General features: G+C 59.5%; 216 protein-coding genes and 5 tRNA genes (2 of these 221 running past the window's edge). 112 read left to right on the forward strand and 109 right to left on the reverse strand.

All coding sequences use genetic code 11. The features are described from left to right. From ACXAH8_RS01680 to ACXAH8_RS01700, 5 genes are all read left to right on the forward strand, one after another. A protein-coding gene (locus tag ACXAH8_RS01680; RefSeq protein WP_475215543.1) for an N-acetylmuramoyl-L-alanine amidase crosses the window boundary here: on the forward strand, positions 1-833 show its 3' portion. The gene continues 388 nt to the left of window position 1, outside the view; the window shows 833 of its 1,221 coding nt (coding positions 389-1,221); its start codon lies off the left edge, out of view; the stop codon is at positions 831-833. A 94-nt stretch (positions 834-927) separates the two neighbouring features. Beyond that, positions 928-3,417: a penicillin-binding protein 1A gene (locus ACXAH8_RS01685; RefSeq protein ID WP_475215545.1), complete on the forward strand. Its 2,490-nt coding sequence runs from the start codon at positions 928-930 to the stop codon at positions 3,415-3,417. A 112-nt stretch (positions 3,418-3,529) separates the two neighbouring features. Then, entirely contained in the window at positions 3,530-4,654 is a 1,125-nt protein-coding gene (prfB, locus tag ACXAH8_RS01690; RefSeq protein ID WP_170373982.1) for a peptide chain release factor 2, read from the forward strand. A 190-nt stretch (positions 4,655-4,844) separates the two neighbouring features. Beyond that, positions 4,845-6,245, forward strand: coding sequence for an amidase (locus ACXAH8_RS01695; RefSeq protein ID WP_475215548.1), 1,401 nt, complete (start codon positions 4,845-4,847; stop codon positions 6,243-6,245). 23 nt (positions 6,246-6,268) lie between these two features. Continuing rightward, positions 6,269-7,042, forward strand: a complete 774-nt coding sequence (locus tag ACXAH8_RS01700) for a DUF2189 domain-containing protein (protein ID WP_475215549.1) — start codon at positions 6,269-6,271, stop codon at positions 7,040-7,042. On the opposite strand, the gene ACXAH8_RS01705 is transcribed toward ACXAH8_RS01700, so the two are convergent. The 3 genes from ACXAH8_RS01705 to ACXAH8_RS01715 form a co-directional block, all read right to left on the reverse strand. Further along, positions 7,039-7,740 (reverse strand): helix-turn-helix domain-containing protein, encoded by a 702-nt coding sequence (locus ACXAH8_RS01705; RefSeq protein ID WP_475215552.1) that lies wholly within the window; start codon positions 7,738-7,740, stop codon positions 7,039-7,041. The genes ACXAH8_RS01700 and ACXAH8_RS01705 overlap by 4 nt on opposite strands. A gap of 280 nt (positions 7,741-8,020) precedes the next feature. Further along, positions 8,021-8,581 carry an acetolactate synthase small subunit gene (ilvN, locus tag ACXAH8_RS01710; RefSeq protein WP_170373979.1) on the reverse strand — a complete coding sequence of 187 codons (561 nt, stop codon included), beginning with the start codon at positions 8,579-8,581 and terminating at the stop codon, positions 8,021-8,023. 66 nt (positions 8,582-8,647) lie between these two features. Further along, entirely contained in the window at positions 8,648-10,399 is a 1,752-nt protein-coding gene (locus ACXAH8_RS01715; protein ID WP_475215555.1) for an acetolactate synthase 3 large subunit, read from the reverse strand. 425 nt (positions 10,400-10,824) lie between these two features. Here ACXAH8_RS01715 and ACXAH8_RS01720 point away from each other — a divergent pair, with 425 nt between their 5' ends. Both ACXAH8_RS01720 and ACXAH8_RS01725 read left to right on the forward strand, forming a co-directional pair. Further along, positions 10,825-11,670 carry a HalD/BesD family halogenase gene (locus ACXAH8_RS01720; RefSeq protein WP_475215557.1) on the forward strand — a complete coding sequence of 282 codons (846 nt, stop codon included), beginning with the start codon at positions 10,825-10,827 and terminating at the stop codon, positions 11,668-11,670. A gap of 46 nt (positions 11,671-11,716) precedes the next feature. Further along, positions 11,717-12,100 (forward strand): bleomycin resistance protein, encoded by a 384-nt coding sequence (locus tag ACXAH8_RS01725; RefSeq protein ID WP_475215559.1) that lies wholly within the window; start codon positions 11,717-11,719, stop codon positions 12,098-12,100. Between the two features lie 79 nt (positions 12,101-12,179). Here ACXAH8_RS01725 and ACXAH8_RS01730 read toward each other — a convergent pair whose 3' ends face one another. Beyond that, the gene (locus ACXAH8_RS01730; protein ID WP_170482966.1) at positions 12,180-12,818 is read right to left on the reverse strand and encodes a response regulator transcription factor; all 639 of its coding nucleotides are present in this window, start codon (positions 12,816-12,818) and stop codon (positions 12,180-12,182) included. Then, on the reverse strand, positions 12,815-14,248 hold the full coding sequence (locus ACXAH8_RS01735; RefSeq protein WP_170466340.1) for a cache domain-containing protein: 1,434 nt from the start codon (positions 14,246-14,248) through the stop codon (positions 12,815-12,817). Before ACXAH8_RS01735 ends, ACXAH8_RS01730 begins: the two co-directional genes overlap by 4 nt. Positions 14,249-14,496: 248 nt before the next feature. Between ACXAH8_RS01735 and ACXAH8_RS01740 the strand changes: the two genes are divergently transcribed. From ACXAH8_RS01740 to ACXAH8_RS01750, 3 genes are all read left to right on the forward strand, one after another. Continuing rightward, entirely contained in the window at positions 14,497-15,579 is a 1,083-nt protein-coding gene (locus tag ACXAH8_RS01740) for a TRAP transporter substrate-binding protein (protein WP_170373973.1), read from the forward strand. A 120-nt stretch (positions 15,580-15,699) separates the two neighbouring features. Then, positions 15,700-16,626: a TRAP transporter small permease subunit gene (locus tag ACXAH8_RS01745; RefSeq protein ID WP_475215562.1), complete on the forward strand. Its 927-nt coding sequence runs from the start codon at positions 15,700-15,702 to the stop codon at positions 16,624-16,626. A 17-nt stretch (positions 16,627-16,643) separates the two neighbouring features. Next, entirely contained in the window at positions 16,644-18,998 is a 2,355-nt protein-coding gene (locus ACXAH8_RS01750; RefSeq protein WP_170676313.1) for a TRAP transporter large permease subunit, read from the forward strand. Between the two features lie 124 nt (positions 18,999-19,122). Here ACXAH8_RS01750 and ACXAH8_RS01755 read toward each other — a convergent pair whose 3' ends face one another. The 4 genes from ACXAH8_RS01755 to ACXAH8_RS01770 all read right to left on the reverse strand — a co-directional run bounded on the left by ACXAH8_RS01755 (position 19,123) and on the right by ACXAH8_RS01770 (position 21,340). Then, entirely contained in the window at positions 19,123-19,512 is a 390-nt protein-coding gene (locus ACXAH8_RS01755; protein ID WP_475215565.1) for a VOC family protein, read from the reverse strand. A 7-nt stretch (positions 19,513-19,519) separates the two neighbouring features. After that, a complete protein-coding gene (locus tag ACXAH8_RS01760) occupies positions 19,520-20,344 on the reverse strand; it encodes an arginyltransferase (RefSeq protein ID WP_170676309.1) in 825 nt (274 codons plus the stop codon). Between the two features lie 75 nt (positions 20,345-20,419). Further along, entirely contained in the window at positions 20,420-20,851 is a 432-nt protein-coding gene (locus tag ACXAH8_RS01765) for an RDD family protein (protein WP_170639625.1), read from the reverse strand. Between the two features lie 66 nt (positions 20,852-20,917). Further along, positions 20,918-21,340 carry a DUF2852 domain-containing protein gene (locus ACXAH8_RS01770; protein WP_170458724.1) on the reverse strand — a complete coding sequence of 141 codons (423 nt, stop codon included), beginning with the start codon at positions 21,338-21,340 and terminating at the stop codon, positions 20,918-20,920. 143 nt (positions 21,341-21,483) lie between these two features. Here ACXAH8_RS01770 and ACXAH8_RS01775 point away from each other — a divergent pair, with 143 nt between their 5' ends. Genes ACXAH8_RS01775 through ACXAH8_RS01795 form a run of 5 tightly spaced genes read left to right on the forward strand, consistent with a single transcriptional unit; the run spans position 21,484 to position 26,752 of the window. Then, positions 21,484-21,870, forward strand: a complete 387-nt coding sequence (locus ACXAH8_RS01775) for a DUF4440 domain-containing protein (RefSeq protein ID WP_475215568.1) — start codon at positions 21,484-21,486, stop codon at positions 21,868-21,870. Positions 21,871-21,919: 49 nt separating this feature from the next. Continuing rightward, positions 21,920-24,715, forward strand: coding sequence for a [protein-PII] uridylyltransferase family protein (locus ACXAH8_RS01780; protein ID WP_475215570.1), 2,796 nt, complete (start codon positions 21,920-21,922; stop codon positions 24,713-24,715). Next, positions 24,699-24,971 (forward strand): hypothetical protein, encoded by a 273-nt coding sequence (locus ACXAH8_RS01785; RefSeq protein WP_475215572.1) that lies wholly within the window; start codon positions 24,699-24,701, stop codon positions 24,969-24,971. Before ACXAH8_RS01780 ends, ACXAH8_RS01785 begins: the two co-directional genes overlap by 17 nt. 39 nt (positions 24,972-25,010) lie before the next feature. After that, the gene (locus tag ACXAH8_RS01790) at positions 25,011-26,213 is read left to right on the forward strand and encodes an RSP_2647 family RNA methyltransferase (RefSeq protein WP_475215575.1); all 1,203 of its coding nucleotides are present in this window, start codon (positions 25,011-25,013) and stop codon (positions 26,211-26,213) included. Beyond that, the gene (locus ACXAH8_RS01795) at positions 26,210-26,752 is read left to right on the forward strand and encodes an RSP_2648 family PIN domain-containing protein (protein ID WP_475215578.1); all 543 of its coding nucleotides are present in this window, start codon (positions 26,210-26,212) and stop codon (positions 26,750-26,752) included. Before ACXAH8_RS01790 ends, ACXAH8_RS01795 begins: the two co-directional genes overlap by 4 nt. 70 nt (positions 26,753-26,822) lie before the next feature. On the opposite strand, the gene ACXAH8_RS01800 is transcribed toward ACXAH8_RS01795, so the two are convergent. Together ACXAH8_RS01800 and ACXAH8_RS01805 are read right to left on the reverse strand one after the other, a co-directional pair. Then, positions 26,823-27,509, reverse strand: a complete 687-nt coding sequence (locus tag ACXAH8_RS01800; RefSeq protein ID WP_170482987.1) for a M48 family metallopeptidase — start codon at positions 27,507-27,509, stop codon at positions 26,823-26,825. 85 nt (positions 27,510-27,594) lie between these two features. Further along, a complete protein-coding gene (locus ACXAH8_RS01805) occupies positions 27,595-28,941 on the reverse strand; it encodes a hypothetical protein (RefSeq protein ID WP_475215579.1) in 1,347 nt (448 codons plus the stop codon). A gap of 270 nt (positions 28,942-29,211) precedes the next feature. On the opposite strand from ACXAH8_RS01805, the gene ACXAH8_RS01810 reads away from it, so the two are divergent. Beyond that, positions 29,212-29,607 (forward strand): hypothetical protein, encoded by a 396-nt coding sequence (locus tag ACXAH8_RS01810; RefSeq protein WP_475215581.1) that lies wholly within the window; start codon positions 29,212-29,214, stop codon positions 29,605-29,607. 32 nt (positions 29,608-29,639) lie between these two features. Here ACXAH8_RS01810 and ACXAH8_RS01815 read toward each other — a convergent pair whose 3' ends face one another. Genes ACXAH8_RS01815 through ACXAH8_RS01835 form a run of 5 tightly spaced genes read right to left on the reverse strand, consistent with a single transcriptional unit; the run spans position 29,640 to position 33,739 of the window. Further along, positions 29,640-30,824, reverse strand: a complete 1,185-nt coding sequence (locus ACXAH8_RS01815) for a vWA domain-containing protein (protein ID WP_170373959.1) — start codon at positions 30,822-30,824, stop codon at positions 29,640-29,642. Positions 30,825-30,827: 3 nt separating this feature from the next. Continuing rightward, positions 30,828-30,998, reverse strand: coding sequence for a hypothetical protein (locus ACXAH8_RS01820; protein WP_475215583.1), 171 nt, complete (start codon positions 30,996-30,998; stop codon positions 30,828-30,830). Between the two features lie 7 nt (positions 30,999-31,005). Further along, a complete protein-coding gene (locus ACXAH8_RS01825) occupies positions 31,006-32,370 on the reverse strand; it encodes a DUF2927 domain-containing protein (protein WP_475215584.1) in 1,365 nt (454 codons plus the stop codon). Beyond that, positions 32,367-32,834, reverse strand: a complete 468-nt coding sequence (locus ACXAH8_RS01830) for an N-acetyltransferase family protein (RefSeq protein ID WP_475216260.1) — start codon at positions 32,832-32,834, stop codon at positions 32,367-32,369. The genes ACXAH8_RS01825 and ACXAH8_RS01830 overlap by 4 nt, the downstream gene beginning before the upstream one ends. Positions 32,835-32,893: 59 nt before the next feature. Beyond that, positions 32,894-33,739, reverse strand: coding sequence for an AAA family ATPase (locus tag ACXAH8_RS01835; protein ID WP_170466382.1), 846 nt, complete (start codon positions 33,737-33,739; stop codon positions 32,894-32,896). Between the two features lie 371 nt (positions 33,740-34,110). Here ACXAH8_RS01835 and dksA point away from each other — a divergent pair, with 371 nt between their 5' ends. Continuing rightward, entirely contained in the window at positions 34,111-34,533 is a 423-nt protein-coding gene (gene dksA, locus ACXAH8_RS01840) for an RNA polymerase-binding protein DksA (RefSeq protein ID WP_170374347.1), read from the forward strand. Positions 34,534-34,603: 70 nt separating this feature from the next. Continuing rightward, the gene (locus ACXAH8_RS01845; protein ID WP_475215586.1) at positions 34,604-35,755 is read left to right on the forward strand and encodes an FAD-dependent monooxygenase; all 1,152 of its coding nucleotides are present in this window, start codon (positions 34,604-34,606) and stop codon (positions 35,753-35,755) included. 2 nt (positions 35,756-35,757) lie between these two features. On the opposite strand, the gene xth is transcribed toward ACXAH8_RS01845, so the two are convergent. Continuing rightward, positions 35,758-36,537 carry an exodeoxyribonuclease III gene (gene xth, locus ACXAH8_RS01850; RefSeq protein ID WP_475215587.1) on the reverse strand — a complete coding sequence of 260 codons (780 nt, stop codon included), beginning with the start codon at positions 36,535-36,537 and terminating at the stop codon, positions 35,758-35,760. A 298-nt stretch (positions 36,538-36,835) separates the two neighbouring features. Next, positions 36,836-37,159 carry a HesB/IscA family protein gene (locus tag ACXAH8_RS01855; RefSeq protein ID WP_170373953.1) on the reverse strand — a complete coding sequence of 108 codons (324 nt, stop codon included), beginning with the start codon at positions 37,157-37,159 and terminating at the stop codon, positions 36,836-36,838. 76 nt (positions 37,160-37,235) lie between these two features. Between ACXAH8_RS01855 and ACXAH8_RS01860 the strand changes: the two genes are divergently transcribed. Further along, positions 37,236-38,378 carry a deoxyguanosinetriphosphate triphosphohydrolase gene (locus ACXAH8_RS01860; RefSeq protein WP_475215590.1) on the forward strand — a complete coding sequence of 381 codons (1,143 nt, stop codon included), beginning with the start codon at positions 37,236-37,238 and terminating at the stop codon, positions 38,376-38,378. On the opposite strand, the gene ACXAH8_RS01865 is transcribed toward ACXAH8_RS01860, so the two are convergent. Beyond that, positions 38,379-38,924, reverse strand: a complete 546-nt coding sequence (locus ACXAH8_RS01865; protein WP_475215592.1) for a putative pterin-binding protein — start codon at positions 38,922-38,924, stop codon at positions 38,379-38,381. It lies immediately after the preceding gene. Between the two features lie 131 nt (positions 38,925-39,055). Between ACXAH8_RS01865 and argS the strand changes: the two genes are divergently transcribed. The 6 genes from argS (at position 39,056) to ACXAH8_RS01895 (ending at position 44,616) form a co-directional block, all read left to right on the forward strand. Further along, entirely contained in the window at positions 39,056-40,801 is a 1,746-nt protein-coding gene (argS, locus tag ACXAH8_RS01870; protein WP_170717825.1) for an arginine--tRNA ligase, read from the forward strand. A gap of 87 nt (positions 40,802-40,888) precedes the next feature. Beyond that, a complete protein-coding gene (locus ACXAH8_RS01875; protein WP_475215594.1) occupies positions 40,889-41,944 on the forward strand; it encodes an SPOR domain-containing protein in 1,056 nt (351 codons plus the stop codon). Continuing rightward, positions 41,941-42,948, forward strand: coding sequence for a beta-N-acetylhexosaminidase (nagZ, locus tag ACXAH8_RS01880; RefSeq protein WP_475215596.1), 1,008 nt, complete (start codon positions 41,941-41,943; stop codon positions 42,946-42,948). Before ACXAH8_RS01875 ends, nagZ begins: the two co-directional genes overlap by 4 nt. Further along, on the forward strand, positions 42,938-43,732 hold the full coding sequence (locus tag ACXAH8_RS01885) for a segregation and condensation protein A (protein ID WP_170688808.1): 795 nt from the start codon (positions 42,938-42,940) through the stop codon (positions 43,730-43,732). The genes nagZ and ACXAH8_RS01885 overlap by 11 nt, the downstream gene beginning before the upstream one ends. Continuing rightward, complete coding sequence (gene scpB, locus ACXAH8_RS01890) at positions 43,725-44,375, forward strand: SMC-Scp complex subunit ScpB (protein ID WP_475215601.1); 651 nt, start codon at positions 43,725-43,727, stop codon at positions 44,373-44,375. Before ACXAH8_RS01885 ends, scpB begins: the two co-directional genes overlap by 8 nt. 64 nt (positions 44,376-44,439) lie before the next feature. Continuing rightward, positions 44,440-44,616 (forward strand): hypothetical protein, encoded by a 177-nt coding sequence (locus ACXAH8_RS01895; RefSeq protein ID WP_475215603.1) that lies wholly within the window; start codon positions 44,440-44,442, stop codon positions 44,614-44,616. A gap of 30 nt (positions 44,617-44,646) precedes the next feature. On the opposite strand, the gene ACXAH8_RS01900 is transcribed toward ACXAH8_RS01895, so the two are convergent. The 8 genes from ACXAH8_RS01900 to ACXAH8_RS01935 form a co-directional block, all read right to left on the reverse strand. Further along, positions 44,647-45,726 (reverse strand): 2'-deoxycytidine 5'-triphosphate deaminase, encoded by a 1,080-nt coding sequence (locus ACXAH8_RS01900; protein WP_475215604.1) that lies wholly within the window; start codon positions 45,724-45,726, stop codon positions 44,647-44,649. Between the two features lie 61 nt (positions 45,727-45,787). Continuing rightward, positions 45,788-45,864, reverse strand: a tRNA-Pro gene (locus tag ACXAH8_RS01905). A gap of 60 nt (positions 45,865-45,924) precedes the next feature. After that, positions 45,925-46,485: a MerR family transcriptional regulator gene (locus ACXAH8_RS01910; protein ID WP_475215606.1), complete on the reverse strand. Its 561-nt coding sequence runs from the start codon at positions 46,483-46,485 to the stop codon at positions 45,925-45,927. A gap of 18 nt (positions 46,486-46,503) precedes the next feature. Further along, complete coding sequence (gene ihfA, locus ACXAH8_RS01915) at positions 46,504-46,806, reverse strand: integration host factor subunit alpha (RefSeq protein ID WP_037316145.1); 303 nt, start codon at positions 46,804-46,806, stop codon at positions 46,504-46,506. 96 nt (positions 46,807-46,902) lie between these two features. Next, positions 46,903-47,874: a beta-ketoacyl-ACP synthase III gene (locus tag ACXAH8_RS01920; RefSeq protein ID WP_475215609.1), complete on the reverse strand. Its 972-nt coding sequence runs from the start codon at positions 47,872-47,874 to the stop codon at positions 46,903-46,905. A 22-nt stretch (positions 47,875-47,896) separates the two neighbouring features. Next, a complete protein-coding gene (plsX, locus tag ACXAH8_RS01925) occupies positions 47,897-48,985 on the reverse strand; it encodes a phosphate acyltransferase PlsX (RefSeq protein WP_170548168.1) in 1,089 nt (362 codons plus the stop codon). A 24-nt stretch (positions 48,986-49,009) separates the two neighbouring features. After that, positions 49,010-49,216 (reverse strand): 50S ribosomal protein L32, encoded by a 207-nt coding sequence (gene rpmF, locus ACXAH8_RS01930; protein WP_008756996.1) that lies wholly within the window; start codon positions 49,214-49,216, stop codon positions 49,010-49,012. A gap of 204 nt (positions 49,217-49,420) precedes the next feature. Continuing rightward, positions 49,421-49,957 (reverse strand): YceD family protein, encoded by a 537-nt coding sequence (locus tag ACXAH8_RS01935; RefSeq protein WP_475215612.1) that lies wholly within the window; start codon positions 49,955-49,957, stop codon positions 49,421-49,423. 90 nt (positions 49,958-50,047) lie between these two features. On the opposite strand from ACXAH8_RS01935, the gene ACXAH8_RS01940 reads away from it, so the two are divergent. The 3 genes from ACXAH8_RS01940 to ACXAH8_RS01950 all read left to right on the forward strand — a co-directional run bounded on the left by ACXAH8_RS01940 (position 50,048) and on the right by ACXAH8_RS01950 (position 53,230). Continuing rightward, a complete protein-coding gene (locus ACXAH8_RS01940; protein WP_475215614.1) occupies positions 50,048-50,518 on the forward strand; it encodes an outer membrane protein assembly factor BamE in 471 nt (156 codons plus the stop codon). A gap of 100 nt (positions 50,519-50,618) precedes the next feature. Continuing rightward, positions 50,619-51,353 (forward strand): GNAT family N-acetyltransferase, encoded by a 735-nt coding sequence (locus ACXAH8_RS01945; protein ID WP_475215616.1) that lies wholly within the window; start codon positions 50,619-50,621, stop codon positions 51,351-51,353. 68 nt (positions 51,354-51,421) lie between these two features. Further along, a complete protein-coding gene (locus ACXAH8_RS01950; RefSeq protein ID WP_475215619.1) occupies positions 51,422-53,230 on the forward strand; it encodes an ABC-F family ATP-binding cassette domain-containing protein in 1,809 nt (602 codons plus the stop codon). 43 nt (positions 53,231-53,273) lie between these two features. Here ACXAH8_RS01950 and ACXAH8_RS01955 read toward each other — a convergent pair whose 3' ends face one another. Together ACXAH8_RS01955 and ACXAH8_RS01960 are read right to left on the reverse strand one after the other, a co-directional pair. Next, positions 53,274-53,828 carry a sugar O-acetyltransferase gene (locus ACXAH8_RS01955; protein WP_170373938.1) on the reverse strand — a complete coding sequence of 185 codons (555 nt, stop codon included), beginning with the start codon at positions 53,826-53,828 and terminating at the stop codon, positions 53,274-53,276. Between the two features lie 10 nt (positions 53,829-53,838). Then, positions 53,839-54,594, reverse strand: coding sequence for a 3-hydroxyacyl-CoA dehydrogenase (locus ACXAH8_RS01960; protein WP_475215621.1), 756 nt, complete (start codon positions 54,592-54,594; stop codon positions 53,839-53,841). A 199-nt stretch (positions 54,595-54,793) separates the two neighbouring features. Between ACXAH8_RS01960 and ACXAH8_RS01965 the strand changes: the two genes are divergently transcribed. Then, entirely contained in the window at positions 54,794-55,528 is a 735-nt protein-coding gene (locus ACXAH8_RS01965; RefSeq protein WP_475215622.1) for a hypothetical protein, read from the forward strand. Positions 55,529-55,640: 112 nt separating this feature from the next. Here the strand turns inward: ACXAH8_RS01965 and ACXAH8_RS01970 are convergent, their stop codons facing one another. Both ACXAH8_RS01970 and tyrS read right to left on the reverse strand, forming a co-directional pair. Next, a complete protein-coding gene (locus ACXAH8_RS01970) occupies positions 55,641-56,408 on the reverse strand; it encodes a hypothetical protein (protein ID WP_475215624.1) in 768 nt (255 codons plus the stop codon). 108 nt (positions 56,409-56,516) lie between these two features. Further along, positions 56,517-57,767, reverse strand: coding sequence for a tyrosine--tRNA ligase (gene tyrS, locus ACXAH8_RS01975; protein ID WP_475215627.1), 1,251 nt, complete (start codon positions 57,765-57,767; stop codon positions 56,517-56,519). Positions 57,768-58,012: 245 nt separating this feature from the next. Between tyrS and ACXAH8_RS01980 the strand changes: the two genes are divergently transcribed. The 9 genes from ACXAH8_RS01980 to ACXAH8_RS02020 all read left to right on the forward strand — a co-directional run bounded on the left by ACXAH8_RS01980 (position 58,013) and on the right by ACXAH8_RS02020 (position 67,501). Further along, on the forward strand, positions 58,013-59,134 hold the full coding sequence (locus tag ACXAH8_RS01980) for an anhydro-N-acetylmuramic acid kinase (protein ID WP_475215629.1): 1,122 nt from the start codon (positions 58,013-58,015) through the stop codon (positions 59,132-59,134). Between the two features lie 84 nt (positions 59,135-59,218). After that, positions 59,219-59,500: a hypothetical protein gene (locus ACXAH8_RS01985; RefSeq protein ID WP_170466452.1), complete on the forward strand. Its 282-nt coding sequence runs from the start codon at positions 59,219-59,221 to the stop codon at positions 59,498-59,500. A 10-nt stretch (positions 59,501-59,510) separates the two neighbouring features. Further along, positions 59,511-59,972, forward strand: a complete 462-nt coding sequence (locus tag ACXAH8_RS01990; RefSeq protein WP_475215631.1) for a hypothetical protein — start codon at positions 59,511-59,513, stop codon at positions 59,970-59,972. Between the two features lie 341 nt (positions 59,973-60,313). After that, the gene (locus tag ACXAH8_RS01995) at positions 60,314-61,606 is read left to right on the forward strand and encodes an amidohydrolase family protein (RefSeq protein WP_475215633.1); all 1,293 of its coding nucleotides are present in this window, start codon (positions 60,314-60,316) and stop codon (positions 61,604-61,606) included. Between the two features lie 48 nt (positions 61,607-61,654). Then, positions 61,655-62,638: a BMP family protein gene (locus tag ACXAH8_RS02000; RefSeq protein WP_475215635.1), complete on the forward strand. Its 984-nt coding sequence runs from the start codon at positions 61,655-61,657 to the stop codon at positions 62,636-62,638. Between the two features lie 16 nt (positions 62,639-62,654). After that, the gene (locus ACXAH8_RS02005) at positions 62,655-64,013 is read left to right on the forward strand and encodes an amidase (RefSeq protein WP_475215637.1); all 1,359 of its coding nucleotides are present in this window, start codon (positions 62,655-62,657) and stop codon (positions 64,011-64,013) included. Next, a complete protein-coding gene (locus tag ACXAH8_RS02010) occupies positions 64,010-65,530 on the forward strand; it encodes an ABC transporter ATP-binding protein (protein ID WP_475215638.1) in 1,521 nt (506 codons plus the stop codon). Before ACXAH8_RS02005 ends, ACXAH8_RS02010 begins: the two co-directional genes overlap by 4 nt. Beyond that, the gene (locus ACXAH8_RS02015; RefSeq protein ID WP_475215642.1) at positions 65,520-66,563 is read left to right on the forward strand and encodes an ABC transporter permease; all 1,044 of its coding nucleotides are present in this window, start codon (positions 65,520-65,522) and stop codon (positions 66,561-66,563) included. The genes ACXAH8_RS02010 and ACXAH8_RS02015 overlap by 11 nt, the downstream gene beginning before the upstream one ends. Then, positions 66,560-67,501: an ABC transporter permease gene (locus tag ACXAH8_RS02020; protein WP_475215644.1), complete on the forward strand. Its 942-nt coding sequence runs from the start codon at positions 66,560-66,562 to the stop codon at positions 67,499-67,501. Before ACXAH8_RS02015 ends, ACXAH8_RS02020 begins: the two co-directional genes overlap by 4 nt. Positions 67,502-68,014: 513 nt before the next feature. Here ACXAH8_RS02020 and ACXAH8_RS02025 read toward each other — a convergent pair. Further along, the gene (locus ACXAH8_RS02025) at positions 68,015-68,437 is read right to left on the reverse strand and encodes a cupin domain-containing protein (protein ID WP_475215646.1); all 423 of its coding nucleotides are present in this window, start codon (positions 68,435-68,437) and stop codon (positions 68,015-68,017) included. 87 nt (positions 68,438-68,524) lie between these two features. Between ACXAH8_RS02025 and ACXAH8_RS02030 the strand changes: the two genes are divergently transcribed. Continuing rightward, on the forward strand, positions 68,525-69,943 hold the full coding sequence (locus ACXAH8_RS02030) for a protein adenylyltransferase SelO (RefSeq protein ID WP_475215648.1): 1,419 nt from the start codon (positions 68,525-68,527) through the stop codon (positions 69,941-69,943). On the opposite strand, the gene ACXAH8_RS02035 is transcribed toward ACXAH8_RS02030, so the two are convergent. Continuing rightward, positions 69,919-70,836, reverse strand: coding sequence for an adenylate/guanylate cyclase domain-containing protein (locus ACXAH8_RS02035; RefSeq protein WP_475215650.1), 918 nt, complete (start codon positions 70,834-70,836; stop codon positions 69,919-69,921). The two genes, ACXAH8_RS02030 and ACXAH8_RS02035, sit on opposite strands and share 25 nt — an antisense overlap. A 157-nt stretch (positions 70,837-70,993) precedes the next feature. Here ACXAH8_RS02035 and ACXAH8_RS02040 point away from each other — a divergent pair, with 157 nt between their 5' ends. From ACXAH8_RS02040 to ACXAH8_RS02060, 5 genes are all read left to right on the forward strand, one after another. Then, entirely contained in the window at positions 70,994-71,698 is a 705-nt protein-coding gene (locus ACXAH8_RS02040) for an endonuclease/exonuclease/phosphatase family protein (RefSeq protein ID WP_475215652.1), read from the forward strand. A gap of 83 nt (positions 71,699-71,781) precedes the next feature. Next, on the forward strand, positions 71,782-72,195 hold the full coding sequence (locus ACXAH8_RS02045) for a Fur family transcriptional regulator (RefSeq protein WP_170373928.1): 414 nt from the start codon (positions 71,782-71,784) through the stop codon (positions 72,193-72,195). Positions 72,196-72,335: 140 nt separating this feature from the next. After that, positions 72,336-73,220 carry a DMT family transporter gene (locus tag ACXAH8_RS02050; protein ID WP_475215654.1) on the forward strand — a complete coding sequence of 295 codons (885 nt, stop codon included), beginning with the start codon at positions 72,336-72,338 and terminating at the stop codon, positions 73,218-73,220. 136 nt (positions 73,221-73,356) lie between these two features. Continuing rightward, complete coding sequence (gene eno / locus ACXAH8_RS02055; RefSeq protein ID WP_475215656.1) at positions 73,357-74,634, forward strand: phosphopyruvate hydratase; 1,278 nt, start codon at positions 73,357-73,359, stop codon at positions 74,632-74,634. Between the two features lie 220 nt (positions 74,635-74,854). Beyond that, the gene (locus tag ACXAH8_RS02060) at positions 74,855-75,025 is read left to right on the forward strand and encodes a hypothetical protein (protein ID WP_170466505.1); all 171 of its coding nucleotides are present in this window, start codon (positions 74,855-74,857) and stop codon (positions 75,023-75,025) included. Here the strand turns inward: ACXAH8_RS02060 and ACXAH8_RS02065 are convergent. The 3 genes from ACXAH8_RS02065 to mazG all read right to left on the reverse strand — a co-directional run bounded on the left by ACXAH8_RS02065 (position 75,022) and on the right by mazG (position 77,315). After that, positions 75,022-75,471 carry a GNAT family N-acetyltransferase gene (locus ACXAH8_RS02065; protein ID WP_170659736.1) on the reverse strand — a complete coding sequence of 150 codons (450 nt, stop codon included), beginning with the start codon at positions 75,469-75,471 and terminating at the stop codon, positions 75,022-75,024. The genes ACXAH8_RS02060 and ACXAH8_RS02065 overlap by 4 nt on opposite strands. Next, positions 75,468-76,406 carry a nucleoside hydrolase gene (locus ACXAH8_RS02070; protein WP_475215659.1) on the reverse strand — a complete coding sequence of 313 codons (939 nt, stop codon included), beginning with the start codon at positions 76,404-76,406 and terminating at the stop codon, positions 75,468-75,470. The genes ACXAH8_RS02065 and ACXAH8_RS02070 overlap by 4 nt, the downstream gene beginning before the upstream one ends. Positions 76,407-76,469: 63 nt before the next feature. Beyond that, positions 76,470-77,315: a nucleoside triphosphate pyrophosphohydrolase gene (gene mazG, locus ACXAH8_RS02075; RefSeq protein WP_475216263.1), complete on the reverse strand. Its 846-nt coding sequence runs from the start codon at positions 77,313-77,315 to the stop codon at positions 76,470-76,472. Between the two features lie 66 nt (positions 77,316-77,381). Between mazG and ACXAH8_RS02080 the strand changes: the two genes are divergently transcribed. From ACXAH8_RS02080 to ACXAH8_RS02095, 4 genes are all read left to right on the forward strand, one after another. Next, positions 77,382-78,545: a M20 aminoacylase family protein gene (locus ACXAH8_RS02080; protein WP_475215661.1), complete on the forward strand. Its 1,164-nt coding sequence runs from the start codon at positions 77,382-77,384 to the stop codon at positions 78,543-78,545. Positions 78,546-78,556: 11 nt separating this feature from the next. Beyond that, positions 78,557-79,531 (forward strand): agmatinase, encoded by a 975-nt coding sequence (speB, locus tag ACXAH8_RS02085; protein WP_475215663.1) that lies wholly within the window; start codon positions 78,557-78,559, stop codon positions 79,529-79,531. Positions 79,532-79,620: 89 nt separating this feature from the next. After that, a complete protein-coding gene (gene speB / locus ACXAH8_RS02090) occupies positions 79,621-80,568 on the forward strand; it encodes an agmatinase (protein WP_475215665.1) in 948 nt (315 codons plus the stop codon). 65 nt (positions 80,569-80,633) lie between these two features. Then, the gene (locus ACXAH8_RS02095) at positions 80,634-81,035 is read left to right on the forward strand and encodes a DUF1499 domain-containing protein (RefSeq protein ID WP_475215667.1); all 402 of its coding nucleotides are present in this window, start codon (positions 80,634-80,636) and stop codon (positions 81,033-81,035) included. A gap of 7 nt (positions 81,036-81,042) precedes the next feature. Here the strand turns inward: ACXAH8_RS02095 and ACXAH8_RS02100 are convergent, their stop codons facing one another. After that, positions 81,043-81,324, reverse strand: a complete 282-nt coding sequence (locus ACXAH8_RS02100; RefSeq protein WP_170458634.1) for a hypothetical protein — start codon at positions 81,322-81,324, stop codon at positions 81,043-81,045. 63 nt (positions 81,325-81,387) lie between these two features. Here ACXAH8_RS02100 and prfA point away from each other — a divergent pair, with 63 nt between their 5' ends. The 3 genes from prfA (at position 81,388) to ACXAH8_RS02115 (ending at position 84,108) form a co-directional block, all read left to right on the forward strand. Then, a complete protein-coding gene (prfA, locus tag ACXAH8_RS02105) occupies positions 81,388-82,443 on the forward strand; it encodes a peptide chain release factor 1 (RefSeq protein ID WP_475215669.1) in 1,056 nt (351 codons plus the stop codon). Beyond that, positions 82,440-83,285 (forward strand): peptide chain release factor N(5)-glutamine methyltransferase, encoded by an 846-nt coding sequence (gene prmC / locus ACXAH8_RS02110; protein WP_475215671.1) that lies wholly within the window; start codon positions 82,440-82,442, stop codon positions 83,283-83,285. The genes prfA and prmC overlap by 4 nt, the downstream gene beginning before the upstream one ends. Positions 83,286-83,526: 241 nt before the next feature. Next, complete coding sequence (locus ACXAH8_RS02115) at positions 83,527-84,108, forward strand: DUF4167 domain-containing protein (protein ID WP_475215673.1); 582 nt, start codon at positions 83,527-83,529, stop codon at positions 84,106-84,108. A 155-nt stretch (positions 84,109-84,263) separates the two neighbouring features. On the opposite strand, the gene rsmA is transcribed toward ACXAH8_RS02115, so the two are convergent. The 5 genes from rsmA to lptG form a co-directional block, all read right to left on the reverse strand. Further along, on the reverse strand, positions 84,264-85,106 hold the full coding sequence (rsmA, locus tag ACXAH8_RS02120) for a 16S rRNA (adenine(1518)-N(6)/adenine(1519)-N(6))-dimethyltransferase RsmA (RefSeq protein ID WP_475215674.1): 843 nt from the start codon (positions 85,104-85,106) through the stop codon (positions 84,264-84,266). 84 nt (positions 85,107-85,190) lie between these two features. Next, entirely contained in the window at positions 85,191-86,156 is a 966-nt protein-coding gene (gene pdxA / locus ACXAH8_RS02125; RefSeq protein ID WP_170664991.1) for a 4-hydroxythreonine-4-phosphate dehydrogenase PdxA, read from the reverse strand. Further along, the gene (locus ACXAH8_RS02130; RefSeq protein ID WP_475215675.1) at positions 86,153-87,406 is read right to left on the reverse strand and encodes a peptidylprolyl isomerase; all 1,254 of its coding nucleotides are present in this window, start codon (positions 87,404-87,406) and stop codon (positions 86,153-86,155) included. The genes pdxA and ACXAH8_RS02130 overlap by 4 nt, the downstream gene beginning before the upstream one ends. Beyond that, entirely contained in the window at positions 87,397-89,559 is a 2,163-nt protein-coding gene (locus tag ACXAH8_RS02135) for an LPS-assembly protein LptD (protein WP_475215676.1), read from the reverse strand. The genes ACXAH8_RS02130 and ACXAH8_RS02135 overlap by 10 nt, the downstream gene beginning before the upstream one ends. Next, positions 89,559-90,659, reverse strand: coding sequence for an LPS export ABC transporter permease LptG (lptG, locus tag ACXAH8_RS02140; protein ID WP_170373910.1), 1,101 nt, complete (start codon positions 90,657-90,659; stop codon positions 89,559-89,561). The genes ACXAH8_RS02135 and lptG overlap by 1 nt, the downstream gene beginning before the upstream one ends. A gap of 229 nt (positions 90,660-90,888) precedes the next feature. Between lptG and ACXAH8_RS02145 the strand changes: the two genes are divergently transcribed. Genes ACXAH8_RS02145 through ACXAH8_RS02155 form a run of 3 tightly spaced genes read left to right on the forward strand, consistent with a single transcriptional unit; the run spans position 90,889 to position 93,899 of the window. Then, a complete protein-coding gene (locus ACXAH8_RS02145; RefSeq protein WP_475215677.1) occupies positions 90,889-92,355 on the forward strand; it encodes a leucyl aminopeptidase in 1,467 nt (488 codons plus the stop codon). 4 nt (positions 92,356-92,359) lie between these two features. After that, positions 92,360-92,818, forward strand: coding sequence for a DNA polymerase III subunit chi (locus tag ACXAH8_RS02150; protein ID WP_475215678.1), 459 nt, complete (start codon positions 92,360-92,362; stop codon positions 92,816-92,818). Positions 92,819-92,852: 34 nt separating this feature from the next. Continuing rightward, entirely contained in the window at positions 92,853-93,899 is a 1,047-nt protein-coding gene (locus tag ACXAH8_RS02155) for an aldo/keto reductase (RefSeq protein WP_475215680.1), read from the forward strand. 102 nt (positions 93,900-94,001) lie between these two features. On the opposite strand, the gene ACXAH8_RS02160 is transcribed toward ACXAH8_RS02155, so the two are convergent. The 3 genes from ACXAH8_RS02160 to ACXAH8_RS02170 form a co-directional block, all read right to left on the reverse strand. Next, complete coding sequence (locus ACXAH8_RS02160) at positions 94,002-94,982, reverse strand: GlxA family transcriptional regulator (protein ID WP_475215682.1); 981 nt, start codon at positions 94,980-94,982, stop codon at positions 94,002-94,004. A gap of 290 nt (positions 94,983-95,272) precedes the next feature. Further along, a complete protein-coding gene (locus tag ACXAH8_RS02165; RefSeq protein ID WP_170373905.1) occupies positions 95,273-95,455 on the reverse strand; it encodes a hypothetical protein in 183 nt (60 codons plus the stop codon). 80 nt (positions 95,456-95,535) lie between these two features. Beyond that, complete coding sequence (locus tag ACXAH8_RS02170; RefSeq protein ID WP_475215684.1) at positions 95,536-96,402, reverse strand: helix-turn-helix domain-containing protein; 867 nt, start codon at positions 96,400-96,402, stop codon at positions 95,536-95,538. A gap of 109 nt (positions 96,403-96,511) precedes the next feature. Between ACXAH8_RS02170 and ACXAH8_RS02175 the strand changes: the two genes are divergently transcribed. Genes ACXAH8_RS02175 through ACXAH8_RS02185 form a run of 3 tightly spaced genes read left to right on the forward strand, consistent with a single transcriptional unit; the run spans position 96,512 to position 98,525 of the window. After that, positions 96,512-96,721: a DUF2061 domain-containing protein gene (locus ACXAH8_RS02175; RefSeq protein ID WP_475215686.1), complete on the forward strand. Its 210-nt coding sequence runs from the start codon at positions 96,512-96,514 to the stop codon at positions 96,719-96,721. After that, positions 96,708-97,601: a fatty acid desaturase gene (locus ACXAH8_RS02180; RefSeq protein ID WP_475215688.1), complete on the forward strand. Its 894-nt coding sequence runs from the start codon at positions 96,708-96,710 to the stop codon at positions 97,599-97,601. Before ACXAH8_RS02175 ends, ACXAH8_RS02180 begins: the two co-directional genes overlap by 14 nt. Positions 97,602-97,622: 21 nt before the next feature. Then, positions 97,623-98,525, forward strand: a complete 903-nt coding sequence (locus tag ACXAH8_RS02185) for an EamA family transporter (RefSeq protein WP_475215690.1) — start codon at positions 97,623-97,625, stop codon at positions 98,523-98,525. 12 nt (positions 98,526-98,537) lie between these two features. Here ACXAH8_RS02185 and ACXAH8_RS02190 read toward each other — a convergent pair whose 3' ends face one another. The 4 genes from ACXAH8_RS02190 to ACXAH8_RS02205 form a co-directional block, all read right to left on the reverse strand. Continuing rightward, complete coding sequence (locus ACXAH8_RS02190; protein ID WP_475215692.1) at positions 98,538-99,896, reverse strand: DEAD/DEAH box helicase; 1,359 nt, start codon at positions 99,894-99,896, stop codon at positions 98,538-98,540. Positions 99,897-100,080: 184 nt separating this feature from the next. Then, positions 100,081-101,010, reverse strand: coding sequence for a glycosyltransferase family 2 protein (locus ACXAH8_RS02195; protein WP_475215694.1), 930 nt, complete (start codon positions 101,008-101,010; stop codon positions 100,081-100,083). Continuing rightward, entirely contained in the window at positions 101,007-101,762 is a 756-nt protein-coding gene (locus ACXAH8_RS02200) for a hypothetical protein (RefSeq protein WP_475215696.1), read from the reverse strand. Before ACXAH8_RS02200 ends, ACXAH8_RS02195 begins: the two co-directional genes overlap by 4 nt. Positions 101,763-101,811: 49 nt before the next feature. Next, complete coding sequence (locus ACXAH8_RS02205) at positions 101,812-103,419, reverse strand: peptide chain release factor 3 (protein WP_475215698.1); 1,608 nt, start codon at positions 103,417-103,419, stop codon at positions 101,812-101,814. Between the two features lie 110 nt (positions 103,420-103,529). On the opposite strand from ACXAH8_RS02205, the gene ACXAH8_RS02210 reads away from it, so the two are divergent. The 7 genes from ACXAH8_RS02210 (at position 103,530) to ACXAH8_RS02240 (ending at position 109,821) form a co-directional block, all read left to right on the forward strand. Beyond that, the gene (locus ACXAH8_RS02210; protein WP_170373896.1) at positions 103,530-103,892 is read left to right on the forward strand and encodes a SnoaL-like domain-containing protein; all 363 of its coding nucleotides are present in this window, start codon (positions 103,530-103,532) and stop codon (positions 103,890-103,892) included. A gap of 74 nt (positions 103,893-103,966) precedes the next feature. Then, entirely contained in the window at positions 103,967-104,746 is a 780-nt protein-coding gene (locus ACXAH8_RS02215) for an SDR family oxidoreductase (protein WP_475215700.1), read from the forward strand. 2 nt (positions 104,747-104,748) lie between these two features. Then, positions 104,749-105,864, forward strand: coding sequence for a hypothetical protein (locus tag ACXAH8_RS02220; RefSeq protein ID WP_475215702.1), 1,116 nt, complete (start codon positions 104,749-104,751; stop codon positions 105,862-105,864). 126 nt (positions 105,865-105,990) lie between these two features. Further along, entirely contained in the window at positions 105,991-107,034 is a 1,044-nt protein-coding gene (locus ACXAH8_RS02225) for an ABC transporter ATP-binding protein (protein WP_247748213.1), read from the forward strand. 111 nt (positions 107,035-107,145) lie between these two features. Then, a complete protein-coding gene (gene surE, locus ACXAH8_RS02230) occupies positions 107,146-107,928 on the forward strand; it encodes a 5'/3'-nucleotidase SurE (protein WP_170665005.1) in 783 nt (260 codons plus the stop codon). Beyond that, complete coding sequence (locus ACXAH8_RS02235) at positions 107,925-108,575, forward strand: protein-L-isoaspartate(D-aspartate) O-methyltransferase (protein ID WP_170373891.1); 651 nt, start codon at positions 107,925-107,927, stop codon at positions 108,573-108,575. Before surE ends, ACXAH8_RS02235 begins: the two co-directional genes overlap by 4 nt. 64 nt (positions 108,576-108,639) lie before the next feature. After that, positions 108,640-109,821, forward strand: a complete 1,182-nt coding sequence (locus tag ACXAH8_RS02240) for a peptidoglycan DD-metalloendopeptidase family protein (protein WP_419738084.1) — start codon at positions 108,640-108,642, stop codon at positions 109,819-109,821. Between the two features lie 63 nt (positions 109,822-109,884). On the opposite strand, the gene ACXAH8_RS02245 is transcribed toward ACXAH8_RS02240, so the two are convergent. Both ACXAH8_RS02245 and ACXAH8_RS02250 read right to left on the reverse strand, forming a co-directional pair. Next, positions 109,885-110,556: a helix-turn-helix transcriptional regulator gene (locus ACXAH8_RS02245; RefSeq protein WP_170548317.1), complete on the reverse strand. Its 672-nt coding sequence runs from the start codon at positions 110,554-110,556 to the stop codon at positions 109,885-109,887. Positions 110,557-110,577: 21 nt separating this feature from the next. Beyond that, entirely contained in the window at positions 110,578-110,880 is a 303-nt protein-coding gene (locus ACXAH8_RS02250) for a hypothetical protein (protein WP_475215705.1), read from the reverse strand. Positions 110,881-111,098: 218 nt separating this feature from the next. Here ACXAH8_RS02250 and ACXAH8_RS02255 point away from each other — a divergent pair, with 218 nt between their 5' ends. From ACXAH8_RS02255 to ACXAH8_RS02270, 4 genes are all read left to right on the forward strand, one after another. Beyond that, on the forward strand, positions 111,099-111,314 hold the full coding sequence (locus tag ACXAH8_RS02255; RefSeq protein ID WP_170373887.1) for a twin-arginine translocase TatA/TatE family subunit: 216 nt from the start codon (positions 111,099-111,101) through the stop codon (positions 111,312-111,314). A 6-nt stretch (positions 111,315-111,320) separates the two neighbouring features. Beyond that, the gene (gene tatB / locus ACXAH8_RS02260) at positions 111,321-111,779 is read left to right on the forward strand and encodes a Sec-independent protein translocase protein TatB (RefSeq protein ID WP_170548320.1); all 459 of its coding nucleotides are present in this window, start codon (positions 111,321-111,323) and stop codon (positions 111,777-111,779) included. Continuing rightward, the gene (tatC, locus tag ACXAH8_RS02265; RefSeq protein WP_170483497.1) at positions 111,776-112,651 is read left to right on the forward strand and encodes a twin-arginine translocase subunit TatC; all 876 of its coding nucleotides are present in this window, start codon (positions 111,776-111,778) and stop codon (positions 112,649-112,651) included. Before tatB ends, tatC begins: the two co-directional genes overlap by 4 nt. 119 nt (positions 112,652-112,770) lie before the next feature. Next, on the forward strand, positions 112,771-113,613 hold the full coding sequence (locus ACXAH8_RS02270) for an ATP-binding protein (protein ID WP_475215708.1): 843 nt from the start codon (positions 112,771-112,773) through the stop codon (positions 113,611-113,613). 59 nt (positions 113,614-113,672) lie between these two features. On the opposite strand, the gene ACXAH8_RS02275 is transcribed toward ACXAH8_RS02270, so the two are convergent. From ACXAH8_RS02275 to purF, 3 genes are all read right to left on the reverse strand, one after another. Further along, a complete protein-coding gene (locus ACXAH8_RS02275) occupies positions 113,673-114,329 on the reverse strand; it encodes an SDR family NAD(P)-dependent oxidoreductase (RefSeq protein ID WP_475215711.1) in 657 nt (218 codons plus the stop codon). 42 nt (positions 114,330-114,371) lie between these two features. Then, positions 114,372-114,620 carry a hypothetical protein gene (locus tag ACXAH8_RS02280; RefSeq protein ID WP_170373882.1) on the reverse strand — a complete coding sequence of 83 codons (249 nt, stop codon included), beginning with the start codon at positions 114,618-114,620 and terminating at the stop codon, positions 114,372-114,374. 221 nt (positions 114,621-114,841) lie between these two features. Beyond that, positions 114,842-116,365, reverse strand: a complete 1,524-nt coding sequence (gene purF, locus ACXAH8_RS02285; protein ID WP_170373881.1) for an amidophosphoribosyltransferase — start codon at positions 116,363-116,365, stop codon at positions 114,842-114,844. Positions 116,366-116,723: 358 nt separating this feature from the next. On the opposite strand from purF, the gene ACXAH8_RS02290 reads away from it, so the two are divergent. Further along, entirely contained in the window at positions 116,724-116,870 is a 147-nt protein-coding gene (locus tag ACXAH8_RS02290; protein WP_475215713.1) for a hypothetical protein, read from the forward strand. 95 nt (positions 116,871-116,965) lie between these two features. On the opposite strand, the gene ACXAH8_RS02295 is transcribed toward ACXAH8_RS02290, so the two are convergent. From ACXAH8_RS02295 to ACXAH8_RS02310, 4 genes are all read right to left on the reverse strand, one after another. Then, on the reverse strand, positions 116,966-117,556 hold the full coding sequence (locus ACXAH8_RS02295; RefSeq protein ID WP_475215715.1) for a CvpA family protein: 591 nt from the start codon (positions 117,554-117,556) through the stop codon (positions 116,966-116,968). Between the two features lie 40 nt (positions 117,557-117,596). After that, on the reverse strand, positions 117,597-118,961 hold the full coding sequence (radA, locus tag ACXAH8_RS02300) for a DNA repair protein RadA (RefSeq protein ID WP_475215717.1): 1,365 nt from the start codon (positions 118,959-118,961) through the stop codon (positions 117,597-117,599). 120 nt (positions 118,962-119,081) lie between these two features. Further along, on the reverse strand, positions 119,082-119,864 hold the full coding sequence (locus ACXAH8_RS02305; RefSeq protein ID WP_170638572.1) for a kinetochore Spc7 family protein: 783 nt from the start codon (positions 119,862-119,864) through the stop codon (positions 119,082-119,084). 156 nt (positions 119,865-120,020) lie between these two features. Continuing rightward, the gene (locus ACXAH8_RS02310) at positions 120,021-120,467 is read right to left on the reverse strand and encodes a paraquat-inducible protein A (RefSeq protein WP_170548338.1); all 447 of its coding nucleotides are present in this window, start codon (positions 120,465-120,467) and stop codon (positions 120,021-120,023) included. 105 nt (positions 120,468-120,572) lie between these two features. Here ACXAH8_RS02310 and ACXAH8_RS02315 point away from each other — a divergent pair, with 105 nt between their 5' ends. Further along, a complete protein-coding gene (locus tag ACXAH8_RS02315; RefSeq protein WP_475215720.1) occupies positions 120,573-121,001 on the forward strand; it encodes an acyl-CoA thioesterase in 429 nt (142 codons plus the stop codon). On the opposite strand, the gene ACXAH8_RS02320 is transcribed toward ACXAH8_RS02315, so the two are convergent. From ACXAH8_RS02320 to ACXAH8_RS02365, 10 genes are all read right to left on the reverse strand, one after another. Beyond that, entirely contained in the window at positions 120,998-121,744 is a 747-nt protein-coding gene (locus ACXAH8_RS02320) for an ABC transporter ATP-binding protein (protein ID WP_475215722.1), read from the reverse strand. The genes ACXAH8_RS02315 and ACXAH8_RS02320 overlap by 4 nt on opposite strands. Next, positions 121,741-122,523 carry an MlaE family ABC transporter permease gene (locus tag ACXAH8_RS02325; protein WP_475215724.1) on the reverse strand — a complete coding sequence of 261 codons (783 nt, stop codon included), beginning with the start codon at positions 122,521-122,523 and terminating at the stop codon, positions 121,741-121,743. Before ACXAH8_RS02325 ends, ACXAH8_RS02320 begins: the two co-directional genes overlap by 4 nt. Next, complete coding sequence (gene alr / locus ACXAH8_RS02330; RefSeq protein ID WP_475215726.1) at positions 122,520-123,554, reverse strand: alanine racemase; 1,035 nt, start codon at positions 123,552-123,554, stop codon at positions 122,520-122,522. The genes ACXAH8_RS02325 and alr overlap by 4 nt, the downstream gene beginning before the upstream one ends. 226 nt (positions 123,555-123,780) lie before the next feature. Next, a complete protein-coding gene (locus ACXAH8_RS02335) occupies positions 123,781-124,824 on the reverse strand; it encodes a Hint domain-containing protein (RefSeq protein WP_475215728.1) in 1,044 nt (347 codons plus the stop codon). Positions 124,825-124,930: 106 nt separating this feature from the next. Continuing rightward, positions 124,931-126,421, reverse strand: a complete 1,491-nt coding sequence (locus tag ACXAH8_RS02340) for a replicative DNA helicase (RefSeq protein ID WP_170458558.1) — start codon at positions 126,419-126,421, stop codon at positions 124,931-124,933. A 259-nt stretch (positions 126,422-126,680) separates the two neighbouring features. Further along, a complete protein-coding gene (locus ACXAH8_RS02345; protein WP_170458556.1) occupies positions 126,681-127,358 on the reverse strand; it encodes an orotate phosphoribosyltransferase in 678 nt (225 codons plus the stop codon). 141 nt (positions 127,359-127,499) lie between these two features. Then, on the reverse strand, positions 127,500-128,681 hold the full coding sequence (locus ACXAH8_RS02350; protein WP_475215730.1) for an ammonium transporter: 1,182 nt from the start codon (positions 128,679-128,681) through the stop codon (positions 127,500-127,502). A gap of 198 nt (positions 128,682-128,879) precedes the next feature. Continuing rightward, entirely contained in the window at positions 128,880-129,356 is a 477-nt protein-coding gene (locus ACXAH8_RS02355) for a CinA family protein (RefSeq protein ID WP_475215732.1), read from the reverse strand. Continuing rightward, positions 129,353-129,850, reverse strand: coding sequence for a phosphatidylglycerophosphatase A family protein (locus tag ACXAH8_RS02360; RefSeq protein WP_475215734.1), 498 nt, complete (start codon positions 129,848-129,850; stop codon positions 129,353-129,355). Before ACXAH8_RS02360 ends, ACXAH8_RS02355 begins: the two co-directional genes overlap by 4 nt. After that, positions 129,847-130,977, reverse strand: coding sequence for a bifunctional 2-C-methyl-D-erythritol 4-phosphate cytidylyltransferase/2-C-methyl-D-erythritol 2,4-cyclodiphosphate synthase (locus tag ACXAH8_RS02365; RefSeq protein ID WP_475215736.1), 1,131 nt, complete (start codon positions 130,975-130,977; stop codon positions 129,847-129,849). The genes ACXAH8_RS02360 and ACXAH8_RS02365 overlap by 4 nt, the downstream gene beginning before the upstream one ends. Positions 130,978-131,084: 107 nt before the next feature. Between ACXAH8_RS02365 and dusB the strand changes: the two genes are divergently transcribed. The 7 genes from dusB to ACXAH8_RS02400 all read left to right on the forward strand — a co-directional run bounded on the left by dusB (position 131,085) and on the right by ACXAH8_RS02400 (position 140,202). Then, on the forward strand, positions 131,085-132,143 hold the full coding sequence (gene dusB / locus ACXAH8_RS02370) for a tRNA dihydrouridine synthase DusB (protein ID WP_475215738.1): 1,059 nt from the start codon (positions 131,085-131,087) through the stop codon (positions 132,141-132,143). Further along, positions 132,140-133,228: a two-component system sensor histidine kinase NtrB gene (locus ACXAH8_RS02375; protein WP_475215741.1), complete on the forward strand. Its 1,089-nt coding sequence runs from the start codon at positions 132,140-132,142 to the stop codon at positions 133,226-133,228. Before dusB ends, ACXAH8_RS02375 begins: the two co-directional genes overlap by 4 nt. Continuing rightward, on the forward strand, positions 133,228-134,595 hold the full coding sequence (locus ACXAH8_RS02380) for a response regulator (RefSeq protein WP_170373863.1): 1,368 nt from the start codon (positions 133,228-133,230) through the stop codon (positions 134,593-134,595). Before ACXAH8_RS02375 ends, ACXAH8_RS02380 begins: the two co-directional genes overlap by 1 nt. 99 nt (positions 134,596-134,694) lie before the next feature. Beyond that, on the forward strand, positions 134,695-136,983 hold the full coding sequence (locus ACXAH8_RS02385; RefSeq protein WP_475215744.1) for a sensor histidine kinase NtrY-like: 2,289 nt from the start codon (positions 134,695-134,697) through the stop codon (positions 136,981-136,983). Next, positions 136,980-138,389 carry a nitrogen assimilation response regulator NtrX gene (ntrX, locus tag ACXAH8_RS02390; RefSeq protein WP_170373861.1) on the forward strand — a complete coding sequence of 470 codons (1,410 nt, stop codon included), beginning with the start codon at positions 136,980-136,982 and terminating at the stop codon, positions 138,387-138,389. The genes ACXAH8_RS02385 and ntrX overlap by 4 nt, the downstream gene beginning before the upstream one ends. A gap of 18 nt (positions 138,390-138,407) precedes the next feature. Next, complete coding sequence (locus ACXAH8_RS02395) at positions 138,408-138,998, forward strand: helix-turn-helix domain-containing protein (protein ID WP_475215746.1); 591 nt, start codon at positions 138,408-138,410, stop codon at positions 138,996-138,998. Between the two features lie 43 nt (positions 138,999-139,041). Then, positions 139,042-140,202 carry an MFS transporter gene (locus ACXAH8_RS02400; RefSeq protein WP_475215749.1) on the forward strand — a complete coding sequence of 387 codons (1,161 nt, stop codon included), beginning with the start codon at positions 139,042-139,044 and terminating at the stop codon, positions 140,200-140,202. On the opposite strand, the gene ACXAH8_RS02405 is transcribed toward ACXAH8_RS02400, so the two are convergent. Further along, on the reverse strand, positions 140,190-140,669 hold the full coding sequence (locus tag ACXAH8_RS02405) for a hypothetical protein (RefSeq protein ID WP_170466659.1): 480 nt from the start codon (positions 140,667-140,669) through the stop codon (positions 140,190-140,192). The genes ACXAH8_RS02400 and ACXAH8_RS02405 overlap by 13 nt on opposite strands. 96 nt (positions 140,670-140,765) lie before the next feature. Between ACXAH8_RS02405 and trkA the strand changes: the two genes are divergently transcribed. From trkA to hflX, 4 genes are all read left to right on the forward strand, one after another. After that, positions 140,766-142,142, forward strand: coding sequence for a Trk system potassium transporter TrkA (gene trkA / locus ACXAH8_RS02410; RefSeq protein WP_475215751.1), 1,377 nt, complete (start codon positions 140,766-140,768; stop codon positions 142,140-142,142). After that, positions 142,142-143,680, forward strand: a complete 1,539-nt coding sequence (locus ACXAH8_RS02415) for a TrkH family potassium uptake protein (protein ID WP_475215753.1) — start codon at positions 142,142-142,144, stop codon at positions 143,678-143,680. The genes trkA and ACXAH8_RS02415 overlap by 1 nt, the downstream gene beginning before the upstream one ends. A gap of 130 nt (positions 143,681-143,810) precedes the next feature. Further along, positions 143,811-144,050 (forward strand): RNA chaperone Hfq, encoded by a 240-nt coding sequence (gene hfq, locus ACXAH8_RS02420; RefSeq protein ID WP_005982826.1) that lies wholly within the window; start codon positions 143,811-143,813, stop codon positions 144,048-144,050. Next, the gene (gene hflX, locus ACXAH8_RS02425; protein WP_475215757.1) at positions 144,050-145,321 is read left to right on the forward strand and encodes a GTPase HflX; all 1,272 of its coding nucleotides are present in this window, start codon (positions 144,050-144,052) and stop codon (positions 145,319-145,321) included. Before hfq ends, hflX begins: the two co-directional genes overlap by 1 nt. Before the next feature lie 3 nt (positions 145,322-145,324). Here the strand turns inward: hflX and ACXAH8_RS02430 are convergent, their stop codons facing one another. From ACXAH8_RS02430 to hemB, 4 genes are all read right to left on the reverse strand, one after another. After that, positions 145,325-145,720: an SgcJ/EcaC family oxidoreductase gene (locus ACXAH8_RS02430; RefSeq protein ID WP_475215759.1), complete on the reverse strand. Its 396-nt coding sequence runs from the start codon at positions 145,718-145,720 to the stop codon at positions 145,325-145,327. A gap of 109 nt (positions 145,721-145,829) precedes the next feature. Then, on the reverse strand, positions 145,830-148,292 hold the full coding sequence (locus tag ACXAH8_RS02435; RefSeq protein ID WP_475215761.1) for a penicillin acylase family protein: 2,463 nt from the start codon (positions 148,290-148,292) through the stop codon (positions 145,830-145,832). A gap of 162 nt (positions 148,293-148,454) precedes the next feature. Next, positions 148,455-149,027: a lipid-binding SYLF domain-containing protein gene (locus ACXAH8_RS02440; protein ID WP_170373852.1), complete on the reverse strand. Its 573-nt coding sequence runs from the start codon at positions 149,025-149,027 to the stop codon at positions 148,455-148,457. A 142-nt stretch (positions 149,028-149,169) separates the two neighbouring features. Further along, entirely contained in the window at positions 149,170-150,168 is a 999-nt protein-coding gene (gene hemB, locus ACXAH8_RS02445) for a porphobilinogen synthase (RefSeq protein ID WP_475215765.1), read from the reverse strand. 119 nt (positions 150,169-150,287) lie between these two features. On the opposite strand from hemB, the gene ACXAH8_RS02450 reads away from it, so the two are divergent. The 3 genes from ACXAH8_RS02450 (at position 150,288) to ACXAH8_RS02460 (ending at position 156,171) form a co-directional block, all read left to right on the forward strand. After that, the gene (locus tag ACXAH8_RS02450) at positions 150,288-150,812 is read left to right on the forward strand and encodes a component of SufBCD complex (protein ID WP_170466675.1); all 525 of its coding nucleotides are present in this window, start codon (positions 150,288-150,290) and stop codon (positions 150,810-150,812) included. Between the two features lie 21 nt (positions 150,813-150,833). Further along, positions 150,834-154,295, forward strand: a complete 3,462-nt coding sequence (gene mfd, locus ACXAH8_RS02455; protein ID WP_475215767.1) for a transcription-repair coupling factor — start codon at positions 150,834-150,836, stop codon at positions 154,293-154,295. Positions 154,296-154,629: 334 nt separating this feature from the next. Beyond that, positions 154,630-156,171, forward strand: coding sequence for a phospholipase D-like domain-containing protein (locus ACXAH8_RS02460; protein WP_475215769.1), 1,542 nt, complete (start codon positions 154,630-154,632; stop codon positions 156,169-156,171). A gap of 59 nt (positions 156,172-156,230) precedes the next feature. Here the strand turns inward: ACXAH8_RS02460 and ACXAH8_RS02465 are convergent, their stop codons facing one another. The 5 genes from ACXAH8_RS02465 to ACXAH8_RS02485 all read right to left on the reverse strand — a co-directional run bounded on the left by ACXAH8_RS02465 (position 156,231) and on the right by ACXAH8_RS02485 (position 161,721). Next, positions 156,231-156,410 carry a hypothetical protein gene (locus ACXAH8_RS02465; protein ID WP_475215771.1) on the reverse strand — a complete coding sequence of 60 codons (180 nt, stop codon included), beginning with the start codon at positions 156,408-156,410 and terminating at the stop codon, positions 156,231-156,233. Between the two features lie 121 nt (positions 156,411-156,531). Next, entirely contained in the window at positions 156,532-158,190 is a 1,659-nt protein-coding gene (locus ACXAH8_RS02470) for a tetratricopeptide repeat protein (RefSeq protein WP_475215773.1), read from the reverse strand. Positions 158,191-158,251: 61 nt separating this feature from the next. Then, positions 158,252-159,460: a multidrug effflux MFS transporter gene (locus ACXAH8_RS02475; protein ID WP_475215775.1), complete on the reverse strand. Its 1,209-nt coding sequence runs from the start codon at positions 159,458-159,460 to the stop codon at positions 158,252-158,254. 78 nt (positions 159,461-159,538) lie between these two features. Next, a complete protein-coding gene (locus tag ACXAH8_RS02480; protein WP_475215777.1) occupies positions 159,539-160,207 on the reverse strand; it encodes a DsbA family oxidoreductase in 669 nt (222 codons plus the stop codon). Further along, a complete protein-coding gene (locus ACXAH8_RS02485) occupies positions 160,204-161,721 on the reverse strand; it encodes a class I adenylate-forming enzyme family protein (RefSeq protein ID WP_475215779.1) in 1,518 nt (505 codons plus the stop codon). The genes ACXAH8_RS02480 and ACXAH8_RS02485 overlap by 4 nt, the downstream gene beginning before the upstream one ends. A 65-nt stretch (positions 161,722-161,786) precedes the next feature. Here ACXAH8_RS02485 and ACXAH8_RS02490 point away from each other — a divergent pair, with 65 nt between their 5' ends. Continuing rightward, positions 161,787-162,410, forward strand: a complete 624-nt coding sequence (locus tag ACXAH8_RS02490) for a helix-turn-helix domain-containing protein (protein ID WP_170373845.1) — start codon at positions 161,787-161,789, stop codon at positions 162,408-162,410. Positions 162,411-162,412: 2 nt separating this feature from the next. Here the strand turns inward: ACXAH8_RS02490 and ACXAH8_RS02495 are convergent, their stop codons facing one another. Continuing rightward, positions 162,413-162,634, reverse strand: a complete 222-nt coding sequence (locus ACXAH8_RS02495; RefSeq protein WP_170458509.1) for a hypothetical protein — start codon at positions 162,632-162,634, stop codon at positions 162,413-162,415. 296 nt (positions 162,635-162,930) lie between these two features. Beyond that, entirely contained in the window at positions 162,931-164,745 is a 1,815-nt protein-coding gene (locus tag ACXAH8_RS02500; protein WP_475215782.1) for an extracellular solute-binding protein, read from the reverse strand. Between the two features lie 286 nt (positions 164,746-165,031). Between ACXAH8_RS02500 and ACXAH8_RS02505 the strand changes: the two genes are divergently transcribed. Both ACXAH8_RS02505 and ACXAH8_RS02510 read left to right on the forward strand, forming a co-directional pair. After that, positions 165,032-165,805, forward strand: coding sequence for a 3-hydroxybutyrate dehydrogenase (locus ACXAH8_RS02505; RefSeq protein WP_475215784.1), 774 nt, complete (start codon positions 165,032-165,034; stop codon positions 165,803-165,805). A 65-nt stretch (positions 165,806-165,870) separates the two neighbouring features. Beyond that, on the forward strand, positions 165,871-166,896 hold the full coding sequence (locus ACXAH8_RS02510) for a patatin-like phospholipase family protein (protein ID WP_475215786.1): 1,026 nt from the start codon (positions 165,871-165,873) through the stop codon (positions 166,894-166,896). On the opposite strand, the gene ACXAH8_RS02515 is transcribed toward ACXAH8_RS02510, so the two are convergent. From ACXAH8_RS02515 to ACXAH8_RS02525, 3 genes are all read right to left on the reverse strand, one after another. After that, complete coding sequence (locus ACXAH8_RS02515; RefSeq protein ID WP_170373840.1) at positions 166,897-167,574, reverse strand: DUF502 domain-containing protein; 678 nt, start codon at positions 167,572-167,574, stop codon at positions 166,897-166,899. It lies immediately after the preceding gene. 64 nt (positions 167,575-167,638) lie between these two features. Then, positions 167,639-168,550: a pseudouridine-5'-phosphate glycosidase gene (locus tag ACXAH8_RS02520; protein WP_170458499.1), complete on the reverse strand. Its 912-nt coding sequence runs from the start codon at positions 168,548-168,550 to the stop codon at positions 167,639-167,641. Then, positions 168,547-169,440: a PfkB family carbohydrate kinase gene (locus ACXAH8_RS02525; RefSeq protein WP_475215788.1), complete on the reverse strand. Its 894-nt coding sequence runs from the start codon at positions 169,438-169,440 to the stop codon at positions 168,547-168,549. The genes ACXAH8_RS02520 and ACXAH8_RS02525 overlap by 4 nt, the downstream gene beginning before the upstream one ends. A gap of 165 nt (positions 169,441-169,605) precedes the next feature. On the opposite strand from ACXAH8_RS02525, the gene ACXAH8_RS02530 reads away from it, so the two are divergent. Continuing rightward, on the forward strand, positions 169,606-170,718 hold the full coding sequence (locus ACXAH8_RS02530; protein WP_475215791.1) for a HupE/UreJ family protein: 1,113 nt from the start codon (positions 169,606-169,608) through the stop codon (positions 170,716-170,718). On the opposite strand, the gene ACXAH8_RS02535 is transcribed toward ACXAH8_RS02530, so the two are convergent. After that, positions 170,711-171,334, reverse strand: a complete 624-nt coding sequence (locus ACXAH8_RS02535) for a thiamine phosphate synthase (protein ID WP_475216266.1) — start codon at positions 171,332-171,334, stop codon at positions 170,711-170,713. The genes ACXAH8_RS02530 and ACXAH8_RS02535 overlap by 8 nt on opposite strands. A 161-nt stretch (positions 171,335-171,495) precedes the next feature. Here ACXAH8_RS02535 and ACXAH8_RS02540 point away from each other — a divergent pair, with 161 nt between their 5' ends. The 5 genes from ACXAH8_RS02540 (at position 171,496) to ACXAH8_RS02560 (ending at position 176,271) form a co-directional block, all read left to right on the forward strand. Beyond that, on the forward strand, positions 171,496-172,239 hold the full coding sequence (locus ACXAH8_RS02540; protein ID WP_475215793.1) for an RNA methyltransferase: 744 nt from the start codon (positions 171,496-171,498) through the stop codon (positions 172,237-172,239). A 62-nt stretch (positions 172,240-172,301) separates the two neighbouring features. Then, on the forward strand, positions 172,302-173,447 hold the full coding sequence (gene ctaA, locus ACXAH8_RS02545; RefSeq protein ID WP_475215795.1) for a heme A synthase: 1,146 nt from the start codon (positions 172,302-172,304) through the stop codon (positions 173,445-173,447). 3 nt (positions 173,448-173,450) lie between these two features. Further along, a complete protein-coding gene (locus ACXAH8_RS02550; protein ID WP_475215797.1) occupies positions 173,451-174,920 on the forward strand; it encodes a carboxypeptidase M32 in 1,470 nt (489 codons plus the stop codon). A gap of 86 nt (positions 174,921-175,006) precedes the next feature. After that, positions 175,007-175,771, forward strand: coding sequence for a hypothetical protein (locus tag ACXAH8_RS02555; protein ID WP_475215799.1), 765 nt, complete (start codon positions 175,007-175,009; stop codon positions 175,769-175,771). Then, positions 175,744-176,271 carry a DsbA family protein gene (locus ACXAH8_RS02560; RefSeq protein ID WP_475215801.1) on the forward strand — a complete coding sequence of 176 codons (528 nt, stop codon included), beginning with the start codon at positions 175,744-175,746 and terminating at the stop codon, positions 176,269-176,271. Before ACXAH8_RS02555 ends, ACXAH8_RS02560 begins: the two co-directional genes overlap by 28 nt. A 29-nt stretch (positions 176,272-176,300) precedes the next feature. Here the strand turns inward: ACXAH8_RS02560 and gyrA are convergent, their stop codons facing one another. Next, complete coding sequence (gyrA, locus tag ACXAH8_RS02565) at positions 176,301-179,039, reverse strand: DNA gyrase subunit A (RefSeq protein WP_475215804.1); 2,739 nt, start codon at positions 179,037-179,039, stop codon at positions 176,301-176,303. A 193-nt stretch (positions 179,040-179,232) separates the two neighbouring features. Between gyrA and ACXAH8_RS02570 the strand changes: the two genes are divergently transcribed. After that, complete coding sequence (locus tag ACXAH8_RS02570; RefSeq protein WP_170373832.1) at positions 179,233-179,502, forward strand: usg protein; 270 nt, start codon at positions 179,233-179,235, stop codon at positions 179,500-179,502. Between the two features lie 4 nt (positions 179,503-179,506). Here ACXAH8_RS02570 and ACXAH8_RS02575 read toward each other — a convergent pair whose 3' ends face one another. Further along, on the reverse strand, positions 179,507-181,063 hold the full coding sequence (locus tag ACXAH8_RS02575) for a caspase family protein (RefSeq protein WP_475215807.1): 1,557 nt from the start codon (positions 181,061-181,063) through the stop codon (positions 179,507-179,509). A 190-nt stretch (positions 181,064-181,253) separates the two neighbouring features. Here ACXAH8_RS02575 and zwf point away from each other — a divergent pair, with 190 nt between their 5' ends. The 4 genes from zwf to ACXAH8_RS02595 all read left to right on the forward strand — a co-directional run bounded on the left by zwf (position 181,254) and on the right by ACXAH8_RS02595 (position 186,791). Continuing rightward, entirely contained in the window at positions 181,254-182,708 is a 1,455-nt protein-coding gene (gene zwf / locus ACXAH8_RS02580) for a glucose-6-phosphate dehydrogenase (protein ID WP_475215810.1), read from the forward strand. Further along, positions 182,705-183,376 carry a 6-phosphogluconolactonase gene (gene pgl / locus ACXAH8_RS02585; RefSeq protein ID WP_170659654.1) on the forward strand — a complete coding sequence of 224 codons (672 nt, stop codon included), beginning with the start codon at positions 182,705-182,707 and terminating at the stop codon, positions 183,374-183,376. Before zwf ends, pgl begins: the two co-directional genes overlap by 4 nt. A 3-nt stretch (positions 183,377-183,379) precedes the next feature. Then, positions 183,380-184,987: a glucose-6-phosphate isomerase gene (gene pgi / locus ACXAH8_RS02590; protein WP_475215813.1), complete on the forward strand. Its 1,608-nt coding sequence runs from the start codon at positions 183,380-183,382 to the stop codon at positions 184,985-184,987. Positions 184,988-185,171: 184 nt separating this feature from the next. Further along, the gene (locus ACXAH8_RS02595; RefSeq protein ID WP_475215815.1) at positions 185,172-186,791 is read left to right on the forward strand and encodes a long-chain-fatty-acid--CoA ligase; all 1,620 of its coding nucleotides are present in this window, start codon (positions 185,172-185,174) and stop codon (positions 186,789-186,791) included. 11 nt (positions 186,792-186,802) lie between these two features. On the opposite strand, the gene ACXAH8_RS02600 is transcribed toward ACXAH8_RS02595, so the two are convergent. The 3 genes from ACXAH8_RS02600 to ACXAH8_RS02610 all read right to left on the reverse strand — a co-directional run bounded on the left by ACXAH8_RS02600 (position 186,803) and on the right by ACXAH8_RS02610 (position 188,075). After that, positions 186,803-186,877: transfer RNA gene (locus tag ACXAH8_RS02600), tRNA-Asn, on the reverse strand. Positions 186,878-187,010: 133 nt separating this feature from the next. Continuing rightward, positions 187,011-187,085 (reverse strand) — tRNA-Asn (locus ACXAH8_RS02605). A 75-nt stretch (positions 187,086-187,160) separates the two neighbouring features. Continuing rightward, the gene (locus tag ACXAH8_RS02610) at positions 187,161-188,075 is read right to left on the reverse strand and encodes an MBL fold metallo-hydrolase (RefSeq protein WP_475215817.1); all 915 of its coding nucleotides are present in this window, start codon (positions 188,073-188,075) and stop codon (positions 187,161-187,163) included. 44 nt (positions 188,076-188,119) lie between these two features. On the opposite strand from ACXAH8_RS02610, the gene ACXAH8_RS02615 reads away from it, so the two are divergent. Continuing rightward, positions 188,120-189,439, forward strand: a complete 1,320-nt coding sequence (locus ACXAH8_RS02615; protein WP_475215819.1) for an ATP-binding protein — start codon at positions 188,120-188,122, stop codon at positions 189,437-189,439. 33 nt (positions 189,440-189,472) lie between these two features. On the opposite strand, the gene ACXAH8_RS02620 is transcribed toward ACXAH8_RS02615, so the two are convergent. Continuing rightward, positions 189,473-189,549, reverse strand: a tRNA-Ile gene (locus tag ACXAH8_RS02620). 107 nt (positions 189,550-189,656) lie between these two features. Between ACXAH8_RS02620 and purM the strand changes: the two genes are divergently transcribed. From purM to rnd, 3 genes are all read left to right on the forward strand, one after another. Continuing rightward, complete coding sequence (purM, locus tag ACXAH8_RS02625) at positions 189,657-190,703, forward strand: phosphoribosylformylglycinamidine cyclo-ligase (protein WP_475215821.1); 1,047 nt, start codon at positions 189,657-189,659, stop codon at positions 190,701-190,703. Next, entirely contained in the window at positions 190,700-191,296 is a 597-nt protein-coding gene (purN, locus tag ACXAH8_RS02630) for a phosphoribosylglycinamide formyltransferase (protein ID WP_475215823.1), read from the forward strand. Before purM ends, purN begins: the two co-directional genes overlap by 4 nt. Positions 191,297-191,405: 109 nt before the next feature. Then, positions 191,406-192,563 carry a ribonuclease D gene (rnd, locus tag ACXAH8_RS02635; protein ID WP_475215825.1) on the forward strand — a complete coding sequence of 386 codons (1,158 nt, stop codon included), beginning with the start codon at positions 191,406-191,408 and terminating at the stop codon, positions 192,561-192,563. Between the two features lie 4 nt (positions 192,564-192,567). Here the strand turns inward: rnd and ACXAH8_RS02640 are convergent, their stop codons facing one another. Beyond that, on the reverse strand, positions 192,568-193,095 hold the full coding sequence (locus tag ACXAH8_RS02640) for a hypothetical protein (protein WP_170373821.1): 528 nt from the start codon (positions 193,093-193,095) through the stop codon (positions 192,568-192,570). A gap of 138 nt (positions 193,096-193,233) precedes the next feature. Between ACXAH8_RS02640 and ACXAH8_RS02645 the strand changes: the two genes are divergently transcribed. Then, complete coding sequence (locus tag ACXAH8_RS02645) at positions 193,234-193,644, forward strand: SufE family protein (protein WP_170374327.1); 411 nt, start codon at positions 193,234-193,236, stop codon at positions 193,642-193,644. Between the two features lie 2 nt (positions 193,645-193,646). Here ACXAH8_RS02645 and ACXAH8_RS02650 read toward each other — a convergent pair whose 3' ends face one another. Further along, on the reverse strand, positions 193,647-194,306 hold the full coding sequence (locus ACXAH8_RS02650) for a DUF1638 domain-containing protein (protein ID WP_475215829.1): 660 nt from the start codon (positions 194,304-194,306) through the stop codon (positions 193,647-193,649). A 109-nt stretch (positions 194,307-194,415) separates the two neighbouring features. Then, on the reverse strand, positions 194,416-195,114 hold the full coding sequence (locus ACXAH8_RS02655) for a corrinoid protein (protein ID WP_170373819.1): 699 nt from the start codon (positions 195,112-195,114) through the stop codon (positions 194,416-194,418). Positions 195,115-195,369: 255 nt separating this feature from the next. Here ACXAH8_RS02655 and ACXAH8_RS02660 point away from each other — a divergent pair, with 255 nt between their 5' ends. Next, complete coding sequence (locus tag ACXAH8_RS02660; RefSeq protein ID WP_475215832.1) at positions 195,370-196,437, forward strand: PA0069 family radical SAM protein; 1,068 nt, start codon at positions 195,370-195,372, stop codon at positions 196,435-196,437. Between the two features lie 8 nt (positions 196,438-196,445). Here ACXAH8_RS02660 and ACXAH8_RS02665 read toward each other — a convergent pair whose 3' ends face one another. The 3 genes from ACXAH8_RS02665 to gltX form a co-directional block, all read right to left on the reverse strand. Further along, positions 196,446-197,339, reverse strand: coding sequence for an autotransporter domain-containing protein (locus ACXAH8_RS02665; RefSeq protein ID WP_475215834.1), 894 nt, complete (start codon positions 197,337-197,339; stop codon positions 196,446-196,448). A gap of 229 nt (positions 197,340-197,568) precedes the next feature. After that, on the reverse strand, positions 197,569-198,864 hold the full coding sequence (gltA, locus tag ACXAH8_RS02670) for a citrate synthase (protein ID WP_475215836.1): 1,296 nt from the start codon (positions 198,862-198,864) through the stop codon (positions 197,569-197,571). Between the two features lie 124 nt (positions 198,865-198,988). Beyond that, positions 198,989-200,389 carry a glutamate--tRNA ligase gene (gene gltX / locus ACXAH8_RS02675; protein WP_475215838.1) on the reverse strand — a complete coding sequence of 467 codons (1,401 nt, stop codon included), beginning with the start codon at positions 200,387-200,389 and terminating at the stop codon, positions 198,989-198,991. Between the two features lie 78 nt (positions 200,390-200,467). On the opposite strand from gltX, the gene ACXAH8_RS02680 reads away from it, so the two are divergent. After that, positions 200,468-202,516: a ComEC/Rec2 family competence protein gene (locus ACXAH8_RS02680; protein ID WP_475215840.1), complete on the forward strand. Its 2,049-nt coding sequence runs from the start codon at positions 200,468-200,470 to the stop codon at positions 202,514-202,516. Here ACXAH8_RS02680 and lexA read toward each other — a convergent pair. From lexA to ACXAH8_RS02710, 6 genes are all read right to left on the reverse strand, one after another. Further along, positions 202,513-203,211 (reverse strand): transcriptional repressor LexA, encoded by a 699-nt coding sequence (gene lexA, locus ACXAH8_RS02685; RefSeq protein ID WP_170373813.1) that lies wholly within the window; start codon positions 203,209-203,211, stop codon positions 202,513-202,515. The two genes, ACXAH8_RS02680 and lexA, sit on opposite strands and share 4 nt — an antisense overlap. 78 nt (positions 203,212-203,289) lie before the next feature. Further along, on the reverse strand, positions 203,290-204,462 hold the full coding sequence (locus tag ACXAH8_RS02690; protein WP_475215842.1) for a molybdopterin molybdotransferase MoeA: 1,173 nt from the start codon (positions 204,460-204,462) through the stop codon (positions 203,290-203,292). Further along, positions 204,459-204,932 (reverse strand): cyclic pyranopterin monophosphate synthase MoaC, encoded by a 474-nt coding sequence (gene moaC, locus ACXAH8_RS02695; protein WP_475215846.1) that lies wholly within the window; start codon positions 204,930-204,932, stop codon positions 204,459-204,461. Before moaC ends, ACXAH8_RS02690 begins: the two co-directional genes overlap by 4 nt. Next, positions 204,932-205,744 carry an indole-3-glycerol phosphate synthase TrpC gene (trpC, locus tag ACXAH8_RS02700; protein WP_475215848.1) on the reverse strand — a complete coding sequence of 271 codons (813 nt, stop codon included), beginning with the start codon at positions 205,742-205,744 and terminating at the stop codon, positions 204,932-204,934. The genes moaC and trpC overlap by 1 nt, the downstream gene beginning before the upstream one ends. Then, complete coding sequence (trpD, locus tag ACXAH8_RS02705) at positions 205,741-206,760, reverse strand: anthranilate phosphoribosyltransferase (RefSeq protein WP_475215850.1); 1,020 nt, start codon at positions 206,758-206,760, stop codon at positions 205,741-205,743. The genes trpC and trpD overlap by 4 nt, the downstream gene beginning before the upstream one ends. Next, entirely contained in the window at positions 206,757-207,338 is a 582-nt protein-coding gene (locus tag ACXAH8_RS02710; RefSeq protein WP_475216268.1) for an anthranilate synthase component II, read from the reverse strand. The genes trpD and ACXAH8_RS02710 overlap by 4 nt, the downstream gene beginning before the upstream one ends. 196 nt (positions 207,339-207,534) lie before the next feature. On the opposite strand from ACXAH8_RS02710, the gene ACXAH8_RS02715 reads away from it, so the two are divergent. After that, positions 207,535-208,941: a divergent polysaccharide deacetylase family protein gene (locus ACXAH8_RS02715; protein WP_475215852.1), complete on the forward strand. Its 1,407-nt coding sequence runs from the start codon at positions 207,535-207,537 to the stop codon at positions 208,939-208,941. 52 nt (positions 208,942-208,993) lie between these two features. Here ACXAH8_RS02715 and trpE read toward each other — a convergent pair whose 3' ends face one another. From trpE to fabI, 5 genes are all read right to left on the reverse strand, one after another. Continuing rightward, complete coding sequence (trpE, locus tag ACXAH8_RS02720) at positions 208,994-210,505, reverse strand: anthranilate synthase component I (RefSeq protein ID WP_475215854.1); 1,512 nt, start codon at positions 210,503-210,505, stop codon at positions 208,994-208,996. Positions 210,506-210,516: 11 nt separating this feature from the next. After that, positions 210,517-212,358 (reverse strand): SurA N-terminal domain-containing protein, encoded by a 1,842-nt coding sequence (locus ACXAH8_RS02725; RefSeq protein ID WP_475215856.1) that lies wholly within the window; start codon positions 212,356-212,358, stop codon positions 210,517-210,519. 68 nt (positions 212,359-212,426) lie between these two features. Further along, positions 212,427-213,602, reverse strand: coding sequence for an aminotransferase (locus ACXAH8_RS02730; protein ID WP_475215858.1), 1,176 nt, complete (start codon positions 213,600-213,602; stop codon positions 212,427-212,429). A gap of 57 nt (positions 213,603-213,659) precedes the next feature. After that, positions 213,660-214,169, reverse strand: coding sequence for a xanthine phosphoribosyltransferase (gene gpt, locus ACXAH8_RS02735; protein ID WP_170717921.1), 510 nt, complete (start codon positions 214,167-214,169; stop codon positions 213,660-213,662). Between the two features lie 6 nt (positions 214,170-214,175). After that, entirely contained in the window at positions 214,176-214,982 is an 807-nt protein-coding gene (gene fabI, locus ACXAH8_RS02740) for an enoyl-ACP reductase FabI (protein WP_170458428.1), read from the reverse strand. A gap of 136 nt (positions 214,983-215,118) precedes the next feature. Between fabI and pdxH the strand changes: the two genes are divergently transcribed. From pdxH to ACXAH8_RS02760, 4 genes are all read left to right on the forward strand, one after another. Next, positions 215,119-215,724: a pyridoxamine 5'-phosphate oxidase gene (pdxH, locus tag ACXAH8_RS02745; protein ID WP_475216270.1), complete on the forward strand. Its 606-nt coding sequence runs from the start codon at positions 215,119-215,121 to the stop codon at positions 215,722-215,724. A gap of 121 nt (positions 215,725-215,845) precedes the next feature. Next, positions 215,846-216,373 (forward strand): cold-shock protein, encoded by a 528-nt coding sequence (locus ACXAH8_RS02750; RefSeq protein WP_475215861.1) that lies wholly within the window; start codon positions 215,846-215,848, stop codon positions 216,371-216,373. A gap of 4 nt (positions 216,374-216,377) precedes the next feature. Continuing rightward, positions 216,378-216,845 carry a DUF192 domain-containing protein gene (locus ACXAH8_RS02755; protein WP_475215863.1) on the forward strand — a complete coding sequence of 156 codons (468 nt, stop codon included), beginning with the start codon at positions 216,378-216,380 and terminating at the stop codon, positions 216,843-216,845. Between the two features lie 44 nt (positions 216,846-216,889). Beyond that, positions 216,890-216,966, forward strand: a tRNA-Pro gene (locus tag ACXAH8_RS02760). A gap of 9 nt (positions 216,967-216,975) precedes the next feature. On the opposite strand, the gene ACXAH8_RS02765 is transcribed toward ACXAH8_RS02760, so the two are convergent. Then, the gene (locus ACXAH8_RS02765) at positions 216,976-217,410 is read right to left on the reverse strand and encodes a hypothetical protein (protein ID WP_475215865.1); all 435 of its coding nucleotides are present in this window, start codon (positions 217,408-217,410) and stop codon (positions 216,976-216,978) included. Between the two features lie 507 nt (positions 217,411-217,917). Between ACXAH8_RS02765 and ACXAH8_RS02770 the strand changes: the two genes are divergently transcribed. Both ACXAH8_RS02770 and ACXAH8_RS02775 read left to right on the forward strand, forming a co-directional pair. After that, on the forward strand, positions 217,918-221,532 hold the full coding sequence (locus ACXAH8_RS02770) for a vitamin B12-dependent ribonucleotide reductase (RefSeq protein ID WP_475215867.1): 3,615 nt from the start codon (positions 217,918-217,920) through the stop codon (positions 221,530-221,532). A gap of 536 nt (positions 221,533-222,068) precedes the next feature. Next, a complete protein-coding gene (locus tag ACXAH8_RS02775) occupies positions 222,069-222,314 on the forward strand; it encodes an EF-hand domain-containing protein (protein WP_170373797.1) in 246 nt (81 codons plus the stop codon). 51 nt (positions 222,315-222,365) lie between these two features. Here ACXAH8_RS02775 and ACXAH8_RS02780 read toward each other — a convergent pair whose 3' ends face one another. Beyond that, on the reverse strand, positions 222,366-223,824 hold the 3' portion of the coding sequence (locus ACXAH8_RS02780; RefSeq protein WP_475215869.1) for a trimethylamine methyltransferase family protein. Its footprint extends 86 nt past the window's final position; only the last 1,459 of its 1,545 coding nucleotides appear in the window; the start codon falls outside the window, past its right edge — the gene reads right to left on this strand; it ends in the stop codon at positions 222,366-222,368.

Consider the following 223,824-nt stretch of genomic DNA (forward strand, 5'->3'; position numbering starts at 1 on the left):
TGTTGACCCTTCAATTGGTCGGTACCGATTTTGACACGTTCAACGCGTCCGCTGGCGTGCCGCAGAACCACGGCTGGGATCTTCCAGAACCCGCCGTCACCACGTCCGAAGTCCCGCGCAATGTGGCCCAGGTCATGCGGGTGATGCTGGACCCCGGCCATGGCGGTATCGACCCGGGCGCCGAATTCGGTGGCATTGACGAGAAAACCATGATGCTGACCTTCGCGCGTGAACTACGTGAATTACTATTAAGGTCAGGTGGTTACGAGGTGGTGCTGACGCGGGTCGAGGATCAGTTCGTCTCGCTAGAGCGTCGTATCGCTCTGGCACACAGGGCGGGTGCAGATGTGTTCATCTCGCTGCATGCCGATTCCCTCTCTGACGGGCAGGCCCACGGCGCGGCGGTCTACACCTTGTCCGAGGATGCCTCGGACGTAGCCAGCGTGAAACTGGCCGAGCGCCACGATCGGGGCGATCTTTTGTCTGGGGTCGATCTGAACGGGGCAGATGATCAGGTCACCGATGTGCTGCTGGATATGGCGCGGCAGGAGACCAAACCCCGCACAACATCGCTTGCAGGCGCGATTGCCAATGGGATGGCGCAACAGGGCGGGCCGATGAATCGCAAACCGCTGCGCACAGCCTCGTTTTCGGTGCTAAAGGCGGCGGATATTCCGTCTGTTCTCGTCGAGCTTGGGTTTCTTTCCAGCCCCAGAGACCTGAAAAACATCAAAAATCCTGACTGGCGCGCTAAAATGGCAAGGGGAATCTATCAGGGGTTGGAGGACTGGCGGCAGCAAGATGTGATCAGACGGTCCATGATTGGACAGTGACCTGACGACGCAAAACGGCTAGAATGCGCTTGTGGTTTTGACCCTCGGGCTTGGCATCCCTATATAGGCGGCAGCGCGAAAAAAAGGCAGTGACGTGATCCGGTTCATTCTATCGATTTTCGGGGCAGTTTTTAGCCTCGTGACTTTGGGTATCTTCATGGTTGCGCTGGTGATCGGCGCGGTCTTTTGGATGTATGGTCGCGACCTGCCCAGCCACGAGTCGCTGGCACAGTATAAGCCGCCCACGATCAGCCGGATCTATTCCGGCGAGGGGCAGTTGATCGACGAATTCGCTCAGGAGCGCCGTCTGTTCACCCCGTCCGAGGAAATCCCCGATCTGGTGAAACAGGCCTTCATCTCGGCGGAAGACAAGAATTTCTATACCCACCAGGGCTATGACCCGCGCGGCATCATCGCCGCGGGTGTCGAGGCAGTGCGCACCAAGGGTGAAACCGTACGTGGTGCCTCGACCATCACGCAGCAGGTGATGAAGAACTTCCTGCTGTCAGGCGACCGTCGGGCCGAGCGCAAGATCAAGGAAATCATCCTTGCCACCCGGCTTGAGGACACGCTCGACAAGGAACAGATCCTAGAGCTTTACATGAACGAGATCTTTCTGGGTCAGAACTCATATGGTGTGACCGCTGCGGCGCAGACTTATTTCAACAAGACCCTGCAGGAACTGGCCCCGCATGAGGCCGCGATGCTGGCCGCGATGCCCAAGGCACCGTCGGACTATCACCCGGTCCGTCAAAAGGAACGCCTGCTGGCCCGCCGCAACTATGTTCTGCGCGAGATGAACCAGAACGGCTACATTGATCAGGCGACTTATGAGACCGAGGTCGAGATGCCTCTGCGTTCGGTTCAGAACGGGGATTTCGAAAGCTTCCGCACTGCCTTGCCGCCGCGCGATTACTTCACCGATGAAATCCGCCGTCAGCTGAGCGAAGACTTTGGCGAGGGTGAGTTCTTTACGGGCGGCTTCACCGTACGAGCCTCGGTCGACGAAGAAATGCAAGTAGAGGCCGCGCGTGCGCTGCGCGAGGCGTTGCAGAAATACGACCTGTCACGTGGCAGATGGCGTGGGACCGGCGAAGTGATCCCGGAGGAACAGCTGGCGGATGAGGGTCAATGGCGCGATGCACTGGCGCAGATGGAAATCCCCCGTGACGTCGTTCTGCCGACCCAATGGTATCCCGCCGTTGTGCTGGACGTGGCCGAGCAACAATTGACCGTCGGAATCGAGGATGGCCCTGCCGATGGCACCATCCCACGCTCTGACATCAAATGGATGCAGGGCAACTTCTTCGATAATTTCAAACGCGGCGATGTGATCCTTGTCATGGCCGGGGAAGAGGGCCAATGGTCCGCCCGTCAGGTGCCCGAAGTGCAGGGTGGCTTTGTTGCCATGGACGTAAATTCGGGCCGCGTTCTGGCGATGCAAGGCGGGTTCTCGTATCAGGATACCGTGTTCAACCGTGCCACGCAGGCGCAGCGTCAGCCGGGGTCCTCGTTCAAGCCGTTCGTCTACGCCGCCGCGCTGGACAGTGGCTATAGCCCGGCCACCATCGTTGTGGATGCGCCGATTGAGGTGAATACTCCTCAGGGCCTGTGGCGCCCGAAGAACTCGTCGAACAAGTTCTACGGCCCAACTCCACTGCGCACCGGGATCGAACAGTCGCGGAACCTGATGACCATCCGTCTGGCGCAAGAGGTCACGATGCCTGTCGTCGCAGGCTATGCGGAACGGTTTGGTGTCTATGACCGGATGGGTGCGTTTCTAGCCAACTCGCTCGGGTCCGAAGAAACCACGCTGTATAAAATGGTTGCGGCTTACGCGATGTTCGCCAATGGCGGTGAGCGGGTCGAACCTACTCTGGTCGACCGGATTCAGGACCGCTTTGGTAAGACGATCTATCGCCATGATGATCGCCAGTGCCTCGATTGCAACTCGACCTGGTTGGAGCCGAACGAGTCGCCGACCATTGAGACCAACCGCTCTCAGGTCATGGATGCAATTACCGCCTATCAGCTGACCTCGATGATGAAGGGCGTTGTGGATCGCGGGACGGCGTCGCGCTATGTCAACCTGCCGGTGCCGACGGCGGGTAAAACCGGAACGACCAATGAATCCAAGGATGCGTGGTTCATCGGCTTCACCTCGAACATTGTGGCCGGTTGCTATATTGGCTATGACCGCCCACGTCCGATGGGCCGGGGGGCTTATGGTGGCACCATGTGCGGGCCGGTCTTCCAGAGCTTCATGGAAAAAGCCGTTGAGAAATATGGCGGCGGTCCATTCGAGGTGCCCGAAGGTGGTCACTTCATCAAGATCGACCGTTTCAGTGGTGCGCGCCTGCCTGATGACGCATCCGGCGAATACGTCGTTGCCGAATTCTTCCGGGATGGTGTCGATGGGTTTATCGACCGCGTTTATGACGGCGGCTTTGCCATCGGGTCGGACCTTCCGCTGTTCGAAGAGGCGCAACGTGCGGGCGTTCAGGTCCAGACCTCGACCGGCAGCACTGTCACTGTTGGCCCCAAAGCCTCGCAAGGGGATTTGAGTACCGGCGGCCTTTACTGATCGCTTTGTGAAATCTCTGACGGCCAGACGTGTAATCCCGTCTGGCCCGTCTTGTGGTGGCCTTCCGCTCTTGCTATCACGCAGTCCTGTTTGACCAAGTTGGGGCAAGACCATGCGCGCCGAAACCCAGAATATCGTGGCGGAAATCGAAAAGTCGCTAGAGCTGCTGGCACAGCGCATGGACTACGAAACCGCGCCCCATCGGCTTGAGGAGTTCAATGCGCGAGTCGAGGATCCGAACTTATGGGACAGCCCCGAGAACGCACAGAAACTGATGCGCGAACGGCAGATGCTGGTCGACGCTATCGAGACCTACGAGTCCATCAAAACCGATCTCAGCGACAATATCGAGCTGATCGAGCTGGGCGAGATGGAAGAGGATGAAGAGGTTGTTCAGGACGCCGAAGCCTCGATCAAGTCTCTGAAGGACAAAGCCGCCAAGAAAGAGCTGGAGGCTCTGCTCGATGGCGAGGCTGACAGCAACGATACCTTCCTCGAGATCAACTCGGGCGCGGGCGGGACCGAGAGCTGCGACTGGGCCTCGATGCTGGCGCGGATGTATGTGCGTTGGGCGGAGAAGAAGGGCTATACGGTCGAGCTGCAATCTGAGACCGCGGGCGAGGAAGCCGGGATCAAGTCGGCGGCCTACAAGATTTCCGGTCACAATGCCTATGGTTGGCTGAAATCGGAAAGTGGCGTGCATCGTCTGGTACGAATCTCGCCTTATGACTCGGCGGCCAAGCGGCATACCTCGTTCAGCTCGGTCTGGGTTTACCCCGTGGTCGATGACAATATCGAGATCGAAGTGAACCCGGCCGATATTCGGATTGATACCTATCGGTCCTCGGGTGCGGGTGGTCAGCACGTGAACACCACGGACTCGGCCGTGCGGATAACGCACATCCCGACCGGGATCGTTGTGACCTCATCCGAGAAGTCGCAGCACCAGAACCGCGATATTGCCATGAAGGCGCTGAAATCGCGCCTCTACCAACAAGAACTGGACCGCCGGAACGCCGATATCAACGCGGCGCATGAGGCAAAGGGGGATGCGGGCTGGGGCAACCAGATCCGATCTTACGTCTTGCAGCCTTATCAGATGGTGAAGGATCTACGGACCAATCATGAGACCTCGGACACCAAAGGTGTGTTGGACGGGGATCTGGATGGGTTCATGGCGGCGACCTTGGCGTTGAACGTGGCGGGCAAAAGCCGGTCCGAGGCGCAGGGCGACTAAGTCTGGGCAGGGGGCGCTGCCCCCGCCGCGGCAAGCCGCGACTCCCCCGAGATATTTTTAGCCAGATGAAGGGGATCCGGGTGGTGCTTAGCCATTCGGGAAAAGATGTATTTAAACAATGGGTTTTATTGGTCGGGGTGCGCGGCTAGGCTGGACCTGAATTCAACGGATTGAGGCGATTGAAACCCGGATGGATATCACTCAGCTTTCCGCAAAGACGCTGGTCGATCAGTTGTCATCTGGTGCTGTTTCATCGGTCGAGGTGATGGCTGCGACGCTGGAGCGGATCGAGGCCGTGAATAGAACAGTCAATGCGATTGTGGCGCTGCGCGATGCGGATGACCTCATGGCCGAGGCGGCAGCACTGGATGCGGGTCCGAAGCGGGGACCACTGCACGGTTTGCCGATTGCGGTGAAGGATCTGGTTAATGTCGCCGGGATAGTGTCATCGCAGGGATCGCCGCTGTTTCGCGATTTTGTGCCCGAACATGACGATCTGATTGCAGCGCGGATGCGCGCGGCGGGGGCGATTTTGATTGGTAAGACCAACACGCCCGAGTTTGGGCTTGGCTCGCACACGTTCAACCCGGTCTATGGCGCGACTCGGAACCCCTATGACGGCGCGCGTACCTGTGGCGGGTCGTCTGGCGGCACGGCGGTTGCGTTGGCGACTGGGATGGTCGCGTTGGCCGATGGCTCGGATATGATGGGAAGCCTTCGAAATCCGGCCGCGTGGAACAACGTTTACGGATTTCGCCCAAGTTGGGGGCGGGTACCTTCGGAGCCCGTTGGAGATGGGTTTCTGCATCAGTTGTCGACTTTGGGGCCGATGGCGCGTAGCCCTGAGGATTTGGGGCTATTGCTTGACGTGATTTCGGGCGCTGATACCCGGTCACCTTTGGTCGCGGATGTCGGGCAAGTGAGTCCCGTTCAAGCCGCTGATCTTCGCGGGGTTCGGATTGGCTGGTTGGGAGATTGGGGCGGCGCCTTTCCGATTGAGGACAGCATTCTGGATCTTTGCCGCGATGCCCTACGCGTTTTCGAAGATAAAGGGGCAGTGGTCGAAGATGTGTCTGCGCCCCTCGATGCCGAAAAGATGTGGGACAGTTGGGTTACCCTTCGGTCCTGGGCCGTGGCGGCGGGATTGCAGCCTTTGCAGGGCAAATCAGAGGCCTTGAAAGACAGCCCGCAGTGGGAGTTGGAGCGGGGCCTGATGCTATCCGCGATGCATGTGCATGAGGCCAGCGTTACCCGGTCGGAGTGGTTCCGGAGGGCGGCTGAGCTGTTTCAGGACTATGATGCTTTGGTTTTGCCGGCCGCACAGGTCTGGCCGTTCGATATCGAGACGCCGTATCCGCGTGAGATCATGGGGCGGGCGATGGATACCTATCATCGCTGGATGCAGGTGACAGTGCCGGTCAGTCTGATTGGCTTGCCCTGTCTGGCTGCGCCTGCCGGGTTCGGAGCAGAAGGCCTGCCAATGGGCTTTCAGCTATTTGGGCCCAAGGGGTCGGATGCGCGGCTACTGTCCATGGGCGCCGCGTATCACGAGGCAACGACATGGCCGCAGAAAAGGCCCGCGATGAGATAGGGCCAGACGGGGAGGAGAAACAGATGGAAAGACCTTTCGGAGCGCCTCAGATGCGCCCTGTTGACAGTGGGATGCTGAAACAGGCGATGCGGCGGGCGTGGGTTGACCTTCGCAGGGCGCCGCTGTTCGGCTTGATATTTGCGGGGTTTTATGTGCTGGCGGGCTGGGCGATCGCCTGGGTGACACTCCAGTCGGGAACAAGCTATTGGCTGGTCCTCGCCGCGATCGGGTTCCCTCTGATCGGACCGTTTGCCGCGGTCGGACTCTATGAGGTGTCGCGTCGTCTGGAGGCCGGGGAGGAACTTGATTTTAAAGCGATATTCGGGGTCGTGCTGCAGCAGAGCCGCCGCCAGTTGCCCTCAATCTGCGCGATCATCGTGGTTATGTTTCTGTTCTGGTTCTTTCTGGGCCACATGATCTTTGCCTTGTTCATGGGGCTGTCGACGCTGACGAACGTATCCTCGTCGCTCGAAGTGTATCTGACGGCAAACGGGTTGATGATGCTGGCGGTAGGGTCGGCCGTCGGGGCGGTCTTTGCCACGATCCTCTACATGATCACCGTGCTGTCGATCCCGATGCTGCTGGACCGCGAGCTGGATTTCGTTACGGCAATGATCGCAAGTTTCTCCTACGTGAGAGACAACTTTCCGGTGATGATCGGGTGGGGCATTTTCATCGCCGTGCTGACGTTTGTAGCGATGGTACCGTGGTTCTTGGGATTGCTGCTGGTGCTGCCGCTTTTAGGTCATGCAAGCTGGCACCTGTACCGCCTGATCTGCGAGGATGGCTCGAGCTAGCGCCTTTCGTCGGGCCTTTTGGCCCTATTCAGCTTGCGCGCGGCACCAAGCGCATCTGTTGCATCCTGCCCCAGACGGGTCAGGGTCACAGGGCGCGCGTCGTCTTTGTCCGGGCGCGTGTAGCTTGTGCCTTGCCAGAGGGTATCTTTCTTGCTGACCACATAGACCCGGCTGTTCTGGCCGTTTCGACCGGAAATCAGCATGTAGACAAAATCGCCGGAACAGCTCGCTATACCGCGCACCTCTCGTGCCATGGATGGGCTGCCGGGCGTCACGCTGCGCGGTGTGAAGCCACGGATCAACGTGCATTGTGGCAGCCGTTTGGCGTGCAAAACGATGGACGTCCGGGTGTCCGTCGCCGCATAAAACCCTGGCGGAAAGGTGCAGTCGTGGGCGGCCTGAGCACCCGAGCCGAGGAATTGCGTCAGCGTGGCGTTCACATGATGCGTATTGGCATCCGGGATGTCGTCAAGCGGGGTGAGAACGATACGGGCATCCACATCAAAGAAGCGACATATCCGGTCCAGAACATCCGCGCGCGGAAAGCTCTCGCCCGCAAGATACCTGTTGAACTGCGTCCGGTTGATGCCCAGTTCGCGGCACAATGCAGAAATCGAAGGGTAGTTTCGCGCCAAGCGTCTGAGGTTTGCGCCGAACATGGCGCGAAGTTCATCCGGGTTGCGTGTATCCTCTGGCATCGGTTCCCCCTGCATCGGCGGTTTCAGTCGTGAAAACAGCGGTGCAGATCGGCAGACCGGATGTGTGACCGAAATCGTAAAGATGACCCCAAAGCAACGTTTCCCCACGCCGCGTTGCACCGGAGATGCTAATCCGACGTTGGGTAAAGGCAATAGGTATTTGTCTGCTGGGGGTGATCTTTACAGTTTATTTGCGGGCTTTTTTGCGCAAAGTGTCAAGTGGATAATTATCGTAAAAAGCGAAAGGTCCCGGCGATACCCTGCCAGGACCTTGCAATTGTTAGTCACCACGCAACAGTGCGGCCACGCCGGTTCTGGCGATCTCGACCAGCCCCAGCGGGCGCATCAGGTCCGCAAATGCGTCGATCTTGTCGGGGGCGCCCGTGATCTCGAAAATGAACGAGTTCAACGTGCTGTCGACCACATTGGCGCGGAAGATATCGGCCAGACGCAGCGCCTCGACCCGCTTGTCGCCTTCGCCAACGACCTTGATGATCGCCAGTTCCCGCTCGACCGAGGGGCCTTCGACCGTCAGGTCATGGACCTCGTGAACCGGCACGATACGGCCCAATTGGGTCTTGATCTGCTCGATCACCTGCGGGGTACCGGTGGTTACGATGGTGATGCGGCTGAGGTGTCCTGTGTGGTCGACCTCGGCCACGGTCAGGCTTTCGATGTTGTAGCCACGGCCCGAGAACAGGCCGATCACGCGGGCTAGAACGCCCGGTTCGTTCTCGACCAGAACCGCAATCGTGTGGCGCTCCTGTACGTCCGAAAAGGTCGGGCGTAGGTTATAGGCCGAATGGCGTGTAGAGCCTTTTTTGATATGTAGGGCAGACATTTACGTCCCTTTCATCATCTTGCGAAAACCGGGCGTCGGGCGCCCGGTCAATTCCGACGAATGTTGTTAAACCAGAACCGAACCTTTGGAATCGATCACGCCCTGCGTTTCGGCCTCGCCCAGCAGCATCTCGTTATGGGCTTTGCCCGACGGGATCATGGGGAAGCAGTTCTCGTGCTTTTCAACAAGGCAGTCAAAGATAACCGGACCGTCGTAGTTGATCATCTCCATTATCGCGTCGTCCAGATCTGCAGGGTCGGAACACAGGATGCCCTTGGCCCCGAAGGCCTCGGCGAGTTTGACGAAATCGGGCAGGGCCTCGGACCACGAATGCGAGTAGCGCTCACCATGCAGCAGCTCCTGCCATTGGCGGACCATGCCGAGACGTTCGTTGTTTAGGATGAACTGTTTCACGGGCAGGCGGTACTGAACGGCGGTGCCCATTTCCTGCATGTTCATCAGCCATGAGGCCTCACCCGCGACGTTGATCACCAACGCATCCGGATGCGCCATCTGCACACCGATCGAGGCCGGAGTGCCATAGCCCATCGTGCCCAGACCGCCTGAGGTCATCCAGCGGTTGGGGTCCTCGAACCCAAGGTATTGCGCGGCCCACATCTGGTGCTGACCAACCTCGGTCGTGATGTAGCGATCGTGGTTTTTCGTCAGCTGTTCAAGGCGTTGCAGCGCGTATTGCGGTTTGATCGTCTTTTCACTGTTGGTGTAGGCAAGGCAGTTGACCTTGCGCCAGTCGGCAATCTGCTCTTGCCACTTGGCGACCGAGGCGGCGTCGGTCTTGCGGCCACGCGATTTCCAGACCTTCAGGATATCTTCCAGAACATGGGCTACGTCGCCGACGATCGGGATGTCGACGCGGATCACCTTGTTGATCGAAGACGGATCAATGTCGATATGCGCCTTTTTCGAGTTCGGTGAGAACGCGTCGATACGGCCGGTGATCCGGTCGTCGAACCGCGCGCCGATGTTGATCATTAGGTCACAGTCATGCATCGCCAGGTTGGCCTCGTAGAGACCATGCATTCCCAGCATGCCCAGCCAGTTCTCACCCGAGGCGGGGTAAGCGCCAAGGCCCATCAGGGTCGATGTGATCGGGAAACCGGTCGCATCCACCAGTTCACGCAGCAATTGGCTGGCTGCGGGCCCCGAGTTGATGACGCCTCCGCCGGTGTAGAAAACGGGTTTCTTGGCGGTCTCCATCGCGGCGACCAGTTCGGTGATTTCTTCCAGATCGCCCTTCAGAACAGGCTGATAGCGAGAGGTCGAGGTCTTGGGGCCGGTATAGTCACCCGATGCAAACTGCACGTCCTTGGGAATGTCGATCAGCACCGGACCCGGACGACCCGAGGTGGCAACGTGGAACGCCTCGTGCATGGTTTCTGCCAGAGAATCCGTGTCCTTCACCAGCCAGTTGTGCTTGGTGCAGGGGCGGGTGATGCCGACGGTGTCGGCCTCTTGGAACGCGTCCGAGCCGATCATGAAGGTCGGCACCTGACCGGTCAGAACAATGATCGGGATCGAATCCAGTAACGCATCCGTCAAACCGGTGACCGCGTTGGTCGCGCCGGGGCCGGATGTCACCAGCGCAACGCCGGGTTTGCCGGTTGACCGGGCATAGCCTTCGGCGGCGTGGACCGCGCCTTGCTCATGCCTCACCAGGACGTGGCGAATGTCGTTTTGCAGAAAGATCTCATCATAGATCGGTAGGACGGCGCCACCGGGGTATCCGAATACTGTGTCCACGCCCTGATCCTTGAGGGCCTGAACCACCATCTTTGCGCCGGTCATCTCACGTGTCATCTGCTTTGCTCCGTTCGCGACATGTGTCTTGCGTTTGCCAAAAAAAAGCCCCCGAGTTTTTCGGAGGCGCATGGGTTCGATTGTGGTTTTCCGTTACCGGCCCATACGCGTGTTTCCTACGATTACGACTAGCGTGTTCATCGCCAGAGGCTCCTTATCAGCTTGCAGGGGACATTATGTTCGGCACGACGGAGCGTCAACAGTCAATCGTATGAATTTCATGACCGGATCGATGAATTTTACGACATTTTGTTGCGCAAAATGACGCATGTCGGGAATTTCCGGTAAAGCAGAAGGGGTCACGTGGTGTTTTGACGGATTTCCGACTTGTCCAAAACCGCCAACGCGATGTCTGAAATGAACCAGAAGCGCGCCATGTGCTGCGGCAGGCTGCCTTGTATGAGGGGCAAATAGGGAGGTCGGCCTTGCTGCAGGAACTTGTGGATTTGGGGCGCTATCCGATTGATCGCCCGGACTCGACCGCGTACCGCCAGTTGATCGGTGATCTGCGCCGAGAGCTTGAGTATGACGGTTGCGCGGTTTTGCCGGGCTTTGTGCATGAGGCTGGGTTGGAGCAGTTACTGGTAGAGGCAGATGCCGTCGCGCCCATGGCTCATCGGTCTTTCAACCGTACGAATGTATATTTCACCAAGGATGACCCCAGCTATGGGATCGGGCATCCGGTGCGTCGGTTCTATGATAGGTCGAATGCGTTTGTACCTGCAGACAATTTCCCCGGATCGGGTCCTCTGCGGCGTATTTATGAGTTTGACGGTTTTCTGCCGTTCATTCGCGATGCGCTGGATGAGCCAGAGGATCGGTTCTTTCGCTATGATGATCCGCTGGCGGATGTCATCATCAATGTCGTGGAAGAGGGGCAGGGGTTTCCCTGGCATTTCGACACCAATAATTACACTGTGACTCTGGCCATTCAGAACGCCGAGATAGGCGGCGCGTTTGAATATGCCCCGGATCTGCGCAGTTCAGACGACGAGAATTTTTCGGCGGTAAGAAGAGTTCTGGATGGCGATATGCAGGCCGTTCACCGGATCGACCTGCAGCCTGGTGATCTGCAGATATTCAAGGGTCGCTATGCCCTGCACCGAGTTGCGCCAGTTGAAGGCGCGCGCAAGCGCTATGTTGGCATCTTCTCATTTGTGGACACCGAAGGCATGTGTGGTGGGGTTGAGAGGACGCGGCAGCTCTATGGCCGGGTTTTGCCGCATCACTATGCGCGGGAGGGCCGCCGGGCCGATGAATTGTTGGACTGAGTTGCCGACACAGGTAGGATAGGGCCCATTCAGAGAGGGCTTTGGCATGGCACGTATATTGCAACTCACTCCGTTTGTTTTGTGCTCGTCGTTGCAGAACCAGATTGATTTCTATTGCGACCGTTTGGGATTCAGCTGCGGGTTTCGGCAGGACAACTATGCGTTTCTCTCACGCGGGCCGGTGGCAATCCGGTTGCTGGAATGCCCGCCGCGAGACGATGGAAAGCTGCTGGGGGAAGAGCAGTCCTATTACATAGATGTCGAGGGGGTTGATGCGCTGTATGACAGCCTAAAACCGGGTTTGGAGGATTTGCCGGATGGACGTGTGCGCCCTCCGTTTGATCAGCCCTATCAGCAACGCGAGTTTCACGTCATTGACGAGGATGGGACATTGATCTTTTTCGGTGAGGATATCAGGCCGCGCGGGTAACCCTCCCGCCCATCGTCAACGCGCCTGCGGCGCGCCTCCTCTGGTTGGGCCGGGCAGCGCGTGCCGCGCTGCGGGTGGTTCAGAAGCCGACGCCGGTGCCCTGTAATACGCCATGTTCCAGCGCATAGCGGGTCAGGCCCGCTGTAGAGGAGATGCCCAGTTTGCGTTTGATGTTTTTGCGGTGGGTTTCGACCGTCCGGACCGAGATATCGAGCGCCTGAGCGACTTCCTTATTGGATTTGCCCTGCGCCAGTTCCAAAAGGATGGTCTGTTCGCGCCCGGTAAGGGCTTCGCGGGCGCTGTCGCCTTTGGGCTTCAAGGACCCGCTGGCGCCGGTGCATAGATATTGCTCGCCCTTCATCACCGCATCGATCGCCTGTTTGATCTCATCCGTGGGGACGTCTTTCAGCACGTATCCTTTGGCCCCGTGGCTGAGCGCAGTCGAGATGTATTCGGGGCTGTCATGCATCGACAGGATCAGAATGCGGGTCTCGGGCAGGCGTTCGAGGATCAGTTCGGTCGCGCTCAGGCCACCGAGGCCGGGCATGTTGAGGTCCATGAGGATCACGTCGGGGGTCAGCTCGGCCGCGTGATCAACGGCGGCCTGACCGCTGCCCAGAGTGCCTACAACCTCAATCTCATCATAGCTTTCGAGGATCGACTGGATGCCCTCGGCTACCATGGGGTGATCGTCGACGATGAGGACTCGGATGGTCATGTCCCGGCCTTTCGGTTCGGTGTTGCGTCTTCCTGCGGCGGCAGCAGGTGGCTCAGTGGCAGGCTGACTTCGATCACCGTGCCCCCATGCGGGCCGCGTGATGACAGAATACGCAACGTGCCGTCAAGCTGTTCGATCCGTTCCTGCATGTTGCGTAGCCCGATGCCGGTGCCGCTCTGATCTGGTTCAGAGCGTAGCCCGCGCCCGTCATCGGTGATCCGCATAGTCGCGCCTTTCTTGTGCCCGCGCAGGTCGATTGTAACATGCGAGGCGTCTGCGTGGCGCTCAATATTGGTCAAAGCTTCTTGAGCGATGCGGTAGAGGGCGATCTTGCTGTCCTGATCCAGCCGGTTGCGGAAGACAACGGTCGAAAACTCGGTTTCGATCCCGGTGCGCTCGCGGAAGTCATCTGTCAGCGCCTTGAGGGCCGGGCCGAGGCCCAGATCATCCAGCACACCAGGGCGCAGATCGCGGCTGATGCGGCGCACTTCGGTGATCGCCGTGCCAAGGTGATCAATGCCCTTGTCCAATGGGGCCTGCGCGCCCGCGTCATCGCCTCGAGACAAGCGCCTTCGCGCATTGTCTAGCGCATAGCGGACACCGACAAGGATCTGGCTGATCCCGTCATGCAGCTCGCGCGCAACCCGGCCGCGTTCTTCTTCCTGAGCATCGAACACCCGCTGGGTCAGCTCTTTCAGTTTAGCATCCGCCAGCCGCCGCTCGCGTATGTTCAGCAACATGCCCGACGCGAAGACGATCAGAACCGAGGCGACAACGATGGCGCCGATATACATGAAGGTGCGCTGGACCCGGTCCTCGACCTCCGCGCGGGCATTGGCGACGGTTGCCAATATGTCGTCGATGAAGACACCGGTGCCCACGGCCCAACGCCAATCCTGCAGGCCCACAACATAGGCGATCATCTGCGCCTCTTCCCCGGTCGAGGGCTTTTCCCACATGAAACTGTGCCAGCCTGCACCTTGGCGTGCGAGACGGATGAACTCATCCACGACCGGAGTACCGTCGCTGTCGGTCAGACCGTCCCAATTGCGGTTGATGAACTGGGTCTGGCGGGGGCTGACCAAGTTCGTGCCGTCATAGTCATAGACAAAGAAGAACCCGTCCTGCCCGTAGATCATCGCCGACAGAATCTGAGTTACCAGTGTTTTGGCGACGTCATCGTCAGGTTCAGCGCGCCCGTAGATATAGGCAAACCCGTTGCGCGCCTGTGTGACGTAGTTCTTCAGTTCTTCCTTCTTGGCCTCGATCAGGCGTAGCTCCAGCGCCTGTATTTCGCGCTCGGATGTCGCTCGGGCCTGATAGGCGACCAGAAAGGCAATGGCCGCGACGGCAACGACCAGAGGGATGGCCGCAACCAAAGACAGTTTCTGCGCATAGGTCAGCGAAACCAGATGTCGGAGTCTTTGCATGGGCGAATCGATACGCAAGCGGCGGCGAAAATGCAAAAAGATTGAGCGTTTCTGGGGGTAAATGCCCTCGGGAACGTGGGATGGCTGGCTTTTTTGCCGATTTTATCTGCGAAAAACGGGCAGAAATTCGGGTTTCTACGCAGTAGTAGGTATTCCCTTTCATATCCCTGCCTCTAGGCTCCGATCCATTGAAAGCGACAGGCCCGGACACCTCCGGGTGATGACTTATGAAGGGGAGGAACACTCATATGGATCGTCGTTCATTTCTGAAGAAATCTGCTCTGGGCGGCTCGGCTGCTGCGGCAACCGCACTGGCGGCACCGGCTTATGCGCAGGGTCAGCGGACCCTGACCATGGTTACCTCGTGGGGTCGTGGTCTGGCCGGGGTGTTCGATAGCGCACAGCGCTGCGCCGATAGCATCAACGCGATGTCCGATGGCAGCCTGAACGTAGAAATCAAGGCCGCAGGCGAACTGGTTGGCGCGTTCGAAGTGTTCGACGCCGTTTCGTCCGGTCAGGCCGACATGTACCACGCGGCTGACTACTACTTTGTGGGTCAGCACCCAGGCTATGCCTTCTTCACCGCTGTTCCGTTCGGCATGACCGCGCAGGAACTGGTGAACTGGTACTACCACGACGGCGGCATGGAGCTGCATGACGAGCTGGGCTCGATCTTCGGCCTGAAGTCCTTCCTGGCGGGTAACACCGGCGCGCAGGCAGGCGGCTGGTACTCGAAAGAGATCAACGGCCCCGAGGATTTCCAGGGTCTGAAGTTCCGTATGCCAGGTCTGGGTGGCCAGGCACTTGGCAAACTGGGCGCATCGGTCCAGAACATTCCGGGTTCCGAAGTGTATCAGGCGCTGTCCTCGGGTGCGATTGACGGCACCGAGTGGATCGGCCCCTGGGCGGACGAAAAAGCGGGCTTCCAGGAAATCACCAAGACCTACTACACCGCGGGCTTCCACGAGCCGGGCGCAGGTCTATCGCTGGCGACCAACCGCGACGTGTTCGACGAACTGACTCCGGCACAGCAGAAGATCATCGAGATTGCAGCTGCCGAAGCTCACCAGTGGAACCTGGCGCAGTTCCTGGCCAACAACGGCGCAGCTCTGCAGCGTCTGCAGTCGGGTGGCGTGAAGGTCATGGAATTCCCAGACAGCGTATGGGACGCATTCGGTCAGGCTTCGCAAGAGGTTCTGGACGAGAACATGGGCGACGAGCTGTTCAAGAAGATCCACGACAGCGCAATGGCGTCGATGGCATCGTCCTCGGGCTGGCTGAATCTGTCGTCGGGTGCCTACACCGCTCAGCGCGACCGCGTTCGCGGCTAATCCCAAGTGAACTGACCAAACGGTTTCCCCGCAATCGCGGGGGAGCCTTTCTTGTTGCATATGCGCGGACCCATCATGCCGCTATAACTTGCAGTGCAACTGACGTGACCCGGGGACAACATGCAGGACGATAACGGTATCTCGTTTTTCGGCGCCCTGTGGAATGGACTTATCTGGTTCATTCAGAACATTGCCGAAGCCTTCTATAATTTTGGATATGCGATCACGCATCCGCAGCTGTGGCTGGATTGGTCCGACAAAGAATCCATAATGCGCTTTGTTTACTACGGAGGCTCGGTCGAGTTCTTCTTCGTGGTTTTCACGCTGTTTCTGGTGCTAACGGCCATCGGCCTCTACTACCGAAACGTGATGTGGGGCATGGTGCGCGGGCTGGAGGCTTTCGCCAACACGACCGGGCGGTTCTTTGCCTGGGCGGGCTTGCTGATGGTGATCCAGCAGATCGTTATCGTGTTCATGCAGCGTGTCTTTGCCCGGCCTGATATGTCCTTTGGTCTGGGTATTCCCTTCAATCAGGACATCAGCTGGTTTGCTGAAGAACTGAAGCTCTATAATGCGATGGTCGTCTGCCTGTGCTGCACCTACACCTTCGTGCAGGGCGGGCATGTGCGGGTTGACCTGATCTATGCCGGTATCAGCCACCGCGCCAAGCGCGTCGTTGATATGTGTGGCGCCGTTCTGTTCATGATGCCAATGGCCGTACTGACCTGGATGTATGGCTGGTACTTCATGTGGCGGCACCTGATCGTACCGAAACCCTCGGCCAGTGACACGCTGGACAGGCTGGTGGCCAAGTCGCGCGCCCTGCGTTGGAACGTGGAAACCATCGGCTTCAGCCCGAACGGGTTCAACGCGTATTTCCTGTTCAAAATCCTGCTCGTGATCTTTGCGGGCATGGTGTTCCTGCACGCGATTGCCTTCGTGTGGCGGTCGTATCTGGAATACGTGGAAGGGCCGGAAAGCGCCGGAAAATACCTCGACAAGGATAGCCTTGGCGAGGGTGAAGAAGCCTACGAAGGCGCACATTAAGGACGGAGACCAAGACAATGCTATTCGGACTTGATGGCGTCGAGATAGGCCTCATTATCGTATTCTTTTGCCTTTTCGGAGGCATCCTCTCAGGTTTCCCGGTGGCCTTCGCCATCGGTGGGGCGGGTGTGATCTCGTTCGGGATCATCGCCGCGCTGGACAGCGCTGGATTGCTGATCCACCAGGCGATTGACACCGGCTCACAAGCTTACCGAGACCTGGTGAATTCCGGGGTCAAACCCGATACGGTCTCGGTCTTCCGATACCCGGACTTACCAAGGATAGGCGAGCCGGTTTTCCCGTCGGGTTGGGAGACCGCGTTGGACCGCAACGTTTCCTTCATAGTCAACCGCATGAACGAAAGGGTTCTGGCCGGTCAGTCGATTGAGACCCTTCTGGCGGTGCTGATGTTCGTTCTGATGGGCATCACGCTGGAGCGTTCCAAGATCGCCAACGACCTGCTGACAACGATGGCGCGTGTCTTTGGCCCGCTGCCCGGTGGCCTGGCCGTGTCGATTGTTGTCGTGGGTGCGTTTCTAGCCGCTTCGACCGGGATCGTTGGTGCGACCGTGGTTACCATGGGCCTGCTGGCGCTGCCGACGATGTTGCGTAACAACTACTCGCCCGAGTTGGCGACAGGTGTGATCGCGGCCTCGGGCACGCTGGGGCAGATCATCCCTCCGTCGATCGTGATCGTTTTGTTGGGCACTTTGGCGGGTGACTTGTATTCGACGGCGCAGGAAGAGCGTGCGGTCGAGGCGGGCTGTACCGATGCGCTGACCTTTTTGGGGGAGCCTGCGGTGGTCTCGGTTGGAACCTTGTTCCAAGCGGCTTTGTTGCCGGGGATCATGCTGGCGCTGCTCTACGCGCTTTATGCCTTCGGTTATGCGCTGCTGAACCCGGATAAGGCGCCGGCAGTTGAGCTGTCGGGTGGCTCTGGTGAGACGATCACCCGTTCTGAGGGTCTGACCTGGCTGCTGGGTGCGCCGGTTGCGATTATCGTCGGTGCGGTGCTTCTGGGCAGCGCGGGCGTGATCGGCAGCCAGAACATCTCGGTCTCGGCCTTCTCGGATGTGGGGCAGGGTGCGTCTTTGCGCACGAATGTCTCGGCTGAGTGTCAGGCCTCGATGATCGAACTGCATGGCCAATCCGCCTGGGATCAGGCTGTGGCCGAGCAAGAGGCAATCGACGCCGCCGGTGGCGTTGCCAGCGCTGAGCGCCTGAGCGACGAAGAACTCGCCGCCGCCCGTGACGCCAAGATCGCCAATGCGGCTCCGATCGGAACCGGCGTTTCGATTGTTGTGGTGCTGCTGGCGCTGACCTTGGTTCTGGGTCGTGGCATCGCGCCTTCACGCTCGCCGCAACCTCTGATCGTTGGGGCGATTGGCCTGTTGTTGATGCTGTTGGTGGATATTCTCTTCATCCAGCCAACAACCTCATCCGGGGCGACATTCGTGTTGCTGGCGATTCCCTTCGCCATCGCGATCTACGGCTGTAAGGAGGCTGCCGCGCGTTGTGCCACCAACGATCTGATACGAGTTGTGTTCCCGCCGCTGGTTCTGATCATCGCGGTGCTGGGTTCGATCCTTGGCGGTGTTACCAATCCGACACCTGCTGCGGCACTGGGTGCCGGTGGTGCGATCATGTTAGCTGCGTACCGCAAGCTGCAGGATCAGGGCCGGTCCGGAAGTGTGATCATCTGGTCGACCTTTGCAGTCATTATCTGTTTGCTGATGGGTGTGAATTTCGATCTGCGTATCAATCAGGGCAATGTCCCGGTTGAGACCTGGATCGCCTTCATTCTGGCTTATGCGACGTACCTGTACGCTCTGTTCGGTCTGTTGTTCGGCTGCTGGGTCCTGTTCTCAAGCGGGGTTCTGACGCCGGTGGTGCGCGAGACGGCGAAGGTGACCTCGATGGTGTTTACCATCCTGATCGGGTCGCAGTTGCTGAACCTTGTGGTGATCTCCTTCGGGGGTGAGCATTACATCCAGCAGTTCCTGCGCAGCTTCGACAACGAGTTCACGGTCTTCCTGATCGTGATGCTGGTGCTGTTCATTCTGGGCTTTGTGCTGGACTTCCTTGAGATCATCTACATCGTGATCCCGATTGTTGGGCCTGTGATCTATGGCGGGTCGTTCGATCCGAAATGGGTGACCATCATGGTGGCGGTGAACCTGCAGACCTCGTTCCTGACGCCGCCCTTCGGGTTCGCCTTGTTCTACCTGCGAGGGGTCGCCCCGAAAGAGGTGACGACGGGCCATATCTATCGTGGCGTCGTACCGTTCGTGATCATTCAGGTCGTCGGTATTGCGATCCTATGGTTCTTCCCGACCATTGTGACCATCGTGCCGGATCTGATTCCGAACTGATCACTGAGTGTAGTCCAAATGAAAAAGGGGGCCTGGAAGGCCCCCTTTTACTTTCTTATTTTAGGTTTAAGGCGAAGAGCTTGCGCGGACTTTAAAAGAGTTATCTTCGGCCGGATGAACGGGATCATGCGAACTGGATGAGGTCCCAACGATTTCCGAAAGGGTCCTGCCATACCGCGACTGTGCCATAGGGTTCAACACGGGGCTCTTCTTCGAAATGGACACCCTTTGCCCGCATTGCTGCGTGATCGCGTTGGAAGTCATCTGTTTGCAGAAAGAACCCAACACGCCCCCCGGTTTGGTTGCCGATAGCAGTTTCTTGTTCAAGACCGTCGGCTTTGGCCAGCAGTAAGGAGGCCTCTCCTAAACCCGGCGGCGTGACGAGGACCCAGCGTTTTCCGCCTCCCAGATCAATATCTTTGGAAAGAGTGAAGTCTAGCGTTTCAGTGTAGAAATTGATCGCAGCATCGTAATCAGGCACCACGAGGGTGACAGCGTGCAGGCTCTGTTTCATGAAAGGATCAGCCTTTAGTGGGGTGGCGGTCAGGCAGTTGGATGTTTGCCACTTGCTCGGCTATAGGGGCCGAGGCGAGAGGGTGGTGCGAGGCATCTGCGAAAGCCTCGGGGTTGGAGATTTTCTCCCAGCGCCCCCGAACATAGGCCTCTAGCCCGGAAAACTTGGCTTTGTAGCCCATTTTCGGACTGCCCGGGACCCAGTAGCCTAAGTAGATATAGGGCAGGCCGGCCTCACGCGCGATCTCGATATGGTCGAGGATCATGTAGGTGCCCAAAGAGTTCTGCGGCTGGTTTGGGTCGTAGAAGGAATAAACCATGCTGAGGCCGTCATCCAGAACATCGGTCAGACTGACGGCGATCAGGTTTCCGGTCTCGGGGTCGGCATACTCCACAACGCGGCTGCGGATTGGGGTTTCCTCGATCATCGCGGCGAACTCGAAAACGTCCATATCGGCCATGCCGCCATCGGCGTGGCGGGTATCGAGGTAGCGACGGAACAGCTCGTACTGATCATCGGTGGCCCAGGGCGAGGTTGCGCGGCGCTCTAGGTATCCATTGCGTTTGGCGGCGCGCTTCTGGCTTTTGGTCGGGCGGAAGGCCGAGACGTCGATCCGGGCGGAGAGGCACGCAGCGCAATCAGTGCAGGATGGGCGATAGAGGACGTTCTGCGACCGGCGAAACCCTTGTTGAGACAGTGAATTGTTCAACTGATCCGCGCCTGCGCCTTGCAGAGCGGTGAAGAGTTTGCGCTCCATCCTGCCCTCAAGGTAAGGGCAGGGCTGGGGGGCCGTCACATAGAATTGTGGTGCAATTGGCAGCGTGTGTCGCATGAAGGTCCCATGTAGCCTCGGACCGGATGATAGCAACGGATTTTCAAGCCGCCAAGTGATTCAAGTGTGTTGCGTTCAGGCCCGCTGGTTGATCATGACTGTGCCAAGGAAGGCATCCGTCAGACCCTGGCAGCGCGCGCTGGTCAGCATCATGATGACAGATACGATCTGAACCACGAAGAACGCCATGCTGATGAAGTATCCAGCCGTGTGGGCCACGGCCTTGCCCATATCCATCCGTTCGCCGAACGCGTCGCGCAACTCGATCCCCATGAACCGCATGCCAAGCGTGGCAGACCCGTTCGAGATCGTGATGACCCGGTAGATAAAGCTGATCACAGCATAGATCAGCGGCAGGAAGAACAGCCCGGCCCCAAGTGTCAGGAAGACGGGGACGATGCACAGAAGTGAGATAAAGGCGATGTCGAACAACCATGCGACAAAGCGCTTGGTTGCGACGGACTGGTAGAACTCGGGTTGAGTATCGGGATCGGGCAGGTGGTTCATGGTCAGGTTTCCGAAAGGGTAGGTCGTGCTACCCTGTCCCGAATGGTCGGGACAGGGCAAGTCAATTCAGGCCGGTTCGCCTTTGGCGTCGTCTTCGTGGTTTTCACGGGCGCGTTCATCCATGAACTGGTCGAACTCGGCTTTGTCCTTTGCTTCGCGCAGGCGGCGCAGGAAGGCTTCGAAATCCTGCTGTTCACGCTCCAGACGGGCCAGGGTGTCGGCCTTGTAGGCGTCGAAGGCGCTGTTGCCTGATGGCTTCATTGCGCTCATGTGACTGTGCCAGGATTTGCGGCGGCTGCAGGACTTGCTGAACATGCGTTTGCTCCAGATCATATAGGCCAGAAGGGCGAGGCCCACGGGCCAGAAGAAGATGAACCCAAGAACCATGGCGGCGATCCAGGCGCCTTTGCCTTTGTCGTCCATCCAAGCCTCGGCACGATAGAGCCACCCCGGATTTGCGGGTGCGGCGGGTTCGGACAATGCGGTCATGTGGTCTCTCCTGGGGTTGATGTAAATTCCTTTCACATGATCTAGATGGGGAGCGCTTGCGGGGTTGCAAGGGGTCGATGTGAAAAAGATTTACATTTTCGGATTTGGTTGACGGCGCAGGTCTCGGTCAGCAGGGTGCGGACATGATGAATGAGAACACAAATGCGCCAACGATTGCAGAGATCTTGGAGCTGGAAAAGCAGGTATGGTCTGCTTTGGTGACAGGCGATGCCCATGCTGACAGGGCGCTTCTGAGTGCTGATTTCCTGGGTGTCTACCCCTCGGGTTTTGCAAATCGGGACGACCATGTCGGGCAGTTCGCTGAAGCTCCGACAATGGCGGAATTCAAGTTGAGCGAAGAGCGCCTGCGGATTTTGACCCCGGATATCGTATTGCTGTCCTATCGGGCAGACTATGTGCGACCGGGCGCGGAAGAGTGGGAGGCAATGCTCATATCTTCCCTTTGGGAACGTCGGGCGGGGGCCTGGATCAACAGTTTCAGTCAGGACACTCCGCTCGAACAGGAATAATGCGTTTGCCGCATTGACCTTGCCGCCCAGCGGTGCGCAGGGTCCGGGTATGACTGAGAGTTTGACCATCAACCGTCTGCCGCGCGCGTTCGACCAGTCTTTGGGCGATGAAACCCGCGCTCTGCTTGCCGACCTGACGGCTGAGCAAGGCGATCTGATCGCCGGAACCGCAGGGTCCAGCCCGTATCTGAAGGGCCTGATCGAGCAAGAGAGGGAGTGGCTGCCGCAGGCCTTGCACCAGCCGGACCACGCTTTGGCAGAGGTGATGGGGGCCGCGCGCGCATTGGCACCAGATCAGCTCAAGCCGGGATTAAGGCTGGCCAAGCGGCGGATGGCGGTACTAACCGCTTTGGCGGATATTGCAGGTGCTTGGCCGCTGGAAAGGGTCACGGCAGCGCTGACCGAGTTTGGTGCGCTGGCGGCAGATGTGGCCGCAAAGGCCGAGATTGCCGCCTTGATCCGCCGCAAGAAGCTGCCCGGAATGACTGAGGATGATGTCGAAACCGCTGCCGGGATGGTCATTCTCGCAATGGGCAAGATGGGCGCGCATGAGCTGAACTACAGCTCGGATATCGACCTGATCGTTCTGTTTGATGAAACACGCTTTGACCCGGATGACTTCTACGAAGCCCGGCACGGGATGGTGCGGGCCACGCGCAATTTTTGCGCCACGCTCAGCGACAAAACCGCCGACGGGTATGTATTCCGTACCGATCTGCGCCTGCGACCGGACCCCGCAGTGACGCCGGTCTGCATGGCGATGGAGGCGGCTGAACGGTACTATGAAAGCCTCGGTCGCACATGGGAGCGGGCTGCCTATATCAAATCGCGCGCCTGTGCGGGGGATATTGCGGCAGGAGAGAGGTTTTTGGACACCCTGAAACCCTTTGTCTGGCGTCGGCATCTGGACTTTGCCGCCATTCAGGACGCCCATGACATGCGCCTGCGTATACGTGAAAACAAAGGCACGGGCGGCAGCCTCTCGATCCCCGGCCATGATATGAAACTGGGACAGGGCGGTATTCGCGAGATCGAGTTTTTCACCCAGACCCGGCAGTTGATTGCAGGGGGACGGGACCCTGATCTGCGCGCGCGCGGCACGGTGCCCGGGCTGGCGGCTCTGGCGCAAAAGGGCTGGGTGCCGGAAGAGGTTGCAGAAAAGCTGACCGATCACTACCGTGCGCATCGCGAGGTCGAACATCGCATTCAGATGATCCACGACGCTCAGACCCACAAGGTTCCTCAGTCTGAAGACGGGATCGAACGGGTTGCCTGCCTGATGGGGCTTAGTAGCAGCGATCTGACCAAGGATCTGACCCGTCGCCTGACCGAGGTGCATGAGCTGACCGAAGGCTTCTTCGCACCGGGTGCGGGGCCTGCGCCGACGCCCACGCCTGAGGTGACGTTCGACCAAAATATCCTCGCCCGCTGGGCCACATATCCAGCGTTGAGGTCTCAGCGCGGGCGGCGCATCTTCGACCGGTTGAAGCCAGAGATCCTCTCGCGCCTTGCCAAAACCGCGCAACCCGATGAGGCGCTGCTGGCGTTGGACGGGTTTCTGGCAGGCCTGCCAGCGGGTGTTCAGTTGTTCTCGCTTTTTGAGGCCAACCCACATCTGATCGACCTGTTGATCGACATCGTTGGCACCTCTCATGCGCTGGCGTCACACCTGTCGCGCAACGCTTCCGTTTTTGACGCGGTGATCGGAGGCAGTTTCTTCAGCGATTGGCCCGGTTTGAAGGCTTTGCAGGCCGAGTTGGTCGAAGCACTGGCGCAGGAAGCCGACTATGAAACGCAACTCGATCTGGCACGGCGCTGGTGCAAGGAATGGCATTTCCGCATTGGCGTTCACCACCTGCGCGGCCTGATCGACGGGGCGCAAGCGGGCCGACAATATGCAGAGCTGGCGCAAGCCGTGATCGCCGCGATCCTACCGTATGTGACGGAAACCTTCGCCCGCAAACACGGCCCGGCACCGGGGCGCGGAGCCGCCATTCTGGGCATGGGGTCGCTGGGGGCAGGGCGGATCAACTCGCAATCCGATCTGGATATGATCGTGATCTACGATCCGCTCGATCAGGACATGTCCGACGGTCCCCGCCCGCTGGCAACGCGCACCTATTACGCTCGGTTCACGCAGGCACTGATCACGGCGCTTTCGGCTCCGATGTCTCAGGGGCGGCTTTACGAGGTCGACATGCGCCTGCGCCCCTCGGGCAATCAGGGGCCGGTGGCCACCAGTTGGGCCAGCTTCACGCACTACCAGCAGGCAGAGGCTTGGGTGTGGGAACATCTCGCCCTGACCCGAGCCCATGTCGTCGCCGGAGACGCGGGCTTGGCTCAGGACATCGAAACTTTCCGCACCAAGCTGTTGTCGCGCCCAAGGGAAGCAGACAAAGTTCTGCGCGAAGTGGCCGAAATGCGGACGCGTCTGGCGGCGGCCAAGGCCCCGGCAGGCATTTGGGATGCCAAGAACGGCCCGGGCCGGATGATGGATATCGAGTTGATGGCCGAGACAGGCGCGCTGATGGCAGGCCTAGCAAACCGGGATGTGATGTCTGGCCTCGACGGGGCGGTCGCTGCCGGTTTATTGGATGTCGCGCAGGCGCAAACATTAAAGGACAGCTACGATCTATGCTGGTCCGTACAATGCGCGGCGCGGCTGCTTTCGGGCAAGGTGATCGAGGCGGATAAGATCGGCGAGGGCGGAGCGGCCTTCCTGTGCCGCGCCACCGGGTTCGAACAGGTCGAAGCGCTGCAATCCGCGTTGCAGGACAGCTACTCCACCGCCGCCGAAATCATCGGCAGTGTAATCAAAGAGGTTGAAGATGGCGCGCAGCACTGATCCAAACGACCCCAAGGGCCTGATCCGCGAGGCGTACAACATCGAAGGCATCGCCATGCCCGAATGCCGCAGCATCTTTCTGGACTGGGCGCTTAGCCTGCCCGATGGCGTGGACCAGAAACAGGCTCTGGCCGAGTTGCATGCGGCCTATTCCGCGCAGGAGCCCGAACATCCCATGACGCAGGTGATGACCGAAGGGCTACAGGCCGCCCAAGCGCCCAAGCGGCGCGGCGGCTGGCGCTCTCGCCCGCGCTAAGGGGTTTTCCTTCGGGCTGTTCGCGACTATGAGGCGGTCATGACCCAAGCCGCAGACCGCCCCCGTATCCGCCTGAAACCCAAAGCCAATGCGCGCGGGCTGCGCCATGGGTTCCCATGGGTCTATGCCAATGACATCGTCACTGACCGGCGCGCGCGCAAAATCCCCGCCGGGGCGCTGGCCGTGCTTGAGGATGACAAACGCGCGCCGATCGCTCTGGTCGCGGTTAACCCCGAGTCGAAGATCATGTGTCGCGTTCTGGATCGCGATATTGAGGCCGATCTGAACGCGGACTGGTTCGAGACTCGCTTGCGCCGTGCGCTTGAGATGCGCGAATGCCTGTTCGACGCGCCATACTACCGTCTGATCCACGCCGAGGCCGATGGTTTTCCCGGTGTGATCATTGACCGTTTTGGCGATGCCTGCGCAATCCAGCCCAACGCCGCCTGGGCCGAGGCGCATCTGGAGGTGCTAACCGACGCGCTGGTCAAGGTGACCGGCGTGGCAACCGTTCTGAAAAACGCCTCGGGCCGGACCCGCGGGTTGGAGGGTTTGGACGACGTCAACCAAACTCTGCGCGGAACCGCGCCAGATGCGCCTCTGCCCGTTCCCATGAACGGCGCGACCTATATGGCCGACCTGACCGGCGGCCAGAAAACCGGCTTGTTCTACGACCAGCGCCCAAACCACGCTTTTGCCGCGCGTTTGGTGCATCCCGATGCTCAGGTTTTGGACGTGTTCAGCCATGTGGGCGGCTTCGGCCTCGCCATGTTGGCAGGTGGGGCGGCACGGGCACTATCCGTCGATGGGTCTGCCGCTGCATTGGATCTTGCCACCAAAGGGGCTGCGGCCTCGGGCTACGCTGACCGGTTCCAGACCCGCCAAGGCGACGCTTTCGATGTGCTGACGCAACTGGGCGAAGAGGGCGCAAAGTTCGATGTCGTCATCTGCGACCCGCCCGCCTTTGCGCCTTCGAAACAAGCTCTCGACGCCGGCCTGCGCGCCTATGAGCGCATCGCCCGCCTCGCCGCCCCTCTGGTCAAACCCGGCGGCTATCTTGGCCTCTGCTCCTGCTCTCATGCCGCAGATCTGGGCCGTTTCCGCGATGCCTCATCCCGCGGGATCGGACGGGCCGGGCGGCAGGCGCAACTGATCCATACGGGCTTTGCCGGACCGGATCATCCGCAACTGCCTCAACTGGCCGAAAGCGGTTACCTCAAAGCCGTATTCTACCGGCTGTGAAGGCGGTTCTGGATACCTGCGTCATCTACCCGACGGTGATGCGAGAGATGCTGCTGCGTGCCGCAAAGCTGGGCCATTTCACCCCCATCTGGTCCGCGCGTATCCTCGAAGAATGGGCCCGCGCCGCCCGTAAGTTAGGCCCCGAAGGCGAAGCACAGGCCCGCGCCGAGATCGCCTTGACCCAAACGCAATGGCCCAAAGCCGAACGCAAGGTCGCAATGGGTATCGAACAGCGTCTCTGGCTGCCCGACAAGGCCGATATCCATGTGCTGGCTACGGCCATTGAGGCCTCGGCGGATGTCATCGTCACCGTCAACGCCAAGGACTTCCCCAGAAACATCCTGTCCGAAGAAGGACTTGAGCGCCGCGACCCAGACAGCCTACTCCACAGCTTCTGGCAAACCGACCCCACAGGCATGGCCGAGACCGCCAACGCGGTTCTGTCCGAAGCCAACCGCCTGTCCGGCGATCAATGGAGCCTACGCGCGCTCATGAAAAAGGCCCGCCTGCCGCGCCTTGGCAAAGCCCTGACCACCTAGGCGGGATCCCTCTTCATCTGGCTAGAAATACCTCGGAGAGCGCGAGAGGCTGGCCTCTCGCTGCACACCCTCAGCCACGCGCCCAACGCTGCTCCAAAGCCTCCAACGCCGCAATCCGCTCATCCGTCTTTGGATGGCTCATCAACCACGCAGGCACCATTCCGGCGCGCTGCTGCGTCAGGTCTTCCAACTTGTGAAACAAGGATTTCTGCGGCGCGATCCCAATCCCGGCCTTCGTCAACAAGGCAGCAGCATATTCATCCGCCTCATACTCATCCTGTCGGGACAAACGCGACGCTAGCAGCGAGGTCAGCGCATTCGCAATCATCGCACCGATGAAAGGAATGAACCGATTCAACACCATGATCAACGCGGTCCGCATCGCGTTCTGGCCTGAGAAATCAATCATCCGCCGCTTCGCATGCCCCAAGGCCACATGGCCCAACTCATGAGCAATTACGCTCGCCATCTCCTCGGCCGAGACCTCACCGTTGCGAAACTTGCGATAAAACCCACGCGTGATGAATATCCGCCCGTCCGGAGCCGCCAACCCGTTCACCGGGTCAATCTCGTAGATATAGACCGGCACCCGCGCGATATTCAAAGCAGCGGCTAACCGGTCAGTCATCCGTTTGAGGGCAGGGTCAGCCAGTTCGGTCGACTTCTGATCCAATTCACGATGGGTGCGCCAGATGGAAATCCGGTACATCACAAGGCCATAGGCAATCGCCAAAAGGATCGGAGTTAAGCGAAGCATGACATAGATATGGGCGGCTCACCCAGTCTAGGCAAGCCGCAATTGCAGTTAAGTCCTAGGTCAAAACATGCCCCGAATGCGGAACCTACCTACCCGGCAGAGGAAGCTGCAAGTTCGAATGGAATTCAGAGAGAGACTGTTTCGTTAACGTGGTACCTTTTGAAGCCTCGAAAAAGGCATGTTCTGCCTCCTTCTCCGCGACCAGTGCATCCACTCTCAAGTCTCTTACATCTGCGCGCAGGTCGTCACGCGCTTCTTCATAGGTTTCGGCGTCACGCAGTTCATCCTCAAGCGCGTTCAGGTCGTCCTCGTAGTTGGGGTCTGAGGGATCAAGCGCGGCAATATCGTCAGCAATGTCGTCGCTGCTGCGGCCGTCATAGCTTTCGTTCAGGTCCCGCAACTCGCGCCGGGCGTCATAGAGATCTCCGCGCAGGTCATAGTAGGTTTCCGCAGCGGCCTGATAGGTCGCGATCTTGCCGACATTGCTGTTGGGAGACGCGTTGCGAAACGCCGGAGCCGCCGCTTTCGAGGCGTTCAGATTGCGCAGCTTGTCCGAGCCATACGGGTCCGTAATCGCAGCCACAAGCGGATCGCGGTAATAGCGATACCGTTCCTTCTTTTTACGCGAATAAGTGTCATAGAGATCTCGCTTATCATCCCACCGTTCGTAAGTCGCATCGTCTTTGGTGTATCTGTAACGATCAGGATCGTAGGGCACGGGCTGGATTGTTACTCCATCCTTGTAGCGATGCCGCGGCTGCGGAAGATCCAGGTAGCCGTGGAACTGAGACAAAGTGCCTTTGGTCACTGTCCGACCTTTGGACGCGTCGAAGAAGGCGGTCTCTGCGTCCTGCAGGGCGTCGCGGGTTTCGTGGCGCAAATCCCTGACATCTGCGCGCAGGTCGTCACGTGCCTCTTCATAGGTTTCGGCGTCACGCAGTTCGTCTTCTAGCGCGTTCAGGTCGTCTTCGTAGTTGGGGTCCGAGGGATCAAGCGCGGCAATCTCGTCGGCAATGTCGTCGCTGCTACGACCGTCGTAGCTTTCATTCAGGTCCCGCAGCTCGCGCCGGGCGTCATAGAGATCCCCGCGCAGGTCATAGTAGGTTTCCGCAGCGGCCTGATAGGTCGCGATCTTGCCGACATTGCTGTTGGGAGACGCGTTGCGAAACGCCGGAGCCGCCGCTTTCGATGCGTTTAGGTTGCGCAACTTGTCCGAGCCATACGGGTCGGTAATCGCAGCCACAAGCGGATCGCGATATCTACGCTTGCCCGGGTTTTGTTCGTCGTATCGCTTGGTGCGATAGTCCGAGCGAGCAACCGGTCGCGGGGAGTATTCGACCGGAGCAATGGACGCTTTGCGGTAGGCCTTGTTTACGCGTTTTCCGCTGGCCTTGGGTTGCACGCGTGAGCGTTTGCCGAGCAGCTGTTCCACGTCGCGTTTTAACTCTCGCCCAACATTCGCCAGGGTTGTTTTCTGAACTTTGCCGCTTCGCGACTTGTTGTTGGAAGGTTTTTGGGACTTCGCTTTCTGCTTGTTGCCAGTTCCGAATATGTTGCGAGAGCGTTGAGTTGTGGACTTGGCTTTTTGCTTTTTGCCATTTCCAAATAGGTTGCCAGAGCGTTGGGATTTGGACTTCACTTTCTGCTTGTTGCTACTTCCGAATAGATTTCGAGAACTCTGGGTTTTGGATTTGGCTTTTCCATGATCCTTACCGGCATTTTTTGCGCCGTTGCTTTTGCCAGATTTTCCCTTTTCGCCGCTCTTGCCTCCGTCTTTTCCTCCCTTACCGGAATTCCCCTTGCCACCTCCGTTGCCCCTTCCGTTCCCCTTGCCTTTGCCGTTGCCTTTATCGTTTTTTGCGTAAGCCGCATCCGGCGCAAAGGCAAAAGTCGCAACGGCACCGGACGCCAGCACCAATGCAGAAATGGTCAAGAAAGACGTCAGATAGTTGCGAAGTTTAGATTTGGTCATCTCAGCCCCCCAGCATCTATCCGTCTGGTCCATACCACGAATCTCAAAAATGCGGGGAATTTTGCTTCGATTGTTTCCTCTGAAGCTATCTCGAGGGCAAAATCTAAGACTTTGTCTTGTTTTTAGCAGCGTTGATCTACTTCGGCGCGCAGTAACGCCTAACGAGTCAACTCTCGCATGCCTTGTTCCAACCCGGCTAGTGTCATTGGCACCATGCGGTCCTCGAAAATCTCTTGGATCATGCCGATGGAGTGGGTGTAGCCCCAGTATTTCTCGGGCACCGGGTTGATCCACAGGTTTGACGTCCACTGTTCGCGCGCGCGCTGCAGCCAGACTTGGCCTGCTTCTTGGTTCCAGTGCTCGTTGGCGCCGCCGGGGTAGGCGATCTCGTAGGGGCTCATCGAGGCGTCGCCCACGAAGATGCATTTGTAGTCGCCGCCATAGGTGCGCAGCACCTCGTGGGTTGGGATCTGTTGGTCCCAACGGCGGCGATTGTCGCGCCAGACGCCTTCATAGAGGCAATTGTGGAAGTAGTAGTATTCCAAATGCTTAAACTCGGTCCGCGCGGCCGAGAACAGCTCTTCAACCACCTTGATATGCGGGTCCATGGAACCGCCGACGTCGAGAAAAAGCAGGACCTTGACCGCGTTATGCCGCTCTGGCCGGGTTTTGACGTCCAGATAGCCGTGTTCGGCAGTGGCGCGGATGGTGCCGTCCAGGTCCAGCTCTTCTGCCGCGCCCTCACGCGCCCAGCGGCGCAGACGCTTCAAGGCGACCTTGATGTTGCGCGTTCCCAGTTCGACAGTGTCGTCTAAGTTTTTGAATTCGCGCTTGTCCCAGACTTTCACCGCACGCTGGTGGCGGCTTTCCTTCTGGCCGATCCGCACGCCTTCGGGGTTGTAGCCATAGGCCCCGAACGGAGAGGTCCCGGCCGTGCCGATCCACTTGTTCCCCCCCTGGTGACGGCCTTGCTGCTCTTTCAGGCGTTCGCGCAAAGTGTCCATCAGCTTGTCAAAGCCGCCAAGTGCTTCGATCTCGGCCTTTTCCTCGTCCGACAGGTGTTTTTCTGCCATCTTGGCCAGCCAGTCCGCGGGGATGTCCACCGCCTCCAGCACCTGATCAAAACTGATCTCACCCAGCCCCTCAAAACTGGCAGCAAAAGCGCGGTCGAACTTATCGATATTGCGCTCATCCTTCACCATCGAGACGCGGGCGAGGTAGTAGAACGCTTCGACATCATACGTGGCCAAGCCCTTTTTCATCCCCTCCAGAAAGGTCAGATATTCCCGCAGTGAGACCGGGATGCCTGCTTTTCTGAGGTTTTCGAAAAAGGGCAGGAACATGGGTTACACCAAGAACCGGACCAAAATCAGAGACAGGATCAGGCCCAAAAGCGCAAAGGCTATGCCGTAACCGGCCGCGTATTGCGCCATGTCAGCCTGGTTGCCGTTGCGCTTGCGCGCGGCCATTACGCCCAGGATCGCACCCAAAACAGCCATTCCCACTACTACGAGCATTCGTCTGTCATCCGCCTGTATTGTTTCTCGACGTTCCAGCGTCGCCCTCTGCCAGAGACCGGGCCACCAGATCCGAGCCAAACCCGTATCGCGCCCATCCGATACTGTCCAGCCTGACGGCACGTGCCTGCTGCTCCTGTCCGGCTTGTTTCAGAGTCTCGGATTTCAACAGCAGCAACGTCGCCAGAAGTGAGGCGTTCTCGGCTCGTGTTATCACGTCAATTGCGGAGTTCAGATCGGGCAGGATTTCGGGCCCTCTGTCCTGCGCCAGCGCAAAAGAGGCTGTTTGGGCCGTGACATGCGCGCGGTGAACCTCGGTTCCGGGGGTGGCGTTCAGGAATTGCAGCGCGATCTGATAGTTCTGCAAGGCGGCGGCGGGATCGCGAAACTGGATCATGCGGCCCATAAGGTAATGCGGATAAGCACGGCGGTGGTCGGTCCAGCCCTGCCGCCGTCCGATCTCGGCCGCGCGTTTTGCTGCGCGCAGCTGTCGGGGGGAACCAGGACCGGGGCCGAGGGCTTTATTGATCGCGTCGACCCATTCGCGCGGGGTTTCGGTCAACGGTTGCACCGGCAGCCGGTCGCCGCGCGGGTTGAGGCGGCTGAGCAGGCCGGGGATTACGGCCTCGACCTGTTCACGGGACATCCCCGAGCGCAGTTCAGGAGAATAGGCCGCCCGCAGGATCAGCATGTCGAACCCGGTCAGAACGGTGTGGATATTGTCATCGTTGAACACGGAGTCGGGCAGATGATAAAGGTCGTTGAGCGGCCCCAGCGCCTGCGCCAGTTCCTCATGTAGACAATCGCGAATTTCCTGCGGGCTGACATCTGCAGGGATGAAAATGCCTAGACGCTCGCGCCGTTGAAGCTCGGTCCAGCTGCTTTTGGGCTTGCGGCGGTCGCGGCGGTATTCCTCGAGGCTCGATGAATTGGGAACCACGAAGCAGGCAGCATTGGGCAGGATGCGTTGGATGTCGCGCTGGGTGACGGCCTCAATGGTGATATTGGCCTGACCTTCGGGAATTTGCCGGATGTCGATCCTGGCCTCGCGCCGAATGCGGTTCAACAGGCTGGTCAGGTCGCGCTGCATGCTGGCCGTGGGCGTGCCCGTCAGGCGCACGGTGATGGGTGTTTCGAACCGGGTGAAAACCGGCAGCTCAACGCCGCTTTCCAACGCAAAATGCAAGTCCAGGAAATCGGCAGCAATGTTGGTATTGGACCGCGCAGGGGGCGTTGGCCGCGACGCCGAGAACGACTTGGTGGGGGGCAGGGATTGCTCAACGACCTTGACGTTGTCCGGCAATTCGATCCGTTCGACCGTTGTACAGGCCGACAGCGCCAACACTGCAACGAAGGCGACAAACCGCTTCATGCGCGATTGTACTTTATGAACGGCGTCAGGGTGCCAATCCGATCATAGAGCTGGCGCGCGGTGTGATTGAACTCCTGCGTTAGCCAATAGACTGACGGAGCGCCTTGGCGATCGGCCTCATCATAGACCGCCTGAATCAGGGCGCGCCCGACGCCGGTTCCGCGCGCCTCGGGGCGGGCGAACAGGTCCTGGAGATAGCAGACATTCTCCACCTTCCAGCCATGACGGTGAAACAGGAAGTGCGTCAATCCGACCAGCTTGCCGTCCTGTTCGGCAACAAAGCCCGAGAAATCCTGCGGGTCATCGCCCAGTAGACGTTCGAATGTCGTCTCGTAGATGGCGTCGGGCAGGGTGGTTTCGTAGAATGCAAGATAATCACGCCACATCTCGGCCCATTGGGCCTTGTCCTCGGCGGTCAGTGGGCGGATTTTGAGGTCTTTGGCCAAGCGATGCGTCCTGCTTATTTGGTTTCTGGGATGCTGACACCCGGACCGCCAAGAAGCAAGCCGCGCTCACATCCTGTTCAACGTCGACTGCGAGCCATGAAGGCCAATCGCTCAAACAAATGCACGTCCTGTTCATTTTTCAGCAGCGCGCCGTGGAGTTTGGGCAGCGCATTGGCCCCGTCGCGCTTGAGGTCTTCGGCGCTCAGATCCTCTGCCAGCAGCAGTTTCAACCAGTCCAGAACCTCGGAGGTTGAGGGTTTCTTTTTCAGGCCCTGCGTGTCGCGGATTTCGTAGAACTGCGTGAGCGCGGTGGTCAGAAGCGCATCCTTAATGCCTGGGTGATGGACTTCGACAATACGGCGCATCGTGGCCTCATCCGGGAAGCGGATATAGTGAAAGAAGCAGCGGCGCAGGAAGGCGTCGGGCAGCTCTTTTTCGTTGTTCGAGGTGATGATCACGATTGGGCGGTTCTTGGCCTTGATCGTCTCGCCGGTCTCGTAGACGTGGAACTCCATCTTGTCGAGTTCCTGCAGAAGGTCATTGGGAAACTCGATATCCGCCTTGTCGATTTCATCAATCAGCAGCACGACCTTTTCGTCGGCCTCAAACGCTTGCCAGAGCTTGCCCTTGCGGATGTAGTTCGAGACGTCATGTACACGCTCTTCGCCCAGTTGGCTGTCCCGCAACCGGCTGACGGCGTCGTATTCGTAAAGGCCCTGCTGTGCGCGCGTGGTGGATTTCACATTCCACTCGATCATGCGCAGACCCAACGCGCCGGCGACCTGTTTTGCCAATTCGGTCTTGCCAGTGCCGGGCTCCCCTTTGACCAGCAAGGGGCGCTCCAGCGTGACGGCGGCGTTCACGGCGATGGTCAGATCATCGGTGGCGACATATTCGGCTGTGCCTTGAAAACGTGCGGTCATCGGGTCCTCTTGCTGTTTCCGGCGAAACTGTGGTGTCCGGGTTACAGAGCGATGGGGAATTTGACAAGCCGGGCCGCTGCGTCGGTGAATCAAATTTACCAGCGAGTCCAACCGCTTTTGTATGATTCGCAGGCAGGTGTCTTTCTCGAGGGTTGAACAATGCCCTGAAATTGCCTGTCGATTTTCACAGAAAAACAAGGATTTGTTGTTGTAAGTCTCATATTTAGATGAAGGCTTGCGACGGGGCGTCGGTTCTACGTTTGTGTAGTGACATTCCAGTGCCCGTCGGCTAAACGCTGCGCAGAAGGGAGAGCCAAATGTCTGGTGAAGCAACCGTGACCGACGTTACAGGCCATACCGAGGGAGCAAATATGAAGCAGGAAGTTTTTCTGCCGGAGGACTACCGTCCGGCCGAAGATGAGCCTTTCATGAATGATCTGCAGCTTGAGTATTTTCGCCGCAAGCTGCTGGACTGGAAGACAGAACTACTCGCAGGCAGCCGCGACACGATCGAAGGGCTGCAGGACAACACCCGCAACATTCCGGACGTCGCCGACCGCGCCAGTGAGGAAACCGACCGCGCGCTTGAACTGCGCACTCGGGATCGTCAGCGCAAACTGGTGGCGAAGATCGACTCGGCCTTGCGCCGGATCGACGAAGGCGAATACGGGTATTGCGAAAAAACAGGCGACCCGATATCGCTGAAGCGTTTGGATGCGCGCCCGATCGCGACCATGACGCTTGAGGCGCAGGAACGCCATGAACGTCGCGAAAAGGTCCATCGCGACGATTGATCGTCCAGAAATGTTAATAATTCAAACGCCGGGGCCTGTCGCTCCGGCGTTTTTGCGTTAAGGCAAGGCCATGAAGATCAATGGTTTGAAGTTTTGCGTTGTTGGCGGCGGCATTGGCGGCCTTGCGGCGGCGTTGGCCCTGCGCCAGCGCGGGGCGCTGGTGACTGTGCTAGAGCGGGCCCCAGCGCTGACCGAGGTCGGAGCAGGCCTTCAAATCAGCGCCAACGGGATGTCCGTTCTGCGCGCCTTGGGTATTGCGGGGGATCAGCCTGAAGCCGCGCAATTCTCGTACGGAACAATTCTGCGCGACTATCGCAAGGGCCGGGTGATCAGTCGTATTCCAGCCCCGGCGGCGGGCCCGACATTCTACTATCACCGCGCCGATTTGCTGGAGGTGCTGCGAAAGGCTTCCGAGGATGCAGGTGTCGACATACGCCTTGGCGCGCGAGTGCAGACGGTTCGCAAACATCCGTCCGAGGCCGAGATTGTACTGGATGATGGACTGCGCCTTCGCGCCGAATGTGTCATTGCAGCAGATGGCGGACGCAGCGCCCTTCGTCCGATCCTGAATGGCCCGGAGGCTCCTGCCTTTACCCACCAGATCGCCTGGCGCGCCACGGTGCCTTGGGAGAACCGTCTTGAGAGACCGCAAGCCTCACTGACAATGGGGCCGAGGCGGCACGTCGTCACCTATCCGCTACGCGACCAACGCCTGATGAACGTCGTCGCAATTGAAGAACGCTCGGACTGGCAGCAGGAAGGCTGGCGCATACAGGGCGATCCCAATGACCTGCGCGCTCGGTTTGCCGATTTTGGCGGGCCGGTGAGGGATATTCTGACAAAGGTCGAAGAAACGCATCTGTGGGCTCTGTTCCTGCGTCCGGTGGCCGAGAGATGGCAGAACGGACGCTTGGCCCTATTGGGCGACGCGGCCCATCCGACGTTGCCCTTCATGGCACAAGGGGCCTGTCTGGCGCTTGAGGATGCCTGGGTTCTGGCACGCTCTTTCGACAGCCAATCGGGTGTGAGGCAAGCTCTTGCATCCTACGAATCCGCGCGCCAGCGCCGCGCGCAACATGTGGTCGCTGCGGCCTCCGCCAACGCGCGGAACTTCCATCTGCGCGGTCCAATGCGTCTGGCCGCGCAAGCGGTTCTGGCGGCGATAGGTCCGCGCCTGACACGTAAATACGACTGGATCTACAGCTATGACCCGACCGTCTGATCTCAGATATCCAGATCGACCCAGACCGGCACGTGATCCGAGGGTTTTTCGTGCCCACGCACCTCTTTGTCGATCTGACAGTCCCGCATCAAATCAGCGGCTTGCGGGGTCAGTAGAAAATGGTCGATGCGAATACCGTCATCCTTGTTCCAGGCTCCGGCCTGATAGTCCCAGAAGGAATAGTGGCCCGCACCTTGCACGCGGGCACGGAACGCCTCGGTGAACCCAAGGTTCAGGATCTTGCGGAACGCGGCCCGGCTTTTGGGCCGGAACAAGGCGTCCTCGCGCCATGCCTCGGGGCGCTTTGCATCTTCTGCCTGCGGAATGATGTTGTAGTCGCCCGCCATTAACGCAGGCTCTTCGCTCGCCAACAGATCATGGGCGCGATCATACAGACGCTCCATCCACGCCAGTTTGTAGTCGTATTTTGGCCCGGGCGTAGGGTTTCCGTTTGGTAGATAGAGGCCACAAATCCGCAGCGCCTGCTTGCCGACAACAGTTGCTTCGATCCAACGCGCTTGTTCATCTTCATCGTCACCGGGCAAGCCGCGTGTTACATCCTCCAAAGGTAGCTTCGAGAGGATTGCGACTCCGTTGAAGCTCTTCTGACCATGTGTTTCGACATTGTATCCGCGTTCTTCGAAGATTTCGCGGGGGAAGTTCTCGTCGATGGATTTGATTTCCTGCAAAAGAACCACGTCTGGCTGGGCATCATCTAACCAACGTGGCAAGGCTTCGGCCCGCGCTTTTATGCCATTGATGTTGAACGTGGCGATTTTCATGCGCGATCCTCCGAAGCTGTTTGCAACCTATCGCCCAGAATGATCCCAGCGGCAAGGTGGTGGACGGGGTTGCGAGGCTCTGCCTCGCGCTCCGAGGTATTTATGGACAGATGAAGAAACGGATCCTTAACCAATTTGGTTGTAGCAAAGAGATGCGGTACAGGCGGAGGCGCCGATGACTGCGCCAGGTGAAGCTCTCCGGCGTTCAGGTCGGAGAGTGGATCCCTGCTTCATCTGGCTGAAAATACCTTGGGGGTGTGGGGGCAAAGGGGGTGTGGGGGCAAAGACCCCACGTGGTTTACATGGAAAACGACGTGCCACATCCGCAGGAGGACGTCGCGTTGGGGTTTTCGATCACGAACCGCGCGCCGATCAGTTCCTGGGTAAAATCAATGACCGCATTTTCCAGAAAGGGCAGGGAGATCGAGTCGACAATCACCTTTTGGCCTTTGCCTTCCAGCACAAGGTCGTCCTCTTTTGGTTCGTCCAACGCGATTTCGTATTGAAAACCGGAACATCCGCCGCCTTCAACGGCAACACGCAAGGCCTGACCCTGATTGGCGGCACCGATTTCAGCAAGGCGCTCAAACGCGCGTTCTGTGACTGTCGGAGGCAGATTCATGCCGGACTCCAAAGGTTTATTTCCCAACCAACGTACAATATATGAAACCTATCGACAGGCGACAAGGACCAGACTTTTGAACAGAGCGGGTTTTGCCTCGGATCCAGGCCGCGCACGGGGGCGGTTGGTGCCTGAGGAGGAAAGCAGTTTCCGGTCATGCTTCCAGCGTGATCGGGATCGCATCATTCATGCCAGCGCGTTCCGGCGGCTTAAGCACAAGACGCAGGTTTTTGTCGAACATGAAGGCGATAGCTACCGCACCCGCCTGACGCATTCAATCGAGGTGGCTCAGGTTGCGCGGACCATTGCGGGTGCGTTAGACCTGAACCCGGAACTAACCGAGGCCATCGCGCTTGCGCATGATTTGGGTCACACGCCTTTTGGTCACACGGGTGAGGACGCGCTGCATGCGTTGATGGTGCCCTATGGTGGTTTTGACCACAACGCACAGGCCATCCGCATCGTCACCAAGCTGGAGCGCCACTATGCCGAGTTCGACGGTTGCAATCTGACATGGGAATGTCTGGAAGGGATCGCAAAGCACAACGGACCGGTGACGGGAGAGCTGCCTTGGGCTCTGGCCGAATGCAACGGCGGATTTGATCTGGAACTGCACACCCACGCCAGCGCCGAGGCGCAGGTGGCGGCCCTGTCGGACGATATTGCCTATAACAACCACGATCTGCTGGATGGGCTTAGGGCCGACCTGTTCTCTGACGATGAAATCCAGCAACTCCCGATTTTGGGAGAGTGCTATGCGGCAGTTGATCGAGCCTATCCCGAGCTTGATCCGTATCGCCGTCGGCATGAGGCGTTGCGGCGGGTTTTTGGTGTCATGGTCTCGGACGTAATTGATACCTCGCGAGAGCTTATTGCCGGATCGGGGGCGCAATCGGTTGAGGGTATCCGTCACCATGGCGCTCCGGTCATTCAGTTTTCTGACGGGCTTTGGGGGCAACTCAAGGAAATCCGCGCCTTCCTGTTCGCGCGAATGTATCGCGCCCCCAGTGTGATGGAGGTTCGGAAAAAAGTGGCTCGTGTGGTCGAAGATCTGTTCCCGATTTACCTGAATGATCCCAAACAGATGCCGACCCGTTGGCATGACGATATTGAAGCGGCGCAGGATGAGACCGCGCTGGCGCGGATCGTGTCAGACTACATTGCGGGTATGACCGATCGATTTGCGCTGCAGGATCACAAACGCCTGACAGGCCAGTAACTATTCGATCCCGACATAGGCCAGCGCCCAGACCTGCTGACCGGCCTGTTCCGCTGCCAGATCAGCGTCGTCGGTTGGTGGAAAGACGATCATGGTTGGGCCGTAGCCGCCGATGCCCATTGGGCTGCCGTCCGCATGGGTCGCGACGATCGGATTGTGGGCCTCAATACTGCTCCAAGGAATTTCGGCCTGATACCCGTCCAGTGCCATGGGTTTGGCGGTTTTTCCTTCGGCTCCGGCCATGCTCATCACCGCCGAAAGAAGAGGGCCAGAGAACGTGATCTCGCGTTTGTTGCCTTCGGGGCCGTAGGGGATCGTGATTTCGGTCTGATCAAGCGCATCCAGCATCGCGGTGTCGAAACCGGCGGCTCCATTGTGAGTGATCTCCAGATACCCAAGCAGACCGCCATCATTCTCGCCGCGCGCTGGCAGGTTGGTCTCAGAGACGGCGCCGCCCAATGTCAGCAGAACGTGTCCCTTGGGCGCGGGCATCTCGGCCCATACGGGCGTCGCTAGGGCAAGGACAAGGGGCAGGACTAGGCGCATGGGTCGTCTCCGGTTTTGAAATCCTGCACAAATTAGCGGTGTTCGAGGACAATCCAAGCCCAAACCGATGCCTTCCATTGACCTTGACGCTTTGCGTGGTAAACCGCCGGGCAAGCAAAAGGACATCCGAAATGAACCTGTTTTCCGAGATCCGCGGCCTTGTATTGGACGCGTTGGCGCAGATGCAGTCCGAAGGCGCTCTGCCCGAGGGGTTGAGCTTTGACAACGTGGCCGTTGAGCCGCCGCGCGATGCCGCGCATGGCGATATGGCGACCAATGCGGCGATGGTGCTGGCCAAGCCCGCCAAGATGAAGCCGCGCGACATTGCGGATGCTTTGGCGGCCAAGCTGGCCGCCGATAGCCGGATCACCAGCGCAGAGGTTGCGGGGCCGGGGTTCCTGAACCTGCGTTTGGCGGCAACGGTGTGGCAAGGTGTTCTTGCGCGCGTGTTGGAGATGGGCACGGACTACGGCCGCTCGACCATGGGACAGGGACAGAAGGTCAACGTGGAATATGTCTCGGCAAACCCGACCGGCCCACTGCATGTGGGCCATACGCGGGGCGCGGTGTTCGGGGACGCTCTGGCAAGTTTGCTGGCCTATTCCGGCCATGACGTGACGCGCGAATACTACATCAACGACGGTGGCGCGCAGGTGGATGTGTTGGCGCGCTCGGCCTATGAACGCTACCGCGAAGCCAATGGTCTGAGCCCCGAGATTGCCGAGGGTCTCTATCCCGGCGACTACCTGATCCCGATCGGCGAGGCGCTGAAAGAGAAATACGGTGACAGCCTGATCGACAAGCCCGAGAGCGAATGGCTGGAAGATCTGCGCAACTTTGCCACCGACGCGATGATGGACCTGATCCGCGCCGACCTGAAGGCGCTGGGCGTTGAGATGGATGTGTTCTTCTCGGAGAAATCCCTCTATGGCACGGGCCGGATTGAGGCCGCGCTGCAGTCGCTGACCGACAAGGGCCTGATCTATGAGGGCGTGCTGGAGCCGCCCAAAGGCAAGAAGCCTGAGGATTGGGAACCGCGCGAGCAGACCCTGTTCAAATCGACCGAGCATGGCGATGACGTCGATCGCCCGGTCAAGAAATCGGATGGCGCTTGGACCTATTTCGCCCCGGACATCGCCTATCACTACGACAAGGTCAGCCGTGGTTTTGATGCGCTGATCGACGTGTTTGGCGCGGACCATGGTGGTTATGTCAAACGGATGAAGGCCGCTGTGTCGGCGCTGTCTGACGGCAAGGTGCCACTGGACATCAAGCTGACCCAGCTTGTGAAGCTGTGGAAAAATGGCGAGCCGTTCAAGATGTCCAAGCGGGCCGGGAACTTTGTCACCCTGCGCGATGTGGTCGATCAGGTTGGCCCGGATGTGACCCGTTTTGTGATGCTGACCCGCAAGAACGACGCGCCTCTGGATTTCGATTTCGACAAGGTGCTGGAGCAGAGCCGCGAGAACCCCGTGTTCTACGTGCAATACGCCCATGCCCGCGTCATGAGCGTGCTGCGCCGCGCCGCTGAAGCCGAGATTGCCGCCGATGATGCGACCCTTGTGGGCGCCGATCTGGGCAAGATCGACCATGCCTCAGAACTGGCTGTGGCCAAGAAACTGGCCGAATGGCCACGCTTGGTTGAGATCGCGGCTCGTACCAACGAACCGCATCGTGTCGCCTTCTATCTGTATGAATTGGCAGGGGATTTTCATGCTCTGTGGAACAAGGGCAACGAAGAAACCCAGCTGCGCTTCATCCAGGATGGCGATGTTGCCACAAGCCAGTCGAAAATCGCATTGGCCCGTGCCGTTTCTGTTGTGATTTCAGCAGGCTTGGGTATTCTTGGCGTTACTCCGGCGCAGGAGATGCGGTAACCAATACCGCCCGAACCGCCGGTCTGAGGCAGACAAGAAATGACCCGCGCGCCTTAATTTCAGGCGCAATCGGGCGGTGAGGCGGACATGACGAGTTACGATTACTCGGGGCATCAAAGCCCCGGGCAGATGCATTACCCGAATCAATCCTATGCCGATGATGGGTATGATTACCCCGACGAAATGGCCGACCATGCCGCGCCGCGCAGCGGTTTTGGCGTTGGCAAGGCGATGAATGTGCTGGGGGCGGTCGCCTCTCTGGCGCTGGTCGCCGGGATCGGAATCTGGAGCTACAAGCTGGTGATGCGCGATGTCAGCGGCGTGCCTGTTGTCCGCGCCGCCGAAGGTCCGATGCGCATTCAGCCCGAAAATCCGGGCGGACGTCCCGCAGATCATCAGGGTCTGGCCGTGAATGCCGTTGCTGCCGAGGGTTCGGCAGCCGCCCCTGCGGATCGTCTGATCCTCGCTCCGCGTCCGGTCTCACTGATGGATGAGGACCTGCCTGCTGGTGAATTGAAGCCGACTAAAGCTGTCCATGTCGTCGAAGAGCCGATCTCGAACGAAGAAGCCGCGGCGCTGCGGCAGAACGCAGTGGACGCTCTGGTTGCCGAACTCGCGGGCGAGGCGGCGCGTTCTAACGATGAACAAACCGAGGATGGCGTGCAGCTGGCCTCTCTGGTGACACCCGAGGAAGAGCCGGCGATTGACCCTGCGGATTTCGCAGCAGCCCTGCCAGACCCGGCCATTGCAGAGCTTCCGGGCGTGCGCCGCTCATTGCGCCCCCAGACCCGCCCCGTCCGCCGTGCGGTGGTCACCGAGACGTCTGAGGCAGCGATCAACGCAGCCGTCAAATCCGCCGTTGGGTTGGATGTAGACCCTGACACGCTGAGCAAAGGCACCCGTCTGGCGCAGCTTGGCGCTTTTGAGAGCGCGGATGTCGCCAAGTCCGAATGGGCGCGCCTGAACGGCCAATTCGGCGAGTATATGGACGGAAAACAGCGCGTTATCCAGAAAACCTCAAGCGGTGGCCGGACCTTTTACCGGTTGCGCGTGCTTGGTTTTGATGACCTGAGCGACTCGCGTCAGTTCTGCGCGGCGCTCGTTGCGCAAGGGGCCGACTGTATCCCGGTGGCCGTCAGGTGACGTTCGGAGCCGCGATTTCTGACGCAGAAGCGCTGCGGCTGACCGATGACGAAAGGGCCCTGTTCCGTGAGATGAACCCGTTTGGGTTCATCCTGTTCGCCCGCAACATCGAAAGCGCCGATCAGGTCCGGGCCCTGTGCGATGACTTTCGCGAGGCCGTTGGGCGGAATTGTCCCATAACGATTGATCAGGAGGGAGGCCGTGTTCAACGTCTGCGCGCCCCTCTGGCGCGCGAATGGATGCCGCCGCTCGATCATGCCGAACGGGCCGGAGAGCATGCCGAACGCGCCATGTACTTGCGCTATCGCCTGATTGCGCACGAGCTGTTTGAGCTGGGGATCGACAGCAACTGCGCGCCGATGGTGGATATCGCGCGCCCGGAAACCCACGCCTTTCTACGCAACCGCTGCTACGGCAGTGATGCAGAAAGCATCGCTAAACTGGGCCGCGTCGTTGCACAGGGGCATCTGGATGGGGGCGTTTTGCCCGTCGTCAAGCACATGCCCGGTCACGGTCGGGCCACGCTGGACACCCATTTCGACCTGCCGCGCGTCGACCTGCCTCTCGAAGAACTGACGCAGACCGATTTCGCCCCGTTCAAGGCTCTGAACGACCTGCCAATGGCGATGACCGCTCATCTGGTGTTCGAACAGATCGATCCGACACCGGCCACGATCTCGGCCCCGATGATGAAGGTCATCCGCGAGGTGATTGGCTTTGACGGGTTAGTCATGACCGATGACATCACCATGAAGGCGCTCAGCGGGTCGGTGCCCGAACGTGCGGCACGGGCCTTGCAGGCGGGCTGTGATGTTGTTTTGCACTGCAACGGCAGCTTTGACGAACGTCGTGATGTGCTTGAAGCCGCAGGCCAGATGACCGAGGCGGCGCAGGCCCGCGCAGATCGGGCCTTGGCCATGCGCAAAAAGCCCGCCGAACTTGACATCGAGGCCACTGAGGCTGAACTATCTGCCCTAATGGGCGGGCAGGTATATGAACGATAGTCTTTTCAGCGAAGATCCGGTTTCGGTCGCCGACCGGCTGGCAGCCGAAGCGCTGATCGTTGACGTCGATGGGTTCGAGGGCCCGTTGGACGTGCTCCTGACCTTGTCGCGGACGCAAAAGGTCGACCTGCGCAAGATCTCGGTTCTGGCGCTGGCGCAGCAATATCTGGCTTTTGTCGAAAAGGCGCGTGCGCTGCGGATCGAACTGGCCGCCGACTATCTGGTGATGGCCGCTTGGCTGGCCTTTCTCAAATCCCGCCTCCTGCTGCCGCCTGACCCGGATGACGAGGGGCCCTCGGGCGAGGAACTCGCAGCCCACTTGGCCTTTCAGCTTGAGCGCTTGCAGGCCATGCGCGATGCCGCCGCCCGGCTGATGGCGCGTGACCAGCTCGGGCGTGATTTCTTCAAGCGCGGGCAAGCCGAAGACGTCACTCGCATTCGCACCGTGACCTATTCCGCCACGCTGCTGGACTTGATGCAGGGCTATGCGCGCATCCGCACCCGCGATGAATTCCGCCCCTTTGTGATGGACCGCGACTCGGTTTTCACGATGGAGCAGGCGCTGGAGCGTATGCGCCCTCTGATCGGGTTTGCCGGTGCCTGGACCGATATGGAGACCTATTTGCCCGACGGATGGGACGGTGATCCGGTGCGGCGACGCTCGGCCACGGCGGCAACCTTTGCGGCCTCGCTGGAGCTGGTGAAAGAAGGACATATGGAGATCAAGCAAAGCGATACCTTTGCCCCGATCCATCTGCGCAAGAGGACCGAGACCCGTGACTGACGCCCCCGAAGAAACCGGCACCCTGTTCGAAGCGCCCCCTCTGGTCGAGCAAGAGCGGATGGTCGAGGCGGTGTTGTTTGCCAGCGCCGCACCGGTGACGAATGCCGATCTTGAGGCGCGGATGCCTCATGGTAGTAATGCCGCGCAAGCCGTTGAATTGCTTCAGAAACGCTATGAGGGACGCGGTGTGCGCGTGGTCAAGGTTGGTGAGGCTTGGGCAATCCGAACCGCCCCGGATCTGGGCTTTCTGATGCAGAAGGAAACGGTTGAAACCCGTAAGCTGAGCCGTGCGGCGATCGAAACGCTGGCCATCGTCGCTTATCACCAGCCCTGCACGCGGGCTGAGATCGAAGAGATTCGCGGTGTCTCCGTCTCGCGCGGGACGATCGACCAACTGCTCGAGATGGAGTGGATTCGGCTGGGCCGTCGCCGCATGACGCCGGGCCGCCCGGTGACCTTTGTCGTCACGCCCGAGTTTCTGGATCATTTCGGGTTGGAAAACGCCCGCGACCTGCCGGGCCTCAAGGAATTGCGCGCCGCTGGCTTGTTGGAAAATCGCCCACCGCCGGGTGCAATCCCACTGGGTGAAGGGCGCGAAGACGAAGTTGACGAAGATCAGACCGAACTCTTCGAGGAAGAGTGATCAGACAGCCCTTTTGTCGCCGCATGGATACCCTATCTTTAGGCGCAGGAAACGGAGTTGAGCAATGAATGCAAATCGGATCATCGACATGATCGTCCGCCAGGTCATGCGCCGCCTTGTAAATTCAGGTGTGAACAAGGGGTTTGACATGGCCAGCCAGATGGGGCGCAAGATGAAACCTCCGTCGCGTGGTCAGGACGACTCGGATACGAATCGCGGAAACACCGACAACCGGGGTTGAGGTGAGGGCGGGTAGGGCGGAGATCCGACCTTACCCGACTGCCTTGAAATGTTTGGACAGTTTCAGCCCCTGTCCCTGATAGTTCGAGGCTATGCCCGCGCCATATAGCTGCGTGGGCATTTCGGACATCTTCTCATAGACCAAGCGCCCGACGACCTGACCGTGTTCCAGCACGAATGGGGCCTCGTGGCAGCGGACCTCAAGCACACCGCGCGATCCGGCACCACCTGCGGCGGCATGGCCAAAGCCGGGGTCGAAGAAGCCTGCATAATGCACCCGGAATTCGCCGACCATGGCCAGATAGGGGGCCATTTCCGCCGCGTACATGGGTGGGATATGCACCGCCTCGCGACTGACGAGGATGTAGAACGCGCCGGGGTCTAGGATGATACAGCCATCACTCGTGCGCACCTCTTCCCAATAGTCTTGTGGGTCGTATGCGCCGATCCGGTCCAGATCAATTACGCCGGTATGCGGCTTTGCACGATAGCCGACCAGATCGGTGTCGGGCAACTGCAGGTCAACGGAAAAGCCTAAACCGTCCTGAATGACGGCAGGTCCATCGACCAGCGGGGATTCGGTGTGTAGCGCGGTCAATTCGGCGTCGGTCAGAACGGCTTGACCCTGACGGAAGCGAATCTGGTTCAGCCGCATGCCCGGCCGAACGAGAACCGAGAAGGACCGTGGACAGATCTCAGCATAGAGTGGACCGGTATAGCCTGCGGGCACCCGGTCGAACTCGGTGCCGCCATCGGTGATTGTTCGCGTCAGCAGGTCCAGCCGCCCGGTTGAGCTTTTGGCATTCGCCACCGCGCTGGTCTCAGCGGGCAGGGCGAGCGATTCCATCAACGGCACGAGATAGACGCAGCCTTTCTCGAGCACGGCTCCGTCGGTGATATCGATCCGGTGCATTTCGAACTCGGTCAGACGGTCGGCGACCGATCGTCCTTCGCCCGCCAAGAACGAAGCGCGGACGCGGTAAGCCACTGTTCCCAAACGAAGATCAAGGCTGGCGGGTTGCACCTGTGCCGGGATCACATCCGGGCTGGCACTGATCTCACCGCGTGTGATCATCGCTTCGATCTGCTGGTTTGGGCATACACCTGTCATTTCGATCCCCCCTGATGCCAGAGCGGGATCTGGCCTGTCTGCCATAAACGTCGGTGTGATTTGGTCGGGCTAGCAGGACTCGAACCTGCGACCTTCCGTCCCCCAGACGGACGCGCTACCAGGCTGCGCCATAGCCCGACGTTGGAGTGTTCATAACGGTTTTCCCGGCAGGGGCAAGAGGAAAACATTGCCTTTTTTCTATCCTGCCGCCCGTGTTTCCACCCGGTTCAACCATGCGCGCAAATCCTTGGCCAAGGGCGCGATACGGCTGAGTAGTTCATCGTCGAATTCGGACCTATTCCATGCCAGTGAAGCGATGCCTCCAACCAAAGGCGCGGCATCCAACTCGGCTGGTTCGGCGCTTTCCTCTGATGCCTCAGCCTCTTTCGGTGCGTCGAGGTCCATTGGGATTTGTTCGGTCTGAGGTGCAGGTTTGGCGGAAAAGGGAACAACGGTCCTGTCCGTATTCTCGACCGCAGGCTCATCCAGAGACGGTGAGAGCGCGGCGACATGGGCAACGCCCTGTTCGCGCAGTATCCGTTGTACGCCCTTGATGGTGATCCCATCCTCGTGCAGCAGCTTTTTGATACCGCCCAGCAGACGCATATCATTAGGGCGGTAGTACCGGCGCCCTCCGGCCCGTTTCACGGGCTTGACCTGGGTAAACCGGCTTTCCCAAAAGCGCAGGACATGGGCCTGTACTCCGAGCCAATCCGCAACTTCACTTATGGTGCGAAATGCGTCTCGAGATTTACTCATGTCCGCGAGGTCCTAGGATTACTTGCGATTCCCGGCGGCGACGCGATCCTTCATCAGGTGCGACGGACGGAAAGTCAGCACGCGGCGGGGTTGAATGGGAACCTCTTCGCCGGTTTTGGGGTTGCGACCGATACGAGCGGTTTTGTCCCGAACGCTGAACGTGCCGAATGAGGAAATCTTAACCTGTTCACCGCGCACCAGCGCGTCGGACATGTGGTTCAGAACGCTTTCCACCAGCTGCGCGCTTTCGTTGCGTGATAGGCCAACTTCACGAAAGACGGCTTCGCTTAGATCCATTCGGGTCAGTGTTTTGTCGCTCATACCTTTTCCCCTGTTGCTGTCAAAGCATAGGGCGGGGGCAAATTCACTGTCAATATCAATGAATTGCAGGTGGGGACGTAAGCTGAATTGCGCCGGTTACCAACGCAGAACAACCGCGCCCCAAGCCAGCCCGCCGCCGATGGCTTCGGTTACGATCAGATCGCCTTGCTTGATTTGCCCGCGCTGTTTGCCAACCGACAGGGCCAGAGGGATCGACGCGGCAGAGGTGTTGCCGTGATCCTGTACGGTGACCACGACATTCTCCATCGGCAGGCCCATCTTCTTGGCGGTGCCCTGAATGATGCGGATATTGGCCTGATGCGGCACAATCCAGTCCACCTCCGAAGCCGCCAGACCGGCGCGATCAAGTGCGGTGTTAGCGGTTTTGGCAAGCTTTTCAACGGCATGGCGGAAGACCTGATTGCCTTGCATCCGCAAATGACCGGTCGATTGCGTTGACACGCCGCCATCCACATAAAGCAGGTCCTGATAACGTCCGTCCGAGTTCAGATCGGTTGCCAGAACGCCTCGGTCGGCTGCGGTGCCTGCGCTGTCTTGTTCTTCAAGGATCAGGGCACCTGCGCCGTCGCCGAACAACACGCAGGTCGAACGGTCGGTCCAGTCCATGATTCGGGAAAACGTTTCGGCCCCGATCACCAGAACGCGTTTGGCCTGACCCGAGAGGATCAGCGCGTTTGCGTTGCTCAGCGCGAAAACGAATCCGGCGCAGACGGCTTGCACATCGAAGGCAAAGCCGCGGGTCATGCCAAGGCGGGCCTGAACCATCGTTGCTGCAGATGGAAAGGTCAGATCAGCGGTCGAGGTCGCAAGGACGATGGCGTCGATGTCGTCTGCTTCCAGCCCCGCGTCTGCAAGGGCCGCTTTTGCGGCATTGGTCGCCAGATCCGAGGTAGTTTCGCCTTCGGCAGCAAAGTGGCGGCGTTCGATCCCTGACCGGGTTCGGATCCATTCATCCGTCGTATCCAAAGTCTGTTCAAACTCGGAATTTGGGACAACACGTTCGGGCAAATAATGTCCGACACCTACAACGACTGAACGGCCTGCCATGTTTGAGGTACTGCCTTCTTTGTTATTTTTCCGCCTGCGGCGCGGCATGCGCGGCATCTTGTGCAAGCTGGGCCGTTGATGCAACCCGTGCTGCCAATTTTTCGGCAAAACCTGATTGGGCCAGTGTAAAGGCCAGCTTGACTGCGGCTGACACTCCGGTCGCGTCTGCGCCGCCGTGGGATTTCACCACGGTTCCATTCAGCCCTAGGAAAACGCCTCCGTTCACGCGGCGCGGATCGATGCGCTTTTTCAAACGATTCAGCGAGGTGATTGCCAGCACCGATGCTAGCCGTGAGAGGGGTGTGTATTTGAACGCTTCGCGCAAAAGATCGCCGATCAGGCTGGCTGTGCCTTCGCCGGTTTTGATCGCAACGTTGCCGGTAAACCCATCGGTGACAATGACATCTGCCTTGTCGCCGGGAATATCGCTGCCTTCGACGAAGCCCACGAAATCGAAATTCGCGGATTCGGCGAAGTCGGTGATCATGGCATGCGCTTCTTTCAGCTCTGCCCGACCTTTATGTTCCTCGGTACCGACATTCAGAAGCCCGATCCGAGGGCGTTGCAGCGCCATTCCGTTGCGGGCGTAAGAGGCGCCCATCAGCGCATATTGCAGTAAATCCTTGGCGTCGGCGCGCACATCGGCACCGACATCCAGCATCACGTTGAACCCCTGAGGATTGCGTGAGGGCCACAGAATCGCAATCGCCGGGCGGCTAACTCCAGGCAGTTTGCGCAGACGCATCATCGACAACGCCATCAGCGCGCCGGTGTTGCCACAGGATACCGCGCCATGGGCATCACCCTGACGTACGGCCTCAAGCGTGGACCACATCGAGGTTTGCTTGCCGTTGCGCACAACCTGGCTGGGCTTGTCCTCCATCGTGACGACGTCTGGACAATCACGAAAATCGACGCGCCCATCAAGGACGCGCCGTTTCGCTACGAGCTTGCGCAGCTTGTCTTCCGGACCGTGCAGCAGAAACCCAATATCGGGGTTCTTCTTCGCCGATTGCGCCAAACCTGCAACAACAGCTACGGGACCATCGTCCCCCCCCATAGCATCAACGGAAATGATGATCCGTCCGGCGTGCGTGGGTTGTTCCGTCATGCGAAGGCTTGCGCTCGATCAGGCTTAGGCTGCGTCTTCGTCCAGGTCGATTTCGTCGGCCTGAGCGACGACTTCACGGTCGTCATAGTGGCCGCAGGATGCGCAAACGTGGTGCGGGCGCTTCAGCTCGCCGCAGTTCGGGCATTCGTTCGGGTTTGCAGCAACCAGAGCGTCGTGTGCGCGGCGGTTGTTGCGACGCGACTTGGAAACTTTGTTCTGTTGGACGGCCATGGTCTCAACCTTTGTCTACTGAGGGTCAGCAGAATCGCCGCCGACCGGGTTTCATATTTCGTTTATCGTGGTTTGACGCGCGTTTAGGGTACATGCCCCACATTGTCCAACCCTAAATCCGATGAGCGCGCGAAAATACTGCGATTCTCGACATGTTCAAGCGATTTTTCTGACCGCTTGCTATGACAGGAAATCTCTGCCCTGTCACTCGTCTTTTTTCAGCGCATCGCGCAAACCTGCCAGTCCGGCGAAGGGTTTGGCATCTTCGTCCGTCATCGCCTGTTTGCCCGGCTCGGTATAGTCGGCCTGCTCCAGTTCGGCACCCTCCTTGCGTGGATAGAGGGGGAGGGCCAGCGACAGCGCCTCGATCATCACCTGGGTGGGGTCAATTTCGGCGCCCAGAGCCTCGGTTTCGTCGCCTTCGGGGATTTCGAACTCTTCATCCTCGGGGTCTGCCCAGTCGGCCAGAAAGGTACGAGTGACGGGGACGTCGATACGTGTGGTCACCGGTTCCAGCGTCACGACGCAGGGTTGCACGACAGTTGCGCCCAGTTTGGCGGTGAGGACCCAGTCCTTCTTTCCTTCGGCCTCAACTTGGCCGACAAAGCTGAGCTTGCGAAGGCCCAGCAGGTCAAGCTCGGCTTTGATGTTGTCCAGATCCGTCGCGTTTGGGCGCAATTCGAAGGATGTTGGCGTGTTTTGGGGCAGGTCGGCCACCCGCAGAGATGTCGTGTTGCTCATTCGTGACCCTTTCCTGTGTTGAACCGGGGCATCGGTTTCTGTAAGCGGATAGGGGCCGTTACGGATCAAGGCAAGAGGGTGTATATGGTGATGGGTGTGAACAAGGTGAAACGAGCAGCGAAATCGCTCGTCTTTATTGCCTGTCTGGCTGCGATTGCGGCCTGTACGCCGACCTTCAAGAATCACGGCTATATTCCGCCTGCCGAAGATCTGGCCGAGATCAAAGTTGGCGTCGATACCCGCGACACCGTGGCCGAAGCCATCGGCGCGCCCGGTATTTCCGGCGTTGTGCAAGATTCGGGCTATTACTACGTTGCCTCTCGCGTGCGCTTCTATGGCCCCAAACGGCCCGAGGTCGTCTCGCGCGAATTGGTTGCCATCAGCTTTGACCAGCGCGGCGTCGTCCGCAATATCGAGAGGTTCGGTCTGGAGGACGGAGTCGTCGTGACCCTTGAACGGCGCGTGACCGAATCCAGTATCCAGAACAACGGCTTCCTGCGTCAGCTGCTTGGTAACATCGGCAACTTCAACCCAGCCAACATTCCGGGCGCCACCAACTAAGTCACGGGACTGTCGTGTCGTCTTCACAAGGCGGTCACATCTGCCGTGATAGCAGAGCCATAAGGTTGAAATCCGGTCGGCAAGGGCGGAGGATGCGGTCATGGCGGTGTTGTTGAGTAAAGGGCGCTTTCGGGCGCGTCTGGCGCAGAGTGACGAAGATCTGGCGGCGGCGCAGGCTCTCCGAACGCGGGCGTTTGGCACCGGCGCATTGGATGCTGACGCGTTCGATCCCGTTTGCGCCCATGTTCTGGTAGAAGACCTTCAGGACGAGGCCGCTCTGGTCTGTTGTTTCCGCATGCTGACCATGGATAGTGGGACTGAGGTCGGGCGCAGCTACTCGGCGCAGTTTTACGATCTGTCCAGCCTCGAAGGATTCTCGGGCCGTATGGTTGAGATGGGGCGGTTTTGTATCCACCCCGACCGGACAGACCCGGATATCCTACGTGCCGCGTGGGGCGCGATGACGGCCTATGTGGACCAGAACAGGATCGAGATGCTGTTTGGGTGCTCCTCATTCGCAGGCACCGAAACGGCCGAGTATCTGGACGCGTTTGCGATGCTCAAGGACCGTCATTTGGCCCCGAAACGCTGGCTGCCGCGGGTGAAGGCTCCGGATGTGTTTCGGTTTGCGTCCAAGCTGCGGCGCAGGCCGGACGTCAAGAAAGCGATGCTGCGGATGCCGCCATTGCTGCGCACCTATCTGATGATGGGCGGCTGGGTTAGCGATCATGCGGTGGTGGATCGGCATATGAACACGTTACACGTGTTCACCGGGTTAGAGATCGGTGCGATACCTCCAGCCCGCAAACGGTTGCTGCGGGCGGTGGCTCGGTAATTCCGTATTTTCGACGACAAGAAGGTGTGGGCGTTGACGCGCCAGCGCTGCCGGTTTAGCTGGCGGGCATGGCGAGAATTCCTTTGTTGCAGATGTCCGGCATTTCCCTGACCTTCGGGGGTGATCCGGTGTTTTCCGGTTTGGATCTGGTGGTCCAGCCGGGTGATCGCGTTGCGCTTGTAGGGCGCAACGGCTCGGGTAAGTCCACCTTGATGAAGGTGTTGGCGGGGCTGGTTGAGGCGGATCAGGGTGAGATCGTTGTGCCTCCCGGCAAGTCCGTTGGGTACATGGAGCAGGACCCGGGGATGGAGGAGTTCGCGACGCTGGGCGACTATGCCTCAAGCGGGTTGGAACCGGGCGAGCTCTACAAGGTCGAACGGGCCGGTGAGGGGTTGAAATTCGACCCATCGCGCCCCGTTGAGACTGCTTCGGGCGGGGAACGGCGGCGCGCGGCCTTGGCCAAACTGATGGCCGAAGCGCCGGACCTGATGTTGCTGGACGAGCCAACCAACCATCTGGACATCGAAGCCATCGCTTGGCTGGAGCGCGAATTGGGCGCGACGCGGGCTGCCTATGTGCTGATCTCGCACGATCGCGCGTTCCTGCGGGCGTTGACCCGCGCGACCCTGTGGATTGATCGCGGCATGGTGCGGCGGCAGGAGCAGGGCTTCGAGGCGTTCGAGACTTGGCGCGACAAGGTCTGGGAAGAGGAGGATCAGCAGCGTCACAAATTGAACCGCCTGATCAAGTCAGAGGCGAAATGGGCGGTCGAAGGGATCAGTGCGCGACGTAAGCGCAACCAAGGGCGGGTGCGGGCATTGCAAGCCCTGAGGGCCGAGAAGGCGGCGCAGATCAAGCGCCAGGGCTCGGCGGCAATGTCGCTTGAGGCGGGGCCAAAGTCTGGGCGCAAGGTGATCGAGGCCAAAGCCTTGTCCAAAGCCTATGGCGACAAGCAGATCGTGCGCGGCTTTGATCTGTTGGCGCAGCGCGGCGATCGGGTTGCCTTTGTTGGGCCGAACGGGGTGGGCAAAACCACTCTGTTGAAGATGCTGCTGGGGCAAGAGGCTCCGGATGAGGGCTCTGTGACCCTGGGCACCAATCTGGAAATCGCGGTGTTTGACCAGACCCGCGCGCAGTTGGACCCTGAAATGAGCCTCTGGGACAGCCTGACCGGCGACCCAGAGATGCGCGTGTCGGGCAAGGCCGATCAGGTCATGGTTGGCGGGCAGCCCAAGCATGTTGTGGGTTACCTCAAAGAGTTCCTGTTCGATGAACGCCAGGCAAGAGCGGCTGTTAAGTCCCTTTCCGGCGGGGAAAAAGCGCGTTTGCTGCTGGCGAAGTTAATGGCGAAACCGTCGAATCTACTGGTGCTGGACGAACCGACCAACGATCTGGATGTGGAAACTCTGGACCTGCTGCAAGAGCTGTTGGACGACTATGACGGCACGGTTCTGCTGGTCAGCCACGACCGGGACTTTCTGGACCGTGTGGCCACCACAACCATCGCGATGGAGGGCAATGGCCGTGCTACCGTTTATGCGGGCGGGTGGTCGGACTATATCGCTCAGCGGGGTGATCTTGCCCCTAAGAAAGAAGAGAAAACAAAAGCTTCCAAGCCAAAGGTGAAGCAAGAGGCCAAGCCGAAACTAGGCCTGTCCTTCTCGGAAAAGCACCGGTTGGAGAAGCTCCCGGCCGAGATTGCGCGGCTGGAGGCCGAGATTGCCAAACTGGAAGAGCTGATGGCGGACCCGGATTTGTTCACGCGTGAGCCGGTCAAGTTCCAAAAAGCCACCGAGGCGTTGGTCGAACGGCAGGAAAAACTGTCGGCCTCCGAGGAAGAGTGGCTGATGCTTGAGGAAAAGGCCGAAGGCGGGTAGCAAAAGACCCGAAACTCAGTTTCCTCAGGTTTTCAAGGTCGTCTTATGCGCTTCCCCGGATCGGGCGTGCTGGGTTGCCAACGACCGTTTCATCGGGTGCGACAGATTTGGTCACGACACTGCCCGCGCCTACAATGGCCCGGTCGCCGATTGAGACACCAGGCAGGATTATAGCGCCGCCGCCAATCCAAACATTCTCTCCAATCGTGACCGGATGCGCGACTTCAAGACCGTCTGCGCGCAGGGCGGGGTCCTTGGCGTGTTCTGCGCAGTAGATCTGGACGTTAGGGCCCAGCATTGTGTCGCTGCCGATCCTGACAGGCGCGGTATCCAATATGGTACAGCCCGCGTTAAAATAGACACGATCGCCCAGAGAGAGGTTGAATCCATAGGCGCAATGAAACGGGGCTTCGATGAAGCACATATGCCCGATTTCGGCGAAAAGCGCACGCAGCTCAGGCGCGATCGGGCCGCGATCATCGGGTTGACATGAGTTGTGGGCGTAAACGGCGCGACGGGCGGTCTGGCGCAAGTCCTCCAGTTCCGGATCGAGGCAGGTGTACCACGCACCCGCCGCCATTTTCTGCCGTTCGCTCATGTCCTTAGGGTTAGCGCATCCTTAGGGCGCCGTCGATGCGGATGACCTCTCCGTTCAGATATCTCATCTCGACGATGAAGGCGGCGAGGCGTCCGTATTCCTTTGGATCCCCCAAACGGGGCGGGTTCGGGACGTCGGCGGCTAATTGCGCCTGCACCTCTTCCGGCAGACCGGCCAGCATCGGCGTCATGAAAATGCCGGGCGCGATGGTCATCACGCGGATACCGGTTGAGGCTAGGTCGCGCGCCATGGGTAGGGTCATGCCGACAACGCCGCCTTTTGAGGCCGCATAGGCCGCCTGACCCTTTTGCCCGTCGAACGCCGCGATAGATGCGGTGTTGATGATGACTCCACGGGCCCCGTCTGCATCGGGTTCATTCAAGGCCATTTGAGCCGCAGCCAAACGGGCGACATTGAAACTGCCCACCAGATTGATGTCGATGGTGCGCTGGAACGCGTCCAAAGGGTGCGGGCCGTCGCGCCCGACGGTCTTGATACCGTCCGCAATACCGGCGCAATTCACGGCAGCGGTGATCTTGCCCATTTTGTCCGTGGCCAGCCCGACCGCTGCTGCGACCGAGGCTTCTTGGGTAACATCGGTCTCATTGAAATGCCCTCCGATCTCGGCGGCGACCTTCGCGCCTCGGTCGGCATCGCGATCCAGCAGCGTGACCTGAGCGCCTTGCGCGGCAAAGTACCGGGCGGTGGCTTCGCCCAAACCGGACGCACCGCCGGTGATGATGGCTGCGGTGTCGGACAGGTTCATGATGGGCCTCCTCGCGGGTTAATGAACATATGTTCAATAAGCAGTTTGGCGGCGTCCTGTCTATAGGTTTGGCTTTGGATCCCGCGTTGGGTTCTGAAGAAATCCTCAGAAACCCTTCAGATCGGCTTCACGCAAGATCGCCAACTCGTGAATGAACAACCTGACGCGGTCGGGTGTTTTTTCGTCAGGAGGTGCTGAAATGTTAAAGAGTACAAAGCAAAAACTTGGCGCGCTTGCGATTGCGCCGTTTGTCGGGGTGTTCATGGTCGGAAGCGCAGCAGCCGCGCCGGAAACCTGCAACTGGAAAACAGCGCGTGATCTCGCCAATGCCGGAGACTACGCAGGTTTGTGCGATTGCGCGCAGGTTACGCCGAGCTTTCTGGAGCGTCTGCAGAGGCGGTCCGATTTCGAAACCACCCTCAGCGTAACAGGTGCGCAATGCCCGGGATTGGCAACGTTGCTGACCGATTTGCCCACGGCGAGTGTGCAGGTGGCTTCAAATCGGGGTGAAGACAGATCTTCCAACGGTCCGGGCAACGTCGGCGGAGGCGGTCCGGCAGGTGACGGTGGTCCAGGCGGCGATGACGGCCCCGGTGATGGGGGCGATGGTCCCGGAGATGGCGGCGGCGATGGACCGGGTAACGGCGGCGATGGCCCCGGTAATGGTGGCGGCGGTGGCGGCCCCGGTAACGGTGGCAATGGCGGCAACAACGGAGGCCCGGGCAACGGCAATGGAAATGGCGGAAACCCCGGAAACGGTGGTGGCAACAACGGAGGTTCAGGGCCGGGAACCGGTAACGGTGGCGGCAACAATGGACAGGGCGGCGGCTCCGGAAACGGCGGCGGCGGTAACGGAAATGGTGACAACAGTGGAGGCGGTAAAGGCAGCGATGGCAAAGGTGGCGGCAAAGGCGGTGGAAAAGGGAAACGCTGACCCTCAGTTATCGACAACTTGGACAAAACGGCGGCCACCAGCGATGGTGGCCGTTTGAGCGTTTGGGTTTACTGTTTTTGTATTACAAGACCGCCTGCGTCTGAAGACGCCGCTACAGATCCAGGCTGTATTTTTCGGGCTTGAAGCCCATCGCCAGCGGCATGTCTTTTGCGACGGCTTTTGGGATTTTGGTCCTCGGGATACGTTCGCTGGGTTTGCCATCCCGAAAGAAACTGTCAAACCTCCAACTCGCGTCCAGAGACTTTGGAAGTCTTTTCAGCATGTTGGCCGTTTCTTTGGTCGCGCTGCTTCCCCACCAGGGCTTCATGTTGCCTTTGCATTTCGCGTGAAACCGGATGCGGACCCTGTAGCCGGTCTGGTCTTCTTCCTTCTCAAGCTTGCCGAGGTGCTTGATCAGACCGGCTTCGAAGCTGCGCCGGTAATTGGAGTTCGAACTCGCCGACATCGGCGTCAAATTCGCGTTCACCCCCATACCGCCCAGCTTTTCGCTGAGGATATGACCCTTGACGTAGGTTTGCGCCTGCAATTCGGAATAGTCCGCCAGCATTCGAATTTCGGTCAGGGCCAGCAGGTCGAGGATCTCGTCGACGTTTTTGGCGCGGCCCAGTTTCTGAATCGTCGTTTTGTTGGACAGCGCTTTTTGGACTGCCTTGAGGTCGATGAGGCTTTTGATATCCCAACGGGAGTTCAGACGCTCCACAATCGTGCATTGCCCGGACGCTGGCCGACTGCCTTTCAATTGCAGGCTGTCGGTTGTCAGCACGCATGTCACTTCATCCGCGCCGACCGAGAAGGTCTCGCCTTCGAAATCAGCGTCTTTTCTGAGAGAGGGGGAGGAGAGTTTGTTCGGAATAACCATAACCAAATCTGACTTTTAAACTGCAATGGAATGCAGTCTAGCATAGATTTGACCGGTCAAGAAATGGCGGCTCCGGGCGCGGTTCAGGACATCCGGAGCCGTAAGGGATCAGCCCAGCTGAACCAGCGCGTGGCGTTTCTTGCCTGCGCTCAGTTTGATCGGAGAGGACAACGCGCCTGCGTCAATCATCAGGCCTGCATCCGTCAACGGCGCGTCGTCCAGTTTGGCGCCGTTTTCCGATATCAGGCGCTTGGCCTCTTTCCCGGACTTGGCCAGACCGGATTTCACGATCAACTGCACGATCGACATGCCATCGCCCAGCTCATCCGCGCTGAGCGTGAGGGTCGGAAGGTCTCCGCCAACTCCGCCTTTTTCGAACACCTCGCGCGCGGTGGCCTCGGCTGTGGTAGCGGCTTCGGCACCATGCAGAAGGGTCGTGACCTCATTGGCGAGGCGGATTTTGGCTTCGTTGATCTCGGACCCCTGCAACGCGCCCATGCGGTCGCACTCATCGACTGAAAGCTCGGTGAAGATCTTCAGGAAGCGGCCTACATCGGCGTCAGTCGTGTTGCGCCAGAACTGCCAGAACTCATAGGGCGAAAGCATATCGCCGTTCAACCAGATCGCGCCGCCCTGCGATTTGCCCATCTTGCGGCCGTCGCTGGTGGTCAGCAGAGGCGTCGTCAGGCCGTAGATTTCCTGATCCAAGACGCGGCGGGTCAGGTCGATACCGTTGACGATGTTGCCCCACTGATCTGAACCGCCCATCTGCAGAACACAGCCATAGCGACGGTTCAGCTCAAGGAAGTCGTAGGCCTGCAGGATCATGTAGTTGAATTCGAGGAAGCTCAGCGATTGTTCGCGGTCCAGCCGGGATTTCACGGACTCGAAGGACAGCATTCGGTTGACCGAGAAATGCCGCCCGATATCGCGCAGGAAATCGAGGTAGTTCAGGCTGTCCAGCCATTCGGCATTGTTCAGCATCAGCGCGCCGGTCTCGCTGTCATCGTAGGACAGGTATTTCGAGAATACCTGCTTCATGCCTGCGATATTGGCGTCGATCTGTTCAGGGCCCAGCAGGGGGCGTTCGTCCGAGCGGAACGAGGGGTCGCCCACCTTGGTGGTGCCGCCGCCCATTAGGGTGATCGGCTTGTGGCCGGTCTTTTGCAGCCAACGCAGCACCATGATGTTCATCAGGTGGCCCACATGCAGCGACTGTGCAGTGGCGTCATAGCCGATATAAGCCGTCTGCACCCCGTCGATCAGCGCGTCGTCAAGGCCTTGATAATCGGTGCAGTCGGCGAGAAAGCCGCGCTCGATCATCGTGGCGATGAAATCCGATTTGGGGTGGTAGGTCATATCGTGCCCTCGGGGTTACTGTTGCGGGGCACTGTATAGGCGGCGGCGTGGGGAAGGGGAAGGTGCCTTTTGCGCTGAAAAACACCTCGGGCCAGCGTCGCATACATGGCGCTCGGGGCAGAATTCTTTGCGGCGTGGCCGCAAGGCGCTTGCCTTGCTTGCCATAGGCGGGGCAGGTTGGCGCCGTTGCACGCTCTGATTGTTCAGAAGGCAGGTGCAACGTCTGATACAGGCAGGAGGCAGCCGTGCGGCAGTCCAACAAAACAAACGGGCCGATCCGTGCGCTTGGGGCGATGTCAGGGACGTCAATGGATGGCGTGGATGCAGCCGTGGTCGAAACCGATGGTCACCGGATCTTCAGCTTTGGTGAAACCGGCTATCGCGCCTATTCGGAGGCCGAACGCGCAGTGATCCGGGCCGCCTTGGGGCAATGGCAAGGCCCCGATGTCGAGGTCGCGGCCGAGCTGGTGACCGTGGCCCATGCCGAGGCCCTTTCGGAATTCGAAGAGGTGGATTTGATCGGCTTTCACGGCCAGACCCTTGCGCATGAGCCGCGCGGGCGCGGCACCTTGCAGGTGGGCGATGGTGTCGGACTGGCGCAGGCGCTCGGCTTACCGGTTGTCTGGGACTTCCGCAGTGATGATGTGGCTTTGGGGGGCGAAGGCGCGCCTCTGGCCCCGTTCTTCCATTTCGCCTGTGCCAAATGGATCGATGCGCAGGAGCCGCTGTGTTTCCTGAACCTCGGCGGTGTCGGCAACCTGACCTATGTAGACCCGTGTTTTGATGGCCCCGAAGCGCCAGGGGCGTTGCTGGCGTTTGATACTGGTCCGGCAAATGCGCCTGTGGATGATCTGATGCAGGCCCGTCTGGGCCAGCCAATGGATCGCGACGGTGCAGTGGCCCGTGGCGGCACGGTGGAAACTGGTGCGCTTGAGCTGTTTCTGGCCGAGCCGTTCTTTGCGCGCATGCCGCCCAAATCTCTGGATCGAAACGACTTTGCCGAGATGGTGCGTCTGGTGCAGGAGTTGAGCGATGCGGACGCGGTCGCGACCCTGACCGCAATGTGTGCGGCGGGTGTGGCGCAGGGGATGCAGCACTGCCCGAAACCTCCGGCGCGCGTGCTGGTGACCGGCGGAGGGCGGCATAACCCCGTTCTGATGGAGATGCTGCGCGTTTCGTTGGATTGCCCGGTTGAGCCGGTTGAGGCCGTAGGGCTGGACGGCGATATGCTCGAAGCTCAGGCCTTCGCCTATCTTGCGGTCCGCGTGGCGCGGGGCTTGCCGACCTCATGCCCCGGAACGACGGGGGTGCAGGCCTTGGTGGGCGGTGGCATTGTCAGCCGTGTCTCGGTGGATCAGGCCAGCTAAGCTGGAAACTCGGACCAAGTGGTTCAAAAGCGGGCATAAATGTGCGACGCTTGTGTAAACTTGTTTCAACAAAGGTCTTGTTTCATGGCGACAAAAGCGGAACTGGAAGCCGAACTTGAGGCGCTGCGGGCTCGCAACGCGAAGTTGGAGGAGAGCGCGGAGGCGGGCGCGGAAGAAAAGGCCTCGACCAAAACGAGCGATGAGATTCGGCGGTTGCTGAAGGAGCATGGCGTTGATCTATCCGGGGCCGAGGCCATGGGTGAGGACGTCGTTGCCGAGTTTGGACGTTTGCAGAAGGACTATCCGATTACAGTTCTGCTGATTGCATTCTCGCTTGGGTATGTGGTCGGTCGGGCCAGCAGATAGAGAGGGTTAGATGAGCAGACTTAGCAGAAATCTTGTAACGATCTATCGCACGGAGCGCCTGATCGCGCGTCGTCGTCTTGCGGTCATGCAGCAACAGACGATCCTGATGGTGCTGGCAGGTATCGCGGCACTGGCCGGTCTTGTCGCGTTGAATGTTGCCATCTTTTTCGCGCTGGAAACGTTGATGTCTTCCGCCGGTGCGGCTGGCCTGTTGGCGGCTGGGAACCTGCTTTTGGCGGCGCTGCTGGTTCTGTTGGCGCGACGGACCAGTGTCGAGAATGAGATCGCCCCGGCGGTAGAAGTACGCGACATGGCAATCGCGGACGTTGAAGACGAGATGGAAGAGATGGCCACCGAGGCGCGGGAGGTGGTCCAGGCGGTCAAGAGTATCGGGGCAAATCCGCTGGGATCTTTGCCGGCGTTGCTGGTGCCTATATTGACTGCGCTCTTGAAGAACCGGGCCGAGAAATAGGGGCATGCGGGGTTGGGGGCGCTTCCAAGCCGCCGATTGCATTTTTGTTCCTACTCGCTCGCACTTGTCAATTGTGGCGAGATGCCTTGGCGCTCCTGCGCCTAGCTGAGTGCTAAGGCTATAACCGCGCTACCAAGCCAATGTGTTCAGGATAATTGGATGGCGCGGATGGCTCCATAGCCGCCATCCATCGATATGACGGATTGCTGCGTTCGCATTCCCCCTTGCAGGCATTCGAATTGCGTCAGACTATCCGCAGCGCTGGTTCCTGAAATACAGCAAAAAAATGTAGCATTTTATCAGAATACTTTTACCTTATGGTCAAATTTGGGGGAAGATGAATGCTCGACATCATCATTAGACAAGCCCAACTGCCGGATGGCCGAGGGCCGTTGGATATTGCGATCAAGGGTGACCGCGTCGCAGAAATTGCCCCCAAGATCGAGGCTGAGGCGGGCGACGTCATTAACGCGACAGGGCGCTTGATTTCGCCCCCGTTTACCGACCCGCACTTCCATATGGACGCGACCTTGAGCCTTGGAACGCCCCGCATGAATGTCTCGGGCACACTATTGGAAGGCATCGCGCTTTGGGGCGAATTGAAGCCCCTGCTGACACCCGATGCAGTAATTGAACGCGCCATGCGATATTGCGACCTTGCCGTATCGCAGGGATTGCTGGCCATCCGTTCGCATGTGGATGTTTCATCCACACCTTTGGTTGGCGTCGAAGCGCTGTTGGAGGTCCGCAAGCAGTTCGCTCCCTATATTGATCTGCAATTGGTAGCATTCCCGCAAGATGGCCTTTACCGCGCGGAGAATGCAGAAAAAAACTTGATCCAAGCCCTTGATATGGGTGTCGATGTAGTGGGCGGCATCCCGCATTTTGAGCGTACAATGTCGGAAGGTGCCCGGTCGGTCAGAAGACTGGCCGAGATAGCGGCGGACCGAGGCCTGATGCTGGATTTGCATTGCGATGAAAGCGACGATCCAATGTCGCGCCACGTGGAAACCTTAGCCTATGAGACCACGCGCCTTAGGCTTGGCGGGCGGGTAACTGCAAGTCATGTCACCGCGATGCACTCTTATGACAACTACTATGCATCGAAGCTCATACCGCTAATCGCAGAAAGTGGCATGAACGTAGTGCCCAATCCTCTCATCAATATCACGCTGCAAGGCCGTTCGGATACCTATCCGCGTCGTCGGGGGCTGACCCGAGTGCCAGAGCTGCGCGCGGCGGGTGTAAATGTCGCCTTCGGGCAGGATTGCACGATGGACCCGTGGTATTCGCTTGGCTCCGCCGACATGTTGGAGGTGGCTCACATGGGCGTGCATGCCGTGCCGATGACATCCCGCGAGGCGATGGAGTGGGCGTTTACATCCGTGACTCAGAATGGTGCCAAAACAATGGGCTTGCCCGACCCGACGATCCGTAAAGGCGGCGCTGCCAATATGGTTGTGCTGCAAGCGAAGGACCCGATTGAAGCAGTTCGCATGAAAGCCACCCGGCTTGCCGTTATCAAAAACGGAAAGGTGTTGGCCCGCACGGAACCACGAATGGCCGCGCTTTCTTTGCCTGGCCGTCCCACGACCCTGGATCCAGCAGATTACGCGCCCAGGCCAAATACTTAGGAAGCTCAATAACAAGAAGAATTGTCACCAACAGAAGAGGATCTACCAATGAAACTCACCACAACCCGCCGTCAACTGATGGTCGGCGCTGCGGCCACGCTGGCCCTGCCGGCTTATATCCGTCGCGTGAATGCGCAATCTGCGATCCGCGTCGCCGGCGTGCACATGTCTCCGGTCGAAAATGCGTGGAACAGCCGCATTCACCTGGCGATGCAGGAAGCCGCCGGCGCTGGCCTTATAGAGTATGAGTTTTCAGAAGGAGTAGCTCCGACCGACTATCCCCGCGCGATGCGCGAATATGCCGAGGGAGGTGCGCAAATCATCTGGGGTGAATCTTATGCTGTGGAGCGTGAAGCACGCGAAGTGGCGGGTGACTACCCCGACACCGCGTTTCTGATGGGGTCTTCCGGTGGGCCAGAAGGTGACAATTTCGGTGTCTTTGGCACGCGCAACCACGAGGCAGCCTATCTGGCCGGTATGCTCGCGGGTCAAATGTCCGAAAGCAATGTCTATGGCTCGGTCGGTGGTTATCCGATCCCCGAGGTGAACCTGTTGATCAATGCTTTCCGCATGGGCGTAAGCGAAGTGAACCCAGACGCCACCTTCGTCAACGGCTTTATCGGTGCATGGTTCGATCCGGCCCGCGCGCAGGAAGCTGCGATTGCCCAGATCGATGCGGGCGCGGACATACTGTTTGGTGAGCGCATTGGCACTGCGGATGCGGCCCAAGCGCGAGGTGTAAAGGCCATCGGTTCGCTCATCGACTATACTCCACGCTACCCGGGCACGGTTTTTGCCAATGCGATCTGGAATTACGGCCCCACAATCGAGGCCATAGTGGCGGATGTTCAGGCCGGTAATCCAACAGGTCGTAACTACACGGAATATTCCTTTATGGCTCATGGCGGCAATGAACTGATCTATGTCGCCGATGAAGTGCCTGCCGACGCCATCCCGGGGATGGAGGCCAAACAGGCCGCGATTCAATCCGGTGAATGGGACGTTCCGATTGATGAAAGCGAGCCCTCCTGATCAAGAAGGCCTTGACGTGACCGATGCCACGGCTCTTGCAGCTGCCATAACGGCAGGGCAGATCTCTGCCTGTGAACTGATGGAATCCAGCCTTGCCGCCTGCCACGCACGGGTGGATTTGGGGGCCGTGGTATATCTGGACGAAGAAATGGCCCGCGATGGGGCAAAGGTGGCAGACGCTTTGCCACCAGACCAGCGCGGGCGATTTCATGGGGTTCCGTTTTTGGCGAAAGACCTCGGCGGGTTCGCAAAAGGGCTACCTGCGGCGGCAGGATCCGCGGCAATCCGTGCGCGATGTCATAGACCCGAAAGCGACAGCCACCTGCTACAACGTCTTCGCCGAACCGGCCTGACCCCTTTCGGCTTGACCGCAACACCGCCCTTTGGCCTTTCACTGACATGCGAACCGGATGGCATGGCTGTGACCCGTAATCCATGGAACCCCGCACTGACACCCGGTGGTTCGTCCGGCGGCGCCGCAGCTGCGGTTGCAGCTGGTATTGTTGCAATTGCTCATGCCACGGATGCAGCCGGGTCAATCAGGGTTCCGGCTGCGTGCTGCGGCTTGACCGGACTCAAGCCTTCTCGTGGCGCGGTGCCCGGAGGCCCTAATTTTGCCAATCACCTGATGGGCATAGCGTCTGAGTTGGTCCTTGCGCGGTCGGTCCGCGATGTGAAGACCGCCTTTGACGCGGTAGCTCAGCCCTTGGCACCGGTATATCTGCCAGAACGCCCCCGCGTCGCATTGGCATTGCCGGAGCGTTGCGGTGCCGACCAGTGCAAGGCCGCGAAAAGTGCTGCCGACGCGCTGCGCGATGCAGGCTGTGAGGTGTGCGATATTCCTGCCCCCGACCAACTTGGGGATGAGGCTCACGCAATCGCCCGAGCCATACTCGCTGTTTCCTTGGCCGAGTGGCTGACTGCGCTCAGGATAACTGATGATGAGATTCCACCACTTGCCGCAGCCATGGCCGCCGAGGGCCGTGCGACGTCCGCCACGGCGCTTTTTGCGGCCTCGCGACAACTCGCACGTCTGACAAATCGATCTCGCAAGCTTTTTAAGTCTGCCGATGCTGTCCTGATGCCGATCCTCTCGTCTGCGCCGCCCTATGTAGGCGCTTTGGATTTGTCCGGCTCCTCCCCAGTCGATCACATGGCGCAGCTCGAGGCTTTTGCCCCGAACGCCGCATTGGCAAATGTGGCGGGCTTATCAGCTTTAGCGCTTCCTTTTGGCATGGCAAATGGTCTTCCACTCGGCGTTCAGTTGATTGGTCCCCCCGGCTCGGATTTAGCGCTTTTGGAACTTGGCGCACGTATCGAAGCCCGCGCGCCCGCAATTCCTTTTCCACACCCAATCGCAGGCCTGACCACATGAACAAGGTTCTGGAACTAAACGGCATAACCAAGCATTTCGGAACACTCACCGCCAATGATGATGTGACCCTCACACTAGAAAAAGGTGAAATTCTTGCTCTTCTGGGCGAAAATGGTGCGGGTAAGACCACGCTAATGAATATCATGTTCGGCCATTACGCAGCCGACGAAGGCTCGGTCAGGGTGTTTGGCAAAGAGCTGCCCCCGGGTCAACCACGCGCAGCGATCGAGGTGGGTGTGGGAATGGTACACCAACACTTCACGCTTGCGGGCAACCTCACGGTTCTTGAAAACGTAATGCTGGGCTCCGAACCGCTGACGCGCACGCGTTCCGCTCGTGGTGAGGCACGCAAGAAACTGTTGCAGATTTCAGAGCGGTTCGGCCTGCCTGTAAACCCAGAGGCCAAGGTTCGTTCGCTATCTGTTGGTGAACGACAAAGAGTCGAGACTCTGAAAGCGCTCTATCGCGACGCGCGTATTTTGATATTGGATGAACCGACTGCGGTTCTGGCCCGGCCCGAGGCGATGCGCCTGTTCGAGACGCTGCGCGATATGACGAAAGAAGGCCTCTCACTTATCTTCATCAGCCACAAGCTGCATGAGGTTATGGCGGCCTCTGACCGTGTGGCGGTGCTTCGTGGTGGCAGGATGGTCGCGGAACGCAGAACACCCGAAACCACACCAGAAGAGTTGGCGGAACTGATGGTTGGCCGCAAGGTGGAGCGTCCCATACGTCAAGACCATAAGATTGGAGCGCCAGTCCTGATCGCAAAGGATGTGAGCGTGGAAGAAGACGGTGAATTGCGGCTGGATGATGTGTCCTTCGCTGTCCATGCCGGTGAAATCCTTGGTATCGTTGGCGTTTCAGGCAATGGTCAGTCCTCCCTCGGAGCGCTGCTGTCAGGATTGGCACACCCGAGTGTGGGTCAGTTAACACTTTTGGACGAAGATATCGGCCATCTGGGTCCGCGCGGCCTGATCCGCGCGGGGGCAGGCAGGGTGCCTGAAGATCGGCATGCAGAAGGCGTTGTGGGCGAATTGAGTTTGTGGGAGAACGCGGTGTTTGAGCGCTTGCGCACGCCGGAATTTTCGCACCGCGGCTTTGTTCGACAACGCGCCGCCCGGGATTACACTGCGGGGCTGATCGAACGTTTTGATATCCGCGGCGCCAGCCCCGACACGCGAACGAGGCTGCTGTCCGGCGGCAATATGCAAAAGCTTATCCTTGGCCGGGTTCTAACCAATGGGCCGCGCTTTGTGCTCGCAAACCAGCCAACGCGTGGTCTTGATGAAGGGGCAATTGCTTCGGTTCATGCCGAGCTTTTGGCAGCACGGGCCGAAGGTGCCGCAATCCTGCTCATCTCAGAAGAATTGGAAGAAGCTGTGGCCCTGTCAGACCGAATACAGGCCATCGTAAAAGGTCGCTTGTCAGAACCGATATCGGCGGATGAAGCCGACCCACAACGCCTTGGCCTGATGATGGCAGGTGTCTGGAAGGAAAATGACGATGCGGCTTGAACGACGCTCACATGTGCCGCTGCACCTCGTGATCATTGCACCACTGGCCGCGATCTTTGCTGCATTGCTTTTGGCCGCAGGTCTCATCGCTGCTGCTGACGTGAATCCGCTAGCAGCGTATGGTGAAATGGTGAATGGCGCATTCGGCTCGCGCCTTTCGATCGCCGAGATGCTGACCCGCGCCACTCCTCTTATACTTACGGGGCTTGCTGCAGCTGTAGCCTTCCGAGCGCGGCTTTGGAACATCGGGGGCGAGGGACAGTTCTTTGTTGGGGCGCTAATCACCGCTTGGATCGGTCATTCACTCGGGGTTCCAGGGTGGATAGGTATTCCGATCTTGATGTTGGCAGGCATGGCGGCAGGCGCGGCCCTGTTGGCAGGGCCTGCCTTTCTACGCTTGCGTTTCGGCGTAGATGAGGTGGTGACAACCCTGCTGCTCAACTTCATCGTGATCCTTTTCGTTGGCCTCATGATTGAGGGTCCTATGCGCGATCCGCTGGCCTTTGGGTGGCCCTCTTCGGTTCCTGTAGACGGGGATTATCGCCTTCCGGATTTGATCCCCCGTACACGTCTCCATATCGGGCTGCTTGTTGCTATTGCTGCAGCAGGTGCTGTTTGGCTGATCCTTGCCCGCACTGTTTTTGGTGCTGAAACACGCGCCGCAGGTTTAAATGCCAGCGCTGCTGCTTTTGCGGGAATTTCTCTGCCCAAGACGATCATGGGTGTGGCCCTGCTTTCGGGCGCGCTGGCTGGGCTTGCCGGGTCTGTCGAAGTCATGGGCGTCACTGCGGGGGTCACCACCACCATGAGCCCCGGATTTGGTTATGCAGGCATTGTGGTCGCCATGCTCGCCGCTTTGCATCCGGCCGGAGTGGTCGCCGCCGCTGTTTTCGTCGCCACCGTCTTTGTCGGCGCCGACGCCATGAGCCGTGCGACGGGTGTTCCCAGTTTCATTGCTGATGTGATTGTGGCGCTGTGCCTGCTCACCATGATCGTGGCCCTTCTTTTCACAACTTACCGGGTGCGCCGATGAGTGATGCAATTGATCTGCTGCTGAATACCAGTCTTTGGGCTTCCGTGCTGCGTATTGCGACACCGCTCATATTTGGTGTTCTTGGTGCGTTGCTGTGCGAACGTTCGGGCGTGCTCAATCTGGGAATCGAGGGGATCATGACCATAGGGGCGATGAGCGGTTGGCTTGTCGTCTACATGGGCGCGCCATTGCTTGCAGGCCTCATTTTTGCGGCGTTTTGCGGCGCGGTGATGGGATTGCTTCATGCCATGCTGACAGTTCCACTAGGGCTTTCGCAACACGTCTCAGGGCTGGGCATAACGCTTTTTGCATCCGCTTTGGCCTACTACCTGTACAGGTTGCTTGTTGAGGTGGGAGATCTGCCCCCTACGATCGAGGCTTTTAAGCCGCTCGATATCCCGGTCCTGTCAGATCTTCCCGTTTTGGGACCGATCCTTTTTAACCAAGCTTTGCCGACCTATCTGGCGCTCGCTGCGGTGGCTGTGATGGCCTATGTTCTTGCCCGCACGCCGTTGGGGTTGGCCATTCGTATGACCGGAGAGAACCCTCATGCGGTTGAGGCGCAGGGGCTGAACCCGATCCGAATACGTATGGGCGCAGTTGTTGTCGGGTCGGCTTTGATGGCGGTGGGCGGGGCCTTCCTGACCACAACGGCGTTCAACAGCTTTTTCCCGGGCATGGTGCAAGGTCGCGGTTGGATCTGCATTGCATTGGTAGTCTTCGCCGGCTGGCGTCCCGGTAAGGCTCTGATTGGCGCCATGTTGTTCGCTTTCTTCGATGCCTACCAACTACGATTGCAGACAACGGTTGAAGGTGTGCCATATCAGTTGTTCCTTATGGCGCCGTATGTACTTTCGATCGTTGCGCTCGTCCTTGTCGCCCGCAGAGCCGAAGTCCCCGCGGCGTTGATGGCACCCTACCGACGCGGCGAACGTTAGTGGCATAGGTTCGAACGTTTTGGCCAGGAAACGATAAACTCATCAAAAAATCAGCTACTCGACCAGACAACGAAGTGCTAGGCACAAGACCTAAATCACAATCCGGAATTCTCTGCAGAATATCTGTTTTCTCGCTCTTCGGCGTCATTCACTCGCGCAGATTGAAATCCGATCTAAGAATCACTTGAATGCCTGCCTCCGGCTGTTCGAGCTGACAAGCTCGCGCACGCGGCGAATGGCCGGTTTCCGCCCTTTTTTTATGAATGCTGCCCTGACCGCATTGGTCGCCTTTGGGATCGAACCAGACCTTAGATGCGGCTGACGTCAACGGCAGCTTTGGGTCGATTTTGACGTTCGCGCTTGGCCTATGCCCCAGAGATTACAACCGGGAGTGATAACTTCTCGAGTACAACTGACAGAAAAACTATAGAAGGGGCTAAAGGCTCTCCCCCGCCGCGCTTTGCGCGGCTCCCCCGGGATATTTTTAGCCATGTGAAGTTCGGATCCCTTGTTCTATCGGCTGCGAGGGATGTCGAAACCGGGGACGGCGAGGTCGAAACCTTCGAATTCGAAACCGGGAGAGACGGTGCAGCTGACCAGAGTATAGTCTCCGGTCGTTCGGGCGGCTTGCCAGTGGTTTTCAGGAACAATCAGTTGCGGTGCGCCTTGGGGCAGGTTGGGGGTGAGAAGATGATCGGTGGAGGGGCCTTGGTCGGTTTCACTGATCGATAGCACCAGAGGCGCGCCTGCGTGGTAGAGCCAGATCTCGGTGGCATCGACGCGGTGCCAGTGGCTGGGTGCCTCGGCCTCGAGCAGGAAATAGATGCAGGTTCCCGTGGCTCGGCCTTTGTTTTGCGCGCGCCATGTCTCGCGGTACCAGCCGCCTTCGGGATGTTTTTGCAGGTTCAGGTAGTCGATGATCTCTTGCGCGGTCATGTTTAGCCTTTTGGGTTTTTGCGCGATTATGCATGGGTTCGCGCGATCCGCTATGGCAATCATCGCCTAAGGTCATATGTTTGCGCCATGACCCTTACAATCCCCTTTGATAACTCCTACGCCCGTTTGCCGGATGCCTTTTACACGCGGCAGTCTCCGGTCCCTGTGAAAGAGCCTCAGTTGATCGCGTTCAACGAGGCTTTGGCGCGGATTTTGCGCATCTCACCCGGAGATGTCACGGAGATGGCACAGGCCTTTGCAGGCAATACGATACCCGACGGGGCAGAGCCTTTGGCGCAGCTTTATTCGGGGCATCAGTTCGGAACCTATAATCCACAGCTTGGGGATGGCCGAGCGGTTTTGCTGGGCGAGACCGTGGGCGAAGACGGGATTCGCCGTGACATTCAGCTCAAAGGCTCGGGCCGGACGCCTTATTCGCGGCAAGGTGATGGGCGGGCATGGCTGGGGCCGGTGTTGCGAGAGTATGTGGTCTCAGAAGCGATGCATGCTCTGGGCATTCCGACCACGCGGGCTTTGGCCGCTGTTGAAACAGGTGAAGCCGTTTACCGCGAAGGGCCGATGCCCGGGGCGGTTTTGACCCGAGTGGCGCAGAGCCATTTGCGCGTTGGAACATTTCAGGTCTTTGCCGGGCGCAGGCAGGTCGAAAGTCTGAAGCAATTAACCGACTATGCCATCCAGCGCCACTACCCCGAGGCTGAAGGGCCTATGGGGCTGTTGCGGGCGGTTCGTGATGCGCAGGTAAAGCTGATCGCGGCGTGGATGAGCGTTGGGTTCATTCACGGGGTGATGAATACGGACAATTCCTCGATCGCAGGGGAGACCATCGACTATGGTCCTTGCGCCTTTATGGACAGCTATCATCCGAATACGGTCTTCAGCTCGATCGACCGGATGGGGCGTTATGCCTATTCCAACCAGCCCGAAATCGCGGTGTGGAATCTTGCGCAACTGGCAACGGCCTTGATCCAGCAATACGATGACCCTCAGAACGGTGTCGAAAAGGCGACTGAGATCGTACACGCCATGCCCGATCTGCTGCAGCAGGAGTGGTTGAGCCGCTTCCGTGCCAAGCTGGGTTTGACGCGTGAGGAGGAGGGCGATCTTGAGCTGATCACCGACCTGTTGAAGCGTATGGCGGAGGAGCAGGCGGATTTCACCAACACGTTCCGGGCGCTGGGCGGTGAGACCGCGCGGGATCAGTTCACGAATCCAGAGGCCTTTGATGGCTGGGCTGAGGGTTGGCAGGACCGCATGTCGCGCGAAGCGGACCCGGAAGGGGTGATGGCAGCGGCAAACCCAGCGTTCATTCCGCGCAACCACCGCATTGAGCAAATGATCGAAGCTGCGGTGAAGGGGGATTATGCGCCATTCCATCGTTTGAACGATGTGTTGTCACGCCCCTTTGCGGATCAGCCCGAGAATGTCGACCTAACACGGCCCCCCAGTGCAAATGAAGTGGTTCACGCCACGTTCTGCGGAACCTGATTGCGGCCTAGCAGTTCGAATTGCAGGCAGGTCTCGGACATGTCGATGGGCAGGGTCGGGGAGATCAGGCCACTATCGGCCAGCATGACCGACTCACGCTTCAGTTGGATTTCGCGTCCGGTTTCGGATTTGACGTAAGTGCCTGAGGTGCTGCGATCTGTCAGGATCAGCTTACCCGCTTTCATGGCAAGGACCGCATGCAAGCGCGAGATCCAGGGCTGCGGTAGCACCACATCGCAGTCAGGCGCGCGGCCAATCTTGAACTCTCCGTTGCCGAGACAGCGCCAGACGCGGTCCTCATGGCGCAGGATCAGGGTCAGACCTTCGCGGGGCTGCCAGTTCTCCTCGGTGCGGCCAAAACTCTGCGGCAGGCGCGTCTGCGAGATAGAGTCGGATTCGGGGTGGATCAGGGAATAGGCCGTCTGAGGCTCGGTCAGCCCCTTCAGGCTGAGCTGGCCCAGAGGTGTCAGCGTGCGCCGAAGATCAGCGGGCAGCAAGACGGCGATCCCCTGGCTGAAACAGGCCTCGCCCGGATTAGCGGCTGTGGCAAAGCGCGCTGTCACGTTGACGGCCTCGCCATAGATGCCGCGCTTGCCTATCACGATGGGGCCGCAATGCACGCCGACATGAACCGACAGCGGCGTATGTGTCGAAGGCTCAATCAGTTTCAGGGCTGCATTGTAGGCCGAGCTGGGGTTCTCGAAATAGCTGAGAACATCGTCGCCCTTTTGCCCGACCGGAATGCCGCCGAACTCCTGCAGGACGGAACGCAACCGGTCAATCTCAAGTTGGATCAGGCGCTGGGCTTCGTCATCGCCCACCGCCTTGTAGAGCGGCGTACTGCCCACGATATCGGCAATGATCATCGTGGCGAATGTGGATTCAACGTCCAAGGGCGAGTTTCCTTTTTGCGGCAGTTTAACCCCGCTTGATTTCGTGTAAACTTATTTAATGTAATGCTCATAAACCTTTGAGGGAACGCGCTGAGAATTGCAACACCGCGCCCATTCCAAAGGTTCCAAATCGGTGCCGTTGACTCTGAAAAGCGATATGAAAATACCCTCGGTTCTGCGGCTTGCCAGCTACAATATCCAGAAGTGTGTCGGCCTTGATCTCCGGCGTCAGCCACAGCGCATCCTTCAGGTTCTCGAAGGAATGCGCGCCGATATTGTCGTGTTGCAGGAGGCAGATAAACGGCTGCCGCCACGGCCTGCCGCGTTGCCGCAGTTCATGTTGGATGAGGCCGGATGGCAGATCGTCGATCTGGGCGGGGCGGGCAGTTTGGGATGGCACGGAAATGCGGTGATCTGGCGGGGTGATGCGATCTCGGTCCGTCAGACTGGGCATCACGAATTGCCGGGGTTCGAGCCGCGCGGCGCTGTACGGGTTGAGTTCGATACCCCCATCGGGCCGCTCAGGGTGATGGGCATGCATCTGGGTCTGCTGTCCGCCTCGCGTCGACGGCAGATCACCCATATACGCCAATTCGGTGCCGATCTGGAGGATATGCCCACAGTCTGGGCCGGGGATTTTAACGAATGGTCGCGCTCACCTGTGTTGGACAACCTCGTGCCCGAGATGCGGTTTTTGCCTCCAATCCCCAGCTTTCCCGCCGCCCAGCCCTTGGGCGCTTTGGACCGGATTGCCCTTGGGCAGGGGGTCGAGGTGCATGCGCATGGCGTGCATGAGGATCGCCCGGCGCATATCGCCTCGGACCATCTACCGATCTGGGCCGATCTGCGCCGTGACGGATGATCTGCGCAGGCATGACGAATTCTTGTGGCGCGGCGCGTGCGGACATACTAAGACAGACACCCGAATAGTTTCTGAGGGGCATCATGCCGGATACGATCATTTCGCGTTGTGAGGCCAAAGGCCTTCGCATGACCGGCCAGCGGCGCACCATTGCGCAGGTTCTCGAGGAGAGCGCGGACCACCCAGATGTCGAAGAACTCTACGCCCGCGCGTCCGCTTTGGATTCGGGTATCTCGATCGCAACGGTCTACCGCACGGTGAAACTATTCGAAGAGGCTGGCATTCTGGAGCGTCTGGAATTCGGCGATGGCCGCGCCCGATATGAAGATGCGGAGAGGGATCATCATGATCACCTGATCGACATGCAATCGGGGGAAGTGATCGAATTCGTCGACCCCGAGATCGAAGCGCTGCAGGAAAAGATCGCGGAAAAATTGGGCTATCGCCTGAAGGGGCACCGGCTGGAGCTGTATGGTGTTCCCATCAAGCCCGAGTGATACATCACCAAACGCGATGGGTGGCAACAAGACAATTCATCGCTCGCGATGTGATAGGTCTTGATTTAACGCAATACATACGGTTTTGCTGAAGTGAGAAGGCGGCAATTGGTGCCGCCCGTTTCTTTACGGACAGACCCATGAACAACGTCAACGGCATTTTGCTGGTCATTGCATCTATGGCAGCTTTCACGCTTGAGGACGTGTTCATCAAGCAGCTGACGTCATCAATAATGCCTGGCCAGATTCTGGTCATGCTGGGGCTGGTCTGTTCTGTCGTATTTCTGGTCATGGCCATCGCGACCCGCAAACGGATATTTGTACCTGAGGCGTGGCAGCTTTTACCAATGATCCGCGCTATGTCCGAAGCCGTCGCTGCGGTAGCCTTTGTGACGGCGCTGGCCCTTGTGGACCTTTCGACCGTCGCGGCCGTGTTTCAGGCGATGCCGCTTGCAGTCACCATGGGGGCGGCGCTGTTTCTGGGTGAACAGGTCGGTTGGCGACGCTGGAGCGCGATTGGTGTTGGTTTTATCGGGGTGCTGATGATCATCCGACCCGGGCTTGAAGGGTTCCGCCCGGAATCCCTTTATGTCGTGGCTGCAGTCATCGGCGTGGCGGCGCGCGATCTGATAACACGGCGGTTGGACAGCAAGGTCTCGTCGGCGGTGGTGTCCTTGCAGGCCTATCTGGCCTTGGCTGTCGGCGGTGCAGCCTTGATGATCATGAGCGGCCATCCACTGGAAGCCATGCAAAGCGCTGAGGTCTGGCCTTTTGCCGGAGCGGCCTTTTTCGGTGTTCTGGGCTACTATGCGATCGTGATTGCAATGCGTGTCGGCGAAGCCTCGGCTGTCACGCCGTTTCGCTACACGCGGCTGTTGTTCTCGATCCTTGCGGGTGTCCTGGTCTTTGGCGAACGTCCAGACTTGATGACACTGGCTGGGGCGTCCCTGATCATCGGCTCGGGCCTGTATACCTTTCTACGCGAACGCAAATTGGCGCGCGCAATGGCCTTGGCCGCCGCGTAGCCCTGTTGGCGCAAACATGACGTTGTTAGCCCTAAAGGGCCGAGAATATACGTGTTAGCGATAACGGAAATGGTTTACTTTTGGTTTCGTGCTGCTATGACGCGTGCAACGGAATGCAGCCACAGGGACCGCCCTCATGAGTACCATCATCGACATTCACGCACGCGAAATCCTGGACAGCAGGGGCAACCCGACGGTCGAGGTAGACGTGATTCTGGAAGACGGCACAATGGGCCGCGCGGCTGTGCCCTCGGGTGCCTCCACCGGCGCCTATGAGGCGGTTGAAAAACGCGACGGTGACAAGGCGCGTTACATGGGCAAGGGCGTGCTCGAGGCCGTTGCTGCCGTCAACGGTGAGATCGCTGAGGAACTGGTGGGTTTTGATACGACCGAACAGGTCGCCATCGACCAGGCTATGATTGAACTAGACGGCACCGAGAACAAGGGTCGTCTGGGCGCAAACGCCATTCTGGGTGTTTCGCTTGCAGCGGCCAAGGCGGCAGCGGATTTCACCACGCAGCCTCTGTACCGCTATGTCGGCGGTACCTCGGCCCGCGTCCTGCCGGTTCCGATGATGAACATCATCAACGGGGGCGAGCACGCCGACAACCCAATCGACATTCAGGAATTCATGATCATGCCGACCTCGGCCGCGAATATTCGCGAGGCGGTTCGCATGGGCTCCGAGGTGTTCCACACACTCAAGCGTGAGCTGTCGGCTGCCGGTCTGGCCACCGGAGTGGGCGACGAAGGTGGCTTTGCCCCCAACATCGCGTCGACCCGTGAGGCATTGGATTTCATCCTGCAGGCGGTCGAAAAAGCAGGCTACAAACCGGGTGAGGAAATTCACCTCGCGCTGGATTGCGCCGCGACCGAATACTTCAAGGACGGCAAATATGTGCTGGCGGGTGAGAATATCTCGCTGACCTCAGAGGAAAACGCCGAGTATCTGGCGACCTTGGTCAAAGACTATCCGATCATCTCGATCGAAGACGGCATGTCCGAAGACGACTGGGATGGCTGGAAAGCACTGACCGACGCGATCGGTGACAAGGTTCAGCTGGTCGGCGACGACCTTTTCGTTACCAACCCGGAACGTCTGGCCGAAGGGATCGAGCGTGGTTGCGCCAACTCGATGTTGGTCAAGGTGAACCAAATCGGATCGCTGACCGAGACACTACGCGCCGTCGATATGGCCCACCGCGCGCGTTATACCAACGTGATGTCGCATCGCTCAGGCGAGACCGAGGACTCCACCATTGCCGATCTGGCCGTGGCGACCAATTGCGGTCAGATCAAGACCGGCTCGCTGGCGCGCTCGGACCGGTTGGCCAAGTATAACCAGCTGATCCGTATCGAAGAATCGCTGGGTGAAGTTGCGGAATACGCGGGAGCATCGATCCTGAAACGGTGATTTCAAACCCGTTTCTGAGCACTGCAAGAAGCCCTCTTTCCACGGAAAGAGGGTCTTTTTGATAGCAATAGGACTATTGCGACAGTGAATATCTCTGGCTAAGAGAATTCGCCTTATTTGCAGGTAATTAGCGACCTATCGGATGTTATGTGTGAACTTAATCACACAGCGCTCACGGTTTCGTGTTCTATACTGAAGTCATTACAGAAAGGAGCACACCATGACTGGTTCGAAATTCCTTCTCGTAGCGACAGTTCTCAGCACTGTATTTCTGGCGGCCTGTGCGGGGCCGGGGACCTATCCGATCACTGGGCAAAAGGTCTCCTCCGACGATCCGGTGCAGGAGATGTACTATAACCCGAATGTGGTTTTCCGGGGCGAGTCGCGCTAGAGCGCTTTGCTCATCAGCATGTAGCGCTCGCGTGGTTTGAAGCCGGTGCGCAGATATAGTTTCTGCGTCGCCTCATGCGTGCGGTCGACTTCAAGGTGCAGGGCGGTCAGCCCTGCCTCGGCCAGGGCCTTGGGCAGTTCCAGCAGGACCTCGGTCGCGATGCCTCGTCCACGAACGGCGGGGCGGATGTAGATTTCGTCCACGAACCCATCCATGCCGCCAAACTCAACCGACCAGCCGAAGGTCAGGATGATATAGCCCAAAGGCGCGCGGCCCGGGCCGATCAGGTAGATGCAGCCATGGGGGATGCCCTCGAGCAGAGGCATCAGCGCCTCGCGCCGTTGGTCGGCGTCCTGTGCGATCCCCTGTTCGGCATGGAACGCAGAGACCAACCCCATCAGGCGGTCCAGATCTTCGGGGCGAGCCAGTCTTAAAGCGGCGGTCATAGGCGGGCCAGCCTTTCCGTGAGGAGGGTGAAGAACCCTTGGGCGTCCACGTCGCCCATGAACATAGCATTCGGTTTTCGGTCTGTTACACGCCACCAGTCAGCGACTGTCATGCCCAGCGTCAATTCTGACTTGGTTTCGATCTCAACATTAATGTGGCGACCCGAGAACAGTTCTGGCCGAATCAAATAGGCGGTAACGCAGGGATCGTGCAAAGGTGCGCCTTCCGAGCCGTACTTTTCCTTGTCAAAGCGCTCAAAGAAATCGGTCATTTCCGCAACTGCGTGACCGACCTTACTATCCAGCGATCTGAATGCGTCATTGCGATGCGGTGTAACCAAAGCGTCATGGGTCACATCAAGAGGCATGACGACAATATGAGCGCCAGATTTAAACACGATATCAGCAGCTTCCGGGTCGACATAAATGTTGAACTCCGCGGCTGGCGTGATGTTCCCGACCTCGAAATAGGCACCACCCATCAGCACGATTTCCTGCACCCGGCCGACGATATCGGGGGCCTTCTGGAAGGCGGTCGCGATGTTTGTTAGTGGCCCCAGCGGGCAGAGCGTGACTGTCCCAGGCTCATGCGTGCGCAGGGTTTCGATGATGAAATCGACCGCGTGGCCCTCGGTCAAAGGCATTTCGGGATCGGGAAGCACAGGCCCGTCGAGCCCAGTTTTACCGTGCACATGTTCAGCGGTGACCAAAGGCCGGTTCAAGGGGCGATCGCATCCGGCGTAGACGGGGATACCAGTGTGACCGGCTAATTCACAGACAATCCGCGCGTTCTTGGCGGTCAGTTCAAGAGGCACATTTCCGGCGACGGCAGTGATGCCCAGCACCTCGATCTCTTCGGGGCTGGCGAGCGCCAGAAGAATGGCGACGGCGTCGTCCTGACCGGGGTCGGTGTCGATGATGATCTTGCGGGGCATTGGAGTCTCCGGGGGGCGTGAAGGTCGGACAGTCGCAAGTGTCACGCGACTTGTCCACCTGATTCAGGCTCCAACTGGCGGGAGTTTGCCATTGGCGCGATGTTCCTCGGTCTTCACCTCATCCCACAGCGCATCCATCTCGGCCAGATCGCTTTGTGAGGGGGTTTTGCCGCGCGCGGCCAGGCGGGCCTCAACCTGCTCAAATCGGCGGGTAAACTTGGCGTTAGTGCGGCGCAGGGCAGCCTCGGGCTCGATCCCCAGATGGCGCCCGAGATTGACCATCACGAACAGCAGATCGCCGAATTCATCTTCGAGCGCGTCTGCGTCCTTGGCGTTGCGGGCCTCTTCCAACTCGGCGGCTTCCTCGGTGATCTTGGCGAGGACATGGCTGGCATCAGGCCAGTCAAAGCCCACACGCGCGGCTCGTTTCTGCAGCTTGTGCGCCCGCAGCAGGGCGGGCAGGTTGGCGGCCACACCGTCCAGCGCACCTTTCTGTTCTTTGCCCGCGCGTTCGGCAGCCTTGATGGCTTCCCAATCCTTGGTTTGCTGGTCGGCGGACTTTTCACGAGATTCGTCGCCGAACACATGCGGGTGACGGCTTACCATCTTGTCCGACATGGTGCGGACCACGTCCTGAAAGGTGAAATGCCCCGCTTCCTCAGCCATTTGCGCGTGGAAGACGGATTGGAAGAGAAGGTCGCCCAGCTCTCCCTTCAGCTCATCATAGGCCTGCCGTTCGATGGCGTCGGCGACCTCATAGGCTTCCTCGATTGTGTAGGGGGCGATGGTGGCGAAATCCTGTTCGATGTCCCACGGACACCCGCTTTGCGGGTCGCGCAAACGGCGCATGATTTCCAGCAGGCGCTCGATACCCGCATCGCTGTCATGGATCAGAGGATTTTCAGCCATTGCGAACCCTTTCGTTCCGGTGTCAGATGCATCCATTCCGCAGTCCCGATCAGGAGTCCACCCCAGATGCCCGTCGTCAACCGAATTGCCGATTTTGCCGCCGATATGGCCAAGTGGCGCCAGCACTTGCACACGATCCCTGAACTGGAGTTCGAATGCTATGAGACAGCCGCCTTCGTGGCCGAGCGTCTACGGGAGTTCGGCGTGGATGAGCTGCACGAAGGCATTGCCAAGACCGGGATGGTGGCGATCATCAATGGACAGGGCGAAGGACCGACCATCGGGTTGCGGGCCGATATGGACGCGCTGCCGATCCCCGAGGAGACGGGCGTTGAATATGCCTCGAAGAACCCGGGCAAGATGCATGCGTGCGGGCATGACGGGCATACCACGATGCTGTTAGGGGCTGCGCGTTATCTGGCCGAGACGCGGAATTTCGCAGGCCGTGTGGCGCTGATCTTTCAACCGGCCGAAGAAGAAGGCGGCGGCGCGGATGTGATGGTGCAGGAAGGCATCATGGACCGGTTCGACATCTCTCAGGTCTATGGCATTCACAATGATCCGGGAAACCCCGAGGGCGCCTTCTACACGACCGCCGGACCTCTGATGGCCGCTGTGGATACGTTCGAGATCCACGTGCAAGGGCAGGGCGGCCACGGAGCTTTGCCACACCAGACAAAGGACCCGGTCATGGCGGCCTGCGGGATTGCGCAGGCGATCCAGACGATTGTCAGCCGGAACCACTATGCGGTGCAGGATCTGGTGATTTCCGTCACGCAGATTCACGCCGGAACGGTGAACAATGTGATTCCGGACACGGCTTACCTGAACGGCACCGTGCGCACGTTTGACCCAACTGTTCAGAAGATGGTGATGGAGAGGATGGAGCAGATCGTGGCAGGGCAAGCGGCCTCGTACGGGGTTGAGGCGACGCTGGACTATCAGATCGGCTATCCGGCGACGATCAATGACGCCGAGAAAACGGCCTTTGCCGCGGACGTGGCGCGCGAGGTCTCTGGCGACGACCGCGTTGTCGACAATATGGGCCGCGACATGGGGGCCGAGGATTTCTCATACATGCTGCAGGCGCGTCCGGGGGCTTATCTGTTTCTGGGTCAGGGTGAGGGCGCCGGGCTGCACCACCCGAAATACAACTTCAACGATGATATCGCACCGGTCGGGGCCTCGTTCTTTGCCCGGATCGTGGAAAAGGCGCAGCCGCTGGGCTGAAGGGACAAGACATGGCACTGGAAGACGCAAAGCATCAGGTCGATGAGGCCTTTACCAACCCCGACCTCAAGGGCCTGTCCTATGAGAACACGTTCGGCGGCGCGACCTCGTTCCTACGGCGGCTTTACACCAAGGATCTGAAGGGCGTCGATATCGCTGTCACCGGCGTACCCTTTGACCAAGCGGTAACGAACCGCCCCGGCACAAGGCTCGGCCCCCGCGCAATCCGCGAGGCAAGCGCCCTGCAATCCCCCGATGCACCATACGGTTGGCCCTTTGACGCGCTGAGCGAGCTGGCGATCGTTGACTATGGCGATATGGCCTATGACTACGCCAATATTCCGGCCTTTCCCGACACGCTGACCGATCATATCCGCACGATTCTGGCGGCTGATGTGGCCTCGGTCACCTTGGGTGGGGATCACTATATCAGCTTTCCGATCCTGAAAGCTTATGCCGAGAAATACGGCCCGATGTCCTTGCTGCAATTCGATGCGCATACGGATACCTGGGCGGACGATGATATGTCCCGCGTCGATCATGGAACCATGTTCTACAAAGCGGTGAAATCGGGGATCGTGGACCCGAAACGCTCGGTTCAGGTTGGTATCCGCACCAGCAACGAGGATACGTTGGGCGTCAACATCATCGACGCGCGCGAGGTCTACGAAGCCGGCCCCGCCGCCGTGGCGCAGAAGATCAAATCCATACTCGGCGACCGCCCCGTCTATCTAAGCTTCGATATCGACGGCCTGGACCCAGCCTTTGCGCCGGGGACCGGGACGCCGGTTTGGGGCGGTTTGTCCTCGATTCAGGCGCAGATCATTCTGCGCGACATCGCCGGGATCAACATCAAGGGCGGAGATGTGGTCGAGGTCTCTCCGCCCTATGACACCTCCGGCGCGACGGCGATTGCAGGCGCGCATGTGGCCACGCAGATCATCTGTCTGCTGGGGTGGAACCGGCTGATGGCCGAGAAAAAGTAAACGGGGATCGAAGCGCGTTAACCAATGGTTAGCCAAGTTTCCGGTATGTGTTGAGAAACGTGATCTGATGGGATGGGAACCAACTGCACATGACTGAAAAAAATCAACCGATCAGCGGCAATGATCTGGCGCGGTTCTCCGGGCCGAACACGTTCATGCGGCTGCCGCAGGCGACCTCGCTGGCCGGGCTGGATGTGGCGTTGTTGGGGATACCGATGGATATCGGCACCTCGTGGCGGTCGGGCACACGGTTCGGCCCCAAGCAAATCCGCAGCGAAAGCGCGATGATCCGGCCCTATAATATGGCCACCTCGGCAGCCCCGTTCGATACGTTGCAGATTGCGGATATCGGCGATCTGGCGATCAATACGTTCTCGCTGTCGGAAAGCCTCAAGATCATCAAAGACAGCTATGACGGTATCCTTGCGCAGAATGTGATCCCGGTGGCGATGGGCGGAGATCACTCCATCACCCTGCCGATCCTGCGCGCGATTGCCGCCAAACACGGGCCGGTCGCCCTTGTGCATGTGGATGCCCATGCAGATGTAAACGACGAGATGTTTGGCGAGCGTGAGACCCACGGCACCGTCTTCCGCCGCGCCCACGAGGAAAAGCTGATCGTCCCCGACAAGACCTTTCAGATCGGCATTCGCGGTTCGGGCTATGCCTCTACCGATTTTACCGAGGCGCAGGGCTGGGGCTTCCAGCAATTTCCCGCGTGGGAGTTGTGGCAGCAGAACCTCACGCAGATCGGCTCGCAAATCCGCAAGACGGTCGGCGATCACCCGGTCTACATCACCTATGACATCGACAGTCTGGACCCCGCCTACGCCCCCGGTACGGGCACGCCCGAGATCGGAGGGCTGACTACCCCGCAAGCGATGCAGCTGATCCACGCGCTGCACGGCGTGAACGTGGTGGGCTGCGATCTGGTGGAGGTGTCTCCGCCCTACGACCCGTCGGGGAACACGGCCCTTACGGCCGCCAATCTTCTGTTCGAACTTCTGTGCATTCTGCCCGGTGTGACGTCACGGTAGCTGGCCGGGTTCGCCTTGAAACGGCATCTGTTCCGCATAGGGTTCAGAAAAAGGACAGAGACGGAATGAAACGCATGCTGATTTTGGGTGTTGTTGGTCTGGTGATCGCACTGGGAGCCTATATCCGGCTCGCGCCCTCCGATCCGGTGGACTGGCACGTTGCCCCTCAGGCCGAGACCAACCAGGATCTGCAAGGCGGCGTACTGCGCGTGGTCGAAACAGGGCCAGAGGGGTTGGCGAGGCTGGATGCCATTGCCCGCAACGCGCCGCGTACAACATTTCTGGCGGGGTCGGTGGGTGAGGGGCGGATCACCTATATCACCCGCACAAAGATCATCGGCTTCCCCGACTACACCACAGCCCAGCAGGACGGAGACGTGTTGCGCATCCATGGCCGCTTGCGCTTTGGCCGCAAGGATTTCGGGGTGAACAAGGCCCGCGTTGATGGGTGGCTGGCGCAGATGTAGGCAGTGTTCAGGACGCGGATGTCTTGAGGGTCTGATCTAGATCAGGCCAATCCAAATCCGAGGACAGGCATCCTTCCTGCACCTCGCGCCACATCGGTACATTCAACGACATCTGGCATTGCGCGGTGAAAATCCGGCCATCAACCTGCAGGCAGATCATTTGCCCCAACTCGATCCGCGAGCCTGATTTGTCAGTGCAATAGCAATCGCGAACCTTTCCATCCGGCCCGACATAGTCGGCCATGGCGGGTAGTGCGAGCAGCGAAAAAATGAAAACCAACCCCTTCATGATCGAAAGCTTAGCACAAGGCTGGCCCTTGACCAAAGCCCCAGATTAAGAGACACCCGCCGGATGATCCCCGAAGAACGCCTTGAGCAGATAACCCAGCGATTCCAATACCTCGAAGCCGCCATGGCTGATGGCGCCTCGGGCGGGGATATCGCGACCTTGGCGAAAGAGTATTCCGACCTCAAACCGGTGGTCGATCAGATCCTTTTATGGCGCCAGTTGGTTTCGGATCTGGCCGAGGCCGAGGCGATGCTGGCCGACCCGGATATGAAGGAACTGGCCGAGGAGGAAATCCCCCAGCTTCAGTCCCGTATTCCCGAGGCCGAACATGCGTTACAATTGGCGCTGCTGCCCAAGGACGCAGCGGATGCGCGCCCGGCCATGCTTGAAATCCGTCCCGGCACCGGCGGGGATGAAGCGGCGTTGTTCGCCGGGGACCTGCTGCGCATGTACCAACGCTATGCCGAGGCGCGGGGATGGCGGTTCGAGATCATCGAAGAACAGGCCTCGGACCTTGGCGGCATCAAAGAGGTCGTCGCGCATATCAAAGGCGACAATGTCTTTGCGCGGATGAAGTACGAATCCGGCGTACACCGCGTACAACGCGTGCCCGAAACCGAAAGCGGTGGGCGTATTCATACCTCGGCGGCGACGGTTGCGGTTCTGCCCGAGGCAGAGGATGTCGACATCCAGATCGACGCCAATGACATTCGCGTTGATACGATGCGGTCGTCCGGAGCCGGGGGGCAGCACGTGAACACCACCGACTCGGCCGTGCGGATTACCCACTTGCCGACCGGTCTTGTGGTGACCAGCTCCGAGAAATCGCAGCACCGCAACCGCGAGATCGCGATGCAGGTGCTGAAAACACGCCTCTATGATCTGGAGCGTCAGCGGATCGACAGCGAACGCTCGGCGGATCGGGCCAGTCAGGTGGGCTCGGGCGATCGGTCCGAGCGGATCCGGACCTATAACTTCCCGCAAGGCCGGATGACGGATCACCGCATTAACCTGACGCTCTACAAGCTGGATCAGGTCATGCAGGGCGATCTGGATGAGGTGATCGATGCCCTGACCGCGGATGATCAGGCCCGGCTGCTGGCCGAGATGGCGCAATGATTGCGGCCCTGACCGCCGCCAAGGCGATGGCTGCCGCAACAGCCCGCCTGCGCGCTGCCGGTGTCAATGACCCGGCCCGCGACGCGCGGGTTCTATTGGCGCACGCGGCCCGAATTGAGGCCAGCCGCGTCACTCTGATCGCACCCGAGGAGCTGTCGCCCGACATCGCCGAACGCTATGAGCAACTGGTGTCGCTTCGCGCGATCCGGGTGCCCGTGTCGCATCTGTTGGGGGAACGTGAGTTCTACGGTCGTAACTTCCGCGTCAGCCGCGATGTGCTGGACCCGCGCCCGGAAACCGAAACGCTGATCGAAGCCGCGCTGAGCGAGCCGTTTGACCATGTTCTGGACCTTGGGGTCGGCTCAGGCTGTATTCTGGTGACGCTGCTGGCGGAGCGCGCCAGTGCCACGGGCCTGGGGGCAGATCTGAGCGAAGCGGCCTGTTTGCAGGCCAGCGCCAACGCCGTGCAGCACAATGTGCAGGACCGGGCCGAGATTGTGCGCTCGGATTGGTTCGAGCGGATTGAGGGGCAGTTTGACCTCATCGTCTCGAACCCGCCCTATATCGCGCTGTCCGAAATGCAGGACCTGTCGCCCGAAGTGCGCGAGCATGAACCGCGCATGGCTTTGACCGATGAAGGGGACGGGCTGGACGCCTATCGCAGGATCGCGGCGGGTGCACCTGATTTCCTGATGGCGGGCGGGCGCTTGCTGGTTGAAATCGGGCCGACACAGGCCAAGGACGTGTCGGCCTTGTTCGATGCCGCTGGCTTGTCGGATATCCGCGTCATCCCTGATCTGGATGGGCGCGACCGTGTTGTTTTGGGCAGAATCCTGGGTTGAAGGCAGCGTTTGAGGCCGAAAAGCGCCGGTCTTTGTAAAAAAGCTGCGAAATATCCCAGAAACCTCTTGTCTGAGGCGGCAGGACATGTTTACTCAGGAATGGTCGGAGAGGTTGACGCTGGTTCAGCGCGCCCCTGACGCCAAGCCCAAAAAAGCCGATGACACGTTACGGGACAGGCCTCTGAGCAGCGTAAGGTACGGGTTGATCGGCAGCGAATTGATAAGGCTGACGTAAAGTAAGATGAGATCTTCCAAATCCCGCTCGCGGGCCAAAAATAACCGCAATCGTCCTTCTGGCGGCAACGTCGTCAACCGTGTGTTCGACAGCTCGGGCCCCGAGGGCAAGGTGCGTGGCACACCGCAGCAGATCATTGACAAATACAACCAGCTTGCGCGCGACGCACAGCTGTCCAACGACCGTGTCGCGGCTGAGAACTTTCAGCAACACGCCGAACACTATCTGCGGATGCTGAGCGAAGCACAGCGCGAGATTGAAGCGCGCCGCGAAGAGCAGGAGCGCCAGAACCGCGAACGTCAGGCAGAACGCGACCGTGAACGCGCCGAGCGTCAGGAGCGTGAAGCCGCCCGTCAGGCTGATCCGGCCGAGGCGCCGCAGCCAGATGTGATGGATTTCAACGCGCCTGAACCTGCACCGGAAAGCGGGTTAGTTGAGACCCCTGAGAGCAAAGACAAAGGCGCTCAGGCCCCTGAGAAGAAGGAAAAGCCCGCGCGCAAACCGCGTGCGCCGCGCAGGCCCAAAGCTGCACCTGCGGCTGAGGAAGCGCCAAAAACCGACGGGGACGCGCCCGAAGCGGCCGAGTAAGCCCTGCACGGATACGAAGAAAGCCCCGGTTTTTTCCGGGGCTTTTTTGTTGCGCCTAGATCGCTTTGCGTTTGATTGGAATCGAAATACGCTGCCTCTCCCTGCGGTCGTACACGCATTTCGGTGGCTTTGCCTCAGCTAAAACGCAAAACGCTTTAGGTTTTTTTGACTTCGCACGAGAGGGCACAAAAGGCCTCAAGCGGGACCTGTTCGGCCCGCTCGGTAGGCTTGATGCCGGCTGCGATCAGGCGGTCCTCGATATCAGGCGCCACACCTTTCAATGAGGCACGCAGCATTTTGCGGCGTTGATTGAATGCCGCGGCAACGACGCGGGAAAGGGTGCTGGCATCGGCTGGATAGCGCGGCTCCGGCAGGGCGGTCAGGTGAACCACCGCGCTGGAGACTTTGGGCGGCGGGGTGAACGCACCGGGGGGCAGAGACATGGCGATACGTGCTTCGGTTCGCCATTGGGCGAGAATCGCAAGGCGACCATAGGCTTTGCTTCCGGGTTGGGCGACGATGCGTTCGGCCACCTCGCGCTGAAACATCAAGGTCAGGCTCTGCCAGAAGGGTGGCCATTCCAGCGGGGTCAGCCAACGCACCAGTAGCTCGGTGCCGACATTGTAGGGTAGGTTGGCCGCAACGCGGATCGGTGGGGTCAGGTGTTCCAGCGGATTGATTTCCAGCGCGTCGCCGTTGATCACCTCCAACTGGCCGGGATAGGCGGCGGCGATGTCGTTCAGGGCGGCGATGCAGCGGGTGTCTTTTTCCACCGCCACGACCTTGCGCGCGCCCTCAGATAGCAGCCCACGGGTCAAGCCTCCGGGGCCGGGGCCGATTTCCAGAACGTCACAAGTGCTGAGGTCTCCGGCCTGGCGCGCGATCTTGGCGGTCAGGTTCAGGTCAAGCAGAAAGTTCTGGCCCAGCGATTTGCGGGCGGACAGCTGGTGGGTCGCGATGACTTCACGTAGGGGGGGGAGGGTGTCGATAGCGCTCATGATACGGTTACCGTGACGCGTTTGGGGGTGTCAGCGCCAGTGATTTTTTGCCTCCGGCGGGGATATTTCCAGCCAGGTGAAGGATCAAGCGCTTTGTGCCATCTTCTGCGCGAGTTTCAGTGCTTCGATCAGGCTGGTTGGGTTGGCGATGCCTTGCCCTGCGATGTCCAGAGCAGTGCCGTGATCGGGCGAGGTGCGGATGAAAGGCAGGCCCAGGGTGACATTCACGCCCCGGTCAAAATCCAGCGTTTTAATCGGGATCAGGGCCTGATCGTGATACATCGCGATTGCTGCATCATAGCGGCTGCGCGCGGCAGCATGGAACATAGTGTCGGCGGGATGTGGGCCGGTCACGCTGTAGCCCTCGGGCTGCAGGTTCGCTAGCATCGGGGCGATCCAGTCCAGTTCCTCAGTTCCCATCTTGCCGCCTTCGCCCGCATGGGGGTTCAGGCCAGCCACGGCGATGCGCGGGGCCTCAATGCCGAATTGGGAGCGTAGGCCGGTGGCGGTGATCTCGATCGTGTCGTGCAGCAGGGCCGGGGTCAGCTCTTGCGGGACACGGGAGAAGGGGATGTGAATGGTCGCGGGCACGACGCGAAGCTGATCGCTGGCCAGCATCATCACCACCCGTTCACGGCCTGCCAGAGCCGCCAGAAATTCGGTGTGGCCAGGGTAGGAGAAACCGGCCCCGTCGATGAGCGCCTTTTTGTGGATCGGGGCCGTACACAGGGCCGAGGCCGCGCCGGATTGCACAAGGGAAACGCCCTGTTCGATGGCATCAATGACCGACGGTGCATTGGCTGGCGTGGGTTGGCCGGGCGTGTTGGGGGCTGGGAAGTTCAGCTGCAAAACTGGTAGCGCGGTTTGGGAAACCGAGATGGCCTCGGCCGGGTCGCTGATCAGCTTGGCTTGTGTGTCTGATGGCAGGTGCGCGACGTCGCCTATGTAGAAAAAGGGACAGGCGTCGCGCAATTCCGCCCATGCTTTGGCGGCGATCTCGGGGCCTATGCCCGCCGGATCGCCGCAGCTGAGCGCAATGGGCGCGCTCATTGCTCGATGATGCTGGCGTCGGCGCGCAATTGTTCCAGCAGGCTGTCCGCAAAGGCTTGAAGGCGCTGTTGCGTCAGCGCATTCGCGACATCCGCGCGAGAGGTATTTTCGCCCAGATTGCGGGTGCGGTTGCACAGCATCAGGAACATCAGTGTTTGGCCGTTGTTGCGTGTCAGCGTGGTCGAGACGTCGTTCGGGTCCAGCTTGGCCAGCTCGACCGCAATATCACGCGGGATCTCGGAGGGAGCCGCGTCGACACGCTCCAGCACCTCGGCCGGTTGCTCCTGCGCGATACCGTAAAGGTCATCACAGGTGTCGATCTCTTCACGCAGTTTCGCGGCAGCTGCCAAAGTCTCAGCGCTACGGCCGCCGGCCATGTAGTAAATGGCGTAGTCGATCTTGGAATAGGAGGGCGTGCCGGTTGAAACTTCGCGCAAGCCACGCATCTGGAACAGAGCGATGGCGTTGGGCAGAGCGATCGGGCTAGTGATCTCACCATTCTTCAGGCCCAGAACCACGGGCTGCAGTGCTGGGGGCAAACCGGACAGGTTCAGCCAGTCGAGCCGGCCGCCATTGCTGCGGGTTTCTGCAGCCGAGTATTGCGCAGCCGCAGCCGAAAACGCGTCAAACCCTTCGAGATTGGCGATTTCTTCAGCGAGAAGCTCGGTCTGGGCGAGGGTCTGCTGGTTTACAGGAATGATGATTTCAGACAACAAGACCTGAAGTCCGCCACCGCCGCCCTGACCCAGAGCACGGTTGATCTCTTCCTCGGAGGGGTTGGCCTGAGACAGAAAACGCGCGCTGATATAGTTGCGCCATGTTAGCTGATCGGCGACGAAATCGCGGACCGTTTCCGGATCGACGCCTTCGTTGGCCAGCAATTGCAGGAACTGCTCGGTGCTGAGGCGCCCGCGGGCCGCGAATTCATCGACACCCGCCTGAATCGCCTCGGGCGGGACCTCGATCCCGGCTTCGCGCACGGCTTGTTTGCGCAAGCGGTCATCAATCAGTGCTTGCCGGACTTCGGCCTCGGACCCGCCAGAGATACCGAGTGCGTTTATGAATTGCTGACGTTGCTCCAACTCATACCAAGTTACCACGTCCTGATTGACCCGGATCGCTGGCGAAAACAGGCTTTGCGCAAACGTATGGGGCGCGGTGAAAGTAAGAGTCGTAGCGGCCAGGGCCGGAAGCACCAGCCGGATCGAAGCGGAACGAAGAAACCGTGAGAAAGTTGATATCAACTGCATGTTCTCTTGTAAGTGTTACCAGCGCCTTCGAGGGCGTATCCTGTCAGGGATACGGTAAAGCCGAATTCGGTCGAAGGCTCAATAGTTGATGTTGAAGTAAAGCGCCGCCTTACGGACATGTTAACCCGAACGCATTCGTTCTGGTAGGTCACGCCGAGGCCCAGGCGAATGGGTTCGGATTCGTTCAGGTCGTAGCGGGCCTCGGCCCGGGTCAGCCAGTTCTGGTCAACCTGATAGCGCCCGCGCAGCCAGACCTCGGAGACCGCCTCTTCGATGTTTTCAGCCGGGTCGGGTTCCAGCCAGATATAGCTGCCGGTGAAGGCTGAACCTTCTTTCGCCCACTCTCCACGCAGCTCGGCCTTGGCAAAGCTAAGGTCACCGTTGAGAATTCCGCGACCGGCCAAAGACCAGCCATTGGCGGTTTTGAGCTGACCGGCCAGTAGGATATCGGACGATGTGCCCTGTAGTCCCGAAGTCAGAGTGAAATCCGGATCGGCATCCGCACGAAAGACTTGGCCCACCGTGGCAAGCGCCTGCCAGCCTCCGCGACCATAGCGCGCCCAGTTGACGCCAACAGCGGCGGTTGCGCCGTCCTCGCGGCGATCCTCGGCCGGAAAGCGCGACAGTGACAGTAGGTTGCCCTCGTCGAATTCCTGGAACGTGCTTTCGTCGATAGGCACGTCATTGTCAGAGACATCCGTCCAGCCGAACTGAACGATGGGTTCCAGAAACTGCGTCGCGCCGGATTTTTCGCGGCGTGTCATCGGATAGCGCAAGGTCAGGGCGGCCCGAGGGGTCGTCCGGGTTTCTTGCGTGGGGAAATTGCTGTCGTGGCGGATGTTGAACGCGTCAATGGAGGCACCGAACAACGCATCTGCCCGCAATCCGGTGGCAAAAGTCCAGCTGCGCAGCCATTCGGCGTCAAAAGTTGTGCGCGCCACGTCGCGTCCGACCACGTCCTCATCGCTGGTGCGCTCATGCGCGTGGGCGATGACGTTCACCCGGACCTCTCCGCCGACGGAGGTTGGGAAATAGCGCTTTTGGAAGTTCAGATCGAAAATGCGCGAGGGGATTTCATCCTGATCTTCGCTGTCACGCAGCGTCTTGTAGTGAATGAAGCTGGTCCGGAACGCCGTATCGCGCTTGATCCGTTCTAGCGCAACTTCGCTGCGGAGGCGGTCCAAATCGGGCAGACCGTAATCGGCAAGATAGGAATCATCCGAGGCCGTCTGCAGATCGAATGTAAAGCGATAGTCGTTTTTGAAGTCGAACCAGCCTTCGGCGAACAGATAACCGCGATCCTGATCCGGTTGTATGTCGTCCCGGGTCTGCGCGCCGTTGATCTCGATCCGACCATTCACGAAAGCCTGTCGATAGCGATAGCCAAGCGTTGTGGTTTTGGGCGAGACATAGGGCGTTAGGGTCAGGTCCTTATGGTCGCCAATTTTAAAGAAATACGGCACCTGCACCCCGGTTCCAAGCTGCGAAGTGGTGCGAATGGACGGTACCAGAAAACCGGTTGCACGCTCCAGCGTCGGGTCGGGCAGGCGCAGATAGGGGAAGTAGAAAACGGGAACGTCCAACACCCGCAATTGTGCCCCCTCAAAGTAAAGTTGCCGCTCTAACGAGTCATGCGTGACCTTGCGCGCCCTGATCTGCCAAATCGGCGGGCTCCCATCGGTGCAAACGTGGCACGAAGTTGCAGCGATCTTGCTGAATTGCGTATAGCGCCCTCCGGCGCGGCGTGCTTGAACGGATGCAATTTGTACCTGCTGCTCGAACACCATCCGCGCGCCCACCAGCAGGCCATTCTGAAGCCCGTTGTCCAGTTGCGCCGACTCCGCCAGTAAAGTCGTCTGCCCACCCTGATCAATGCGGACGGGGCCATCCAGCGTCAGCTCTCCAGTTTCGCGGTCGTAAACGATACGATTGGCGCTGAGTTTGACGTTGCTCTGAAACGCCTCGACATTGCCTTCAGCCACAAGCTTGCGTTCGGGCGTGATAAAAATCTTGTCGGCTACAAGCAGCGCCGGTTCTTCCTCTTGGGCTGGGCTTTGGGTGACGGTTAGATCGGACAGATTCTGCGCGGCCAGGCCAAGGGGCAAGGTCAGGGCCAGCAGGCTGGTCGCTGCAAACGGCAGAAAACGTCGCATCAGCCGTCCTCCGCGTGCAGCAATAGGCCAAGCGAGAGTAGGATCGCTGCAAAGGGCGGTGCCCAGGCGGCGACGTAGATCGGAAGCTGGCCGTTTTCGCCAAGTATCTGCGCGAAGTTGCGCACGAAATAGATCGCAAAGCCCAACAGAACAGCCGTCAGCACCGCTACACCGGTCCCACCAAAGCGCACATGGCGCATGGTGAAGGCCGCTCCGATCAGGACCATGGCAACCAGAAACAGGGGCCGGGCAAGTTGGACATGCAGCCAGACCTCATATTGCTTGGTCGAAAACCCGGCCTCACCCAAATCTCGGATCAGCTTGGGCAGATCATAGACCGAGACCGAGTCCTGCTTACCCAGCGTGTCCAGAATGCGTTCGCGCGTCAGCGTGGTCGGCAGCTCAAGACGTTCATGCGAAACAGCGTTTGTTTCAGGGTTGAGGTCGTCTCGCAGCGGCCAGAGTTTGGCGTCGGTCAAAACCCAGGTTCCGTTGGTTAGCTCCGCGCGTTCGGCCACGATCTGCTGGTTTGGCTTTCCGCCGCCCGAAAAGGTGATGATGGTCACATCGTCAAGACCCAGAGTATCCCCGTTCGATGTACCCCTGGCGTGGATCACGGATTGGCCATTGTCCGAGCTTTGGCGCAGCCATAGCCCCTCGCGGCTGATCGACAGGGCAGAGCTGCCATCGTCGCGATAGGCATCCGATAGACGCTCGAACTCTTCCGAGGTGGCAGCGGCGATCGGGTTCAGCAAAGCAACGGCCAGAATGCCAATCATAAGGGCCAGGGTGACGGGGGCCACCAGTGCCCGCAGGCCCGAGCGTCCGGTGGCGCGGGTCACCACCAGTTCTGAGGTGCGCGCCAGCCCAACGAACAGCGCGATGGTGGACAGGATAATCAGCAGGGGCAGCATCTCGCTGATCGCGGCAGGGGTGTTGAGCAGTGTCAGGCCCAGCAATTGGCCGACCGACAGGTCATAGTCGTCAAAGCGGCGCAGCTGTTCGATCAGGTCGATCAGAATCATCAGGGTCAGAAAGATGCCGCCGATGACCACAAAGCTTTGAAGAAAGCGGCGCGCGAAGTAGCGGTCGAGGATCACGGAAAGACCCTCTCAGGGCTTGAAACGCAGGGGTTCACGCCCGGATCGCCAATGCATGTCATCATGCGCGACAGCGAATGCCTGCCGTTTGGTGCCACTTAGATCTCCCCCGAGCCTGCCGTTTATTTTTGCAGGACCTTAATGCAAATGGCGGGCGGGGAAAACTGCTATCTGGTCAAGCCGCGCAGCGCGGGCTAGGTCTTGGGGAACAGATTTTGAGGAGTTTGCTATGAGCAGTCTGGTACCAATCCGTTTTGAGGCTTTTGACGTGGATGCCATGGCGCAGGCGGAAGGGCGCGTGGCAATCATCATTCCCGCCGATGGCAAGATGAGCCCAGCCGTGCGACGTGCCAACAAACTGACCCGTGGAGCGGTTGCTCGATTGGTGGAAAGTGATCGGTTCGAAAAGGTGAAAACCGGGGATGTGATCTCTCTGGCGTGGCCGGTTGGTATGGCCGCGCAAGCGTTGGATATCGTGGTTCTGCCACGCCGCCCCGAAGTGGATGAAGCGCGCAAAGCGGGGGCGGCATTGGCAAAACTGGCCGGTGGCAAAGACCTATTGGTGATGGCGGGCAATCAGGTGCGCGTGGAACATCTGGCGATGGGCATCGCTCTGCGCAGCTACGATTTCGACGTCCACAAGACCAAGGAAAGCGATGCGACAGGTTCGGTCGCGATCAGTCACAGCAAGCATGACGAGGCCGAGGCGGCCTTTGCACCGATGTATGCGGTTGCCGACGGTGTGCGGATGACCCGCGACTTGACGAATGAGCCTGCGAACATCCTGACCACTACCGAATTCGCCGACCGTCTGGACGAGATGAAATCGCTGGGCCTCGAGGTCGAGGTGCTAGAGGAAGACAAGTTGGCCGAACTGGGCATGCGCACGCTGCTGAGCGTTGGGCAAGGCTCGGTTAGCCCGTCGAAAGTTGTGGTGATGCAGTGGAACGGGGGCGATAAAGACGATGCGCCTCTGGCTCTGGTCGGCAAGGGCGTTGTGTTCGACACCGGGGGGATCTCGTTGAAACCTGCGGGTGGCATGGAAGACATGACCATGGACATGGGTGGTGCAGGCGTTGTGGCCGGTACCATGCGCGCGTTGGCCAAGCGAAAGGCCAAGGCCAATGTGGTCGGTCTTGTTGGGCTGGTCGAGAACATGCCCTCGGGCAATGCGACCCGTCCGGGCGACGTGGTGAAATCAATGAAGGGCGATACTGTCGAGATCATCAACACAGACGCTGAGGGCCGTTTGGTTCTGTGCGACGTGATGTGGTACGCGCAGGAAAGGTTCTCTCCGGTCGGTATGATCGACTTGGCGACCCTGACCGGGGCGGTCATCATCGGACTTGGCCATGAGAATGCGGGTGTCTTCTCGAACAATGACACCTTCTGCGATGCCTTTCTGAAATCGGCCAAGGCCGAGGACGAAGGCGCGTGGAGGCTGCCTTTGGGCGCGGCCTATGACAAGCAGCTGAAATCGCGCATCGCCGATATGAAGAATGTGGGCGGACGGCCTGCCGGTTCGATCACCGCGGCGCAGTTCCTGCAACGCTTCGTCAAGGAAGAAACGCCATGGATTCACCTCGATATCGCCGGTGTCGCCTCGGTCGCGGCTGAGACATCTTATGCCCCTAAAGGGGCAACAGGCTGGGGCGTGCGTGCGCTGAGCCGCTTTGTGCAGGACAATTTCGAGTAAACCTATGGGGGCCGTCTATTTCTATCACCTGACCGGTCAACCGCTGGAGCATACTTTGCCGGTCCTGCTGGACAAGGCGCGTCAGGCCGGGTGGAAGATTGCCGTGCGGGGGACTGATCCTGCCCGGCTGGACTGGCTGGACGAAAAACTGTGGCTGGGACCCGAGGACGGGTTCCTGCCGCACGGTCGGGCCGGTGGGCCGCATGATGCGATGCAACCGATCCTGCTGACGTCGGACATGCAGGCCGCAAATGATGCCAGCTGCGTGATGGCGGTGGACGGGGCGGCGGTCGACCCGGATGAGGTCGCCGCGCTGGACCGGGTTTGCATTCTGTTCGATGGCAATGACATGGAAGCCGTTCAACATGCGCGCGGCCAGTGGAAAGCGCTGACCGGCGCGGGGTGTTCAGCGCAGTACTGGTCCGAGGAATCGGGTCGTTGGGAGAAGAAAGCCGAAGCCTAGCGCGCGGCTGTTGCGGAAATCAGGAGAGCGACAAATGGAAATGAAGCCTTTGGGCCGCACCGGGATCATGGTGTCTGATCTGTGTCTCGGGACGATGACATTCGGATCGCAAACCTCGGAAGCGGACGCGCACACGCAGATGGACGTGGCGCTGGCAGCCGGGATCAATTTTGTCGACGCCGCCGAGATGTACCCGGTCAATCCGGTTGCCAAAGAGACCATTGGTCGGACCGAGGAAATCCTTGGCAACTGGAACGCGGCCAATGCCGCGCGCCGGGGGGATTTTGTTCTGGCCACCAAACACTCGGGCGAGGGGCTTGGCTTTGTCCGCGACGGCGCGCCGATCACCGCTCAGACAATCCCCGAGGCCATCGAGGGCTCACTGAAGCGTTTGAAGACCGACTATATCGACCTCTATCAGTTTCACTGGCCCAATCGCGGCAGCTATATGTTCCGGCAGAACTGGACGTTCTCTCCGAAAGGGCACAACACCGATGAAGTGCTGGAGAATATGCAGGAGTGTCTGGAGGCGCTTCAGGTTCAGGTCGACAAAGGCAATATTCGGGCTTTTGGTCTATCCAACGAAAGCGCCTGGGGGACAGCGCAATGGCTGCGCTTGTCCGAGCAGATGGGCGCCCCTCGGGTGGCGTCGGTTCAGAACGAATACTCGCTTCTGTGCCGATTGTTTGATACGGACATGGCCGAGTTGAGCGTTCATGAGGATGTAGGCCTGATGGCGTTCTCGCCTTTGGGAACGGGTTTGCTGACCGGCAAATATCAGGGCGGTGCCATTCCCGAAGCCTCGCGCATGTCACTGACGCCTGAACTGGGGGGGCGCAAGTCCGAGCGGGTTTTTGATGCCGTTGATGTCTATTTGCAAATCGCCGCGCGGCATGGGCTGGACCCGACATTGATGGCGCTGGCGTGGTGCCGGACCCGTCCGTTCATGATGTCAGCCATCTTTGGCGCGACGACAGTGGCGCAGTTGGAGCATATCCTGTCTGGCATCGATCTGCGCTTGTCGGATGAGGTTCTGGCCGAGATCGATGCGGCGCACAAAGCGCATCCGATGCCGTATTAAGACGTTTCGGGTTTTTCTCGAAGCGATCTAGGGGGCGCTGCCCCCGCCGCGCGTGCCGCGCGCCTCCCCCGAGGTATTTCCGGCCAGATGAAGTGGATCCGGTCAGTGATGGGTGGGGTGCGCGCTATCCTGTCTGAGGTCACGGGCCGACAAACCGTGGGCGGTGCGGAAGGCGCGGGCGAAGCTGGATTGCGAGGTGAACCCGGTGGCCTGCGCCACGTCCATCAGCGACATGTCGGTATCGGTCACCAGACGGCGGGCCTCGGCCATGCGTAGCTGCAGGTAGTAGTCCTGCGGCGTGGTGTTCAGGCGCAGGCGAAACTGCTGCTGCAGGGTGCGCGGGCTGGTGCCCAATCGGTCGGCGATATGGGCCAGTGGCAGCGGGTCGTCGAGGGCGGCCTCCATCAGGCTGTTGGCCATGGAGGTCAGCGCGGAGTGGTGGTTCGCCTTGGGTGTGTCTGTTTTGGTCTGGGCCGGAGCGCCTTCGTACAGGAACTGGTTTGAGACACGCGCGGCAAAGCCTGCGCCATGACGTGCGGCGATGATGTGCAGCATCATCTCGACCGCGGGAACAGCTCCGCCCGAGGTCAGACGGTTTTCTGAGATTGCGAAGCGGTTTGCCTGAACATCGACCTTGGGAAAACGGCTCGCGAAACTGTCAAGATCGTCCCAATGGGTGGTCGCGTTGTGACCATCGAGCAGACCAGCCTCGGCCAGCAGCCAGGGCCCTCCGTCTATGCCGGCCATGGTGGCACCCGTGGCCGCGATGCGCCGTAATCCCGCGAGAAGGCTGGGGGTTGCTTGGCGGGCCATTTGAAATCCGGCAACGACGATTATCAGATCGCAGCTTTGCAGACGGGCCAGCGGAATGCCAGGAACGGTGAGCGCGCTGGTCAGCAAAACCGGCTCGTCTGTCGGAGTCACATAGTCCCAATCAAAGGCCGGGCGATCGGCCAAACGGTTGGCCGCACGCATCGGATCCACGGCCGAGGCGAAGCTGAGCGTGCTGCATTCATCCAGCACCAAAAGCGCCGTTTTCAGGGCGCGATGTTCCGGTTGCAGTATGTTTTTTGCGGATTTCATCAAGTTCGATTCGCATTCTGACAAGTGTTTCCACAAGGCTGCGTCAGAGGCGGCGGTTGCGCAAATCGGAATCCGGGGAGAAGCCTGGGGAAAACTTTGGTCAAAACTGGGTATAACTTGGGGAAAACGTTTTTGCCCGGAAAATGGCAGGTATTCCATTGTTAGGAACCCGCCCATCAGACTGGGCCGGACACCGTGTTTCGATCGGCTGGCCAGCCGAATTGGCCCGCGAGCCGGATGGGCGGAGCGTGTTGATTTTGATGGCGCTACAAGCGCGTAGAGCTAGGGCGTCAGCCTTGATTCGGGCCTCGGATCTGGCGGATTGTGCGGCGGACGGCTTGCCAATCTTTGGCCTCTTGCGTGTTTCCCGCGGCCTCACATTCGCGCATCTTCTGAGCGGCTTCCGCCTCGGCCCGGTCGCCGTGCGCGGAATAGAGGGCGCGTGCATATTGAGCGGTTTGTAGTGCGTCCATTCTGATCATCCTCCGTAGAGTGTCTGCGCGTTCGCGGTGTCACTATACTACAGGATCTGAAAATCCGCACGTTTGAGGCGTCAGCCCTTTGCAATCTCGGCCCGCAACCCACGCAGGTATTCGGGGAAACGGCGGGCGGTCATTTCAGCCTCGCGGATCAGGGTGTCGAAATGTCGACTGAACACCTCGATCCGGTCGCGGTCGCGGAAGGCCATATAGTGGCTGCCCGCATAGAAGACGCAAAGAAGCGGGCCAAATATCGTGACAGGTGCGGAATACAGGCGTTTGGCATCGAACAGATAGATGCGCAGGCGGGGATAGTGCTGCTCGCTGAGGTCCAGAAGGTGGTCGATCTGTTCTAGACGCACTGGCAAAGGCAGGCCCTCGTAGTAGCCGGTTCCGAGAGCAAAGCTTCGGATCTCAAATAGGGGCATGGCGATCTCATAATCCGACTGGGCGCTACGCATCCAGGACAGGCGATCTTCGGACGCGCCGATTGCTTGATCTGCTGTACGGCCCAAATGAGGGGCGTATTCCCATTCGAGGATCGCGCGGGTCTTGAGCATATCGGGCAGGGTGGCGGGCACGTAACGGATTTTGTAGCCCGCAGCCTCTTGATGCCATTGGAAAATACGCTCATCGACAAGGGCACGGGGGGCTTCGGTCATGGTCAGAGAGCTCGCCAGCAGTTCCGCGGCGCTTTCGGGGCGATCTGACAGGCTTAGCAGCCAATCCGCTGAGACGCCCAGAGCAGAGGCGCAACTGCCGACCACATGGGCGTTGGGCAGGCGGGCGCCCTCATCGGTCAGTAGCTGTGATACGGTCGAGCGGTCGACACCGATATGTCGAGCGAGGGCGCTTTGGCTGACACTGGAGTCCTCCATCGCGCGGGAAAGTCGCTGGCGAAACTGCACTGCGCGAACTCTTTTGTCGATTTTATCTATCATAAGTAGATAAATATCACCTTTGATGATTTTTGTTAATCATATTCAGAATTCCCAACACGCCGCCCGTTGAGTAACGCTTTTGTGATAACAACAAAAAACGGGGTCCGGAATGGAAACGCGACGAAGATCTGTCGTGAAAGCACTCATTTGGAATGTGATGGGGTTGGTGATGATGACTCTGGTGGGCCTGATCGCCACCGGGTCAGTTGCCGTGGGCGGCGTGGTGGCGCTGGTCAATACCGCCATCGGTCTGACGCTTTACATTGTCTATGAGCGGGTCTGGGCGGGAATCTCATGGGGGCGTTATGGGGAAAGCTGAAACGCCCGAATGGGGCACATTGGCCCTGATCGCCGCATGTTACGCCGCCTGGTTGATTGCCACTTTCTACGTGGCAAGTTTGAGCCTGTGGCTCGCGATCCCGATGATGGGTGCGATTGCCGCCCTTCATTCCTCGCTGACGCATGAGGCGTTGCACGGACATCCGTTTCGCACCAAATGGCTAAACGAGGCACTGATGGTCCTGCCATTGACACTGTTCATTCCGTTCAACCGGTTTCGCGACTTGCACCTTGCGCATCATCAGGATTCGAACCTGACAGATCCCTATGATGACCCCGAAAGCAACTACCATGACCCAAAGGTCTGGGCGCAGCTGTCTGGATGGCAAAAGAGGCTGCTTGCCGCCAACAACACCCTGCTCGGGCGCATGGTGTTGGGGCCTGCGATCGGGCAGTTTATGTTTCTGCGGGACGAATGGAGCAGCCTGATCCGTGGAGACCGTTCGGTCGCCCTTGCATGGGCGCTGCATATCCCTGGAATTGCGGTGGTTCTGTGGGTCGTCGCGCACTCCTCCATGCCGATTTGGGCCTATGTCATGTCGGCCTATATTGGGTTGGGTCTTGTGAAGATCCGCACCTTCCTTGAACACCGAGCGCATGAGAAATCGCGCGCCCGCACGGTGATCGTCGAAGATCGCGGTTTGCTGGCTTTCCTGTTTCTGAACAACAACCTGCACGTGGTTCATCACATGAACCCATCGGCCGCTTGGTACGAACTACCCGCGCTCTATCAATCGGGCAAAGAGCGGTATCAGGACTGCAACGAGGCCTATGTCTACGCATCCTATGCCGAGATCTTTAGGGCGTATTTCTGGCGGGCGAAGGACCCGGTGCCGCATCCGCTCTGGCCAAAACCTTGATTTAACGACAGAACGGAGTTCATGAGTCTATGGATTCCAATCACCATCGCCGCTGCCGGTTTTCAGACGGTCCGGTTCATGCTGCAAAAATCGCTGAGCAGCGTGAAACTGTCTGCGGCCGGGGCGACCTTTGCGCGCTTTGCCTATTCCTTGCCTCTGGCCCTGTTGGGGCTGGTCGTGGCGATTCAGGTCACTGGCTTGAGCCTGCCAGATTTATCCGCGCGGTTCTGGGTGTTCGCGATCATCGGCGGCACATCGCAGATCCTTGCGACGATCTGTGTCGTCGCCCTGTTCAAGCAGCGCAATTTTGCCGTCGGTATCACGTTCAAGAAAACCGAAGTCATCCAAACCGCGATCGTTGGATTTGTGGTGCTGGGCGATCAGATCTCGACTGGGGCGTTGGGGGCGATTGTCGTGGGGCTGCTGGCGGTGCTGCTTTTGTCCAAAACACCCGGAGGGAACAGGGCTTGGTGGCAGCATCTGACCAATCGCGCCTCGCGACTTGGGTTGGGCTCGGGGGTGTTATTCGCCTTCTCCTCGGTCAGCTATCGCGGAGCCTCGCTTGAGCTAGGCGATATCGACGCGTGGTTTCGCGCGTTGGTCACGCTTGCCGCAGTGGTCACGTTCCAATTCGTCAGCATGGGGATTTGGCTGCTGTGGCGCGACCGGGCCGAGTTGCGCGCGGTCTGGAACACACGCCGAACCGGCGTGTTCGTTGGCCTGACCAGTCTCTGCGGTTCGTTCTGCTGGTTCTTCGCCTTCACCTTGCAGAATGCGGCCTATGTCAAAGCGCTGGGGCAGATCGAGCTATTGCTCAGCCTGCTTGCCTCGACCCTGTTTTTCCGTGAGATAATCACCCGGCGCGAGATCGCCGGGATGCTGTTGCTGGGCGCGTCGATTCTGGCGCTGGTGCTGTCGATCTAAGCGCCTGGGTGATTAGCCCGCGCGACGTTCATCAAAGCTGAGTGCGATGAAGCTGGGCAGATGATCGCCCATGCCGACAACCGCCGGGCCATGATCGCCCTTGCGGCCACGACCGCGACCCTTGGGTTCGCGCGGCTCGCGTTCTTTCTTGCCTTCGCTGCGCTTGCCTTCCGCCGCTTTGGCGGGTTTCTCGGCTTTCGGCTTCTCGGGCTTTGGTTCTTCCTTGACCGGGTTGTCGAGGCGCGGAATTTCCTTCTGGATCAGCTTTTCAATCGCGTCCAGAGCCTTTTCGTCACGACCCGAACAGATCGTCACGGCTTTGCCTTCACGTCCGGCACGGCCCGTGCGGCCGATGCGGTGAACATAGTCCTCGGCATGGCCGGGCACGTCGAAGTTGAACACATGGCTAACCGACGGGATATCCAGACCACGCGCCGCCACGTCTGAGGCAACCAGCAGGCGCAGTGAGCCATCGCGGAACCCGTCCAGCGTCTTCATCCGCTGCGACTGGTCCAGATCACCATGGATCGCGGCGGCGTTATAGCCATACTTCTTCAGCGATTTCGCGCAGATATCTACATCCGTCTTGCGGTTGCAGAAGATGATTGCGTTGGTGCATTTGTCGCCCTCGGCATCGATCAGCGCGCGCAGAACCTTGCGTTTTCCGCTGGCCTCGCGATCCCGGCGGCCGCCTTTGAACATCACTACGCCCTGTTCAATCGTCTCGGACGCGGTGGCCTGACGGGCGACTTCGATACGGGCGGGGGCGGACAGGAAAGTGTCGGTGATGCGTTCAATCTCGGACGCCATGGTGGCCGAGAAGAACAGCGTCTGGCGCGTGAAGGGGGTCAGCGAGAAGATGCGCTCGATATCGGGGATGAAGCCCATATCCAGCATCCGGTCGGCCTCATCCACGACCATGATCTGCACGCCGGTCAGCAGCAGCTTGCCGCGTTCGAAATGGTCCAGCAAACGGCCCGGAGTGGCGATCAGAACGTCTACGCCGCGGTCGATCAGGGCCTCTTGCTCTTTGAAGCTGACACCGCCGATCAGCAGCGCCTTGGTCAGTTTCAGATGCTTGGAATAGGTGTCGAAATTCTCGGCCACCTGCGCGGCCAATTCCCGTGTCGGGCACAGCACCAGCGAACGCGGCATCCGGGCTCGGGCGCGGCCACGGGCCAGCAGGGTGATCATCGGCAGCGTGAAGCTAGCGGTTTTCCCGGTGCCGGTCTGGGCGATGCCCAATACGTCGCGCCCTTCAAGCGCGGGTGGAATCGCGCCTTCCTGGATTGGAGTGGGGGTTTCGTATCCGGCTTCCTCAATGGCTTTGAGGACCTTCGGGTTCAGGTTCAGTTCGGTAAACTTTGTCATGTATGTCCGATTATTGCGGACACTTGACCTGGCCCGCGCGTCTGCGTCATGCCGGGTCAATCTGACCATGCGCACCATGCGCGTTTCGGCTTGAGGCGGGACATAACAAAAACGTGGGGCGGGGTCAAATGAACTGAAATCCCGACGGCGTCAACCGGCTGGAAATGGCATTTTTTGCAACAATTCAGCAGCTTCCGGGAAAGTGTTTCGCCACTTTTTCATCCAGATGCAACGGGCGGTGCCGGATCTGACCATGTGCCTCAAGCCGAGCACGGACGTTCGGGTCAGCGGCACTGAGTTCATCGTAAAATGCACGCAGCCCATCAACACCACTGGTAGACTCGATTTGGCTGAACAGCTCGTTCTTGTTCACGCCGCCTTGATCGCGGGGCAGGTTCGGGGACATGCCGGGTTTGTACGAGCCACGCTCCATCCGGAAACGGTAGTGCTTGAACCAATGCTCCCAACTCGGGGCGTGATGGTGGCACAGCTCCAGCCCTGGCAGCTCGAACTTGCAGGGCAGGAGGGTCTTGTCCTGAAACAGGTTGTGGATGCGAAAACTCAGCTTTTTCAGACCCGTGCGCACGATCAATTTGCCCTGCACATGGCTGAGGAACCCCCCAAGAACATGGGCGCCATAGGTGGGGTAAAGCGCCTGCACCAAAGCCTCGCGATCCGGGCTTTTGGGGATATGCGCTTTGTACAGGTCCTCGGCCCCCGCAATGGCCTCGATCGGGCGGACCCGAACGGCGGGGGTATCTGCGGGCACGGTATCCAGCAGCTCCGGGATGGGGGCGTCCGCCCACAGGAACTCATCCACATCAATATGCGCCAGCCAATCCAGATCGGTTTTGCGATAGGTATAGCTGGCATGGGTGGATTGGCGCACCTGATGCTTGCCCGGGCGCGTCCGGTTTCGGCCTACCCAGAAAGCGTCGTCGCAGAGTGTCACCTGCACCTTCGGGTGCTGCTCCAAATGGTGTTGCGCCTCAGGTTTGGGTTCATCGAGGTAGAGGTACAGCCGGTCGGCCCCCAGATCGAGGTGATGGCCCGCAAAACGCAGAATATCCTGCGCGGGCCCTCGCACCATGGAGACAACACCCCATGTGGTCATCGTCGCTGCATCCGGGCGAGACGGCGTTCGCGCATCTTTTTCAGGCGGCGAAAGACGGTTCCGGGGTCTTTGTTCAGCTCGACCATCAGGTGATCCGCCAGCGGGGCGATGGTCGGATCAGTCAGCGCCTTGGTCCAGATCGGCGCGATTAGCGACACGGCCAGCCCGCCTCGCTCCAGTGAGAAAGACTGCATCTGCAACGGCAGCGGAGCGGTGCTTTTGCCGCGAAACCAATGGGTTTCCTCGGGTCCGCGTTTGGAGAACAACCGCTCGAACTCATAGAGCTTCATCAGCCCGAATAGCATCCTAAGCGCCTGACCAACCTCGCGCTGCGTTGGGGTGTCGCCGTGATCAGCAAAGGTCTGAACGGACGAGACGAGCCAGCGCAGATCGAGCGCTCCAAGCAGATGCGGCGATTGCTCGGCCCAGAGCCGCCGAAACAAAGCGGGCGTGTGACGCGGGTATGAGCGTTTGCGCAGATTGGCGATTAGCTGGGCGTTCAGGAAAGCCAATTCCGAATTGCCCACGAACTCGGTGGCGATCTTGGCACGCTTCTGTTCCCACGCCGTGGCATCTTCTCTTTCGGGGGCGAGGGTCGCGCGTTCCGGCACGATCTGCTGCGCCAGTGCGTCCAGATCAACGTCCAGATCGGGCAGGGGGCGGGTGCCGAACACAAAAGGCGCGCGCCTGTTTTCCAGGATCTCCAGCATGTCAGGCAGGCCGCCGGGAAAGGTCAGGTCGTCATCGCTCATGCGGGCAGAATTGCACAGCCGGGATTGGCTGTGCAATCAGGCAGTTGGATCACACCATCATCTCTTTGGTGGCCGTCAAGTTCAGTGCCGGATAGTCACGCACGACCCGGTCGATATCCCATTGCAGGCGGGTCAGATAAACGATGTCGCCATCGTGGTCGTGAGCGATGTGCTGTTTGTTGGCGTTGACGAATTTCTCGACCTCGGCCTTTTCACCGCTGACCCAACGGGCCGAGGTGAACTGAGACGCCTCGAACCGAACCGGCAGGCCGTATTCCATCTCGATCCGGCTGGCCAGTACTTCGAATTGCAACGCGCCGACGACGCCCACGATAAAGCCCGAGCCGATCGAGGGTTTGAACACTTTGGCCGCGCCTTCTTCGGCAAACTGCATGAGCGCCTTTTCCAAATGCTTGGCCTTCATCGGATCGCCCGGACGGACGGTTTGCAGCAATTCCGGTGCAAAAGACGGGATGCCGGTCACGCGGATCGCCTCGCCCTCGGTAAGCGTATCGCCAATGCGCAGCTGGCCGTGGTTCGGGATGCCGATGATGTCCCCGGCCCAGGCTTCCTCAGCAAGTTCCCGGTCAGAGGCCAGAAACAGCACAGGGTTCGAGATCGCCATCGGCTTTTTCGACCGCACATGGGTCAGCTTCATGCCACGTTTGAAATGCCCCGAGGCCATACGCACAAAGGCCACGCGGTCGCGGTGCTTGGGATCCATATTAGCCTGAACCTTGAAGACAAACCCGGCGACCTTCTTTTCGTCCGGAGAGATCTGACGGGGTTCGGCCGATTGGATCTGCGGCTGCGGGCCATAGGCGCCGATGCCCTCCATCAGCTCTTTCACGCCGAACGAGTTGATCGCCGAGCCGAACCAGATCGGGGTCATGTGCCCCTCTAACACGGCCTGAGGGTCGAGCGCGGGCAGCAATTCACGCGCCATCTCGACCTCTTCCAGCAGCTTCTCCAGCAGTTGTTTGGGCACGTGTTCGGCCAGTTTCGGGTCGTCCAAACCGTCGATCTGGATGCTTTCAGCCACTTTGTTGCGGTCGGCGCGGTCCATCAGCTCCAGCCGGTCGCGCAGCATGTCGTAGCAGCCGATGAAATCGCGACCCACGCCGATGGGCCATGCGGCAGGCGTGACGTCGATCGCCAGCATTTCCTGAATTTCGTCGATGATCTCGAACGTATCGCGGCTTTCGCGGTCCATCTTGTTACAGAAGGTCAGGATCGGCAGATCGCGCAGGCGGCAGACTTCGAACAGCTTCTGCGTCTGGCTTTCGACACCTTTCGCACCGTCGATCACCATCACAGCGGCATCGACAGCGGTCAGTGTGCGATAGGTATCCTCCGAGAAGTCGCTGTGGCCGGGAGTGTCGACAAGGTTGAACCGGAAGTCCCCATAGTCGAACGACATCGCCGAGGCGGATACCGAGATGCCCCGGTCCTTTTCCATCTGCATGAAGTCAGACCGCGTGCGCCGCGCCTCACCCTTGGCGCGCACCTGACCAGCCATCTGGATCGCACCCCCGTACAGGAGGAACTTTTCGGTCAGCGTCGTTTTCCCCGCATCCGGGTGCGAGATGATGGCGAATGTCCGACGACGAGCGATCTCGGGCGGCAATACGGGTTGGTTCGAGGCGGTATCAAGCATGAGCGCGCGTATAGGCGGGGAAACCCGCCGAAGCAAGACAAACGGACTGGTTCGAATCGGCAAGCTGTGGCAAATAGAACATATAGTGAACAAATTATGGGAGTGAACCAATGGAATTGAAAGAGATTGCGAACGAGCTTGTGGCCGGTTGCCGCGAAAACCGGACCGCCGAAAATCTGGGTAAACTCTATGCCGCGGATGCTGTCTCGGCCGAGGCGGTAGATGACGTTGGCATGGGGCGTGAGGTCCAGGGTCTGGATGCCATTCGCGGCAAACATGAATGGTGGGACAGCGCGACAGAGGTCAGCCATGTCTCGGTCAGCGATCCGATGTTGCATGGCGACGACCGCTTTGCCGTAATTTTCGAGATCAAGGGCAAGTTCATAGAAAGCGGTGAGAATTTCGATATGAGCGAAGTGGGTGTCTACCACGTGGCCGATGGCAAAATTGTGAGGGAAGAGTTCTTCTACTAAGGCCTGTTGAATTCTGGTCTTCTCTGTCTGGCTGGTGCTAGACATGCGGGCAACAACAGACAGAGGGGATCAGAATGGATCTTGGAATTCGCGGCAAGCGTGCGTTGGTTTGTGCCAGCAGCAAAGGGCTTGGGCTGGGCTGTGCCGAGGCGTTGGCTGAAGCAGGCGTGGATCTGGTGATGAATGCGCGTGGTGCTGAGGCGCTTGAATCGGAGGCGGCGCGGTTGCGTGCGGACCATGGCGTCGCGGTTGAGACGGTGCCCTGCGATGTGACCTCAACCGAAGGTCAGGCGCAAGTGATCGAGGCCGCGCAAAGTGTTGATATTCTGGTCACAAATGCGGGCGGGCCGCCTCCGGGTTTGTGGTCGGACTGGGATCGTGAGGATTTCATCAAGGCACTGGATTCCAACATGCTGACGCCGATCGCTTTCATGAAAGCGCTGCTGCCAGGGATGATGGAAAAAGGCTGGGGGCGGGTGGTGAATATCACCTCGCAATCCGTGCGCGCGCCGATCCCGGCTCTGGGGTTGTCGAATGCGGCGCGCACCGGGCTGACCGGCTATGTGGCCGGAACGGCGCGTCAAGTCGCCCCGCAAGGTGTGACGATCAACAACCTGCTTCCGGGGATTCATGACACCGACCGCGCCTTGTCGCTGGATACCGGTGTGTCCAATCAACAGGGCATTTCGCTGGATGAGGCCCGCTCGGCCCGGTCCGCGACGATCCCGGCGCGTCGCTACGGCACGCGTCAAGAGTTCGGCGCGGCCTGCGCTTTCCTGTGTTCTCAACATGCGGGCTTTATCGTTGGGCAGAACATACTGCTGGATGGCGGCGCAACCAATTTGACGATGTAGGAATGGCACAGAATTTCTCTCTGAAGGACCAATTGTTCAACATGGAAAAGACCCGCTACCTAGCGGGTTTATTCCAGACGGCGGACCCGGACTTCGACGCCGATGCGTTCGAAGCGCAGGTTATGTCGCGCCTGTTGGATCTGGAGCTGAAAGAGAGAATGACCTGGATCGCCGATTGCCTGCAGCAGTCCTATCCGGGCAATTTGCCAGCGGTCGCGCCGTTGATCCTGCGCGCCTTGCCGCCGCCATTGGATCCCAGCAAGACAGATGACGATTTTGGCGATTTCATCTTTGCGCCACTTGGGGATTGGGTTGTCGCAGTTGGGGCCGAGCATCCAGAGCTGGCGTTGGATGTTCTGGAGGAGCTGACTCAACGCTTTTCGATGGAATGGGCGATCCGTCCATTCCTGAACAGCCATCCCGATCTGGTCTTGGCTCGGATGCAGCGTTGGAGCCAACACGACAGCTATCATGTGCGCCGTCTGGTCAGCGAGGGCACGCGGCCCCGCTTGCCATGGGGGCAGGCGGTGGGGCTCGCGCTGACCGACCCCTTGCCTTTGCTGGATGGTCTGCATCGGGACACAACGCGCTATGTAACCCGCTCGGTTGCGAACCATCTGAACGATATCACGAAAAAGGACCCCGATCTGGTTCTGGAATGCCTGCAGCGCTGGCGCGAGGCGGGTGAGCAAGAAGAGAAAGAGCTGGAGTGGATGGTCTCTCATACCCTGCGTGGGCTTGTTAAGGCCGGGCATCCGGGGGCGATGAAGATGCTGGGTTATGACCCGGACGCGGATGTCACTGCAATCATTTCTGTTGAGGGCGAGGCCCGGATCAATGGCGCGTTGGCGTTCTCGGTCGATTTGAAAGGGTCTGCTGATCAACCGGTCCTTGTAGATTATATCATTCACTTTCAACGCCCTAACGGGAAAACCTCAGCTAAGGTTCACAAGCTGAAACAGGCCGCGCTGAGGAACGGCGCATTGCGTTTGGACAAACGCTACAAGCTCAAAGGCAATGCGACCACGTTCAAACTGGTGCCGGGCGCGCATCGGCTTGAGGTTCAGGTGAACGGAAAAATCCGCGCCGGTGTCGATTTCGAGCTGCTTGCGGAATAGCTGATCCCTTGCGCCGGACGGGCGGGGTTGCTATCCCCGCTCAAGCCCGATGGAATTGATCGGGAAAGGCAACAGGACCCATCTGTGACAGGCAACACACCTCTTCCTCGTTTGGAAATTCGCAATATGATCCGCCGGTTCGAAGGTCGGGTTGTGGTGGATGACGTCTCGCTGACGGTCGAGGCGGGGCGGGTGACCTGCCTGCTTGGGCCGTCCGGCTGCGGCAAATCCACGACATTGCGGATGATCGCCGGGGTCGAGATGCAGGATTCAGGTGAAATCTATGTCGACGGCAAACTGATCTGTGACACGGTGTTCCGTGTCCCACCAGAACGCCGCGAGATTGGCTTGATGTTTCAGGACTTTGCCCTGTTCCCGCATCTCAGCGTGGCCGACAACGTGAGTTTCGGCCTGAAGGGTAGCAAGGATCAGAAACGTGCGCGGGTCGAGGAACTGCTGACCAAAGTCGATCTGATGCGGTTCATCGACGGGTTCCCGCATCAACTCTCAGGCGGTGAACAGCAGCGGGTGGCTTTGGCGCGCGCTCTGGCCCCGCGCCCCCGGATCATGCTGATGGACGAGCCGTTCTCGGGTCTCGATAACCGTCTGCGCGACGGTATCCGGGATGAAACGCTCGCGATCCTGAAAGAGGAAGACGCCGCCGTTCTGCTGGTCACCCATGAGCCGGAAGAGGCTATGCGCATGGCTGATGAGATCGCCCTCATGCGGGGCGGCAAGATCGTGCAACAAGGCGCGCCGTACAATGTCTACACGCGGCCAGCGGACAAAGCGGCCGTCGCGTTCTTCAGTGATGTCAACGTGTTGCAGGCGCAAGTGAATGGCGCCTTGGCCGAGACCCCGTTCGGACAATTCCTGGCGCCGGGCTTTCCGGACGGTACCGATGTCGAGATCGTTTTCCGCCCCCAACACCTCCGGCTGGATTTCGACCGAAACGGCAAAGGGCCTTTGCCCACGGCGACAGACGGCGTCGCCGCGCGCGGCGTGGTTGAGCGGGCCCGGTTCCTGGGCAATGAAAGCCTGGTCGAGTTTCGGATGGACTATGACGGCTCGATCCTCAAGGCGACCGTTCCGAACGTGTTTGTCCCCGCGCCTGGGCGGGCGATGTGGCTGACCATCCGACGCGACCGCTGTTTCGTTTTCCCTAGATAGAGCGCAATTTCCCCACAAGTGGTGCGCGAAAGCCGCAGATTGCGGGCCTGCATTGCTTGCCGCAAGGCGGGGTCAGGTCTATCAAGGGCGAAACGCGGGGGTGGGACGGTCATGCGTATTCTGATTACCAATGATGACGGCATCAATGCGCCGGGGCTGATCACGCTTCAGGCGATCGCAAAGGATCTGTCCGGACCTGACGGTGAGGTCTGGGTCGTGGCCCCAGCATTCGAGCAATCCGGTGTCGGCCACTGCATAAGCTACACCCATCCCATGATGGTCGCCAAACTGGATGAGCGGCGTTTTGCGGCCGAGGGCTCTCCGGCGGATTGTGTTTTGGCGGGCCTGCATGACGTGATGAAGGATTGCCCGCCCGATTTGGTGTTATCTGGCGTGAACCGGGGCAACAACTCGGCTGAAAATACGCTTTATTCCGGGACTATTGGCGGCGCGATGGAGGCCGCTTTGCAGGGCGTGCCGGCCATTGCCTTGTCACAATATTTCGGCCCGCGCAATCTGGGGCTCGAGGATCCGTTCGAGGCCGCCAGTCGCTTTGGCGCCGATCTGGTGCGCCGGATTCTGGACGCGACCCCTGCAGATCAAGGCGACTACCGGCTGTTCTACAATGTGAATTTCCCGCCCGTTCCCGCCGACGAAGTTCTGGGCACCCGCGTTGCCCCGCAAGGGTTCCGCCGCGATACGCATTTCTCGGTCGAGCCGCACAGTTCGCCCTCGGGGCGGCGGTTTCTGTGGATCAAGGGCGGATACCAGCACAACCCGACCGCGCCCGGCACGGACGCGGCGGTCAATCTGGAAGGCTATATCTCGGTCACGCCGATGCGCGCGGATCTGACCGCGCATGACACGCTAGAGGCATTGAAGTCGATCGAATGAGTGGACTGGACCCAGAAACCGTCATGCAGTTCCTGTTCGCCCTGCGAAAGCGAGGCGTGACCGATGCGCGTGTCCTGGCCGCGATGGAAGCGGTCGACCGGGGGCGCTTCGTCACCGGCCTGTTCGCCGACCGCGCTTACGAGGATATGCCGCTGCCCATCGCCTGCGGTCAGACGATCAGCCAGCCCTCGGTGGTGGGGTTGATGACACAGGCACTGGATGTGCGTCCGCGTGACACTGTTCTCGAGATCGGGACCGGGTCGGGGTATCAGGCGGCGATCCTCGCGAAACTGGCGCGTCGCGTTTACACGGTTGAACGGCACAGGCGGCTTGTTAGCGAGACCGGCAAGCTGTTTGCCGAACTGGGGCTGACCAATGTCACGTCGATGCTGTCGGATGGCTCGTTCGGTTTGCCGGAACAGGCACCCTTTGATCGGATCATCGTGACCGCGGCGGCTGAGGACCCGCCAGGCCCGCTCTTGGCGCAGCTGAAAATCGGGGGTATCATGGTGCTACCCGTCGGGCAGTCGGATGCGGTGCAGCAGTTGATCAAGGTGACGCGCACCGAGACCGGTCTGGACTATGATGAATTGACGTCGGTTCGGTTCGTGCCGTTGCTTGAAGGGCTTGGCAAGGACGAGACGTAACAGGTTTTTTGGAATGGATCGCCGGAACCCCGGATAACAGGGGCAGGTGTTGAGGACAAAAGTCATGAGAGCAGTTACCAAATCAACGATGCGCCGTTGTGCGACAGGAGTTGCGGCTCTGGCCATTCTGGCCGGGTGCGAGGGGCCGTTGGATTACGACCTGCGCGGACAACTCGGCGGGTTTTCCACCACGGATGCGGCGCAATCCGCCACCACCAGCCGCCCTACGCCCGACGCGCGCGGGGTGATCACCTATCCGAACTATCAGGTCGCCGTGGCACGCCGGGGCGATACCGTCCGCGATGTGGCGGCCCGGGTCGGCCTGCCAGAAGGTGAGCTGTCGCGGTTCAACGGTTTGCAGACAACCGACACGCTGCGCGAGGGCGAGGTTCTGGCCCTACCGCGATCTGTTGGCGCGTCAAGCGGCGTGGATATTGCCTCAATCGCTGGAAACGCCATTGATCAGGCCCCGGATACGGGCGGGGTGCAGACGACGGTGCTGAAGCCGGTCGAACCGGCGCCAACGCCTGCGCCGGTCGCTTCTGGTCCAGAGCCGGTGCGCCACAAGGTGAAGCGGGGCGAGACGGCCTTTACCATCTCGCGTCTCTATCAGGTGCCGGTTGAAGCTCTGGGAGAGTGGAACGGGTTGGGCCCGGATTTCGCCATTCGTGAGGGGCAGTATTTGCTGATTCCGGTGAAGAACCAGGCCGCCCCGCGTCAGGCGGCGGCAGCGGCTCCGGTCGCTGCGACTGAGGTGACGCAGCCGGGGCAGGGTTCTCCGACGCCGACACCGCCGAGTGCGACCCAGCCGCTACCGGATGAGCAGGTCGCGCCGCTGGCCGAGGCTCCCGAGGCGCCGGATGTCACAGCTGAAGCGCCGACCAGAAGTTCCGGCAATTCCGCGCTGTCCTTGCCGGTCGCGGGCAATATTATCCGGACATATGACAAGGGTAAAAACGAAGGCATCGATATCGCGGCCGCTCCGGGCACGTCGGTCACTGCAGCCGAGGCAGGCACAGTGGCGGCGATTACCGCAGATGCCGATCAGGTACCGATCATCGTTGTGAAGCATAACAATGACTTGCTGACGGTTTACGCCAATGTTGAGGATATCACCGTCAAGAAAGGTGACCGCGTGCGGCGAGGGCAGAAACTGGCGGAACTGCGCGGCGGAGACAATGCATATGTGCATTTCGAAGTCCGCAAAGGCTTCGAGTCGGTTGATCCTGAGCCCTATCTGAGGTGACTTGAATGGCCCGTTCCGGGCCATGCCTCCGGCGGGGATATTTTTAGCCAGATGAAGGGCGGATCACCCGTGTGGATCGAAGTCACTTAGGCGTTTCCCCGGCTCGTCTGTGAATAGCTCGGGCAGGGGTGTGACGGTTTCGATCAGGTCGATGCGAAAAACGCGAAAGCCGTTGCGCAGCTCGCACCATGCGGTGAGGGTCCAGACGCGGCCCCAATACTCCATATGGAGGGGGCGGATGGCGCGTTCGGTCAAGGTGCCGTCGATGCGGCGGTATGACAAGTGCAGCTTCTGGCGGGATTTGATGGCGGCGCGGAGCGGGGCCATATGTGCCAATCCGCGCGCGGCATCGGCGAAGGGGTAGACTGCGAATTTCCAAGTATCGGCCTCGGCCACAACCTGCGTGGGCAGTACAGCGTCAATCTTTTCTGCAAGTGACTCGGCCGCGGCTTTCAGGTCCGGGTCAGCTGCTTCGGCGACGATGGCCATCCCGAGGTTCAGTGCCTCAAGCTCGGCCGTGGTCAGGTTGAGCGGGGGCAGGGTGATCTGCTCGCGAACCATGTAACCCACGCCGCGTTCGCCTTCAACGGGAACACCCGAGGCGACCAGCGTGTCCATGTCGCGATAGATCGTGCGGACCGACACCTCGAGCCGGTCCGCGATGTCCTGCGCGCGGTGTAGTTTACCGTCGCGCAGGATTTGAATGATGTCGAACAGGCGATCAGTGCGGCGCATGATACGCCGTTCTGACCTGCGTCAGGTCATGTTCCATAGCACTGTCTCATGCCGCATCTGCAGGCTTTCGGGGTTGATGGCCGCCATCAGGGCCGGTGCAAACTCCTGTTGCGGGAATTCTGCAGCCGCCGTCTGAGCAGCGTTCATATCTTGCCAAACGACATAGTCCGTCCAGCGACCGTCTTCCCCTTGGCTGAGGTGGCGGTGGGCAAAGCCGGGTGCTGCGCGCACGAAGCTCTCGGTCGACTGGCTGAGTTTGACGAAGGCCTCGGGTGAGGTGCCCTCGGCCAGGGTGAAGGTGACGATTTCGGCGACATGGGTCATGTGTTTCTCCGTTGACCAGGTTGCGATACCGCTGTCCTAGCCCGTTACAACTGACATAAACCTGTCAGTTGAGAAAAGCGAGAGCTATGAATCCGCAAGATCACATCAAATTTGCCGCCCGAATTGGCTCGATCACCTTTTGAGAACGCGGATTGCCGCGTAAACACTGGGTCAGAAAAGGGTTCAGGCGCAGTGCGCCTTTGAGAAGGAGAAAAAACATGCTCAACAATATCGGACTTCCCGGCCTGCTGCTGATCGCTGTTGTGGTGCTGGTGCTGTTTGGCCGCGGAAAAATCAGCTCGCTGATGGGTGAGGTTGGCAAGGGCATCACCTCGTTCAAGAAAGGCGTCAAGGAAGGCGCGGACGAGCTGGAGCAGGATGCAGCCGAAGTGGCCAAGGACGTCACGCCCGAAACCGAGAAAGACAAGGTCTAAACCCGGATGTTTGATCTGGGCTGGACCGAACTTCTGGTCATCGGCATCGTTGCCCTGATTGTGGTTGGGCCGAAAGACCTGCCCGTGCTGTTTCGCAATGTCGGTCGGTTTGTCGGCAAGGCCCGCGGGATGGCGCGCGAATTCACCAGCGCCATGAACGAGGCTGCTGATCAGGCAGGTGTGAACGAGATCAAGAAGGGCCTGAACGCGGCCACGAACCCCGTGAACAGCGCGATGGACGGTGTGAAAAAGGCCGCCCAGGATCTCAGCAGCAGTATCGACCCTACCAAGTTCGATCCTGAAAGCGAAACGGGCAAGCTGGCGGCTGAGCGGGCTGAACAGGCCAAAAAGATTCAAGCCACAACCGCCCGCGCTGCTGCCGAGCGAAAGGCCAAAGAAGCCGCTGACGCGCTGGCCAAGGCCGAAGAGGCCGAAGCCGCGCTGAACACTGAGAACAAGACATGAGCAAGACCGACGAAATCGAAGACAGCTCGGCCCCGCTGATCGAGCATCTGGCTGAGTTGCGCACACGACTCATTCACTGCGTCGTAGCGTTTTTGATCGGTATGATCATCTGTTTCACGGTTGCGACGCCTCTTTTCAACTTCCTGACGCATCCTTTGTGTGAGGTGTTGAATGAGCGTGGGCAGGATTGCGGGCTGATCTTCATCTCGCCGCAGGAAGGTTTCTTTGTTGCGATCAAGGTGTCACTTCTGGGGGGCTTCATTCTGGCGTTCCCCTATATCGGGATGCAGATGTGGCGCTTTGTTGCTCCGGGGCTTTATAGGTCCGAGAAGAACGCTTTTTTGCCGTTCATGTTGGCCTCGCCCTTCATGTTCCTGTTGGGGGCAAGCTTCGCGTTCTACGTCGTAACGCCTTTGGCCTATGACTTTTTTCTCGGGTTCCAGCAATTTGGTGCGGAAGGCGAGGCCGTCGTGGATGGCGCCACCTCTGCACCGCTCAGCGTGGTGTTCCAAGGCTCCGCTCAGGAATACCTGAACCTGACGATCAAGTTCATCGTGGCCTTCGGGCTGTGTTTCCAACTGCCCGTGTTGCTGACGCTGATGGGCAAGGCGGGGCTGGTCACGGCTGAGGGGCTGGGTAGTGTACGCAAATACGCGGTGGTTGCCATTCTGGTGCTTGCTGCGCTTGTGACGCCTCCCGACGTGATCACACAGATCATTCTGTTCGTAGTAGTCTACGGCCTTTATGAGGTGTCGATCTTCCTTGTGGCGCGTGTCGAAAAGAAACGCGAAGAACAACTCCGCGCGGATGGCTACTATGATGATGAGGCCGAAGCGGATGAGGACCTGATGCAGGAAGAAGACGGGAAGTAATCTCCTGCTGTTTTCAATACAGGCGCGCCCATGACAGGCGCGCCTTTTTCGTTGGAACCCCTTGTTGCCAAAAGCCGAACGTGGTTTGACACCGGTGGAATAAGACCCCGGAGGCCGCCATGGATACCCAAGCCCTGAATCGTATCGCCGACGCGCTAGAGCGCATGGCTCCGGCCCCTCTGGCGGCTCCGGACTTCAATGCAGCGCCGGCTTTCGTCTGGCAGGTTGAGCCAGACCGGCTTGAGCCTGTCCCTCAGGTCAACCGCGTGGATCTGGAACTGTTGGTGGGTATCAACCGTTCGCGCGATACGCTGTTGGACAACACAAGGCGCTTTGCGGCGGGGTACAAGGCCAACAACGCACTGCTCTGGGGCGCGCGGGGGATGGGGAAATCCAGCCTCGTGAAGGCCGTCCACGGCACACTGCAAACCGAGTACGCGAACCTGAAACTGGTGGAACTTCAACGCGAAGACATGAACTCGGTCGCGCGCCTGTTGAACCACCTGCGCGCAGCGCCGCACCGGTTCATCCTGTTCTGTGACGACCTGTCGTTCAGCCATGATGACCAGCACTATAAGTCGCTCAAGGCCGTCTTGGATGGCGGTATAGAAGGTCGACCCGAAAACGTTGTTTTCTATGCCACCTCCAACCGCCGCCACCTGATGCCACGGGACATGATCGAGAACGAACGCTCCAGCGCCATCAACCCGTCGGAAGCGGTCGAAGAAAAGGTCTCACTGTCCGACCGGTTCGGGCTTTGGCTCGGCTTCCACCCCTGTGATCAGGATGAATATCTGGCCATGATCGACCGTTACTGCGCCGCCTATAATGTGTCAGTTGACCCGGACACCCTGCGCGCGGAAGCCATCGAATGGCAGGCGACGCGCGGGTCACGCTCGGGCCGTGTTGCGTGGCAATTCTTCGTCGATCTCGCCGGGCGCAACGGCATCCATATCGCGTGATCCCAGCTTCATCTGGCTAAAAATATCCCCGCCGGAGGCATGGCCCGACGGGCCATTCCCTACAACCGCGCCAGAATCCGAGCCGCCTCATCCGCTGTGCTGGTTAGCACATCGCGATCCTCACCGGGGTGAAACCGCGCGCGCACGGCTGTCGGCATCGGGGCAGGCTCCACAATCGAAACCTTGGGTCCAGTTCGTTCCGTCTCAACCTGCCAACTGCGCGCCAGAGCCATCTGGGCGGCCTTGGTGGCGCCGTAGATGCCGTAGAACTTCTCGCCCGCTTTGGGGTCATCAAAGAACACGGCATGCCCGGCCTCACCCAACAGAGGTGTCACATAAGGGATCAGAACCGAGGTGGCGTTGGCGTTGGTGTTCATCGCCTTTGTCCACTCTTTGGGATCAACAAAATGCGCCGGTGTGAGGGCCGAGGTGTGGACGGCCGTGTGCAGCCACAAATCCACTTTGCCCCAGCGATCATGAATGCCCCGGCACAGGGTGGCCATCGCGTTGGGATCGGTGATGTCCATCGGCGCAAGGGTGGCCGAGCCACCCTTGGCTTTTATCCGGTCGTCCAGCTCTTCCAACCCGCCGGTGGTGCGGGCGACGGCGACGATGTGGTACTCGGGGGCCAGTGCCTCGGCCAGGGCTGCGCCCAACCCGCGAGAGGCCCCAGTGACGAGGGCAATTTTGGTGGCAATTTTGGTCTGATCGGTCATGGCAGCGGTTTGAACGCCCGCGCGCGGGTCGTCAAGAGGGCGCTAGCCCCCCGGAATTCCAATCCGGCGGGTCTGGCCGCTTTGTCGCAGCATGATCCCGTGTTCATCAATGGCAACGACCGTCCCCGACGCCACGCGGCTTCCTGGCTTGACCTCCTTTACACGCCCCGATGACAAGCGCATCAACGCGCGCAGGTCGGCTTTCGGGCCAAAAACACCCAGAACCGAGACCGAATTTCTTTTCAACGCGCCCCGCTGCGTGGCCGCGCTTTTGACATTGGCATTTGGCATTTTCTGCGGCTCGAACCCGGTTCGAACCCCTTGTGTGAGTGGTGGTGAAGCGCTGCCTACCAAACCGCAAAGTAAATCAAAAGATCACCCCGCTCGCATTGGGTCACGGCGGGGTGAGGGGGCCGGAAGCCTTTGCAATCAGGTCATTCCTATCGGCAAAATCCAGCCAAAGCCGTGGCGATGCCCAAGGCCTGTGTTGTTTTCTGATTCGCGTTGTCTCTTTAGCCCGACGCCAGTTTCGCCGCGTTCCACGACCCACCGACAACCTGCATGTCTTCGCGCTTTTTGCTGACGCGGGTGCTGTTTTCGAGACTGTCGAGATAGTCACCGCTGACACTGCCGGTGATGTAGTTTCCGTCAAAGCAGGAACAGTCGAAGGCCTCGATCTCGGGGTTGCCTTCTTTGGCGGCCCAGATCAGATCGTCGAGGTTCTGATAGAACAGAGCATCCGCGCCCAGTTCTTCGCGAATCTCTTCGATCTCTTTGCCATTGGCGATCAGCTCATGCTTGGTGGGCATGTCGATGCCATAGACATTGGGGTATTTCACCGGGGGCGAGGCGCTGGCGATATAGACCTTCTTGGCTCCGGCCTCACGACACATCTGAACGATCTTCTTGATCGTATTGCCGCGCACGATCGAGTCGTCGATCAGCAGGACATTGTGATCCTTGAACTCCAGCGGAATGGCGTTCAGCTTGCGGCGCACGGATTTCTGACGCTCTTCCTGACCGGGCATGATGAATGTTCGGCCGACATAGCGGTTCTTCACCAGACCTTCGCGATAGGGGATGCCGGTGATCTTGGCAGCCTCAAGCGCCACGGGGCGGGCGCTATCAGGAACCGGGATGATCCGGTCGATCTGAAGACCCGAGTCCTGGATCTGTTTCGCCAGCGTTTGCCCCATACGCATCTGGGTTTTGTAGACCGAGACGCCGTCCAGCAGGGAATCCGGACGGGCGAGGTAGACATATTCGAAGATACAGGGCGTCAGCTTGCCTTCAACGGCCTGAAACTCGTGCATATTGCCGTCCAAATCGATCAGGATAGCCTCGCCCGGGTTCAGGTCACGAATCTTGGTAAAGCCGTTGATACCAAAGGCCACATCCTCGGAGGCGAAGGCGTAGTCATTGCCATCGCCCTCGGTCTCGCGGATTGCGACCGAAAGCGGACGAATGCCGTGCGGGTCGCGGAAGGCCAGCATGCCCACACCTGCAACAAGGCAGATGACCGAGTAGGCACCCTGTACACGCTCCATCGTCATCTTCACGCCGGCAAAGATGTTGCGAATGGGTTCGGCATTGCCATTCACCTTGATCGCGTCGGCCACCTTGTCGGCCAGAACGTTCAGCAGGATCTCGGAATCTGACGTGGTGCGCAGGTGACGGCTGTACTTTCCGGTGACTTTTTCGCGCTGCTCAGCCGTGTTAGTGATGTTGCCGTTATGGACCAGATAAATCCCGTAAGGCGCGTTGACGAAAAAGGGCTGCGCCTCGGACGCACTGAGCGACCCTGCCGTGGGATAGCGCACATGCCCCATGCCGACCTTACCCAGAAGTGTCTCAGCATCCGTCGCGTTGAACACGTCCTTGACCAGACCGTTGGCTTTTTTCTCGCGAAAGAACTCACCGTTATATGTGACGATCCCCGAGGCATCCTGACCCCGGTGCTGCAGCATCAGCAGCCCGTCATAGATTTCCGCAAACACATCATGTGTCCGGCTTGCGATCCCCAAAATCCCACACATGTACGGGCTCCAATTTCTATGACGTTTTGACCAGAGGGTTGAGTGACTGCCGGATAGGGAGGGGTCGTACCGTTCGTATCTTGCAGGCCAAACGGTGCATCCTCACCGCATTGCAGGCAGATGAACATTGAAAGGACAAACCCGACAGCTCCGATTCCGTGGCAGTTTGGCCTCCACATACTGCCTTAGAACGCGGCTGTCATCAAAGGATCACATTTCTACAGACAGCAGTTCCGATTTCTTCAGTTGCGGCGTGGTGACATATGAATTCATTTGTGCTGACATAACTGGGATTTCATCGCGGATCTTATCGGGGAGGGGGCCAGAATGTGGCAGGAACGCTCACCAAACAAGAAAGATGAGCCGCCAAAAAGGCGCTGCCATCGGTGCCGTGGTATGGGGCGTGCGCCGTGCCCGATCTGCAATGGGGCAGGTGAAGTGGTCAAAAGCCGTGATATTCTGGGTAAACCGATTTCCAGCCGCTGTGATGGCTGTCTCGGTTTGAAAACCACTCGCTGTACGGTCTGCGGGGGTGAGGGGTTCGTTCAATGAAAAAAGCCCGGCGCTAGGCCGGGCTTTTCGAATAACATTCTGTATGAATTAGCTGTCGGTGGTTTCCGCAGCAGGGGCCGTGTCGCCTGCGGTGCAGCTGGCCACCAGCTCTTCGTATTGTGCCGTGACCCAACCCAGTGCTGCCTCGGGGTTTTGTTCTTCGATCTGGGTGCTGAACTGTTCGAACACCTTGGCCGAGCGGCTTTCGTCTACAAGCGTGTAGGACTGGCCGGTCATCACGGTGTCGTAGACAAAGAACGCGATAGCGACCAGCAGGATGCCCCGCGCTATGCCGAAGAAGAAGCCAAGCGCCTGATCCAGACCACCCAGTGCCGACCGTTGCACCAGCGATGAAAATAGCGGCGTGAAAATGCTGACGATGATCAGGGCGATTGCAAACACGGCTGCAAAGCCGGTGATGACGGACAATTCGCAGCTGTCGCGCAGGAAGTCTCCGACCACCGGGATTTCCTTGACCAGTGGCACGGCCTGCGGCGCGAAGATGAATGCCAGAACGGCTGCTGCCACCCAGCCCGCGATGGCAAGAACCTCGCGCATGAAACCGCGCGAATAGGCCAGAATGCCTGACAGCACGATGATCAGGGCCACAACCCCGTCAATAATTGTAAAACCTTCCATGGCCCTCGCCTGTTCTTTTTCTGCCCCTCAGGGCCGGACTTTAACCTGCTCCGAAGGTTTCGCCAACAAACCCCACCAAATCAGAGGGTCGGGTGAGTGTCAGACCTGCCACAGTGCCGGTTTTGCCGCCCGCCGGAGCGATTGCCGATGTGAAACCAAGTTTTTGTGCTTCTTTCAACCTGTTTTCGGTCTGAGGGGCTGGTCTAAGTGCCCCGGATAGCGAGATTTCTCCGAAAACGACCGTATCAGCGGGCAGGGCGCTGTCTTCTCGTGCACTTAGTAACGCTGCGGCAACAGCCAGATCGGCGGCGGGTTCGCTGACCTTCAGCCCTCCGGCGACGTTCAGATAGACGTCGAGACCCGCGAAGGGGATGCCGCAGCGGGCTTCGAGCACGGCGAGGATCATCGCCAGCCGCCCGCTGTCCCAGCCGACGACCGTGCGGCGGGCTTGCGAATGCGGTGACGGAGCAACCAAGGCTTGCAGTTCGACCAAAACCGGACGGGTGCCTTCAATTCCGGCAAAAACGGCCGAGCCGGGGCTGGGCGTGCCGCGTTCCGACAGGAACAGGGCCGAGGGGTTGGTGACCTGCGCCAGCCCCTTGCCAGTCATCTCGAACACGCCGATCTCATCTGCGGGGCCAAAACGGTTTTTGACCGCGCGCAGGATGCGGAACTGGTGGCCGCGTTCGCCTTCGAAATAGAGAACGGTGTCGACCATATGTTCGACAACGCGCGGACCAGCGATTTGGCCCTCTTTGGTGACATGGCCGACCATCACGATCGAAACACCGTGTCGTTTCGCAAACGTGGTCAATTCATGTGCCGCAGCCCGGACTTGTGACACCGAGCCGGGCGCGCTGTCCACATTGTCGGCCCACATGGTCTGAATCGAGTCGATGATGGCGAGGCCGGGTTTTTCAGCCTCAAGCGTTGTCAGAATGTTGCGCAGGTTGGTCTCAGCCGCCAGTTGAACCGGCGCGTCCTCGAGCCCCAGACGGCGGGCACGCATACGGACCTGCGCGCTGGCTTCTTCCCCCGAGACATAGATCGTTTTGACGCCCGCGCGCGCGAACCGAGCGGCGGCTTGCAGAAGAAGGGTGGATTTGCCGATGCCGGGGTCTCCGCCCACCAACAGGGCTGACGCGGGGACGAGGCCGCCGCCCAGAACGCGGTCAAGCTCATCCACCCCGCTGAGTGTGCGGGGTGGCGGGGTCTCCTCGGTCGACAAGTCCGTGAGTGCAATGGACTGGCCCCGCTTGCCGCCGAGGGATTTCTTGGCCGGACCAGCCGACAGGGGCACGTCCTGGGTGATCGTGTTCCATTCGCCGCAGGCGTCGCATCGCCCGGACCATCTTGTATGTGTCGCACCGCAGGCCGAACAGGAGAAAGAAGTCGTCTTTGCCATGAGGCCTTTGGTGCCCGAGGATGGGCGGTTCTTCAAGCCCTTGTGGGCTTTCATCCCCGCCGGTGGCACGCCGCGTCCTCAGGCCCTGCGGGCCATCGGGTGCGGCGGGCGCTGACACGCCTATTCTGCTGCGCGAGGGGGCGACATTGCGACCACGCTGGAGGCGCTTGGGTCGCTGCCGTCGGGTGGTGTCTGCAATTGCGCTGAAAGTTCGGGCAATAGTTCGAACAGCTCATCCCGCAGGCGCGACAGTTGGGATTTGGCGATGGACTCCTCGATCTCGATATCGCGGGTCCATTGGCTGAGTTCATGCAGGATGGTCTGGGCGTCCTCGATCCGTTGCTGGAACAGTTCGACCTCTTCCTGCCGCTGTTTCAGGAACATCCGGGCGCGTTCGACCCTCTCGTTGCCATAGGTTTCGGCCAGTTCGTGGCTGATCTGGCTCATCTGAGCGGCGGTTTCCAGGATCTCAGGTTCTAACGCCTGAAGGTCGGGGTGGTCGCGCAGAAAGGCCATACGCTCTTTGACCGCATCGAACTCCGAGGCCAAGGCAAAAACGCCGCTACGGTCGGCGGCATGGGCGACCTGGTAGGCCTCGACGATGTCCTGCATATTCAGTGAAAACTTCCTGTGGGCGTTCTCAAGGGCCATCATCCGAGCGCTGGAGGGCAGGTAGAAGCCCAGCATGAGAATCAGGCAGGTCAGGCCGATCTGAACAAAAATACCTGCGTCGATCACGCCGGTCTGGCCGAATCCGGCCTGAAGGGACAGCCAGGGCAAAACCCCCAGCGCCGAGAGTGAAGTTGCAACCACTGCGCCAAGGGCCGCGATGCAGATCATGAAAAAAGTCAGTCTTAAAAAGGCATTCTGAAATTGCAATGTAATGTTGTTGAGGGCGGGCATGGTCGTCCATCTCCTTCTCAAACCGATACAAATCGGGCCGAAGCGGAGGACATATCAAACACGCAAGGTGATCCTCTGCGGACCCGTACACGACTAGAACTTTGCTGCTCGAAATATAAAGATGATACTTAGAAATGTGTTTTCAATCAACACGGTCTAAGGTTTTCGTGATGTGGATGTCATCTCAGTAATATATCCCAGCGCGATCGAGGCCAGAATGCAGCCAGTAAACAGGTAAAGGCCCCAGGCCGTCTCGATGGTCGCGTAGGAGATCCCCTTGGCCAGCGTGATGTAGAGCGCGATGAGGAAGATATCGGCCATGGCGAGCTTGCCGAGGATGTTCAGTGCGGGTTGGACGCGGGCATCCAGCAGGTCCCATTGGATCAGGGCGGTGCCGATGGTTTTGATGTAGGGCGCAAAGAGGGCGAAGACAGTGACGACCAGCGCGAGGAAGATGTCGGATTTCCACAGGGATTGGAGGCCGGTGATGACGCTGATTTCGGAAAGTCCGAAGATCGGCAGCAGGCCCGCGCGCATCAGTGGGGCGAACCACGCGATGGGGTAGAGGATCAAGAGCGAGAGGGTGGCGAGGCGGAGGGTCATTGGCTGTGCGTCTCGGCGAGATTTCAGATTTTTGCGGCGATGTTTTGTTATGGTTAACTTAAACCGGTGCTCGCCAATGAGTTATTTTTAAGACGGGGAGGAACGATGTCGGGTTTTGTGGCCTACAAGTCAATCGTCGATCCATCGGACTGTGATTTTCTGGGGCATATGAATGTGTCCAAGTATTTTGCTGCATGCTCGGATTCCGTTTTTGCGTTGCAGTCAGAGCTGGGGCTTACGGCCGAAGACATGCGATCGGGACGAAAGCTATCCTTTGCGGTGGTCCATGCAGACAGCAATTTTCTTGCGGAATTGAGGGCCGGCGAAGCGATCCAGATGGAAAGCGAAATCCTGGAGGTAGGAACGAAATCCATGACCTTCAGTCTCAAGCTAATTCGAGTTGCGGACAGTGAAACGACGTTTTCCACTGTTTTCAAATGCGTCTTGCTCAACCTGCAGACAAGGCGCGCAGAAGCTATTCCGCACGACGTTATCGAACGTTCGACTAGGTGGATGGCAAAGAGCGAAGATTAACGCACCGCCTCAATCGGCCCTTCCGCACTCCCGCTGATGAACTGCTCCAGATAGGGATCGCCCGAGGCATCCATCTGACCCACAGGCCCGGTCCACTGGATCACCCCGTCATGCAGCATCGCCACGTTGTCGGCAATTGCGCGGACGGAGGTCATGTCATGGGTGATGGTCATGGCGGTTGCGCCCATCTCGGTCACGATCTCGCGGATCAAATCGTTGATGACGCCGGACATGATCGGGTCCAACCCCGTCGTGGGTTCGTCGAAAAAGATGATCTCGGGTTCCGCAGCGATGGCGCGGGCAAGGCCCACGCGTTTCTGCATCCCGCCCGACAGCTCGGACGGAAAGCGGTCGGCGACGTTGGATTTCAGGCCCACGCGGCGGAGTTTCTCGATGGCGATCTCGCGCGCCTCTTCCGTGGGGCGTTTCAGTGACCCGCGTAGCAGGCGGAAGGCGACGTTCTGCCAGACCGGCAACGAGTCGAACAGGGCGGCGCCCTGAAACAACATGCCAAAGCGCGCCAGGAATGCGTCGCGGTCGCCCTTGCTGGCGTCCTTGCCGTTGACATAGATCATACCGCTGTCGGGCTTGATCAGGCCGAGGATACATTTCAGCGCGACCGATTTGCCCGTGCCGGACCCACCGATGATCACCATCGAGGTACCCTTGGGGATCTCAAGGTTCATGCCCTGCAGCACGTGGTTGTCATCAAAAGACTTTTTGACGTTCTCCATCCGGATCATAGCGAGAAGAACACTCCTGTCAGAACGAAGTTGGCGGCGAGGATCAGCACGGCTGCGGCCTCGACCGAGCCTTTGGTGGCGCGGCCTACGCCCTGTGCGCCCCGGCCCGAGTTCATGCCGTAGTAGCAGCCCATGATGGCCGCGATCAGGCCGAAGGCGGCGCCTTTGACAAGGGAGGATACGATGTCGCGGGCCTCAAGGAAGTTGACCGTGTTTTGCAGATAGGCGGCCGGGTTAAACCCGAGGTTCTGTGTCGCCACCGTATAGCCGCCCATGATGCCGATAATGTCTCCGATACCGACAAGGATCGGTACCGTGATCAGTGCGGCCAGCACGCGCGGGGCGGTCAGGTATTTCATCGGATGGGTCGACAGGGTGACCAGCGCATCGATCTGCTCGGTCACTTTCATCGTGGCGATTTCAGCCGCGATCGAGGAGGTCACGCGGGCGGCGATCATCAGGCCGACCAGCACCGGGCCAAGCTCTCTCACCATGCCGATGGCAACAATCTGAGGGACCACGGCCTCGGCATTGAAACGCGCGCCGCCTGCGTAGATCTGCAGGGCCAGCGCACCGCCGGTGAAGATCGCGGTCAGGCCGACCACGGGCAGCGACAGCCAGCCGATATTCAACAGCGCCATTGCGATCTCGCGCGGGTAGTAGGGCGGGCGCAGGATGTGCGACAGCGCGTCCAGAGCGAACAGGGTCACGCGCCCGAACGCGGCCAGCAGGGTCAGAACGGCGCGGCCCAACCCACCCAGCAGAGTCAGCGGGTTCATTCCACGTACCCTCGTGAATAGCGGCGGCCCATTGAGGTTAGGATTTCATAACCGATTGTACCGGCGGCCTCGGCCAGATCATCGACGGTCTGATGACCGTTCAGGATGCGCAGTTTCTCGGGCTCAAAGCCCAGATCGGTGACGTCGATGGTGATCAGGTCCATCGAGATGCGGCCGACGACCGGGCAGGGTTGGTTTCCTGCAAAGGCGTCAATACCGCCGCCGATAGCACGGTGCAGGCCGTCGGCATATCCGGCGGTGACGGTGGCGATCTTCGACGGGCGGCGTGCCGTCCAGCTGTTGCCGTAGCCCACGGTCTCTCCGACCGCGACATCACGCACCTGCACGACAGGCAGATCGACGGTGACGACGGGCTTGGCCTCGGCAAAGGGCATCCCGCCGTAAAGGCCAATACCCGGGCGGCAGAAGTCAAAGTGGAATTCAGGTCCCAGCAAAGTGCCTCCGGTTGCAGCCAGAGACCGGGGGGCTGTCATACCCTCGGTCATCCCTCGAAACGCGGTCAGCTGCTGCTGGTTCATCGGGTGGTCCGGCTCGTCCGCGCAAGCCAGATGGGACATCACAACCGCCGGGTTCAACGCCTCGGCCTTGGGGCGCAACTCGGCCCAGTCGGCGGGCTCCAGCCCCAGACGGTTCATGCCGGTGTCAAGCTGGATGCCGAACCCATGTTCAGGAAGAGCCTGTTGGTGGCGTTGGAATTGCTCGCCCGAGTTGATCAAGGGTATCAGGTCGTGATCGCGCAGCAGCTCGGTATCCCCGTCCATATGGCCTGAGAATACAGCGATCATCGGGCCGGGCCCGACCGCCTCGCGAACGTCTGCGCCTTCTTCGGCGACGGCGACAAAAAACTTGCGGACACCTTCCTCGGCCAGTGACCAGGCGACAGGTTCGGCCCCAAGACCATAGGCGTCGGCCTTAACTACGGCGCCGGTTTCGACATCCGTTTTTGCATCGAGCGCCCGCCAGTTGCTGGCGAGCGCCTGAAGATTGATCGTCAAACGTGCGGTACTCATGGAGTTGTTCATGACACTGGAACGCGGCAGGTCAAGAGGGGATCGTACACAACCTGTTAGGAAAATCCGCAAGATAGGCGGCATACGGCCATCTGACGCAGGAATTTGGGTAGGTTTGAGGGGCTTTTGACTGGCAGTGATGCGCGTACCGGGATTGTGCAGCGATACAAGTCAAAGGTCTTTTGAGCGGCGGATCGTTCAGAGCGACCCACGCAGGAGGCCCGTCTTATCTCCGCTCGTCAAGCAGCGGCTTGTTGTTGTTAAGATGCCGGGTCACCAATTTGCGCTGGCGCTTTTTGCTTGGAATGCAGCGCGCGGGCTGCGGGGCGGCAAAGAGTGCAAGCTGCGGGAACAGCAGCATCAACTCTTCGCGTGAGGCGTCATCCATGGATTGCAGCGCCTGCGGGCCGGTAAATAAACTTTCACTGGGCGCGTCTTCGGCAAACAGCACCACATGGCGGTCGAACACAAGGTGGTGATAGGTCACCTGCGAGTCACTGGTGTCGACGAATACACCGGGCATTCGGGTCAATTGAATTGCCGAGACCAAAACGGATTCGGTCCCGAACATGCGCTGCGCAATCGGAGATCGGATCAGCATCCGATGCTGGCGCGAGACCATAAGATCACGTTTTGGCAGCGACTGCCCAAGCGCTCCAGCGACGATGCGAACCGGAAACAGTTGCGGGGTCTTTATCAACTCGGCCCGGTTGAGGCTGCGGGACAGGGTCATACGCAGGGTCTCCGGCGGGCCATCTTCGAGTAGAACCTGATCTCCGGCGCGGAGTGCCTCAACAGGAACCTTGCCACGCGGCGTGCCGATCAGAGTGCCGGCTGTGAAGCATGGCGCGCCGGGGCTTGGGTTCGGGTTCTCGACGAAATTCACCCCGTCGGTCGAGGTAAGGGACGAGGTGTCGTCTGTTCCGTTGCTGCCGATCTGGGTAGAGGTCTGCCCGCTGGCGGCGCCTTGTGTTGCGGTGACCTCATTGTCGAAGGACACAAAGCTCAGCACCGTGCCATTGTCGTCAAGCGACACAGCGCCCAGCCGGTTGATACGTGCCGAGACCACATAATAGTCGAAACCGTTGACCGTGTTCACCGGCGCTGTATCGACATCTGTGGAGCTTCGTACTGTTCCGTTGGCATTGTAAACTTGAACCCTCAGGTCCGAGACATCCGTACCGGTCGGAACGCGGATTTCGATGAAATCGCCGTCTGGCGCAAAATTTGGCCCGTTTCTGTATCGTATTTCCGAAATGATCGCGGGCAATGACGTAGGCCTTGCTAAAATCCGGCAGTACGTGCCGTCATTCAGTACACACTAACACACGACGATTGGCATTCAAAATCGGCTATTTGGATAGTTAAGGTGACTTTTAGTATCCTTCGATCTCGCCGCCCTGTTGCCAGGGCTTCACCAGATTGCCAAAGCGGGTGAACTGCGCCTCGAACGATAACTCGACCGTGCCGATGGGGCCGTGGCGCTGCTTGCCGACAATCACCTCGGCCTTGCCATGCAGGCGCTCCATGGCCTGCTTCCACTCTTCCATCTTTTCCAGCTCGTGATCGCCGGGCTTTTCGCGTTCCTTGTAGTATTCCTCGCGGAATACGAACATCACTACGTCGGCATCCTGTTCGATCGAGCCCGATTCCCGCAGGTCAGACAGTTGCGGGCGTTTGTCGTCGCGGCTTTCCACCTGACGGCTCAGCTGGGACAGGGCGATGACCGGGATGTTCAGTTCCTTGGCAATCGCTTTCATGCCCATCGAGATCTCGGCGATCTCATTGACACGGTTGTCGGACATACCCCGACACAGCTGCAGATAGTCGATCACCAGCAGGTCCAACCCGTGCGTCCGCTTCAACCGCCGCGCGCGGGCGGCAAGCTGCGAGATCGGTAGGGCAGGTGTGTCGTCAATGAACAGAGGGCAGGCTTCCAGTTCCTTAGCGGCATCGACGAAACGGCGGAACTCGGCCTCGGTCATGTCACCTTGACGGATCTTGTGGCTGGAGATTTCAGAGGCTTCGGCCAGAACACGACCGGCCAGCTGTTCGGCGCTCATCTCGAGCGAGAAGAATCCCACGACGCCGCCATCAATCGCGCCTTCGCTGCCATCAGGTTTCAGCCCGCGCTTGTAAGCCTTGGCTACGTTGAACGCCACGTTGGTCGCCAGCGAGGTTTTGCCCATCGACGGACGACCCGCGAGGATGATCAGGTCCGAGGGGTGTAACCCGCCCAACTGTTTGTCCAAGTCGGCCAGACCGGTGGAAATACCCGCCATGCCGCCACCGCGCTGGTACGCCTCGTTTGTGACGTTGACGGCTTCTGTGACCGCCTTCAGGAAGGATTGAAACCCCTGTTCGGTCTGGCCCTGCTCGGAAAGCTGATAGAGCTGTTGCTCGGCCTCGACGATTTGTTCTTTGGGCTCACTGGACACATCGACCCGTGCCGCCTTGTCCGAGATGTCGCGACCCAGCCGGATCAGCTCGCGCCGGATCGCCAGATCATAAATCATCTGGGCGTAATCGTGTACCGCGAAGGCGCTGATCGAGGCACCGGCGAGTTTGACCAGATAGGCGGGTCCGCCCAATTCCTTCAGGCCTTCGTCATCTGCCATGAAGGATTTCAGCGTCACTGGTGAAGCCAGCGCATTTTTGGCGATGCGATTGGCGGCGACCTCGTAGATGCGTGAGTGAACTGGGTCGTAGAAATGCTCGGCCCCGATGATCGAAGCGACCCGGTCATAGAGGTCGTTATTGGTCAGGATCGCGCCCAGAAGCTGCTGCTCGGCCTCAATGGAATGCGGCATGGTCTCGGCGTTTTGAATCTGCGCCGCTGCCTGCTCGATACTGCTGATCTCGTTCATCTTGTCCCCGCTGCCCGTTCCGAGGTTCTACACGCCAAGCCCCGGTTCAAGCTATCTGCAAATGAATGGGGGTAAGTTGGTATAACTGCCCCCGGCTTCGGGATAACTGCCCATCTGAATGGGGATAACTTCCGTCCAGTTTTGCACGGGACGAAAGCTATCGCAACATTTGGTGTGATTGGCGCGAAATTCGACTAGATAGACGCGCTTTGGATCGATTCGAAAATCAAATATCCCCAGCTTACCCACAGGCCGAATTTTACGATTTATTCGCGTCCTGCCACCCGCGCGGGTCGTTCAGAAAGGCTTCGACACCGCTAAGGGTCTCTTCGTCAAAGGCCTTTTGCGCCTTGGCCTCGGCCAGAACGTCCCACCAAGTGCACAGCGAATGCAGCTTCACGCCGTGATCGCCGAGGGTCTTCTCGGTCTCGGGGAAGATGCCGTAGTAGAAGATCACTGCCGTGTGGCCGCAGGTCGCTCCGGTTTCGCGGATCGCATCGACGAAGGACAGCTTGGAGCCGCCATCGGTGGTCAGATCTTCGACCAGCAGCACACGTTCCCCTTCGCTCATCGCGCCTTCGATGCGGGCGTTGCGGCCGTAACCTTTGGGCTTCTTGCGCACATAGGTCATGGGCAGCGCCATACGCTCGGCGACCATGGCAGCAAAGGGGATGCCCGCCGTTTCACCGCCCGCGATATTGTCGAATGCCTCGAACCCGGCTTCGCGCATCACGGTGACGGTCAGGAAGTCCATCAGGGTCGAGCGAATGCGCGGGTATGAGATCAGCTTGCGGCAATCGATATAGGTGGGGCTGGGCAGGCCGCTGGCCAGTGTGAACGGCTCACGCGAGTTAAAGTGAACGGCCTTGATCTCCAGCAGCATCCGCGCGGTCAGGCGGGCGATTTCAGAGCTGTCGGGAAAAGAACTGGGGATCATGGCGCAAACCTCGGGGCTGAAAGAGTGTTGCGGGCTGATAGCCTGTCCATCGGCCCGGAGTCGAGAGGGCCGAACAAAGAAAAAGCGGACCCGAGACAGGTCCGCTTTTGCCCTTACGGGCAATGGGCAACCAAGGTGGGCTTAGCTGCTCATGTCATAGGCACGCTCGCCGTGTACCGACAGGTCGAGGCCGTTTGTCTCGGTCTCGGCGTCTACGCGAAGCGGGGTGATGGCTGCAACCACCTTAATCAACACAAAGGTGACAACTGCCGTGAAGGCACCCACGATCACAAGGCCTCCAAGCTGTGCTGTCCATGTGCCCAGACCGAACAGCGCAATCATCAGGGTGCCAAAGATGCCCCCGACACCGTGCACGGCAAAAACGTCCAGTGTGTCGTCGATGTTCAGCTTGTTGCGGATGACAAAGACGGCCTCCTGACACAGAACACCTGCAACGGCCCCGATGATCAGTGCCTGCACCGGACCCACAAAGCCCGAGGCCGGAGTGATCGAGGCCAGACCCGCGATGGTGCCGGTGACTAGACCCACCATCGACGCTTTGCCAAAGCGGATCTTCTCCCACAGCGCCCAGGTCAGAGATGCAGTTGCGGCGGACAGATGTGTGACGGTCATGGCCATCGCGGCGCCTCCGTCGGCGGCCAGTTGCGAGCCGCCGTTGAAGCCGAACCAGCCGACCCACAACATCGCGGCGCCGATCATGACAAAACCCGGATTGTGCGGAGGCGTCGTGCGGTTGCGGCGTGGGCCGAGGATCACGGCGATGATCAGCGCGGCCAGACCCGCGGTCTCGTGAACAACAATGCCGCCAGCAAAGTCGCGCACACCGATCTCACCCAGAATGCCGCCATCAGACAGCATCCCGCCGCCCCAGATCCAATGGACCACCGGCGCGTAGCACAGCAGCATCCACAGACCCGAGAAGGTGAGGACAAAGCCAAAGCCTACCCGCTCGACATAGGCGCCGATGATCAGGGCGGGGGTGATGATCGCGAAGGTCATCTGAAAGGCAAAGAACAGGATTTCTGGCAGGGTGCCCGCCAGGCTGTCGGCATCGACACCGTTCAGGAACGCTTTGCCCAAGCCACCCCACAAACCGCTTTCACCGGGTCCGAAGGCGATGGAATAGCCCGCGACCAGCCAAAGGATGCTCATTAAACAGGCAATCGAGAAACAGTGCATAAACACACTGAGGACATTTCGGGCACGTACAAGTCCGCCATAGAACAGGGCAAGGCCAGGCAATGTCATGAACAGGACCAGTGCAGTTGCCACAATGATCCAAGCTGTATCGGCTCCGTTCATGGGCCGGTCTCCTTTTTTGCCGTTTGGGTGTCGGCCGGGCAAACCGCCACGGCCGACACCTCGTGAGTGGTGTGCGGCGGGTTGAAGCTGAGCTGGAACGGGGAAAAAAGAGGCAGAGGTGCAAAAAGACGCCTATTTTGACGGCTTTTTGTCAATTGACGCATAATTTTGCGTCATGGTAACGTCTTTGCTGTAAATTTAAGCGGTTTGCGAAAGATCGGAATAAAGCATTTTCAGTGCATGGTCCCGCGCGGCCTGACGAACTCTTTCGCGCCCCAGAGCGCCGAACTCGACAGTTTCGGTGCGCGTGGGTTGCCCTGCGGCAGCAAGGCCAAAGCACACCCGACCTTCGGGTTTGAATTCTGACCCTCCGGGGCCTGCGATGCCAGTGATCGACACGGCCAGTTGCGCGCGCGACTGCCTCAGTGCGCCATCGGCCATTTCTTGTGCGACCTGCTCTGAGACCGCGCCATAGGCGTTCAGAGTCTCTCCGCGCACACCAAGCATCTGCTGTTTGGCGTCGTTGGTGTAGGTGACGAACCCCCGGTCCACCACGGCCGAGCTGCCGGGGATGTCGGTCAAGGCAGCAGCCACCATGCCGCCCGTGCAGCTTTCTGCGGTCGCGATCATGATGCCTTGCTCTATGGCTCGGTCCAACAGCTCAGATACGGTCATAGGCCCAACACTCCATGTGCGATCCCGGCCAGAACCATCACGCCGATGGCGGCAAAAATCCCGGCGATCACATCGTCCAGCATCACGCCCATCGCGTCTCCTTTGCGATCGGCCCAGCCGACCGGGCCGAGCTTTGTGATGTCGAACAGCCGGAACAGAAGGAAGCCCGCGACCCAACCGGGCCAGAGCGCAGTGATTTCGATCCCGTGTGCCCAGCTTGGGTAGGAAATGGCCCAGAGCGCGACGAACTGGCCTGCGACTTCATCGACGACGATCTCGGACGGGTCGTGATCCTCTTGCCCGGCGGTCATCACTTTTGTGGCCCACAGCCCTGCGATGAACACCACGAGCGTCGCGAGGACGAGCAGGGGGAAGCCGCCCAAGACGTGCAGGACCCATACCAGAGGTAAAGCCGCAAGCGATCCCCATGTTCCGGAGGCAGGGCGAAGATATCCGACGCCGCAGACGGTTCCGATCAGACGCGCGATGTTCATGTTTTCACCAGACATGCCGTGGCGAGCGACGCGATCCCTTCGCTACGACCGGTAAAGCCCAGACGCTCAGACGTGGTTGCCTTGACCGAGACCTGATCAGCGCGCAATCCCATGATTTTAGACATTTCTTCTTTCATTTTTAGGGCATGAGGACCGATCTTGGGGTATTCGCAGACCAGCGTACAATCGACGTTCGAGATGCGGTAACCCATCGTCTCGGCCAGCTCGACCGCATGGCGCAGGAAGATCTCGCTGGCTGCGCCCTTCCACTGCTGGTCCGAGGGCGGGAAGTGCTGGCCGATATCCCCTTGCGCCAGCGCGCCGTAAATCGCGTCGGTGACCGCGTGCATCCCGACATCCGCGTCGGAATGCCCTTGCAACCCGCGCTCATGCGGGACTTTCACGCCGCAGAGGATCACGTGATCGCCATTGCCAAAACGATGCACATCATAGCCGTTGCCCAGCCTCACATCCATATTCGTTCCCATTATCCGTTCCGCCCGCGCAAAATCTTCGGGGCGGGTGATTTTCAGATTGTCCGCATCGCCTGGAACAATGCAAACCTCAAGACCTGCGGCCCGTGCGACCTCAACATCATCCGCGGCGCCTCTGGGATGCGCGGCATGCGCCTTGACGATGGCAGCGTACTCAAACCCCTGAGGGGTCTGCGCTGCAAACAGGTTGCTACGGTCCTGCGTCCCAGAAACCGAGCCATCATGCCCGATCCAAAGCGCGTCTGTGACGGGTAAACCGGGGGCTGCGGCCTGATGGGTACCCAGTGCGCTCAGGACATTCTGAATGAGATGTTCCGAGACACAGGGCCGTGCCACGTCATGGATCAGCACGCGGGTCACTTGGTGATTTTCCAACGCTTGCAACCCGTTACGAACCGAACTTGCCCGATCCGCGCCACCTGTGGCCAGTATCAGGTCGGTCTCGCGAAACTCCTCCCAAGCCCGGGCGTCTTCGTCCGACAAGACCAATACGATGTGGTCGGCAACGCCACGGAACCGGTCGATCGTCCAATCCGCCACGCGTCGACCGGCCAGCGTGCGCCATTGCTTGGGCGTGCCGCCTCCGGCGCGCAGTCCACGCCCTGCGGCAACGATTATGGCGGCTGTGGTCATGGTCGGGCTTCTCCGGAATGCTGCGCTTTGTTTAGGGGGCGGTGAATGCAGAGGCAATCACCCATGGTAATGTGATTAAAAAATAGGCAAGTGATGATTTTGCAGGCTTGATGACCGTCGTTTTGTTGTTCATATGCTTCGAATTCGATATCAAATCCGCAATTGCCCAAGGATTAAGCACGTTGACGCTGCACCTCGCTGACAAAACCGTATCTCCGCCTGTGTTATTGGCCCCGATGGCTGGAATCACGGATCGCCCGTTCCGCGATCTGGTGATGCGTTTTGGTGCGGGCATGGTGGTCAGTGAAATGGTCGCCAGTCAGGAAATGGTGCAGGCCAAACCTGGCGTGCGCGAGCGAGCCGAGCTGTCGGCCGATGTGGAGAACACAGCCGTTCAGCTGGCCGGGCGTGAGGCACATTGGATGGCTGAGGCTGCCCGTCAGGTGGCAGATCGCGGCGCGCGGGTGATCGACATCAACATGGGTTGCCCTGCCAAAAAGGTGACCAACGGATATTCCGGTTCGGCCTTGCTGAAGACACCAGATCACGCCCTGAGTTTGATCGAGGCCGTGGTTGAGGCTGTCGATGTCCCCGTGACGCTGAAAACGCGGCTTGGATGGGACGACGCGCTGCTGAACGCGCCTGACGTGGCACGCCGGGCCGAGGGGGCAGGGATCCAGATGGTCACGATCCACGGACGGACACGGTGCCAATTCTACAAAGGCCGTGCCGATTGGCAGGCGATCCGAGCGGTTAAGGAGGCTGTCTCGATCCCCGTCATCGCCAATGGGGACATTGTGGATACACATGCGGCCCGCACTGCGCTGAAGCAATCGGGCGCGGATGGCGTCATGGTTGGCCGAGGTGCGCAGGGCAAGCCGTGGCTGCTGGCGCAGATCTGCCATGAGGTCTATGGCACCGACGCGCCGGAGATTCCCGAAAGCGCGGATTTGATCGACATGGTGCGCGCGCATTATCAGGCGATGCTGGGCTTTTACGGTACCGACCTTGGCCTCCGCGTCGCCCGCAAACATCTGGGTTGGTACATGGATGAGGCTGGAACGCCCACGCCTCTGCGTCGCGCGGTCCTGACCTCGCGCGATACGGATGAGGTGCTGCGTCTGTTGGGTGATGCGCTGGAGTGTCAACAGGGGGTGGCAGCATGACCTCGGATCAGAGCATCTGGAACTCGCTACCCGTTCCAGCCTTCATTATCGACCAAGACGACCGGATTGCGGATGTGAATTCCTCGGGCGAGGGGTTCCTGAACGCCTCGCGCAAGTCGGTAATCGGCCACCCCGTCTGGGATCAGATCGCCGTTGATGCCCCGCTAGAGGAAGCCTTTGACCGCGCGCGTGCTCAGGGAACGCCCTTGTTTGTTAACGATGTGGATGCGGGGTCGGGGAGCCGTGCGCCGCTGCAATGCGCCTTGCAGATTGCGCCACTGGTAGGCCACCCCGGCTCGATGATCATGATCATTTCCCCGCGCGAGTTGGCGGGGCGTATGACTCGGGGCAATACGGTCAAATCCGCCGCGCAATCCGCCATCGGAATGGCCGAAATGCTGGCGCATGAGATCAAGAATCCACTGGCTGGGATCACGGGCGCCGCGCAGTTGCTGAGCATGAATATCGCGCCGCAAGATCTTGAACTCACAGATCTTATCGTTGCCGAAAGTCGCCGTATCGTGAAACTGCTGGAGCAGGTCGAGCAATTCGGAAACCTGCAGCAACCTGATTTCAAGCCGGTCAACATCCACGATGTCCTGGACCGCGCCCGCCGCTCGGCCTTGTTAGGCTTTGGCGCGGATATGGCCATTGTCGAAGACTATGACCCCTCGCTGCCACTTGCCTTTGGGGACCCGGACCAACTTCTGCAAGTCGTTCTGAACCTGTTGAAGAACGCCTCTGAGGCGGCGGGTCCGCAGGGCGGTACAATCCGCCTGCGCACTTATTTCGAACATTCCTTCCGCCTTCGTCGCAGCGATGGATCGGGGCACTCGCTGCCGCTGCAGATCGAGATCATTGATGACGGGCCGGGCCTGCCGGAAAAAATCCGCAGTGACATCTTTGACCCCTTTGTCTCGGGCAAGGAAAACGGGACAGGGCTGGGGCTGGCCTTGGTCAGCAAGATCATCTCGGACCATGACGGCTGGATTTCCGTTGATTCCGTGCCGGGGCGGACCGTTTTCAAACTGTCGCTGCGCCGTGCGCCGGCTGAAAATAAAAAACCGAAAGAGGAGAGTATCTGATGGATGGCACCGTTCTGGTCGCGGATGACGACCGCACGATCCGCACCGTTCTGACACAGGCTCTGACGCGCGCCGGATGTAAGGTGCATGCCACATCCTCGCTGACCACGCTGATGCGCTGGGTTGGTGAAGGCAAAGGGGACGTGGTGATCTCGGACGTGGTCATGCCGGACGGTAACGGTTTGGAAATGCTGCCAAAGATCGCCGAGGACCGGCCGGGCTTGCCAGTGATCGTGATCTCGGCTCAGAACACGATCATGACCGCGATCCAGGCGGCCGAGGCGGATGCTTACGATTACCTGCCCAAGCCGTTTGACCTGCCGGACCTGATGAAGCGGACCGCGCGCGCCCTGGAGCAAAAGCAGCGCCTGCAGAGCGACCCCGAACCCCAGGAGAATGAACGCCCGGATGAATTGCCTCTGGTCGGGCGCACGCCGGTGATGCAGTCGCTTTATCGGCTGGTGGCGCGGGTGATGAACACCGATCTGTCAGTCATGATTTCTGGTGAAAGTGGGACCGGTAAGTCACTGATCGCGCGGGCTATTCATGATTTTTCGGACCGTCGTACCTTACCGTTTGTGACGGCAACGGCGGCTGATCTGCGTGACCTCGAAGGCCCTGCGCGCGTCATGGCGCGAGTGCGCGGCGGGACGCTGTTGATTGATGAGATTGCCGATATCGACGATGAGATTCAGGCCCGGATCGTCCGGATGATGGACACACCGGGCGATCACGTGCCTCGCTTCATGGCCACCAGCCAATCGGATCTGACAGCCGGGATGGAAGGCGGGCGTATCCGTCAGGATCTCTACTATCGCCTTTGCGGCGCAACGATTCACGTTCCAGCCCTGCGCGAGCGCGTGGATGATATTACCCTATTGGCCGAGCATTTTCTGGCCCGTGAGGAAAAGGACCTTGGGTCCAAACGCTGGCTCAGCGCCGATGCGGTTGAGCTGGTCCGGCGCTATTCCTGGCCCGGCAACGTGCGGCAGTTGGAGAACGCGATCCGCAGGCTCAGCCTGACCAGCCGGTCCGATGAGATCTCGAAGGCCGAGGTTGAGATGGTTCTGGGCAGCCAACCCGAAGCCGAGCCCGTTCTGGGCGGAGGAGAGCGTGAGAAGCTGGCAACCTCGGTTGAACGCCATCTGCGCCGTTATTTCGATCTGCACGGCAATATGCTGCCACCTCCGGGCCTGTATCAGCGCATTTTGCGGGAAGTTGAGGCGCCGTTGATCGAAATCGCACTGGAGGCCACCGGCGGAAACCAGGCAAAATGCGCGGATTTACTTGGGATTAACCGAAATACGCTGCGGAAAAAGATCACGGACCTCGATATTCAGGTGACACGCCGTCGCAAACTGATGTAATATCGCCACACAAAGCGTGGCATTCGGGTATCGCCCGGGAACAGACCACGAGATATGGCGGTTCGCTGCGAAAGCAGCACATCAGGATGAGGGCAGACGGTGGCAACCCGGGCACAGAGCGGGATTCTCCCATCGGTTAACCGGTGGCGCAGATCCCGGAAACTGCGCAATTACAGCACCTTCGGGCTGGTTCTTCTGGGGCCGGTCTTGGCGCTTGCGACATATCTTGTCATTGGTCCTTTCGATCTGGGCGCAACTGCCCCGACGTTGCGCCTGATTCTGCTGGCCGACCTCGTTTACGTGCTGGTCGTTGCGGCTCTGGTGATGAGCCAGTTGGGCAGTCTGATCGCGGCGCGGAGGGCCAAATCAGCGGGATCGCGCCTGCATTTGCGTTTGATTGGCGCGTTTACACTGCTGGCACTGGTGCCGACGGTGACGGTCGCGATCTTTGCCGGGCTGACGGTGAATATCGGCCTTGAAGGCTGGTTCTCGGACCGGGTTCGGCAGGTTGTGGGATCGTCCCTCACCGCGGCCGAGGCTTATGAGCTTGAGCACCGGCAGGGCCTGACACAAGACGCCGCCGTTCTGGCGCTTTTCCTCGACAATGCGCGCGCCCGCGATTTCTACATTTCGGATGCGGAATTGCGCGAGGTTCTAGCGCAGGGGCAGGCTCAGATCCAGCGGGGCCTGCGTGAGGCCTATGTGATTGACGGCGACGGTGAAATCCGGTCGCGGGGTGATCGCTCTTACCTGTTCAACTACGAAGCACCGACCCCCGAGCAGATGGCCACAGCCACCGAAAGCGGGCTTCTGATCATCGCGGACTGGCAAAACAACGAATTCCGCGCGCTGGTGCCCTTGCAGGCGTATCTGGACCGGTACCTCTATGTCAGTCGTGAGGTCGACGGCCAATTACTGACGCTGCTGGATGACACAAAGGAAACCGCGCAATTCTACCAACAGCTTGAAAACGAACGCGGAAGGGTGCTGTTCGAGTTCGGCCTCCTCTATCTCGGGTTTGCGCTGATCCTGATCCTTGCGGCGATGTCGCTGGGGATGTGGTTCGCGGAACGCCTCTCGCGGCCGGTGGGGCGCCTAACCACAGCGGCTCAAAGGGTCGGTGCGGGCGATCTGAGCGTGCAAGTGATCGAAGAGGCCAGCGATGACGAAATCGCCATGCTGGGTCGGTACTTCAACCAGATGACACGGCAGCTGAAAGGCCAGCGGGACACGCTGCTCGAAAATACACGCCAAATCGAAAGTCGCCGTCGCCTGTTCGACTCGGTGCTGAGTTCGGTAACTTCGGGCGTGGTCGGCGTGGACCCGGAAGGGTGCGTGACCTTCGTCAACCGATCAGCCGAGCGGCTGCTGGATTGGTCCCGGGGCGAGGAACATCTGGCCATCGGAATCGCGGTGCCCGAATTCCTGCCTCTGTTCGAAAGCCTGAAAAGCAGCGGGCAAGAGGCGGTGCAAGGTGAGATCAAGGTCACCCGCAAAGGCCAGCTGGAGAACCTGCTGGTGCGGATGGCCACGCGGCGGGGCGAAGATGGCGGGCTTGAGGGCTATGTTGTGGCCTTTGATGACGTCACAGATCTTGTCAGCGCGCAGCGTATGGCGGCGTGGGGCGACGTGGCCCGGCGCATTGCGCATGAGATCAAGAACCCTCTGACCCCGATTCAGCTGAGTGCGGAACGGATCAAGCGAAAGTTCTCGCGCAAGCTGGAGGAAGAGGATTGCGATATCCTCGTCTCCATGACCGACGTGATTGTGCGTCAAACCAATGATTTGCGTCGGATCGTGGATGAGTTCTCGAAATTCGCGCGCATGCCCGAGCCTGAACGGAGCGAAGAAGATGTTGTTGCGCTGGTGCGCGAGGCGGTGCTGCTGCAACAGGCTGGTCAACCCGAGGTGCAGATTGACGCGGATCTTCCGGACCAACCGATCCCGGTGGATGTGGACGCGACCATGCTGAATCAGGCCTTCACCAACCTGATCAAGAATGCCGGGGAAGCCATTGAAACCCTGAAGGAAAAAGGCGCTCCTGAAAACCTGAAGCCGCAGATCAAGGTAGCGGTCTCCAGCGACGATGCCGGGACGATCATCACCATTGCAGATAACGGGATCGGGCTGCCGGAAGACCGTGCGCGGTTGTTTGAGCCCTACGTAACCACACGCGACGAAGGGACCGGGCTGGGCCTGCCCATCGTCAAGAAGATCATCGAAGAACACGGCGGAGCGCTGACGCTAGAAGACGCGCCCACCTTTTACGGACAGGACCATTTCGGCGCAATGGCCGTGATCCGTTTACCGGGGGCGAACCTCCCATCCAATTCAGCGCCACAGAAGCAGGCGATTAAAACCAACATAATGAAAGCAGGCCAAAGATGAGCGACATTCTGATCGTAGATGACGAACGCGATATTCGCGAACTGGTGTCCGACATTCTGGAGGACGAAGGCTATTCAACCCGGTTAGCGGCAAACTCGGACGAGTGCATGTCGTCGATTAATTCCGAGCCGCCGGGGCTTTTGATACTGGATATCTGGCTGAAAGATAGCCGCATGGACGGGATTGATATTCTGAAGGCGGTGAAACGTGACAACCCGGATGTGCCGGTGGTGATTATTTCGGGTCACGGCAATATCGAAATTGCCGTCGCCGCCATCAAACAGGGCGCGTATGACTTTATCGAAAAGCCCTTCAATATCGACCAGTTGATGGTCGTGATCCGCCGCGCGATGGAGACTTCGCGTCTGCGTCGCGAAAATGCCTCGCTGAAACGCAAAGAGGTCAGCTGCTCGGACATGATCGGAAAATCGGCCTCGTTCCGGGCGATGCAGGGCCAGTTGGACAAGGTCACAAAGTCGAATGGCCGTGTGATGCTGAGCGGCCCGGCCGGGTCGGGCAAGGAAATCGCGGCGCGCTATATCCACGCGCATTCCAACCGAGCCAACGCGCCCTTCGTGACGGTCAACTGCGCAGGGATCGAACCAGAGCGGGTCGAAGAGGTTTTGTTCGGGCGCGAAAGCAGCGAACGCGGTGTGGAGCCGGGCCTGCTGGAAGAGGCCCACGGCGGTGTGATCTATTTTGACGAAGTGGCTGATATGCCCTTGGGTACTCAATCCAAGATCCTTCGGGTTCTGGTCGATCAGCAATTCCAGCGCGTTGGCGGCTCGGACAAGGTGCGGGTCGATCTGCGCGTGATTTCCTCGACCAATAAGAACCTCGATGATGAGATCGTGGCCGAGCGGTTCCGGGAGGAACTCTATCACCGCCTGAACGTTGTCCCGATTGACGTCCCCTCGCTGGAGGACCGTCGCGAAGATATTCCGGTTCTGGCACAGCATTTCATCGAAATGTGCAATGAAACTCAGGGCTTGCCGGTTCGGGAGCTGTCCGAGGAAGCGGTTGCGCTGCTGCAGACCATGACCTGGCCCGGCAACGTCCGGCAGCTGAAGAACCTGATCGAGCGTGTTCTGATCCTCGGCGATGGCACAGGCCCAATTGAGGCGCGCGAGCTGCCGAGCGATGAGGACAAGGCCGAGGATTCGGGTCGTGTGGTCCTGTCCGGCGCGCTGGCCACTCTTCCTCTGCGCGAGGCGCGTGAGGCGTTTGAGCGGGAATATCTGCTGACGCAGATCAACCGGTTTGGTGGCAATATAAGCCGCACCGCCAGCTTTGTCGGGATGGAGCGCAGCGCGCTGCATCGCAAGCTGAAATCGCTGGGCGTTGTGACCTCGAACAAATCGGGCGCGCGCGTTGCACAAATTGATGAACCGGAACCGGCGGAGTAGTCTGCCGGGAGGGTCACGATGGGTATTGGCGCGTCATCCACGGGCAAGCGGCTTGAGACCCGGGGCTATCCGGGCTTCGGCGAACGCCTGAAACGGTTGCGCCGATCCGTCGGGTACAAACAGGCCTATCTGGCCGAGCTGCTTGAGGTGGATCAGGCCACCATCTCGCGTTGGGAGAGAGGGGGTCAGACGCCGCCTCCGGACACGCAACAAGCGGTCTTTGCCGCGCTTGGTCCAAGGCGATCCGATGACAGTGCGTTGCGGCGCTTGGTGATGAATTCCTCCGATTGCCTTCATTTGGTGGAAGAGGCGAGCCACATATGCCTTGCCTATTCTGCCTACCGGGCAAGGGACTGGAAAACCAGTCAGAACGCGCTTTTGGGCGTGTCACTCTGGCAGTTCGCGACAGAAGAAATCCAGAAGGCCGAGGCCGAGTTAGAGGACGAAGGATGGTGGGATATGCATACGCCTGCGCCCAAGGCCTTCCAGACCTCCGAAGCGATCCACGACCGTATTCGGATTAGTGCCGGAGAAATCACATGGGAACGTCTCTACCTGTCTGACGGCACGCCGGTTCGTCTGGTCAGCGGGACAAAAGCGGGCGCATAATTTATGCGTTCCGCGGGCTGAGCAGGCGCTGTAAAAGCTCCCCATGATACAAGCATTTCAGGTTCTTCTTCTCTGGCTGGCCGGTCTGGGCGCAGCCACGCAATTTGCCAAGATTGCCGTACCATTTCCCGAACTTGTGCTGCTCTATCCCAGCCATGCCGAGAGCATGGGGTGGCTGTTGTCGATCATCAGTCTTCTGGGCGCGGTTTTGGGTGCGGTGTCCGGTGCCGTCGTGGGGCGCGTCGGGGCGTTGAAACTGCTCATTGGCGGGTTGTGTCTGGGCGGCGCGCTGTCGATCTTTCAGGCGAGCCTTCCCGGGTTTTACACAATGCTGGCCACCCGGTTTGTCGAGGGGGTCTCGCACCTCGCCATCGTCGTCGCTGCGCCCACTCTGATTGCGCAGATTACCAGCGGCAAGGGGCGCAATATCTCGATGGTGTTGTGGAGCACATTCTTCGGTGTGGCCTTCGCTCTGAACGCCTGGATCGGCCTGCCGGTCGTTGAGCATTTCGGGCTGCCGTTCTTCTTCGCTCTGCACGGCGGCCTGATGATCGCCGTCGCGGGTCTGATCCTGCTTTGTGGATTAAAGGTTCAACCATCCCAGGGTGCTGCCCCTTGGCGTTGGGGCGAACTCTTTGACGTGCATCTGCGCACCTACCAGTCGCCCTTTGTGTCGGCCCCGGCCATAGGCTGGTTCTTCTACACTTTAACCTTCGTCTCTTTGCTGGCTATCCTGCCGGGTCGGCTGCCCGAGGGGCATGCCGCGACGGTTGCGGGCCTCATGCCTTTGGCAGGCATTGTTCTGAGCTGGCTCGCGGTCCCGATCCTCTTATCCCGCATGTCCTGCGTCGCGGTCGTCAATCTGGGATTTGCGCTCGGAATATTTGCTATAGCCGGGGTGTTCCTCGGCGTACCGCTCGAACTGGTTTGTATATGTCTGTTTGCGGTGCTGGGCCTGGTGCAAGGGGGTAGCTTTGCCGCCGTGCCAATCCTGAACCAAACGCCCAAGACGCAGGCCCTCAGCTACGGCGCCATGGCGCAGATGGGCAATGCGGGGAACCTGTTGGGTACGCCTGTCCTATTAGCCGTCCTTGGGTGGACGGGGGAGGGTGGCATGTTGATCACAGTGATCGGGATCTACGCGGTTGCGATCCTTGCGCATGTCGCACTGGCGCGAAAACGAGCGCTCCATCAGCCGGCCTGACCGGGCGTGATGATCTGAAACGACCCGTCATCGAATTTGACGAAGCAGGATTCCGTATTCAGCGGAGGGAGGGTCGTTGTGCGGGTTGCCGGAACGCGGGATTTCACCCCGGATTTGCAGGGCGGCAGGCTGACAGGGCGAAACCCTTTCTGCGCCATGCACTGTGCTTCAACCGTGTTGCGTAGCGGTTGGTTGACGTCGACCGTGTATATGCGCCCAGGCTCCCACCAACCGCCACTGCGATAGCACCGTCCGCTCCCGTCGCAATAGGTGCGGCCTGGCCAATAGGTCGGCGGCCCCTGACGGACCTGGTTGGCAACCGGTGCCTGTTCAAGCGCCTGAACCTTACACTGAGTGGTTTGTTCCTGCATCTTCGAGACGCTTTCCCCCTCGCGATAGTATATGGAAAGCGGGCCGCAGGCGGTCAGCAGCATCACTGGAACAAGCAGGTGAACGAGTGTTTTCATATGCTTATTCTGCCCGAAAAGGTCGGGTATGACAATTCAATTGACCCTCTCAGGACCATCTGTCATTCAAAGATTTCAGGCAGAAGGGCCAGAAACATGAAGGTCATCATTTGCGGTGCGGGTCAGGTTGGCTGGCAGATCGCACGGCATCTATCGGGCGAGCTGAACGACGTCACGGTGGTGGACAACAACCCTGATCTTGTGCGCCGCGCGACGGAAACGCTGGACGTGCAGGGGATCGCGGGCTTTGCCAGCTATCCGGATGTGCTGGAACGGGCAGGGGCGCGCGATGCCGACATGATCATCGCCGCAACCCATTCGGACGAGGTGAATATGGTCACCTGCCAGATGGCCCATTCGGTTTTCGCCATCCAGCGCAAGATCGCGCGTTTGCGATCTCAATCCTACCTTCAGGCGATCCACTCAGACCTCTATCGCCGCGACCACCTGCCGATTGATGTGGTGATCAGCCCCGAGCGTGAGGTCGCGGCCGCCGCCATGCGTCGCTTGTCGGCCCCGTCTGCCTTTGACACCGAGATGTTCATGAATGGCAAGGCCCAGCTGTTGGGCATTCGGATCGACGAGGATTGCCCGATCGTGAACACGCCTCTGCGGCAATTGACCGACTTGTTCTCGACCCTCAGCTCCATCGTGGTCGGGGTCCGGCGCGAGGGCAGCCTGTTTGCACCTGAATCCGAAGATCAGCTGTTTGTGGGCGATGAATGTTATGTCTTCACCAGCGTGAAGGATGTCGACCGAACGATGGAGGTGTTCGGCAAAGCGCAAAAAAGGCAGGACCGTGTTGTGATCGTCGGCGGTGGCAATGTCGGGCTCGAAGTCGCGCGAACACTGGAAGAACGTGAAAGCCGCGTGCGGGCCAAGATCATCGAGCGGGATCGCCATTGTGCTGAAAAAGCCGCCGAGGCGCTAGAGCGGACCATTGTCCTGCATGGCGACGGGCTGGATTCGGCTTTGCTGAACGAGGCAGGTATCGACCGTGCCGACGCGATGCTGGCCGTCACAGATGATGACCGCACCAACATGCTGGCAGCCGTGCGCTCCAAGGCCGAAGGCTGTGCGCTGGCGATTGCGTTGATCAATGACCCCAGTATGGTCGCGTTGATGGGGCCTCTGGGCATTGACGCTTATATCAACCCACGGGCCACCACCGTCAGCTCGATCCTGCGCCATATCCGACATGGGCGGGTGCGGCAGGTCTATTCCATCGGCGACGCCGAGGCCGAAGTGATCGAGGCCGAGGTGCTTTCGACTTCGCCCATGGCCGGGCAGAAACTGCGTGACATCGACTTCCCCGAGGGTGTTTTGGTTGGCGCGGTTCTCAAAGGCGACGAACTGTTGCGCCCAACGGGCAGTCTGCGGATTGACGAAAAGGACGTGCTGTCGATCTTTGCTATGGCCAAGGACGTCCCTGAGGTCGAACGGCTGCTGCAGGTTTCGATTGATTTCTTCTGATGGCGCGCGTGGTCACAGCTCGGATCGGGGTATTGCGACGTTTGCCGCTGTTTCTGCTGATTTGGGGGATTTCGTCGCTATCGATGTGGGTGCCGGCGGGTTATGCGCTGGCGCTGGATGATCACGATACCTCGCGGTCTTTTCTCTATTCCGGTCTGTTGGGGCTGTTTCTTGTGTCCGCGATTGCGCTGGCGGCCTCGAACCGGGTGCCGCGGAGGGGGACGCTGGGGCAGTTGGCGGTGCTACTGGGCTGTTTCACCATTCTGCCGATCTTTCTGGCCATCCCGTTCCATGACGCGCTCGGCAATACCACCTTTCTGAACGCCTATTTCGACATGGTCAGTGCCCTCACCACGACCGGAGCAGATTTGTTTCCCGACCCTGGTCGCCTCACCGCGCCGTTGCATCTGTGGCGCGCGCTGGTGGGTTGGATGGGCGGTCTGCTGATGTGGATCGCCGCCGCCGCGATCTTGGCGCCGCTGTCCTTGGGCGGGTTCGAGGTCACGGCGCGGGGCCAGCCTGGTCGGCCGGTATCGGGCGTGGCACAAAGCGAGCAGGTCGATCCGCGTGGCCGCTTGCTGCGCGTGACCCGCACCCTGACGCCGATCTATGCGGGACTGACCGCTGTGGTCTGCATCCTGCTGCTTATCGCCGGAGAACAAGGCCTGACCGCGATTTGCCATGCGATGTCGGTGATGGCGACCTCGGGAATCTCCCCTGTTGGTGGGCTGGAAGGCGCGCAGGCGGGCATCACGGGAGAGATGATCCTGTTTCTCTTCCTACTTTTCGCCCTGTCGCGCTTGACCTTTTCAACCGACACGGCCGCCAGCGGCTTTGCCCGGCTGGACAAGGACCCCGAGTTCCGGATCGGGCTGTTCATCGTTCTGGCGGTCGCGGTGCTTCTGTTCTTCCGCGTTTGGGCAGGGGTCAATGAAATTGGAGGCCAGCTGCAGCCCTTGCAAGCCATACACGTGATCTGGGGAATGCTGTTCACCGGCCTTGCGTTCCTGACCACAGCTGGGTTCGAGAGTGCGAATTGGAACGATGCCCAGCAGCTTTCGGGTCTGGGGACTCCGGGGTTGGTTCTGATGGGGCTGGCGCTGGTTGGTGGCGGTGTCGCGACAACGGCAGGTGGGGTCAAATTGCTGCGGGTCTTTGCGCTTTACCTTAACGGCGCGCGCGAGATTGACCGGCTGATCCACCCATCCTCGGTCAGTGGTACCGGCGGCGGCAACCGCCGCATTCAAAGCGACGGAGCTTTCATCGCGTGGATATTCCTGATGATGTTCGCGCTGACCCTTGCCCTGTTTAACCTCCTACTGGCCCTGATGGGGTCGGGGTTTGAGCAGGCCATGGTGCTGAGTGTCGCTGCTCTCAGCACAACCGGACCGTTGATCGAGCTTGCGACGGATGTCCCGATCCGCCTGGTTGACCTGTCGGGCGGGGCCAAACTGACGCTCTGCGCGGCGATGGTGATCGGTCGGCTTGAGACACTGGCGATCATCGCGCTGATCACGCCGACCCTGTGGCGGGATTGAACCACTGCGCGTGCCCAGCGTTACTGCCTGATTTTTCGTCTGGAATATCTGTGCGCGTCACTCCATACTCTGCCAGAGGGAGCGCGTTGGTCCGCAGCGCGTAGCAAGAACAATGGCGAGTTAATAAAATATGGCTTCGGACAGACAGAATCTGCAGGACGCGTTCCTGAACAATGTACGGAAAGCAAAAGTCCCGGTCACGATTTTCCTGATCAATGGCGTGAAATTGCAGGGTGTGATCACTTGGTTCGACAATTTCTGCGTATTGTTGCGCCGCGACGGACAGTCGCAGTTGGTCTACAAACACGCGATTTCAACCATCATGCCATCGCAGCCGATCAACCTGTATGAGGGCGAAGACGCCTCTTGATGGAACATGAAAGGAAGCGCACCCGGGCTTGGGTGCTGCATCCTGAAATCAAATCAGATGAACAGCGCCGCGTCCCCGGACCCGCGCTGGAAGAGGCGGTTGCACTGGCAGCCGCATTGCCCGATCTGGACGTGATCGGGTCAGAGATCGTGCGCCTGCCGCGCGCCCAGCCGGGTCTTCTGTTCGGCAGCGGCAAGATCGACGAACTGGCAGAACGGTTGCACGAAAGCGAGGTCGAGCTGGTTCTGATCGACGGCCCCGTGACACCGGTTCAGCAGCGCAATCTAGAGAAAGCGTGGAAGGTCAAGATCCTCGACCGGACGGGTTTGATCCTTGAGATTTTCAGCGACCGTGCCCGCACCCGCGAAGGTGTGTTGCAGGTCGAGATGGCCGCGCTCAGCTATCAGCGCACACGACTTGTCCGGGCCTGGACCCACCTGGAACGCCAGCGGGGCGGGTTGGGCTTTGTTGGCGGCCCTGGTGAAACTCAGATCGAGGCCGACCGCCGCGCTATTGATGAGCAACTGGTGCGTTTGCGTCGGCAACTGCAAAAGGTGGTCAAGACGCGCACTCTGCACCGGGCTGCGCGGGCCAAGGTGCCGTATCCGATCGTGGCGCTTGTGGGTTATACTAACGCGGGCAAATCCACCCTGTTCAACCGCCTGACCGGGGCCGAGGTGATGGCCAAGGACATGCTGTTCGCCACGCTGGACCCAACCATGCGCCGCGTTGTTCTTCCAGACGGCCCCGAGGTGATCCTGTCAGACACGGTGGGTTTCATCTCGAACCTGCCGACTGAGCTGGTCGCTGCGTTTCGGGCAACGCTTGAGGAAGTTCTGGGCGCGGACCTGATCGTGCATGTGCGCGACATCAGTCATGACGAGTCACAAGCACAGGCCGATGACGTTCAGGCCATTCTCACTTCACTGGGTGTCGATGATGAGCGGCCCATGCTGGAGGTTTGGAACAAGACTGATCTGCTGGACGTCGATGAGCGTGAGGCGGTTTTGGCGCGTGCTGACCGGGATCCTTTGATCTTTGCGATCTCAGCCGTGACCGGGGATGGGATCGCGCCTCTGTTGGCTAATATCGCCACAAAACTGCAGGGGGTCCGGCGTGAAACCACTCTCTCGCTGAGCTTCGCCGAAGGGAACAAGCGCGCGTGGCTGTTCCGACAGGATGTCGTTCGATCCGAAGAGCAGACGGAAAACGGGTTTGAGATTACGGTACTTTGGACCGACAAACAGGCAGCGCAGTTTGCAGGGCTTTGAAGGCTAGCTACCGGCGATCTGCCTGTGAAAATCCTCCATATCGAACCAGCCCACAGAGGATTTGACCGTGTATTCGGGTGTCAGCTCCCACTCTTCCCATCCACGAACCACCACCTGATTACCTGTTTCGGAATGATGCCCTTCCATCGTTTTCACGAAGATCGCGTGTGATCCAGCCCAGCGAAACATATCGCATCGCACTTCGAGGTTGGAAAATTCAGCGTGAAAACCACGCACCATTTCTACGATGGCGTCCCGGCCTTTATGTGGTTCGCCTCGGTTGATGATGATCTGCCCATCGGGCGCGAAAAAACGTACGACATCCTCTGCGTCACCGGAGCTCCAGGCAATGGCGTAATCGCGCGCTAGATTGTTCAGGATGTCCCGAATGCTTGCCATGATCGTCCCCCACGGATCCCACATCACCTGGTCGGTGATCCTAGGTCAAAATGGGAAGGCTTGCCACGACACCTCGGAAATCCGGGCGAGGAGTCGCCGAATGGGCGGATTATTGCGGTGTGAGCGTGGTGACACCCACCGCGGCGGCTCGGGCCAGATCAATGTCGAGGGACATCGGGATATATTCTCCACGCCGCCACAGCTGTGCCTGATCGTCATAGTAACGTGACAGGAAATGCCCGGACTGGCCGGTTGCGGTTATAAAGACCGAACTGTCAGGATCGGCGAAATCATAGACGCCGCGATAGCCTGCGCCATGCACGTTCAGGAAGGGATCGGGGCCCTCGCCTGATGTCCGTCCACGCAGCAGAGTGTTGTCGCCTCCGCTGGTCGATTGGCGAATGTTAACGAAATAGCGCAGGACCGGAACACTCCCAAGAACCGGATGATCATGGGTGGCCTGATGGGCATCGCCCCAGCGCAGGGATTCCAGCGTGGTGCCGTAGGTCTCGGCGATCCAGATCAGGGCGTCGTCCAACGCCAGCTCTGCCATGTCCGAGCAGGTCTCGACCGGGGCGCTTTGGCGCACGTCACACCAGACCGACGCGCCATCAATGTCGCGGTAAACCCGTTCGATGAAGAGAGGTTCTACATGTTTGAACTCACTGGCGAGCGGGCCGAGTTCATCCCCGATCAGGCGGATCTGCAAGGCACGCAGCCACGCGGCATAGATCAATGGTTCTGGCAGATGCTCGTTCATCTCACCGTTCCAGTCGGCCAGCAGGGACAGGGCGATCTGGCGCTGGCGCTCAGGCGTGCCTTCAGGGGCCGAGGCGCCGGTGAACCACAAATCAGCCCCGATCAGCGGTAGCAGCGAGCGCGCGGTGAAACTGACCGTGTCCAGTTGCGCTTCGATAAAGCTGTCGCGGGTATGGACCTCGCGCGATTGCATCAGCCGTTCCCAGCGGTGAACGCGTTGCGTATCACCCCATTCGAATGAGACATGGTTGGGAAATGGACGGTCGATAATCTTGTTGTTGGTGTTGCCCAGCAGACCACCGGCGGGTGAGGTGAACTCGGGGTTGGTGGCATAGGGCATCCGACCTTGCCACCGGTTTTCTGCAATCCAGCCGGGGGTGGGGATACGCCCCTTGCTTTGGTTCAGACGGTCGCGCTGAGGGATTGCTCCGATCAGTTTCAGGCCAATCGTTTCGGTGTCGACCAGAGACAGGTTCTGCGACGGCGCAATGAAATTCTCTGCGACGTCAATGGCTTCGCGTACGGTATCAGCGTTCATCAGGGCCATTGAAGCGCTGATCGATGTGTCATTCGGGCTGAGTGCGGTCCAGGACAATGACGCGACATGTCCGGGTGGCGTGATCGTTTCCAGATCATAGTGACTGCCGGGTAGCACCGGGCCGTTTTCCGTCCAGCGCAGGGTCAGGGTGATGGGGGCTTCGTCCTTGATTTCGATGATCGAAGGGCGGCTCTGGAATTCCTTGAACCCGTCGGGGGTCAGGTATTCCTCGGGATTGTCAGGGTTGAGCTGCTCGATATGCAGGTCTTGATCGTCTAGATAGGAGGAGGTCAGGCCCCAGCCCAAACGGTCGCTGCGGCCGCTCATCACGGCTGGAACGCCAGGGATTGTCGCACCGATCACGCCGCCCTTTGCAAGGTCCAGATGCGCGAGGTACCAAACTCCGGGCGCGGTGAAACCCAGATGCGGATCGTTGGCCAGCAGGGTTCCGCCACTGGCCGAGCGGGACGGCGCGGCAACCCATGCGTTTGACGCGCCGGCAAGACCACGTTTTGGGAACGGCGACAGCGGCGTATCCGGCATCGGCGTCCCAGCGGCATAGCGCGGCAGGCCGGGAAACAGCTGGGCATATTCGGGCAGGGCGGCGATACCGGCGCCGGGCACATCCGGCAGAATGTCGACCAGCCGCGCCGGATCGTCCAGCATCAGCGAGGTTCTGGCGCGCAGAACCTCATCTTTCAGATGGCCTGACAGCTGTAACCCCATAAGCTTGATCACGGCGAGGCTGTCACCGGGTTGCCAGGGTGAGACCGGGGCGTTGAATAGAAACATCTCCGGCGCGCCGCGGCCCAAAGCTTCTTCGTTGATCTGTGTGAGGCGGGCGTTGACCCCTGCGGAATAGGCGCGAAGCGCAGCCTTAGTGTAGTCGTCCTGCGCCTCGACCGAGCGATGCGCCAAGCCATAGAGGTCAAGCCGACGCAACAGCTTGTCGATGGTAACGGTGCGCGCGCCAAAAACCTCGGACAGGCGACCCTGTGCGGTGCGGCGCATGACTGTCATCTGCCACAAACGATCCTGCGCGTGCGCATAGCCCAAACCAAAGAACACATCCGGGTCGGTTTCGCCAAGAATATGGGGCACGTTCGCCGTGTCACGAATGATCTCAACCGGGGCAGTGACGCCTTGAACCTCAAGGGTTTGATCGTATTCGGGCAGCGATTGGCTGGCCAGAAAATAGACCAGTCCGATGGCGGCAAGTACCAGCAGGACAAGACCCGTGGTGATGCGTATCAACCAGCGAAAGACAAGAGCCATGGAAGTCCCACTTGTATTCGTTCTTCACGTGGCGCGAGGTTACTTCAAGGCTGCCCCAACCGAAAGAGGAACACTGCGGAAACCTGCCTTGAAGTGGCAATGAAAAAGACCCCGCCCCAAGAGGGAACGAGGTCCTTCAGTGAGGGGCGTGGTAGTGCAAAATCAAGGGATGATGCGGGTGTATTTGATGCCTTCGACGGTTGCGCCGATCTGCAGGCCCGCCTGGCCGAAGATGGCTGCCAGGACCGGGCTAAGCAGGGTGGTCGTGTCGGTCGACAACTGGTCGCCTTGATCGCTGACCACATAGCCGATATCGGCACCGGCCGTCCATCCGCTGGAGCGACGGAAGTCGTTCAGCGCGTCCTCGGTCATGAAGAACAGAACGTGCGCATATTGCTGCGCGCCGATCTGCAGACCCGCGGTGCCTTTGACGGCCGAGTAATAGTCAACCGTGGCTCCATTGATGCGCAGTGCGCCCTGACCATACCCGCCGCCGAATACGAACCCGGCCTCTGTGATCAGGGGCATGACCAACATGCCATTGGCTTTTTCAGCGATCTCGACCGTGTTGGGGTAGCGGGCAAACATCTCGGTCAGTGTTGCGTCGACACGGGCGTCGAGGGTGGCTGCGTTCGAGTTACCGACGCCGTTGCCGCAGGCTGCGGTCAGGGTCAGACCTGCCATGCCCAAGGCAAAGCCGCGACGGTTCAGTCGGGGAAGGGTGGAACTGCTCATGGTTTTTTTCTCTGTAACTGTGCCTGATACGTCGGGTGTTCCCGATCTTATGTGCAAGAATACGCCGATTGGCCCTGTATGTCACGACAAAGCTGCCACGGCCCGCGAAACAGTCGGCGAAAAATCGCGAGGTGCCGGGGTTTTAGCCTTGAAGAACCCGTGCGACCTGCGGCGCGAAATAGGTCAGGATTCCGTCGCAGCCTGCGCGTTTGAAAGCCAGCAGACTCTCCAGCATCACCTTGTCGCCGTCGATCCACCCGTTCTGCGCGGCCGCCTGGATCATCGCATACTCACCCGAGACCTGATAGGCGTAGGTAGGCGCACCAAACGTGTCTTTCACGCGGCGGCAGATATCCAGATAGGGCATGCCCGGCTTGATCATCACCATATCGGCCCCTTCGGTCAGGTCGCGCTCGATCAGGCGCAGGGCCTCGTTCGAATTTCCAGGGTCCATCTGATAGGTTTTCTTGTCGCCGGTCAGGGCGCCAGAGGCACCAACCGCATCGCGGAACGGGCCGTAGAAGGCGCTGGCATATTTCGCGGCATAGCTGAGGATCATCACGTTGTGATGTCCCGCCGCCTCAAGCGCCGAGCGCATCGCGCCGATCCGGCCATCCATCATGTCTGACGGACCAATGATATCGGCCCCGGCCTCGGCCTGCGCGAGGGTCATCTTGACTAGCGCCTCAACGGTCTGGTCATTCACGATCTCGCCATCCACTACATAGCCGTCATGACCATTTATGTTGTACGGATCCAACGCAACATCAGTCATGACCGCGATATCCGGCGCCGCGGCCTTGATCGCGCGGATCGCGCGGTTCGAGAGGTTGTCAGGACTCCAGGCCTCGGCGCAATCCTCGGTCTTGAGTGAAGAATCGGTGTAGGGAAAGATACAGATCGCGGGGATTTCAAGGGCTTGCGCCTCGACCGCTGCCTTGGCAATTAGGTCGACCGACCGCCGCATCACGCCGGGCATCGAGGGCACCGGCTCTTCAATGCCTTCTCCATCACGCACGAAAACCGGCCAGATCAGATCATCGGTGGTCAGCGTATGCTCGCGAACAAGCCCGCGGATCGCATCGGACTGACGCGCCCGGCGAAAACGGGTCTGAGGGTAAGGGGCGATGGTCGGTTTCATGGCGCGTCCTCCTTGAACATTGCCGCATTGGGTGGCATGAATCCGCCAAGGGCTCAAGGGCATCAATGGACGCGCCATCGCGACAGAACCCCCTGAGGATTGTGAATAAAGGGCTGCGTTTGGACTGGTACTCTAAGATTTTCGAACTCATCGACATGCGCAGCTTTTCGAATCTGTGGTTCTGGATTGTTCTGGCAGTGATCTGGTCTTCGGCCAGTCACTGGTCGATGGGGGTACCCTACGACATGGTAGTCCGCGCCCGCCGCGTCGGCGGCCAGCTTGAGGTCGACCTGCTGGACATCGTGCGCATCAACACAAACCGCATGCTCTACTATGTCGAGGTGTCGGGCATGGTGATGCTGGCAATGGCCTGTTTCGTCTTTACCGCGCTGGCGACGCTCGGCTTTTATTATTGGGTCGAGTTTGCACAGGCCGTGTTCCTGCTGTTGTTTCCCCTGGTGATCGTGACCTTCATCAACATCTTCCACGCACGCCGTTTGCGGCGGCACGAGCTGACTTTGGAGCGGGTCTCCAAGACGCTGTCACGATGCCGCCTGTACACGCAGATCATCGGCATGATCTCGATACTGGTCACTTCGATGTGGGGAATGTATCAGAACCTTTCAATCGGCGTTCTGGGATAGCGAAATCTGAAAGGGTCTGGGATGAAGGCTCCGAACCACGTGGCAGTCGGCGGCGCCCCCGAAGGGTATGATGCACAGCTTGTCCTGAACGAAATCGCGCGCTCGGGCGGGCCGGTTTGCCATGTGGCGCGCGATGACAAGCGGTTGGAGGGGATGCGCGCAGCACTCGCGTTCTTTGCCCCCGATATGCCGGTTTTCGTATTTCCCGGTTGGGATTGTCTGCCCTATGACCGGGTCTCGCCCAACGCGGATATTGCTGCGGCACGGGTGGCGACGCTAGCAGCGCTTGTCCATCAGATGCCCGAGCGTTTCGTGCTGCTGACTACACTGAATGCCGCGACCCAACGCGTGCCCGCGCGCGAGGTTCTGCGCGAGGCTGCCTTTACCGCTTGCGTCAACCAACGCGTGGACGAAGACGCCTTGCGCAAGTTCTTGGTAAGGATGGGGTTTACCCAAAGCCCCACCGTGATGGAGCCCGGAGACTACGCGATCCGGGGCGGGATCATCGACATCTTCCCTCCGGGCGAATCCGGCCCCGTTCGGTTGGACCTGTTCGGAGACGTTCTGGACGGTGCGCGTCGCTTTGATCCGGTCTCGCAACGTACCACCGAAAAGCTTGAAGTGGTCGAGCTTGCCCCCGTCTCCGAAGTCATACTGGACGAGGCCGCCATCACCCGGTTCCGCCAGAACTATCGCATCGAATTCGGTGCGGCGGGCACGGATGATCCGCTCTATGAGGCCGTCAGTGCGGGCCGCAAACATCAGGGCATCGAACATTGGCTGCCCTTTTTCCACGAAAAGCTGGAAACCCTGTTCGACTATCTGCCGGAGGCGACGATTTCTCTGGACGATCAGGTCTCACCCGCGCGTCTGGCGCGGTGGGATACGATTGCCGACCAGTATGAGACACGGCGGTTGGCGCTGGAAAACCGCTCGCGCATGGACACGGTCTACAAGCCGACACCGCCTGGTTTGCTCTATCTCGATGACGCAGCGTGGGATCAGGCGGTTGGCGATCGGCGTGTGCTGCAATTCAGCCCTCTGCCACAGGCCAGCGGACCCGGTGTGATCGACGCGGGCGGGCGGATCGGGCGAAACTTTGCGCCCGAACGTCAGCAGGAAAGCATCAGCCTGTTTGGTGCTTTGGCGGACCACATCAAGGGCAAGCTGGACAAAGGACCGGTGCTGATCGCGTCCTATTCCGAAGGCGCGCGCGAGCGTCTGACCGGCTTGATCGAGGATGAAGGTCTGGCCGAAGCCATTCCGGTCACCGATGGTACGCGTATCGGCAAAAGGGGCCTCCATCTGGCGGTTTGGGCCTTGGAACATGGGTTTGAGACGGCTGACCTAACCGTGATTGCGGAACAAGACGTTCTGGGCGACCGCCTGATCCGCCAGCCTAAGAAGCGCCGCAAGGCCGAGAACTTCCTGACCGAGACCCAATCCCTTAGCCCGGGTGACCTTGTGGTGCATGTTGACCACGGCATAGGCCGCTACATGGGCATGGAGGTCGTCACAGCCGCCGGTGCGGCGCATGAATGCCTGCTGCTGGAATATGCCGAAGCGGCCAAGCTGTACCTGCCGGTCGAGAATATTGAGCTGCTGTCGAAATACGGCCACGACGAAGGACTGCTGGACCGTCTGGGTGGCGGTGCGTGGCAGGCGAAAAAGGCCAAGCTGAAAGAACGCATCCGCGAGATGGCGGACAAGCTGATCCGCATCGCCGCTGAACGCGCCCTGCGCAAAGCCCCCGTGATGGACCCACCGCCCCACGCGTGGGAGGAGTTCAGCGCGCGCTTCCCCTATCAGGAAACCGACGATCAGTTGCGGGCGATTTCCGAAGTCATGGAGGACATGCATTCCGGCGCGCCAATGGATCGTCTGATCTGTGGCGATGTGGGATTTGGCAAGACCGAAGTCGCCATGCGCGCGGCCTTCGTGGCGGCGATGTCTGGGGTTCAGGTCGCTGTCGTTGCGCCGACCACACTGCTGGCTCGTCAACACTCGGCGTCGTTCAAGGAACGCTTCCGAGGTTTCCCTCTGGAGGTCCGGCAGCTATCGCGTTTTGTTTCGGCGAAAGAGGCCCTACAGACTCGAGACGGGCTGGCGCGCGGGACAGTCGATATTGTGATCGGCACTCATGCTCTGCTGGCGAAAGGTATCCGTTTCAACAACCTCGGCTTGCTGATCATCGACGAGGAGCAGCATTTCGGCGTCGGCCACAAAGAGCGCCTGAAACAACTGCGCTCGGATATCCACGTCCTGACACTGACCGCAACTCCGATCCCTCGGACGCTGCAACTGTCGCTGACGGGTGTGCGCGACCTGTCAATCATCGGCACGCCGCCCATCGACCGTCTGGCCATCCGCACCTATGTCAGCGAGTTCGACGCGGTAACGATCCGCGAGGCCCTGCTGCGCGAACACTATCGCGGTGGGCAAAGCTTCTATGTGGTACCACGCCTATCGGACCTGCCCGAGATCGAAGAGTTCCTGAAAGAACAGCTGCCAGAGCTGACCTATGTGGTTGCCCATGGTCAGATGGCGGCAGGTGAACTCGACGACCGAATGAACGCATTCTACGACGGCAAGTATGACGTGCTTCTGGCGACGACGATTGTTGAGAGCGGTTTGGATATCCCAACTGCGAATACGATGGTTGTGCATCGGGCGGATATGTTTGGCCTCGCGCAGCTCTATCAGATCCGAGGCCGGGTCGGGCGGTCGAAAACCCGCGCCTATGCCTACCTTACCACTAAACCGCGCCAGAAACTGACAGCCACCGCCGAAAAGCGCCTGCGTGTTTTGGGGTCGCTTGATACGCTGGGGGCCGGGTTCACACTGGCCAGTCAGGACCTCGACATTCGTGGGGCCGGAAATCTGTTGGGCGAAGAACAATCCGGCCAGATGCGCGATGTGGGTTATGAACTCTACCAGTCGATGCTGGAAGAGGCGATTGCCAAGATCAAAGCCGGTGAGATGGAAGGGCTGTCGGACGCCGATGACCAATGGGCGCCTCAGATCAATCTGGGCGTTCCGGTCCTGATTCCCGAAGATTACGTTCCCGACCTGGATGTGCGTTTGGGCCTCTATCGCCGCCTGTCGTCGCTCTCGACCAAGGTGGAACTCGAAGGGTTCGCCGCGGAACTGATTGACCGGTTCGGTGCCTTGCCGAAAGAGGTGAACACCCTGATGCTGGTTGTCCGCATCAAGGCCATGTGCAAGCGCGCAGGTATCGCGAAACTGGATGGCGGGCCGAAAGGCGCGACGATTCAGTTTCACAATGACAAATTCGCCTCACCTCAAGGGCTGGTCGAGTTCATCCAGAATCAGCGCGGCATGGCGAAGGTCAAAGACAACAAAATCGTTGTGCGCCGCGACTGGAAGAAAGACAGCGACAAGATCAAAGGCGCTTTTGCGATTGCCCGTGACCTTGCTGAGAAAGTCGTGGCAGAAAGAAAAAAGGCCAAAACAGGCGGATAGCGGGGAAGGGGGCGCTGCCAAGTCATCGATTGCACATTTGGTTGGCGCCACGTCGCACTTTTCAATTGTGGCCAAATGCCTTGGCGCTCCCGCGCATAGCTGAGTGATAAGGCGATAACCGCGCTGTTAAGCAAATTTAGTCAGGAAATTTGAACGGCGCGGACTGCTCCTAGAGCTGATTGGCTATTGCCGTGGCGAACGTCAGCTTAGAGCCCAAAGTGGACAAACTTCTGTGCTGAATTTGTTGCTCCAACCTGGGCTCTTGAAAAACTATCAGTCGATAGGCCAATCTCAACTATACGGCTAATCCCGCGCGCCAACTACGGAACCTTGAATGCGGCTGATCAGAATATGTTTGATTTCGGTGGCGCTGATGGCAGTGGCCATAGTCGGGTTAAGGTGGACATTTCCACTTCCTGAAGAAAACTTTTCTGAGCCAACGTTTAAGCAAGATGCGGATTGGGGCGGGCCATTAGGTGCAACAATAAAAAACGCGCTTGAACGTAACCCCGGGCTCGACGGAGTAAGGCCTTTGGGCAATGGACGCGCAGCTTTTGCGGCCCGGGCGATCCTCGCGAGAGAAGCAACATCCTCAATCGATGCTCAGTACTACATCTGGCAAGATGACGTTACCGGCCTGATGCTTCTGGAAGAGCTCAGAGCAGCAGCAGAGCGCGGCGTGCGCGTCAGATTGCTGGTCGACGATAACGGTATCTCCGGATTGGATGATTTGCTTGCCGAACTGGACGCCCTGCCACATGCAAATGTACGCATCTTCAATCCGTTCACTTTGAGGAACCCAAAACTCCTGTCCTATGCATTTGACTTTGGTCGCCTGAACCGGCGGATGCACAACAAGTCGATGACTGTGGACGGGGTCGCCACGATAGTTGGGGGACGCAACATTGGTGACATCTATTTTGACTACGGGGCGGGAACGCACTACTTGGATGTAGACGCGATAGCGATCGGCCCGATTGTGGATGAGGTGTCGCAATCCTTCGACGCATACTGGAATAGTGCCTCCGCGTACGACGCTGGGCTCTTTTTGGAACCTCCGTCGGAAAAAAGTCTGAAAGCAAAGGCAGACGCCGCACGTCAGACTGCGGTTGGCGCAGGCTATCAAAGGGCAATTCAGGATAATGAACTGGCCGACCGGATAGCAGCACATGATCTGAAGTTCGAGTGGAGCGAAGTCACTCTTTTTGTCGACGACCCGTCAAAAGGGTTGGGCGAAGTCGAAAGTGAAGACCTGATTGTCGAACAACTTATCGAGTTCGCTAAAACCTCTGAAACCTCATTGGATCTTGTCTCTGCGTATTTCATTCCGGGGGAACGAGGGGCGGAGGTTCTTGAAGGGTTGGCAAAGTCCGGAGTGAAGGTCCGCGTCTTAACCAACTCACTGGATGCCACGGATGTGATGCCCGTTCACGCGGCCTATATGCGATACAGGGAAGACTTGCTGAACAGCGGTGTAGAGTTGCTAGAGCTTCGAGCTTTGCGGCGTGAACATCGCGAGCGCAGCCTGCCAGAGATGCTGGCTGGATCGGCATCTGGTCTACACGCAAAAGTCTTTGGATCGGATGGAGAACGAATCTTTATAGGCTCTTACAACCTCGACCCCAGATCGGCGCGGCTAAACACAGAGATGGGCCTTATGATCGAAAGCCCAACGATTGCTGCGTCGCTTGCGGAGCAATTGAACCGGCCTGAGTTTTCTTACCGCGTCGAACTTAACGACAGCGGCGAGATGATCTGGCTGCAAGAAGAGCAGGATGGGACAGTCACCACTCATACCGCGGACCCGGAAACCACCGGTTTACAGCGTGCCCTGACGGCCGTTGTCAGGTGGCTGCCGGTCGAATGGATGCTCTAGTCACCAAACGACCAACAATCCATTGGCCTGCGGCCAGAGACGCCAGTGCGTGATCTGACCTACAGTGAAGTCACAATGGCCCTGGCGTAAGCTTCCATGTCGATACTGGCACCTCCGGTTGCGTACCAAACGACGACTGCGTCTTTTCCTGGCGCGACATAAATTCCTTGGCCATTCATCCCACTTTTGTAGGAATCGCCATCGGCAAAAACGGCATCCCATTGGTATGCGTTTGCCATCGGCTGCCCCCGCGGCGGCAAGCTGCGACACCCCCGGGATAATTCCGGCCAGATGAAGCAGGGGATCCGGACTTCATCTGGCTAAAAATAACTCCGCCGGAGGCATCGCGCGTAGCGCGATTCAGGTTTGCATGGCGGACTGGGCGCAGAAACAGGATGCGGCGACCGCGCGGTCGGCCCTGGCCAGCGCCAAATCCAGCCTCTGTTTGATCTGAGGTAGCTCAATCGTATCACCGCGGGCTTTCAGGCAATCGTGCAGGCCCTTCAAACTCCAGATATTGTCCGGATGGATCGAGGCGCGACTGAGAGTTCCGCCAAGGCCCAGATCTTCTCGGTAAACGGTTTCCGCCTCGGTCAAATAGCCTTGTTCGAAGAGCAGCGCGCCCAGGGCGTGGCGGGTGGGTTGCATCCATCCCCAAGGCTCGTCGTAGGGCAACGTGTCGTCCAATTCGACAGATCGGCGCAGGTGAGCGAAGGCGAGATCGAAGTTTTCCTTTCGGTATTCGATCTCACCGCGCAACATTTCGGTCGCGATTTCCAGCAGGTCGATGACGCGGTTGTTGTGCAATCGTCGAGCCTCGGGCACTCGGGCTTTGGCTTTGAGGAACAGTTGCTCCTCGGCCTCGGCGTTGGGCACATCCCCAGTCGCGGCGAAAGCAAGCGCGCGGGCGTAGTGGGTGGTTGCTGTCAGCGTGCGGAACAGGTCAGGGTCGTCGGGTAGCGCCAGCGCTTTTGCCTCTTCCCATCGGCCAAAGCGGATCAGGATGTGAGGCCCCATGGACATGTAGCTTTCGAAGAAATCCGCCATGGGCGGGCTCTCGATGCGTAACATCTCTTCGGGGGTCGTGTCCCAGATGCCTTGGTTGGCCCGCAGGGCCGGTTCGATCTGACCCAGAAACATCGCGCCATAGATGGTGAAATGATAGTCGTGCTGGCGGTAGCCTGTGTAGATGTTGAACGCCCCTTCACGCTCATAGTATTTCAGATCCGCTTCCGAGGCTTTCTGGTTCCAATGCACCACGTTCTGATAGTGGCCGCAGAGGATATCTGTATGCGTCGGCATATGAACAAGGTGGCCTGCATCCGGGACCAGAATGCGCAGGACGTCGCCCGCTTTGAGGGCCTTTTCGGGGGTTGGGGACATCTCCATCAGGTGAACGTACAGGTGCAGAAGGCCGGGGTGAGACATGGCGTCGGTGTCGTTCTGCATAGCCCATTCCAGCGCCTCTTGCGCCTCAAGCGTGGCGGCCCCGTCGGCGGGTTGACCAGTTGACAGGTCCCACATTTGCCACGGCGTCAGGTTGAGCAGTGCCTCAACATAGATTGTACGCAGGTCCAGGTGATCTGGCTGAGCCTTGAAGGCCACGCGCATCGAATCGGCAAAATCGTAGTCCCAATCATGCATGCCCACAGTCGTGTCGCGTTGAGGATAGCGGGACGGCAGGGCGTGGATCAGAGCTTTTTCAACCTCGGTACAGCCATCGGCCAGGCTCAACGCCTTTTGCGTGGCTTCATAGGCTTTGGTCAGGGCTTTTTGCCGCCCCCGGTCATCTTGCAAATCCCACGGCAGGTTGTAGTTCGGGCCAGCCGCGTAGGCGACACCCCAATGCGCCATGGCGCAGTTTGGGTCATGTTCGGCTGCTTTCTCAAAGCAGGCGACGGCCTCATCATGATTATAGCCGTAGGTCCAGACCAGCCCTCGGTCGAACCAGAGTTGGGCTTCAGCGGATGCTGTCGAAACAGGGCAGGAATAGGTGCCCAGATCGTAGTACTCACTCATAACTGACCCTCCGCCATGTTGGTCGGGACAGCGTAGCGCGTTTGATCCGGGCTGAAAATCCTCAGGCGAGCAGTCTGTTTTCGATGCGGCCCATATGGATCATCAGGCTGAAGGCCAGGATACACATGGTCAGAATGCCGGTGGTCAAAGGCGTGATTGAGCCGTCGAACAACAGCCCGACCGGGGCTGCAATGGCCGCAGCCAGCACTGTAGAGACCGAGCCAATGACTGAGGCCGCCATTCCGGCGATGTGCCCCATCGGCTCCATCGCGATGGCGTTCAGGTTGCCCATGGTTACACCTGCCATAAAGAATACGGTGGTTTGCCAGGCAACAAACAGGCCAAATGAGGCGTCGGGCGACAGCGGGAAGGAATTGGTCACGATGACCAAAGCCGTGATGCCGATCTGCGCCCCCAGCGCCCAAGTCACCATGCGGCGCATCCCGACGCGCACAACGAGGGCCGCATTCAATACACTGGCCGAACCGGACATCAGAGCGACGAACCCGAACCAGAACGGAAAGCTCTCGGCCCGGTCGTGGATCACGTCGTAAACGGGCTGAACCATGGTCAGCATGGTGAACAAAATCCCCATGCACAGGGTTTGCACCATGATCGACAGACGCACGGTTGGATGGGCGAACATCTCTTTCGTTGCGGCGACCATCAGCGGCAGGCGGAAGGGGCGACGGTTCTCTACGGCCAGCGACTCGGGCAGGCGGGTTCCCATCCAGACGCAGACGATCAGGGCAAACAAAATGAACGACATAAAGATACCGCGCCAGCCGAACAGGGCGATCACTCCGGCCCCCAACATAGGTGCCACCGCGGGTACAAGCGTGAACAGCAGCATCGCGATCGAAATGATGCGCGCCATGATCCGGCCCGAGTACAAATCGCGAATGACTGCCATAGCGACAACGCGCGGACCTGCAGCGCCTAGTCCCTGCGCCACTCGCGCGGCCAGGACCAGCTCGAGCGAGGAACTGGCCCAAGCCACGGCCGAGGCCGCAATATAGAGCGCGACACCACCGTAGATGACCGGTTTGCGGCCAAACGCATCCGACAGAGGGCCGGTAAAGAACGTGCCAATCCCCATCCCAAGCACGAAAGACGTCAGGATCAGCTGCGCGCGATTGACGTCATCCGGGCTGAGCTGCGCGCCGATCTCGGGTAGGGCGGGCAGCATCGAGTCGATCGAAAAAGCGATGGTCGAGAACATCATTGCGATCAGCGCAATGAACTCTCCACGGGACATGCGGTTGGTCATGGGGACTCCTTACCTGATCGCGCTATCACGACGGATCAGGTTGCGCCAGACCGGAATTTCGCACAGACCTCTGTGCTTCTATGCAGAGGAAGCCTCAAGTTGAGACATGATTTCTCCGATCACTTTCTCCCACATTTCAGGAGGTTGCGCGCCCGGAACGGCATGTTGATTGGCAACAATGAAGGTCGGGACCGAGCTGACGCCCATCTCGCGTGAGTGGGTGTCGCGGTTGCGGATATCCACGCGGTCGGCGTCGGATTTGAGCAATTTCATCACCACCGCCGCGTCCATGCCTGCGCTATCGGCGATGTCGGAGAGGACCTCCGGGTCGCCGATATCGCGGGCCTGAACGAAGTAAGCGTCGAACAGAGCATCCACAATGGCGTTCTGCTTGCCCTCGATCCCGGCCCAATGGATCAAGCGATGCGCGTCCAGCGTGTTCGGCGTGCGCTTCATCCCCTCAAAGTCGATCTTGAGGCCTGCATTCTCGGCATGTTCAACCACGGGCGCATAGGCGCGCACCGCACCGTCCTTGCCGCCGAATTTCCGTTCCAGATATTCGCGCCGATCCATGCCTGCATCCGGCATGTCGGGGTTCAGCTGGAACGGGTGCCACTCGATCACAAACGGATGCTCCGGAACCTTTGCCAAGGCTTTGTCCAGATGGGTTTTGCCGATGTAGCACCACGGGCAGATCGGATCGGACAAGATATCAAGCTTGACGGTCTGGGTGTCTGTTTGGCTCATGGGGTGGACGCCTTGAAATAGGCCGGCAGCGCGCGGCGCAGGAGTTTGCCGTTGCCTCCGGTTGGCAACTCGGGAAGGTGAACGAAGGCGCGCGGCTGTTTGTAACGCGCCAGATTGGCTTGGACATAGGTGTGCAGAGCGTCTTCGTCCAGTCTATCGGGGCCGGAGTAGAAGGCCGCTATCACAAATGCGTCCTGTTTGACCTCGACGGCAGCGGCCCCGACCTGAGTGATGCCGGGATAGCGGGACAGGACGGATTCGACCTCAACCGGCGAGACGCGGTAGCCGCCTGCGTTCATCATGTCATCGTCGCGCCCCAGATAGGTGATCTGCCCATCAACGGCCATGGCGCCCTGATCGCCGGTCAGGAACCATTCGCCTTGCAGTCGGGCGGCGGCCTCGTCAGGGGCGTTCAGATAGGTCAGCATCAGGCCGGGGTCAGAGCGGTGAATGGCGATGGTCCCCTCGGTCCCTTGCGGCACGGGTCCATCCGGCCCGAGGATCGCGACGCGGCGGCCCGGTTGGGGCTGTCCGAGGGCGTCCCCGCGCGCAGGATGGGTTGGGCTGGACGAGATGAAGGTCGAACATTCGGACATGCCGAACGCTTCGTATAGTTCTGTTCCGGTGGCCGTTTCCCACTGGGCGTGCAACGACCGAGACAGCTTCTCCCCGGCGCACAGACCGTGGCGCAGATCGGGCAGTTCGATCTGATCTGAACCGGACAGCATCTTGCGAAAAACGCCGGGCGCCGCGGCAAAGATCGTCGCGCGGTTCTGGCGCAGCATTTGCGGTAATTGAGACATATCGGTGCCGGGTTCAGGGATCAGGGCCGAGGCTCCGATCGTCCAGGGATCCATAAGCCCGGTGCCCAGCGTATAGGTCCAGTTGAACGCACCCGCGTGGCACAGGCGGTCCTTCTCAGTCAGACCGTACCAGCCATCGACCATCATCTGACGAGCCCAGATCGCACGATGAGCATGGGCGACTGCGCGGGGCTTGCCCGAGGTGCCCGAGGTATAGACCACATAGGCCAGACGCTCGGGGTCGCCCATATCGAACGCCGCGGGCGGCAGGTCATGCATGGCGATCAGGTCATCCAGATGGATCTGATTGGGGTGCTCGGCACAGGCCACCGAGGGGGCGCGCAAGATGGCGGCGGGCGAAAGCTCCGCAATGATCCGCGCGGTTTCCGGCTCGGTCAGTTGCGATGAAGTCGGAACAGGAACGATACCGACAGCGATGGCCCCAAGGTAGGCGATGGGAAACTCGACGGTGTTTCCGAGCCGCATCAGCACGATGTCTCCGGGGTGAAGTCCGGCCTGCAACAGGCCCTGACCCGTTCCCAGAACGGCGGCTTTCAATGCGCGATAGCTCCAGTCTTCGGATCCGTTTTGACGCAGTACTGACAGGGCGGTTTTATCGGCCAACGCATCCGCCTTGCCCAGCACATGAGCAGCCAGATTGAACGGGGTCGGGCAGGGCGTCGGTGGCCCCTGATCGAAGATTGAAAGCATGGCAACTGGCTAACCCGGCCCATGGCGCGTTGCAAGCGCGGCTTGTGCACCCTATAGACGATGGCATGAGTACCCAAGATCCCAAATCCCTGATCCGCATTGCCCGCGACGCAGGCGAACACACGGAACCCGAGCCTTTGGACCTGGGCGCCCGCGTGCGCGAGTTGCGCAAGGCGCGCAACTGGACGCTGGAGCAGGCAGCCTCGCAGGCCGGTCTGGCGCGTTCGACGCTCAGCAAGATCGAAAATGGTCAGATGTCACCCACCTACGATGCGCTGAAAAAGCTGGCCATCGGGTTGGAGATCTCGGTGCCTCAGCTCTTTACCCCGCCGCAGCGTGAGCAGGTGATTGGTCGTATGGCCGTGACCCGGTCCGGCGAGGGGGCTGCACATGCCACTGCCACCTATGAGCATGAGTTGCTGGCTGAAACCCTGACGAAAAAGCAGATGCTCCCCTATCGCGCCCGCGTCCGCGCCCGCTCGATGGATGAGTTCGAAGGTTGGGTGCGCCATGACGGGGAGGAGTTCATGTACGTCCTGACCGGAGTCGTGCGGTTGTATACCGAGTTTTACGAACCCGTTGAGATGCGCCGGGGCGACAGCGCCTATTACGACGGCAGCATGGGGCACAATGTGATTTCGGTCAGCGATGAGGATGCGACCATCCTCTGGGTGACGTCACTGGCCTAGGATCAGTTCAATTCGCGGTTCAGCGATTCCGTGAACAGAAAATCTTCGACCTCTTCGTGAGCTTCATTGACGGTCAGGTGGTGGCGTTCGGCCAGATAGGCTTCGAACTGTTTGCGATCCTTGCCAACGCGCGGCATGTCCTGGTCCCTCAGGTTGGGAAAACGGCGTTTCGCGCGGGCGTAGCACGCGTTCCAGTCTTGTGTCAGATCGGTCCAGTTCAGCATCTGCGAGCTTTCCTTCTTCGGGTTTCAGGACGGCTCTCCCCTATGAACAGCGTACGGACGAGTTGACGCAGCGGAAGACATGACAAGATGTCGCACCCCTGGCCTGATCAGAATTATGCCGATCAGAGTCAGGTTTGCGCGGCGGGTTTGGCGCAAAATCCGGTGAAATGCCCATATATAGGGGCGCTTTGCGCTATGAGCTCATGATTTTGTTCATCGCGGGATGTGCCAGTTTTTGCCGATCTCCACGTGCATAAGGTGTCAGGTCCGGTGCGTCACACCCTATGCGCGTGGTTCTAATCGGCGTACCACCAGACCTCGGGCATGTATTGCGGGCCATCGCCATAGATTGGCAGGGTCTCGGGGTATTTCAGCGCACTGACATGGGCGATACGGCCGACGTCGAAGCTCCAGATCGGGATCACGTATCGGCCCGCCGTCAGAACGCGGTCGAGGGCGCGGGTGGCGGCCACGAAATCCTCGCGGCTTTCCGAAGCCAGCATGGAGTCGATCATCCCGTCAACAGCGGGTGAGGAGACGCCCATCAGGTTGCGCGTGCCCGGTGCATCAGCGGACTCGCTGCCCCAATAGAGGCGCTGTTCATTGCCTGGTGACAGTGACAGGGCACGGCGGAACGGGGTCATATCGAAATCTAGCTCAGATACCCGCCCGGTATATTGCGCATTGTCGACACGCTCAGTCGTGACCTGAATGCCCAGACGTTCCAACGCACGGGTGTAGATCTCGACCGCTGTCTGCATCTCACCATCGCCTTGTTGCAGCAGAACGGTGATCTGAAATGGCTCACCCGCGGCGTTGCGCAGCACGCCGTCCTGAATGGTCCAGCCAGCCTCGGCCAGCAGTTTTGCCGCTTGCCGCAGGTTTGCGCGATTTCGGGCTGAGCCGTCGCCCACGGGTGGGGCGTAGCCTTCCAGCGTTCCGGGGATCAGGTCTGCGCTGTAAGGCGCCAACAGTTCCGCAACGCGCCCCGTCGCGGGTCCTGGTTGCATCGCCAGATCAGAGCCGGAGAAATAGGATGATATCCGCGACTGCGCGCCGCCGGTGATCGTGTCATTGATGAATTCGAAGTTGAACGCCAGCATCAGGGCTTCACGCACGCGCCAGTCATCGAACGGAGTTTTGCGGGTATTCATCACCAGCCCGGTCATTCCCGAGGGTTTGCCATGCGGAATCTCGGTCTTGATCACATCGCCGCGCTGAACAGCGGGGAAACTGTACTGCGTGTCCCATTTGTCGGCGTTGAACTCACGCACGGCCGAAAGCTCTCCGGCTTTGAAGGCTTCGAACAGAACGGTAGCATCGCCGTAGAATTCGATCCGGATGTCATCGAAATTCATCGTGCCACGGCGAAACGGAACATCAGCGCCCCAATAGTTCGGATTTCGACGCAGGTTCACGTAGCGACCGGCCTCGTAATCTTCGACCACATAGGGTCCGCTTCCGACAGGAACGTCGTGCAGCTGCGCGTCCGCAAAATCCTTACCTTCCCATTGGGCTTTCTGAAGGATCGGACGCAGCCCCACGATCAATGCAAGTTCGCGGTCAGCTTCGTTAAAGCTGATCCGGACCGAGCGCGGGCCGGTCTGTTCGATACTGTCGATCTTGGACCAAAGACCGCGATAGCGCAGATGCCCTTCGGTCCCGAGGGTCTGGAAAGACCAGATCACATCGTCAACTGTGACCGGGGTGCCATCGGAGAATCGAGCCTCGTCCCGGAGGGTAAATTCCACCCAAGAGCGGTCTGGCGCAGTCTCAACCGATTCGGCTAACAGCCCGTAAAGAGTGAAAGGTTCGTCCCAGGATCGGCCCATCAGGCTCTCGTGGGTCCAAAATCTTAGCTGCCACGGAGGGGTGCCTTTTTGCACAAACGGGTTCAAGCTGTTAAAGCCGCCGGTGTTTCCGAAAACGACTTTGCCGCCTTTTGGCGCCTCTGGGTTGGCATAGGGTAGAGACACAAAATCCGGTGGTAAGGCCGGGTCGCCATACATAGCTATGCCATGAGTCGATTCTGCTTGTGCCAAAGAGGACGCAAAAAGCAGGACGATTCCCGCTGCCAAACCACGAAGCGGGTGTGAAAAATACGGGCTCATTTTGGAAACAATCCTGCTCTGGCCTTATTTTGTTGGGATTCATCGTAGCGATGATTTTTCTTGTTTTCAAACTTTTAGCTTGGACGAAAGCGCAGAATTGCTTATAAGGGTTTCACTGCTCGATAGGTTTCTTGCCTGTATGAAACCTGCCTCAATAACTTAACGCCCGCTTCGTGCGGGCGTTTTTTTTCGCAGATTTGCAGCTACTCATTCTGCAGTTCCCCGTTTTCTTTGCAGGTGCAGCATGGCACTCTGCGTGCCAGGTGAACTCAGAGGAAATGCAGTCATGAGCCTTTCGGGAAAAACGGCAATCATCACGGGGTCGAATTCGGGCATCGGTCTGGGCATCGCGCGCGAGCTGGCGAAGGCCGGGGCGGATGTGGTTTTGAACTCGTTCACAGATCGCGATGAAGATCACGCGTTGGCGGAAGAGATTTCGAAAGAGACCGGTACAAGCGCGCGCTACATTCAGGCCGATATGTCCAAGGGGGATGAATGCCGCGCCCTGATTGAGAAGTCGGGCTCCTGCGATATTCTGGTGAACAATGCGGGTATTCAGCATGTGTCGCCAATTGACCAGTTCCCGATCGACAAATGGGACGCGATCATTGCGATCAACATGAACTCGGCCTTCCACACGACTGCAGCCGCTTTGCCGTTGATGCGCGCGAGTGGGTGGGGGCGCGTGGTGAATATTGCCTCGGCCCATGGTTTGACGGCCTCTCCGTTCAAAGCGGCCTATGTGGCGGCCAAGCACGGTGTTGTTGGCATGACCAAGGCCGTCGCATTGGAAACCGCGCAAGAGCCGATCACCTGCAATGCGGTTTGTCCGGGCTATGTGCTGACCCCTCTGGTCGAAGCGCAGATCCCTGACACGATGAAGGAATACAACATGAGCCGTGAGGACGTGATCAAGAACGTCATGCTGGAGCGGCAACCGTCCAAGGAGTTCGCCACGGTCGAGCAATTGGGCGGAACGGTTCAGTTCCTCTGCTCAGATGCCGCGGCTCAGATCACCGGCACGACGATCTCGGTCGATGGTGGCTGGACGGCTTTGTGAGCTTGCATGGGGGCTCTGCCCCCATACCCCCGGGTTATTTTTTGGCTAGATGAAGAGGCGGAACCATGAAGCGGATCAATCTGGCTTTGCAGGGTGGTGGAGCGCATGGAGCGTTCACTTGGGGTGTCCTCGACCGGCTTCTGGATGAAGAGGATATCGAGGTTGCGGCGATCACCGGAACCTCGGCCGGGGCTTTGAACGGGGCTGCGTTCAAGTCCGGTATGGTTGCAAATGGGCGCGAGGGCGCGCGGGCGCGGCTGGATGGATTGTGGAAACGCATGGGGGCCCTTGGCGATATGCGTATTGCCAACTGGTTCAGGGGGCTTGAGCCTGCGAGCATTGCGCAGGCGATGGAGTATTCGCTGCCTTACTCCATTGGCGATGCGTGGTCGCGGATGGTGTCGCCCTATGCCTATGGTCCGTTCTATTCGAACCCGCTGGAATCCGTGGTGGATCGGTTCAACTTTGATGAGGTTTGCGCTGATCAGGGGCCACGTCTGTTTGTGTGCGCGACTTGCGTTCGTAGCGGCAAGATCCGCGTGTTCACGGGCGATGAGATCTCGACAAATGCGATTCTGGCCTCGGCCTGTTTGCCCACGCTGTTCAAAGCGGTTGAGATTTACGACCCTGAAACCGACAGGACCGAAGCCTATTGGGATGGCGGCTATACCGGCAACCCGGCGCTGTACCCCTTGTTCGAGGGTGACCTGCCCGATGATGTTGTGATCGTAAATATCAACCCTCTGGAACGGGACGAGTTGCCGGTCACGCCGCAGCAAATTCAGAACCGGATCAATGAGATCAGCTTTAACTCATCCCTGTTCCGCGAGCTGCGGGCGATCAATTTCGTTCAGCGGCTGCTGGAAGAGGGTAAGTTGAAAGCCGGTGAGATGAGCCGTGTGTTGGTTCACATGATTGCGGATAATGAGTTGATGAACAGCTTGTCCGTGGCGACCAAAACTGTGCCCAATCCGGTGATCCTGCACAAGTTGAAGCACGCGGGCCGCGATGCGGCAGATGGGTTTCTGGCGCGTTACAAGGATGATCTTGGGCAGCACAGTACCGTTGATCTGCCCGCAATGTTTGGTTGATTACTCGGGCGGCTGCGTCGGGTCTTTTTCGTTAGGATAGACCAGACCGGCCGAGATCACGAGTTTTGCGGCCTCTTCAATCGACATGTCCAGCAGGATCACGTCTTCTTCCGGGAAGAACAGCAGAAAGCCGGAGGTTGGGTTGGGCGTTGTCGGGATGAAGATGCTCAGGAGGTTGCCGCCGGTTTCGGCGCGATTGCTAACCTCACCCCTTGCTGTGGTCGAAACGAAGCCGATGGCCCAGATGCCACGACGCGGATATTGCACCAGGCAGGCTTTCTCGAAAGAGCGCTCGGTCTGTGCGAACACCGTCTCCGAGATCTGTTTGATCCCGGAATAGATTGAGCGGACGATAGGCATCCGATCGACGAGGCTCTCGGTGAACGAGATGAAAGATCGGCCCAGAATGCCTTTGGCAACCCAGCCGACCAGAATGGTGAACACCAGAAAGATGATGACGCCGACGCCGCGCAGGTTGATGCCCACATATTCCTCAGGGCGGAACTGTTGTGGCACCAGCGGCAGAACGGCGCTGTCGATCCAGCCCACGACGGACCAGATCAGCCAGATTGTCAGCCAGACAGGCGCAATGACAACGATACCCGTCAGAAAAGAACCGCGCAGGCGCGAGAACAAGCCGGGGCGGCGATGGGGCTCTTCGTCAAACGGTGTGTTCATTACAGGTCCGAGTGGTTTGCGAAACTACCTAAGCAGTCCGATGCGCCGGTGCAATAGGGCAGGTTTACGCGCCGTTTACCAGTGCCTTAGCAATATTCGCCGCCAATCGTGCGTTGTTGCGCACCAAGGCGATGTTCGCGGTGAGTGAACGGCCCTCGGTCTTTTCAAAGATCCGTTGCAGTAGATAGGGCGTGACGGCCTTTCCGGTGATCCGATGAGCATCTGCATCCGCCTGGGCAGCGGCGATGATCGGGGCCAGCTCCTCGGCCGGGATCTGGTCTGCGGCCGGGATCGGGTTCGCGACCAGCTGACCGCCCGGTAGGCCCAGCGCGCGGCGCGTCGCATGAGCTTTTGCGATGGCCTCGGCACTGTCCATGCGCAGCGGTGCGGCATATGGGGATTGTGCGGACCAGAAGGCGGGAAAGGCATCCTGACCATAAGCGATGACCGGAACGCCCAGCGTTTCAAGAACCTCAAGCGTTTTAGCTAGATCGAGGATCGCCTTGGCACCAGCGGCCACGACTGTCACCGGGGTTTGGCCCAGCTCATGCAGGTCGGCGGAGATATCAAATGTGGTCTCGGCCCCCTGATGGACGCCTCCGATCCCGCCGGTCGCAAACACCTCGATCCCCGCATATTGCGCGGCGATCATTGTTGCGGCCACTGTTGTGGCTCCGGTCCCGCCGGTCGAGATGCACGCCGCCATATCCGCGCGCGAGATTTTCGCGACGCCCTGAGCCTGGCCCAAGGCCTGCAGCTGGTCGGGTTCAAGGCCCACATGCAGCACGCCTTCGATCACAGCCATGGTCGCTGGCACAGCTCCGGCATCGCGGATGTCCTGTTCCACCTGCGCGGCGACCTCAACGTTCTGGGGGTAGGGCATGCCGTGGGTAATGATGGTGCTTTCCAGCGCCACGATTGGGTGGCCTGCGTCTTTCGCGGCGCGGACCTCGGCAGAGTAGTGGATAGGGATCACAGCGGAGTTTCTCCTGAAACGTAAGTTGCAGCGGCGTGGAGCGCGCGGGTCAAAGCAGTTTGCGCGTCGGCGCCGTCAGATTCTGAAGCGATATGAGCGGCCATGAATGTGTCGCCCGCGCCGGTCACGCGGGTCACAAGCACGGACGGAGGTGTCTGGGTCAGAACGCCCGAGGCCGCGCCCACGGTGGCCGAATTGCCACCATCAGTGACGAGAACGCGCAGCGCGCCCCGGTCCAGCAGGCCTTTGGCGGCGGATTCTGAATCAGTGAACTCGCGCTGACACAGTAGGCCAGCCTCTTCGAGGTTCACATAGAGAGTTGCGCGGGCATGTTTTAGGAAGGGCAGTAGACGTTCGGCCTTGCCGGGCGAGGCCGGTGCAACCCGCAGGTCCGCCTTGGCGAAGGCGGGGCTTTGGGCGATTTCTTCCAGAAGGTCCAGCGTCAGGTTGCCGTCCAGCGCAATGGGTCCTTCGAACGGTGTGTTCTCATAGCCCAGCGGTCCGTGCATCAACGGGCGCAGGATTTTCGCCCCCGAAGCCTCAAGCGAGTGGGCGTCAGCGATGGCCGCGATCAGGCCGTTGGCCCCTTCGACAGCCATGTAGCGATCAGTCGGCAGGTCTTGCGAGCGGTAGATATGGTCGGTGATCATGCCGAGCCGGGCGCAAGCGTGGATCAGCTCGTCACCCTCCGGGTCGCGGCCAATGGCGGTCAGTAGGGTAGGGGTCATGCCAAACCGCACCAGCGTCATGGCGATGTTCATGGCGACGCCGCCGGGCAGGCGGGTGATCCGCCCCGGCACGTCCGATCCTTGCCGCATGGCACTGGCCGAGCGTCCGATCACGTCCCATAGGACCGAGCCGATACACAGGATTTCACTGTTCTGAGTCATGGTGCTGTCATGCCGCAGCGCTGAGGGCCGTGCAAGCCAGAACGTCAGCGGTAACAGAGATAAGGCCTCTGTGTTCCGGTCCGTATTCGTTTCGACTTGCGATCCGATGCGTTCGGCGGGACACTCGATGTGTATGATTGATAATTTTATTGATGAGCGTCGCAGATGAGCGGTATTTTCCGTTTCCTCCTGATATTGCCTGCTTTTCTGGTCCTTTCGACATGGTCCGCGAAGGCACAGACCCCTCCGACGATTGTCGAGTTCTGGACGAAGGCAGACACTCTGTTTCTTGAGGTCACGTTGAATGCCGAGATGTTCCTGTCCGGGATCGACCCCGAAACTCGTCCCGATTTTGCCGATGACGCGCGGTACAGAGACTTGCGCCGGCGGGTCTCCTCAGAGCTGGAGCCTGAGGTTCGGTCGTTTGTCAAAGACTGGGCCGGGACGCTGAGGGTCGAACTCGCAGGCCCGACCCGCCTGTCCTATGAGGGCGTGCGCATCCCCATTGTCGGTGATCCTGATACTCCGCGTTTGTCAAAGCTGCTGCTGGCCGCGCCGCTGCCGGACGGGGCGTCGAGTTTGCGCCTGACATGGCCGGAGGGGCACGGGCCTGCCGTCGTTAAACAACAGCGTGTCGACGCACCCTACACGGGCTATCTGGTCGCCGGAGAGGTCAGCCCTTTGATACCGTTGCAAGGCGGTGCCGCGCTCGGCCCGCAACAGGTGCTGCAGGTGTTTCTGCCCAAGGGGCTGACCCGCATCCTTCCGCATGGCTACCACGAGATCGCCCTTGTGCTGTCGCTGGTCTTTTTGACTCTCAGCCTGCGTCCGCTGTTGGCGCAGATGTTGTTTGTGTCCCTAGGACTGATCTTCGGTCTGGCGCTTTCGGTCTATGGCGCGGTTGCGTTGCCCTCTGCGGTGGCCTCTCAGGCGCTTGCGGCTGCAACCCTCGTTTTGGCGCTGTGGAATTTGGTTCTCAGGCGTCTGACCGTTTTCCGCTTGCTCGCTGTTTTTGGTGCCGGATTGTTGTGTGGGATAGCGCTCAGCACCTCGCTGGCGAGAATTGGGGTGCCACCGGATCATTTGCCGCCCGCGATATTCGGCTACGCGGGCGGAGTACTGGTAGCGCTCTACGCCATAGCTGCCGTAAGTTTTGTGATCTCGGCGCTGATTGCCGGGGCGTCTGAGAGGATGCGAGGCCGGATATCCGTTCTGGCCTCGATCCTGATTGCGGGAATTGCCGTTTATTGGTTGGCCGAGCCCCTGATACTCAGCTAGCCATATGGGACAACAACTCCTCCAGAGCGGTCGAAGGGTCCTCGGCCGACCAGATTTCATCGCCGATGCCGAAGAAATCCGTATGTGGGGAAAGGGTGCGGATCAAGTCTGGGGTCAAGCCACCCTCGGCCACGACCGGGACCTCGATCATTTCTGACCACCATTGGAATAGGTCCTTTTCGGCAAGAGTGCCGTCGCCCAATGACGACGCTCCGACCGGGCCGAAGGCGACATAGTCGACGCCTGCTTCGCCAGCCGTCATGCCGTCATGGCTGGAGGCCCCACAAAAGCTGCCGACAATCGCATCCGTTCCGAGCTCCTTTCGTGCAGCCCGGACCGAGCGCGCTGCGTCGTCCAAATGTACGCCGTCCAGCCCCAGCCGTTGCGCCAGCAGAACGTGGTTCGAGATCACGATGGCCACGTCCCGCGCATGCGCAACCTCGCGGCAGGCATCTGCGGAGCGGGCGATCGTGTCCTCGTCATTCCCAGCCAAGGCCAGCCGGATGCAAGCAATCTCGGTCCCGTCAAGAACCCGCGCCAATTGGTCGGGGAAGGTACTAAGCGTGATGGTCGGCGGTGTGATCAGATAGATCTGAGGCTGCTCGGGGGTGTCCATTAGCGCGTCCTTCGCTTTCATTCTTTTGCGCGGTTTAGCGGATTGAGCGCGGGAAGCAAACTTTTAAGCCTGTCGAGCAGGTATTTGAGAACAGAAGAAGAGGATCGGGTTGCCCTGATGGGGCTGGGTGATTAGAGCAGGCGGAACTTTCGGAGACAACCATGCCTAGTGACACCTCTCAGCCTTCCTTTGTGCTCGTGCGCCCACAGATGGGCGAAAACATCGGGGCCGCCGCGCGAGCGATGTGGAATTTCGGGTTGGATCGAATGCGGGTCGTGGCCCCTCGGGACGGGTGGCCGAACCCGAAGGCGGTGGCGATGTCCAGCGGTGCCGGTCGGCTTCTGGATGAGGCACAATTGTTTGACGATCTGGCGGGATCGCTGTACGACACCACCTTTGTGTTTGCGACCACCGCACGGCAACGCGGGTTGACCAAGCCAGTCTACAGCCCGGAACGCGCCATGCAGATCGCGGCTGAAAAGGTTGCCGCAGGGGAAAAGGTCGCCGTGTTGTTTGGCCCCGAACGCGCGGGGCTTGAGAATGAGGATATCGCCAAGGCCAATGCTATCATCTCGGTGCCCGTGAACCCGGAATATGCCTCGCTCAACCTTGGACAATGCGTGCTGCTGACAGCCTATGAGTGGATGCGCCAGACCGGTGATGTGGTGCATGAGGCTACCGATCTGGGCAAGGGCGACTGGGCGACTGGCATCGAGGTCGAGAAGCTGGTCGACCACTATGAAGATCGGCTGGAAGAGGCTGGTTTCTTCTACCCGCCAGAAAAGGCCGAGGGTATGAAGACCAATCTGCGCAACCTGTGGTCGCGGATGCGGATGACGCGGGCGGATGTGCAGATGTTGCACGGAGTCATGCGTCAGATGGTCCGTTGGAAAGACAAAGGGTAAGGCTGGACCTTGCCCCTCACTGGCCCTAGCTTGCGACCAAATCCAGGACATATGAGGACAGCATGAGCGCCAAGCGCAGCATCTTCGAAGAAGTCTCAGACACCGAAAAACAACAGGCCGTTCAACCCGGTATGATCGACAAGGGCCGGGGCGGGGCACGCAAGGCGATCCGGGCGTGGCTGATGATCCTGTTCGCTCTGGTCGTTGTGATGATCGCCGTTGGGGGGCTGACCCGGCTGACCGATAGCGGGCTGTCGATCACCGAATGGCGTCCGATCACCGGGGCCATCCCGCCGATGACCGAGGCCGACTGGCAATCCGAATTCGACAAGTACAAGGAAATCGACCAGTGGCGCATCCAGAACCAGTGGATGGAGCTGACTGATTTCAAATTCATCTACTGGTGGGAATGGGGCCACCGCCAATTGGGCCGCGTGATCGGTCTGGTCTGGGCAATTGGCTTCTTTGGTTTCCTGATCGCGCGCAAAATCCCAACGGGTTGGACCGGAAAACTGCTGATCCCCGGCGCTTTGGGTGGCGTTCAGGGCGCGGTCGGCTGGTGGATGGTCGCCTCGGGTGTGACGCAGGGCGAAGGGATGACGGCCGTTGCAAGCTATCGTCTGGCGACGCATCTGGGCTTGGCCTTCGTGATCCTTGGCTTCCTCGCGTGGTATATCTTTGAGCTGGGCCGGGACGAGCGCGACCTGATGCAGGCGCGCCGCGCGAAAGAGGCGAAGCTGTTCTCGCTCTCGACCGGCTTGCTGCATTTCACCTTTTTGCAGATACTCATCGGTGCTCTGGTCGCCGGGATTGACGCCGGGCGGTCTTACACCGACTGGCCGCTGATCGGCGGGCAGCTTTTGCCGCCAGATGCGACCATGCTGGAGCCGATGTGGCGCAACTTCTTCGAAAGCCCCGGTCTGGTGCAATTCATCCACCGTTGCGCGGGATATCTGCTGTTCATCTTCGCCATCATCGTCTGGCGTCGGGGGCAGGGCAGCGCCCATCCACAGACCCGTTTCGCCTTCAACGCAGCCTTTGCGGCCCTGTCGCTGCAGGTGGTGGTCGGGATCGTCACGGTCGTCTACGCAGCCCCATGGCAGATCGCCATTTTCCACCAGTTCATGGCCGTCGTGGTCTGGACCCTGATCCTACGCGCGCGCTTCCTGAGCGGCTATCCAATTGCAACCTCAATCCGTGGAGCGTGACCGATGAGCGCCTTTGACGACCTGATGGCCTTTCAACGTGAAACCTCGGCCCTTGGTCAGATTGCCGGTCGGCTGGGCTGGGATCAGGAAACCATGATGCCACGCGGAGCTGCCCCGCAACGGGCCGAGGAAATGGCCGCGATCGAGGCCGTTTTGCACGCGCGCAAATCCGACCCGCGCGTGGCCGAATGGCTCGACCAGGCCGACGCGAGTGATGCCTCGGGTCAGGCCCAGCTGCGTGAGATCCGCCGGTCCTACGAGCGCACCATCAAAGTCCCCGCCGATCTGGCCAAAGCTCTTGCTCGTGTCACATCTGCCGCGCAAGGCAAATGGGCGCAGGCGCGCGCGGATGAGGACGTCTCGGCCTTTCTGCCCGTGCTGGAGGAGGTCGTCGCGCTGAAACGCGAGGAAGGGGCGGCGCTGGCGCAGGGCGGTGACATCTATGGTGCCATGGTCGAGGATTATGAGCCCTATACGACTGGAGCGCAGATTGCGGAGATCTTCGATCAGATGCGCCCCCGCTTGGTGGCACTGCGGGCGGCGGTTCTGGATCGGCCCGCCCCAAAGGCGCTGGAGGGCTCTTTCGACGAAACCGAACAGATGCGCTTGTCACAAAAGCTCGCGCAAGCGTTCGGCTATGACCTGAACCGGGGCCGCGTCGACAAGGCGGTGCATCCGTTTAGCTCGGGCAGCGGCTCGGACGTGCGGATCACGACCCGAACCAGCGCGACTGACCCGTTCAACTGCTTCTACTCAACCATTCATGAGGTCGGCCACGCCGCCTACGAGCAGGGTATCAACCCCGACTACGCGCTGACGCCTCTGGGTCAGGGCGTGTCGATGGGTGTGCATGAAAGCCAAAGCCGGATTTATGAAAACCAGCTTGGCCGCTCGCGCGCCTTCACCGGATGGCTCTTCACCCAGATGCGCGACGCGTTCGGAGATTTCGGGATCGCGGATGCCGACGCCTTCTACGCGACTGTGAACCATGTCCAAAACGGCTATATCCGGACCGAGGCGGATGAGGTGCAATACAACCTGCACATCATGCTGCGCTTTGACCTGGAGCGCGCATTGATGGCCGGAGACCTGCAGGTCTCGGACCTCGAGACCGCATGGAATGACCGCTTCAAGGCGGATTTTGGCTATGCGGTCGACAAGCCCTCGAACGGGTGTTTGCAGGATGTCCACTGGTCCGTGGGTCTGTTCGGCTATTTCCCGACCTACTCGCTGGGCAACGTCTATGCCGGGTGTCTCTATCAGGCGCTGCGCGGCGCTGTGCCGGGGCTGGATGGTCAATTGGCCGAAGGTGATACCTCTGGCGCGACCACATGGCTGCGCGAGAATGTGCAGAAATATGGCGGGCTTTACGCCCCGCGTGATGTCATCCAGCGTGCAAGCGGTGTTGAACCGGGGCCGGACCCGCTGCTCAGCTATCTTGAGCAGAAATTCGGCGCGCTTTACGGGCTTTAACAGGGCCGCTCACGTTGCCGTGTGCCCGCGTGGTGTTCCGCGCGGGATTGGCTAGGGTGGGGCATCTGACCCCGGCGGAGATTACGGTGCCCTTCACTTCTTTGGTAAAACCCCGGCTTGCCGAGATCATCACCAGCCGAGGGCTGCAAAACGCGCGTCGTGGTCTGTATGAGCTGGGGCGCAGGGCGCGTGGCGCGCGACACGAGGTTCACTATTTTCACGATGCGTCAGACCCGTATTGCGCACTGACCGCGCAAGTTTTGCCGGCATTTGATGCGCGCTATGACATTGTGCTGCGCCCGCATTTGATCTCAGGCCCGCCAGCCGAGGCAGTCCCTGATCCCAAAGCGCATCGTGAGAACGCCTTCGAAGATGCAACGCGTTTGGCGCAAAAGCTGGGTTTGGACGCGCCGAAGGCGGATGGTGTGACGCCAGAAATCAACGCTCGTCTGGCCGCCCATCTTGGAGAGTCGGATTTCGCGCAACATCTAAAAGCCATCAGCGCTGCCCAATGGGCCGGGCGGGATTTACCTGCGGGCAAACAGAGTGATCCCGGCGCTGCCCTGCGTGCCGGGGATCAGGAGTTGCGGGCCATGGGGCACTATCTCGGCGGCACGTTTTACTATGGCGGCGAATGGTATTGGGGCGCGGACCGACTGCACTATCTTGAAGACAGGTTACAGAGCGCTGGATTGGGCACTGGCCCCCTTTTAGTCCCGCCCCCAGAGCCGGTATTTGACAGCCAAGCCGCCCCGAAAACCATCGAGTTTTTTTCTCCTTCCGCAGCCCGTATTCTTATCTGGCTTTTGACCGGGTCCAACATTTGGCAGCTCAGTGCAACGCGGAACTGATCCTGCGTCCGGTGCTGCCGATGCTGATGCGCGGCCTGCCAGTGCCCAAGGCGAAATCCCGATACATCCTGCAGGATTGCACGCGTGAGGCACGGCGGCTGGGTATCCCGTTTGGCCGCATCTGCGACCCTCTGGGCGCCGGGGTCGAGCGCGGTTATGCCTTGTTCGACTACGCCGCATCCGAAGGTCGGATGGGAGCGTTTTGCTCTACCTTCATGCGCACAGTCTGGTCAGAAGGGGTGGATGCGGCCAGCGACAAGGGCCTCTCTCAAATCGTCCAAGCCGTCGGTTCGAATTGGCCCACGGCGCGCGATGAGCTGAAATCACAAACTTGGCGTCGGCGGGTTGAGCAGAACCAAAACAGGCTGCAAGACATTGGCCTTTGGGGTGTTCCTAGCTTCCACGTCGACGGTCAGAGCATTTGGGGTCAGGATCGGCTCTGGGCTGTTGCTGATCTATTGGGCACTGAATCAAAACAGGCGCTGCCCGGGTCCGGTTAGCGCCTGTTTCATGTTCTCTAGCCGAAAGACTATTCTTCGGCCTCGTCCTCTTCCCCTTGATCGGCGATCCAGGCGACGCTCACGACCTCTTCACCCTTGCCGGTGTTAAACACCCGCACGCCGCCGGCGCTGCGGGACCGGAAGGAAATGCCATCGACCGGCACGCGGATCGACTGACCTTTTGAAGTGGCCAGCATGATCTGGTCATCAATCTCGACCGGGAACGAGGCGACAAGTTCGCCGCCGCGCATCGCCTTGTCCATTGCGGCAACGCCCATGCCGCCGCGCCCACGGACAGGGTAGTCATGGCTGGAGCTCAGCTTGCCTGCACCGCCCGCTGTGATGGTCAGGATCAGGTTCTCCGCAGCCGACATCTCGGCATAGCGCTCCTGAGGCAAGACGCTGTCGGCATTGCCTTCTTCCTCATCGCCCTCGGCCTCATCAGTGACGCCCGCCATCAGACGGCGCATCTTGAGGTAGGCGGCACGCTCATCCGAGGTCGCATCGAAATGGCGGATGACAGACATCGAAACCACTTCGTCATTGCCGGAGAGGCGCACGCCGCGCACACCGACCGAAGAGCGGCTGTTGAACACTCGCACATCTGTCGTCGGGAAGCGGATCGCACGGCCGGATTTGGTGACCAGCATCACATCATCCTCTTCCGAGCAGATGCGCGCGTTGATCAGCTTCGTATCGGCATGCTCATCCTCGAACTTCATGGCGATCTTGCCGTTGCGCTTCACATTGGTGAAGTCGGACAGGCGGTTGCGCCGCACGGTGCCTGCGCTGGTGGCGAAGACGACCTGAAGGTTTTCCCATTCCTCGTCCGGAACGTCGACCGGCATGATCGCCGCGATGGAGACTCCGGTCGGGATCGGCAGGATGTTGACGATCGCCTTGCCCTTGCCGGTCCGCCCCGATTGCGGCAGGCGCCAGGTCTTGAGCTTGTAGACCATCCCGTCGGTCGTGAAGAACAGCAGCTGCGTATGGGTGTTGGCCACGAAGAGGGTGGTGACCACGTCCTCTTCCTTGGTCTGCATCCCCGACAGGCCTTTGCCGCCACGCTTTTGCGCTCGGAAATCGGCTAGTGGCGTACGCTTGATATAGCCGCCCGAGGTGACAGTCACGACCATGTCTTCGCGTTCAATCAGGTCCTCGTCTTCCATGTCGCCGGACCAATCGACGATCTCGGTGCGACGGGGTACCGCGAACTGATCTCGTACTTCGCGCAGCTCATCGCCGATGATCGACATGATGCGTTCGCGCGAGGAGAGGATATCCAGGTATTCTTTGATCTTGGCGGCCAGTTGCTCCAGCTCGTCCGTGACCTCTTTGACGCCCAGCTGGGTCAGGCGCTGCAGGCGCAATTCGAGGATCGCACGGGCCTGAACCTCGGTCAGGTTATAGGTGCCGTCATCGTTCATTTTGGACAGCGGGTCGTCGATCAGGCGCAGATAGCCTTCGATCTCCGCGGCGGGCCAGCGTCGGGTCATCAGTTTCTCGCGTGCCTCAGCCGCGTCTGCCGACGAACGGATGGTGGCAACCACTTCGTCCACATTCGAGACGGCCACGGCCAGACCACACAGAATATGGCTACGCTCGCGTGCTTTGCGCAGGTCATATGCGGTGCGGCGGGCGACGACATCCTCGCGGAAGTCGATGAAGGAGGTCAGGAACCGGCGAAGGGTCAGTTGCTCGGGCCGGCCACCATTCAGGGCCAGCATGTTGCAGCCGAAGGAGGTCTGCATCGGCGAGAAGCGATAAAGCTGGTTCAGTACCACCTCGGGCGTTGCATCGCGCTTCAGCTCGACCACCACGCGCACGCCGTTGCGGTCGGACTCGTCCTGCACATGCGCGACGCCTTCGATGCGCTTTTCGCGCACCGCTTCGGCGATCTTTTCGATCATCGAGGCTTTGTTCACCTGATAGGGGATCTCGTCCACGACAATGGCGTAGCGATCCTTGCGCAGTTCCTCGACTCGGGTCTTGGCGCGGATGATAACGCTGCCGCGGCCTTCCAGATAAGCCTTGCGCGCACCGGAGCGGCCCAGCATGACGCCGCCGGTCGGAAAGTCAGGGCCGGGCACGTATTCGATCAGCTGCTCGGATGTCAGATCCGGGTCGTCAATCAGCGCCAGCGTGGCATCGACCACCTCACCCAGATTGTGCGGCGGGATATTCGTGGCCATGCCCACAGCAATGCCGCCAGCGCCGTTGACCAGCATGTTCGGGAAGCGGGCGGGCAGGACGGTCGGTTCTTTGTCTTTGCCGTCGTAGTTGTCCTGAAAATCGACCGTCTCTTTTTCAATGTCCGCCAGCAGGGCGGCGGCGGGCTTGTCCATCCGCACTTCGGTGTAACGCATGGCCGCCGGGTTGTCGCCGTCCATCGAGCCAAAGTTGCCCTGACCATCCAGCAGTGGCAGCGACATCGAGAAATCCTGCGCCATCCGCACCAGCGCGTCATAGATCGCGCTGTCGCCATGCGGGTGGTATTTACCCATCACATCGCCGACCGGACGGGCCGATTTGCGATACGCCTTTTCATGCGTGTTACCGGTCTCGTGCATGGCGTACAAAATCCGCCGATGCACGGGTTTCAGACCATCGCGCAGATCGGGGATCGCGCGGGAAACGATGACCGACATGGCATAGTCCAGATAGGACGTGCGCATCTCGGATTCGATGGAGACCGTCGGGCCGTCATAGACAGGGCGCTCAGGCGGGGTTTCATCCATGTTTTCAGGTGTTTCTGGCGTATCGCTCACGTAAACTGCTCGTTTCTTGTGCAGACTCTATATTTTGTGGTTCTACTCTATCAGACCCAGCACATAAGGTGCAAGCAAGCAACGAATCCGCGCGTGAAAATCCAAAGTAACACTCGGGTAACATCTTGTTATCCAAATGTTAGGTGGTTTTGCTGCTATCATGGAGAGACCCTGAATGAAATCGGAGGTCTGAATGCAGCAAAGCGAAACCGAATTGATGCTGAAGGGATACGGTCTGACGACGGCGGAATTCTTCTACCATATGCCTGACTATATCCATGTTCTGAATACATTTATCTGGCAAGAATATGATCTCGCGCCCGATCATCCGAAACTGTTCGAATTCATCGACTTTTGGCAGCGCGAGATCGAGGGGCCTTTGCACTCGGTCAAGTTCACGCATCGCAAGATGATCGCGCCGGGAGAGTGGCGCAATATGGTGGGTGAGTTCCGCGTGAACTGACGCCTTATCCCGCCCGCCACGCGTAGACCGAACACCCGGTTGAGCCCGAGCTGGTGAAGCTGTTGCCATCTTCAGCCAGACGACCGCGCCATTGAACCGTAATGCCGGGGAAATAGTCGGTGCCGCTGATCTGTTGGTCATTCACGTAGATCACCGTGTTGGCTTTTTGACCCAACGAGTCGGTGAGGCTTCCGGTGTATTTATTGCCACCGGCATGAGAGTAGCGCACCGTTCCGGTCACTTTGACGACGACCGCGCAAGTGGCCTTGAACTGCCAGGTGCCAGCCATCGTCACACTCGCCGACACAGACGGCGCAGGGGCCGGTGCAGCGACGACCTTGCAGATCGTGCCGCTTTTACCCTGCAACTCCTCCAGCGCGTGCTGAGTTCCCAAATCATCTGCCCCCAATTGCGACGCGCTCGCGTCGCGGTAGCGTGCAAAGGCCTGTCTTGTGCGTGGTCCGGCGACACCATCTGCACCTCCGGCACTGCAGCCCAGTGCGTTCAAGGCCGATTGCGTGGCGCGCATCACTTCGCGCGAATCTGAAATGACCGGGGTGTCTGGGGCTTCGGGGGCCGGAGTGCGCTCTGTCTCGATTGGCAGCTCAACCGAGGCAAGGCTGTCGCGCAATTGCAGAGCGACCTCGTAGGAGTAGTTCTCGGACCGATCCTCATACTTCTCAAGAAATGCGTCCAGTGCGGTCACCGTTCCGACCGAGCGCGCAAGCTCTAGATCGGCGCGCATATCATCTGTTTGGGGCGTTGGTGTGGTCCGCGGAACCGTTACGACGGCTGGGGTGAAATAGAACTCTCCCAGCAGCTCATCATAGTAGGCGGGGATTTGCGTGTGCTGAACAGTGCGGGACAGGTCGCGCACCTCGCGTCGCAGGTCCGAGACCATGCTGCGCAGCTCAAGACCCGGTTCTGACAGGCGCGGCAGCAATGCGCGGGTGAAGACTGAGTTCTTCGCGGGTTCATCATCGCTCAGGCGGTCCAGCGCCATCTGGCCGGCCCCGGCCGAGAAGATCACGAACATACCCTCAGGCGCGTTGATGCGCCCCAGGCCACGTGTACGCCCTACGCTGCGCCCCGATACGGTTTCAAACGGATTGTCACGGCAGGCGTCAATAATGGTGATCGAGGTGCGCGCACCGGTGGCGCGGACGCGGTCCAACAGGTTCGACAGGGCGATGGATTCGGATATCACGAAATCGGTCTCGCCGGACGAGGGCGCGACGATATCGGTCGGCAGCAGGTAATTCTCTCCGTCGATCTCAACCCCGTGACCGGCGAAGAACACAAAAGCAGTGTCGCCAGCCTCAAGCCGGGCCGTAAAGTCCGCGATTTTCTGGTTCATACCGCGCCGGTCGAGGTTGAGACCTTGGATGGTTTCAAAGCCCAGATTTTCCAGCTTGTCGGAAACCGCCTCGGCATCTGCGACAGCTTTCTTCAGATCAACGACCGAGTTGTATTGATCATTGCCGATGACCAGAGCCAAACGCTCTTGCGCCCAAAGCGGGGCGGCGAAACATGCAAACAGAAAAAACAGAAACTTGTTCATCTCAACAACCCAAACTGGAATGATCCTGTTACATCTATAGCGGAAAACCGCCGCGTCCCTCAGTGATTTGGATTACTTTGGCTGTACCCATCGAATAAGAGGCGGTTTTCAGGTCATGCGACGGAAAAAAGAAGTGCTAATGATTGCGCTAACATTGGACATGACCTTAGGGGCAGGTTAAGGACAACTCATGGTTTCACGCGTCATTCCCGTCGATCCTTTCGATCTGGTCATTTTCGGCGGCACCGGAGATCTTGCGCAGCGCAAGATCCTGCCCGCTTTGTTTCGCAGGTTCTGCGCGGGGCAATGGCCCGAAAGCGCGCGCATCATTGCGGCTGCGCGCAGTGAGCTTTCGACGGATGCATTCCGGACCCTCGTGGCCGAGTCGTTGCGGAGCTATGCGCCCAGACGGTCGGGCGAGGTTGAGAACCTGCAGGGTTTCCTGCAGCGTCTCGACTATGTCAGGCTTGATGCGCTTTCAACCGGCGGGTGGGATGAGCTTGCAGGCAAACTGACCCCGGACCGCGTGCGGGCGTTCTATTTCTCGGTCGGTCCCAGCCTGTTTGCCCCTCTGGCCGAACGTATCCGCGCGCATGCGCTTGCGACCGAGGATACTCGGATCGTGGTAGAGAAACCCTTTGGCCACGATCTGGACAGCGCACGGGATTTGAATGCGACGCTGGCGGCGCATTTCGACGAAGGGCAGATTTATCGGATCGACCATTATCTGGGGAAAGAAACCGTCCAGAACCTGATGGCCGTGCGGTTTGGCAACATGCTGTTTGAGCCGCTTTGGAACAGCCAATACGTGGATCACATCCAGATCACCGTGGCCGAAACGGTGGGCGTCAAAGGGCGCGAAGACTATTACGAGCGCGCTGGAGCCATGCGCGACATGGTGCAGAACCATCTGATGCAACTGCTCTGCCTGATCGCGATGGAGCCGCCCGCCAAGTTCGATCCGGACGCTGTACGCGACGAAAAGCTCAAGGTCATCCGCGCGCTCGATCCGGTTGAGCCGCACCACATTGTACGCGGGCAGTTCGCTACCGAGGCTGATGGGTCGGGCTATCGTGAGGTTGTCGGCAATCCCCGCTCGACCACGGAAAGTTACGTGGCCTTGAAGGCGCATATCAGCAATTGGCGATGGGCCGGGACGCCGTTCTACCTACGCACCGGCAAGCAGCTGGTGGCGCGCTCCTCGGTGATCAACGTGCAGTTTAAGGATGCACCGCATTCGATCTTTGGCGAGGCAGCAGGGCGACACGCCAATGCCTTGTCCATCCGGTTGCAACCGAATGAGGGGATCACCCTCAAGGTGACCATCAAAGAGCCGGGGCAGGGTGGAATGCGTTTGATCGACGTCCCGCTCGACATGAGCTTTGCCGAGGCGCTCGGTCCGGAAAATCAGGATCCGCCCGATGCCTATGAACGCCTGATCATGGACGTGATCCGGGGCAACCAGACACTGTTCATGCGCGGTGATGAGGTTGAGGCCGCCTGGGCCTGGACTGATCCGATCATCGCCGGATGGCAGGCGCGGGGCGATGTCCCCAAACCCTATGACAGTGGCAGCACAGGGCCGGGCGACGCCGAGCTGCTGATGAAACGAGACGGTCGCCACTGGCAAGGAATCAAGCCATGAATATTCAGGAATATGCCGACCGCGACATGTTGGCGATCGACGTGGCCAACGCATTGGCCGGAGAATTGGAGGCCGCTTTGTTGCATGACGACACGGTGGCCCTTGCAGTGCCAGGCGGAACGACTCCGGGGCCGGTTTTCGATGTCCTCTGTGCCGCAGATCTGGACTGGGCTCGGATACGCGTGCTGCCGACCGACGAACGCTGTGTGCCTGCGGACAGTGACCGCTCGAACGAGCGTCTGATCCGCGAACGCCTTCTGACCAACCGCGCCTCGGTGGCACAATATGTACCGCTCTACGTTCCGGGAGCGGCACCCGAGGACGCGCTGCCTGAGATCGAGTCATTGATCGCACCAGTGCTGCCTTTGTCGGTGCTGGTGTTGGGGATGGGTGGTGATATGCACACCGCCTCGCTGTTTCCGGGAATGCAGGGGTTGGCTGAGGCGCTGGACAGCAATGCGCCGACACTGGCCGTGGCGCGGACGGATGTGCAGCCGGAACCGCGTATCACCCTGACGGCTCCGGTCCTAGATGGGGCCTTGTCGAAACATCTGATCATTTTCGGCGCCGAGAAGCGGGAAGCGCTGGAGAAGGCCATGTCTCTGCCCCCCGAGGAGGCCCCGATCGCGGCTGTTCTAGGCGGCATGACTGTGCATTGGGCGGAGTGAGCGATGCAGCTGGATAGATTGAAAACACTGGCAGCATCGCAGCAGGCGCGCATTCTCGACCTATTCGAGGCGGACGCGGATCGAGCAAAGGGGTTCTCTGCCTCAACCGGAGATATGCTGTTCGACTACTCAAAAACGCAGATCGACGGCGAGATCCGGGATGCTCTGATCCAATTGTGCGACCAAGCCGATCTGGAAGCACGCCGCGAGGCGATGTTTTCTGGCCAGAAAATCAACGAGACTGAAGATCGCGCGGTGTTGCACACGGCGTTGCGAAACCTAGACGGCGACGCGGTACAGGTCGATGGTCAGGATGTCATGCCGGACGTTTTGGACACCTTGCAGCGGATGCGCGTCTTCGCCGAGGAGGTGCGCGGAGGAACGGCAGCCGGGGCAGGGGGCAGCTTTACCGATGTGGTGAATATCGGCATCGGAGGTTCGGATCTGGGACCGGTGATGGCGACCCATGCGCTGTCGCCCTACCATGATGGGCCGCGTCTGCACTATGTCTCGAACGTCGATGGCGCGCATATCGCGGATACGTTGCGCCAGTTGGACCCGACCCGGACACTGGTGATCGTGGCCTCGAAAACCTTCACGACGATTGAAACCATGACCAACGCCCGCACCGCCCGGGCATGGATGAGTGAGGGCGGAGGCGACCCCTCCAAGCAGTTCGCCGCCGTCTCAAGCGCGTTGGACAAAACGCAGGCCTTCGGCATCCCTGAGGACCGCGTATTCGGCTTCGCCGATTGGGTCGGCGGGCGGTACTCTGTTTGGGGTCCTGTCGGTTTGCCGGTGATGATCGCGATTGGCTCGAACGCGTTCGATGCGTTCCTGCGGGGCGGGCAAGCGATGGACCTGCACTTCCGCTCGGCCGACTGGGCTGAGAACGTGCCGGTTATGCTCGCCTTGGTCGGAGTCTGGCATCGTCAGGTGCTGGGCCATGCCAGCCGCGCGGTGTTGCCCTATGACCAACGGCTGCTGCGCTTGCCGGCTTATTTCCAGCAGCTTGAGATGGAATCGAACGGCAAATCGGTCGCAATGGATGGCAGCGCGCTGACAGTGCCATCGGGGCCTGTTGTCTGGGGTGAACCGGGCACCAACGGCCAGCACGCTTTTTACCAGCTGATCCATCAGGGCACCGACGTGATCCCCTGCGAATTCATGGTCGCCGCCGAAGGACATGAGCCGGAGCTGGCCCATCACCACCGCCTGCTTCTGGCCAATTGCCTTGCCCAGTCCGAGGCTTTGATGCGCGGCAGGTCTCTTGATGAAGCCAGCGTTCGTATGGCTGCCAAAGGCTTGCAAGGCGACGAACTCGACCGTCAGGCACGGCATCGGGTGTTTCCGGGCAACCGGCCTTCGACTACTTTGATCTATCCCAAACTGACGCCCTTTGTGCTGGGGCAGATTATTGCGCTTTATGAACATCGGGTGTTCGTCGAAGGCGTTCTTCTGGGCATCAATTCCTTCGATCAATGGGGCGTTGAATTGGGCAAAGAACTTGCCACCTCACTCGGGCCGATCGTGGACGGAGAAGAAAGCGCGGACGACAAGGATGGCTCGACTGCGGCCTTGGTCGCCTATGCCCTGCGTCACCGCAATTGACGTGCTGAAATGCGGCCCGGGCCAATCTCGGGCCGCAATCTTTTTATTGTCAGGCAAATAATTGCTTGGCAGGGTTCTTCCCAATGAACCGTCATGATTGATCGCCCGGCCACAGGCCCGCGTATCACTCAAAGCACGGAATGGCCGCCAAAAACTTGGCCTGAACAAAAAAGGGAGGATGTCCATGCTGGGACAGATGATGACGCAGCCCTTGCTGATCTCGTCACTGATTGATCATGCCGAGCGCTACCACGGTCAGACGGAAATCGTGTCGGTCGAAACAGACGGCACCGTAGCGCAGACCAATTGGTCCGAAGTGGCGCGCAATGCCCGCCAGTTGGGATCGGCGCTGACCAAGCTTGGACTGGAACCACAGGACCGCATCGGCACCCTAGCCTGGAACAATCGCCGCCACCTTGAGATCTACTATGCGACCTCGGGTGCCGGTTTCGTGTGTCACACGATCAATCCGCGCCTCTTCCCCGAGCAGCTGACCTACATCATCAACCACGCCCAGGATCGCGTTCTGTTCTTCGATGCCACCTTCATCCCTCTGGTCGCCGCGTTGCAAGAAGGACTGGGCGAGGTTCATCACTTTGTGCTGATGGGGCCCCGTGATGAGGAAGCGGCCATGCAGATCGAAGGGCTGCAATTCTATGATGACTTGATCGAGACGGGTGATGCCGATTTCGCATGGCCGGACTTGGATGAAAACACGGCCTCCGGCCTGTGCTACACCTCGGGCACAACGGGCCATCCCAAGGGGGTGCTGTACTCACATCGCTCGACCGTATTGCATGGCTTTGCCTCGAATGCGCGAGACGTCATTGGCTATTCGGCGATGGATGTCGTGATGCCTGTGGTGCCGATGTTCCATGTCAATGCCTGGGGGTCGCCCTATGCCTGTGCCATGTCCGGCTCGCGCATGGTTTTGCCTGGGCCAGGCCTGCATGGTGAGGCGCTGGTCAACCTGATTGACACCTATGGCGTGACGGTCGCAATGGGTGTTCCAACGATCTGGCAGGGCCTTCTGGCCCACGCCGCGCAATCCGACAGCAAACTCGCCAGTCTTGAGCGTACCGTGATCGGAGGCGCCGCTTGCCCACCCTCGATGATCGAAACCTTCCGTGAGGTCTACGACGTTGACACCGTCCACGCCTGGGGCATGAGCGAGATGAGTCCGCTGGGCTCAACCAATGTCCCGATTGCCAAACATCGCGACCTGCCGATCGAAGAGCAACACCGTCTACGCGAAAGCCAGGGGCGGCCGCCCTATGGGGTTGAGCTGAAGATCGTGGATGACGACGGCAATGACTTGCCCCATGACGGCGAAACCCAGGGCGACCTGATGGTGCGCGGTCCGTGGGTGCTGGACAGTTATTTCCAGATGCAGGACGAGGCGCTGTTGCAGGACGGCTGGTTCGCCACGGGGGACGTCGCAACGCTGGATGCCGACGGCTACATGACGATCCGCGATCGGTCCAAGGATATCATCAAATCGGGCGGCGAATGGATCAGCTCGGTCGAGTTGGAAAACATCGCAGTCGCCCACCCAAAACTCGCCACAGCCGCCGTGGTCGGGGTCCCGCACCCCAAATGGGATGAGCGCCCGGTTCTGGTCGCCGTGAAGGCCGAGGGAGAGGAGCCGTCAGAGAAAGAACTGCTGTCCTTCTTCGATGGCAAGATCGCCAAATGGCAAGTGCCGGATAAGGTTGTGTTCATCGACGCTCTGCCGTTGAACGCAACAGGAAAGGTGCTGAAACGGACCCTGCGCACGCAGTTTGCCGACGCATTGACGGGGTAATCTTGGGGAATTGGCTCCGGCGGTAGGGATCGAACCTACGACCAATTGATTAACAGTCAACTGCTCTACCGCTGAGCTACGCCGGAACGGTTCGCGCCGTATAGCAAGCTGTTTTCACGGCGTCCAGTGGGGGATGGAAAGTTTTTTCTGCCGATCAGCAAAGCGCAGTTCTGGCCCCTCGGGCCCATGATCAATTTCACCAGATTTTGCTGAGAAGATTGGCTCCGGCGGTAGGGATCGAACCTACGACCAATTGATTAACAGTCAACTGCTCTACCGCTGAGCTACGCCGGAACTGAGGGCCGTATAACAACCCCGATTTTTGACGTCCAGAGGGGAAGCGCGAGAAATCAGAATTTTTTGACGCGCTCACGAAAGTCGCCGGAAAACCGCATCTGACGCAAGCGGGCCATCATAGGTGACTTTGGATTTTCCTGCCAAATCAATCAAATGCGCCAGGACGTTACGCTCGGCTGCGGGCAGCAGGGCTTTCGGGGTTTCGGTGTAGATACGCTCAGCCAATTGCCGGGCCGAGCCTTGCCGATCTGCCAGCGCCGTCAGGATTTGCGCTTCTCGCCCCAAGCGATGCTGAACCAACCACTCCAGCCGCTCAGCAGGGTTTTCGATCGGCGCCCCGTGACCCGCATGAAAGACAGACCACTCGCGCTGTTGCAGCCGATGACAAGCCGCCATGAAATCGGTGAGGTCTCCGTCGGGGGGAGAGACGAGCGAACTGGCCCAACCCATCACGTGATCTGCCGTAAAGCAGATATCGCCCCAGGCCAGCGCGATATGATTGCCCAGATGACCGGGGGTGTGGATGACCTCGAGCTGCCAATCGTCACCTGTGACGAGTTCTCCGTCCGCCAATTCGATATCCGGCCGGAACGCGGTGTCGATGCCTTCTCCGCCTTGCACCATGCCACTTTGGGCGAGGTCGGACATGACCGCACTGCGCCCGGCTTCGGGGCCTCCAAAGGCCAGAATCGGGGCACCCGTGTGGGCGGCGAGCGGGGCAGCTAGAGGCGAATGATCCAGATGGGTGTGGGTCACGAGGATGTGGCTGATTCTCTGATCAGGTGTCAGCGCGTTCAGAATCGCCTCAAGATGCGTGTCGCTCAGCGGTCCGGGGTCGATCACCGCCAGATCCCGCGTTCCCAGAAGATAGGTGTTCGTGCCCCGATACGTCATCGGCGAGGGATTCGGAGCCAGAATGCGCCGCAAACCCGGCTGCAACTCCTGCGCCACGCCAACCGGCGGGTTGAATTCGTCAGGTGCCTGCATTCTGTCCTCTTTCTCTTGTCCGGGCAGCCCGCTAGGTTTAGCGCATGTCCACGCAATGGCTCAAACCCTATATGCCGCGCGGCCTGTATGTCCGGGCTGCCCTGATTCTTGTCCTGCCGGTGGTGGCCTTGCTGCTGGTGGTGGGCATTGCGTTCTTGCAAAAGCATCTGGAGGACGTGACCGCGCAGATGACGCAAGCCGCCGCGCGTGAGGTCCGACTGATCACTCAGACCATGGCCGAGGCTGAGACCCGGCAACAGGCGTTGGCCGCTGTGCGTCCTGATCTGAGCGCTCTCTCGATGAAGATGCAGTTCCTCGATGCGGATGAGATGCCAGAAATCGGCCGGCGCAGATGGTACGACTTTATTGCGCCACAGGTTGAGGCAGATCTGATGGCGGAATTGCCTGACCTTGAGGCGGTTGCCCTGCCCAGCGGGCAAGAGGCGCGCTTGTATATGCCCACTCATCTGGGCCTTTTGCAGCTGACCTTTGATCGACGGCGTCTGTCCCCAGCAGCGCCGCATCAGTTGATTGTGACGATGGTTTTCTTTGCCATCATCATGACCTCGATTTCGTTTCTATATATGCGCAACCAGCTCCGGCCCATTACGCGGCTTGCAGATGCTGCACAGGCTTTTGGTCGCGGACGGGTTGTGCCGTATTCCCCCGGCGGCGCGGTCGAGGTTCGGGCCGCGGGCAACGCTTTTCTCGACATGCGGGCGAGGATCGAGCGGCAGATGGAGCAGCGAACGTTGATGTTGTCCGGGGTCAGCCATGACCTGCGTACTCCGCTGACACGGCTGAAACTGGGTCTTTCTATGTTGCCAGAAGAAGAGGCTGCGCCGTTGCAGCAGGACGTAACCGAGATGCAATCGCTTCTGGATGCGTTCCTCGACTTTTCACGCGGTGCCGCAGAAGGCGCGCCCGAAGAGGTCGATCCCGAAGCTTTGCTGACGCAAATCGTTAGCGACGCAAAAAGGGCAGGGCATCAGGCGGAGTTGGTTGCCGTCGAAGGGCAGGGGACCGCGATGTTGCGACCATCGGCCATGCGCCGGGCGGTTGAGAACCTGATCGGTAACGCGGTGCGCTATGGCAGCAAGGCGGATGTCAGCCTGACGCTGACGCCCAAATCCCTCCGCATCCGGGTCGAGGATGATGGACCGGGCATCCCGCCCGAACAGCGGACCGAGGCCGTTAAGCCTTTTTCCCGGCTGGACCCTGCACGCAATCAGAACCAAGGCAGCGGTGTTGGTCTGGGCCTTGCCATCGTAGCCGACATCGCCCGTGCCCATGGCGGCGTCTTGCGCCTTGGCAAAAGCGAGCGATTGGGTGGGCTGTGTGCCGACATCATCGTGGGGCGCTAGAGGCGCGGTGTTCTCAGGAAAAACGGCGGAATTTGGTAGGCCCGGCAGGACTTGAACCCGCAACCAAAGCGTTATGAGCGCTCTGCTCTAACCAATTGAGCTACAGGCCCGCCTGAGCGCTTTGAGTACCACGGTGATCGCCCGCGTCAAGCCTGACCGTTGCATCAAAGCGCACAATCGACTAACCCGCCCGCAAACCATTCATGAGGGATAGGCCATGACAGCGGGCAAGAACGGAATCACCTACGCCGACGCGGGTGTGGATATTGATGCAGGCAACGCTCTGGTCGACCGCATCAAGCCTGCTGCCAAACGCACCAATCGCCCCGGAGTCATGAGCGGTCTGGGCGGGTTCGGCGCGCTGTTCGACCTCAAGGCCGCTGGCTATGAAGACCCGATTCTGGTGGGGGCCACCGACGGTGTTGGCACCAAGCTGCGGATCGCGATTGATACAGGTGTTGTGGATGGCGTCGGCATTGATCTGGTCGCAATGTGCGTCAACGACCTGATCTGTCAGGGCGCTGAGCCTTTGTTCTTCCTTGATTATTTCGCCACCGGCAAGCTGGACACCGATACCGCTGCGCGGATCATCGAAGGGATTGCCGAAGGCTGCGCTCAGTCGGGTTGTGCTCTGATCGGTGGCGAAACCGCCGAGATGCCGGGCATGTATCCCGATGGTGATTTCGATCTGGCCGGGTTTTCGGTCGGCGCGATGGAGCGTGGTGCCGATCTGCCCGACGGGGTAACGGCGGGCGACGTTCTGCTGGGGCTGGCTTCGAACGGGGTGCATTCCAACGGCTACTCTCTGGTGCGCAAACTGGTTGAGATTTCCGGGCTAGGCTGGGAGGCCGACTCGCCCTTTAGCGACGGCACGCTTGGCGAGTCGCTGCTGACGCCCACGCGGCTTTATGTGAAGCCTGCTCTGGCCACGATCCGGGCCGGGGGGGTGCATGCGCTGGCGCATATTACTGGCGGGGGTCTGACCGAAAACCTGCCGCGTGTTCTGCCCGAAGGTCTGGGCGCTCAGATTGATCTAGACGCATGGGATCTGCCGCCCGTCTTTGGCTGGATGGCTGAAACTGGCGGGATTGCCGAAGGTGAGATGTTGAAGACCTTCAATTGCGGCATCGGCATGATCGTGGTCTGCGCCGCAGATCAGGCCGATGCGCTGACGGCTTTGCTGGCTGAGGCGGGCGAGACCGTCTCGCGCATCGGCACCGTGACCGACGCGGCTGGCGTGGCCTATTCGGGCAAACTGCTGTGAGCCACAAGCGCGTCGCGATTCTGATTTCCGGCGGTGGGTCAAACATGGTCTCTCTGGTCGACAGCATGACCGGAGACCATCCTGCGCGCCCATGTCTGGTTCTGTCCAACGACGCGCAGGCCGGTGGTCTGGCAAAGGCGCGGGATCGCGGCATTGAAACGGCTGTGGTTGATCACCGCCCCTTTAAAGAGGATCGAGCGGCGTTTGAGGCGGAGTTACTGAAGCCGCTTGAGGCCGCGCAACCCGATATTGTATGTCTGGCCGGGTTCATGCGGGTCCTGACCGGCGATTTCGTCTCGCGCTTTCAGGGGCGGATGCTTAACATTCACCCCTCGCTTCTGCCGAAATACAAGGGCCTGCACACCCACGCCCGCGCGATCGAAGCGGGTGATGCTGAACATGGCTGCACCGTGCATGAGGTCACCGCGGCGCTGGATGATGGCCCAATTCTGGGGCAGGCGCGGGTCGCGATTGCACCCGAGGACACCCCCGACAGCCTGGCCGCCAAAGTGCTGGTTTATGAGCATCAGCTCTACCCGTCGGTGCTGCGGCGGTATGCGGAAGGCAACAGGTCCGTTCTTATGCTGCCCTGATCGCCCTTGGGTGATTTACACCCGGCGGAAATTCGTCCTATGGTCGCCGATAACGCTCGGGACGGTAGAAAAACGGGCAGTCACACAAAGAACAAGAATAGTACGGCGCATGAAAACTCTGACAACGACGCAAGAGCTGGCTGATTTCTGCTCGGCTGCTGCTGCTTTTCCCTATGTCACTGTAGATACCGAATTTCTGCGCGAGCGGACCTACTATTCAAAACTGTGTCTGGTGCAATTGGCCGTTCCTTCTGAGGATGAAGACAGCGCCGTTTTGGTCGACCCACTGGCTGATGGTATCTCGCTTGAGCCGCTCTACGAGCTGTTCCGGAATGAGGGCGTGGTCAAGGTGTTCCATGCCGCGCGTCAGGACCTTGAGATCTTCTGGGTCGATGCGCATGTCTTCCCAACCCCGCTGTTTGACACTCAGGTTGCTGCGATGGTCTGTGGCTTTGGTGAACAGGTGGGATACGAGACGCTGGTGCGCAAGATCTGCAAGCAGGGGGTGGATAAAACCTCGCGCTTTACCGACTGGTCGCGGCGTCCTTTGACAGATGCGCAAAAGACCTATGCGCTGGCCGATGTGACCCACCTGCGCAAGATCTACGAACATCTCGCGGCTGAGCTTGAGAAAACCAAGCGCAGCCATTGGGTGTCCGAGGAACTACGCATCCTGACACAGCCCGGCACCTATGACATCCGGCCCGAGGATGCGTGGAAGCGTGTTAAAACGCGGACGAATTCGGCCAAGTTTCTGGCGGTTGTGCGGGAGTTGGCGCAGTTCCGCGAATCCCATGCGCAGGACAACAACATCCCGCGCAACCGCGTGTTCAAGGATGACGCGCTGATCGAACTGGCCTCCACCAAACCCAAAACGCCATCGGACCTTGGAGGCTCGCGCCTATTGCTACGAGAGGCGCGTAAGGGGGCGATTGCGGAAGGTATTCTGACGGCCGTCAAGAAAGGTGTGAACTGTCCACCCGAACAATTGCCCAAGGTCGATACAAACCGCGACAAGCTAAAGGTGAACCCGGCGCTGGCCGATCTGTTGCGGGTGCTGCTGAAATCGAAAACCGAAAGCTCGGGTGTGGCGGCAAAGCTGATCGCCACCAGCGCCGAACTGGACCAGATCGCAGCGGGCGAGCGTGGCCTTCCCTCCATGACCGGCTGGAGGTTCGAGGTGTTCGGTGAGGATGCTCTGAAGCTGTGCGAAGGCAAGATCGCACTGGCCGCAAAAGGGCAAAACGTGAAGGTCGTGCCCCTCTGATCGTTTAGCGGCGGCGTGATTCCAGGGCGTTTTGCTGCCCAACCACGCGGACCAGGCGAATGCCTTCAAGCTCTTGCCGGGAGACGTTGATGGCGTCGGAAACCATTCGCGAACGCTCAGTGCCTTGAGCCGTTTGCGCCTTGGGGTAATTCACCAGGAAGGTGAACTCCATCACGCCGTTCTTCTGGTTTTCTTCCGAATTCACGGGCACCAGACGGGCGTTAAACGCGCCCTGGCGTTGCGCCGTGCCCGAGGAATAGACGATCGCTCCGGTAGGCGTCGCGTCGATCCGCAGCTCGTCGATTTTTGCAATTGGAACGCTGGTGTCTTCTTCTACGGGACGATCAAACAAGCCGATGCCATCGCTTTGTCTTGGCACCAGGGCATAGGCCTCGTCTACCGGGGCGGTTTCGACCGGGGCTGGCTGGCTGGATCCGAACCAGTTCGACGGGTTCGCCCGTGAATTGCGCCAGCTATTGCAGGCAGACAGGGTCAACGCGGCGATGATAAGAAGAGACAGTGATTTTTGCATGGACCCACGGCTTTAACAGTCATTCACGCAATGGGTTAGCGCAATTTCCTTGCCTTGAAAAGCCACGGCGAGGGCTGGACAGGGGGCTATCGTCGGCATAGGTCACAATTGTGAATGAAACAGAAGGACCGCCGCGCCATGGCAACGCCCGCCTTTGAAGAAATTGTCGAAGATTTCGAGTTCCTCGAAGATTGGGAGGACCGCTATCGCCATGTGATCGAACAGGGCAAGGCGATGGAGCCACTGGACGATGCGCTCAAAGTTCCAGCCACCAAAGTGGACGGCTGCGCCAGCCAAGTGTGGCTGCACCCGATGATCGATGGCGGCGTGTTTCGTTTCGATGGGGATAGCGATGCGCTGATCGTCCGTGGCCTGATTGCGGTTTTACGTCTTCTTTACAACGACTTGCCGGTTGCTGAGGTGATCAAGGTCGATGCCGGCGGAGAGTTGGCGCGGCTGGGCCTGAATGACCACTTGTCCGCTCAGCGGTCGAACGGTCTGAGGGCGATGATCGAACGTATCCGCGAAGTGGCGCAGGAGAAAGCGTAGCGTCAGCGCGTTCTGGTCGCCCAATCACTCAACGTGGTTTCTAGATCGCCATAGCCGGTCAGGCGACGCTCGAAATCCAGTCCCATCCGCTCGGCACATTCCTGCGCGCGCGCGGTCAGCGCGGGATCATCTGTTTGGGCCTGATACACTAGTTTGGTGTAGTTCCCGAAATACATGTCTCGCAGCTGAGGATGGCGATCCAGACCCAGCGGTTTCCAGACAAAGGCATCGAACTGTCGGGCTAGAAAATCTGTCAGGTAGAAGGCGGTTGTCTCGTCCTCTCCCTGAGCGGCAAAGGCCTCATTCCCTTCGAAGAACGAATAGCAATGCGGGCCTTTGACCATCTCGATACCCAGCCGGTCGCATGCCTGTTGTAGCAGGCCGCCAGTGCCGCAATCCGCGTAGACGACGAAGACCTGATCGTAGTTCTCACGATGCTTGGCAATCGCGTCCTCGACAGCCTGTGTGATTTTCTCGGGGTGGACATGAAGGATCGCGGGCAGGCAGGTCAGATCCATATGGTCCCAGCCGTTGCGGGTTTTGAGGTCCAGAATCTCGCGCGCCAACGCCCCGCAGGCTAGCAACAAGATACGGCCCTTGCCGGTTTCGTCATATCCATCGGTCGTCAGACTGGCGTCATCGGGATGTTGGCTCTGTGACATTCCTAGATCCTCTGGCTGGCTGGTCCGGGTGATTTTGCCCGAAAACGCGGCTTGAAACAAAAAGGGCCGCCCGAAATCGAGCGGCCCTTTCAGAACAGAAACGGTGTTCTTATCCCGCCAGCTGGTTGTGCTTGCGCGAGACGAAGTCCTTGGCTGTCTCAACAGCCACAGCCGCGTCGCGGCAATATGCGTCAGCGCCGATGGCTTTGCCGAATTCTTCGTTCAGAGGCGCGCCGCCGACCAGAACGATGTAGTCATCGCGAACGCCTTGCTCGACCAGCGTGTCGATCACGACCTTCATGTAAGGCATGGTCGTGGTCAGCAGGGCCGACATGCCCAGGATGTCGGGCTGTTCGTTTTCCAGCGCTTCCAGGTAGTTTTCGACCGGGTTGTTGATGCCGATGTCGACAACTTCGAAGCCAGCGCCTTCCATCATCATCGAAACAAGGTTCTTGCCTATGTCGTGGATGTCGCCCTTCACGGTGCCGATGACCATCTTGCCAACGCGCGGTGCGCCTGTTTCAGCCAGCAGAGGCTTCAGGATCGCCATACCGCCTTTCATGGCGTTGGCGGCCAGCAGAACTTCGGGCACGAACAGGATGCCGTCGCGGAAGTCGTGGCCAACCACGGTCATGCCGCCGACCAGAGCTTTGGTCAGGATGTCGTAGGGGGTCCAGCCGCGCTCGAGAAGGATGTTGGTGCCTTCTTCGATCTCTTCTTTCAGGCCGTCGTAGAGATCGTCGAACATCTGTTCAACAAGCTCTTCGTCGTTCAGTTCGGACAGGATGATGTCTTCTTCGTCGGACATGGGGTGTTTTCCTGAGCTGTGCGGACCCTTGGTCCGGGGTGGCATTTTTTTCGTTTTGGCCAAAACGTCGCATATTTACTGTGACGATTGCGACCTCGGCGGTTTCGGGACCGACGTTTATGTCAAAAATCGGCATTGGGCGACAGAATAATATGCATGATCATCCTGTGTCTGGCTCAGGTTAGCAAAAACAGGGGATGGTTGCCTGGCGTTCAGTATTCGCGTATCAATACGATGAGAACGAAGAGTGAACGAATGCAACCTCAAACCAATATCCGCGCTCGAGGGACCGCATCCAATGACGCGGGTCGCTTTGAAAAACTTGCCACGGTCCAGACGGATGACGGTTGGGACATCGAAGAAGATCAACCGCTTCTGAGAACCGAGGTTCGGGACGAGGTGGCGCGCAGTCTGATCACCTATAATCGCTCGCCCGATTTGCCGTTTGACCGCTCGATCAACCCATATCGGGGGTGCGAACATGGCTGCGTCTATTGCTTTGCGCGGCCCAGTCACGCCTATCTGGGGCTGTCTGCGGGGCTGGATTTCGAGACGCGTTTGATCGCTCGCGGCAATGCGGCCGAGGTGCTGCGCAAGGAATTGTCTGCGCTGTCCTACAAGGTCGCGCCGATTGCCTTGGGCACCAACACCGACCCTTATCAACCCGTTGAAAAAGAACGCGGGATCACGCGGGCCTGTCTTGAGGTTTTGAGGGATTTCAACCACCCCATAGCGATCGTGACCAAAGGGACCCTGATCGAGAGGGATCTGGATATTCTTGCCCCCATGGCCGCGCAGGGTCTAGTTCGGGTCGGGATATCCCTAACAACCTTGGACGCTGGCCTCTCTCGCCGGATGGAGCCGCGCGCGCCGTCTCCCAAACGGCGGTTGGAGGTCATCCGACGTCTGACCGGGGCAGGGGTGCCGGTGCGGGTGATGACCTCGCCCGTTGTGCCCGGGTTGACGGATCACGAGCTGGAGACTCTGCTGGAGGCCGGGCATGAGGCCGGCGCCGACACCGCGAGTTGGATCATGCTGCGTCTGCCCCGAGAGGTGTCGGCGCTGTGGCAGGACTGGCTGGCCGAACATGAACCCGCGCGGGCCGAAAAGGTCATGGCACGGGTGCGCGAAATGCATGGAGGTCGCGACTATGACCCGCGCTGGGGTCACCGGATGCGGGGGGAAGGCGAGTATGCCGAATTGATCGCAAAACGCTTCAAGGTGGCCGTCAAACGTTTGGGCCTGAAGGTGAAGTCCGACGAACTGCGTCGCGATCTTTTCGCAAAACCTGCGCAACCGGGCGATCAGATGAGCCTGTTTTAGACCGCGCGTCAGAAGCTGATGCCGATCCCGGCTGTGAACCCGTTGACCGTGTCGCTGCCATAGTAGCGGACCATGATCCGGGTTGTGCTTACCCATGGAACCCAGGTGTCGGAGAGGTCGACCTCGATCCCGCCGCCGACGCGGGCTAGCCAATCTGTGCCCAGAACAATCGACTGATCCCCGACCAGGTAAGAGATAGACAAATCCCCGACCCAACGCACCGGACGGCCAAACATCCGACCGCCAGTTGGAAACCGGTACCGTGACCAAAGCACTGCATTTGCAGCCGTCGATTGCACGAGGAGGTCTTCGTCGTCACCAATGGGCCAGTATTCGATATGCGTATAGCGAAGGCTCATCTCGAACTCTCGGTCATTGGTCAGAGGGCGTGCGTAGTCCAGCGTCAGGGAACCGCCCGCACCTCCGGCCCAGAGGCCGCCGCTTTCGAGGAAATCAGCTTCTATGCCAAGCCGCTCTGCTATCACTTGGGCGGCGACTGACGTGTCAGATTGGGTGCGCCCGATCGAGATATGCGCCATGGGCGTCAGTTTCCAGCGCTCTCCCAGGTCGAACTGGTAGCCGATACCGCCTGTTGCAGCGGCGCTCGTCCATTTGAGCGGCAACGTGGTGGTGTCGCCGGAGCCAGAGAAGAACAGGACCGGGTCATAGCGCGCATAGCCGATATAGCCTTCAAGGTAGATGGGTACGCCTTCGCTCAGTCGAAAGCCCCCGCCCAATTGCGCGGATTTGAAATCATATTCGCGGTTTCCCGTGTTCGATTGCAGTGAGATTGCACTGGCTGAGTCATCAGGGATGCCAGCAAGGCCTAATATCGCCAGAGAACCCGCCGCGTTTTCGCGCTGGATCTGTTTGAAAATATCCTCAAGAATCCCTTGCGCCAAACCAGACGCCGGAAACGCAAAGAACGCCAGAAAGGCTATTTGAAGGAACCGACATACCATCGCAACACTGGGTTTCTACAATTTCACGAAACCATATCCATGGTCTTGGGCTGAGAGAAGCGGGCGCAAAAAAACCGCCGGGGCAAGTGACGCAACGCTACAACAAACCAGAATCAAAAAAGGCCCCGGAACGCCCGGAGCCTAGGTTTTGTTTGGCTTAACGCGCGTTTCAGCGCTTTTCGATATCCACGTAGTCGCGGAGTGTTTCGCCCAGATACAGCTGACGCGGGCGGCCAATCTTGTTCTGAGGATCGGCGATCATCTCTTTCCACTGGCTGACCCAGCCAACTGTGCGCGACAGGGCGAAGATCGGTGTGAACATCGAGGTTGGGAAGCCCATCGCCTCGAGGATGATGCCCGAATAGAAGTCCACGTTCGGGAACAGCTTCTTCTCGGCGAAATACGGATCTTCCAGCGCTTCGCGCTCCAGTTCTTTCGCGACCTGAAGCTTGGGGTTGTTTTCGACACCCAGCAGATCCAGCACTTCGTCGGCAGATTGCTTCATCACCTTCGCGCGCGGGTCGAAATTTTTGTAAACCCGGTGGCCGAAGCCCATCAGGCGGAACGGATCGTTCTTGTCCTTCGCACGAGCGATGTATTCGGGGATACGATCGACGGTGCCGATCTCTTCCAGCATCTCAAGGCAGGCCTGGTTCGCACCACCATGCGCCGGACCCCAGAGGCAGGCGATACCGGCAGCGATACAAGCGAATGGGTTCGCGCCCGAGGACGACGCCAAACGCACGGTCGAGGTCGAGGCGTTCTGCTCGTGATCTGCGTGCAAGGTAAAGATACGGTCCATCGCACGGCTGAGGATCGGGTTTACCTCATATTCTTCAGCCGGAACGCTGAAGCACATGCGCAGGAAGTTCGACGCATAGTCCAGATCGTTACGCGGATACACGAAAGGCTGGCCGGTGTGGTATTTGTAGGCCCAGGCCGCAATCGTCGGCATCTTGGCGATCAGGCGGTGCGAGGCGACCTCACGCTGATGCGGGTCCGAGATATCGGTCGAGTCGTGATAGAAAGCCGACATAGCGCCGACGACACCAACCATGATGGCCATCGGGTGCGCGTCACGACGGAAGCCGCGGTAGAAATACTGCATTTGTTCGTGCAGCATAGTGTGACGCGTGATCGTGGATTCGAAGGTTTCGAGATCTTTTGCGACCGGCAGCTCTCCGTAAAGAAGCAGGTAGCAGACTTCGAGGAAGTGGGACTTCTCGGCCAGCTGATCAATCGGGTAGCCACGGTGCAGCAGCTCACCTTTGTCGCCGTCGATATAGGTGATGGTGCTGTCGCAGCTGGCAGTCGAAGTAAAGCCGGGATCGTAGGTGAACACACCTGCCTGACCGTAAAGCTTGCGAATATCGACAACATCAGGCCCAGCAGTTGGAGAGTGAACGGGCAACTCATACTCTTTGCCATGGACGGTCAGAGTTGCTGTCTTATTGCTATCAGTCATGGTTGTCCCTTCTTCATTTGTGCGCAGGTCAGTTCATTGCCCTGACCTGCGGGCAATGGCTGCGCGCGGGCGCGCAGCCCGGGTGTGTTAGCGGTGCAGCGTTACCCGAATATGAAGATTGGGTTTAATCCGCTGCTTCAGAAAGCCGCGCCAGGGTTTCATCGCGCCCCAGCACAAGCATCATGTCAAAAACCGAAGGAGTGACTGCCCGACCCGCCAATGCCGCCCGAAGCGGACCTGCCAGCTTACCGAACTTGACCTCCTTTGCTTCTGCAAAGGAATTCAGAGCCTCCTCCAGCTCGTTCCGGGACCAGCTAACATTTTGCAGCTGCGGCGTCAATTCACTCAGTATACCATCGGATACAGATGACAGCGCCTTTTGGGCTTTCTCATCGCACTCAATGGGGCGCGAGGTAAGCACAAAATGCGCTTTTTCAAGCAGTTCCGGGAAAGTCCGAGCGCGGTCCTTGAGACAATACATCGCGCTTTCCAGATCACCGGATTGTGTCTGTGAGAGAGGTGGCAGGTCGGCCGCCGCCAAGTAGGCTTCAATTTCACGCCGCAGCGCAGCATCATCTGAGATCGCAATATGCTGGCCGCACAGGTTCTCGAGCTTTTTCAGATCGAACCGCGCCGGGCTTTTGCCGATTCCGCCCAGATCGAACCATTCTTTGGCCTGTTCATCCGTAAAGAACTCGTCGTCGCCGTGGCTCCAGCCGAGGCGGGCCAGATAGTTGCGCATCCCTGCGGCGGGGTAGCCCATCGCCTGATATTCCTGCGCGCCCAATGCACCGTGACGTTTTGACAGCTTCTTGCCATCCGGCCCGTGAATCAGTGGGATATGGGCCCAGACAGGAACATCCCAGCCCATCGCCTCGTAGATCATCATCTGGCGCGCGGCGTTGTTCAAGTGATCGTCACCCCGGATCACATGGGTTACACCCATATCGTGGTCATCCACCACAACCGCGAGCATATAGACCGGTGTCCCATCCGAGCGCAGCAGAATCATGTCGTCCAACTGGTCGTTCCGGATGGTAACGTCACCCTGCACTTGGTCACGGATCACGGTGGCACCGTCTTGCGGGGCCTTGATGCGGATCACGAAGGGCATATCCGGATGCGTGGCCGGATCAGCATCGCGCCACGGGCTGCGGAACAGGGTCGATTTACCCTCGGCCCGCGCCTGCTCACGAAAGGCCGCGATTTCGTCCTGAGTCGAGAAACATTTGTAGGCTTTGCCTTTGGCCAGAAGCTGATGCGCCACCTCGGCGTGGCGCGCAGCCCCTTCGAACTGGCTGATGACATCTCCGTCATGGTCGAGACCCAGCCACTCCATCCCTTGCAGGATCGCCGCCGTGGCCTCAGGGGTCGAGCGTTCGCGGTCCGTGTCCTCGATCCGCAACAGGAACTTGCCGCCGCGTCCACGCGCATAGAGCCAGTTGAACAGCGCGGTACGCGCGCCGCCAATGTGAAGAAAACCGGTAGGCGAAGGGGCGAAACGGGTGACGACCTGATCGGACATTGTGTTGATTAACCTTTTGGTAACCGCGATGGGCTTAGCTTGGCGCCTGTCTAACGAGCCTCAAGGACGGGGGCAACCATGCGTGTTCTCGCACAGGTCCGGTTGGCGCTGCTGAACCAGATCGGGTTTTTGTTCCCTTGGTCTCCGGTGTGTTTGGGCCTTGGGATCGGTCTCTATTTCGGATTGCGGTTCGAACCTGAGGGGCCTTTGTACCTGGGTCTGGGCGTCGCAGGATTGGCTTTGATTGGCTTGGGTCGTGTATTGTCCGCCGGATGGGGCGCGTTGGCAATCGGGGGGGCGCTGGTAGCGGCTGGCTTTCTGCTGGCAGGTGCCCGCGCCCATATGGTGGCGGAACCGGTTCTGTCATGGCGATACTATGGCCCTGTCGAGGGGAGGGTCGTCGCCATGGACCGCTCCGCCTCGGATGCGCTGCGATTGACGCTGGATCAGGTGCGGGTAGGGGACGTGCCAGAGCACCGACGTCCGCAGCGCATCCGTCTTTCCGTTCATTCCGAGGTCGGGCCCATCGCGCCGGGACAACGGATCATGACCACCGCGCATCTGTCCCCGCCTCAAGGCCCTGTCGAGCCCGGAGGGTTCGACTTCCGCCGTCACGCCTGGTTTCAGGGGCTGGGTGCCGTCGGGTACACGCGGGTTCCGGTGATGACTATTGCGCCGCCGCAGGACGCGTTGCAGGGCGTTCGGGTCACGGCCATTCGCATGGCAATCTCGGACCACGTGCGCGCCCATCTTCCGGACGAGGTCGGAGGATTCGCAGCCGCCGTCACGACAGGAGACCGCAGCGGCATGGGGCAGGACACGCTTGATGCGCTGCGCGCGTCAAATCTTGCGCATCTGCTGGCGATTTCAGGCCTGCATATGGGTTTGCTAACCGGGTTTGTGTTCATGGCCTGCCGCATTGGTTTTTCTGCAATCCCCGCTTTGGCCCTCCGTTTGCCCGTCCGCAAAGTCGCCGCTGGATGTGCGTTAGTGGCCGCTGTGATCTACCTGATGCTGTCCGGCGGCAATGTCGCGACAGAGCGGGCCTTTGTCATGGTCAGCGTTATGTTCGGAGCAGTTCTGATCGACCGGCTTGCAATTTCACTTAGGGCAGTCGCAGTGGCCGCGTTGATCGTGTTGACCCTACGCCCCGAAGCCCTGCTCAGTCCCGGTTTCCAAATGTCATTCGCGGCGACCACCGCTCTGGTCGCTGTTTTCGGAGCGCTTCGTGATTTTGGAACCATGCCGGGGCCGAAATGGTCCAAAGCCGGCGTTGGCCTTATCATGTCCTCTGCCATCGCGGGCCTCGCGACCGCACCTATCGGAGCCGCGTATTTCAATACAATGTCGCATTACGGCCTGCTGGCCAATTTGCTTTCGGTGCCGGTCATGGGATCTGTTGTCGTGCCCGCAGCCGTTGTCGCGGCGCTGTTGTCGCCATTTGGACTGGAGCGGATCGCGCTTGAGGTCATGGGGCTGGGACTGCGCTGGATTTTGATGATCGCAGACTGGGTGTCCGGGTTGGACGGGTCTCAGGGCTATGTGGTTGACCCGTCATGGTTTGTCCTGCCCATGATCGCGTTGGGGGCGCTCTGGCTAGCTTTGTGGCAGGGCAGCGCGCGGTGGTTTGGGGGGGCTCCGGTGGTCTTGGCCCTCGCGCTTTGGACCTCGGGCAATCGGCCTGAGGTTCTGATCGCCGAATCCGGTGGACTTGTCGGCGTCATGACCTCTGAGGGCCGAGCGCTCAGTAAAGAGAAGGGCAGCGGATTCGTTGCGACAGTCTGGCTTGAGAATGACGGAGATGATCTGACGCAGGGGCAGGCGGCCAGTCGATGGCCGGACAATGCGGGTCGTGTGCAAAGGATCGCTATGACCGGGGCAGAGGTGATCCACGTCACCGGCAAACGCGCGGCGCTCGAGTTTGACGAATGCAAAGCCGGTCAGATCATTGTGTCGTCGGTCGATCTCAGGCTCAGTGGAGATTGCACCATTTTCGACCCGGACCGGCTCTATGAAACTGGAAGCCTGTCGATCTCAGGAGGAAAAGTGACCTCAAGCGCCGAGATGAGTGGCAATCGGCTGTGGTCCCCGAAATCAACGGGGACCCGCTCAGAAAGCGTTAATTAGTAGGTCCTGATCAATCCGACCAGACGGCCCTGAACCTTTACTTTTTCCTGCGGTAGAACGCGGGTTTCATAGGCGGGGTTCGCGGCCTCCAGCGCGATGGCTTTGCCACGGCGGAAGAACCGTTTCAGTGTCGCCTCCTGATCCTCGACCAGAGCCACAACGATATCGCCATTGTCTGCGGTTGAGGTTTCGCGGATCACCACAACATCGCCGTCGTTAATCCCGGCGTCGATCATCGAATCTCCACGTACTTCAAGTGCATAGTGCGACCCTTGGCCCGAGACCATCGGGCCGGGCACCGCCACGTGGTGTGAGACATGGCTGATCGCCTCAATCGGAACACCGGCTGCGATCCGGCCCATGACTGGCAGCTCCATCGCGTCGACCGAGACCGGCTCGAAATTCGCAGGGCGCGGGCCTTCGGGCTTGTCGCCCTCGATCACGCGAGGAGTGAAGCCTGCAGTTGGCTCTCCACCAAGGCTTTCGGGCAGTTTGACAATCTCAATCGCGCGGGCGCGGTGTGCCAGACGCCGGATAAAGCCGCGTTCTTCAAGCGCTGTAATCAGTCGGTGGATGCCGGATTTGGATCGAAGGTCCAGCGCCGCCTTCATTTCATCAAAGCTGGGCGGAACGCCGTCTGCTTGTACGCGTTTGTGGATGAATTCCAGCAAATCCAGCTGCTTCTTGGTCAGCATCGCTCATACCTCGTTGCCTATGCGTTTGCATTTGTTCTACGCATGTTCACGTTTTGTGTCAACGATTTTGAGGATGTTCTACAGTGGCAGGTAGTGAACTTGCGCCCCTTCGGGCAAGGCCGGATCCTCGGGAGGGCGCATCAGTAAAGCATTGGCGTCGGCCAGAACGCTCAGCAACGAACTGTCCTGATCCGCGCAGGCCCGAACGCCGTTTTCATCGACAATAGCGCGCATGTAGTGTTCACGCGGACCATTGGCTGCAAGCGGTTCGGTCAGTACGGCTGTTTTGAACGGGTTGAGAACGGCCTCCAGCCCCAGCATCCGCCGTACCAGAGGAACAAGGAACAAATAGCCGCAAACCATTGCACTCACAGGGTTTCCGGGCAACCCGACCATCGCTGCATCCCCCATGCGACCGGCCATCAGAGGTTTTCCGGGTCGCATGCGGATCTTGTAGAAGGACCGATCCATGCCCAACGCCTCGGAGACGTCAGACACAAGATCATAGTCGCCGACGGAGGCGCCTCCGATCGTGACCACAAGATCCGCGCCTTTGGCCAGTCCAAAGGCGGTTTCCAGCGACGATGCGGTATCCCGCGCGATGGGGAGAATGCGAACATGCGCGCCTTCACGCTCCAACAGCGCCTTCAAACCGAACGTATTCGACGCGATGATCTGATCCGGACCCGGAACTTCTCCGGGCATCACCAACTCGTTCCCGGTCGAGATCAACGCGATCTGAGGTTTCCGCGTCACGGGGACCTGAGGGATATTCATCGCCGCCATAAGCGCTATATCCTCAGGGCGGATCACGCGTGGGGCGGTGATTGTTGTGCCTTTGGTGAAGTCAATGCCTGCCGGTCGGATATTGGTCTTTTGGCCGGGATCGTCGCTGATGGTGATCAGGTCGCCCTTACGGTCGACATCTTCCTGAATCACAACGAAATCAGCACCTTCCGGCACTGGTGCGCCGGTAAAAATCCGTACGGCCTGACCCGGATTCACTACGCCGTCAAAGCGATTTCCAGCTGCTGATTCACCCACCAGTTTGAACATGGCGTGCAATTCGACCTCGGCCGCTTTGACTGCATAGCCATCCATGGATGAGGCCGCGAAAGGCGGTTGATCGCGCGTTGCGCTCACGTCCTGCGATAGGACACGACCTGCGGCCTCGGCCAGAGGGACGGTTTCTGCGGGAAGGGTCTCAACCAGATCAAAAAGCAGGGCGCGGGCGTCTTCGACAGTGATCATGTCGCCTCGTAACGCCCTGATTTGCCGCCGTCTTTCAGTAATACGCGAATGCCGCCTATCTCCATCGCTTTGTCGACCGCCTTGGTCATATCATAGACGGTCAGCGCTGCGGTCGAAACGGCGGTCAGGGCCTCCATCTCAACCCCGGTCTGGCCCGAGGTCTTGACGGTCGCCTCGATCTGAACGCCGGGCAGTTCGGGATCAAGCGTCAACTCGACCGCGACCTTGGTCACCGGCAGAGGGTGGCACAGCGGGATCAGGTCTGGGGTTTTCTTGGCACCCATGATCCCCGCAAGCCGCGCGATACCCAGAACGTCACCTTTCTTGGCGCGACCTTCTGAAATCAAATCAAAGGTTTCCAAGGCCATCTTGATGTGACCGGCGGCTACGGCCACGCGGTCGGTCACCTCTTTATCCGAGACATCGACCATATGAGCCTGTCCCTGGGCATCAAAATGGGTGAGAGGCATCACATCACTCCGGGGATCAGCGGGTTGGAGAGGATGTGGCGGGTGGCCGCGGTGACGTCATCCTGCCGCATTAGGCTTTCACCGATCAGGAAGCAGCGCGCGCCGTAGCGGGCGATATCCGCCAGATCCTCGGGTGTGCTCAAGCCGCTTTCACAGACGATGGTGCGATCTCCAGGCACCAGCTTGGACAGGCGGCGCGTTGTATCCAGAGTTGTCTCGAAGGTCTTGAGATTACGGTTATTTATCCCGATCAACGGGCTCTTGAGTTCTGTTGCACGCTCCAACTCTTCCTGATCGTGAACCTCGATCAAAACGTCCATACCCCAATCAAACGCTGTCTGTTCCAACTCGGCGGCCTGAGCGTCCTCGACCGAGGCCATGATAATCAGGATGCAGTCGGCGCCCAAGGCTCGTGCCTCGATGACCTGATAGGGGTCATACATGAAATCCTTGCGCAGCGCGGGCAGGTTGGTCGCGGCACGTGCGGCGGACAGGTATTCTTTCGCACCCTGGAAACTGGGTGTATCGGTCAGGACCGACAAACACGCTGCGCCGCCGTCTTCATAGGCTTTTGCCAGCGCCGGAGGGTCAAAGTCTGGACGGATCAAGCCTTTGGACGGGCTGGCTTTTTTTACCTCGGCAATCAGGCCATAGCCGGACCGGGCAGCTTTGTGCAACGCCTTGGCAAAGCCGCGAACTTCGGGCGCGTTTCTTGCCTCGCTTTCAAGCTCAACCAAGGATTTCTGCGCCTTGTCCGCTTCGATTTCTTGCAGCTTGTAGGCTTTGATTTTGTCCAGAACGGTCTCGGTCATGCGGCTTCCTGTGTGATCCGCGCCAGCGCGGTTAATTTGTCTTTTGCTTTGCCACTGTCGATGCTTTCAGCAGCCATTTCAACACCTTCGCGCAGATCTGACGCGGCATCAGCCACGACCAGAGCGGCCGCTGCGTTCAACAGCGTCGCATCGCGATAGGCCGAAGGCGCGCCGTCGAGCAGAGAGCGGAACGCGACGGCGTTGTCTTCGGGTGTGCCGCCGACGATGTCTTCGAACGGATGGACGGGCAGGCCGGCATCTTCGGGATGCAGTTCAACCTCTTTGACGCGACCGTCTTCCAAAGCGGCGACCCAGCTGATGCCGGTGATTGTCAGTTCATCCGTGCCGTCTGAACCATGCACGAGCCATGCGCGCTCGGACCCCAGCAGGCCCAGCGTTTCTGCCATGGGGCGGATCAGCTCGCGCGTGAAGGCACCGGTCAGCTGGCGTTTGACGCCCGCAGGATTGGTCAGCGGTCCGAGAATGTTGAAGATCGTGCGGGTTCCAAGCTCTTGTCGCGAGGGCATGACATGGGCAATCGCAGGGTGATGCATGGGCGCCATCATGAAGCAGATACCAGCCTCATTCAGCGCCTTTTCAACCACTTGAGGGCCAACCATCACGTTGATCCCCATCTGCGACTGCAGATCAGCGGTGCCCGACTTCGAGCTGAGATTGCGGTTGCCGTGTTTGGCGACAGTCACACCGGCCCCGGCCGTCACAAAGGCCGTCGCGGTGGAAATGTTGAGGGTGTGCTTGCCGTCACCGCCCGTTCCGACGATGTCCATTGCGCCCTCGGGTGCGTTCACCGCGTTGCATTTGGCGCGCATCACGGCGGCGGCGGCGGCGTATTCCTCGACTGTTTCGCCGCGCGTGCGCATCGCCATCAACAGACCGCCGATCTGGCTGGGCGTGGCTTCGCCGTCGAAGAGGATGGCAAAAGCCTGCTCGGCCTCGGCACGGGTCAAAGGGCGGTCGGCGGACGCTCCGATCAGCGGTTTCAGGGCGTCGCTCATGCGGGGACTTTCAACTCTTGCAGGAAATTCTTGAGCAACGCGTGGCCATGCTCGGAAGCGATGGATTCCGGGTGGAACTGGACGCCGTGGATGGGCAGCTCTCTGTGTTGCAGACCCATGATGGTGCCGTCTTCCAGCTCTGCCGTGACCTCGAGGCAGTCGGGCAGGCTCTCGCGTTCAACCACCAGCGAGTGATAGCGCGTGGCCTCAAACGGCGAAGGAAGCCCAGCGAAAACACCTTTGCCGGTGTGGTTCATGGTGCCCATTTTGCCATGCACGATCTCATGGCAGCGCACGACCTTGCCGCCAAAAGATTGCCCGATGGTTTGATGCCCCAGGCACACGCCCAAAAGCGGAGTTTTGGTCTCGGCGGCGGCTTCGGTCAGGGCAAGACAGATGCCCGCCTGATCCGGGTCGCAGGGGCCGGGGCTCAGCAGGATACCGGCGGGGTTCATCGCCATGGCCTCTTGCACATCCAGCGCATCATTTCGGCGAATGACCATTTCGGCCCCAAGTTCGCCCAGATAATGCACCAGGTTGTAGGTAAACGAGTCGTAGTTGTCGATCAGCAGCAGCATTTGGCACTTGTCTTCGCTTGGGCATTTCAGGCTGGCGATGCAGCCCCGGGCCACGGTATAATGTCGGGACATACATGCTCAGGCTTGTGAGGCAGCGTCAAGAGGACATCCCGTTCTTGACCCGCTATCAGGTCGAGCGCCGCGGTAGATGGCGCAGAATGGGCGAGGCAAGATAAGAAGGCGAGAGGCACGAGCAATGCGTGGATTTTTCGGAGGAATGATCGTCGGGGCGGTCGTTGTTTTGATCGTGGGGGTGATGTTGTCGCTCAACACGCCGCTGGCCAATAAGCCGGTGGTCAAGACCCAGGCTCCCGAACCGGTAGATGTGGAAACACCCGAAGCACCGGAACAAATCGCTGAGACCCCGTCGGACGCGGATCTGGTCGAACTGCCGCCTGCTGGGCCGAAACCCGCCGAAGCGCCGGATGAGGCGCTTGATCTGTCCGATCTGGAAACGGTGCCGGACGAACAGCCCATCGTGGCTGAGGCTGGGGACGCGTTGCAGGAGCCTCAGGCCGAAGATCAAACCAGCGTTACCGTCATGACCGACGCGCCGGCTGCGCCTCAGGCACCCAGTACCGCCCCCGCCTTGCCGGAAACAGACGCGGCGCCGGTTTTTGTGGATGAAGCCCCGGAACCCTCTGCCGAGCCAGAAGATGTGGCGACGCTTTTGCCTGAACTGCCGTCGCAGCTTGCACCCGAAGAGGCTGAGCTGGAGGAAGAGAATCCCTTTGAAAACAGCCCAATCGCTGTGGAAGGGGATGAGGACACCTTGCCCCGCAATCTGCCCAAACTTGCCGCACTTCCCCAGATCGGCGGAGAAGACAAGACTTCGACCAACACACTGGTCGGCACGCGTGTTGTGCCCCTGACCGAACGGGACGATGCTCCGGTTGAAACCGATGAAGCGGTCGTAGATGAGATGACCGGAAAGCCGATCGAGGACTATGCTGCGAGCTTTGAGAACCCCGAAGCCAAGCCGCTGATGTCGATTATCCTGATCGATGACGAGGGCTCTTTCGGAGCCGAAGCGTTGCAGGACTTCCCGTATCCTGTCAGCTTCGCGATCAGCCCCTCTGATCCCGACGCCGCCGAGAAAATGGCCCGCCACCGCGCCGCCGGGTTTGAGGTTCTGGCCATGGCCGATCTGCATGAATCCGCCAGCGCGCAGGATGCCGAGGTATCGATGGCCGTATGGCTGGACACGCTGCACGAGACAGTAGGTATTCTGGAAGGGGTCGAAAGCGGAATTCAGGGCAACCGGAAACTGGCCGATCAGGTTGCGTCGATTGCGGCGGCCACCGGTCGCGGGTTGATCACGCAGGATAACGGGCTGAACACGGTCCAGAAACTGGCCGCGCGCAACGGCATCCCCTCTGGCGTGGTGTTCCGCGATATCGATGGTGCGCGGCAGGACCCAAAGATCATGCGCCGTTTCCTGGATCAGGCAGCATTCCGCGCCGGGCAGGAGGGGACGGTTGTAATGCTGGGACGCGTGCGCCCCGAAACGATCTCGGCCCTGCTGCTATGGGGACTTGAGGACCGCGGCAACCGGGTTGCCATGGCGCCGATCTCGGCGGTTATGAAACGCGAAGTTCAGTAGCGTTTCAGCAGAAAAGGGAAGGGCGGTTGATCTTGTGATCAGCCGCCCTTTTTTATGAGTTGCGGTTGCCCGTGAACCGGGCCGCGTCCGCCGCCGCGCGTCTTATGGCGTTGGATTTATGGACCGTTTCCATATATTCGGCCTCGGGGTCGCTGTCGTAGACAACGCCGCCACCGGCTTGAATATAGAGCTTGTGATCCTTCACGATGGCGGTGCGCAGGGCGATGCACATATCCATGTCACCACCGGCGCTAAAATACCCAACACCGCCGCCATAAACGCCGCGTTTTTCAGGCTCCAGCTCATCAATGATCTCCATCGCGCGCACTTTGGGCGCGCCCGAGACGGTGCCCGCGGGCATCCCGGCAAAGAACGCATCCAGCGCGTCTTTGTCTTCGGCCAGCTCTCCGACCACGTTGGAGACGATATGCATTACGTGGCTGTAGCGTTCGATGATGAACTCTTCGGTCGGGCGAACGGTGCCGATCTTAGCAACGCGGCCGGTGTCGTTGCGACCCAGATCCAGCAGCATCAGGTGCTCGGCCAGTTCCTTTTTATCGGCCAGCAGGTCAAGTTCGTTTGCCTTGTCCTCTTCCGGAGTCGCGCCACGCGGGCGCGTACCGGCGATCGGGCGGATCGTCACTTCGCTGCCGAAGACGCGCACCAGAATCTCGGGGCTCGCGCCCACGACCTGAAAGCCTCCAAAGTTGAAATAGAACATGAAAGGCGACGGGTTGGTGCGGCGGAGTGATCGGTAGAGCGCAAAAGGCGGCAGCGGGAAGTCCTGCGTCCAGCGTTGGGCCGGGACGACCTGAAAGATATCACCCGCGCGGATGTATTCCTTGGCCTTTTCGACCGCCTCCATATAGCCGGATTTGGTGAAATTCGACACTGGCGGTGCTACCTCATGCGCGTCCCCAAGATCGCGGGTTTCGGCAGGCATGGCGCGTTCCAGATCACGCACCGCGTCCATCACACGCTCGGCTGCCTGCGCATAGGCGGCCTTCGCCGACTGGCCTTCGGTCACCCACGCCGGGGAGACGACTGTCACTTCGCCCTTTACGCCGTCCAGCACCGCAATGACCGAGGGGCGTTGCATGATGGCGTCGGGCAAGCCCAGCGGGTCGGGGTTCACATCGGGCAGATATTCGACCAGACGGACCATGTCATAGCCCAGATAGCCGAACAGCCCAGCCGCCGCCTGAGGCAGGTCATCGGGCAGGTCGATGCGGCTTTCGGCTAGCAGCGCGCGCAAGTTGTCCATCGGATTGCCGTCTTGCGGCGTGAAGGCTTCGCCATCGAACCGGGCCGAGCGATTCAGCTCGGATTCCTCGCCTCGGCAGCGCCAGATCAGATCGGGCTTCATACCGATGATCGAGTAGCGCCCGCGCACCTCGCCTCCGGTGACCGATTCCAGCACAAAGGCATCTTTCTGCGCGCCGGTCAGTTTCAGCATCAGCGAGACAGGCGTGTCGAGGTCAGCCGCAAGGCGCGTATAGACGACCTGGTTTTCGCCCGCTTCATAAGCGCGCGCGAAGCTTTCATATTCGGGGGTCAGGGCCATTTGGGTCTCGTTTAATAACTCGCCTGCACGGCGTTCAGGGCCTGCTGGTCGACAACCGGGCGCGCGCGGGTTTGGGCGTCGCGCACGTAGGCGTCAAAGATGTTCTGCGCCAGTGCCTGATTCATCTGCGCGGCCAGAGCGTCGCTCAGTTGACGCAGCTCATCGCTTTCGGCCGGGGGCAGAACCTCGTCCAGACGAACGATCAGGGCAGTTCCTTCGCCGCCAATGACCCGCAGGTCGCCCGGCTCCATCTCGAAGACTTCGTTCATGAAGTTTGCAGGGACGTCATCCAGGAACGCAGTCCGCGTCAGCGCGTTTTCCACGCGGAACGGCAGGCCGGTGGCGGTGAAATCGCCATCCGTTGCCAGGGTGGTGACGACAGAATTGGCCTGCTCTTGCAGTGCTTTTGCTGTCTCGGCGGCAATCCAGGCAGCAGCGACGCGGTCACGGGCGCTGTCCAGAGGCTCTGGGCGTGGCGCCAGTTCTTCGTTCAGACGCAGAGCGAAAATCGAGCCGTCTTCCAAGAAGTCGATCTCGGGGAAGTCGCCGTCGCGTACTGCCTCGGCCGCGCTGCGGAAGCCGTCATAGGCGGCAACTTCATCCACACTGTCGCGGGTCCAGTCGATTTGGCCCAGCTCCATGTCGGTTTCCTGGGCCAGCTCTTCGAGCGTGGCACCACCGGCGAGCATATCGTTGATGTCTTCGGATTGTGCTTCGATCAGACGACGCGCGCGATCCGAGGCCAGTTCTTCCCGCAGGGCAGGCTCGGCATCCTCGAACGGGACGTTGTTGGCGGCCAGCGAACCGTTGATGCGGAACAGCGCCGGGCCGAACACGGAGGGCAGAGGGCCAACGACCGAGTCCAACTCCGCTGCAAAGACCTCATCCGCGGCCTCGCCCAGATCGTCGCGGGTTACGTCGCCCAGATCAATGTCGCTCAGCTCAAGCTCGCGTTCGCGTACGAGTTGCTCGAAGGTTGTGCCGCCGACCTCAAGCTGGGCTTTGGCGTTGTTCGCAGAGTCCTCATCCGGGAAGTTCAGGCGTTCGACCAAGCGGCGCTCGGGCTGTTGGTATTCATCGACGCGCTCATCGTAGAGGCGGCGCAGCGTGTCCTCGTCCACTTCAACTGTATCCAGCAGCATTTCTGGCGACAGGATCGCATAGGTCAGACGCTTAGTGCGGGGCAGGGTGAATTGGTCGGTGTTCTCGTCATAGTAGGCTTGGATTTGCGCATCGGTCGGATAGCCAACTGGGGTTTCCAGCGCGTCCGTACCCAAAGTCGCCACGGTAAAGCTGCGGCGCGCGCCGATGTAGTTTGTCAGAGTGTTTGTCAGCGTTGATGGCATTTCGACACCACCGATGATCGCGCCCTGTACGATGGTGCGCGAGGATTCCTTTCGCAGGTCCGATTCGAACTCGGTATCCGTCATCCCGATCTGTTCCAGTTGAAATCGATAGGCTTCGCGGTCGAACGTGCCATTCACGCCCTGAAAGGCCGGGATCGAGACGATCTCGTCTTGCAAGTTCTCGTCACCAATGGACAGGCCCAGTTGACCGACTTCGTTATCAAGCGCGGCCAGAGCGGTCAGGCGGGACAGGGCGAGCTGTTCCAGACCCAGTTCGCGCGCCTGAGACATCTGCAGGGCTTGGCCGGTCTGCGCCTCAACCGCGCGGATTTCGCGTTGAAGCTCACGGACATAGGCGTCGACCGAGATGCTCTCATCCCCGACCTGCGCAACCGTGCGGATGGTGCCAGTCAGGCTAGTGGCGCCAAACCCTGCGAGGCCTACGAACAGAAGGCCCATCAGAATCCAGACAAAGGTTTTCGAGATGCTGTTTTTGCCTGCGGCCATGATGCCCTCTTACTGCTTGCCCTGTTGGTTGCGGCCCTGAATACGACGGGCACCGCCGGGGGGCAAGCTTAGAAGGACAGAGCCTGCAACCGGTCGAACAATTGGACGATCCCGGCGCGGTCTAGATTGGCGAACGCGATGCGCACCTGACGTTTTCCAGCCGGGTCATGATCAGGCATGAACATGGTGCCGGGCAGCAGCAGGATACCGGCCTCAGGCACCAGTCTTTGCGCCAGCTCGTCCGACGGGAGGTCGAAAGGGTGTTCGAGATAGGCGAAATAGGCACCAAGACCCAGCAGGCGCCACCCTTTGGCCTCGAGCTGAGGCACGCCCTCAGCAATCGCGGCGCGGCGGTCGAGGATTTCGTCCCGCTCTCCGGCAAGCCATTGCGACAGGTTCTGCATGCCCCACAGGGCGGCAAACTGGCCGATCTGACCGGGGCAGATGGCGACGGTGTCGAGAAACTTCTCGGCCTCGGCCAGCAGGCTTGTACTGGTTGCAACCGCGCCGACGCGATGTCCGGTCAGGCGGTAGGCTTTGGAGAAGGAATAGAGATGCACCAGCGTCTCGTCCCAGCCGGGCCTTTGGAACAGGTCATGCGGAGGACCACTGCGGCTGTCAAAATCGCGGTAGGTTTCGTCGACCAGCAGACGAATGCCTGCCTCACGCGCGAGATCGTAGAAGGCACTGACCAGTTCAGCCGGGTATTCGACGCCGCCCGGATTGTTTGGGGTTACCAGAGAAATGGCGCGGGTTTTTTCGGTGACCAAAGCAAGCGCCGCCTCTGGGTCGGGGAGCAAATCGTCGCCCGTGGGCAGGTCAATTGCCCGCACGCCTGCCATGTCCAACCACATTTTATGGTTGAAATACCATGGGGTTGGGAGGATGACCTCATCCCCTTCGTCGGTCAGTGCCGAAATTACGGCAGAGAATGCCTGATTGCAACCAGACGTTATGGCGATCTGATCCTGCGAAACCTGTCCCGCATAGTGATTGCTGATTTGCGCGGCCAATTCGGCGCGCAGATCGTGATTGCCGAGCACAGGCCCATAAAGATGGGCGCTGTCTTCGGTCACCGCGAACTCTGCCATGGCCTGCCGCATGGACAGCGGCGGCGGGTCAACCGGCGCGGCCTGGCTAACATTGATCAGGGGCCGGTCATCAGGAAACACGACCCCGTCCAACCAACGCCGCGCCTCCATAACTGGAGGGGGGAAAGTGGACCGAGTGCGTGTTTGGGACATGGCAGAATCTTTGCGAGGCTCTGCCTCGCGCTCCGAGGTATTTTTGAACAGAAGAAGTTAGTCGGTGCCGCGATAAGGCTCGACATATTGCAGGGCCATATCCCAGGGGAAGAATATCCACGTGTCCTGGCTGACTTCGGTGATGAACGTGTCCACCATGGGGCGGCCTTTGGGCTTGGCATAGACGGTGGCGAAATGCGCCTTAGGGTACATCGCGCGCACCAGTTCCAGCGTTTTGCCGCTATCGACCAGATCGTCGATGATCAGAACGCCTTCACCATCGCCCATCAGATTTACATCTGGTGCCTTCAAAACTTCGGCTTCGCCTTGTTCCTGATGGTGATACGAGCGGACGCTGATTGTGTCGACGGTGCGGATGTCCAACTCGCGGCTGACGATCATGGCAGGGGCCATGCCGCCGCGGGTGATCGCAACAACAGCGCGCCACGCGCCATCATCCGGGCCTTGACCATCCAGCCGCCACGCCAGAGCGCGCGAGTCGCGGTGAATTTGATCCCAACTGATGTGGAAGCCTTTTTCGTGGGGCAGGCGGTCTTTGGCGCTCATGTTGTCTTAACCCTTTTCAACGTCCGGGGCATCGACGGCTTTCATGCCAACGATGTGATACCCCGAATCCACGTGCAGATTCTCACCGGTGACGCCGCTGCTGAGGTCAGACAGCAGATACAGGGCCGAGTTGCCCACATCGTCGATCGTCACGTTGCGGCGCAGGGGCGAATTGTATTCATTCCACTTCATGATGTAGCGGAAATCTCCGATGCCGCTGGCGGCCAGTGTCTTGATCGGGCCGGCGGAAATCGAGTTAACGCGGATACCGTCCTTGCCCAAATCTTCGGCGAGATACTTGACCGAAGCCTCAAGCGCAGCCTTGGCGACACCCATCACGTTATAGTGTGGCATGACCTGCTCGGCGCCGTAATAGGTGAGCGTAATGGCACTGCTGCCCTCGGACATCATCTTTTCCGCCCGCTGCATCACGGCGGTGAAGGAATAGACCGACACATCCATAGTTAGTTTGAAGTTTGCTCGGCTGGTGTCGACATAGCGGCCGCGAAGCTCGTTCTTGTCCGAGAAACCAATGGCGTGGACAACGAAATCCAGTTTGCCCCATTTCTCTTCCAGTGAAGTAAACAGAGCGTCGATCGACGCCTCGTCACTGACATCACATGGCAGCACGATTTCACTACCGAGTTGCGCTGCCAGAGGGTCGACACGTTTTTTCAGAGCATCGCCCTGATAAGAAAAGGCCAGCTCGGCCCCAGCGTTGGACAAGGCGCGGGCGATTCCCCATGCGATTGATTTGTCATTGGCCAGTCCCATGATGAGGCCGCGTTTTCCGGCCATCAACTGATTTGACATGATTGGTTCTCCGCCTGTCGTCGCGTTATGTTGCGATGGGTTTATGCCATTGACTGCCCTGCTTCAAGGCCGTGTGGTCTTGCCCGCGGCGGGTAATCGCCCTAGGCTTCCTTCAAATACTTTCCAGGGGATGGAAATGACCGAGCGTGATGGCATTTTTGCTGGCTCCGATCCGTTTGATATAGCGGCGCGGTGGTTGGGTGAGGCCGAACAGAATGAACCGAATGACCCGAACGCGATTGCCCTGGCGACCGTTGACAAAGACGGCATGCCGAACGCGCGCATGGTTCTTTTGAAAGACATCGAGCCGGAGGCCTTTATTTTCTATACCAACTACGAAAGTGCCAAGGCGGCCGAGTTGAATCAGGCTGAAAAAGCCGCTTTTGTCATGCATTGGAAATCTTTGCGGCGTCAGATTCGCGTTCGTGGTATAGTCAGTCGGGAAAGCGGGTCCAAGGCGGATGAATATTATGCGTCACGGTCGCTGAAAAGTCGGCTGGGTGCTTGGGCGTCTAAGCAGTCGCAACCCCTAAGCAGCCGAACGGCCCTGATGGCCGAGGTTGCCAAGGTGACGGCAAAACTTGGATCCAATCCGCCGCGCCCTCCATTTTGGGGAGGATACCGGTTGGTTCCGACTGAAATTGAATTCTGGGCCGACGGCGCATTTCGCCTGCATGATCGGTTCAGATGGCGGAGGGCTGATCCGGGTTCCGCTTGGGAAGTGCAGAGGTTAAATCCATGACGTTCACGTATCGCGAAATGCAACAGACCGAAATCAAAGGTTTTTTTCAGCTTGAATTTGCCTGCCATTGCCATAAAAACCGAAACCTTAACGCACTACTAAATCATTCGATGGGAACACCGTGCCTGAAGACCTGAACAACATGTACCGCGTTCGTGGACACGTAAAATGGTTCGATCCCGCAAAGGGATACGGGTTCGTTGTGTCTGACGAAGGCGGCCCGGATATTCTGTTGCATGTGAACGTGTTGCGGAATTTCGGGCAGAGCTCGGTCGCCGATGGGGCAGGGATCGAGATCATGACCCATCGTACGGATCGCGGTGTTCAGGCGGTCGAAGTTGTTGCCGTTGATCCCCCTTTGCGCGCCGACTCAATGATGTTGGCCGACTTTGCCGAGCTGGATCCAGCGGCGATTGCGGCGGCGCCTTTGGAAGCTGCGCGGGTGAAATGGTTCGACAAGGGCAAGGGATTCGGATTCGCCAATGTGTTCGGTCGGGACGAGGATGTGTTTTTGCATATCGAAGTTCTCCGCCGTTCTGGCCTTGCCGATCTGCAGCCGGGAGAAGCGCTTGCCATGCGGGTGATTAATGGCAAACGGGGCCGCATGGCGGCTCAGGTCTTGGCTTGGGAAGCGGCGCTGGATCACTAACACCATGATGCGGTTTTGGGCTTCTCTGGCAGTATGTGTGACATTTCTGGCAGAAGGCGTGGCCGCCGAATGTCGCTCTGACCGGGTGGAGTTGCGCAACGATCAGACTCATGTCCGGTTTGACGTCGAACTGGCCGTGACCGGCCCCGAGAAATCGCGCGGGCTGATGTTCCGCGAGCACTTGCCGAACCGGTCTGGCATGCTCTTCGTCTACGATCCACCGCAACAGGTGGCGTTCTGGATGAAGAATACACTGATTCCTCTGGATATGATTTTCGTCGACCAAGCGGGCGTTGTGACCCGCGTGCATGAAGGTGCGATTCCCGGTGATCTGACCCCCATTGAAGGGGGTGGCGACATCTTTGCCGTGCTTGAAATCAACGCCGGTTTGTCCGCCCGTTACGGCATTCAGCCCGGCACCCAGATGCGGCACGAAATTTTTTCACAAGCGAGTGCGATTTGGCCCTGTTAGGGCTTTTCAAATCAGATCAGCATCGTTAGGAACAGCGCACGGTCCGGGGCGTGGCGCAGTCTGGTAGCGCACCTGTTTTGGGTACAGGGGGTCGTAGGTTCGAATCCTGCCGCCCCGACCATTTCTTTACTTATGTTGGTGAACCACCCATCGCTTGGTAGAGCGCGCTCAGCGCTTTATCCAGCGTTTTGCTTTCAACGGGAACTTCGACGGTTGCGCCGCTTTTCTGCGGCACTTGAAAGAACAGCCGCGCGTCCACGCGGTACCCGCCTGAGGTCTTGGTTGAGGTCATGCGCATTATGCTCTGCGGCAGATCCTCGGGCGAGCCATCATAGCTGAGAATCAAAAAGGCTGTGGTGTCCGGTGGTAGAAACTCGCGGCACTCATAAGAATTGGCGTCGATCTTCAAGAACGTCTCGCCGGGGCCTTCGCAACTGGTTTGGAAGGTTTCGAACAACCTATCGGGGTAGGCGCTGAATTGAGCGCTACGCGACGCTGTTGGCAATTCTTGTGCTGTGCAGGCCGCGATCAGGGCGCCTATCGGGGCGAAGTGAAGCAACTTCATCGTTTTGCCTGCTCTTTGTTCAATGGGTTGACGCTAGGATATGGCCGAAAGGCCACAACATGATTCCCTGCCAGCTTAGCCAGCACAGGTCTGGATGATCAAACCCGGATAACCATGCTGGTAAAAAAGGCAATTTCATCTGGCCGGTTTTGCGATCGGCGTCGTCTCGCCGTGGATCATTCTGTGGAGGAATCAGATCGCCCAGCACCCCACAGACAGGTCAACACAAAAGATTTCAAAAATGACTTAAAAAGGTCGTTGACCTGATATGCAAAGATACGCCAGATTGTATGGGCCGAATATGACGCCACTACATCTGGTATGAAAGCCGGAGAGGGCGCAGGGCAGGGACGGAACGCACACGACTAAATTTGTGCAACCGCAGCGGCGGTATCGCGCTCATACGGGCAGCGGTTGGTCCTTTGCGTCTGTCAGGTTCGGCATTGCTGGTGGCTTTGCATTTCCCAAGCCGCAGCGAGGGTAGACGGACATTAAAAGGCGGCGGACATGAAGATTGAAAGAAAATTTACCAAATCAGGGCAGGATGCGTATGCGGACCTCGATTTCGTCTCGGCAACATCCGAGATTCGAAACCCTGACGGCACAATTGTTTTTCGTCTGGACAATATCCAGGTCCCCTCAAGCTGGAGCCAGGTGGCCAGCGATGTCATCGCGCAGAAATACTTCCGCAAGGCTGGCGTTCCCAGCAAGCTGAAGAAGGTCAAAGAAAAGGACGTACCCGAGTTCCTGTGGCGCTCAGTCCCGACTGACGATGCCGAGTTCGAAGGTGAAACATCTTCGAAACAGGTGTTTGACCGTTTGGCAGGCGCTTGGGCCTATTGGGGTTGGAAGGGCGGCTATTTCTCAACCGAGGAAGACGCGCGCGCCTATTTTGACGAAATGCGCTACATGCTGGCGACCCAGCGCGCCGCGCCGAACTCGCCGCAATGGTTCAACACTGGCCTGCACTGGGCTTACGGGATCGACGGCCCGGCGCAGGGACATCACTATGTCGACTATAAAACCGGCAAACTGACCAAGTCGAAATCCGCTTACGAGCACCCGCAGCCGCATGCGTGCTTCATCCAGTCCGTCGATGATGATCTGGTGAACGAAGGCGGCATTATGGATTTGTGGGTGCGCGAGGCGCGCCTGTTCAAATATGGCTCGGGCACTGGCACCAACTTCAGCCATCTGCGTGCAGAAGGCGAAGCGCTGTCGGGTGGCGGCAAGTCCTCGGGCCTCATGGGCTTTCTCAAGATCGGCGACCGCGCCGCTGGCGCGATCAAATCAGGCGGGACAACCCGTCGAGCAGCAAAGATGGTAATCGTCGATGCGGATCACCCGGATATCGAGCAATTCATCGAATGGAAGGTGATCGAAGAGCAGAAGGTGGCCTCGATCGTTGCCGGATCGAAGATGCACGAGAAGATGCTGAACGGCATTTTCGAGGCCATCCGCAGCTGGGACGGCGCGCAGGACGATGCGTATGATCCCAACAAGAATGACAGCCTGAAGAAAGCGGTGCGCGAGGCGAAAAAGGTCGCGATCCCCGAGACTTATATCAAGCGCGTGTTGGACTATGCGCGGCAGGGACACGACAGCATCGAATTCCCGACCTATGATACGGACTGGGATTCGGAAGCCTATAGCTCGGTCTCGGGTCAGAACTCGAACAACTCGATCCGCGTGACCAATGCGTTCCTGACCGCTGTTGAGAAAGATGCAGATTGGGAGTTGATCAACCGAACCGATGGCAAGGTCGCCAAGACCGTAAAAGCCCGCGATCTGTGGGAGAAAGTCGGTCACGCCGCTTGGGCCTGCGCCGATCCGGGCATCCAGTTCCATGACACCGTTAACGAATGGCACACATGCCCCGAAGACGGTGAGATTCGCGGCTCGAACCCGTGTTCGGAATATATGTTCCTAGACGACACGGCCTGTAACCTGGCGTCCATGAACCTGCTGACCTTCCTGAAGGATGGTGAGTTCCAGGCGGCCGATTACATGCATGCGGCTCGCCTGTGGACCCTGACTCTGGAAATCTCTGTGACCATGGCGCAGTTCCCGTCGAAGGAAATCGCCAAACTCTCCTATGATTTCCGTACCTTGGGTCTGGGCTATGCGAACATCGGCGGCCTCCTGATGAACATGGGCTACAGCTACGACTCGGACGAGGGTCGGTCGATCTGTGGCGCGCTGACCGCGATCATGACTGGAGTGGCTTATGCAACGTCGGCTGAGATCGCCGGAGAGCTGGGTCCGTTCAAGGGCTATGAGCGCAACGCCGACCACATGCTGCGCGTCATTCGGAACCACCGCCGTGCGTCGCAGGGCGTGACCGAGGGGTACGAGAAATTGGCCGTTAAGCCGGTACCTCTGGATCACGGCAACTGCCCGGACAAGCGTCTGGTCGATCTGGCCATGTCAGCTTGGGACGAGGCGCTGAGCCTTGGTGAACAGAACGGCTATCGCAATGCGCAGGCCACTGTGATTGCGCCCACCGGCACCATCGGTCTGGTAATGGATTGTGACACCACCGGGATCGAGCCGGACTTTGCTCTGGTCAAGTTCAAGAAGCTGGCCGGTGGCGGTTACTTCAAGATCATCAACCGCTCGGTGCCGTCGGCGCTGGAGAAGCTGGGCTATTCCTCGTCGCAAATCGAAGAGATCGTGGGCTATGCGGTCGGCTACGGCACCATCGGCAACGCGCCGGGGATCAACCACACCTCGCTGACTGGTCATGGTTTTGGCCCGAATGAGCTGGCTAAAGTAGACGCCGCGCTGGAGAGCGCCTTCGACATCCGGTTCGTCTTCAACCAGTGGACACTGGGCGAGGATTTCTGCACCGGCGTACTGGGCATCCCGGCGACCAAGCTGAACGACCCGACCTTCGACCTGCTGCGCCATCTGGGCTTTACCAAGGCCGATATCGACGCAGCGAACGACCACGTCTGCGGGACGATGACGCTGGAAGGCGCACCGCATCTGAAGGAAGAGCACTATTCGATCTTCGACTGCGCCAACCCGTGCGGCAAGAAAGGTAAGCGTTTCCTTGGGGTTGATAGCCATATCACTATGATGGCGGCGGCACAGAGCTTCATCTCGGGTGCGATCTCGAAGACAATCAACATGCCGAATGACGCGACCATTGAGGATTGCCAGAAGGCATACGAACTCAGCTGGTCGCTGGGTGTCAAAGCCAACGCGCTGTATCGTGACGGCTCGAAACTGTCTCAGCCTTTGGCCGCAGCGCTGGTCGAGGATGATGATGAGGCGGCAGAAGTGCTGGAAAGCGGATCGACGCAGGAAAAAGCTGTCGTTCTGGCCGAGAAGGTGATCGAGAAGGTTGTAGTCAAGGAAATGATCCGCAGCCATCGTGAGAAACTGCCGCATCGCCGCAAGGGTTATACCCAGAAGGCGATCGTCGGTGGCCACAAGGTTTACCTGCGCACCGGTGAGTTCGAAGACGGCAAGCTGGGTGAGATCTTCATCGACATGCACAAGGAAGGCGCTGGCTTCCGGGCGATGATGAACAACTTTGCCATCGCCGTGTCGGTCGGCCTGCAATATGGCGTGCCGCTGGAGGAATTCGTCGACGCCTTCACCTTCACCAAGTTCGAACCGGCAGGGATGGTGCAGGGCAACGACTCGATCAAGAACGCGACGTCGATCCTGGACTACATCTTCCGCGAATTGGCTGTGTCTTATCTGGACCGCACTGATCTGGCCCATGTGAAACCCGAAGGCGCGAGCTTCGATGATCTGGGTCGTGGTGAGGAAGAAGGGGTTTCGAATGTCTCCGAGATCAGTGACACTGCGGCGTCTAAGTCATTGGAAGTATTGAAGCAAATCAGCTCGACTGGGTATCTGCGGAAACGTCTGCCGCAGGATCTGGCGATGTTCAACCCGCAGGCGGAGCTCAACGGTATGTCCGAACCGGCAGCCGCGTTTGAAGCGTCGGCGGAAACGGCCGTAGCGACCGGCATGGACGCACGGACCAAAGCCAAAATGCAGGGCTATGAAGGGGACCCCTGCGGCGAATGCGGAAACTATACGCTGGTGCGCAACGGCACCTGCATGAAGTGCAACACCTGCGGCGCGACAAGCGGGTGTAGCTGAGTTTAGCGCCCTGGCAACCCGGGGTGCAGGGGTCGGTCGCTGCCTTATGTACCGGCCCCGACGAATACGGAGCGTGGCGCTGAGACTTACCATCAAAGCCATGTTCCACTCGGCCGACATGCCCGTGTTGGCCGGGAACAGGGTGGGGCGGAATATTGCTCCCTCCCACTCTTTCACGGGGCGGGTGCGCTCGCCCCATGCGCAGTCCAGGCCGCAGGCAAAAAAATACCGGGCGGTCAACGAAATGAGCCTGGAAGGCGAAACTGACAGGGGGCTTCGGCCCCCTTTCTTTTTGTCCAACGACCGGCCGCTAAGCTGAGTTTTGCCAGATCACCTCAAAACCGTCGGGCAAGTTCTGCCGAGGCGCGATGGGGGATTTTTGCCCGGCAACAAGCCGCAGAGGCGACTCGGCCAAACACGCGGAGATTGGCGCGAAGTGGCCTCGATCTCGCTATACGGGTGACGGTGGCTCGGTCCTGAGGTTTCTTGCGCTCGTCCGGACGGAAAATCCAAATATTCACTCAGGAGGCAAACTTATGACACCGAAATATCTGACCGCTCTCGCGGCTGTAGCACTCGCAATGCCCACTCTGGCCACTGCACAATCGGCAGCCGACGCAAATGGAGATGGCGTGTTGACCATCGAAGAGGTTCAAGCCGTCGTGCCCGAGGTTAACGCCGATACGTTCTCGGCCATGGATGCAAATGGGGATGGCGCATTAGATGCGGATGAAATCGCCATTGCACAAGAAGCTGGTCTGCTGCCCCCAAGCAACGGCTGATTGCTGACATTTTTCAGCGGCCCGAGTAAAATCGGGCCGCTTTTCAATTTCTTACAACGGCAAGTGAATGTTGAATTTGGCGCGAATTTCCGCGTCCAGCAGAGGGTCGAAATTCGCTGCAGACGGGCTGGAGAGGATTTCGTTTTTCCTTGCGATGGCCTTTTTGATCAGATCTGGCTTGTCCAATTCCGCCCATTCCTTGGGTGAGGTGCGGTCGCCGAAGGTTGGATACACATAGTCCGCCTGCATCCGGCTAAGCGTCGCATCCGTACCGAGATAGTGGCCGGGCCCGCCCATACACACCTCGGCGATTTGATCCAGCGCCAGGGTTTCGTCCGACACCTCAATTCCACGCACGCAGCGTTGTGCCTGTCCGATCAGGTCATCGCCCAGGATCAGGCTCTCAAGGCAGAACCCGAGAAGGGACGCGTGCATACCGGCAGCCTCGTAGATCATATTGGCGCCGGATAGGCCGGTCATGACGTTTGAACACATCTGCTCCCATCCGGCCTGCATGTCGGGCAGTTTCGAATCCGACGCTCCGGCAGCGGTTCCACCCGGAAGGTTGTAGAAATTATGCATCTGGGCGCATCCCGCGCTCAGCAGCGCCTGTTCGCCCGATCCCACGGACATCGCCCCAGTGCGGAGGTCCAGACCGAAGGGCCAAGTGCCAAACACGGCAGGCGCGCCGGGCACCACGGCGTTTACGTAGACCAGACCGGCCAGGCATTCCGCGGTCGCTTGAGTGATTGCCCCTGCGATGGTCGACGGTGCAGTTGCTCCGGCCATGCCAGCCGACAGCAACAGGACCGGCATCCCAGCTTTGATCACCGCTTCCATGACCTCGCAGCTTTCGGTTGCGAATTTCATGGGCGGCACAACAAAGCAGTTCGAGTTCGAGATGAAAGGACGTTCGCGCCATTTATCCTCACCGCCGGCGATCATGTGGATCATCTCCATCGCCGGGGCGACGTGGCTGGGTTCGGTAAAGGAGGTACCGATATGTTTGAAAGTACCCGCGCACGCCGCGTAGATCGTGTTCAGGTCCATCTCGAGGTTGTCGGCGATGTCACGGCACACCATGGGGCGCTGAACGAAGTGGATATTGTCGAGCTGCTCGCATATGCGAGAGGCATCGTGCAGGTCCTGCACGGTCGAGTCGCGGTAGTTCCGCCCATCCACATCGACCATACTAACCGCGGCACCCGCCGTGCCGTAGTGAACCTTCGTCCCGCTCAGCTCCAGATCCGTCTTGCCGTTTCGACTATATAGAGTGACCGAGCGGTTTGCCTTTGCGATCGTGTCCTCGACCAGTGCGCGAGGGAAACGAATGCGCCCATCGTCACCAAGACTGCACCCAGCGCCTACCAGATAGTCGATCCCGCTTTGCGGAGCGTCCGCCAGCCCGATGGTTTCCAGAGCCTGAAGCGCCGCTTCGTGAATACGCTCCATCTGCGCTTGGGTCAGAGGCTTGTAGGTGCCGCCCTCCATCCCCGGGCGGACCGGGCGC

The organism is Ruegeria sp. ABV3_008 (assembly GCF_056161185.1).

What these genes read in the sequence shown, in the direction of transcription:
- prfB (WP_170373982.1), top strand. Translation starts at nt 3,530, where the DNA reads ATGCGCGCCGAAACCCAGAATATCGTGGCGGAAATCGAAAAGTCGCTA.
- ACXAH8_RS01695 (WP_475215548.1), top strand. Translation starts at nt 4,845, where the DNA reads ATGGATATCACTCAGCTTTCCGCAAAGACGCTGGTCGATCAGTTGTCA.
- ACXAH8_RS01700 (WP_475215549.1), top strand. Translation starts at nt 6,269, where the DNA reads ATGGAAAGACCTTTCGGAGCGCCTCAGATGCGCCCTGTTGACAGTGGG.
- ACXAH8_RS01705 (WP_475215552.1), bottom strand. Translation starts at nt 7,740, where the DNA reads ATGCCAGAGGATACACGCAACCCGGATGAACTTCGCGCCATGTTCGGC.
- ilvN (WP_170373979.1), bottom strand. Translation starts at nt 8,581, where the DNA reads ATGTCTGCCCTACATATCAAAAAAGGCTCTACACGCCATTCGGCCTAT.
- ACXAH8_RS01715 (WP_475215555.1), bottom strand. Translation starts at nt 10,399, where the DNA reads ATGACACGTGAGATGACCGGCGCAAAGATGGTGGTTCAGGCCCTCAAG.
- ACXAH8_RS01725 (WP_475215559.1), top strand. Translation starts at nt 11,717, where the DNA reads ATGGCACGTATATTGCAACTCACTCCGTTTGTTTTGTGCTCGTCGTTG.
- ACXAH8_RS01730 (WP_170482966.1), bottom strand. Translation starts at nt 12,818, where the DNA reads ATGACCATCCGAGTCCTCATCGTCGACGATCACCCCATGGTAGCCGAG.
- ACXAH8_RS01735 (WP_170466340.1), bottom strand. Translation starts at nt 14,248, where the DNA reads ATGCAAAGACTCCGACATCTGGTTTCGCTGACCTATGCGCAGAAACTG.
- ACXAH8_RS01740 (WP_170373973.1), top strand. Translation starts at nt 14,497, where the DNA reads ATGGATCGTCGTTCATTTCTGAAGAAATCTGCTCTGGGCGGCTCGGCT.
- ACXAH8_RS01745 (WP_475215562.1), top strand. Translation starts at nt 15,700, where the DNA reads ATGCAGGACGATAACGGTATCTCGTTTTTCGGCGCCCTGTGGAATGGA.
- ACXAH8_RS01750 (WP_170676313.1), top strand. Translation starts at nt 16,644, where the DNA reads ATGCTATTCGGACTTGATGGCGTCGAGATAGGCCTCATTATCGTATTC.
- ACXAH8_RS01755 (WP_475215565.1), bottom strand. Translation starts at nt 19,512, where the DNA reads ATGAAACAGAGCCTGCACGCTGTCACCCTCGTGGTGCCTGATTACGAT.
- ACXAH8_RS01760 (WP_170676309.1), bottom strand. Translation starts at nt 20,344, where the DNA reads ATGCGACACACGCTGCCAATTGCACCACAATTCTATGTGACGGCCCCC.
- ACXAH8_RS01765 (WP_170639625.1), bottom strand. Translation starts at nt 20,851, where the DNA reads ATGAACCACCTGCCCGATCCCGATACTCAACCCGAGTTCTACCAGTCC.
- ACXAH8_RS01770 (WP_170458724.1), bottom strand. Translation starts at nt 21,340, where the DNA reads ATGACCGCATTGTCCGAACCCGCCGCACCCGCAAATCCGGGGTGGCTC.
- ACXAH8_RS01775 (WP_475215568.1), top strand. Translation starts at nt 21,484, where the DNA reads ATGATGAATGAGAACACAAATGCGCCAACGATTGCAGAGATCTTGGAG.
- ACXAH8_RS01780 (WP_475215570.1), top strand. Translation starts at nt 21,920, where the DNA reads ATGACTGAGAGTTTGACCATCAACCGTCTGCCGCGCGCGTTCGACCAG.
- ACXAH8_RS01785 (WP_475215572.1), top strand. Translation starts at nt 24,699, where the DNA reads ATGGCGCGCAGCACTGATCCAAACGACCCCAAGGGCCTGATCCGCGAG.
- ACXAH8_RS01790 (WP_475215575.1), top strand. Translation starts at nt 25,011, where the DNA reads ATGACCCAAGCCGCAGACCGCCCCCGTATCCGCCTGAAACCCAAAGCC.
- ACXAH8_RS01800 (WP_170482987.1), bottom strand. Translation starts at nt 27,509, where the DNA reads ATGCTTCGCTTAACTCCGATCCTTTTGGCGATTGCCTATGGCCTTGTG.
- ACXAH8_RS01810 (WP_475215581.1), top strand. Translation starts at nt 29,212, where the DNA reads ATGATCCTTACCGGCATTTTTTGCGCCGTTGCTTTTGCCAGATTTTCC.
- ACXAH8_RS01815 (WP_170373959.1), bottom strand. Translation starts at nt 30,824, where the DNA reads ATGTTCCTGCCCTTTTTCGAAAACCTCAGAAAAGCAGGCATCCCGGTC.
- ACXAH8_RS01820 (WP_475215583.1), bottom strand. Translation starts at nt 30,998, where the DNA reads ATGCTCGTAGTAGTGGGAATGGCTGTTTTGGGTGCGATCCTGGGCGTA.
- ACXAH8_RS01825 (WP_475215584.1), bottom strand. Translation starts at nt 32,370, where the DNA reads ATGAAGCGGTTTGTCGCCTTCGTTGCAGTGTTGGCGCTGTCGGCCTGT.
- ACXAH8_RS01835 (WP_170466382.1), bottom strand. Translation starts at nt 33,739, where the DNA reads ATGACCGCACGTTTTCAAGGCACAGCCGAATATGTCGCCACCGATGAT.
- dksA (WP_170374347.1), top strand. Translation starts at nt 34,111, where the DNA reads ATGAAGCAGGAAGTTTTTCTGCCGGAGGACTACCGTCCGGCCGAAGAT.
- ACXAH8_RS01845 (WP_475215586.1), top strand. Translation starts at nt 34,604, where the DNA reads ATGAAGATCAATGGTTTGAAGTTTTGCGTTGTTGGCGGCGGCATTGGC.
- xth (WP_475215587.1), bottom strand. Translation starts at nt 36,537, where the DNA reads ATGAAAATCGCCACGTTCAACATCAATGGCATAAAAGCGCGGGCCGAA.
- ACXAH8_RS01855 (WP_170373953.1), bottom strand. Translation starts at nt 37,159, where the DNA reads ATGAATCTGCCTCCGACAGTCACAGAACGCGCGTTTGAGCGCCTTGCT.
- ACXAH8_RS01865 (WP_475215592.1), bottom strand. Translation starts at nt 38,924, where the DNA reads ATGCGCCTAGTCCTGCCCCTTGTCCTTGCCCTAGCGACGCCCGTATGG.
- argS (WP_170717825.1), top strand. Translation starts at nt 39,056, where the DNA reads ATGAACCTGTTTTCCGAGATCCGCGGCCTTGTATTGGACGCGTTGGCG.
- ACXAH8_RS01875 (WP_475215594.1), top strand. Translation starts at nt 40,889, where the DNA reads ATGACGAGTTACGATTACTCGGGGCATCAAAGCCCCGGGCAGATGCAT.
- ACXAH8_RS01885 (WP_170688808.1), top strand. Translation starts at nt 42,938, where the DNA reads ATGAACGATAGTCTTTTCAGCGAAGATCCGGTTTCGGTCGCCGACCGG.
- ACXAH8_RS01895 (WP_475215603.1), top strand. Translation starts at nt 44,440, where the DNA reads ATGAATGCAAATCGGATCATCGACATGATCGTCCGCCAGGTCATGCGC.
- ACXAH8_RS01900 (WP_475215604.1), bottom strand. Translation starts at nt 45,726, where the DNA reads ATGACAGGTGTATGCCCAAACCAGCAGATCGAAGCGATGATCACACGC.
- ACXAH8_RS01910 (WP_475215606.1), bottom strand. Translation starts at nt 46,485, where the DNA reads ATGAGTAAATCTCGAGACGCATTTCGCACCATAAGTGAAGTTGCGGAT.
- ihfA (WP_037316145.1), bottom strand. Translation starts at nt 46,806, where the DNA reads ATGAGCGACAAAACACTGACCCGAATGGATCTAAGCGAAGCCGTCTTT.
- ACXAH8_RS01920 (WP_475215609.1), bottom strand. Translation starts at nt 47,874, where the DNA reads ATGGCAGGCCGTTCAGTCGTTGTAGGTGTCGGACATTATTTGCCCGAA.
- plsX (WP_170548168.1), bottom strand. Translation starts at nt 48,985, where the DNA reads ATGACGGAACAACCCACGCACGCCGGACGGATCATCATTTCCGTTGAT.
- rpmF (WP_008756996.1), bottom strand. Translation starts at nt 49,216, where the DNA reads ATGGCCGTCCAACAGAACAAAGTTTCCAAGTCGCGTCGCAACAACCGC.
- ACXAH8_RS01935 (WP_475215612.1), bottom strand. Translation starts at nt 49,957, where the DNA reads ATGAGCAACACGACATCTCTGCGGGTGGCCGACCTGCCCCAAAACACG.
- ACXAH8_RS01940 (WP_475215614.1), top strand. Translation starts at nt 50,048, where the DNA reads ATGGGTGTGAACAAGGTGAAACGAGCAGCGAAATCGCTCGTCTTTATT.
- ACXAH8_RS01945 (WP_475215616.1), top strand. Translation starts at nt 50,619, where the DNA reads ATGGCGGTGTTGTTGAGTAAAGGGCGCTTTCGGGCGCGTCTGGCGCAG.
- ACXAH8_RS01950 (WP_475215619.1), top strand. Translation starts at nt 51,422, where the DNA reads ATGGCGAGAATTCCTTTGTTGCAGATGTCCGGCATTTCCCTGACCTTC.
- ACXAH8_RS01955 (WP_170373938.1), bottom strand. Translation starts at nt 53,828, where the DNA reads ATGAGCGAACGGCAGAAAATGGCGGCGGGTGCGTGGTACACCTGCCTC.
- ACXAH8_RS01960 (WP_475215621.1), bottom strand. Translation starts at nt 54,594, where the DNA reads ATGAACCTGTCCGACACCGCAGCCATCATCACCGGCGGTGCGTCCGGT.
- ACXAH8_RS01965 (WP_475215622.1), top strand. Translation starts at nt 54,794, where the DNA reads ATGTTAAAGAGTACAAAGCAAAAACTTGGCGCGCTTGCGATTGCGCCG.
- ACXAH8_RS01970 (WP_475215624.1), bottom strand. Translation starts at nt 56,408, where the DNA reads ATGGTTATTCCGAACAAACTCTCCTCCCCCTCTCTCAGAAAAGACGCT.
- tyrS (WP_475215627.1), bottom strand. Translation starts at nt 57,767, where the DNA reads ATGACCTACCACCCCAAATCGGATTTCATCGCCACGATGATCGAGCGC.
- ACXAH8_RS01985 (WP_170466452.1), top strand. Translation starts at nt 59,219, where the DNA reads ATGGCGACAAAAGCGGAACTGGAAGCCGAACTTGAGGCGCTGCGGGCT.
- ACXAH8_RS01990 (WP_475215631.1), top strand. Translation starts at nt 59,511, where the DNA reads ATGAGCAGACTTAGCAGAAATCTTGTAACGATCTATCGCACGGAGCGC.
- ACXAH8_RS01995 (WP_475215633.1), top strand. Translation starts at nt 60,314, where the DNA reads ATGCTCGACATCATCATTAGACAAGCCCAACTGCCGGATGGCCGAGGG.
- ACXAH8_RS02000 (WP_475215635.1), top strand. Translation starts at nt 61,655, where the DNA reads ATGAAACTCACCACAACCCGCCGTCAACTGATGGTCGGCGCTGCGGCC.
- ACXAH8_RS02010 (WP_475215638.1), top strand. Translation starts at nt 64,010, where the DNA reads ATGAACAAGGTTCTGGAACTAAACGGCATAACCAAGCATTTCGGAACA.
- ACXAH8_RS02015 (WP_475215642.1), top strand. Translation starts at nt 65,520, where the DNA reads ATGCGGCTTGAACGACGCTCACATGTGCCGCTGCACCTCGTGATCATT.
- ACXAH8_RS02020 (WP_475215644.1), top strand. Translation starts at nt 66,560, where the DNA reads ATGAGTGATGCAATTGATCTGCTGCTGAATACCAGTCTTTGGGCTTCC.
- ACXAH8_RS02025 (WP_475215646.1), bottom strand. Translation starts at nt 68,437, where the DNA reads ATGACCGCGCAAGAGATCATCGACTACCTGAACCTGCAAAAACATCCC.
- ACXAH8_RS02030 (WP_475215648.1), top strand. Translation starts at nt 68,525, where the DNA reads ATGACCCTTACAATCCCCTTTGATAACTCCTACGCCCGTTTGCCGGAT.
- ACXAH8_RS02040 (WP_475215652.1), top strand. Translation starts at nt 70,994, where the DNA reads ATGAAAATACCCTCGGTTCTGCGGCTTGCCAGCTACAATATCCAGAAG.
- ACXAH8_RS02045 (WP_170373928.1), top strand. Translation starts at nt 71,782, where the DNA reads ATGCCGGATACGATCATTTCGCGTTGTGAGGCCAAAGGCCTTCGCATG.
- ACXAH8_RS02050 (WP_475215654.1), top strand. Translation starts at nt 72,336, where the DNA reads ATGAACAACGTCAACGGCATTTTGCTGGTCATTGCATCTATGGCAGCT.
- eno (WP_475215656.1), top strand. Translation starts at nt 73,357, where the DNA reads ATGAGTACCATCATCGACATTCACGCACGCGAAATCCTGGACAGCAGG.
- ACXAH8_RS02060 (WP_170466505.1), top strand. Translation starts at nt 74,855, where the DNA reads ATGACTGGTTCGAAATTCCTTCTCGTAGCGACAGTTCTCAGCACTGTA.
- ACXAH8_RS02065 (WP_170659736.1), bottom strand. Translation starts at nt 75,471, where the DNA reads ATGACCGCCGCTTTAAGACTGGCTCGCCCCGAAGATCTGGACCGCCTG.
- ACXAH8_RS02070 (WP_475215659.1), bottom strand. Translation starts at nt 76,406, where the DNA reads ATGCCCCGCAAGATCATCATCGACACCGACCCCGGTCAGGACGACGCC.
- mazG (WP_475216263.1), bottom strand. Translation starts at nt 77,315, where the DNA reads ATGGCTGAAAATCCTCTGATCCATGACAGCGATGCGGGTATCGAGCGC.
- ACXAH8_RS02080 (WP_475215661.1), top strand. Translation starts at nt 77,382, where the DNA reads ATGCCCGTCGTCAACCGAATTGCCGATTTTGCCGCCGATATGGCCAAG.
- speB (WP_475215663.1), top strand. Translation starts at nt 78,557, where the DNA reads ATGGCACTGGAAGACGCAAAGCATCAGGTCGATGAGGCCTTTACCAAC.
- speB (WP_475215665.1), top strand. Translation starts at nt 79,621, where the DNA reads ATGACTGAAAAAAATCAACCGATCAGCGGCAATGATCTGGCGCGGTTC.
- ACXAH8_RS02095 (WP_475215667.1), top strand. Translation starts at nt 80,634, where the DNA reads ATGAAACGCATGCTGATTTTGGGTGTTGTTGGTCTGGTGATCGCACTG.
- ACXAH8_RS02100 (WP_170458634.1), bottom strand. Translation starts at nt 81,324, where the DNA reads ATGAAGGGGTTGGTTTTCATTTTTTCGCTGCTCGCACTACCCGCCATG.
- prfA (WP_475215669.1), top strand. Translation starts at nt 81,388, where the DNA reads ATGATCCCCGAAGAACGCCTTGAGCAGATAACCCAGCGATTCCAATAC.
- prmC (WP_475215671.1), top strand. Translation starts at nt 82,440, where the DNA reads ATGATTGCGGCCCTGACCGCCGCCAAGGCGATGGCTGCCGCAACAGCC.
- ACXAH8_RS02115 (WP_475215673.1), top strand. Translation starts at nt 83,527, where the DNA reads ATGAGATCTTCCAAATCCCGCTCGCGGGCCAAAAATAACCGCAATCGT.
- rsmA (WP_475215674.1), bottom strand. Translation starts at nt 85,106, where the DNA reads ATGAGCGCTATCGACACCCTCCCCCCCCTACGTGAAGTCATCGCGACC.
- pdxA (WP_170664991.1), bottom strand. Translation starts at nt 86,156, where the DNA reads ATGAGCGCGCCCATTGCGCTCAGCTGCGGCGATCCGGCGGGCATAGGC.
- ACXAH8_RS02130 (WP_475215675.1), bottom strand. Translation starts at nt 87,406, where the DNA reads ATGCAGTTGATATCAACTTTCTCACGGTTTCTTCGTTCCGCTTCGATC.
- ACXAH8_RS02135 (WP_475215676.1), bottom strand. Translation starts at nt 89,559, where the DNA reads ATGCGACGTTTTCTGCCGTTTGCAGCGACCAGCCTGCTGGCCCTGACC.
- ACXAH8_RS02145 (WP_475215677.1), top strand. Translation starts at nt 90,889, where the DNA reads ATGAGCAGTCTGGTACCAATCCGTTTTGAGGCTTTTGACGTGGATGCC.
- ACXAH8_RS02150 (WP_475215678.1), top strand. Translation starts at nt 92,360, where the DNA reads ATGGGGGCCGTCTATTTCTATCACCTGACCGGTCAACCGCTGGAGCAT.
- ACXAH8_RS02155 (WP_475215680.1), top strand. Translation starts at nt 92,853, where the DNA reads ATGGAAATGAAGCCTTTGGGCCGCACCGGGATCATGGTGTCTGATCTG.
- ACXAH8_RS02160 (WP_475215682.1), bottom strand. Translation starts at nt 94,982, where the DNA reads ATGAAATCCGCAAAAAACATACTGCAACCGGAACATCGCGCCCTGAAA.
- ACXAH8_RS02165 (WP_170373905.1), bottom strand. Translation starts at nt 95,455, where the DNA reads ATGGACGCACTACAAACCGCTCAATATGCACGCGCCCTCTATTCCGCG.
- ACXAH8_RS02170 (WP_475215684.1), bottom strand. Translation starts at nt 96,402, where the DNA reads ATGATAGATAAAATCGACAAAAGAGTTCGCGCAGTGCAGTTTCGCCAG.
- ACXAH8_RS02175 (WP_475215686.1), top strand. Translation starts at nt 96,512, where the DNA reads ATGGAAACGCGACGAAGATCTGTCGTGAAAGCACTCATTTGGAATGTG.
- ACXAH8_RS02180 (WP_475215688.1), top strand. Translation starts at nt 96,708, where the DNA reads ATGGGGAAAGCTGAAACGCCCGAATGGGGCACATTGGCCCTGATCGCC.
- ACXAH8_RS02185 (WP_475215690.1), top strand. Translation starts at nt 97,623, where the DNA reads ATGAGTCTATGGATTCCAATCACCATCGCCGCTGCCGGTTTTCAGACG.
- ACXAH8_RS02190 (WP_475215692.1), bottom strand. Translation starts at nt 99,896, where the DNA reads ATGACAAAGTTTACCGAACTGAACCTGAACCCGAAGGTCCTCAAAGCC.
- ACXAH8_RS02195 (WP_475215694.1), bottom strand. Translation starts at nt 101,010, where the DNA reads ATGACCACATGGGGTGTTGTCTCCATGGTGCGAGGGCCCGCGCAGGAT.
- ACXAH8_RS02200 (WP_475215696.1), bottom strand. Translation starts at nt 101,762, where the DNA reads ATGAGCGATGACGACCTGACCTTTCCCGGCGGCCTGCCTGACATGCTG.
- ACXAH8_RS02205 (WP_475215698.1), bottom strand. Translation starts at nt 103,419, where the DNA reads ATGCTTGATACCGCCTCGAACCAACCCGTATTGCCGCCCGAGATCGCT.
- ACXAH8_RS02210 (WP_170373896.1), top strand. Translation starts at nt 103,530, where the DNA reads ATGGAATTGAAAGAGATTGCGAACGAGCTTGTGGCCGGTTGCCGCGAA.
- ACXAH8_RS02215 (WP_475215700.1), top strand. Translation starts at nt 103,967, where the DNA reads ATGGATCTTGGAATTCGCGGCAAGCGTGCGTTGGTTTGTGCCAGCAGC.
- ACXAH8_RS02220 (WP_475215702.1), top strand. Translation starts at nt 104,749, where the DNA reads ATGGCACAGAATTTCTCTCTGAAGGACCAATTGTTCAACATGGAAAAG.
- ACXAH8_RS02225 (WP_247748213.1), top strand. Translation starts at nt 105,991, where the DNA reads ATGATCCGCCGGTTCGAAGGTCGGGTTGTGGTGGATGACGTCTCGCTG.
- surE (WP_170665005.1), top strand. Translation starts at nt 107,146, where the DNA reads ATGCGTATTCTGATTACCAATGATGACGGCATCAATGCGCCGGGGCTG.
- ACXAH8_RS02235 (WP_170373891.1), top strand. Translation starts at nt 107,925, where the DNA reads ATGAGTGGACTGGACCCAGAAACCGTCATGCAGTTCCTGTTCGCCCTG.
- ACXAH8_RS02240 (WP_419738084.1), top strand. Translation starts at nt 108,640, where the DNA reads ATGAGAGCAGTTACCAAATCAACGATGCGCCGTTGTGCGACAGGAGTT.
- ACXAH8_RS02245 (WP_170548317.1), bottom strand. Translation starts at nt 110,556, where the DNA reads ATGCGCCGCACTGATCGCCTGTTCGACATCATTCAAATCCTGCGCGAC.
- ACXAH8_RS02250 (WP_475215705.1), bottom strand. Translation starts at nt 110,880, where the DNA reads ATGACCCATGTCGCCGAAATCGTCACCTTCACCCTGGCCGAGGGCACC.
- ACXAH8_RS02255 (WP_170373887.1), top strand. Translation starts at nt 111,099, where the DNA reads ATGCTCAACAATATCGGACTTCCCGGCCTGCTGCTGATCGCTGTTGTG.
- tatB (WP_170548320.1), top strand. Translation starts at nt 111,321, where the DNA reads ATGTTTGATCTGGGCTGGACCGAACTTCTGGTCATCGGCATCGTTGCC.
- tatC (WP_170483497.1), top strand. Translation starts at nt 111,776, where the DNA reads ATGAGCAAGACCGACGAAATCGAAGACAGCTCGGCCCCGCTGATCGAG.
- ACXAH8_RS02270 (WP_475215708.1), top strand. Translation starts at nt 112,771, where the DNA reads ATGGATACCCAAGCCCTGAATCGTATCGCCGACGCGCTAGAGCGCATG.
- ACXAH8_RS02275 (WP_475215711.1), bottom strand. Translation starts at nt 114,329, where the DNA reads ATGACCGATCAGACCAAAATTGCCACCAAAATTGCCCTCGTCACTGGG.
- ACXAH8_RS02280 (WP_170373882.1), bottom strand. Translation starts at nt 114,620, where the DNA reads ATGCCAAATGCCAATGTCAAAAGCGCGGCCACGCAGCGGGGCGCGTTG.
- purF (WP_170373881.1), bottom strand. Translation starts at nt 116,365, where the DNA reads ATGTGTGGGATTTTGGGGATCGCAAGCCGGACACATGATGTGTTTGCG.
- ACXAH8_RS02290 (WP_475215713.1), top strand. Translation starts at nt 116,724, where the DNA reads ATGAGCCGCCAAAAAGGCGCTGCCATCGGTGCCGTGGTATGGGGCGTG.
- ACXAH8_RS02295 (WP_475215715.1), bottom strand. Translation starts at nt 117,556, where the DNA reads ATGGAAGGTTTTACAATTATTGACGGGGTTGTGGCCCTGATCATCGTG.
- radA (WP_475215717.1), bottom strand. Translation starts at nt 118,961, where the DNA reads ATGGCAAAGACGACTTCTTTCTCCTGTTCGGCCTGCGGTGCGACACAT.
- ACXAH8_RS02305 (WP_170638572.1), bottom strand. Translation starts at nt 119,864, where the DNA reads ATGCCCGCCCTCAACAACATTACATTGCAATTTCAGAATGCCTTTTTA.
- ACXAH8_RS02310 (WP_170548338.1), bottom strand. Translation starts at nt 120,467, where the DNA reads ATGACCCTCCGCCTCGCCACCCTCTCGCTCTTGATCCTCTACCCCATC.
- ACXAH8_RS02315 (WP_475215720.1), top strand. Translation starts at nt 120,573, where the DNA reads ATGTCGGGTTTTGTGGCCTACAAGTCAATCGTCGATCCATCGGACTGT.
- ACXAH8_RS02320 (WP_475215722.1), bottom strand. Translation starts at nt 121,744, where the DNA reads ATGATCCGGATGGAGAACGTCAAAAAGTCTTTTGATGACAACCACGTG.
- ACXAH8_RS02325 (WP_475215724.1), bottom strand. Translation starts at nt 122,523, where the DNA reads ATGAACCCGCTGACTCTGCTGGGTGGGTTGGGCCGCGCCGTTCTGACC.
- alr (WP_475215726.1), bottom strand. Translation starts at nt 123,554, where the DNA reads ATGAGTACCGCACGTTTGACGATCAATCTTCAGGCGCTCGCCAGCAAC.
- ACXAH8_RS02340 (WP_170458558.1), bottom strand. Translation starts at nt 126,421, where the DNA reads ATGAACGAGATCAGCAGTATCGAGCAGGCAGCGGCGCAGATTCAAAAC.
- ACXAH8_RS02345 (WP_170458556.1), bottom strand. Translation starts at nt 127,358, where the DNA reads ATGATCCCCAGTTCTTTTCCCGACAGCTCTGAAATCGCCCGCCTGACC.
- ACXAH8_RS02350 (WP_475215730.1), bottom strand. Translation starts at nt 128,681, where the DNA reads ATGAACGGAGCCGATACAGCTTGGATCATTGTGGCAACTGCACTGGTC.
- ACXAH8_RS02355 (WP_475215732.1), bottom strand. Translation starts at nt 129,356, where the DNA reads ATGACCGTATCTGAGCTGTTGGACCGAGCCATAGAGCAAGGCATCATG.
- ACXAH8_RS02360 (WP_475215734.1), bottom strand. Translation starts at nt 129,850, where the DNA reads ATGAACATCGCGCGTCTGATCGGAACCGTCTGCGGCGTCGGATATCTT.
- ACXAH8_RS02365 (WP_475215736.1), bottom strand. Translation starts at nt 130,977, where the DNA reads ATGACCACAGCCGCCATAATCGTTGCCGCAGGGCGTGGACTGCGCGCC.
- ACXAH8_RS02375 (WP_475215741.1), top strand. Translation starts at nt 132,140, where the DNA reads ATGACCTCGGATCAGAGCATCTGGAACTCGCTACCCGTTCCAGCCTTC.
- ACXAH8_RS02380 (WP_170373863.1), top strand. Translation starts at nt 133,228, where the DNA reads ATGGATGGCACCGTTCTGGTCGCGGATGACGACCGCACGATCCGCACC.
- ntrX (WP_170373861.1), top strand. Translation starts at nt 136,980, where the DNA reads ATGAGCGACATTCTGATCGTAGATGACGAACGCGATATTCGCGAACTG.
- ACXAH8_RS02395 (WP_475215746.1), top strand. Translation starts at nt 138,408, where the DNA reads ATGGGTATTGGCGCGTCATCCACGGGCAAGCGGCTTGAGACCCGGGGC.
- ACXAH8_RS02400 (WP_475215749.1), top strand. Translation starts at nt 139,042, where the DNA reads ATGATACAAGCATTTCAGGTTCTTCTTCTCTGGCTGGCCGGTCTGGGC.
- ACXAH8_RS02405 (WP_170466659.1), bottom strand. Translation starts at nt 140,669, where the DNA reads ATGAAAACACTCGTTCACCTGCTTGTTCCAGTGATGCTGCTGACCGCC.
- trkA (WP_475215751.1), top strand. Translation starts at nt 140,766, where the DNA reads ATGAAGGTCATCATTTGCGGTGCGGGTCAGGTTGGCTGGCAGATCGCA.
- ACXAH8_RS02415 (WP_475215753.1), top strand. Translation starts at nt 142,142, where the DNA reads ATGGCGCGCGTGGTCACAGCTCGGATCGGGGTATTGCGACGTTTGCCG.
- hfq (WP_005982826.1), top strand. Translation starts at nt 143,811, where the DNA reads ATGGCTTCGGACAGACAGAATCTGCAGGACGCGTTCCTGAACAATGTA.
- hflX (WP_475215757.1), top strand. Translation starts at nt 144,050, where the DNA reads ATGGAACATGAAAGGAAGCGCACCCGGGCTTGGGTGCTGCATCCTGAA.
- ACXAH8_RS02430 (WP_475215759.1), bottom strand. Translation starts at nt 145,720, where the DNA reads ATGGCAAGCATTCGGGACATCCTGAACAATCTAGCGCGCGATTACGCC.
- ACXAH8_RS02435 (WP_475215761.1), bottom strand. Translation starts at nt 148,292, where the DNA reads ATGGCTCTTGTCTTTCGCTGGTTGATACGCATCACCACGGGTCTTGTC.
- ACXAH8_RS02440 (WP_170373852.1), bottom strand. Translation starts at nt 149,027, where the DNA reads ATGAGCAGTTCCACCCTTCCCCGACTGAACCGTCGCGGCTTTGCCTTG.
- hemB (WP_475215765.1), bottom strand. Translation starts at nt 150,168, where the DNA reads ATGAAACCGACCATCGCCCCTTACCCTCAGACCCGTTTTCGCCGGGCG.
- mfd (WP_475215767.1), top strand. Translation starts at nt 150,834, where the DNA reads ATGAAGGCTCCGAACCACGTGGCAGTCGGCGGCGCCCCCGAAGGGTAT.
- ACXAH8_RS02460 (WP_475215769.1), top strand. Translation starts at nt 154,630, where the DNA reads ATGCGGCTGATCAGAATATGTTTGATTTCGGTGGCGCTGATGGCAGTG.
- ACXAH8_RS02465 (WP_475215771.1), bottom strand. Translation starts at nt 156,410, where the DNA reads ATGGCAAACGCATACCAATGGGATGCCGTTTTTGCCGATGGCGATTCC.
- ACXAH8_RS02470 (WP_475215773.1), bottom strand. Translation starts at nt 158,190, where the DNA reads ATGAGTGAGTACTACGATCTGGGCACCTATTCCTGCCCTGTTTCGACA.
- ACXAH8_RS02475 (WP_475215775.1), bottom strand. Translation starts at nt 159,460, where the DNA reads ATGACCAACCGCATGTCCCGTGGAGAGTTCATTGCGCTGATCGCAATG.
- ACXAH8_RS02480 (WP_475215777.1), bottom strand. Translation starts at nt 160,207, where the DNA reads ATGAGCCAAACAGACACCCAGACCGTCAAGCTTGATATCTTGTCCGAT.
- ACXAH8_RS02485 (WP_475215779.1), bottom strand. Translation starts at nt 161,721, where the DNA reads ATGCTTTCAATCTTCGATCAGGGGCCACCGACGCCCTGCCCGACCCCG.
- ACXAH8_RS02490 (WP_170373845.1), top strand. Translation starts at nt 161,787, where the DNA reads ATGAGTACCCAAGATCCCAAATCCCTGATCCGCATTGCCCGCGACGCA.
- ACXAH8_RS02495 (WP_170458509.1), bottom strand. Translation starts at nt 162,634, where the DNA reads ATGCTGAACTGGACCGATCTGACACAAGACTGGAACGCGTGCTACGCC.
- ACXAH8_RS02500 (WP_475215782.1), bottom strand. Translation starts at nt 164,745, where the DNA reads ATGAGCCCGTATTTTTCACACCCGCTTCGTGGTTTGGCAGCGGGAATC.
- ACXAH8_RS02505 (WP_475215784.1), top strand. Translation starts at nt 165,032, where the DNA reads ATGAGCCTTTCGGGAAAAACGGCAATCATCACGGGGTCGAATTCGGGC.
- ACXAH8_RS02510 (WP_475215786.1), top strand. Translation starts at nt 165,871, where the DNA reads ATGAAGCGGATCAATCTGGCTTTGCAGGGTGGTGGAGCGCATGGAGCG.
- ACXAH8_RS02515 (WP_170373840.1), bottom strand. Translation starts at nt 167,574, where the DNA reads ATGAACACACCGTTTGACGAAGAGCCCCATCGCCGCCCCGGCTTGTTC.
- ACXAH8_RS02525 (WP_475215788.1), bottom strand. Translation starts at nt 169,440, where the DNA reads ATGACTCAGAACAGTGAAATCCTGTGTATCGGCTCGGTCCTATGGGAC.
- ACXAH8_RS02530 (WP_475215791.1), top strand. Translation starts at nt 169,606, where the DNA reads ATGAGCGGTATTTTCCGTTTCCTCCTGATATTGCCTGCTTTTCTGGTC.
- ACXAH8_RS02535 (WP_475216266.1), bottom strand. Translation starts at nt 171,334, where the DNA reads ATGGACACCCCCGAGCAGCCTCAGATCTATCTGATCACACCGCCGACC.
- ACXAH8_RS02540 (WP_475215793.1), top strand. Translation starts at nt 171,496, where the DNA reads ATGCCTAGTGACACCTCTCAGCCTTCCTTTGTGCTCGTGCGCCCACAG.
- ctaA (WP_475215795.1), top strand. Translation starts at nt 172,302, where the DNA reads ATGAGCGCCAAGCGCAGCATCTTCGAAGAAGTCTCAGACACCGAAAAA.
- ACXAH8_RS02550 (WP_475215797.1), top strand. Translation starts at nt 173,451, where the DNA reads ATGAGCGCCTTTGACGACCTGATGGCCTTTCAACGTGAAACCTCGGCC.
- ACXAH8_RS02570 (WP_170373832.1), top strand. Translation starts at nt 179,233, where the DNA reads ATGCAGCAAAGCGAAACCGAATTGATGCTGAAGGGATACGGTCTGACG.
- ACXAH8_RS02575 (WP_475215807.1), bottom strand. Translation starts at nt 181,063, where the DNA reads ATGAACAAGTTTCTGTTTTTTCTGTTTGCATGTTTCGCCGCCCCGCTT.
- zwf (WP_475215810.1), top strand. Translation starts at nt 181,254, where the DNA reads ATGGTTTCACGCGTCATTCCCGTCGATCCTTTCGATCTGGTCATTTTC.
- pgl (WP_170659654.1), top strand. Translation starts at nt 182,705, where the DNA reads ATGAATATTCAGGAATATGCCGACCGCGACATGTTGGCGATCGACGTG.
- pgi (WP_475215813.1), top strand. Translation starts at nt 183,380, where the DNA reads ATGCAGCTGGATAGATTGAAAACACTGGCAGCATCGCAGCAGGCGCGC.
- ACXAH8_RS02595 (WP_475215815.1), top strand. Translation starts at nt 185,172, where the DNA reads ATGCTGGGACAGATGATGACGCAGCCCTTGCTGATCTCGTCACTGATT.
- ACXAH8_RS02610 (WP_475215817.1), bottom strand. Translation starts at nt 188,075, where the DNA reads ATGCAGGCACCTGACGAATTCAACCCGCCGGTTGGCGTGGCGCAGGAG.
- ACXAH8_RS02615 (WP_475215819.1), top strand. Translation starts at nt 188,120, where the DNA reads ATGTCCACGCAATGGCTCAAACCCTATATGCCGCGCGGCCTGTATGTC.
- purM (WP_475215821.1), top strand. Translation starts at nt 189,657, where the DNA reads ATGACAGCGGGCAAGAACGGAATCACCTACGCCGACGCGGGTGTGGAT.
- rnd (WP_475215825.1), top strand. Translation starts at nt 191,406, where the DNA reads ATGAAAACTCTGACAACGACGCAAGAGCTGGCTGATTTCTGCTCGGCT.
- ACXAH8_RS02640 (WP_170373821.1), bottom strand. Translation starts at nt 193,095, where the DNA reads ATGCAAAAATCACTGTCTCTTCTTATCATCGCCGCGTTGACCCTGTCT.
- ACXAH8_RS02645 (WP_170374327.1), top strand. Translation starts at nt 193,234, where the DNA reads ATGGCAACGCCCGCCTTTGAAGAAATTGTCGAAGATTTCGAGTTCCTC.
- ACXAH8_RS02650 (WP_475215829.1), bottom strand. Translation starts at nt 194,306, where the DNA reads ATGTCACAGAGCCAACATCCCGATGACGCCAGTCTGACGACCGATGGA.
- ACXAH8_RS02655 (WP_170373819.1), bottom strand. Translation starts at nt 195,114, where the DNA reads ATGTCCGACGAAGAAGACATCATCCTGTCCGAACTGAACGACGAAGAG.
- ACXAH8_RS02660 (WP_475215832.1), top strand. Translation starts at nt 195,370, where the DNA reads ATGCAACCTCAAACCAATATCCGCGCTCGAGGGACCGCATCCAATGAC.
- gltA (WP_475215836.1), bottom strand. Translation starts at nt 198,864, where the DNA reads ATGACTGATAGCAATAAGACAGCAACTCTGACCGTCCATGGCAAAGAG.
- gltX (WP_475215838.1), bottom strand. Translation starts at nt 200,389, where the DNA reads ATGTCCGATCAGGTCGTCACCCGTTTCGCCCCTTCGCCTACCGGTTTT.
- ACXAH8_RS02680 (WP_475215840.1), top strand. Translation starts at nt 200,468, where the DNA reads ATGCGTGTTCTCGCACAGGTCCGGTTGGCGCTGCTGAACCAGATCGGG.
- lexA (WP_170373813.1), bottom strand. Translation starts at nt 203,211, where the DNA reads ATGCTGACCAAGAAGCAGCTGGATTTGCTGGAATTCATCCACAAACGC.
- ACXAH8_RS02690 (WP_475215842.1), bottom strand. Translation starts at nt 204,462, where the DNA reads ATGATCACTGTCGAAGACGCCCGCGCCCTGCTTTTTGATCTGGTTGAG.
- moaC (WP_475215846.1), bottom strand. Translation starts at nt 204,932, where the DNA reads ATGCCTCTCACCCATTTTGATGCCCAGGGACAGGCTCATATGGTCGAT.
- trpC (WP_475215848.1), bottom strand. Translation starts at nt 205,744, where the DNA reads ATGACCGAGACCGTTCTGGACAAAATCAAAGCCTACAAGCTGCAAGAA.
- trpD (WP_475215850.1), bottom strand. Translation starts at nt 206,760, where the DNA reads ATGAGCGACGCCCTGAAACCGCTGATCGGAGCGTCCGCCGACCGCCCT.
- ACXAH8_RS02710 (WP_475216268.1), bottom strand. Translation starts at nt 207,338, where the DNA reads ATGCTGCTGCTGATCGACAACTACGACTCGTTTACCTACAACCTGGTG.
- ACXAH8_RS02715 (WP_475215852.1), top strand. Translation starts at nt 207,535, where the DNA reads ATGCGTGGATTTTTCGGAGGAATGATCGTCGGGGCGGTCGTTGTTTTG.
- trpE (WP_475215854.1), bottom strand. Translation starts at nt 210,505, where the DNA reads ATGGCCCTGACCCCCGAATATGAAAGCTTCGCGCGCGCTTATGAAGCG.
- ACXAH8_RS02725 (WP_475215856.1), bottom strand. Translation starts at nt 212,358, where the DNA reads ATGGCCGCAGGCAAAAACAGCATCTCGAAAACCTTTGTCTGGATTCTG.
- ACXAH8_RS02730 (WP_475215858.1), bottom strand. Translation starts at nt 213,602, where the DNA reads ATGTCCCAAACACGCACTCGGTCCACTTTCCCCCCTCCAGTTATGGAG.
- gpt (WP_170717921.1), bottom strand. Translation starts at nt 214,169, where the DNA reads ATGAGCGCCAAAGACCGCCTGCCCCACGAAAAAGGCTTCCACATCAGT.
- fabI (WP_170458428.1), bottom strand. Translation starts at nt 214,982, where the DNA reads ATGTCAAATCAGTTGATGGCCGGAAAACGCGGCCTCATCATGGGACTG.
- pdxH (WP_475216270.1), top strand. Translation starts at nt 215,119, where the DNA reads ATGACCGAGCGTGATGGCATTTTTGCTGGCTCCGATCCGTTTGATATA.
- ACXAH8_RS02755 (WP_475215863.1), top strand. Translation starts at nt 216,378, where the DNA reads ATGATGCGGTTTTGGGCTTCTCTGGCAGTATGTGTGACATTTCTGGCA.
- ACXAH8_RS02765 (WP_475215865.1), bottom strand. Translation starts at nt 217,410, where the DNA reads ATGAAGTTGCTTCACTTCGCCCCGATAGGCGCCCTGATCGCGGCCTGC.
- ACXAH8_RS02770 (WP_475215867.1), top strand. Translation starts at nt 217,918, where the DNA reads ATGAAGATTGAAAGAAAATTTACCAAATCAGGGCAGGATGCGTATGCG.
- ACXAH8_RS02775 (WP_170373797.1), top strand. Translation starts at nt 222,069, where the DNA reads ATGACACCGAAATATCTGACCGCTCTCGCGGCTGTAGCACTCGCAATG.